The organism is Pseudophaeobacter sp. 1A16562, from assembly GCF_041008785.1.
GTDB lineage: Bacteria > Pseudomonadota > Alphaproteobacteria > Rhodobacterales > Rhodobacteraceae > Phycobacter > Phycobacter gallaeciensis_A.
Genome location: NZ_JAXGFT010000004.1, coordinates 1 through 227,472, shown reverse-complemented (window position 1 = coordinate 227,472; position 227,472 = coordinate 1). Strand labels below are relative to the sequence as shown.

The 227,472-nt window shown below is 61.6% G+C and carries 215 protein-coding genes, 6 tRNA genes and 2 riboswitches (1 of these 223 only partly in view); of the genes, 92 read left to right on the top strand and 129 right to left on the bottom strand.

The features are described 5' to 3' along the window. The 4 genes from SM764_RS07500 to SM764_RS07485 all read right to left on the bottom strand — a co-directional run. On the bottom strand, positions 1 to 386 hold the start of the coding sequence (locus tag SM764_RS07500; RefSeq protein WP_369001427.1) for an alpha/beta hydrolase. 541 nt of this gene lie to the left of the window's left edge; the window shows 386 of its 927 coding nt (coding positions 1-386); the start codon lies at positions 384 to 386; its stop codon lies off the left edge, out of view. Positions 387 to 514: 128 nt separating this feature from the next. Further along, positions 515 to 2,416 carry an acyl-CoA synthetase gene (locus tag SM764_RS07495; protein ID WP_369001426.1) on the bottom strand — a complete coding sequence of 634 codons (1,902 nt, stop codon included), beginning with the start codon at positions 2,414 to 2,416 and terminating at the stop codon, positions 515 to 517. Positions 2,417 to 2,602: 186 nt separating this feature from the next. Beyond that, complete coding sequence (locus SM764_RS07490; protein ID WP_369001425.1) at positions 2,603 to 4,402, bottom strand: ABC transporter transmembrane domain-containing protein; 1,800 nt, start codon at positions 4,400 to 4,402, stop codon at positions 2,603 to 2,605. A gap of 208 nt (positions 4,403 to 4,610) precedes the next feature. After that, a tRNA-Gly gene (locus tag SM764_RS07485) sits at positions 4,611 to 4,684 on the bottom strand. A gap of 315 nt (positions 4,685 to 4,999) precedes the next feature. Between SM764_RS07485 and SM764_RS07480 the strand changes: the two genes are divergently transcribed. Next, positions 5,000 to 5,692 carry a CbiX/SirB N-terminal domain-containing protein gene (locus SM764_RS07480; protein ID WP_369001424.1) on the top strand — a complete coding sequence of 231 codons (693 nt, stop codon included), beginning with the start codon at positions 5,000 to 5,002 and terminating at the stop codon, positions 5,690 to 5,692. An 89-nt stretch (positions 5,693 to 5,781) separates the two neighbouring features. On the opposite strand, the gene SM764_RS07475 is transcribed toward SM764_RS07480, so the two are convergent. Then, a tRNA-Ala gene (locus tag SM764_RS07475) sits at positions 5,782 to 5,885 on the bottom strand. Positions 5,886 to 6,266: 381 nt separating this feature from the next. Here SM764_RS07475 and SM764_RS07470 point away from each other — a divergent pair. Beyond that, on the top strand, positions 6,267 to 7,049 hold the full coding sequence (locus tag SM764_RS07470) for a toll/interleukin-1 receptor domain-containing protein (RefSeq protein WP_369001423.1): 783 nt from the start codon (positions 6,267 to 6,269) through the stop codon (positions 7,047 to 7,049). Positions 7,050 to 7,323: 274 nt separating this feature from the next. Here the strand turns inward: SM764_RS07470 and SM764_RS07465 are convergent, their stop codons facing one another. Next, complete coding sequence (locus SM764_RS07465) at positions 7,324 to 7,548, bottom strand: hypothetical protein (protein WP_369001422.1); 225 nt, start codon at positions 7,546 to 7,548, stop codon at positions 7,324 to 7,326. Between the two features lie 369 nt (positions 7,549 to 7,917). On the opposite strand from SM764_RS07465, the gene SM764_RS07460 reads away from it, so the two are divergent. The 3 genes from SM764_RS07460 to SM764_RS07450 all read left to right on the top strand — a co-directional run bounded on the left by SM764_RS07460 (position 7,918) and on the right by SM764_RS07450 (position 10,702). Next, positions 7,918 to 8,676, top strand: coding sequence for a hypothetical protein (locus SM764_RS07460; protein WP_369001421.1), 759 nt, complete (start codon positions 7,918 to 7,920; stop codon positions 8,674 to 8,676). Positions 8,677 to 9,534: 858 nt separating this feature from the next. Next, entirely contained in the window at positions 9,535 to 9,708 is a 174-nt protein-coding gene (locus SM764_RS07455; protein ID WP_369001420.1) for a hypothetical protein, read from the top strand. Next, positions 9,695 to 10,702, top strand: coding sequence for a tyrosine-type recombinase/integrase (locus SM764_RS07450; RefSeq protein WP_369001419.1), 1,008 nt, complete (start codon positions 9,695 to 9,697; stop codon positions 10,700 to 10,702). Before SM764_RS07455 ends, SM764_RS07450 begins: the two co-directional genes overlap by 14 nt. Before the next feature lie 389 nt (positions 10,703 to 11,091). Here the strand turns inward: SM764_RS07450 and SM764_RS07445 are convergent. The 14 genes from SM764_RS07445 to SM764_RS07380 all read right to left on the bottom strand — a co-directional run bounded on the left by SM764_RS07445 (position 11,092) and on the right by SM764_RS07380 (position 29,211). Continuing rightward, a tRNA-Cys gene (locus SM764_RS07445) sits at positions 11,092 to 11,165 on the bottom strand. Positions 11,166 to 11,303: 138 nt separating this feature from the next. Then, on the bottom strand, positions 11,304 to 12,917 hold the full coding sequence (locus tag SM764_RS07440) for an AMP-binding protein (RefSeq protein ID WP_369001418.1): 1,614 nt from the start codon (positions 12,915 to 12,917) through the stop codon (positions 11,304 to 11,306). Between the two features lies 1 nt (position 12,918). Next, entirely contained in the window at positions 12,919 to 14,079 is a 1,161-nt protein-coding gene (locus tag SM764_RS07435; protein WP_369001417.1) for an acyl-CoA dehydrogenase family protein, read from the bottom strand. An 86-nt stretch (positions 14,080 to 14,165) separates the two neighbouring features. Further along, positions 14,166 to 14,969 (bottom strand): enoyl-CoA hydratase family protein, encoded by an 804-nt coding sequence (locus SM764_RS07430; RefSeq protein WP_368947000.1) that lies wholly within the window; start codon positions 14,967 to 14,969, stop codon positions 14,166 to 14,168. Further along, on the bottom strand, positions 14,966 to 15,421 hold the full coding sequence (locus SM764_RS07425; RefSeq protein ID WP_065270826.1) for a MarR family winged helix-turn-helix transcriptional regulator: 456 nt from the start codon (positions 15,419 to 15,421) through the stop codon (positions 14,966 to 14,968). Before SM764_RS07425 ends, SM764_RS07430 begins: the two co-directional genes overlap by 4 nt. Before the next feature lie 2 nt (positions 15,422 to 15,423). Further along, positions 15,424 to 16,179, bottom strand: a complete 756-nt coding sequence (locus tag SM764_RS07420) for an SDR family NAD(P)-dependent oxidoreductase (RefSeq protein WP_369001416.1) — start codon at positions 16,177 to 16,179, stop codon at positions 15,424 to 15,426. Beyond that, entirely contained in the window at positions 16,176 to 18,470 is a 2,295-nt protein-coding gene (locus SM764_RS07415) for a bifunctional salicylyl-CoA 5-hydroxylase/oxidoreductase (RefSeq protein ID WP_369001415.1), read from the bottom strand. The genes SM764_RS07420 and SM764_RS07415 overlap by 4 nt, the downstream gene beginning before the upstream one ends. Positions 18,471 to 19,174: 704 nt before the next feature. Further along, positions 19,175 to 21,415 carry a phosphoenolpyruvate--protein phosphotransferase gene (gene ptsP / locus SM764_RS07410; RefSeq protein ID WP_065270829.1) on the bottom strand — a complete coding sequence of 747 codons (2,241 nt, stop codon included), beginning with the start codon at positions 21,413 to 21,415 and terminating at the stop codon, positions 19,175 to 19,177. Between the two features lie 44 nt (positions 21,416 to 21,459). Next, positions 21,460 to 22,698, bottom strand: a complete 1,239-nt coding sequence (locus SM764_RS07405; protein WP_065270830.1) for an aspartate kinase — start codon at positions 22,696 to 22,698, stop codon at positions 21,460 to 21,462. A 166-nt stretch (positions 22,699 to 22,864) separates the two neighbouring features. Beyond that, positions 22,865 to 24,313, bottom strand: a complete 1,449-nt coding sequence (locus tag SM764_RS07400; RefSeq protein WP_065270831.1) for a TrkH family potassium uptake protein — start codon at positions 24,311 to 24,313, stop codon at positions 22,865 to 22,867. A 50-nt stretch (positions 24,314 to 24,363) separates the two neighbouring features. Beyond that, positions 24,364 to 25,200, bottom strand: a complete 837-nt coding sequence (locus SM764_RS07395; protein ID WP_369001413.1) for a hypothetical protein — start codon at positions 25,198 to 25,200, stop codon at positions 24,364 to 24,366. A 203-nt stretch (positions 25,201 to 25,403) separates the two neighbouring features. After that, positions 25,404 to 26,507, bottom strand: coding sequence for a GTP cyclohydrolase FolE2 (gene folE2 / locus SM764_RS07390; RefSeq protein ID WP_065270833.1), 1,104 nt, complete (start codon positions 26,505 to 26,507; stop codon positions 25,404 to 25,406). A 183-nt stretch (positions 26,508 to 26,690) separates the two neighbouring features. Further along, complete coding sequence (metZ, locus tag SM764_RS07385; protein ID WP_274867269.1) at positions 26,691 to 27,893, bottom strand: O-succinylhomoserine sulfhydrylase; 1,203 nt, start codon at positions 27,891 to 27,893, stop codon at positions 26,691 to 26,693. 58 nt (positions 27,894 to 27,951) lie between these two features. Further along, a riboswitch (SAM riboswitch) is annotated at positions 27,952 to 28,028 on the bottom strand. A 232-nt stretch (positions 28,029 to 28,260) separates the two neighbouring features. Then, entirely contained in the window at positions 28,261 to 29,211 is a 951-nt protein-coding gene (locus SM764_RS07380; protein ID WP_065270835.1) for a LysR family transcriptional regulator, read from the bottom strand. Between the two features lie 91 nt (positions 29,212 to 29,302). On the opposite strand from SM764_RS07380, the gene SM764_RS07375 reads away from it, so the two are divergent. From SM764_RS07375 to SM764_RS07330, 10 genes are all read left to right on the top strand, one after another. Continuing rightward, entirely contained in the window at positions 29,303 to 30,367 is a 1,065-nt protein-coding gene (locus SM764_RS07375; protein ID WP_369001412.1) for a maleylacetate reductase, read from the top strand. Positions 30,368 to 30,411: 44 nt separating this feature from the next. Further along, positions 30,412 to 31,686, top strand: a complete 1,275-nt coding sequence (locus tag SM764_RS07370) for an ABC transporter substrate-binding protein (protein ID WP_368997615.1) — start codon at positions 30,412 to 30,414, stop codon at positions 31,684 to 31,686. A 95-nt stretch (positions 31,687 to 31,781) separates the two neighbouring features. Next, positions 31,782 to 32,501 carry an ABC transporter ATP-binding protein gene (locus SM764_RS07365; RefSeq protein ID WP_065270838.1) on the top strand — a complete coding sequence of 240 codons (720 nt, stop codon included), beginning with the start codon at positions 31,782 to 31,784 and terminating at the stop codon, positions 32,499 to 32,501. Beyond that, positions 32,501 to 33,208 (top strand): ABC transporter ATP-binding protein, encoded by a 708-nt coding sequence (locus SM764_RS07360; RefSeq protein ID WP_065270839.1) that lies wholly within the window; start codon positions 32,501 to 32,503, stop codon positions 33,206 to 33,208. Before SM764_RS07365 ends, SM764_RS07360 begins: the two co-directional genes overlap by 1 nt. Beyond that, on the top strand, positions 33,205 to 34,068 hold the full coding sequence (locus SM764_RS07355) for a branched-chain amino acid ABC transporter permease (RefSeq protein ID WP_368946993.1): 864 nt from the start codon (positions 33,205 to 33,207) through the stop codon (positions 34,066 to 34,068). The genes SM764_RS07360 and SM764_RS07355 overlap by 4 nt, the downstream gene beginning before the upstream one ends. A gap of 11 nt (positions 34,069 to 34,079) precedes the next feature. Beyond that, entirely contained in the window at positions 34,080 to 35,135 is a 1,056-nt protein-coding gene (locus SM764_RS07350; RefSeq protein WP_368946992.1) for a branched-chain amino acid ABC transporter permease, read from the top strand. 2 nt (positions 35,136 to 35,137) lie between these two features. After that, positions 35,138 to 36,892, top strand: coding sequence for an FAD-dependent oxidoreductase (locus SM764_RS07345; RefSeq protein WP_369001411.1), 1,755 nt, complete (start codon positions 35,138 to 35,140; stop codon positions 36,890 to 36,892). 9 nt (positions 36,893 to 36,901) lie between these two features. Beyond that, positions 36,902 to 37,783 (top strand): intradiol ring-cleavage dioxygenase, encoded by an 882-nt coding sequence (locus SM764_RS07340; RefSeq protein WP_369001410.1) that lies wholly within the window; start codon positions 36,902 to 36,904, stop codon positions 37,781 to 37,783. Further along, positions 37,780 to 38,619 carry a 3-oxoadipate:acetyl-CoA acetyltransferase gene (locus tag SM764_RS07335; RefSeq protein WP_369001409.1) on the top strand — a complete coding sequence of 280 codons (840 nt, stop codon included), beginning with the start codon at positions 37,780 to 37,782 and terminating at the stop codon, positions 38,617 to 38,619. Before SM764_RS07340 ends, SM764_RS07335 begins: the two co-directional genes overlap by 4 nt. Positions 38,620 to 38,851: 232 nt before the next feature. After that, positions 38,852 to 39,541: a glutathione S-transferase N-terminal domain-containing protein gene (locus SM764_RS07330; protein ID WP_369001408.1), complete on the top strand. Its 690-nt coding sequence runs from the start codon at positions 38,852 to 38,854 to the stop codon at positions 39,539 to 39,541. A 112-nt stretch (positions 39,542 to 39,653) separates the two neighbouring features. On the opposite strand, the gene SM764_RS07325 is transcribed toward SM764_RS07330, so the two are convergent. The 4 genes from SM764_RS07325 to SM764_RS07310 form a co-directional block, all read right to left on the bottom strand. Then, positions 39,654 to 40,274 carry an inner membrane-spanning protein YciB gene (locus SM764_RS07325; RefSeq protein WP_369001407.1) on the bottom strand — a complete coding sequence of 207 codons (621 nt, stop codon included), beginning with the start codon at positions 40,272 to 40,274 and terminating at the stop codon, positions 39,654 to 39,656. 36 nt (positions 40,275 to 40,310) lie between these two features. Beyond that, positions 40,311 to 41,213, bottom strand: coding sequence for an EamA family transporter (locus SM764_RS07320; protein WP_274828302.1), 903 nt, complete (start codon positions 41,211 to 41,213; stop codon positions 40,311 to 40,313). A gap of 67 nt (positions 41,214 to 41,280) precedes the next feature. Further along, complete coding sequence (gene ftsY / locus SM764_RS07315; RefSeq protein WP_369001406.1) at positions 41,281 to 42,456, bottom strand: signal recognition particle-docking protein FtsY; 1,176 nt, start codon at positions 42,454 to 42,456, stop codon at positions 41,281 to 41,283. A 76-nt stretch (positions 42,457 to 42,532) separates the two neighbouring features. Beyond that, positions 42,533 to 43,177 carry a lysoplasmalogenase gene (locus SM764_RS07310; RefSeq protein ID WP_369001405.1) on the bottom strand — a complete coding sequence of 215 codons (645 nt, stop codon included), beginning with the start codon at positions 43,175 to 43,177 and terminating at the stop codon, positions 42,533 to 42,535. 145 nt (positions 43,178 to 43,322) lie between these two features. Between SM764_RS07310 and SM764_RS07305 the strand changes: the two genes are divergently transcribed. Continuing rightward, positions 43,323 to 44,345 carry an alkane 1-monooxygenase gene (locus SM764_RS07305; protein WP_369001404.1) on the top strand — a complete coding sequence of 341 codons (1,023 nt, stop codon included), beginning with the start codon at positions 43,323 to 43,325 and terminating at the stop codon, positions 44,343 to 44,345. A gap of 43 nt (positions 44,346 to 44,388) precedes the next feature. Further along, positions 44,389 to 44,778: a hypothetical protein gene (locus tag SM764_RS07300; protein WP_237028416.1), complete on the top strand. Its 390-nt coding sequence runs from the start codon at positions 44,389 to 44,391 to the stop codon at positions 44,776 to 44,778. Between the two features lie 56 nt (positions 44,779 to 44,834). Here the strand turns inward: SM764_RS07300 and xseA are convergent, their stop codons facing one another. Beyond that, positions 44,835 to 46,379, bottom strand: coding sequence for an exodeoxyribonuclease VII large subunit (gene xseA / locus SM764_RS07295; RefSeq protein WP_369001403.1), 1,545 nt, complete (start codon positions 46,377 to 46,379; stop codon positions 44,835 to 44,837). A gap of 210 nt (positions 46,380 to 46,589) precedes the next feature. Here xseA and purD point away from each other — a divergent pair, with 210 nt between their 5' ends. From purD to SM764_RS07275, 4 genes are all read left to right on the top strand, one after another. Then, positions 46,590 to 47,855 (top strand): phosphoribosylamine--glycine ligase, encoded by a 1,266-nt coding sequence (purD, locus tag SM764_RS07290; protein WP_065270852.1) that lies wholly within the window; start codon positions 46,590 to 46,592, stop codon positions 47,853 to 47,855. A gap of 83 nt (positions 47,856 to 47,938) precedes the next feature. Next, positions 47,939 to 48,820 (top strand): bestrophin family protein, encoded by an 882-nt coding sequence (locus tag SM764_RS07285; protein WP_274828296.1) that lies wholly within the window; start codon positions 47,939 to 47,941, stop codon positions 48,818 to 48,820. A gap of 112 nt (positions 48,821 to 48,932) precedes the next feature. After that, positions 48,933 to 49,550: a LuxR C-terminal-related transcriptional regulator gene (locus SM764_RS07280; RefSeq protein WP_065270854.1), complete on the top strand. Its 618-nt coding sequence runs from the start codon at positions 48,933 to 48,935 to the stop codon at positions 49,548 to 49,550. Then, positions 49,547 to 50,029, top strand: a complete 483-nt coding sequence (locus SM764_RS07275; protein WP_368946982.1) for a GNAT family N-acetyltransferase — start codon at positions 49,547 to 49,549, stop codon at positions 50,027 to 50,029. The genes SM764_RS07280 and SM764_RS07275 overlap by 4 nt, the downstream gene beginning before the upstream one ends. Before the next feature lie 129 nt (positions 50,030 to 50,158). On the opposite strand, the gene SM764_RS07270 is transcribed toward SM764_RS07275, so the two are convergent. Beyond that, the gene (locus SM764_RS07270; protein ID WP_369001402.1) at positions 50,159 to 50,992 is read right to left on the bottom strand and encodes an FG-GAP repeat domain-containing protein; all 834 of its coding nucleotides are present in this window, start codon (positions 50,990 to 50,992) and stop codon (positions 50,159 to 50,161) included. Further along, a complete protein-coding gene (locus tag SM764_RS07265; protein WP_065270855.1) occupies positions 50,992 to 51,315 on the bottom strand; it encodes a 2Fe-2S iron-sulfur cluster-binding protein in 324 nt (107 codons plus the stop codon). The genes SM764_RS07270 and SM764_RS07265 overlap by 1 nt, the downstream gene beginning before the upstream one ends. Positions 51,316 to 51,467: 152 nt before the next feature. Here SM764_RS07265 and SM764_RS07260 point away from each other — a divergent pair, with 152 nt between their 5' ends. The 3 genes from SM764_RS07260 to SM764_RS07250 all read left to right on the top strand — a co-directional run bounded on the left by SM764_RS07260 (position 51,468) and on the right by SM764_RS07250 (position 53,318). Next, complete coding sequence (locus SM764_RS07260; RefSeq protein ID WP_368946980.1) at positions 51,468 to 51,881, top strand: OB-fold nucleic acid binding domain-containing protein; 414 nt, start codon at positions 51,468 to 51,470, stop codon at positions 51,879 to 51,881. Positions 51,882 to 51,932: 51 nt separating this feature from the next. Continuing rightward, positions 51,933 to 52,541, top strand: a complete 609-nt coding sequence (locus SM764_RS07255) for a peptidoglycan-binding domain-containing protein (protein ID WP_369001401.1) — start codon at positions 51,933 to 51,935, stop codon at positions 52,539 to 52,541. 108 nt (positions 52,542 to 52,649) lie between these two features. Continuing rightward, the gene (locus SM764_RS07250; RefSeq protein WP_065270858.1) at positions 52,650 to 53,318 is read left to right on the top strand and encodes a Crp/Fnr family transcriptional regulator; all 669 of its coding nucleotides are present in this window, start codon (positions 52,650 to 52,652) and stop codon (positions 53,316 to 53,318) included. Between the two features lie 291 nt (positions 53,319 to 53,609). Here SM764_RS07250 and SM764_RS07245 read toward each other — a convergent pair whose 3' ends face one another. The 5 genes from SM764_RS07245 to rpiA form a co-directional block, all read right to left on the bottom strand. Continuing rightward, positions 53,610 to 55,040 carry a Do family serine endopeptidase gene (locus tag SM764_RS07245; RefSeq protein WP_237028448.1) on the bottom strand — a complete coding sequence of 477 codons (1,431 nt, stop codon included), beginning with the start codon at positions 55,038 to 55,040 and terminating at the stop codon, positions 53,610 to 53,612. Positions 55,041 to 55,586: 546 nt separating this feature from the next. After that, positions 55,587 to 56,468 carry a protease modulator HflC gene (gene hflC / locus SM764_RS07240; protein ID WP_065270860.1) on the bottom strand — a complete coding sequence of 294 codons (882 nt, stop codon included), beginning with the start codon at positions 56,466 to 56,468 and terminating at the stop codon, positions 55,587 to 55,589. Continuing rightward, entirely contained in the window at positions 56,468 to 57,619 is a 1,152-nt protein-coding gene (hflK, locus tag SM764_RS07235; protein WP_065270861.1) for an FtsH protease activity modulator HflK, read from the bottom strand. Before hflK ends, hflC begins: the two co-directional genes overlap by 1 nt. Before the next feature lie 79 nt (positions 57,620 to 57,698). Beyond that, complete coding sequence (gene gor / locus SM764_RS07230; protein ID WP_369001400.1) at positions 57,699 to 59,054, bottom strand: glutathione-disulfide reductase; 1,356 nt, start codon at positions 59,052 to 59,054, stop codon at positions 57,699 to 57,701. Positions 59,055 to 59,069: 15 nt separating this feature from the next. Beyond that, the gene (gene rpiA, locus SM764_RS07225; protein WP_274828289.1) at positions 59,070 to 59,858 is read right to left on the bottom strand and encodes a ribose-5-phosphate isomerase RpiA; all 789 of its coding nucleotides are present in this window, start codon (positions 59,856 to 59,858) and stop codon (positions 59,070 to 59,072) included. Between the two features lie 180 nt (positions 59,859 to 60,038). Between rpiA and SM764_RS07220 the strand changes: the two genes are divergently transcribed. The 3 genes from SM764_RS07220 to SM764_RS07210 are packed head-to-tail and all read left to right on the top strand — an operon-like array spanning position 60,039 to position 63,111. Further along, positions 60,039 to 60,746, top strand: coding sequence for a glutathione S-transferase family protein (locus tag SM764_RS07220; protein ID WP_368946977.1), 708 nt, complete (start codon positions 60,039 to 60,041; stop codon positions 60,744 to 60,746). Next, the gene (locus SM764_RS07215) at positions 60,747 to 62,120 is read left to right on the top strand and encodes an L-serine ammonia-lyase (protein WP_369001399.1); all 1,374 of its coding nucleotides are present in this window, start codon (positions 60,747 to 60,749) and stop codon (positions 62,118 to 62,120) included. It begins immediately after the preceding gene. 55 nt (positions 62,121 to 62,175) lie between these two features. Further along, positions 62,176 to 63,111 carry a DMT family transporter gene (locus SM764_RS07210; protein ID WP_369001398.1) on the top strand — a complete coding sequence of 312 codons (936 nt, stop codon included), beginning with the start codon at positions 62,176 to 62,178 and terminating at the stop codon, positions 63,109 to 63,111. On the opposite strand, the gene SM764_RS07205 is transcribed toward SM764_RS07210, so the two are convergent. Then, positions 63,077 to 63,748, bottom strand: a complete 672-nt coding sequence (locus SM764_RS07205; RefSeq protein ID WP_369001397.1) for a thiamine diphosphokinase — start codon at positions 63,746 to 63,748, stop codon at positions 63,077 to 63,079. The genes SM764_RS07210 and SM764_RS07205 overlap by 35 nt on opposite strands. A gap of 139 nt (positions 63,749 to 63,887) precedes the next feature. On the opposite strand from SM764_RS07205, the gene SM764_RS07200 reads away from it, so the two are divergent. Beyond that, positions 63,888 to 66,044 carry a chemotaxis protein CheA gene (locus SM764_RS07200; protein WP_369001396.1) on the top strand — a complete coding sequence of 719 codons (2,157 nt, stop codon included), beginning with the start codon at positions 63,888 to 63,890 and terminating at the stop codon, positions 66,042 to 66,044. Between the two features lie 99 nt (positions 66,045 to 66,143). Here SM764_RS07200 and SM764_RS07195 read toward each other — a convergent pair whose 3' ends face one another. The 5 genes from SM764_RS07195 to nthA all read right to left on the bottom strand — a co-directional run bounded on the left by SM764_RS07195 (position 66,144) and on the right by nthA (position 69,455). Beyond that, positions 66,144 to 66,383 carry a DUF2842 domain-containing protein gene (locus SM764_RS07195; protein WP_065270869.1) on the bottom strand — a complete coding sequence of 80 codons (240 nt, stop codon included), beginning with the start codon at positions 66,381 to 66,383 and terminating at the stop codon, positions 66,144 to 66,146. Beyond that, positions 66,383 to 67,696, bottom strand: a complete 1,314-nt coding sequence (locus tag SM764_RS07190; protein ID WP_065270870.1) for an adenylosuccinate synthase — start codon at positions 67,694 to 67,696, stop codon at positions 66,383 to 66,385. Before SM764_RS07190 ends, SM764_RS07195 begins: the two co-directional genes overlap by 1 nt. Positions 67,697 to 67,819: 123 nt before the next feature. After that, the gene (locus tag SM764_RS07185) at positions 67,820 to 68,155 is read right to left on the bottom strand and encodes a nitrile hydratase accessory protein (protein ID WP_490363072.1); all 336 of its coding nucleotides are present in this window, start codon (positions 68,153 to 68,155) and stop codon (positions 67,820 to 67,822) included. Positions 68,156 to 68,157: 2 nt separating this feature from the next. Next, positions 68,158 to 68,835: a nitrile hydratase subunit beta gene (nthB, locus tag SM764_RS07180; protein ID WP_369001394.1), complete on the bottom strand. Its 678-nt coding sequence runs from the start codon at positions 68,833 to 68,835 to the stop codon at positions 68,158 to 68,160. Next, the gene (gene nthA, locus SM764_RS07175) at positions 68,835 to 69,455 is read right to left on the bottom strand and encodes a nitrile hydratase subunit alpha (RefSeq protein ID WP_369001393.1); all 621 of its coding nucleotides are present in this window, start codon (positions 69,453 to 69,455) and stop codon (positions 68,835 to 68,837) included. The genes nthB and nthA overlap by 1 nt, the downstream gene beginning before the upstream one ends. Before the next feature lie 215 nt (positions 69,456 to 69,670). Between nthA and secG the strand changes: the two genes are divergently transcribed. The 5 genes from secG to SM764_RS07150 all read left to right on the top strand — a co-directional run bounded on the left by secG (position 69,671) and on the right by SM764_RS07150 (position 73,787). After that, entirely contained in the window at positions 69,671 to 70,039 is a 369-nt protein-coding gene (secG, locus tag SM764_RS07170) for a preprotein translocase subunit SecG (protein WP_065270873.1), read from the top strand. A 161-nt stretch (positions 70,040 to 70,200) separates the two neighbouring features. Next, positions 70,201 to 71,844, top strand: coding sequence for a CTP synthase (pyrG, locus tag SM764_RS07165; protein ID WP_065270874.1), 1,644 nt, complete (start codon positions 70,201 to 70,203; stop codon positions 71,842 to 71,844). Positions 71,845 to 71,975: 131 nt separating this feature from the next. Continuing rightward, on the top strand, positions 71,976 to 72,308 hold the full coding sequence (locus SM764_RS07160; RefSeq protein WP_274828281.1) for a DnaJ family domain-containing protein: 333 nt from the start codon (positions 71,976 to 71,978) through the stop codon (positions 72,306 to 72,308). 113 nt (positions 72,309 to 72,421) lie between these two features. Continuing rightward, positions 72,422 to 73,324 (top strand): fructose bisphosphate aldolase, encoded by a 903-nt coding sequence (locus tag SM764_RS07155; protein ID WP_369001392.1) that lies wholly within the window; start codon positions 72,422 to 72,424, stop codon positions 73,322 to 73,324. A 154-nt stretch (positions 73,325 to 73,478) separates the two neighbouring features. After that, positions 73,479 to 73,787, top strand: a complete 309-nt coding sequence (locus SM764_RS07150) for a DUF4389 domain-containing protein (protein ID WP_065270877.1) — start codon at positions 73,479 to 73,481, stop codon at positions 73,785 to 73,787. A gap of 115 nt (positions 73,788 to 73,902) precedes the next feature. On the opposite strand, the gene SM764_RS07145 is transcribed toward SM764_RS07150, so the two are convergent. After that, a complete protein-coding gene (locus SM764_RS07145) occupies positions 73,903 to 75,201 on the bottom strand; it encodes a ferredoxin reductase family protein (protein WP_369001391.1) in 1,299 nt (432 codons plus the stop codon). 86 nt (positions 75,202 to 75,287) lie between these two features. Further along, positions 75,288 to 75,629: an ArsR/SmtB family transcription factor gene (locus SM764_RS07140; RefSeq protein ID WP_368946967.1), complete on the bottom strand. Its 342-nt coding sequence runs from the start codon at positions 75,627 to 75,629 to the stop codon at positions 75,288 to 75,290. Positions 75,630 to 75,660: 31 nt separating this feature from the next. On the opposite strand from SM764_RS07140, the gene SM764_RS07135 reads away from it, so the two are divergent. Then, positions 75,661 to 76,536, top strand: a complete 876-nt coding sequence (locus SM764_RS07135) for a PhzF family phenazine biosynthesis protein (protein ID WP_368946966.1) — start codon at positions 75,661 to 75,663, stop codon at positions 76,534 to 76,536. Further along, entirely contained in the window at positions 76,533 to 77,513 is a 981-nt protein-coding gene (locus SM764_RS07130) for an ornithine cyclodeaminase family protein (RefSeq protein WP_368946965.1), read from the top strand. Before SM764_RS07135 ends, SM764_RS07130 begins: the two co-directional genes overlap by 4 nt. Here SM764_RS07130 and SM764_RS07125 read toward each other — a convergent pair. After that, a complete protein-coding gene (locus SM764_RS07125) occupies positions 77,503 to 78,288 on the bottom strand; it encodes a crotonase/enoyl-CoA hydratase family protein (protein WP_368946964.1) in 786 nt (261 codons plus the stop codon). The two genes, SM764_RS07130 and SM764_RS07125, sit on opposite strands and share 11 nt — an antisense overlap. Before the next feature lie 97 nt (positions 78,289 to 78,385). Then, entirely contained in the window at positions 78,386 to 79,468 is a 1,083-nt protein-coding gene (locus SM764_RS07120; RefSeq protein ID WP_368946963.1) for an SMP-30/gluconolactonase/LRE family protein, read from the bottom strand. A gap of 137 nt (positions 79,469 to 79,605) precedes the next feature. On the opposite strand from SM764_RS07120, the gene SM764_RS07115 reads away from it, so the two are divergent. Together SM764_RS07115 and SM764_RS07110 are read left to right on the top strand one after the other, a co-directional pair. Next, positions 79,606 to 80,715 (top strand): pyridoxal phosphate-dependent aminotransferase, encoded by a 1,110-nt coding sequence (locus SM764_RS07115; protein ID WP_369001389.1) that lies wholly within the window; start codon positions 79,606 to 79,608, stop codon positions 80,713 to 80,715. A gap of 120 nt (positions 80,716 to 80,835) precedes the next feature. After that, positions 80,836 to 81,039 (top strand): histidinol phosphate aminotransferase, encoded by a 204-nt coding sequence (locus SM764_RS07110; RefSeq protein WP_274828273.1) that lies wholly within the window; start codon positions 80,836 to 80,838, stop codon positions 81,037 to 81,039. 65 nt (positions 81,040 to 81,104) lie between these two features. Here the strand turns inward: SM764_RS07110 and SM764_RS07105 are convergent, their stop codons facing one another. After that, positions 81,105 to 82,328 (bottom strand): pyridoxal-phosphate-dependent aminotransferase family protein, encoded by a 1,224-nt coding sequence (locus SM764_RS07105; RefSeq protein ID WP_274832428.1) that lies wholly within the window; start codon positions 82,326 to 82,328, stop codon positions 81,105 to 81,107. 245 nt (positions 82,329 to 82,573) lie between these two features. On the opposite strand from SM764_RS07105, the gene SM764_RS07100 reads away from it, so the two are divergent. Continuing rightward, positions 82,574 to 84,430, top strand: a complete 1,857-nt coding sequence (locus SM764_RS07100) for an ABC transporter ATP-binding protein (RefSeq protein ID WP_369001388.1) — start codon at positions 82,574 to 82,576, stop codon at positions 84,428 to 84,430. A 12-nt stretch (positions 84,431 to 84,442) separates the two neighbouring features. Here the strand turns inward: SM764_RS07100 and SM764_RS07095 are convergent, their stop codons facing one another. Next, entirely contained in the window at positions 84,443 to 85,123 is a 681-nt protein-coding gene (locus SM764_RS07095) for a TIGR04283 family arsenosugar biosynthesis glycosyltransferase (RefSeq protein WP_368946959.1), read from the bottom strand. A 99-nt stretch (positions 85,124 to 85,222) separates the two neighbouring features. Here SM764_RS07095 and ygfZ point away from each other — a divergent pair, with 99 nt between their 5' ends. Further along, positions 85,223 to 85,963: a CAF17-like 4Fe-4S cluster assembly/insertion protein YgfZ gene (ygfZ, locus tag SM764_RS07090; RefSeq protein WP_368946958.1), complete on the top strand. Its 741-nt coding sequence runs from the start codon at positions 85,223 to 85,225 to the stop codon at positions 85,961 to 85,963. Positions 85,964 to 86,062: 99 nt separating this feature from the next. Beyond that, positions 86,063 to 86,596, top strand: a complete 534-nt coding sequence (locus SM764_RS07085) for an invasion associated locus B family protein (RefSeq protein ID WP_274832425.1) — start codon at positions 86,063 to 86,065, stop codon at positions 86,594 to 86,596. An 85-nt stretch (positions 86,597 to 86,681) separates the two neighbouring features. On the opposite strand, the gene efp is transcribed toward SM764_RS07085, so the two are convergent. Beyond that, positions 86,682 to 87,245, bottom strand: coding sequence for an elongation factor P (gene efp, locus SM764_RS07080; protein WP_065270890.1), 564 nt, complete (start codon positions 87,243 to 87,245; stop codon positions 86,682 to 86,684). A 217-nt stretch (positions 87,246 to 87,462) separates the two neighbouring features. Here efp and SM764_RS07075 point away from each other — a divergent pair, with 217 nt between their 5' ends. Both SM764_RS07075 and SM764_RS07070 read left to right on the top strand, forming a co-directional pair. Then, positions 87,463 to 87,780, top strand: a complete 318-nt coding sequence (locus SM764_RS07075; protein WP_065270891.1) for a DUF6280 family protein — start codon at positions 87,463 to 87,465, stop codon at positions 87,778 to 87,780. Positions 87,781 to 88,015: 235 nt separating this feature from the next. Beyond that, positions 88,016 to 89,479 (top strand): cobyric acid synthase, encoded by a 1,464-nt coding sequence (locus SM764_RS07070; RefSeq protein ID WP_369001387.1) that lies wholly within the window; start codon positions 88,016 to 88,018, stop codon positions 89,477 to 89,479. Between the two features lie 194 nt (positions 89,480 to 89,673). Here the strand turns inward: SM764_RS07070 and SM764_RS07065 are convergent, their stop codons facing one another. From SM764_RS07065 to SM764_RS07045, 5 genes are all read right to left on the bottom strand, one after another. After that, positions 89,674 to 90,744 (bottom strand): hypothetical protein, encoded by a 1,071-nt coding sequence (locus SM764_RS07065; protein ID WP_369001386.1) that lies wholly within the window; start codon positions 90,742 to 90,744, stop codon positions 89,674 to 89,676. 114 nt (positions 90,745 to 90,858) lie between these two features. Next, positions 90,859 to 92,277: a TolC family outer membrane protein gene (locus SM764_RS07060; protein WP_065270894.1), complete on the bottom strand. Its 1,419-nt coding sequence runs from the start codon at positions 92,275 to 92,277 to the stop codon at positions 90,859 to 90,861. Positions 92,278 to 92,372: 95 nt separating this feature from the next. Then, a complete protein-coding gene (locus tag SM764_RS07055; RefSeq protein ID WP_368946955.1) occupies positions 92,373 to 93,026 on the bottom strand; it encodes a protein-L-isoaspartate O-methyltransferase family protein in 654 nt (217 codons plus the stop codon). Positions 93,027 to 93,130: 104 nt separating this feature from the next. Beyond that, a complete protein-coding gene (locus SM764_RS07050; protein ID WP_065270896.1) occupies positions 93,131 to 93,640 on the bottom strand; it encodes a PhnA domain-containing protein in 510 nt (169 codons plus the stop codon). A gap of 104 nt (positions 93,641 to 93,744) precedes the next feature. Beyond that, on the bottom strand, positions 93,745 to 94,059 hold the full coding sequence (locus SM764_RS07045) for a TraR/DksA family transcriptional regulator (RefSeq protein WP_065270897.1): 315 nt from the start codon (positions 94,057 to 94,059) through the stop codon (positions 93,745 to 93,747). Between the two features lie 191 nt (positions 94,060 to 94,250). Here SM764_RS07045 and SM764_RS07040 point away from each other — a divergent pair, with 191 nt between their 5' ends. Then, the gene (locus SM764_RS07040) at positions 94,251 to 94,388 is read left to right on the top strand and encodes an entericidin A/B family lipoprotein (protein WP_116560370.1); all 138 of its coding nucleotides are present in this window, start codon (positions 94,251 to 94,253) and stop codon (positions 94,386 to 94,388) included. Positions 94,389 to 94,401: 13 nt separating this feature from the next. On the opposite strand, the gene SM764_RS07035 is transcribed toward SM764_RS07040, so the two are convergent. The 5 genes from SM764_RS07035 to ribB form a co-directional block, all read right to left on the bottom strand. Beyond that, a complete protein-coding gene (locus tag SM764_RS07035) occupies positions 94,402 to 94,587 on the bottom strand; it encodes a CTP synthetase (RefSeq protein WP_065270898.1) in 186 nt (61 codons plus the stop codon). A 211-nt stretch (positions 94,588 to 94,798) separates the two neighbouring features. Next, on the bottom strand, positions 94,799 to 95,131 hold the full coding sequence (locus SM764_RS07030; RefSeq protein ID WP_274828262.1) for a hypothetical protein: 333 nt from the start codon (positions 95,129 to 95,131) through the stop codon (positions 94,799 to 94,801). A gap of 201 nt (positions 95,132 to 95,332) precedes the next feature. Then, positions 95,333 to 95,815 carry a transcription antitermination factor NusB gene (gene nusB / locus SM764_RS07025; protein WP_369001385.1) on the bottom strand — a complete coding sequence of 161 codons (483 nt, stop codon included), beginning with the start codon at positions 95,813 to 95,815 and terminating at the stop codon, positions 95,333 to 95,335. After that, positions 95,812 to 96,363 carry a 6,7-dimethyl-8-ribityllumazine synthase gene (locus SM764_RS07020; RefSeq protein ID WP_369001384.1) on the bottom strand — a complete coding sequence of 184 codons (552 nt, stop codon included), beginning with the start codon at positions 96,361 to 96,363 and terminating at the stop codon, positions 95,812 to 95,814. The genes nusB and SM764_RS07020 overlap by 4 nt, the downstream gene beginning before the upstream one ends. 1 nt (position 96,364) lies before the next feature. Then, positions 96,365 to 97,492, bottom strand: a complete 1,128-nt coding sequence (gene ribB, locus SM764_RS07015) for a 3,4-dihydroxy-2-butanone-4-phosphate synthase (RefSeq protein ID WP_065270902.1) — start codon at positions 97,490 to 97,492, stop codon at positions 96,365 to 96,367. A gap of 196 nt (positions 97,493 to 97,688) precedes the next feature. Between ribB and SM764_RS07010 the strand changes: the two genes are divergently transcribed. Continuing rightward, complete coding sequence (locus tag SM764_RS07010) at positions 97,689 to 98,741, top strand: proline racemase family protein (protein WP_369001383.1); 1,053 nt, start codon at positions 97,689 to 97,691, stop codon at positions 98,739 to 98,741. A gap of 103 nt (positions 98,742 to 98,844) precedes the next feature. On the opposite strand, the gene SM764_RS07005 is transcribed toward SM764_RS07010, so the two are convergent. Together SM764_RS07005 and SM764_RS07000 are read right to left on the bottom strand one after the other, a co-directional pair. After that, entirely contained in the window at positions 98,845 to 99,444 is a 600-nt protein-coding gene (locus SM764_RS07005) for a hypothetical protein (RefSeq protein ID WP_369001382.1), read from the bottom strand. Further along, positions 99,444 to 100,031 (bottom strand): riboflavin synthase, encoded by a 588-nt coding sequence (locus tag SM764_RS07000; protein ID WP_369001381.1) that lies wholly within the window; start codon positions 100,029 to 100,031, stop codon positions 99,444 to 99,446. The genes SM764_RS07005 and SM764_RS07000 overlap by 1 nt, the downstream gene beginning before the upstream one ends. A gap of 221 nt (positions 100,032 to 100,252) precedes the next feature. Between SM764_RS07000 and SM764_RS06995 the strand changes: the two genes are divergently transcribed. The 3 genes from SM764_RS06995 to SM764_RS06985 all read left to right on the top strand — a co-directional run bounded on the left by SM764_RS06995 (position 100,253) and on the right by SM764_RS06985 (position 104,801). Further along, entirely contained in the window at positions 100,253 to 101,548 is a 1,296-nt protein-coding gene (locus SM764_RS06995; RefSeq protein WP_369001380.1) for a capsule polysaccharide biogenesis protein, read from the top strand. A gap of 96 nt (positions 101,549 to 101,644) precedes the next feature. Then, on the top strand, positions 101,645 to 102,778 hold the full coding sequence (locus tag SM764_RS06990) for a polysaccharide biosynthesis/export family protein (protein ID WP_274828256.1): 1,134 nt from the start codon (positions 101,645 to 101,647) through the stop codon (positions 102,776 to 102,778). A 7-nt stretch (positions 102,779 to 102,785) separates the two neighbouring features. Further along, entirely contained in the window at positions 102,786 to 104,801 is a 2,016-nt protein-coding gene (locus tag SM764_RS06985; RefSeq protein WP_369001379.1) for a capsule polysaccharide biogenesis protein, read from the top strand. Between the two features lie 10 nt (positions 104,802 to 104,811). Here the strand turns inward: SM764_RS06985 and ribD are convergent, their stop codons facing one another. The 15 genes from ribD to SM764_RS06910 form a co-directional block, all read right to left on the bottom strand. Continuing rightward, a complete protein-coding gene (ribD, locus tag SM764_RS06980) occupies positions 104,812 to 105,888 on the bottom strand; it encodes a bifunctional diaminohydroxyphosphoribosylaminopyrimidine deaminase/5-amino-6-(5-phosphoribosylamino)uracil reductase RibD (RefSeq protein WP_368947113.1) in 1,077 nt (358 codons plus the stop codon). Positions 105,889 to 105,932: 44 nt separating this feature from the next. Further along, the gene (nrdR, locus tag SM764_RS06975; RefSeq protein WP_065270909.1) at positions 105,933 to 106,397 is read right to left on the bottom strand and encodes a transcriptional regulator NrdR; all 465 of its coding nucleotides are present in this window, start codon (positions 106,395 to 106,397) and stop codon (positions 105,933 to 105,935) included. A gap of 122 nt (positions 106,398 to 106,519) precedes the next feature. Next, a complete protein-coding gene (locus SM764_RS06970) occupies positions 106,520 to 106,936 on the bottom strand; it encodes a secondary thiamine-phosphate synthase enzyme YjbQ (protein ID WP_347508298.1) in 417 nt (138 codons plus the stop codon). Between the two features lie 53 nt (positions 106,937 to 106,989). Then, entirely contained in the window at positions 106,990 to 107,427 is a 438-nt protein-coding gene (locus tag SM764_RS06965) for a hypothetical protein (protein ID WP_369001378.1), read from the bottom strand. 88 nt (positions 107,428 to 107,515) lie between these two features. Beyond that, the gene (locus SM764_RS06960) at positions 107,516 to 107,935 is read right to left on the bottom strand and encodes a hypothetical protein (protein WP_274828252.1); all 420 of its coding nucleotides are present in this window, start codon (positions 107,933 to 107,935) and stop codon (positions 107,516 to 107,518) included. A gap of 140 nt (positions 107,936 to 108,075) precedes the next feature. Then, on the bottom strand, positions 108,076 to 108,483 hold the full coding sequence (locus SM764_RS06955; RefSeq protein WP_274828251.1) for a hypothetical protein: 408 nt from the start codon (positions 108,481 to 108,483) through the stop codon (positions 108,076 to 108,078). A 159-nt stretch (positions 108,484 to 108,642) separates the two neighbouring features. Continuing rightward, positions 108,643 to 108,936, bottom strand: coding sequence for a hypothetical protein (locus SM764_RS06950; protein ID WP_065273528.1), 294 nt, complete (start codon positions 108,934 to 108,936; stop codon positions 108,643 to 108,645). A gap of 192 nt (positions 108,937 to 109,128) precedes the next feature. After that, complete coding sequence (gene rpoD / locus SM764_RS06945) at positions 109,129 to 111,123, bottom strand: RNA polymerase sigma factor RpoD (protein ID WP_065270913.1); 1,995 nt, start codon at positions 111,121 to 111,123, stop codon at positions 109,129 to 109,131. A gap of 132 nt (positions 111,124 to 111,255) precedes the next feature. Beyond that, positions 111,256 to 113,253 carry a DNA primase gene (dnaG, locus tag SM764_RS06940; RefSeq protein ID WP_369001377.1) on the bottom strand — a complete coding sequence of 666 codons (1,998 nt, stop codon included), beginning with the start codon at positions 113,251 to 113,253 and terminating at the stop codon, positions 111,256 to 111,258. Position 113,254: 1 nt separating this feature from the next. Beyond that, positions 113,255 to 113,617 carry a hypothetical protein gene (locus SM764_RS06935; protein ID WP_274836026.1) on the bottom strand — a complete coding sequence of 121 codons (363 nt, stop codon included), beginning with the start codon at positions 113,615 to 113,617 and terminating at the stop codon, positions 113,255 to 113,257. A 37-nt stretch (positions 113,618 to 113,654) separates the two neighbouring features. After that, positions 113,655 to 114,200, bottom strand: coding sequence for a sarcosine oxidase subunit gamma (locus tag SM764_RS06930; RefSeq protein WP_369001376.1), 546 nt, complete (start codon positions 114,198 to 114,200; stop codon positions 113,655 to 113,657). Further along, entirely contained in the window at positions 114,193 to 117,138 is a 2,946-nt protein-coding gene (locus tag SM764_RS06925; protein ID WP_369001503.1) for a sarcosine oxidase subunit alpha family protein, read from the bottom strand. The genes SM764_RS06930 and SM764_RS06925 overlap by 8 nt, the downstream gene beginning before the upstream one ends. A gap of 2 nt (positions 117,139 to 117,140) precedes the next feature. Then, positions 117,141 to 117,410: a sarcosine oxidase subunit delta gene (locus SM764_RS06920; protein ID WP_369001375.1), complete on the bottom strand. Its 270-nt coding sequence runs from the start codon at positions 117,408 to 117,410 to the stop codon at positions 117,141 to 117,143. A 72-nt stretch (positions 117,411 to 117,482) separates the two neighbouring features. Then, positions 117,483 to 118,736, bottom strand: a complete 1,254-nt coding sequence (locus SM764_RS06915) for a sarcosine oxidase subunit beta family protein (RefSeq protein ID WP_369001373.1) — start codon at positions 118,734 to 118,736, stop codon at positions 117,483 to 117,485. 317 nt (positions 118,737 to 119,053) lie between these two features. Further along, positions 119,054 to 120,484 (bottom strand): Glu/Leu/Phe/Val family dehydrogenase, encoded by a 1,431-nt coding sequence (locus SM764_RS06910; RefSeq protein WP_065270919.1) that lies wholly within the window; start codon positions 120,482 to 120,484, stop codon positions 119,054 to 119,056. A 342-nt stretch (positions 120,485 to 120,826) separates the two neighbouring features. Between SM764_RS06910 and SM764_RS06905 the strand changes: the two genes are divergently transcribed. The 3 genes from SM764_RS06905 to SM764_RS06895 are packed head-to-tail and all read left to right on the top strand — an operon-like array spanning position 120,827 to position 123,609. Then, on the top strand, positions 120,827 to 122,476 hold the full coding sequence (locus SM764_RS06905; RefSeq protein WP_369001372.1) for a TadE/TadG family type IV pilus assembly protein: 1,650 nt from the start codon (positions 120,827 to 120,829) through the stop codon (positions 122,474 to 122,476). A gap of 8 nt (positions 122,477 to 122,484) precedes the next feature. Beyond that, positions 122,485 to 123,009 (top strand): TadE/TadG family type IV pilus assembly protein, encoded by a 525-nt coding sequence (locus SM764_RS06900; protein ID WP_274838323.1) that lies wholly within the window; start codon positions 122,485 to 122,487, stop codon positions 123,007 to 123,009. A gap of 3 nt (positions 123,010 to 123,012) precedes the next feature. Beyond that, a complete protein-coding gene (locus SM764_RS06895) occupies positions 123,013 to 123,609 on the top strand; it encodes a TadE/TadG family type IV pilus assembly protein (protein WP_274832402.1) in 597 nt (198 codons plus the stop codon). 69 nt (positions 123,610 to 123,678) lie between these two features. Here SM764_RS06895 and SM764_RS06890 read toward each other — a convergent pair whose 3' ends face one another. Continuing rightward, positions 123,679 to 124,170 (bottom strand): hypothetical protein, encoded by a 492-nt coding sequence (locus tag SM764_RS06890; protein ID WP_274828242.1) that lies wholly within the window; start codon positions 124,168 to 124,170, stop codon positions 123,679 to 123,681. 194 nt (positions 124,171 to 124,364) lie between these two features. Here SM764_RS06890 and SM764_RS06885 point away from each other — a divergent pair, with 194 nt between their 5' ends. Further along, a complete protein-coding gene (locus tag SM764_RS06885) occupies positions 124,365 to 125,276 on the top strand; it encodes a pirin family protein (protein ID WP_065270924.1) in 912 nt (303 codons plus the stop codon). Between the two features lie 53 nt (positions 125,277 to 125,329). Here SM764_RS06885 and SM764_RS06880 read toward each other — a convergent pair whose 3' ends face one another. Further along, positions 125,330 to 125,917 (bottom strand): TetR/AcrR family transcriptional regulator, encoded by a 588-nt coding sequence (locus SM764_RS06880; protein ID WP_274836029.1) that lies wholly within the window; start codon positions 125,915 to 125,917, stop codon positions 125,330 to 125,332. Positions 125,918 to 126,047: 130 nt separating this feature from the next. On the opposite strand from SM764_RS06880, the gene SM764_RS06875 reads away from it, so the two are divergent. From SM764_RS06875 to SM764_RS06855, 5 genes are all read left to right on the top strand, one after another. Next, positions 126,048 to 126,314 carry a hypothetical protein gene (locus SM764_RS06875; protein WP_369001371.1) on the top strand — a complete coding sequence of 89 codons (267 nt, stop codon included), beginning with the start codon at positions 126,048 to 126,050 and terminating at the stop codon, positions 126,312 to 126,314. 135 nt (positions 126,315 to 126,449) lie between these two features. Beyond that, on the top strand, positions 126,450 to 127,736 hold the full coding sequence (locus SM764_RS06870) for a homoserine dehydrogenase (protein ID WP_369001370.1): 1,287 nt from the start codon (positions 126,450 to 126,452) through the stop codon (positions 127,734 to 127,736). A gap of 155 nt (positions 127,737 to 127,891) precedes the next feature. After that, the gene (gene glpX / locus SM764_RS06865) at positions 127,892 to 128,875 is read left to right on the top strand and encodes a class II fructose-bisphosphatase (protein WP_274836032.1); all 984 of its coding nucleotides are present in this window, start codon (positions 127,892 to 127,894) and stop codon (positions 128,873 to 128,875) included. Between the two features lie 106 nt (positions 128,876 to 128,981). Further along, the gene (recJ, locus tag SM764_RS06860; protein WP_369001369.1) at positions 128,982 to 130,727 is read left to right on the top strand and encodes a single-stranded-DNA-specific exonuclease RecJ; all 1,746 of its coding nucleotides are present in this window, start codon (positions 128,982 to 128,984) and stop codon (positions 130,725 to 130,727) included. A 98-nt stretch (positions 130,728 to 130,825) separates the two neighbouring features. Then, positions 130,826 to 130,900, top strand: a tRNA-Glu gene (locus tag SM764_RS06855). Between the two features lie 252 nt (positions 130,901 to 131,152). Here the strand turns inward: SM764_RS06855 and SM764_RS06850 are convergent. Then, positions 131,153 to 134,089: a calcium-binding protein gene (locus SM764_RS06850; protein WP_369001368.1), complete on the bottom strand. Its 2,937-nt coding sequence runs from the start codon at positions 134,087 to 134,089 to the stop codon at positions 131,153 to 131,155. A gap of 838 nt (positions 134,090 to 134,927) precedes the next feature. Between SM764_RS06850 and SM764_RS06845 the strand changes: the two genes are divergently transcribed. Continuing rightward, positions 134,928 to 135,002, top strand: a tRNA-Glu gene (locus SM764_RS06845). Between the two features lie 247 nt (positions 135,003 to 135,249). Here the strand turns inward: SM764_RS06845 and SM764_RS06840 are convergent. The 18 genes from SM764_RS06840 to SM764_RS06755 all read right to left on the bottom strand — a co-directional run bounded on the left by SM764_RS06840 (position 135,250) and on the right by SM764_RS06755 (position 155,563). Then, the gene (locus SM764_RS06840) at positions 135,250 to 136,749 is read right to left on the bottom strand and encodes a tripartite tricarboxylate transporter permease (RefSeq protein ID WP_368946935.1); all 1,500 of its coding nucleotides are present in this window, start codon (positions 136,747 to 136,749) and stop codon (positions 135,250 to 135,252) included. Positions 136,750 to 136,761: 12 nt separating this feature from the next. Beyond that, positions 136,762 to 137,187, bottom strand: a complete 426-nt coding sequence (locus SM764_RS06835; RefSeq protein ID WP_274828234.1) for a tripartite tricarboxylate transporter TctB family protein — start codon at positions 137,185 to 137,187, stop codon at positions 136,762 to 136,764. Between the two features lie 61 nt (positions 137,188 to 137,248). Then, positions 137,249 to 138,196 carry a Bug family tripartite tricarboxylate transporter substrate binding protein gene (locus SM764_RS06830; protein WP_274828233.1) on the bottom strand — a complete coding sequence of 316 codons (948 nt, stop codon included), beginning with the start codon at positions 138,194 to 138,196 and terminating at the stop codon, positions 137,249 to 137,251. A 163-nt stretch (positions 138,197 to 138,359) separates the two neighbouring features. Next, on the bottom strand, positions 138,360 to 139,961 hold the full coding sequence (locus tag SM764_RS06825) for an acyl-CoA dehydrogenase family protein (RefSeq protein WP_369001367.1): 1,602 nt from the start codon (positions 139,959 to 139,961) through the stop codon (positions 138,360 to 138,362). A gap of 3 nt (positions 139,962 to 139,964) precedes the next feature. Continuing rightward, positions 139,965 to 140,429, bottom strand: coding sequence for a DUF3237 domain-containing protein (locus SM764_RS06820; protein ID WP_369001366.1), 465 nt, complete (start codon positions 140,427 to 140,429; stop codon positions 139,965 to 139,967). Position 140,430: 1 nt separating this feature from the next. Next, a complete protein-coding gene (locus SM764_RS06815; RefSeq protein WP_065270936.1) occupies positions 140,431 to 141,303 on the bottom strand; it encodes an amidohydrolase family protein in 873 nt (290 codons plus the stop codon). A 13-nt stretch (positions 141,304 to 141,316) separates the two neighbouring features. Further along, entirely contained in the window at positions 141,317 to 143,131 is a 1,815-nt protein-coding gene (locus SM764_RS06810) for a feruloyl-CoA synthase (protein ID WP_368946931.1), read from the bottom strand. 3 nt (positions 143,132 to 143,134) lie between these two features. Continuing rightward, entirely contained in the window at positions 143,135 to 143,617 is a 483-nt protein-coding gene (locus tag SM764_RS06805) for a MarR family winged helix-turn-helix transcriptional regulator (RefSeq protein ID WP_065270938.1), read from the bottom strand. A gap of 4 nt (positions 143,618 to 143,621) precedes the next feature. Then, positions 143,622 to 144,389, bottom strand: a complete 768-nt coding sequence (locus SM764_RS06800) for a crotonase/enoyl-CoA hydratase family protein (RefSeq protein WP_274832390.1) — start codon at positions 144,387 to 144,389, stop codon at positions 143,622 to 143,624. Between the two features lie 12 nt (positions 144,390 to 144,401). Continuing rightward, positions 144,402 to 145,166, bottom strand: a complete 765-nt coding sequence (locus tag SM764_RS06795) for an SDR family NAD(P)-dependent oxidoreductase (RefSeq protein WP_368946930.1) — start codon at positions 145,164 to 145,166, stop codon at positions 144,402 to 144,404. 191 nt (positions 145,167 to 145,357) lie between these two features. After that, positions 145,358 to 146,782: a MocR-like pyridoxine biosynthesis transcription factor PdxR gene (pdxR, locus tag SM764_RS06790; RefSeq protein ID WP_369001365.1), complete on the bottom strand. Its 1,425-nt coding sequence runs from the start codon at positions 146,780 to 146,782 to the stop codon at positions 145,358 to 145,360. Positions 146,783 to 146,823: 41 nt separating this feature from the next. Further along, positions 146,824 to 148,890 (bottom strand): molybdopterin-dependent oxidoreductase, encoded by a 2,067-nt coding sequence (locus SM764_RS06785; RefSeq protein ID WP_369001364.1) that lies wholly within the window; start codon positions 148,888 to 148,890, stop codon positions 146,824 to 146,826. Positions 148,891 to 149,129: 239 nt separating this feature from the next. Further along, positions 149,130 to 150,140: a GGDEF domain-containing protein gene (locus SM764_RS06780; RefSeq protein WP_065270942.1), complete on the bottom strand. Its 1,011-nt coding sequence runs from the start codon at positions 150,138 to 150,140 to the stop codon at positions 149,130 to 149,132. Further along, positions 150,137 to 150,724, bottom strand: a complete 588-nt coding sequence (locus SM764_RS06775) for a heme NO-binding domain-containing protein (protein ID WP_065270943.1) — start codon at positions 150,722 to 150,724, stop codon at positions 150,137 to 150,139. Before SM764_RS06775 ends, SM764_RS06780 begins: the two co-directional genes overlap by 4 nt. 377 nt (positions 150,725 to 151,101) lie before the next feature. After that, positions 151,102 to 152,121: an Ldh family oxidoreductase gene (locus SM764_RS06770; protein WP_369001363.1), complete on the bottom strand. Its 1,020-nt coding sequence runs from the start codon at positions 152,119 to 152,121 to the stop codon at positions 151,102 to 151,104. Positions 152,122 to 152,173: 52 nt separating this feature from the next. Then, positions 152,174 to 152,824: a DUF3726 domain-containing protein gene (locus SM764_RS06765; RefSeq protein WP_368946926.1), complete on the bottom strand. Its 651-nt coding sequence runs from the start codon at positions 152,822 to 152,824 to the stop codon at positions 152,174 to 152,176. Next, complete coding sequence (locus SM764_RS06760; RefSeq protein ID WP_369001502.1) at positions 152,821 to 154,470, bottom strand: hypothetical protein; 1,650 nt, start codon at positions 154,468 to 154,470, stop codon at positions 152,821 to 152,823. Before SM764_RS06760 ends, SM764_RS06765 begins: the two co-directional genes overlap by 4 nt. A 121-nt stretch (positions 154,471 to 154,591) precedes the next feature. Next, the gene (locus tag SM764_RS06755) at positions 154,592 to 155,563 is read right to left on the bottom strand and encodes a membrane dipeptidase (protein WP_369001362.1); all 972 of its coding nucleotides are present in this window, start codon (positions 155,561 to 155,563) and stop codon (positions 154,592 to 154,594) included. Between the two features lie 149 nt (positions 155,564 to 155,712). Here SM764_RS06755 and SM764_RS06750 point away from each other — a divergent pair, with 149 nt between their 5' ends. The 10 genes from SM764_RS06750 (at position 155,713) to SM764_RS06705 (ending at position 166,856) form a co-directional block, all read left to right on the top strand. Further along, positions 155,713 to 156,633, top strand: a complete 921-nt coding sequence (locus tag SM764_RS06750; protein ID WP_369001361.1) for a LysR family transcriptional regulator — start codon at positions 155,713 to 155,715, stop codon at positions 156,631 to 156,633. A gap of 128 nt (positions 156,634 to 156,761) precedes the next feature. Further along, complete coding sequence (locus SM764_RS06745; protein ID WP_369001360.1) at positions 156,762 to 158,135, top strand: sigma-54-dependent transcriptional regulator; 1,374 nt, start codon at positions 156,762 to 156,764, stop codon at positions 158,133 to 158,135. Positions 158,136 to 158,481: 346 nt separating this feature from the next. Next, positions 158,482 to 160,212: an OFA family MFS transporter gene (locus SM764_RS06740; RefSeq protein WP_369001359.1), complete on the top strand. Its 1,731-nt coding sequence runs from the start codon at positions 158,482 to 158,484 to the stop codon at positions 160,210 to 160,212. A 164-nt stretch (positions 160,213 to 160,376) separates the two neighbouring features. Continuing rightward, positions 160,377 to 160,976 (top strand): DUF6134 family protein, encoded by a 600-nt coding sequence (locus SM764_RS06735; protein WP_368946924.1) that lies wholly within the window; start codon positions 160,377 to 160,379, stop codon positions 160,974 to 160,976. A gap of 11 nt (positions 160,977 to 160,987) precedes the next feature. After that, positions 160,988 to 161,665, top strand: coding sequence for a response regulator transcription factor (locus SM764_RS06730; RefSeq protein WP_274832381.1), 678 nt, complete (start codon positions 160,988 to 160,990; stop codon positions 161,663 to 161,665). Next, on the top strand, positions 161,662 to 163,026 hold the full coding sequence (locus SM764_RS06725; RefSeq protein WP_369001358.1) for a sensor histidine kinase: 1,365 nt from the start codon (positions 161,662 to 161,664) through the stop codon (positions 163,024 to 163,026). Before SM764_RS06730 ends, SM764_RS06725 begins: the two co-directional genes overlap by 4 nt. 111 nt (positions 163,027 to 163,137) lie before the next feature. After that, entirely contained in the window at positions 163,138 to 163,737 is a 600-nt protein-coding gene (locus tag SM764_RS06720; protein ID WP_065270953.1) for a thermostable hemolysin, read from the top strand. Continuing rightward, entirely contained in the window at positions 163,737 to 165,179 is a 1,443-nt protein-coding gene (locus SM764_RS06715) for an AMP-binding protein (RefSeq protein WP_369001356.1), read from the top strand. Before SM764_RS06720 ends, SM764_RS06715 begins: the two co-directional genes overlap by 1 nt. Next, entirely contained in the window at positions 165,176 to 165,967 is a 792-nt protein-coding gene (locus SM764_RS06710; protein ID WP_368946920.1) for an SDR family NAD(P)-dependent oxidoreductase, read from the top strand. Before SM764_RS06715 ends, SM764_RS06710 begins: the two co-directional genes overlap by 4 nt. A gap of 31 nt (positions 165,968 to 165,998) precedes the next feature. Next, positions 165,999 to 166,856 (top strand): TauD/TfdA family dioxygenase, encoded by an 858-nt coding sequence (locus SM764_RS06705; protein WP_368946919.1) that lies wholly within the window; start codon positions 165,999 to 166,001, stop codon positions 166,854 to 166,856. Between the two features lie 19 nt (positions 166,857 to 166,875). Here the strand turns inward: SM764_RS06705 and arsB are convergent, their stop codons facing one another. The 8 genes from arsB to SM764_RS06665 form a co-directional block, all read right to left on the bottom strand. Continuing rightward, positions 166,876 to 167,892: an ACR3 family arsenite efflux transporter gene (gene arsB / locus SM764_RS06700; protein WP_368946918.1), complete on the bottom strand. Its 1,017-nt coding sequence runs from the start codon at positions 167,890 to 167,892 to the stop codon at positions 166,876 to 166,878. Then, on the bottom strand, positions 167,889 to 169,154 hold the full coding sequence (arsJ, locus tag SM764_RS06695; protein ID WP_368946917.1) for an organoarsenical effux MFS transporter ArsJ: 1,266 nt from the start codon (positions 169,152 to 169,154) through the stop codon (positions 167,889 to 167,891). The genes arsB and arsJ overlap by 4 nt, the downstream gene beginning before the upstream one ends. Next, positions 169,151 to 170,149, bottom strand: coding sequence for an ArsJ-associated glyceraldehyde-3-phosphate dehydrogenase (locus SM764_RS06690; protein WP_368946916.1), 999 nt, complete (start codon positions 170,147 to 170,149; stop codon positions 169,151 to 169,153). Before SM764_RS06690 ends, arsJ begins: the two co-directional genes overlap by 4 nt. After that, entirely contained in the window at positions 170,149 to 170,991 is an 843-nt protein-coding gene (locus SM764_RS06685) for an arsenate reductase/protein-tyrosine-phosphatase family protein (protein ID WP_368946915.1), read from the bottom strand. Before SM764_RS06685 ends, SM764_RS06690 begins: the two co-directional genes overlap by 1 nt. Before the next feature lie 127 nt (positions 170,992 to 171,118). After that, entirely contained in the window at positions 171,119 to 172,030 is a 912-nt protein-coding gene (locus SM764_RS06680; protein ID WP_368946914.1) for an MBL fold metallo-hydrolase, read from the bottom strand. A gap of 147 nt (positions 172,031 to 172,177) precedes the next feature. Then, positions 172,178 to 173,695, bottom strand: coding sequence for a tripartite tricarboxylate transporter permease (locus tag SM764_RS06675; RefSeq protein WP_369001354.1), 1,518 nt, complete (start codon positions 173,693 to 173,695; stop codon positions 172,178 to 172,180). 1 nt (position 173,696) lies between these two features. Next, positions 173,697 to 174,191: a tripartite tricarboxylate transporter TctB family protein gene (locus tag SM764_RS06670; RefSeq protein ID WP_065270962.1), complete on the bottom strand. Its 495-nt coding sequence runs from the start codon at positions 174,189 to 174,191 to the stop codon at positions 173,697 to 173,699. 96 nt (positions 174,192 to 174,287) lie between these two features. Next, complete coding sequence (locus tag SM764_RS06665; RefSeq protein WP_369001353.1) at positions 174,288 to 175,268, bottom strand: Bug family tripartite tricarboxylate transporter substrate binding protein; 981 nt, start codon at positions 175,266 to 175,268, stop codon at positions 174,288 to 174,290. A gap of 122 nt (positions 175,269 to 175,390) precedes the next feature. On the opposite strand from SM764_RS06665, the gene SM764_RS06660 reads away from it, so the two are divergent. From SM764_RS06660 to SM764_RS06650, 3 genes are read left to right on the top strand one after another with little or no spacing between them, the layout of a single operon-like run. Further along, complete coding sequence (locus SM764_RS06660; RefSeq protein WP_274832371.1) at positions 175,391 to 176,056, top strand: response regulator transcription factor; 666 nt, start codon at positions 175,391 to 175,393, stop codon at positions 176,054 to 176,056. Further along, positions 176,053 to 177,468, top strand: coding sequence for a sensor histidine kinase (locus SM764_RS06655; RefSeq protein ID WP_274832370.1), 1,416 nt, complete (start codon positions 176,053 to 176,055; stop codon positions 177,466 to 177,468). The genes SM764_RS06660 and SM764_RS06655 overlap by 4 nt, the downstream gene beginning before the upstream one ends. Next, positions 177,438 to 178,484, top strand: coding sequence for an ABC transporter substrate-binding protein (locus SM764_RS06650; protein ID WP_369001352.1), 1,047 nt, complete (start codon positions 177,438 to 177,440; stop codon positions 178,482 to 178,484). The genes SM764_RS06655 and SM764_RS06650 overlap by 31 nt, the downstream gene beginning before the upstream one ends. A 15-nt stretch (positions 178,485 to 178,499) precedes the next feature. On the opposite strand, the gene SM764_RS06645 is transcribed toward SM764_RS06650, so the two are convergent. Further along, positions 178,500 to 179,237 carry an aspartate/glutamate racemase family protein gene (locus tag SM764_RS06645; protein WP_274867357.1) on the bottom strand — a complete coding sequence of 246 codons (738 nt, stop codon included), beginning with the start codon at positions 179,235 to 179,237 and terminating at the stop codon, positions 178,500 to 178,502. 148 nt (positions 179,238 to 179,385) lie between these two features. Continuing rightward, positions 179,386 to 180,291 (bottom strand): LysR family transcriptional regulator, encoded by a 906-nt coding sequence (locus tag SM764_RS06640; RefSeq protein WP_369001350.1) that lies wholly within the window; start codon positions 180,289 to 180,291, stop codon positions 179,386 to 179,388. 144 nt (positions 180,292 to 180,435) lie between these two features. Here SM764_RS06640 and SM764_RS06635 point away from each other — a divergent pair, with 144 nt between their 5' ends. The 5 genes from SM764_RS06635 to SM764_RS06615 all read left to right on the top strand — a co-directional run bounded on the left by SM764_RS06635 (position 180,436) and on the right by SM764_RS06615 (position 185,778). Further along, positions 180,436 to 181,677 (top strand): NAD(P)/FAD-dependent oxidoreductase, encoded by a 1,242-nt coding sequence (locus tag SM764_RS06635; protein WP_369001349.1) that lies wholly within the window; start codon positions 180,436 to 180,438, stop codon positions 181,675 to 181,677. A 54-nt stretch (positions 181,678 to 181,731) separates the two neighbouring features. Next, positions 181,732 to 182,712 (top strand): TRAP transporter substrate-binding protein, encoded by a 981-nt coding sequence (locus SM764_RS06630; RefSeq protein WP_368946906.1) that lies wholly within the window; start codon positions 181,732 to 181,734, stop codon positions 182,710 to 182,712. 81 nt (positions 182,713 to 182,793) lie between these two features. Beyond that, on the top strand, positions 182,794 to 183,507 hold the full coding sequence (locus tag SM764_RS06625) for a TRAP transporter small permease (protein ID WP_368946905.1): 714 nt from the start codon (positions 182,794 to 182,796) through the stop codon (positions 183,505 to 183,507). Next, positions 183,504 to 184,817 carry a TRAP transporter large permease gene (locus SM764_RS06620; protein WP_065270971.1) on the top strand — a complete coding sequence of 438 codons (1,314 nt, stop codon included), beginning with the start codon at positions 183,504 to 183,506 and terminating at the stop codon, positions 184,815 to 184,817. Before SM764_RS06625 ends, SM764_RS06620 begins: the two co-directional genes overlap by 4 nt. Positions 184,818 to 184,833: 16 nt before the next feature. Beyond that, on the top strand, positions 184,834 to 185,778 hold the full coding sequence (locus SM764_RS06615) for a hypothetical protein (protein WP_369001348.1): 945 nt from the start codon (positions 184,834 to 184,836) through the stop codon (positions 185,776 to 185,778). Between the two features lie 14 nt (positions 185,779 to 185,792). On the opposite strand, the gene SM764_RS06610 is transcribed toward SM764_RS06615, so the two are convergent. The 3 genes from SM764_RS06610 to SM764_RS06600 form a co-directional block, all read right to left on the bottom strand. After that, complete coding sequence (locus SM764_RS06610; protein WP_369001347.1) at positions 185,793 to 186,587, bottom strand: lysozyme family protein; 795 nt, start codon at positions 186,585 to 186,587, stop codon at positions 185,793 to 185,795. Positions 186,588 to 186,716: 129 nt separating this feature from the next. Continuing rightward, entirely contained in the window at positions 186,717 to 187,214 is a 498-nt protein-coding gene (locus SM764_RS06605; protein WP_369001346.1) for a GNAT family N-acetyltransferase, read from the bottom strand. 143 nt (positions 187,215 to 187,357) lie between these two features. Beyond that, positions 187,358 to 187,447 (bottom strand) — tRNA-Ser (locus SM764_RS06600). 248 nt (positions 187,448 to 187,695) lie between these two features. On the opposite strand from SM764_RS06600, the gene SM764_RS06595 reads away from it, so the two are divergent. From SM764_RS06595 to SM764_RS06565, 7 genes are all read left to right on the top strand, one after another. After that, a complete protein-coding gene (locus SM764_RS06595) occupies positions 187,696 to 188,613 on the top strand; it encodes an SPOR domain-containing protein (protein WP_369001345.1) in 918 nt (305 codons plus the stop codon). Between the two features lie 111 nt (positions 188,614 to 188,724). Next, positions 188,725 to 189,855, top strand: a complete 1,131-nt coding sequence (locus tag SM764_RS06590) for a D-alanyl-D-alanine carboxypeptidase family protein (protein WP_065273536.1) — start codon at positions 188,725 to 188,727, stop codon at positions 189,853 to 189,855. Then, on the top strand, positions 189,852 to 190,505 hold the full coding sequence (gene tmk, locus SM764_RS06585) for a dTMP kinase (protein WP_274828198.1): 654 nt from the start codon (positions 189,852 to 189,854) through the stop codon (positions 190,503 to 190,505). The genes SM764_RS06590 and tmk overlap by 4 nt, the downstream gene beginning before the upstream one ends. After that, positions 190,502 to 191,620: a DNA polymerase III subunit delta' gene (locus tag SM764_RS06580; protein ID WP_368946862.1), complete on the top strand. Its 1,119-nt coding sequence runs from the start codon at positions 190,502 to 190,504 to the stop codon at positions 191,618 to 191,620. Before tmk ends, SM764_RS06580 begins: the two co-directional genes overlap by 4 nt. 67 nt (positions 191,621 to 191,687) lie before the next feature. After that, positions 191,688 to 192,500 (top strand): TatD family hydrolase, encoded by an 813-nt coding sequence (locus SM764_RS06575; RefSeq protein ID WP_368946861.1) that lies wholly within the window; start codon positions 191,688 to 191,690, stop codon positions 192,498 to 192,500. Then, on the top strand, positions 192,500 to 193,297 hold the full coding sequence (locus SM764_RS06570) for an MBL fold metallo-hydrolase (protein ID WP_368997772.1): 798 nt from the start codon (positions 192,500 to 192,502) through the stop codon (positions 193,295 to 193,297). Before SM764_RS06575 ends, SM764_RS06570 begins: the two co-directional genes overlap by 1 nt. Before the next feature lie 41 nt (positions 193,298 to 193,338). Next, on the top strand, positions 193,339 to 194,271 hold the full coding sequence (locus SM764_RS06565; RefSeq protein ID WP_369001344.1) for an AEC family transporter: 933 nt from the start codon (positions 193,339 to 193,341) through the stop codon (positions 194,269 to 194,271). A gap of 35 nt (positions 194,272 to 194,306) precedes the next feature. Here the strand turns inward: SM764_RS06565 and SM764_RS06560 are convergent, their stop codons facing one another. Further along, positions 194,307 to 194,657 (bottom strand): META domain-containing protein, encoded by a 351-nt coding sequence (locus tag SM764_RS06560; protein WP_369001343.1) that lies wholly within the window; start codon positions 194,655 to 194,657, stop codon positions 194,307 to 194,309. A gap of 311 nt (positions 194,658 to 194,968) precedes the next feature. On the opposite strand from SM764_RS06560, the gene SM764_RS06555 reads away from it, so the two are divergent. The 4 genes from SM764_RS06555 (at position 194,969) to SM764_RS06540 (ending at position 203,073) form a co-directional block, all read left to right on the top strand. Beyond that, positions 194,969 to 200,503: a hypothetical protein gene (locus tag SM764_RS06555; protein WP_369001342.1), complete on the top strand. Its 5,535-nt coding sequence runs from the start codon at positions 194,969 to 194,971 to the stop codon at positions 200,501 to 200,503. 22 nt (positions 200,504 to 200,525) lie between these two features. Further along, positions 200,526 to 201,248, top strand: coding sequence for a CpXC domain-containing protein (locus SM764_RS06550; RefSeq protein ID WP_369001341.1), 723 nt, complete (start codon positions 200,526 to 200,528; stop codon positions 201,246 to 201,248). A gap of 295 nt (positions 201,249 to 201,543) precedes the next feature. After that, a complete protein-coding gene (locus SM764_RS06545) occupies positions 201,544 to 202,590 on the top strand; it encodes a methyltransferase (RefSeq protein WP_274828192.1) in 1,047 nt (348 codons plus the stop codon). A gap of 15 nt (positions 202,591 to 202,605) precedes the next feature. Further along, positions 202,606 to 203,073 carry a thioesterase family protein gene (locus SM764_RS06540; RefSeq protein WP_065271023.1) on the top strand — a complete coding sequence of 156 codons (468 nt, stop codon included), beginning with the start codon at positions 202,606 to 202,608 and terminating at the stop codon, positions 203,071 to 203,073. A gap of 116 nt (positions 203,074 to 203,189) precedes the next feature. On the opposite strand, the gene SM764_RS06535 is transcribed toward SM764_RS06540, so the two are convergent. Together SM764_RS06535 and SM764_RS06530 are read right to left on the bottom strand one after the other, a co-directional pair. Next, entirely contained in the window at positions 203,190 to 203,804 is a 615-nt protein-coding gene (locus tag SM764_RS06535) for a DUF2202 domain-containing protein (RefSeq protein ID WP_369001340.1), read from the bottom strand. Positions 203,805 to 204,157: 353 nt separating this feature from the next. Next, positions 204,158 to 205,057 (bottom strand): LysR substrate-binding domain-containing protein, encoded by a 900-nt coding sequence (locus tag SM764_RS06530; protein ID WP_369001339.1) that lies wholly within the window; start codon positions 205,055 to 205,057, stop codon positions 204,158 to 204,160. Between the two features lie 6 nt (positions 205,058 to 205,063). Here SM764_RS06530 and SM764_RS06525 point away from each other — a divergent pair, with 6 nt between their 5' ends. Continuing rightward, positions 205,064 to 205,300: a hypothetical protein gene (locus tag SM764_RS06525; protein WP_369001338.1), complete on the top strand. Its 237-nt coding sequence runs from the start codon at positions 205,064 to 205,066 to the stop codon at positions 205,298 to 205,300. Between the two features lie 12 nt (positions 205,301 to 205,312). Then, a complete protein-coding gene (asnB, locus tag SM764_RS06520) occupies positions 205,313 to 206,860 on the top strand; it encodes an asparagine synthase (glutamine-hydrolyzing) (protein WP_368946851.1) in 1,548 nt (515 codons plus the stop codon). Positions 206,861 to 206,954: 94 nt separating this feature from the next. Here asnB and SM764_RS06515 read toward each other — a convergent pair whose 3' ends face one another. From SM764_RS06515 to SM764_RS06480, 8 genes are all read right to left on the bottom strand, one after another. Then, positions 206,955 to 207,548, bottom strand: coding sequence for a rhodanese-like domain-containing protein (locus tag SM764_RS06515; protein WP_368946850.1), 594 nt, complete (start codon positions 207,546 to 207,548; stop codon positions 206,955 to 206,957). A gap of 247 nt (positions 207,549 to 207,795) precedes the next feature. Further along, positions 207,796 to 207,951: a hypothetical protein gene (locus SM764_RS06510; RefSeq protein WP_368946849.1), complete on the bottom strand. Its 156-nt coding sequence runs from the start codon at positions 207,949 to 207,951 to the stop codon at positions 207,796 to 207,798. Between the two features lie 118 nt (positions 207,952 to 208,069). After that, positions 208,070 to 208,933, bottom strand: a complete 864-nt coding sequence (locus SM764_RS06505) for an aldo/keto reductase (RefSeq protein WP_368946848.1) — start codon at positions 208,931 to 208,933, stop codon at positions 208,070 to 208,072. Between the two features lie 277 nt (positions 208,934 to 209,210). Next, on the bottom strand, positions 209,211 to 209,606 hold the full coding sequence (locus SM764_RS06500) for a (R)-mandelonitrile lyase (protein ID WP_065271027.1): 396 nt from the start codon (positions 209,604 to 209,606) through the stop codon (positions 209,211 to 209,213). Between the two features lie 23 nt (positions 209,607 to 209,629). Beyond that, complete coding sequence (locus SM764_RS06495) at positions 209,630 to 210,268, bottom strand: NADPH-dependent F420 reductase (RefSeq protein ID WP_368997792.1); 639 nt, start codon at positions 210,266 to 210,268, stop codon at positions 209,630 to 209,632. 48 nt (positions 210,269 to 210,316) lie between these two features. Next, a complete protein-coding gene (locus tag SM764_RS06490) occupies positions 210,317 to 211,078 on the bottom strand; it encodes a carboxymuconolactone decarboxylase family protein (protein ID WP_274832348.1) in 762 nt (253 codons plus the stop codon). Positions 211,079 to 211,207: 129 nt separating this feature from the next. Beyond that, positions 211,208 to 212,137: a LysR family transcriptional regulator gene (locus tag SM764_RS06485; protein WP_237028424.1), complete on the bottom strand. Its 930-nt coding sequence runs from the start codon at positions 212,135 to 212,137 to the stop codon at positions 211,208 to 211,210. A gap of 57 nt (positions 212,138 to 212,194) precedes the next feature. Further along, complete coding sequence (locus SM764_RS06480; RefSeq protein ID WP_369001337.1) at positions 212,195 to 212,650, bottom strand: (R)-mandelonitrile lyase; 456 nt, start codon at positions 212,648 to 212,650, stop codon at positions 212,195 to 212,197. Positions 212,651 to 212,846: 196 nt separating this feature from the next. Between SM764_RS06480 and SM764_RS06475 the strand changes: the two genes are divergently transcribed. Beyond that, entirely contained in the window at positions 212,847 to 214,049 is a 1,203-nt protein-coding gene (locus tag SM764_RS06475; protein ID WP_369001336.1) for an NAD(P)-dependent alcohol dehydrogenase, read from the top strand. Between the two features lie 72 nt (positions 214,050 to 214,121). Continuing rightward, positions 214,122 to 214,580 carry a cyclophilin-like fold protein gene (locus tag SM764_RS06470; RefSeq protein WP_274835779.1) on the top strand — a complete coding sequence of 153 codons (459 nt, stop codon included), beginning with the start codon at positions 214,122 to 214,124 and terminating at the stop codon, positions 214,578 to 214,580. 126 nt (positions 214,581 to 214,706) lie between these two features. Here the strand turns inward: SM764_RS06470 and SM764_RS06465 are convergent, their stop codons facing one another. From SM764_RS06465 to SM764_RS06415, 11 genes are all read right to left on the bottom strand, one after another. Then, positions 214,707 to 215,558 carry an energy transducer TonB family protein gene (locus SM764_RS06465; protein WP_369001335.1) on the bottom strand — a complete coding sequence of 284 codons (852 nt, stop codon included), beginning with the start codon at positions 215,556 to 215,558 and terminating at the stop codon, positions 214,707 to 214,709. Then, on the bottom strand, positions 215,555 to 215,938 hold the full coding sequence (locus tag SM764_RS06460) for a biopolymer transporter ExbD (RefSeq protein WP_369001334.1): 384 nt from the start codon (positions 215,936 to 215,938) through the stop codon (positions 215,555 to 215,557). Before SM764_RS06460 ends, SM764_RS06465 begins: the two co-directional genes overlap by 4 nt. A 5-nt stretch (positions 215,939 to 215,943) precedes the next feature. After that, entirely contained in the window at positions 215,944 to 216,324 is a 381-nt protein-coding gene (locus SM764_RS06455) for an ExbD/TolR family protein (RefSeq protein ID WP_369001333.1), read from the bottom strand. Continuing rightward, the gene (locus tag SM764_RS06450; protein WP_369001332.1) at positions 216,321 to 216,962 is read right to left on the bottom strand and encodes a MotA/TolQ/ExbB proton channel family protein; all 642 of its coding nucleotides are present in this window, start codon (positions 216,960 to 216,962) and stop codon (positions 216,321 to 216,323) included. The genes SM764_RS06455 and SM764_RS06450 overlap by 4 nt, the downstream gene beginning before the upstream one ends. An 11-nt stretch (positions 216,963 to 216,973) precedes the next feature. After that, entirely contained in the window at positions 216,974 to 217,126 is a 153-nt protein-coding gene (locus SM764_RS06445) for a hypothetical protein (protein WP_369001331.1), read from the bottom strand. Next, positions 217,119 to 217,784: an adenosylcobinamide amidohydrolase gene (locus SM764_RS06440; protein WP_369001330.1), complete on the bottom strand. Its 666-nt coding sequence runs from the start codon at positions 217,782 to 217,784 to the stop codon at positions 217,119 to 217,121. The genes SM764_RS06445 and SM764_RS06440 overlap by 8 nt, the downstream gene beginning before the upstream one ends. Next, positions 217,784 to 218,539 (bottom strand): ABC transporter ATP-binding protein, encoded by a 756-nt coding sequence (locus SM764_RS06435; protein WP_369001329.1) that lies wholly within the window; start codon positions 218,537 to 218,539, stop codon positions 217,784 to 217,786. The genes SM764_RS06440 and SM764_RS06435 overlap by 1 nt, the downstream gene beginning before the upstream one ends. After that, on the bottom strand, positions 218,536 to 219,519 hold the full coding sequence (locus tag SM764_RS06430) for a FecCD family ABC transporter permease (protein ID WP_368946836.1): 984 nt from the start codon (positions 219,517 to 219,519) through the stop codon (positions 218,536 to 218,538). Before SM764_RS06430 ends, SM764_RS06435 begins: the two co-directional genes overlap by 4 nt. Further along, positions 219,516 to 220,355 (bottom strand): ABC transporter substrate-binding protein, encoded by an 840-nt coding sequence (locus tag SM764_RS06425; protein WP_368946835.1) that lies wholly within the window; start codon positions 220,353 to 220,355, stop codon positions 219,516 to 219,518. The genes SM764_RS06430 and SM764_RS06425 overlap by 4 nt, the downstream gene beginning before the upstream one ends. 3 nt (positions 220,356 to 220,358) lie before the next feature. Continuing rightward, entirely contained in the window at positions 220,359 to 222,245 is a 1,887-nt protein-coding gene (locus SM764_RS06420) for a TonB-dependent receptor plug domain-containing protein (protein WP_368946834.1), read from the bottom strand. Between the two features lie 159 nt (positions 222,246 to 222,404). Next, a riboswitch (cobalamin riboswitch) is annotated at positions 222,405 to 222,617 on the bottom strand. Between the two features lie 473 nt (positions 222,618 to 223,090). Continuing rightward, entirely contained in the window at positions 223,091 to 223,711 is a 621-nt protein-coding gene (locus tag SM764_RS06415; protein WP_369001327.1) for an Lrp/AsnC family transcriptional regulator, read from the bottom strand. On the opposite strand from SM764_RS06415, the gene SM764_RS06410 reads away from it, so the two are divergent. Both SM764_RS06410 and SM764_RS06405 read left to right on the top strand, forming a co-directional pair. Continuing rightward, complete coding sequence (locus tag SM764_RS06410) at positions 223,710 to 224,747, top strand: zinc-dependent alcohol dehydrogenase family protein (protein ID WP_369001326.1); 1,038 nt, start codon at positions 223,710 to 223,712, stop codon at positions 224,745 to 224,747. The two genes, SM764_RS06415 and SM764_RS06410, sit on opposite strands and share 2 nt — an antisense overlap. Before the next feature lie 224 nt (positions 224,748 to 224,971). After that, positions 224,972 to 226,153, top strand: coding sequence for an aromatic amino acid transaminase (locus tag SM764_RS06405; RefSeq protein ID WP_368997814.1), 1,182 nt, complete (start codon positions 224,972 to 224,974; stop codon positions 226,151 to 226,153). Between the two features lie 172 nt (positions 226,154 to 226,325). Here SM764_RS06405 and SM764_RS06400 read toward each other — a convergent pair. Next, on the bottom strand, positions 226,326 to 227,472 hold a 1,147-nt coding region (locus SM764_RS06400), incomplete at its 5' end, for a calcium-binding protein (protein WP_369001324.1).

Sequence of the window (227,472 nt, the reverse complement as noted above, 5' to 3'; positions counted from 1 at the left end):
CAGGCGTCATCGAACATCGCCGGGTGCATATGCTCGGGCGCCAGACGATAGTCGACTGCAACCACGCGATATCCAGTCTGGGCGCAGATCTCGGCGCAGACGTCATCATGGCTTTCCAGCCCGCCAACGACAAAGCCGCCACCATGACAATACATCACCGTGCGTGTCGGGTCCCCGGCGGTATAGATCCGCACCGGCACCCCATTGACCTTCTGGTCCTCGGTCTCGACCACATCAGGGCGGGGCGCCAGAAAACTGCGGGCCATGGCGTTGTAGATCTCGCGTTGCTCCGCAACCGAACGCTCTGCCGTATCCGCCGGATAACAGTCGTTGGTGCGGCGAATGAACGCCCAGGTTTCCGCGTCGATCAGTTGTTCGTAGTCCATGATCTGGAAGCCTCCCTTTTGCCTGCTGAGGCAAACCCTAGGCCACGCCATAGCAGGAAGGGAATGCCCAAAACGACACAAAGCGCCCTTTCAGGCGCTTTGTGCAGAATTCTGATATCAGACCAGAGTCAGCCCTGATCCTGCGGCAGATGCTCCCACGGGCGGGTAAAGCCCCCCAGAACCTGACCGATTTCGCCATCGCTGGCGCCGTTGGCCTCGACCTGCGCGACAAGGCCGCGCTTCTTGTCGTCGATCACTGCTTCAACGCGGGTCGGCAGCCCCGCCTTCAGCAGCGCTTCGTTGTAGATCCGGGTGATGGCATTCTTACGCAGGTCCGGTTTGAAAACCTTGCCAACGGCCGTCTTCGGCAGCTCGTCCAGCACCGTCAGATGTTTCGGGATCGCCGCGCGTTCGTGGATGTGCACCTTGCAGTAATCCATCAGCTCTTCAGCCGTGGCGCTGGCACCATCGACCAGTTCCACAAAGGCGCAAGGCACCTCACCAGCGTGAATATCGGGCTGTCCGATCGCCCCGGCAAAGGCGACGGCCTCATGCCCGAGAAGCGCCTCTTCGATCTCGGCGGGATCGATATTGTGACCGCCTCGGATGATCAGGTCCTTGGCCCGCCCGGTGATCCAGACATAACCATCGGCATCGACACGCCCCAGATCGCCGGTGCGCAGGTATTTATCGTGGAAATAGAGATCAGCGTTCTTTTCCGCCTCGGTATAGGTATTGCCCGCATAGACACCGGGGTTGGACACGCAGATCTCCCCGACCTCGTCAGTGCCGCATTCCACCAGCCCGCCGGCAGTGGATTTGATGATCTTCACATCGGTATAGGGGAACGGAATCCCGATCGAGCCGATCTTCTTTTCTCCATCCACCGGGTTACAGGACACCAGGCAGGTGGCCTCGGTCAAACCATAGCCTTCGACGATATTGACGCCGGTGGCCTTCTCAAACCGGCGGAACAGTTCGACCGGCAGCGGCGCCGAGCCGGAAAAGGCCGTTTTCACCGTCGACACATCCGCATCAACCGGGCGCTGCATTTTGGCCGAGATCGCGGTCGGCACGGTGATGATAAAGGAAATCTTCCAGCGTTCGATCAGCTTCCAGAAATTGTCGAACACCCCATCGCCGCGATAGCCCTGCGGCGTCGGGAAAACCACATGCGCGCCCGAGGCCACTGCTGCCATCACGATCACATGGCAGGCAAAGACGTGGAACAGGGGCAGCGGACACATGATGTTGTCCTCTTCGGTAAAGAGCAGGCTATGCCCGATCCAGCCGTTGTAGATCATCCCCGAATAGGTGTGCTGCGCCACCTTGGGCATGCCGGTTGTACCACCAGTGTGGAAATAGCAGGCGACGCGATCCTCGGTGCTGTCGGCAAACTGCAGCGTGGTGGGCTGACGGCGCACTTCTTTGGTAAAGCTCTTGTAATCGGCGTGGGCCAGCTGCGCCTTATTCTCCAGCTTTGGCCGCACCAGGGGCACGATCCAGGATTTCGGCGGCGTCAGATAGCGGTTCAGGTCCACCTCAAGGATGGTGTTCACATGCGGCGCATGGCGCACCGCCTCGGCCACCTTCTGGGCCACGTCGGTCTTCGGGAAGGGTTTCAGCGTCACCACGACCTTGGCGTTGGTTTCCCGCAGGATCGAAGCAATCTGCTCCGGCTCCAAGAGCGGGTTGATCGGGTTCACGATCCCCGCAACGGCCCCCGCCAACATGGTCACCAGCGTTTCGGTGCAGTTCGGCAGGATATAGGCGACAACGTCCTTCTCCCCGACGCCCAGCTCGCGGAACAGATTGGCCGCCTGGGTGACCTGATCCTTGAGCTGGCCCCAGTTCAGGGTTTCCGCCTTGTCGTTCGGGCCGGAAAACAATTGATAGCTGATTGCATTATTGGTCGGGAACTTGCCTGCCGTGCGGTCCAGCAACCCGTACAGAGTGGTCGGCAGGTCCCGCGCCTCCCACGGCATCTCGTTCTCAACTGCCTTGCAATCTTCCACTGTGGCAAACGCCATTGCTTTCCTCCCCTGCCCCCTGTCCCGGGGGATTATCTCCTACGATCAAGATGGTTGTAAAACCCGCGCTGTGCAAGCGCAGCGCAAGGGTCACGTCAAGGCAGGGGCGCATTTAACGCTGCGACAAATCATTAGCTTACGAAGGGGAAACCGGCCCGTGGGGCGGAATGTGTCCGTGCAGGAAGGTTACTCTGCGGCAAGCCCGTCAGTGAACTGGAGGCGCGCCAGACGCGCGTAAAGCCCGCCTTCGGCAACCAGCGCATCATGGGTGCCGGTGGCCACGATGCGGCCCTCCTCCATCACCACGATCCGGTCGGCCTTTTTCACCGTCGCAAGCCGGTGCGCTACGATCAGCGTGGTGCGGCCTTGGCTCAGCTCATCCACGGCAGCCTGCACCAGACGCTCGCTTTCGGCATCCAGCGCCGAGGTTGCCTCGTCCAGCAGCAGAACAGGCGCATCACGCAGGATGGCCCGGGCGATGGCGATCCGCTGTTTCTGACCACCAGACAGCATCACACCGCGCTCGCCCACATAGCTGTCATAGCCTTCGGGGAGGGCCGAAATGAAATCATGCGCAGCAGCGGCGCGGGCGGCGGCTTCGACCTCTGCATCAGTGGCGTCAGGGCGACCAAAGCGGATGTTTTCCCGCGCGGACGCGGCAAAAATAATCGGATCCTGTGGCACCATGGCGATATGTTTGCGGAAGGCATCCCGGCGCAGATCACTGAGCGCAACACCATCCAGGCGCACCGCACCGGCGTTCGGGTCATAAAACCGCTGGATCAGCTGAATGATCGTCGTCTTGCCTGCGCCCGACGGGCCGACAAAGGCCACCGTTTCACCGGGTTCGATGGAGAGAGAAACATCGTCCAGCGCCAGCACATCGGGGCGCGCGGGATAGCGGAACATCACGTTTTCAAAACTGATTTCGCCGCGCACCGGCTCAACCAGCGCCTTGGGCGCGCTGGGATCGTTGACGGCATCCTCGGCATTCAGCAACTCGACCAGCCGTTCGGTGGCACCGGCCGCCCGTTGCAATTCGCTCCAGATTTCCGACAGGGCGGCGACGGAGCCCGCCACCAGAACCGAGTAGATGACGAATTGGATCAGGGTGCCTTCGGTCATGACACCGGCGCGCACGTCGATGGCGCCCATCCACAGCACCCCGACGATGCCGGAAAACACCAGGAAGATCACGATGACCGTCAGAAACGCCCGCGTGCGGATCCGCTTGCGCGAAACGTCATAGGAGGTTTCGGTCATCTGCGCGAATTGCAGGCGGCTTGCGTCCTCATGAGTAAAGGCCTGCACGGTCTGCACCGCACCCAGCGCCTCTCCGGCATTGCCAGAGGAGGCCGCGATCCAGTCTTGGTTTTCGCGGCTGATAGCCCGCAAGCGCCGTCCCAGCACCAGAATCGGCACAATAACGGCGGGGACGATCAGCAGCACCAGACCAGTCAGCTTGGCCGAGGTTAGCAACATCAGGAACAGCCCGCCGCCAAACAACAGCATATTGCGCAGGGCAATGGAGACAGAAGAGCCGAGAACCGACTGGATCAGCGTGGTGTCGGTGGTGATCCGGCTCAGCACCTCGCCGGTCATAATCCGCTCGTAGAACACGGGGCTCATCCCGATGACCCGGTCGAACACCGCCTTGCGGATATCAGCCACTACCCGTTCACCCAGCCGCGTCACCAGCGCATAGCGCAGGCCGGTGCCCACAGCCAAAAGGGCCGCCATCGCCAAGGCGGCCATGAAATACTGGTTCAGCAGCGCATTGTCGGAAATACGGAAGTTGTCCACCACCCGGCGCACCGCCAGCGGCAGGCTCAGCGACACGCCAGCGGTCAGGACCAGTGCGCAGGTGGCAACGAACATCAGCACCTTGTAGGGGCGCATAAAGGGCCACAGCGCCGCCAGCACTCCGATTTTGCGCGAACTTTGCCGCTCTTCTTTCGCGTTCGGGGCTGCCGTCTTGCGCGCCATTGCTGATCCTTATGACAATTTCCTGGCAAAGCCATGAGCCTTGCGGTCCAGTGTGGTTCATGGCCCTCAAGGCCCCGCAGGTCAAGCGTTCCGCCCAAGGGCATCTGGACGCACACCGAAACAAAGGCCGCAAACAGGCCCTGAAGCTGCAACCAAACAACGGAAGACCGTCCCGGTTAAACATCAAATCAGCGCATTGGTGAATTTCTGGAGCGGGTAGCGGGAATCGAACCCGCACCTTAAGCTTGGAAGGCTCTTATGATACCATTTCACCATACCCGCTCAGAGTAATCCGTGATTTATTTGAAGCCGCAGGTGAGGTCAACCACCTTCTTGGCCACAAAACCCAGGATAAGGGATGCGCGCCCCTCCTGGCGCGAAAACTTCTATAACAAAGGGGCTTGCGTGGAATTCCTGCCCGAACCTGAGGGCAGCACACGCCCGCTCCAGCGGTCATGTCCCATCAATGTGCAACCGGCTGCGGCTCTGATCTTTCGGCCTTTGTCACAATCAGGATAGACAGGCGCCTGAGCGGCCCTAACTGTCACCCATCCCCATCGTCTTGCCGCCACAATCGCTGCCTTGGAAACTGCCTCCATGACCACAAAGACCGCCATTCTGACATCCCACGGGCAACCTTCGGCGCCAGAGCCGCCGGAACGCGCCCTTGCGGCGTTGGCGGCAGAGGTGGCGGTGCATCTGCCAAGTTGGGATATTCGCTCCGCCACCCTGGCCAATCCCGGCAGGCTGGATGCGGTGATGACAGACGACGCCATCATCTACCCCTTTTTCATGGCCCGGGGCTGGTTCACCGCAAAGGTCCTGCCCGAGCGGCTGTCGGGACGTGATTACACCATGGCCTGCCCCTTTGGGCTGGATCCCTCCCTGCCCGATCTGACCGCAGCTGCCCTGCAAGACGCGCAAAGAGAGGCCGGATGGGTCGAGGACAACCTCTCCGTGCTGCTCGCCGCGCATGGCTCCGCCCGCGGCCCAAAGGCAGCCGAAGCCGCAGAGGCATTCGCCACCCACCTGCGCGCGCTTCTACCCGGCGCCCAGATCAGCCCCGCCTTTGTGGAGCAAGCCCCCGGCATCGACACGGTTGCACGCACCCTGCCCCGCCGGACCCTGTGCCTGCCGTTTTTCGCTCAGGCCGGTGATCACGTACGCGAGGACATTCCAGAGGCTCTCAACAGCGCCGCGTTCGCGGGACAGGTCCTGCCGGTTGTCGGCGCCCTGCCCGGCACCCCTGCCCTGATCGCAAAGGCCATTGCCGCCGCCGACAGCGGGTAAGACCAGCCAATCAATCGGCAAGCCATGACAGACGCATGCCAGCTAGCCGACATCTGCTTGTTTTCCGGAGCTATGTCGCTGTTGGTATTTGGAGGCGAGTACCGGAATCGAACCGGTGTACACGGATTTGCAAGAGTAGGTATGCCTCTGAAAACATAAGAAAACATGTTTAGGCAGGCATCCCAATTGCACAGAACATAGCATGAAAGTTTAGACGCTTTCTGCACCTTTTTTGGAGTGACCCCACACAGCCCAACCACGACATTCATGCAAGGCGCAGCGAAGGGGCTGCTGCGAGCGCGAAAGGCTCCCCGAAAGCGGACTTTTAAGTCTGCTCAGTAGACCCAGGCGATGTTGCACCCTGGACTGATGTCAGCGAAGCGCAGAAAACAGACCTCGCAAATGAGGGGCGGGCACACGATCTGAGGAAAAATTCTGGCCCTTAGCCGACCTTCGTGCCATTTTTTGAGCGCATGTAGACGGGTCCAGTGTGGGCAAGTCAGCTTGAGAAACTGGAAATAGGCGCTTCGCAAGAATAGTTGCGGGCTGGAATTTAGACGGGGATGATTGGATCATGATATTTATTAGCCACACCTATGGGGACAAGCCGGTAGTCGAGCCCGTAGCAATGCGCCTCCGCGAAATTTTTGGTGAGGATAAGGTTTTTTATGATGCATGGTCCATTCGGCCAGGGGATGGAATTATTGAAAAGATGAATAAGGGCCTGACTGATCCTCGCTTTGTTTTCTTCTTTGTTTCCGAAGCCAGTTTGAAAAGCAAAATGGTTGAACTGGAATGGCAGAACGCGCTAATGAAAGCGACCAAGGGAGAATGTAAGATAATACCCGTCCGGGTAGACGACACGCCGATGCCAGCTCTGCTCACCCAAACGCTGTACATTGATATGTTTTCGAATGGGATCGATATCGCGACCCAGCAGATCATTGGAGTAGTACAAGGAACCAAGGGGTTTGAGCCCGCGCATGAGAAGTTCTCCAATTTAACATGGTCGACAGAGGGCACTACGACTAAAGAGCTAGTGATTTCGATAGGCGCGTCTCACCTCATGGAGCCAAACCCCTATTTTTTGGTTCTCCTGGATAACGACAACAAACAAGTGAATGTAAAACTCACCAATGGCAGTCCTTCTGTCGGTGGTTATAATCCGGGAGTTGTCGTTTCAGGTGTTAAGGTAAATGCTTGGGCAATTGCTCCTATGGGGGGAGCAATCACCCCGAAACACCCACTCCAGCTAACGGTAACATCGAAAGATGGGAGTGCGATTGTGCTTCGTGGCATCATGCATAAGTCTAGTGGCGAAGAATATACCACTATTCCCCCAAGCAAGGTCTTCTGAGGAACCTTAGGCAACCTCATTCGCGCAAAGCGCGAAAATCCGTCGATACGTTACAGAGCGTAGTTTGGACGTGTTCCGCAGAACGACCGTTATATGTCAATGGCTGAGACGGGTTCGCGTCTCGGGGAAACGTCCGCTACGGGCTGCCCTCCGCCGATACTGCGGCGGAGGGCAGCCCGGTAAGGGGAGCAGATCAGCCACAGACAGCACAATAAATAGTCGCTTTATGTGGGCAGGGTGGCCCGTTGCGTATGGATCCAGGCACCAGCCTCTATTAAAGCCGGGCCTCATAAAGTTTCTTTACGTTCCTGTTGATAAAGGAGTTCAGCCCTTCACCAGCTTGGGCGAGTTCTATCATAGTCTGAAGGTTTGAGGCTCCAACTGACGCTAGGCTATAGCGGTAAGCAGCACCTCCGTTGAACACTACATCAATGTAGTCTTTGCCGATCTCATAAGAAAACACGTTGGAGTAGCCGCCCCTGTTTGCGTATCTAGTCATGCCAATCCTCCCCCAAAATGCCTATTTCGACTTTAGGTTGACTGGATTCAGAGCAGAAGACAACAATTGAATTTAAAAAGCGGCCGACCGGTTCTATGTACGTCATGCGAGCGTGCGTTTGGGGTCGGTACCCGAGCAAGTTGCACCATACATGAACGGCAGCTTTGGGATGACTGGCGTCATCTGGCGACGGAGACTAAGTGCGGCAACCCAGCAACCCAGCAACCCGGTGCCTCAGCGCCGCAAGTCGGCTTCGCGCCCAAAGTACTGGGTGCTGGGTCGCGCACCAATGTCTGCTTTCCGAATTTCTATCCAAATTACGATCCCAAGTAGGTTCTGCTGACCTTTTGAACGTGCTATAGAATTCCCATGAACGATGCGTTGTCACGATTGCAGAAGAAAATTTCCGGCGACGGCCCAGCCGAGCGCCAAATTCTCTTGATGAAGCTTCTCCATGAATTTGAGAATGCCCCAGATTTTGGCAACAAGTATATCTCCGACGCCTCATCACCACAACAGCAATGGATCGCGCGCGTGGGTGCGCTGCTGGCGAGGGTGGGATTTGAACATAAGCTTGCATTCCAGAGTTCAAAGCGCACCAGCGTCCAGTTTTGGCAAGTTGTACGAGAGCCAATGCGACAACAACTGTTGGCAGCCGCCGAAGAAATCAAACTTGAGCTAGAATTGGATGGACACGAAGATATCGGTCAGGTTTATGAGGCTCAACAACAATATGATTTCTTACGCGACCTCACAGAGATCATTTTGGGGGCGGAATACGAAATTCTTATCGTCGACCCATACTTCGATGGCGGTGCATTTGATACGTACCTTAGTGGGATTGGAAATAGCTGCGGTATTCGTGTTCTATGCGGGAAGTACTCAGCTGATGTTGCTGGTCGCATCGCCGCCTTCAAATCTCAGTTTGCTGTGGAACCAGAACTAAGAAAAACCAAAGATATTCACGACAGACTTGTCATCTTAGACGGTTCAGACTGCTGGATTGTTGGCGGCTCGATCAAAGATGCCGGAAAAAAACCGACCTATCTTGTTCCTTTGCAGCCAGGTATCGCACCGACAAAGATAGGCATTTATGAAGCTCTTTGGCGGAGTTCCCAACCTGTTTGAATGCACACAACTGTCCATTGAGATTTCGTGATTCATTTCCAAGAAGAGACATTCTGCAGAGTGCTACAAACGTCAACTCCGTCCGCTCAGTGGACGATAGACGGTACTTGAAGGTTGCAGGCGCGGCGAATGGCGGCTTCTCCTGATGCGTGTGCAACGCGGAACCTCCGCCCTAATGGCAAGAACCAATACTTTGCCAATGTCGCTATCTGCGCATAGCCGCCACTTGTTCAGCACAAAAGCTGATTGACTATACCCAAACAGGGGCCACCTCATTCGTCAGAGAGGCGTTTAGACGGCCCCTCAGAGCGGCAAGTCAATCAATTCGCACCCCATACCCACAGAAAGCACGAAAGAGGCTCTCAGAACGTGCTTTAATTCACCGCCACAACTACACCTTCCCGCTTGACGCTCCCAGCAAAGGAAGGCCAGCATAGCCCTGCTCCCCCGCAGACTTCAAATATCGGAGGGGGCGCAGGGCGGGCGGCACAGCATACCCCCACTTGATCCTGTATGCATCTACAGACACCTTTTGCACAAATCCCGTGGCAAAACAGGCTCTCAGTCAGACCCAAGCTCTCACTTTCCACGCTGAAATCGTCGTCAATAAAAAACGGAAAAAGGGCCGCGCCACTCGCCAACCTAAGCGCGCCTTGTTGCAAAAGTGTCTCAATGCCCTGTATGCACTTACCGACACGTTAGAACGTTTCTAACAAGAAAATATTCTTGCTTTCTTGTCGCCGAATCCCGGCCTGTCTAGATTCTTCACACAACAGTTTGCATGGGCGCACCACGCACATTCACCGCCAAGGTGCGCGAACTTAGATCATTAACACGGCCTTTGGATTAGGTGACGACATGGCAGGGACAACAATTGAACAAAAGGCCATTGGCCTGCTCAACGCCTTCGAGCGGGCTGGAAAAGCGGTGGCACGTATCTCTGTCGAGGGGCGAAAAATTGAAATCATCCTCTCGAAACCGACCCCCAAAGACGAATACGAGAGGATAGATATGCGCCATGGCAAAACGTGAACTTCCCAAGCATGTCTATCGCCAACGTAACGGAATTTACTTCCAGCGGCGCGGATGGCCGTCCAGAAAATTCCAACACGAATTTGGCACACCAGAGTTCTGGAAAGAGTACGCGGATATCCTGGCAGGCAGGGCAGAGCCAAAGCGGATCAATGTGCGGAATTTCTCGGCACTGATCCGCGACTATCGAACCTCACCACGCTACAAACGGCTCAAACCTCGCACTGCTCTGGACTACGATAAGTATCTCGATTTCTTCCTGTCCATCATGGCCGATGCAGTTCCTGCCAATATGAAACGCAAGGATGTGATCCGCCTACGGGATGCAAATGCTGAAAAACCTTATTTCGCAAACTACTCACTACGCGTTCTTCGGGTCCTCATGGAACACTGCGTTGACCTCGGCTGGCGGGAGAGCAATCCGGCAAAAGGTGTTTCCGAACTCAAGACCGACAAAAAAGAGCGCGAACCATGGCCGCAGGAACTGCTACAATCCTACCGTGAGGCATGCCCCTTGGGGACAAGAGAGCGGCTCGTCATGGAGTTATGCGTTGGAACAGGGCAGCGCATCGGGGACGTTCTCGAAATGCGCTGGTCAGACATTCAGGACGGCGGCTTTGTCATTCGGCAGAATAAGACCGGCAAGGAACTCTGGGTTCCGATCCTGCCCGAACTGCAATCGGCTCTGGACGCAGCCAGTCGGCATTCGGTTTTCATCCTTACCAATGAACGCGGTACCAATCGCTGGTCTTATCGTGGAGCCTCACAGGCCGTCAGAAACGTCAGAGAGCGCATCGGGGCCATTCGCTATGATATTCATAGCTGGCGCTACAACGCCGCCTGTGAGCTGGTAGAGGCCGGATGCAGCGATGATCTGGTTGCTTCGGTGACCGGTCAAAGTCCCGCGATGGTGCTGCACTACACCAAGAAGGTTCGCCAGAGGATCAGAGCGCTACAGGCGCAGCAGAAGCGAACCGGAGTTAGCAAAGCTTAGGCGGTTGTACAGTTCTCGAAATCGGCCTCGCGGTACACTTGATGAAAGGCTTCTGAAATGAGCGAACACGGCGCAATCGCAGTTGGAATGATAGCAGGCATCGCGGCGCTTGTCCTAATCGTGTGGTTTTGCATCCTTCTTCCAGCAGATATGGCCCGCGAACGGAATCGGGATCCCCTCATTTGGGTACTTATTTCTCTCGTGGGCAGCCCACTTCTAACTATTCTGCTTCTAATCGCACTGGGTGAGGTCGCGCCCTCTAGCGAAGAAGCCAAAGAATAATCATTCACTCCCCGTCGCAGAACAGAACAAAAACAGAATGTTTAGACATTTGTTTAGACGCTGACGCCTTAGCCCACATCGCATCGGTATAAGTCATTGAAAATAAATGGAGGCGAGTACCGGAATCGAACCGGTGTACACGGATTTGCAATCCGCTGCGTCACCACTCCGCCAACTCGCCTTCTGCCCTGTCGCCAAGGTCTTTGTGGTGTGGCGCTGGAAGTAGCGTGATTCATTTCCAAGCACAAGGCCAAACCTGCATTCCGCGCCATTCATGGACAGCACTTGTCCCATCTTCGGGACAAACGCCAGTGAAGGTTCAACCTTTCAGGCGGAACCTCTGGATTTTTCCGGTTTCCGTCTTGGGCAGCGCTTTGGTGAAGACCACGGAACGCGGGTACTTGTAGGGCGCAATGCTCGCCTTCACATGGTCTTGCAACAGCTTGGCCAGCGCATCCGAGGGCATATGTCCGGCGGTCAGCACCACATGCGCCTCGACGATCTGACCGCGCGCCTCGTCCGGGGCGCCGACGACAGCGCATTCAGAAACGGCTTCATGCGCCAGAAGCGCGGCTTCCACCTCGGGGCCGGCAATATTGTAGCCGGAGGAGATGATCATATCGTCATTTCGGGCGGCGAAATGCAGGTAACCCTCTTCATCCATGACAAAGCTGTCGCCAGTGACGTTCCAGCCGTCCTGGACATAGGTTTTCTGGCGCTCGTCCGCCATGTAACGGCAGCCGGTTGGCCCCTTGACCGCAAGGCGGCCAATCTCTCCGCGCGGCGCCTCATTCCCATCGGCGTCCAGCACCCGAACCTGATAGCCTGAGACGGGTTTGCCGGTGCAGGCGGGCTTGTGGTCGGTGAACCGGTTGGTGATGAAGATATGCAGCATTTCGGTGGCACCGATGCCGTCCAGCATCGGTTTTCCGGTCTTCGCCATCCAGTCATCATAGACCGGCGCCGGCAGGGTTTCCCCGGCCGAAACAGCCGCCCGCAGGGACGACAGATCGGCGCCGTCCTCCATCGCCTGCAGCATCACCCGATAAGCAGTGGGCGCGGTAAAGCAGACGGTCGCCTTGTATTTCTCAATGATTTCAATTAGGTTTGGCGGTGATGCATTTTCCAGCAGCGTCGCGGCAGCGCCAAAGCGCAGCGGGAAAATTGCCAATCCGCCAAGGCCAAAGGTAAAGGCCAGCGGCGGCGAGCCGACAAAGATATCCTCCGGCTGCACATCAAGCACTTCGCGCGCATAACCGTCCGCGATGATCAGAAGATCGCGGTGGAAATGCATCGTCGCCTTGGGCGATCCCGTGGTGCCCGAGGTAAAGCCCAGCAGCGCCACATCATCGCGCCCGGTTTCCACCGCATCAAAGGTCACCGGTTTTTCCAGCGCCAGGCGGTCAAGTTCCGCATCGTGGTTGGAGGTGCCGTCAAAGCCAACCACCGAGGTCAGGAAGTCCGAGGTCTTGGCGCAGGAGACCAGTTCATCCATCAGCCGCGTATCGCAAAGCGCGTGGCTGATCTCTGCCTTGTCGACGATGGCGGCCAGTTCCCCGGCGCGCAGCATCGGCATGGTGTTCACCACCACCGCGCCCGCCTTGGTCGCGGCCAGCCAGCAGGCCACCATGGCCGGGTTGTTGGCCGAGCGGATAAGCACCCGATTGCCGGGTTTGACGCCGAGATCCTCGGTCAGCACATTGGCCAGCCGGTTGGTCCAGTCCGACAGCTCCTTGTAGGTGCGGCGGCGTCCGTTGCCGATCAGGGCGGTGTGATCGCCAAAGCCCTTTTCCACCATGGCATCGGTCAGCTCGACCGCGGCGTTCAGCCGTTCCGGGTAGTCGAAGCCCTCCAGCAGGAATTCGGGCCACTGGTCCGCAGGTGGCAGGTTATCGCGGGTGAAGGTGTCGCTATGTGCGGTCGGTCCCAGCATCTCATTTGCCTCCTTCAAAGGCGCCAAGTGTCTGGCGCGCGATCACCACCCGCTGAACGTCCGATGCGCCCTCATAGATGCGCAAGGCGCGGATATCGCGGTAAAGTTCCTCGACCTTCTGACCATGGCGCACACCGTCCCCGCCGTGCAACTGCACCGCCTTGTCGATGACCTGCTGCGCCTGATCGGTGGAAAAGAGCTTCGCCATCGCCGCTTCGCGGGTCACGCGGGCTGCACCGGAATCCTTGGTCCAGGCGGCGCGGTAGACCAGCAGAGCCGCCGCATCCACATCCAGCGCCATATCGGCGATATGCCCCTGTACCATCTGTAGATCAAACAGCGGCGCGCCTTGGACCTGACGGCTGGTGACACGGCTCAGCGCCTCGTCCAGTGCCCGGCGGGCAAAGCCAAGGGCCGCGGCCGCAACGGTGGAGCGGAAAACGTCCAGAACCGACATGGCGATCCGGAACCCCTGCCCCGGCCCACCGATCATCGCGCTTGCCGGGATCCGGCAATCGGTGAAGCGCAGGGTGGCGAGCGGGTGCGGCGCGATCACCTGCTGGCGTTCGACCACCTCGAACCCCGGCAGCCCGGCAGGGACGATGAAGGCGGACAAACCTTTGGCGCCCGGTCCCTCTCCGGTGCGGGCAAACAGGGTGTAAACGTCCGCAATCCCGCCGTTTGAGATCCAGGTCTTTTCTCCATTCAGAACATACTCATCGCCATCCAGCGTCGCTGCCATTGTGGAATTTGCCACATCCGAACCAGATTGCGGTTCCGTGAGCGCAAATGCCGAAATCGCCTGCCCGGAGCGGGTCAGCGGCAGCCATTCTGCCTGTTGCGCTTCGTTGCCGAACAGGGAAATCGCGCCGGTTCCAAGCCCTTGCATGGCAAAGGCAAAGTCGGCGAGCCCATCGTGACGGGCCAGAGTTTCCCGGATCAGGCACAGGCTGCGCACATCCAGGGTTTCACCGGCTGGCGCGCCGGAATGCTGCGCCCAGCCGCCCTTTCCAAGCGCCGCCACCAGCGCTCGGCAAGCGGCATCGGTGTCCGAATGGTCGATCCCGCTGACGGTCTCGGCCGCCCAGGCATCCAGATCCGCTGCCAGCGTTCTGTGCCGGTCCTCGAAGAATGGCCAGTTCAGAAATGTCCGGTCCGCCATGATGAAACTCCCCTTTGGCTGTCTTGTGCAGCTCTTCTCCGTCAATGCGAATCCCGCCGCGGCATAGACCGGGCGGGCGATAGAACTCAGTCTCCTTCGAAGACCGGTTTTTCCTTGTTTACAAAGGCATGGTAGGCGCGCTCAAAGTCCGCTGTCTGCATGCAGATAGCCTGCGCCTGGGCCTCGGCCTCTATCGCCTGTTCGATGGACATCGACCATTCCTGCGCCAGCATTGTCTTGGTCATCATGTGACCAAAATTCGGCCCCGCCGCGATCCGCGTCGCCCACTGGCGCGCCTCTGCGGTCAGTTCTTCGGCCGGGACCAGCTTGTTATGGAAACCCCAGGCGGCGCCTTCCTCGGCGCTCATCGAACGGCCAGTATATAGCAGTTCAGCCGCGCGGCCCTGACCGATAATCCGGGGCAGGATGGCGCAGGCCCCCATATCACAGCCCGCCAGCCCGACGCGGGTGAACAGAAACGCCGTCTTGGCCTCCGGCGTGGCAATACGCAGATCCGACGCCATCGCGATGATCGCCCCGGCGCCCACGCAGATACCATCAATCGCCGCAATCACCGGCTTGCCGCAATTCACCATCGCCTTGACCAGATCGCCAGTCATCCGCGTAAAGGCCAGCAGTTCCTTCATGCTCATCTTGGTGAGGGGGCCAATGATATCATGTACATCGCCGCCCGAGCTGAAGTTGCCGCCATTGGAGGCAAAGATCACCGCCTTGATGTCATCGTCATAGTGCAACTCGCGGAACCAGTCGCGCATCTCTGCGTAGCTTTCAAAGGTCAGCGGGTTCTTACGTTCGGGCCGGTCCAGCGACACGGTCGCAATGCCATCTTCGACGTGGCAGAGAAAATGTTTGGTATCCGTATTGATCATCGGCTTTCATCCTTGTTTTCCAAACGGCGGGCGACAGCATCCAGCGCCTCGGCCATGGTCTGCGCCGCCTCGGGGGGCACATCCGCGAACATCTTGTCGATCCAGGCCTCGTGCGCTTCGGCCTGACGTGCGAATTCGGCGCGGCCCTGCTCGGTCATCCGCACCAGGCTGGCGCGGCGATCACCGGGCACCGGTTCGCGCTGTACATGGCCATCCTCGACCAGACGTTCGATGATGCCGGTCACGTTGCCGTTCGACACTTTCAGCACGCCAGAGAGCTGGCTCATCTTGAGCCCGTCTTCGTGCTGGACCAACGCTGCCATCACATCGAAACGCGGCAGGGTGGTCGAAAAATCGCGGCGCAGGTTTTCGCGGATCTCGCTTTCCACCGCGCGGGTCGCCTTCAAAACCCGCAGCCACAGCCGCAATCTGTCTTTTGAGGTTTCCGCCACGTTCAGATCTCGCCTCCTGATATGGGCAGGGCAGAGCCGTTCACCGATCCCGCCCCCTCGCTTGCCAGCCACAGCGCCGCTTCGGCAACCTCGGCGGGCTGGATGAAACGACCCTGCGGGTTGCTGGCGCGCAGTGATTTTTCCGCCTTCTCCGGGGTCATCCCGGTCTTGGCAACGATATTATCCACCGATCTTTGCAGGAGCGGCGTTTCAATGAAACCCGGACAAATCGAATTTACCGTGATGCCGGTGCGTGCCAGTTCCAGCGAAAGCGCCCGCGTCAGCCCGATCACGCCGTGCTTTGCCGCGCAATAGCCTGAAACATAGGGATATCCCTTTAGCCCAGCGGTCGAGGCGATGGCGATCATACGGCCCCAGCCTGACTCTTTCATGTCCGGCAGCGCTGCCTGCCACAGGTTGAAAACCCCCGCCAGATTGACCGACAGGGCGGCGCCGAAATCCTCGGCGCTCATCCTGTCAAAGGGTTTGGAGGGCGCCGCCCCGGCATTGGCCAGAGCGATGGCGACAGGTCCGTTCTTGGCCGCTGCCTCGGTGAGCGCCGCCTCAACAGCAGCGCGGTCGGTGACGTCACAGGTCAGCGGCAGGGCCTTGGTCGCCGCGCTGACCTCTTCCAGAGGCTCCATACGGCGCCCCAGGATGGTCACCCGGGCGCCCTGGCCCGCGAATTGCGCGGCCAGTTCGGCGCCAACGCCAGAGCCACCGCCAGAGATGACGACGTGTTTGCCCGCAACGCTCATGCCCGGATGACCTCTGCGTCGCGGTCCGCCAGACGCCAGGCCTGATCGCGGCCCGCCTCATAGGGCAGCGGCCAGACGGCCTGCCGATCCCCGATCCGGGTTGCCTCGTGAAGCGTCCAGTAGGGATCCGCCAGATGCGGACGCCCCACACAGATCAGATCGGCGCGGCCGGCCATCAGGATCGAATTCGCATGATCGGCCTCGTAGATATTGCCGACAGCCATGGTCGCGATGCCTGCCTCATTCCGGATACGGTCCGAAAACGGCGTCTGGAACATCCGCCCATAGACCGGTTTGGCGTCGATCGAGGTCTGACCGGCAGAAACGTCGATAATGTCGGCGCCAGCCTCCGAAAATGCCTTGGCGATCTCGACCGCCTCTTCCGGGGTTACGCCTTCGTCGCCGATCCAGTCGTTGGCCGAGATCCGGACGGACATCGGTTTATGGGCAGGCCAGACGTCACGCATCGCCTTGAAGACCTCCAGCGGGTAGCGCAGGCGGTTTTCCAGCGAGCCGCCGAACTCATCCTCACGAATATTGGATTTTGGCGAGATGAAGGAGGAGATCAGATAACCATGCGCCGCATGAAGTTCGATCATGTCAAATCCAGCGCGCTCTGCCATCTCGGCGGAGGCCACGAACTCGGCCTTCACGGCTTCCATTTCCGCGCGGGTGATTTCGCGCGGGGTGGCGTTATTGGGCGACCAGGGCAACGCCGAGGCTGAGACCAGATCCCAGTTGCCCTCTTTCAAGGGTGCGTCCATCACTTCCCAGCCAACCTGGGTCGAACCCTTGCGGCCCGAATGGCCGATCTGGCAGCAAATCTTGGCCCGGGTCTCGCTATGCACGAAATCAGTCAGACGGGTCCAGGCGGCCTCATGTTCGGGCGCGTAAAGACCGGGACAGCCGGGGGTGATCCGTCCTTCGGCGCTGACGCAAGTCATTTCGGTGTAGACCATCCCCGCGCCGCCCTTGGCGCGCTCACCGTAATGGATCAGGTGCCAGTCCGTCGGGCAGCCATCCACCGCCTTGTACTGTGCCATCGGGGAGACCACGATGCGGTTCTCCAGCGTCATGTCACGCAGTTTATAGGGGGCAAACATCGGCGCACGCACCGGCGCATCGGCCGGAACCCCTGCCCGTTCCTGGAACCACTTTTCCGCCGATTTCAGCCAGTCCGGGTCGCGCAGGCGCAGATTTTCGTGGGAGATCCGCTGCGAACGTGTCAGCAGGGAATAGTTGAACTGAACCGGATCCATATCCAGATAACGTTCAACTTCCTCAAACCATTCCAATGAGTTACGCGCAGCCGACTGCAGGCGCAGCACATCAAGGCGCCGCTCGTCCTGATAGCGCTCAAAGGCGCGCTCCATCGACGGCTCGACCGTCAGCAGCTCGGCCAGGGCAATGGCACTATCAAAGGCCAGCCGCGATCCGGACCCGATCGAGAAATGCGCCGTGGCCGAGGCATCACCCAACAGCACGACGTTTTCATGGTGCCATTTTTCGCACAGCACCCGCGGGAAGTTGATCCAGACAGCCGATCCGCGCAGGTGGTCGGCGTTGGACATCAGGTTGTGACCACCCAGATGGTCGGCAAAGATCTCTTCGCAGGTGCGAATGATCTCTTCCTTGCTCATGTCCTCAAAGCCCCAGTTGTCCCAGGTCTCTGCCGAACACTCCACGATCACGGTCGCCGTATCCGCATCGAATTGGTAGGCGTGGATCCAGACCCAGCCGTGTTTGGTGTTTTCGAACACGAATGTGAAGGCGTCATCGAACTTCTGATGGGTGCCCAGCCAGATAAACTTGCACGGGCGCACGTCGATATTGGGTTTAAAATGTTCCGCGAACTCATTGCGGACGCTGGAATTAAGTCCATCACAGGCGACCACGATGTCATAGTCATCCTGATAGTCCGCTGCCGGTCCGACCTCGGTTTCAAACTGCAGGTTCACCCCGAGCTCCCGCGCGCGCTCCTGCAGGATCAGCAGCATCTTCTTACGCCCGATCCCGGCAAACCCGTGACCGCCGGACACTGTACGCACGCCGTTGTGCACCACCGCGATGTCATCCCAATAGGCAAAGTTCCGACGGATTTCGGCGGCGCTTTCAGGGTCATTTTCCGCAAGATTTTCAAGCGCATCATCGGAAAGGACAACACCCCAGCCAAAGGTGTCGTCCGCCTTGTTGCGTTCGAACACTGTCACTTCGGCGTCCGGCTGACGCAGCTTCATTGAAATCGCGAAGTAGAGCCCCGCGGGACCACCTCCCAAACAGGCAACTTTCATGATCCTACCCTCCGCATGAGATTGTTATGTTGAGATCAGGATAAGCGAGACGACAAACACTTCAAGCTTAAAGTTTCATACTTGAAATTTAAACGCCCCATTCCGGGGCCCGTCGTTTACCACTTGGCAACCAAGAGAAGGTAAAATTGAATGCAACTACTTTGAAATTTGCAGGGCATGCAGAGATCCCATTCCCGCAATTGGTTTGCCTTTTGTGTTTTTACATCAATACACAGGCATCATCCATTAATGTGGATAAACCTGGGATAACTGTGGGATAAGACATCCCGCTTGGCGAGATCGTGAGCCACATCACTATGCGATCCGGCGCCCCACTGCCAATCTGACGCAGACCTCACCGGATATCCTTCGAACCTTCGCCAGAACAGAAGCCCCTCCTGTGGATGAACATGTGGGCAACATTTGAATGAATCTGGCAAACCAGTCAAAATTATTGAATTTTGTAAATTTGGAGGAGTCAAGGACGATTAAATGTCAAATTTGCTAATATTTTAGACAAACCTTATCCCCCCGCAGTTTCATCTGATTCCCCACTGTCCTCCCCTAAAATCCAGCATCACAAACGGTTCGGCTGACTGTAGCGGCTAATGGGACAAGCGCCTGGCCAATCTGCGGCAACCCAGCAGAAAAAGGCCCCGTTTCCGGGGCCGCGCCATTATTTACTGTCAGAAAGGTCGCCGCGCTCAGAGCTCCCGCAGGTATCGCATCACAGCAGGTCTGACGGATTGATCGCCCCGGTGGCGGGAGTCCGAAATAATCTTGCGAACATCTGAAAGGTTAACACGCATTAACAAAGACTTGACCGGCCCAATTGAAGCAGGCCGCATCGACAGCGTCCGGATACCCATCGCAGCAAGACAGACAGCCTCGATCGGCCGCCCAGCATCTTCGCCGCAGAAACTCAGCGGTGTTTCGAACCGGTCGCAGCGCTCCACGATCTGCTCGATAAAGGTCAAAAAGCTGACGTTCAGCGTGTCATAGCGTTTTCGGACGCGCTCATTCTCTCGGTCGGCAGCAAAGAAGAACTGCTTCAGATCGTTGCCGCCGATCGAAAGAAAATCGACTTCTTCAAAGAACTTATGCGGCGCAAATGCCAGCGAGGGGGTTTCCAGCATCGCCCCCACTTCCAGCCGTTCCGGCAGCGCGTGGCCAAGGATTCGCTCGCGCTCCAGCGTTTTGTCGATCTCCTGGCGCGCAGCACGGTATTCTTCGAATTGCGCAACAAAGGGGAACATAATCGACAGCGGCCGCCCATTGGCCGCCCGCATCAACGCCTGCAGCTGCATGCGCATGACGCCCGGTTTATCGAGACCCACCCGGATCGCCCGCCAGCCGAGGGCCGGGTTCGGCTCATCCGTCGGTTTCATATAGGGCAGAACCTTGTCCGACCCGATGTCGAGCGTCCGGAACACCACCCGCTTGCCGTGCGATGCATCCAGAACGCGCTGATAGAGCGTCACCAGCTCAGACCGCTTAGGCATCTGATCACGCACAAGAAACTGCAGCTCGGTGCGGAACAGCCCTACCCCTTCGGCGCCAGAGCCTTCGAGCGATGGCAGGTCGGCCATCAACCCTGCGTTCATCAGCAAGGTGACGTGTTGCTCGTCTTGCGTAATGGCAGGTTTTTCCCGGATCGAGGCATAGCGCTCCTGGGCATCGGCCTGCATCGCGATCTTGTCCCGAAAGGCGCTAACCACGGTTTCATCCGGGCGCAGGTGCACGACCCCCTGATCGCCATCCACCATGATATGATCGCCGTTCAGCGCCTCGGTGGTGATGCGTTTGGCGTTCACCACCAGAGGAATCGCCAAGGCCCGCGCTACGATCGCCGCGTGCGAGCCGACGGAGCCTTCCTCCAGTACGATGCCGCGCAGCGAGCGACCGTATTCCAACAGCTCGGCCGGGCCGATATTGCGGGCAATCAGGATCGGGTCCACTGGCAGATCGGCGCCGGTTTCGGCGCCCTGCCCGGTCAGAATCCTAAGCAGGCGATTCGATAGATCATCAAGATCACTCAGCCGTTCGCGCAGGTAGGCATCCTGCACCTGAGACATACGCGCCCGGGCCTGGGACTGTTCCTTTTCAACCGCGGCCTCGGCGCTCAACCCGCGCGAGATGTCTTCTTCCATGCGCCGCATCCAGCCTTTGGAATTGGCGAACATACGATAGGTTTCAAGAACTTGCAGCTGATCCTTGTCTCCGTTTTCAGAGATCTTCAGCATCTTGTCGACACCAACGCGCAGCTCTTCCACTGCTTCGTTCAGGCGCTCCAGCTCTCGGTGCGGATCATCGGCAATCGGGTTGGTTACCACGACGCGCGGTTCATGCAGCCAGACATGGCCTTCGGCAGCGCCTTCTTGCGCGGCAGTTGCACTCAGCAGAACCGGCTGCTGGTGCATCGGAGACAGGGCTGCGCCCTCGCCCACAAAGGCACCGAGTTCCGCCATTTCGGCGATCACCATCGCCACCACTTCGAGCGCGTAAACCGCATCAGAGGAGAATTCGCGCGCTTCCTTGGACTGAACGACGAGCACGCCCATCATCTCGCCCAGACGCTGGATCGGAATGCCGAGGAAGGAGGAATACCGCTCTTCGCCGGTTTCCGGCATATAGCGGAACCCCTTGGCGTTCGGGGCATCGGGGGTATTGACCACCTTGCCGTATCTGGCCACCCGGCCCACCAGACCTTCGCCAATCCGCATGCGGGTCTGGTGCACGGATTCGACGTTCAGACCCTCTGTCGCGCAAAGCTCAAGCGTCTCGTCATCGCGGAACAGGTAGACCGAGCAGACCTCGGTCCCCATGCTGTCAGCAATCAGGTGAGTGATCTTGTCCAGACGGGCCTGGCCAGGGTCATCCCCGGCCATGGCCTCGCGCAGGCGGCCTAGCAACCTGCGGCTCTCGGATTCAGTACTTTCGACCATGGGCCCTGTTCACGTGGTTATTGTGCCAGGCAGCCCACGCACGATCAGGCTGCCTTATCCAGTTCAAAGGCATCATGCAGTGCCTGAACAGCAAGTTCCATGTATTTCCGGTCGATGAGCACGGAAATTTTGATCTCTGAGGTTGTAATGACCTTGATATTGATCCCCTCATCCGAGAGCACCTTGAACATCTTGGCCGCCACGCCCGATTGCGAGCGCATGCCAATCCCTACGACCGAAACCTTTGCAACGTCCTTGTCGGCGACCAGTTCGGCGTAGTTGAGATCGCCTTTTTCCTTGCTCTCCTGCAAGGCCTGTTCGGCGCGCGCCACCTGATCGGTGGGGCAGGAAAAGGTCATATCCGTGCGGCCCTCGTCCGAGATGTCCTGCACGATCATGTCCACATTCACGCCTGCATCAGACAGGCAGGTAAAGATGGTTGCCGCAATGCCGGGACGGTCGGCGACCGATTGCACGGTCAGCTTGGCTTCGTCGCGGGAATAGGCCACACCGGCCACAACGTTGGATTCCATGATGTCCTCCTCGGCACAGACCAGCGTGCCAGCATTGTCATTTTGTTCTTCGAAACTGGACAGGACGCGCAGCCGTACCTGATAGCGCATCGCCAGCTCGACCGAGCGGGTCTGCAGGACCTTCGCCCCCAGAGAGGCCAGTTCCAGCATCTCTTCGAATGCGATCTTGTCAAGCTTGCGGGCCTTATCACAGATGCGCGGATCCGTGGTATAGACGCCATCCACATCCGTGTAGATATCGCAGCGCTCGGCATCAAAGGCAGCCGCAAAGGCCACCGCCGTGGTGTCCGAACCGCCCCGGCCCAGCGTGGTGATGCGCCCTTCGGGGCTGATGCCCTGGAAACCGGCAACAACGGCCACGCGCATGCCTTCGGCGAATTTGGCGCTGATATTCTCGGTCGGGATTTCTTCGATCCGCGCCTGGCTGTGGGCGCTGGTCGTCTTCAGCGGCACCTGCCAGCCCTGCCAGCTGCGCGCGGGAACATCCATTTCCTGCAGCGTCAGCGCCATCAGACCGGCGGTGACGTTTTCGCCGGAAGAAACCACTGCGTCATATTCGCGGGCGTCAAACAGCGGCGAGGTTTCATTGACCCAGCCAACAAGCTCGTTGGTCTTTCCCGACATGGCCGATACGATGACAATGACATCATAGCCTTTGGCCACTTCGACACCGACCCGCTTTGCCGCGCGCCGGATCCGGTCAAGGTTGGCGACAGAGGTGCCGCCGAATTTCATTACTAGAACGGGCATGGGGCATTCGTCTCCGTGCGCTCGCAGATTCCGATCACCGCCTCATAGGGGAGGTCCGTGATCAGGGCAAGACTGCGGATTGTAGCAATACAAGGGCCAAACCGCCGCAGGGGGCCCTGTCTGAGGCCCCAATCCCCTTTCACGCCCCCAGAGCTCCGGCACGGTGTCAGTTGCGCCAGAACCGCAACGTCAGGATCGCGTAGACCGCCATCAGTTCCAGACGCCCGATCAGCATGGCCGCGCTCAGGATCCATTTGGCCGCATCATTCAGGGTGGAAAAATTGCCCGCAGGCCCGATGATATCGCCCAGCCCCGGCCCGACATTGGCCACCGCGGTTGCCGCGCCCGAGACGGCTGTGATGAAGTCCAGCCCTGTCAGAGCCAGCCCCCAGGACACAACCCCCAGCGTCACCACGAAGAACATGAAAAAGGAAATCACCGAGCTGAGGACATCCGGCCCGACCGGGCGTCCGTCAAAGCGCGGAATGAAGATACCGTTGGGGGAGCGGATACGCTGGATCTGAACCCGGATCGAGGCAAACAGGATCTGATAGCGGAACACCTTGACCGAACAGGCTGTGGAACCCGCGCAGCCCCCGATCAGACCGATGAAAAAGAACACCATGATCAGGAAGCTGCCCCACTCCATATAGTCGACGCTGGCATAGCCGGTGCCGGAAATGATCGAGGTGATATTGAACAGCGCCTCGCGCAGAGCCTGCTCGGGGTGGTGCGGGAAGATATAGAGCAGCACGCTGGCGGTCACGATGATCAGCACCAGAATAGTGCCGAGAAAGGCGCGGATCTGGCTATCGCGCAGCAGCGGCTGCCCCTGCCCGTTGATCAACTGTACGTAGCGCACGAAGGGCAGCGCCGCCATGATCATGAAGAACGATGCCGCGTATTCGGCCGGACCGGAGAAGGTGCCGAAAGAGGCATCGTAGTTCGAAAAGCCACCGGTCGACATGGTGGTCAGGGCATGCACCAGCGCATCGAACAGCCCCATGCCCAGCACCACATAGACCACCATGCACAGCAGCGTCAGCGCCACGTAGATCAACGAGATCTGACGTGCGATCGTCTGCGCACGGGGCAAAATCTTCCCCATGGTATCAAAAGCTTCGGAGCGGAAGATCTGCATCCCCCCGACCCGTAGCTCGGGCAGAAACACCATGGCGACGACAATGATACCAATCCCGCCGAGCCACTGCAGGATACCCCGCCACAAGAGGATCCCCCGTGGCAGGTCATCGAGGCCGGAGATTACCGTGGACCCGGTGGTCGTCAGCCCCGACATCGCTTCGAAAAACGCATCTGTAAAGCTGAGCTCGGTCGCCCCCATCATCAGCGGGATCGCACCGAACACCGGCAGCGCCGCCCAGACCGAAGTGGTCAGCAGAAAGGTCTGACGAATGCTAAGCCCCTGCCGCACTGAATTGCCACAGCTGAGCGCCAGCAGCCCGCCCGCCAGAATGGTGATCAGGCCGCTTTCAAGAAACACCGGCCATTCGCCCTGCCCATCGTAAAGATCGATCAGGAACGGAAAGACCATCATGGCGCCAAGAATGACGACCAACAGGCCAATGACATATGCGACCGGGCGAAGATCCAACATGACGGGCAGCGTTGGCGCCCCCTGCGCAAAGTGTCAAGTCAAAGGCGGCGTCATGCCTTCTCGGCGTCACTCTTTGCCGCGGAGCGCTCTGGGAGCGCCGGAGGCTTGGACGGCGCGCGTTTTGCCTTGGATGCGGTGGATTGTGCCGGTGCCGCTGTGGTGGCTTCAGCCATATTCGCCTGTGGCGGAGTGGATGCCGCAGCGGACGGCTTGGCTGTCGCCTTGGCCGCAGCTGTGACCGCTGCGGGCTTTGTTGCTGCCGGTTTGGCCGAGGAAGTTTTCGTAGGGGAAGCTTTTGCCTGTGCGGGTTTTGCTGCTGCGGTCTTGGTGGGTGTTAGTGTCGCTGGTGCAGGCTTAGCAGGCGATGTTTTGGGCGCGGTCGTCTTCGCCGCTGTCGACTTAGGCGTTGTCGCAGCAGGCTTGGTTGTCGTCGCCTTGCGGGCCGCTGCCTTGTTCTCAGTCTTACTCGCAGTCGCTGTGGTGGCAGCCGCCTTGGGCGTTGCGGGTCTGGCCGCGACCGGTTTCTCTACGGCGGGTTTGGCAGCAGGCGATTTGCGCGCCGTAGTCTTGGCCGCCGGGGCGGCTTTGCTTTTGCGTACCGGACGCCGCGCAGGGATCTTGGTTTTGGCAACCGAACGTTCGCCGGTTGCCCGTTTCGCAGGTGTTTTCGCTTTTTGCGGCGCCGGGGCCGGAGCAGCAACAGCAGCCGGTCTGAACACCGCCGTTCCGGCGGTCATCAGTACATGCGTCAGGCGTATCTGTTCATAAGGCGCCTGAACCGCCAGCGCCGTCATCGCACGCCAGCATCGCAACTGTGTCCCGGCAGAATAGCCGACCCATTGCGGCAGCGTTGCAGGCTGATCTTGGAGGATGGGCGAAAAGAACATCGGGAACTCCTTACATCAAAGAGATCCGGCATGGATATCTGGCCAGCAGAAGGATTCCGTAGCCATCAGGGTCCGGACCTGATGGAAGGCTAACACGAGAATGCGGCAACGCAGCAAAAAAATGCGGCATTGCAGCGAAAATTCGTGCTTGAGTGATACCGGAACAGGCAGGAGGCGGCGCAACGTGCGCCGCTGCCAACCTGTTACCCCCGATGGATCAGGGTCGAGAACAAACCCGGATCAAGGCTGGTTTCGGCAAACAGTGGCCCTTGGGTCAGCACGCTGACTGCATCGTGGCTGTGCAGGCTTTCCTGATGGCTGGCCACCACGCGAAAATCGCCAATGCGCGGATCGCTTTGCAGGGCTTCGCAGAACAGGCGCGCTGCATCCTCGACAAAGATCGGGTTGGCAGCGTTCAGTTCGGCAAAGGCCTGTTCGTCCTCGCGCTTGACCATGACCTGCGTCTCGGTAGGCACCGCGCGGCGGCAATGATCGATCAGATCCTCGAACCACAGGCAGGGGGCCTCGGGGTCGATCTGCACCGACAGCCGCGCCACTGACCGCTGCGAATGCGGGGTTGCCAGTTGCCCGCGCGACTGGCGCGCGTGTTCCGACAGTTCCAGCGAACAGGGGCAGGTCGAGGAATAGACATAGTCCAGATGCACGATCTTGTTGCGCACCCCGTCCCGATCCACCAGTTCCAGCGCGATATCGTAATATTGATAGCCCGACAGTCCCGAACGCAGGCTGTCGATCTTCACCGGAAAGGAGAACCGCATCTGGATGCGCGCGTCCATGCTGCCGAGATCGCTGAGGTAATCCTCAAGCGCAGCCTCGATTACCTCAAAGCTGAAGGTCTTTTCCGCGTGTTTGTAAAAGGACCGCATAATCCGGGACATGTTGATGCCCTTCTTGTCGGCCTCGAGGCTGACGGTGCCGGTCACGCTGGTTTCCAGCGTCAGATCGCCATTGTCCCGTGTGTGAAAGCGAATCGGCAGGCGGAAGTTGGAAATCCCCACATGCTGGATCTGCTCATTGGCGCCCCGGATCAGGCTGGAGGGGCCGTTCTGCAGGTCGGGCAATGTGGCGCGATAGCCCTCATCCGCCACAAAATCCTCGGGGTAGTTGCGCGACAGATCGGGGTAGTTCTGCACCGCCCGCTCTGGCAGAAGCCGGGCAACGGCTGGGTCAAGCTGCGCAATTTCCGTCTGGGTGGCTGTCGCGGCCCATTGGCGAAGCGTCTCAAGAGCCGCCTCTGCCTCGGTCCGGTCCGGTGTCTCGTCCACGCCGCGCATATGGATATTCATACGACCACTTCCTCCGCTGCTGCTACGCCCCGGGGCGCAGCGATGTTCAGTATTACTCTGTTACGCGGGAAAACACAAAATGGATCAGACAAATACGGCAGGTTCCGGCCCGGAACTGACCCCGCACCACAAGTGAACCCGCCCCGGCCCGCGAACAACGCGGGCCGCAGCGTCCCCAACACTTCAGCCGCCGCAGGCATCCAATGCCTGCGTCAGATCCGCAATCAGATCCTCCGGATCCTCAAGCCCAACCGAGAAGCGCACCAGACCCGGCGTGATGCCCAGCGCCACCTTCTGATCATCGGGCAGCCGCTGGTGGGTGGTGGTGGCCGGATGGGTTGCGATGGATTTCGCATCCCCCAGATTGTTGGAAATCACCGGAATCGTCAGGGCGTTCAGGAAGGCAAAGGCCGCCTCCTTGCCACCCTTCAGATCCAGCGACAGGACCGTTCCGCCCTTGCCCCCCAGTTGCCGCTGCACCAGCGCGTTCTGGGCATGATCGGCTAGGCCGGGATAGATCGTCCGCGCCAGCTTCGGATGCCCCTGAAGGGCAGTCGCAATCTGCAGCGCCGTTTCGGCCTGCGCATTCACCCGCAGGGAAATCGTCTCCAGCCCCTTTAGCAGCGTCCAGGCGTTGAACGGGCTAAGGGAACCGCCGGTGTGCTTCATATAGGGCTCAACCGTGCCGCGGATGAAATCGCGTGTGCCAAGGATGACACCGCCCAGAACCCGGCCCTGACCGTCGATATGTTTGGTGGCCGAGTAGACCACCACATCCGCGCCTTGTGCGATGGCGTCAGAGAAGACCGGCGTCGAGAACACGTTGTCCACCACTACCGTCGCGCCGACGGCATGGGCGATTTCCGCGACCGCAGCCACGTCGATCACTTCCAGCGTCGGGTTCGACATGGATTCAAAGAATACCGCCTTGGTGTCCGGTCGTACCGCAGCGCGCCATTGCTCCAGATCGGTGCCATCGACGAATGTCACTTCGACTCCGAAGCGGGTCAGGATGTTTTCAAGGATATAAAGGCAAGAGCCAAACAGCGCCCGCGCCGAAACAACGTGATCGCCCGCCTTAAGAAGCGAGGTCAGCGCGCCATTGACCGCTGCCATGCCAGAAGCGGTGGCAAAGGCATCCTCGGCGCCCTCAAGCGCGGCGATCCGCTCTTCGAACATCGCCACGGTCGGGTTGCCATAGCGGGCATAGATGAACTCATCCGGGCCGGTTTCGATGAACCGGGCTTCGGCCTGTTCGGCGCTGTCATAGACAAAGCCCTGGGTCAGGAAGATCGCTTCGCTCACCTCGCCCCATTGGCTGCGGCGGGTGCCGCCGTGCACCAGTTTGGTGCGGCTGTTCCAGTTGCTGTCTTTCGTGTCGTTCATGGCACACACTCCTGCGCGTCGGCGCAATAAAAAACCCCATTCGGCCAAGCGAAAGGGGTTCCTTTGCGTCCTGACCTCTTTAGCGGTGTGTTTAACGTGGCCCGCAATCCGGTAACAAATCCCACACGTCCAAGATGGCAAACCTCAGAAATTCGGCGGGACAGAAACCTGAGAATTAACCAATTTCTTTCATGGGGTCTTTGCCGCGACCCTGCCCCTCTCACCAGCAGTTCGATTGGGGCGACCCCAGACGACCGGTAAGGCTTGCGCCTTAACGCAGGCCGCCGCAACTGCGCAAGTCCAAATGCACCGCCCCTCGTCAGATTGAGCAGGCCTCGCACTCGCGGGCCGCCCACACAGGCAGGTATCACCGTCTCCAGACGGCTTCGCGGCCGCGAACGTCGATCCTGTCGGCCAGACCGGAAAACTCACCCTTGAGGAACTTCTGAAACCGGGACACCGCGGGGCGCACCGGGCGGTCGTTGCGCCAGAGCAAACCCAGTTGCCGGTCCGGGTGTTCAAGCTTCACCGGCAGCGCTGTGACCATATTGGACGGTCGCTGCATGAACACCACTGAATAAGGCAACACCGTCAGCGCATCCGATCCGGACATGATGCGCAGGATCGCCGCCAGCGAGCCGCCAGTAAAACTGACGCGGAAATCGGTGATGCCTACGATCTCCAGCGCGTTTTTCAGGTCCGCATAAAGGGGGCTGCCCGCCGGGGGGGCGATCCAAGGGTATTGGGCGATATCTTCCAATCGAAACGTGGATTTACGCGCCAATGGGTGCGACGGCGCGCAGGCAATCACATTGCGGCCACGCAGGATCGGTTCAAACGACAGCTCTTCCGGGATGTCATCGCCGCGCATCGGGCAGATCGCCAGATCGATGTTCCCCGTCTTCAGCTGTTCAGACAGCTCCGCGAAATAGCCATAGCTTTGCTGGATCGCCACATCCGGGAAAGCAGATTGGAACGACGCGATCATGTAGGAGATCACTCCATCCATGAAGATGGGCGTCCCGGCGATCCGCGCGGTGCCCGCCTTGCCCCCTGAATAAAGCTCGGCTGCGATGCGCGCCGCCTCACTTGCCTGACCGATCACCCGGCCCTGTTCGGCCAGCGACAGACACAGCTCGGTCGGCCGCAGCGGCCGGATACCTTTTTCAAATAATCGTGAACCAAGCCGCGACTCCAGCATCGCAACCGTGCGCGACAGGCTGGGCTGGGACTTGTTTAGCGCGGCCGCGCCTTCACTTAGCCCGCCCGAGTCGACGATCGCTGCCAGGATGCGCAGGTGATTGGGATCGATGTACATAACATCGTGATATATTAAATGCCGTAATCTCGATCAACAGACCATTCACTGAGGTTTAACGTCCGGCACAACCGGAGGAGAAAGGTCTGAAATGACACAAGAGGCAGAAACCGCAACAGATGATGTGCGCGTTGTATTCCAGGCTGGGGTGAAGGACATCCTTGTCGCAGAGACTCAGCGGCTGGGCGCGAAGAACGCCCTCGTTCTGTCCACCCCTCAGCAATCCGACGCAGCGCTGGAAATGGCCGAAACACTGGGCGAACTGGCCGCTGGCGTTTTCTGTCAGGCGGCGATGCACACCCCCGTCACCGTCACCGAAGCGGCCATGGCCCACGCCAAAGAGGTCGCAGCGGACTGCATCATCTCAATCGGCGGCGGCTCGACCATCGGGCTGGGCAAGGCAATCGCCTATCGCACAGGCCTGCCGCAGATCGTGATCCCGACAACCTATGCCGGCAGTGAGGCAACGCCGATCCTCGGCCAGACCGAGAACGGCATCAAGACGACGCTGAGCCACCCCGAGGTGCTGCCCGAAGTCATCCTCTATGATCCCGAGCGCGTCGCAACGCTGCCGGTTGCCATGACCGTGACCTCGGCGCTTAACGCCATGGCGCATGCAGCCGAGGCGCTTTATGCGCGCGACCGCACCGAAAAGACGGTGCATCTGGCCATCGACGGGCTGAAGGCCTTCGTCGACGGCCTGCCCCGCGTTCTGGCCGCGCCTACGGATCTCGCAGCCCGCGCCGAGACGCAGCGCGGCGCATGGGCCTGTGGCACGGTGCTGGGCCAGGTCGGCATGGCCCTGCATCACAAGCTTTGCCACACGCTGGGCGGCTCATTCGATCTGCCCCACGCCGAAACCCACGCGATCGTTCTGCCCCATGCCATTGCCTATAACGCCCGCGCGGCAGCGACCGAACTGCTGCCGATCTGCGATCTTCTGGGCGGCGAGAATGCCGGGCGCGCCTTGTATGACTTTGCACAAAAACTCGGGGCGCCGCTGGCGCTGCGCGATCTGGGTCTGAAGGAGGAAGACCTGGACCGCGCCGCCGAACTGGCCACCACCAAACCCTACCCCAATCCGCAGCCTGTCACGCGCGACGATATCCGCGCGCTGTTGCAGGCGGCCTGGGCGGGAACGCCACCTGCCCACTGAACCGGGGCTTCGCGAACACTTTTGATGACGTCAGGGAGGACATCATGATTACACGCCGCAAACTGCTCAAATCCACCGCCGCCACCGGCCTCACGCTTGCTGCCGGGGGGCTGGCGGCACCAGCTCTAGCCCGGGATGCCAAGATCCGGCTGGGCTATGTCAGCCCGCAATCCGGCCCGCTGGCCGCGTTTTCGGACGCCGACCGGTTCATCATCGACGGTTTTCTGGCCTCGGATGCAGGCAGCAACTTCGAAGTGATCGTCAAGGACAGCCAGTCCAACCCCAACCGCGCCGCAGAGGTCGCCAAGGAACTGATCATCGACGACGAGATCGACATGATGCTCGTCGCCTCTACCCCCGAGACGACCAACCCGGTCGCCACCACCTGCGAGGCCGAGGAAATCCCGGTGATCTCCACCGTGGCCCCGTGGCAGCCCTATTTCATCGGTCAGCAAGGCAACCCGGGCGATCCCGGCAGCTGGCGGCCGTTTGATTTCAGCTTCCATTTCTTCTGGGGACTGGAAGACGTGATTTCCACCTTCACGGCGATGTGGAACCAACTCGACACCAATAAATCGGTTGGTGCGATCTTCCCCAACGATGGCGATGGCAACGCCTGGGGCGATCCCAACGTGGGCTTCCCGCCGGTGCTGGACGCCCAAGGGTATAAGCTGACCGACACCGGCCGCTATCAGAACCTCACCGATGACTTCAGCGCCCAGATCAATGCCTTCAAGGCGGCAAATGCTGAAATCGTCACCGGCGTGCCGATCCCGCCGGATTTCACCACCTTCTGGACACAGGCCAAACAGCAGGGCTTCACCCCCAAGGCCGCAAGCATCGGCAAGGCCATCCTATTCCCGCAGGCGGTCGAGGCTCTGGGCGATCAGGGGCACAACCTGTCCTCCGAGGTCTGGTGGTCACCGAACCATCCCTTCTCTTCCTCCCTGACCGGGCAATCCGCTGCCGATCTGGCCGCAGGCTACAGCCAGGCGACGGGCAAGCAGTGGACCCAGCCCATTGGTTTCGTGCACGCGCTGTTCGAAATGGCGGCCAGTGTCATGGGCCGCGTCGAAGACAGCCGCGACCCGGATGAAGTTGCAGCCGCCATCGCCGCAACGCAGCTGGATTCGATGGTCGGGCGCATCGCATTCGACGGCAAGGGTCTGCCGCCGTTCGCCGCCGCGAATGTCGCCAAAACCCCGCTTGTGGGCGGTCAGTGGCGGCTTCAGGACGATGGCAGCTATGATCTCGTGGTGGTGGACAACTCCGATCACCCGGAGATCCCGACCGGCGGCAAGATGGAAGAGATTTCCTGATCCCATCCTGCCCTCACGGGTCCTGCTGCACGTAGGACCCGCGCCCTCCCCCGGCCTTTTCACACCCCGTCCTGCGGACTGGCAAAGGACCTTTCATGTCGATCCTCTCTCTCCAATCGGTTTCAAAAAGCTTTGGCGCCCTGACCGTGACCGACGATGTCACCTTCGAGGTGCCACAGGGCCAAGCGCTGGGTATCATCGGCCCCAATGGCGCCGGGAAATCGACGCTGTTCAACCTGATCACCGGCAACCTGACCGCCAATTCTGGCACCATCAATTTCGAAGGGCGCGACGTCACCCGCACCTCGGCAATGGACCGCTGCATGGCGGGAATCGGGCGTTCCTTCCAGATCCCGCAGCCGTTCGAAAAACTGACCGTCTACGAAAACCTTCTGGTCGCCGCCACCCATGGCCGCCGCCTGGGTGAGGCCGCCGTGCGGGACGATTGCGCTGATATCCTGGAACGCACGGAGATGATCCGGCGTGCCAACACCCCGGCCGGACAGTTGTCGCTGCTGGAGCGCAAGCGTCTGGAACTGGCCCGCGCCATGGCGACCCAGCCCAAACTGTTGCTGCTGGACGAAATCGCAGGCGGCCTGACCGAGGCCGAGTGCCAGTCGCTGATCGGCACCATCCGGGACATCCACGCGCAGGGCGTGACGATCATCTGGATCGAGCATGTCCTTCACGCGCTCACCTCGGTGGTGGAGCGCCTGCTGGTGCTCGATTTTGGCAAGGTCATCGGTCTGGGTGACCCCGACGCCATCATGGCCAGCCGCGAAGTGCAGCAAATCTATCTGGGGATCGAAGTCTGATGTCATTGCTGGAAACCCATAACCTGACCGCCCACTACGGTGATTTCCAGGCCCTGTTCGGGGTGGATATCACCCTTGAAGAGGCGGAAACCGTGGCCATCATCGGCGCCAATGGCGCGGGCAAGACCACGCTGATGCGCTCGATTGCCGGGGTGCTGCGCAATGCAGCCGAGGCAGTCACCTACGATGGCCGCCCCGTTGGCGCGCAGCCCGCTGATGAAATCATGGCACAGGGCGTCGCCATGGTGCCCGAGGGGCGCAAGCTGTTCCCCTCTCTCTCGGTCGAGGAGAACCTCCTGATCGGCACCTACGGGCGCAAGAAAAGCGGCCACTGGACGCTGAACACCGTCTACGACCTGTTCCCCATCCTGCGGGAGCGCCGCAACAGCCCCGGCACCGCGCTATCGGGCGGGCAACAGCAGATGGTCGCCATCGGCCGCGCCCTGATGAGCAACCCGCGGGTTCTCTTGTGTGATGAGATCAGCCTTGGCCTTGCCCCGGTGGTGATCAAGGACATCTACGCCGCCGTCCCGGCGATCAAGGCGGCGGGCGCCTCGCTGGTGGTGGTGGAACAGGACATCGCCCAGGCCATGGCCGTCGCCGACCGCGTCTACTGCATGATGGAAGGCCGCATCACCCTGTCCGGCACCCCCGAGAGCCTCAGCCGCGAGGCCATCCACGACGCCTATTTCGGAGCAGCCGCATGATCTGGATCGACACGATAATCCAAGGCATCCTTCTGGGGGGCCTTTATGCCCTTTTTGCCGCCGGGCTGAGCCTGGTGTTCGGCATCATGCGGCTGGTAAACCTCGCGCATGGCGATCTGATCGTGATGGGTGCCTACCTGATCCTGTTGCTGGTGACGCTGCTCGGGGTCTCTCCCTTTCTCGCGCTGCTCATTGCCATGCCGGTGATGTTCGTCCTTGGCTGGGCCTTGCAGAAGTTCCTGCTGAACCGGACGCTGGGCGATGACATCCTGCCGCCGCTGCTGATCACCTTTGGCCTGTCGATTGCGCTGCAAAACGCGCTCTTGGAGGTCTTCTCCGCCGACAGCCAGCGCCTGCCGCCCAACGCGCTGACCACGGCGTCGGTGCAGATGGGGCCGATCTCGCTTGGCGTGATGCCGCTGCTGACCTTTGCCTCGGCCGTTCTGGTCATCGTCGGGCTGAACCAGTTGTTCTACCGGACCGAACTTGGGCGCGCCTTCCGCGCCACCTCGGATGATCCGACCACGGCCAGCCTGATGGGGATCAAGCCCGCAAACATCTTTGCGACCGCGACCGGGATCGCATTGATCATCGTGACCATCGCCGCCCTGTACCTGGGCCTGCGCGCCAACTTCGATCCCAACATCGGACCGGCCCGGCTGATCTATGCCTTCGAGGCGGTGATCATCGGCGGGCTTGGCTCTCTCTGGGGCACGCTGGCGGGCGGCATCATTATCGGTGTGGCGCAGACCCTCGGGGCCGCGATCACCCCGGAATGGCAAATCCTGGCCGGGCATGTCGCCTTCCTTCTGGTGCTGCTGATCAAACCGCGGGGGCTGTTCCCCCGGGCACACGACTAAAGGGGGCAGACATGACATATACTGTATCCACCCGAACCCCAGTCTCGCGCATCGCGGCAATTCTTGGCCTTGGCGGCACGCTGATCTTGGCGGCCCTGCCCTTCTTTGCCGGGCGCGGAACCATTCAGGACATGTTCTTTATCCTGACAATGCTGGTGCTGGCGCAGTTCTGGAACCTTCTGGCGGGCTATGGCGGTCTCGTCAGCATCGGTCAGCAGGCATTCGTCGGCATGGGCGCATATGCGCTGTTTGGCGGCGTGATCCTTTGGGGACTTGATCCGATTTCCGCCATCCTTCTGGGCGGCATCGCGGCGCTGGTGATTGCCGTGCCCACCGCATTTTTCGCCTTCCGCCTGAACGGTGCCTATTTTGCCATCGGCACCTGGGTCATCGCCGAGGTTGTCCGCCTCAGCGTCGCCCAGTGGAAGACGCTTGGCGGCGGCACCGGCACCTCACTGCCGCGCAGCGCCACCCGCGACATGTGGCTGGTCGAGATGATCGAAGAGGTGCTGGACGTGCGCTCCGCTGCGGCGCGCGATATCCTCGCCTATTGGCTGGCGCTGGTGCTAGCGCTGGCGACGATCGGCGGCATCTACTGGCTGCTGCGCAGCAAGAACGGACTGGCCCTCGCTGCGGTGCGTGACAACACCGAAGCGGCCAAATCCGTTGGCGTCGACGCCGGACGCATGAAGCTGATGGTATTCCTGACCTCGGCCTTTGGCACCGGCCTCACCGGGGCGCTGATCTACCTGCAAAAAGCCCGGATTTCGCCCGACGCCGCCTTCAGCGTCACCGACTGGACCGCCTATGTCCTGTTCATCGTGGTGATCGGCGGCATCGGCACCATCGAAGGTCCGATCCTAGGCGTTCTCATTTTCTTTGCGCTGCAATCCCTGCTGGCCGATTTCGGCAGCTGGTACCTGCTGACGCTGGGCCTTCTGGCCATTGCCATCATGCTGATCGCCCCGCGTGGGCTCTGGGGACTGATCTCCGAGCGCACAGGGCTGCACCTTTTCCCAATTCGCCGAACCCTTCGGGGCGGCAAACTATCACCATCGGAGGAATAAACATGGCTGACATCACCACAGAGGTTCTGATCATCGGCACCGGGCCTGCAGGGTCGGTCGCGGCGGCACTGTTGTCGAGCTATGGCATCGAGAATGTCGCGATCAATCGCTATCACTGGCTAGCCAATACCCCGCGCGCCCATATCACCAACCAGCGCACGATGGAGGTCCTGCGCGATCTGGGCAAAGAGGTCGAAGACGAGGTCTACCTCAACGCGATGGACCAGAGCATCATGGGCGAGAACGTCTTCTGCGAAAGCCTCGCCGGTGAGGAAATCGGCCGGATGAAATCCTGGGGCACCCATCCCCTGTCCAAGGCCGAGCACATGCTCTCTTCGCCGACCTTCATGAACGATCTGCCGCAGACCTTTATGGAGCCGATCCTCTTCAAGACCGCCTGCAAACGCGGCACCCGGGCGCGGATGAGCACCGAGTACAAAAGCCACGTGCAGGACGCTGAAGGTGTCACCACCACCTGCTATGACCGGATGACCGGGCAAGAGTTGACGATCCGCTCGAAATACCTGATCGGCGCCGATGGCGGCAATTCTCTGGTGGCCGAGAATGAAAACCTGCCCTTCGAAGGCCAGATGGGCGTCGGCGGCTCGATGAACATCGTGTTCCGGGCGGATCTGTCGAAATACGTCGCCCATCGTCCTTCGGTCCTTTACTGGGTGATGCAGCCCGGCGCGGATGTCGGCGGCATCGGCATGGGGCTGGTGCGCTGCGTGCGCCCTTGGAACGAGTGGCTGATCGTCTGGGGCTATGACATCAACGAGCCCGCCCCCAACGTGGATGAGGCCATGGCGACGGATGTGGCCCGGCAGCTGGTGGGCGATCCCGAGCTTGAGATCGAGTTGCTCAGCGCCAACACCTGGACGGTGAACGACACCTACGCCACCCAGATGTCGCGCGGACGTGTCTTCATCATGGGCGACGCCGCCCACCGCCACCCGCCGTCGAACGGTCTGGGCTCCAATACCTCGATTCAGGATGCCTTCAACCTGGCGTGGAAACTTGCCGCCGTGGTCAAAGGTCAGGCCGGGGAACGGCTGCTGGAAACCTATTCCGAAGAGCGCGCGCCGGTGGCGAAACAGATCGTCACCCGCGCCAACCAGTCCATCGGCGAATTCGGTCCCATCTTCGAGGCGCTCGGCATGACCGGCGGCACCGACATTGCCAAGATCAAGGCCAATATGGACGCCCGCTGCGGCTCCACCCCCGAGGCCGAAGCCCAGCGCGAGGCGCTGAACAAGGCCATCGCCTTCAAGAAGTACGAGTTCGATGCCCATGGCGTCGAGATGAACCAACGTTACCGGTCGGACGCGACCGTGACCGATGGTCAGATCGAGCCGGATTTCAAACTGGATGCCGACCTGCATTACCAGCCGACCACATGGCCCGGGGCACGCATTCCGCATGCCTGGCTGTTCGACGCGGCGGGTCAGAAACATTCCACCCTTGATCTGGCGGGCGGCGGTGCCTTCACCATCTTCACCGGTCTTGGCGGCGAAGCCTGGGTCGAAGCGGCCAGCAAGATCGCCAAAGAGTTCGGCATCACACTCAACGCCCATGTCATCGGCCCGCGTCAGGAATACATGGATTACACCGGCGACTGGGCCCGCGCCCGCGAGGTCGGCGACAGCGGCTGCATCATCACCCGCCCCGACCAGCACGTCTGCTGGCGTCACGATGGCGCGCCCGACAATGCCGAGGCCGAGCTGACCCGCGTCTTCAAAACCATTCTGGCCCGATAGGAGGCGACAATGAGCGATCAGGAACAAGGGTATTTCACCGAAGAAAACTCGGCCGAGGTTGTCATCAGCCGCAATGCCAACGCCAAGAATGAACGCCTCGCCGAGGTCATGGCGGTGGTGACGAAACACCTGCATGCCGCTGTGAAGGAAATCGAACCGACGCAGGAGGAATGGTTCGAGGCGATCCAGTTTTTGACCAAGGTGGGCCACGCCTGCAACGACTGGCGGCAGGAGTTCATCCTGCTGTCCGACAGTCTGGGCGTCTCCATGCTGGTCGATGCGATCAACAACCGCAAACCCTCCGGCGCCTCGGAATCCACCGTCCTCGGCCCGTTCCACGTCGAGGACGCGCCGGAGCTGCCCATGGGCGCGGATATCTGCCTGGATCAGAAGGGGGAGCCGATGCTGGTCAGGGGCCGCATCACCGGCACCGATGGTCAGCCAATCGCCAATGCCAAGATCGACGTCTGGCAGGCCAATGACGAAGGTTTCTACGACGTGCAGCAAAAGGGTCTTCAGCCCGATTTCAACCTGCGCGGCGTCTTCCGCACCGGGACCGATGGCACCTATCATTTCAAAGGGGTGAAACCGAAATACTACCCGATCCCCGATGATGGCCCGGTGGGGCAGATGCTGACGCAACTGGGGCGTCACCCCTACCGCCCCGCGCATCTGCACTACATCCTCGAGGCAGACGGATTTGATACGCTGATCACCCATATCTTTGACCCGGATGATCCCTATATCCACTCCGATGCGGTCTTTGGCGTGAAGGAAAGCCTGCTGGCCAAGTTCGATCTGATCGAAGATCCCGCCCGGATCAGCGCAGCCGGGTTCGACCGCCCCTATTACGAGGTCGTGCACGACTTCGTCCTGGCGCCGAAATCATGACGGCGCCCTGCATCATCTGCGTGGCAATCACCGGCAGCTTGCCACGCAAGGAAAACAATCCCGCCGTGCCGATCACCGTCAGCGAACAGATCGAAAGCACCCATGAGGCCTTTGAGGCGGGCGCTGCCATCGTGCACGCCCATGTGCGCAACGACGATGAAACCCCCTCCAGCGATCCGGACAAGTTCGCGGCGCTGAAGGAAGGTATCGAAAAGCACTGCCCGGGGATGATCATCCAGTTCTCCACCGGCGGGCGGTCCGGCGCGGGCAAGACGCGCGGCGGCATGCTGCCGCTTGCACCGGACATGGCGTCCTTGTCGGTGGGATCGAACAACTTTCCCAACCGGGTCTATGAGAACCCGCCGGATCTGGTCGACTGGCTCGCCGCTGAAATGCGCAGCTATCAGATCAAGCCCGAGATCGAGGCCTTTGATCTGTCGCATATCCTGAAGGCCGCCCAGATGCATGCGGCCGGACCGATCGCGGACACGCCTTATGTGCAGTTCGTCATGGGGGTGAAAAACGCCATGCCCGCGGACAAGGCAGTGTTCGACTTCTACGTCGAAACGGTAAAGCGCCTGTTCGGTGCGGACGCGCCCTGGTGCGCGGCCGGGATTGGGGCAAACCAATCCGTTCTCAACGAATGGTCCGTGGCCGCAGGCGGGCATGCCCGCACCGGGCTCGAGGATAATATCCGGCTCGACAAGGATCACCTCGCCCCCTCGAACGCGGCGTTGGTGCAGCGGGTTGTGGCGCTCTGTGAACAGAATGGCCGCAGCGTTGCCGATGCCGCCACCGCGCGCCGGATCCTGGGCCTGCGCCAAGGCGCGCAGTAGCGCAGCATCGCGCGCAGCTTCCCCGGCCGTCCCAAGCCGACCGGGGAAGCCCTGATTGCGGCGTCCTTTTTGGTGCCGCCTCCTTCTTCCTCCCCGTCTGCCCCCTCAAACAACGGCCGCCCGCGATCACAGAGTTGTGCGCGCGCCGCTGGTCGTCTTGCTGCCCCGGGGCGATCTATGATCACATGGCGCATCCAATCGCAGGCGACACCGGAACAAGGGGAACAGGGCATTGCAGGAACCGATCGATCTTTACTACTGGCCAACGCCGAACGGCTGGAAGGTCTCCATCGCGCTTGAGGAAATGGACCTTCCCTATCGGGTGCATCTGATCAATATCGGCAAGGGCGATCAGTTCGCGCCGGAGTTCCTCAAGATCGCGCCCAACAACCGCATGCCCGCGATTGTCGATCCAGCAGGCCCGGGCGATGCGCCCCTGTCCCTGTTCGAAAGCGGCGCCATCCTGCAGTATCTCGCCCGCAAGACCGGGCGCTTCTACGGCAGCGATGAACGGACGCGCCTGATGGTGGATCAATGGCTGATGTGGCAGATGGGCGGGGTTGGCCCGATGGCGGGTCAGGCGCATCACTTCCTGAAATACGCGCCCGACGACCTGCCCTATGCCAAGGACCGTTACCGGTCCGAGGTCGCCCGGCTCTATGGCGTGCTGGACCGGCAACTGGCCGAAAACGAATATGTGGCGGGGGATGAATTCACCATCGCCGATATGGCGATCTGGCCCTGGGCGTCGCTCTGGGAAGGGCAGGAACAGACGCTGGAGGACAAACCGCATCTGGCCCGCTGGCTGGACCTTCTGTGGCAACGCCCCGGCCTGGTGGCAGGGCGTGCCCTCCACGCCGATCTGCGCGCCGACCGCTCGGACAGCAAGGCGCAGGAAATCCTCTTTGGCGGCAAGGACTAGCGGCGCCTTCATGATGCCAACCGCAGCACGCCCTGCGCGCTGCCAGGCCCAAGGCTGTTTGTGGCGCATTCTTGATGCGCCACACAGGCGCGGGAGCCCTGCCTCCGGAAACTTACGCCTTGGGGTCTTCGACCTCTTCGTCGTCCTCAAGGCCGTATTTCTGCAGCAGCGGCCCCTGGGTCATGAAGAACAGGAACATCGCCACCGGCAGACCGAAGGTCTTGAAATAGACCCATGTGTCAGTGGTGAAGAACCGCCAGATCACCTCGTTGGCCACGGCCAGCCCCAGGAAAAAGCCGCAGATCCGTCGGGTGAGGACCATCCAGCCCGCTTCTTCCATCGGCATGACTTCTTCCATCACAACCTTCAGCCAGCTTTCGCCGCGCATCAGCCCGACGGCGAGCAGCCCGCCGAACAACAGGTAGATCATCGTCGGCTTCATCTTGAAGAACCGCTCGTCGTTGAACCAGACCGACAGCCCGCCGAACAGTACGACCAGAACCAGCGTCGCCAGCTGCATCTTCGACAGGTGCCCGGTCAGTTTCCACAGGGCAGCAGTCGACATCATCATCAGCGGCACAAAGGCAGCCGTCACCAGGATGAAACCCTTGTATTCCTCGCCCCCGATCAGAAAGATCTCATCCTTCAGCTTCAGATAGCCGATGAAAAACAGAACAATGGGGCCGAACTCCAGCACCATCTTCAGGATCGGATTGATTTTCTTGCCAGCCATTGGCGCTCCTGTTCGGTTGTCTTCCGGCGGCCCGCGTCAGCCGCCCACTTCCACAATCACCGCGCCCAGCGCGATCAGGGACATCAGCGCGATACGCCGCGGCCCCACGGTTTCTTTCAGCACCAGCCAGCCGATCAGCGCGGCAAAGACGGTCGAGGTTTCCCGCAGCACCGCCGCTTCGCCCACCTTGTCGAGCCGGGTCGCCAGCATCACCGCCCCGAAGGAGGCAAAGGCCACCAGTCCGCCAAAGACGCCCCGGACCAAAAGCGGCCCCGGATCCGGGCGCTCTGCCATCTTGCGCCAGCGCAGGTAGGCGACCGGAGGCATGGCGATTGCGTCGATCATGAAGAACCAGGCCAGAAAGGTGAACGGGTTCGCGGTGGCGCGGATACCATATGCGTCATAGGTGGTATAAAGTGCCACAAACAGCCCCGTCAAAACCGCAAGGCCCAGCGCCACCATCAGCGTGTCGCGGTTGGTTTCCAGATAGCGGTAGTTATAGGCCGCCAAACCAAAAATCCCCATGAGCAGCACCGCAACGCCCATCCATTGCATCACCGTGAAGGTCTCGGAAAACAGGTAATAGGCGCCGATGACGGTGAATAGCGGGCCAGTGCCTCGGACCACCGGATAAACCACCGTGTAGCTGCCCTTGGTATAGGCCAGCGCTTGCAGCACCTTGTAGGCGACGTGAATGACCCAGACCACGGCGAAGATCGGCCACATATGCGGCTCGGGCCAGGGCACGACGAAAAGCGCGAACGGCGCTGCCATCAGCCCGTAGGAGGCGTCAATCGCCCCGCGTGACAGCCAGGGATCGTGTCGCCCTTTTTGAAGTGCACCAAAGACCGCGTGCAGGAAAGCCGCCATCAAGGCCAGCATTAGTGCAGCCTGGTGGCCCGCCTCGGTGCCCTCCAGCGAGATCAGCCAGTCGCTCATCCGCGGTGGCCCTCAGGGCGCGATGGCACCGCGACAGTGGACCTCATCCGGCCGACGAACCGGCGGCTCAAGATCGGTCCAGCCCGGTCAGGGCCGCGGCAAATTCCTCTGGATCAAAGGGCGCAAGGTCATCGATCTGCTCACCCACACCGATGGCATGGATCGGCAGGCCGAACTTGTCCGCCAGCGCCACCAGCACGCCGCCCTTGGCGGTGCCGTCCAGCTTGGTCATCACCAGCCCCGAAACATCGGCCAGTTTCTGGAAGGTGTCGACCTGGTTCAGCGCGTTCTGGCCAGTGGTCGCATCCAGCACCAAAAGCGTATTGTGCGGCGCGGTCTCGTCCTTTTTGCGGATCACCCGCACGATCTTGGCCAGCTCCTCCATCAGGTCGGCGCGGTTCTGCAGCCGCCCGGCGGTGTCGATCAGCAACAGATCCGCCCCGTCCGCTTCGGCGCGGGTCATAGCATCAAAGGCGAGACTCGCCGGATCCGATCCTTCGGGCGCGGTCAGCACAGGCACCCCGGCGCGGTCGCCCCAGACCTGCAGCTGTTCCACCGCCGCGGCGCGGAAGGTATCGCCGGCCGCAATCACCACGTTCTTGCCCGCTGCCTTGAACTGGCTGGCCAGCTTGCCGATGGTGGTGGTCTTGCCGGATCCGTTGACGCCGACAACCAGCACCACCTGCGGCCGCTTGGCGTAGATCGGCAGCGGCTTGGCCACCGGCTCCATCACGCGGGCGATCTCGGCCGAGAGCAGTTCCTTGATCTCCTGCGTGGACAGGCGTTTTCCGAACCGGCCTTCGGCCATATTCGCGGTCACCCGCAGGGCCGTATCCACCCCCATGTCCGAAGCGATCAGCAGCTCTTCCAACTGCTCCAGCATATCGTCGTCGAGCACCCGGCGCGGCGCAGTGCCCCCGGCGCGCCCCATGAGCCGCCCCAACAGCCCCGGCGATTTCTGCGGCTTTTCAGGCTCTGGTTCGGGGATTGGTTCAGCAACAGGTTTGGGGGCGGCGGGCTTCGGTTCAGTCGCGACAGGCTGCGGCGTAGGCACCTCCTCCGCAACAGGCTCCGAAACTTGCGGCGCGGCCTCAGACGCAGCTTCAGGGGCAGCGACATTCTCGACAGCAGCCTTATCCTCGGCCTTCTCGTCGGCCCCTTCCGCAACAATTGCATCCAGCCCATCCTCCAGTTTCGAAGAGGATTTGAACAACCGGTCCTTGAGCTTTGTGAAAAACGCCATCGGGGTCTCCGCAGTAAGTCTGTAACTCACCTAATGCGGTTTGCTCGCGGTTGCAAAGCGGATGACAGCCCTGAGGTCAGGAAAATGCATACCAAAAGCCAAGCTGGGCGCCCCAATAGAGCGGCCAGACCGCATAGGGGGCAATCCGGCGAAACCGGTGCCCCTCGGGCAGTACGAAGGTTTCAAAGGCAAGAACCACGTCCGATGCGACAAAGGCAAAGGCAGCAGGCAGCGCCCAGACCAACGCGCCCTGCCCGGGCAGGGTGGCGGCAGTCGCCCCCATCGACAGGATGATCGGGATATAGGCCAGCACCGCGCCCTTCAGCGCCCCGGCGCGCGGCGCCAGCACCCGCACCATGATACCGCCCAACAGTACCAGAGCGATCACAATGGCCAGACCCGGCATCTGCACCAGCCGCACCATATCGCTGCCGGGCGTGCTAAGGAACAGCACAACATATGCCAGATGCCCGGCGGCAAAGGCCCCGACCCCGGCCATGAACGCCCCCTCCCCATCGCGGGACAGGCAATAGTCACCCAGCGCGCAGAGCAGCAGCCCCAGCGCCAGCAGGACCGGTGCCCCGGCAATCAGCGCCAGCAAAGCCAGCAAGGCAACAGAGGAGGTTTTGAGAATACTGCGCAGCAGCCCTGCGGGGCGTGCCGTGAAAAACAGATAGGCCAGCGCGCAGCCCGCTGCGGCACTCAACAATAGGGTTTCCATCCTGACCTCTCCCCTGCCTCATCTCGCTGCGGCAGATGCCACGCGTCAATGCCCCGCATGCTTGCCCGAGGCGATGGCTTCGGTCAAAGGTAACCAAGGGAAAAGCACGCCTTCATCCCTTTGCACCTGCACAAGGACCGCCCCGATGTTCTGGTTTTCCATTGCCAGCCTGACGCCGCCCGTTCTGATCGGGTTTGCCAGCCTCTGGGGCGGGATCTGGAGCTGGGCAGCCCTTGGATCCATGTCCGTACTGGTGCTGGTACTGGACCGGATCGGGCAACGGGCGCAGAACCAAACCGGCGCGCGCGGCGCAGAGGCGCTTCAGGTCGCGTTGGCTCTTGCCCATTTTGCCTTGCTGCTGCCGGTGGCCACATCCCTGCCCCGGATTGGCTGGAACAGTGCGATTCCGCTGGTTCTGGCGCAGGGGTTGTTAATGGGACAGATCTCGCACCCCAACGCGCATGAGCTGATCCACCGCCCAACCCGGGATTTGCGCCGCCTCGGTGTTCTGGTCTATGCCACCATGCTGATCGGGCACCATGCCTCGGCGCATCTGAAGGTGCATCATGTGCATGTAGCGACCCCACAGGACCCCAATACGGCACGGCGCGGCGAAGGCTTTTACCGGTTCCTGCCGCGGGCCTGGATTGGCTCTTTTCGCGCAGGGCTGGCTGCTGAAAACGCCGCGCGGCAGCGCAAGCAGGTCCCCCCGTCGCCCCTCAGCCATCCCTATATCGCCTATATCGCTATCGCCGTACTGTGCTGTGCGGCCGCCTATCTGGCGGGCGGGATCATCGCCCTCTTTCTTTTCCTGTTTGCCACAGCCCATGCGCAGATGCAGATCTTTCTGGCCGATTACGTGCAGCACTACGGGCTGCTGCGCCAAACCCGTGACACGGGCCGCCCGGTGCCCGTCGGGCCGCAGCATTCCTGGAACGCACCGCATTGGTATTCTTCGGCGATGATGCTGAACGCGCCGCGCCATTCCGACCACCACGTCGTGCCCGCCCGCCGGTTCCCCGAACTGCAGTTGACGCCCAATATGCCGACACTGCCGCATTCCCTGCCCGTGATGGGCGCGATTGCGCTGATCCCCTCCCTCTGGCGGCGCAAGATGGGGCGGGAACTGGCCAAACTGAGCGGCAAGCGGTCCGAAGGCTTGGACTGAGCCCCACCTGTCTGGCACACTTCACTCCATGCGGACCTTGTTGATGATTCCCCTCTGCGCTTTGCTGGCTGTCCCCGGGATGGGCAAAGCCGCTGAGCCGATGGGCGCTGAGGAGTTCGACAGCTACACACGGGGCAAGACGCTGTTCTATGGCTTTGATGGCACCGCCTACGGGGTAGAACGCTATCTGCCGAACCGCCGTGTCATCTGGTCCTTCCTCGATGGCCGCTGTCAGGAAGGGCACTGGTACCAGCAAGCCGATCAGATCTGTTTCCTCTATGAGGACCGCAATGATCCCCAGTGCTGGCGGTTCTCCCTTACCCCCAACGGTCTCAGCGCGCGGTTCCAGAATGACCCCGAAGCCACCGAGCTTTATGAGGCCGAGGATATCGGCGAAGAGATGATCTGCCTCGGCCCGGACGTCGGGGTCTGACGCGCGCTCACTCCGCGCCGAATAGGGAAGTACGGGTCGGCAGGATCAAATTGCTATCAGAACAGCGATCCCTGCTCCCCATCATCCGGGGTGCTCTTGGGTTTGGCTTTGGGCTTGCTGGCCTTTGGCTTGGCTGTCGACGCCTCACCGCCGCCTGTCTTTGCAGCTGGCGCAGGTGCACCGCCCAGATCAAGCCGTCCGTCTTTGAACTCGATTTCCAATGGCCCCGCTTTTTCGGCCGCGGCGCGGGTGGTGATGACAGCCTGACCGGACCGCACCACAGCATAGCCACGCTCCAGCGTTGCCTTGTAGCTGAGAATCTCAAGCTGCCGCCCCGCCGCCGAAAGTTGTTGCCGCTGCCGGTCAAGCCGTTGCCGCTGCACAGTGTCCAGCCGCTGTCCCAACTGGGTGATCCGATCCTGACGCCGCTGGATTTCCTGCTGGATGGGCCGCAAGGACAGCCGAGATGACAGGTTGCGCAAACGGTCCGTCCGCCCCGCCACAAGCTGCCGCAGGGTGGAGGGGCGCAGGCTTACTGCCGCCTCGCTCAGCTGCACGCGGCGGCGCTGCACCACCGAGGTCAGCGCACGCGGCAAGCCATCGCTGGCCTGATCTAGCCGCTGCCGGGGCGTTTCCAGCAAGGTTTCCGGGCGGGGCAAGGCGCGCGACAGGTCATTCAGGCGTTGGCGACGCAGCTGCACCGCCTGCCCCGCGGCACGCGCCAGCCGGGCACCCTGATTCTCGCTCCAGCCCAGAAGATCCAGCCTTACTGGCACCGCCAGCTCGGCCGCCGCCGTCGGCGTCGGCGCCCTACGGTCCGATACAAAATCAATCAGCGTGGTGTCGGTTTCGTGCCCCACGGCAGAGATCAGCGGAATATCCGAGGCCGCCGCTGCCCGGGCCACGATTTCCTCGTTGAAGCCCCAGAGATCCTCGATCGAGCCACCGCCGCGCGCCACGATGATCAGATCGGGGCGCGGCAGAGCGCCGCCCGGGGTCATGCGGTTGAAACCTTCGATGGCGCGGGTCACCTCCGGGGCGCAATTGCTGCCCTGAACGGCAACTGGCCAGACCAGAACCTTGCGCGGGAACCGGTCCCGCAGCCGGTGCAGGATATCGCGGATCACCGCCCCCGAAGGCGAGGTCACGACCCCGATGATTCCCGGCAGATAGGGCAGCGGCTTCTTGCGCTCGGGCGCGAACAACCCCTCGGCCTCCAGCTGTTTCTTGCGCTTTTCCAGCAGCGCCATCAGCGCGCCCTGCCCGGCGACCGCGACTTCTTCGACGTTCATGTTGTATTTGGACTGCGCCCCGAAGGCAGTAAGGCGCCCGGTGACGATCACCTCCAGCCCCTCTTCGGGCACCACCGACAGGCCCGCGATCTGGCCCTTCCAGGTGGTACAGGCCAGCACGTTCCGGTCGTCCTTGATGTCGTAGTACAGATGCCCCGAACGCGCCTTGAACACCCGCCCGACCTCGCCGCGCACCCGGATCCGGCCAAAGGTGCTTTCGAGGGTGCGTTTCACCTCACCCGAGATCTCGGAAACGGTGAATTCCGGCGCGTTCTGACCGGGGGTGGGATCGTCGAGCAGGTCGGACATCGGCGGATCTTTCGGACTGTTATCTGGGCAGTTGAGGTGGCGGCAGGCCTGCGACCATACGCAGTTCTTGTTTTACAGGCCCGCGCAGCATAGAACCCGCGACAAGCATGGCAAGCCCCCGGCGCAGGTGTCATTTCCTGCCCCAGACAGGCCGCTGCCGCATGGCGATATACGCTCCGGTTCCGGGGCGGACAGACCGGAGAAGACGCGATGAATATCCTTATCCTTGGCAGCGGCGGGCGCGAACATGCTCTGGCCTGGGCGGTGATGCAGAACCCCAAATGCGACAAGCTGATCGTGGCGCCCGGCAACGCGGGCATTGCCCAGATCGCCGATTGTGCCAGTCTTGATATCGAGCAAGGCGGCGCGGTGGTGACCTTTGCCGAGGAAAACGCCATCGATTTCGTCATCGTCGGCCCCGAGGCGCCGCTGGCCGCAGGCGTTGCCGACCGGCTGCGCGAGGCGGGCATTCTGGTCTTTGGCCCCTCGCAGGCGGCAGCGGAACTGGAAGCCTCCAAAAGCTTTACCAAGGAGATCTGCGACGCGGCCAAGGCGCCGACCGCAGCCTATGGCCATTTCACCGATGCCGAGGCCGCCAAGGCTTATGTGAAGCAACAAGGCGCTCCCATCGTGGTCAAGGCCGACGGTCTGGCGGCAGGCAAGGGCGTCATCGTCGCGATGGATGAACAGACCGCGCTGGATGCCATTGAGGACATGTTCGGTGGCAGCTTCGGCGGCGCCGGCGCCGAGGTGGTGATCGAGGAGTTCATGGAGGGCGAGGAAGCCTCGCTGTTTGTTCTGGTGGATGGCGAGGACGTGCTGTCCATCGGCACCGCGCAGGATCACAAACGCGTCGGCGAAGGCGACACCGGCCTCAACACTGGCGGTATGGGCGCCTATTCCCCGGCCCCCGTGCTATCGGCCGAGATCGAAGCCCGCGCCATGGAAGAGATCGTCAAACCCACCATGGCCGAGATGGCCCGGCGCGGCGCGCCTTATCAGGGCGTCCTTTATGCCGGCCTGATGATCAAGGACGGTCAGCCCCGCCTGGTGGAATACAACGTGCGCTTTGGCGATCCGGAATGTCAGGTTCTGATGATGCGGCTTGGCGCCCAGGCGCTCGACCTGATGCACGCCGCCGCCGAAGGCCGCCTGAGCGACGCGCAGGTGAACTGGGGCGATGACCACGCCATCACCGTTGTCATGGCGGCAAATGGCTATCCCGGCTCTTACGAAAAAGGCACCGAGATCGGCGGTCTGGATGCCCTGCCCGAGGACAGCAGCAACATGGTCTTCCATGCTGGCACCAAGGCAGACGGCGGCAAGGTTCTGGCCAATGGCGGCCGGGTGCTGAACGTCACCGCCCGCGGCGACAGCCTGGCTGAAGCCCGCGACCGGGCCTATGCGATGGTCGACCAGATCGACTGGAAAGACGGGTTCTTCCGCCGTGACATCGGCTGGCGCGCCCTGTCGTAGCAGGTACAGTTTCCGGGGGCTGCCGACCTGGTCCGGGGCAGCCCTCAGTTGACCACTCCCACTTTTGTTGAAGGACCCTGCCGATGATCCTGCGCGAAAAGCCCGGCATTGTGGCGTTGTTGTTTGCGGTGCGTGGCTCTGTCCTGCCCCGCATACTGCCGCGCATTCTTGCGGTCTCGGCACTGGCCGCTGTGGTGGTCTGGCTGGACGGAAATATTCTTGCGCTGCCCCACACCAACGCCGCGCCCTTTGCGGTCTTCGGCGTGGCCCTGTCGCTGTTTCTCGGTTTTCGCAACAACGCCGCCTATGAACGCTGGTGGGAGGGGCGCTGCCTCTGGGGGCAGCTGCTGGCCGATCTGCGGGCGCTTGGCCGCGATGCGGAGCTGTTCCTGCCGCAGCGCGAAGATCGGCAGCAGCTGTTGCGACTGGCGCTGGGGTTCATCCACCTGCACCGGATCAATCTGCGCAAATCATCGGATTTCACGCAGGCAAACGCATGGGCCGGTGAGGATTTCTCGCAAGCGCCGCATCCGCCCTGCGCCGTGATGAACCGGATGACGACATTGGCCGCAAAATCCGCGCCTGACGGGTTTGCCCGCAAGGCGCTGTCAGAGCGCCTGTCCTCGATCACCCTGGCCCAGGCCGGATGCGAACGGATCGCCGCGACGCCTCTGCCTTACGTCTACTCGCTGCTGGTGTTCCGGACCACCTATCTCTACTGCCTGCTGATCCCCTTTGCGCTGCTGGAAAGCACCGGCTGGATGACCCCCGTCTTTGTCGCCATCGTGGCCTATGTGTTCTTCGGCCTTGCCGAGGTGACCGAGGAATTGTCGCACCCGTTCGGCGAGACCGTGAACGGCCTGCCGCTGGATGCGGTGTGCCGGACGGCCGAAATTTCTCTTTGCGACCATCTGGAGCAAACCCCGCCCGCGCCGATGACACCGCAGAACTATATCCTGACCTGAGAGCGCGCCCATTGCCCGGCCCACCCTGCGGCTTTTGCGCTGTCTATAAGTGTTTTCAGCGGCTTTGCGGTAGGTTACTAACTTGGGTCAAGCCTGGGAGGCACAATGCACAATGGACAAACACCCGGATCCCGCCACGCTGGACAGGCTCTATGCCGACCGCGATCTGGCACAACTTGCCTTTGAATATTCCCCCGTCGGTATCGTGGTGACGGAAAATCGCGTGCTGCGGGAATGCAATCAACGGTTCTGCGACATGTTTGGTTATGCCCGCGAAGAGCTGCTGGACCAGCTGTTTTCCTTCCTCTACCCGTCGGATGAAGAGTTCCAGAACCTGCGAAACCGCGGTGACAAGAGCCTTGGACAGGGCAATCCCTACTGGGACGAGCGGGTGATGAAGCGCAAGACCGGGGATCTGTTCTGGGTGCGGGTGCGGGGCCATACCTTTACCCCGGATGAGCCGCTGGGCCGCGCGGTCTGGAGCTTTGCCGATCTGTCGGGCGTGCGCCCCTATCAACCGCTCACCCGGCGCGAACGCGAGGTCTATTCGCTGCTGCGTGAAGGCAAGACCAGCAAGGAGATCGCCCGGATCCTGACGCTCAGCTATCGCACGGTCGAGGTGCACCGGGCGCGGCTTCTGAAAAAGGTTGGAGCCAACAATACCGCCAGCCTGTTCTCCTCGCTCGGGGATATCGGCGGCGATCACGTGGTGGGCGGCAACAGCCCGTGACTGGCGTTTCCTCACGGCTGACACCAGAGCGCCTGGCCGCATCGGATGCACGTCTTGAGGCGGTTCTCGACCTGATCCGGCGCAGCTTTGCCTTCATGGAGGGGCGCATTGACCCGGCCTCCTCGATGCGGCGTCTGACGGTAGAGGCGCTGCAGGAACAATGCCGACGCGGCGAGATCTGGATCCTTGGCACGCCGCCCTTGGCCTGCGTGTTCCTGACCCCGAAACCGGACTGTCTGTATCTTGGAAAACTGGCGGTGGAGGAAAGCAGCCGCGGAGCTGGACTGGCGCGCATTCTGGTGGATCACGCCGTCCAGCGAGCGAAGGATCTGGATCTGCCCGCCGTGGAGCTACAAACCCGCGTGGAGTTGGTTGAGAACCACCAGACTTTTTCACGGCTGGGATTTGTGCAGGTCGGCGCCACGGCGCATCCCGGCTATGACCGGCCAACCTCGCTGACCTTTCGTCGCCCTGTCTGAGGTTGCCCTGTCTGAAGGTGTATCGTCGCCCTCCCGCCCGCTGAGGCACATTCACAGACTGCTTTCAGCCCTTGCCCCGGCGCCGCCCGGTGGTGCAGCGCTCTGCCGCTCCACGGCGGGCATGCCGCCTTATTCGCAGGTTAGAGCATCCTCCACCGACTGCGTCCCGGAAAAGGGGCCGATGTCGCGGGTCTTGATCCCCACGACGGTCAGGCGAGAGGCCATGATGCGAGACCAGCTGGCATTGGCGGTCACAATCTCGGGGTCGTTTTCACAGCTGCGAATGCCGGAGGTGATGAAATCCTGCCCGATCCGGTGATTGGTCAGCCCTTGCAGGCTTGCAACCTGGGTCAGCGTCCTGCCCTCATAGCGCCAGATGCGCAGTGTCTTGGCCAGATGCGGTCGGTCGATATAGGCAAGCTCCACATGGCCATCGCCATCCAGATCTGCAGCGCCGATAGGGGCCAGCCAGCGGTTGCTTTGCCCGATGTGTGGCGTCTCCGCGATCTTCCCATCAGCGCCATAAAGCGCCAGCGCCGCCCCCTGCGCCATATCCGTTTCCACGACCATCACGGCGTCGGCACGGCCATCCAGTGACAGATCCACGAGGCGCGGTTGCAGATCTTCGAACACGTGATCCTTGGGTAATTCGATCTCGACACGCATGGCGGTGCCATTCGGCCCTGCAAATGTCAGGGAAAGACCGGACCATTCTACCGCGTCCCCCAGCACGCCATGGGCATAGCGTGTCGTCGGGCCGGTATACTCGGCGGACAGGATTTCTGCAGTCCCGTTCGGAGCGCCCTGTCCGTTATCAAATCCGGCCACTTGCGCAGAGGCAGAACCGATCGACAAGGAGGTCCCCCACAGGAGCCACAGGCACAACACCTGCCCGGCGCGGCGGATGGTGCGGGGCCAGGATCGTAACGGCAGACGCCGCGCTCCCATCCCCGGCAAAGTCATCAGATCTGCTTTTCGGGCATCTTTACAACGAGACCGTCCAGAGCATCCGTCACCTTCAGCTGACAGGTCAGACGGGAGCGCTCGGGATCGGGCTCAAAGGCGAAATCCAGCATGTCCTCTTCCATGTCGTCCTTGGCGGGTAGCTTCTCGACCCAGGCGGGATCGACATAGACGTGGCAGGTGGAGCAGGCACAGGCGCCGCCGCAGTCGGCTTCGATCCCCGGAATATTGTTATCCCGCGCGCCTTCCATCACGGTCAGTCCGTTGGCCACTTCCACAACATGCTCGGTGCCGTTGTGCTCGACATAGGTAATCTTTGCCATGGTCGTTTCTTCCCCTTCTCGGTCCTTCCCGCCTGTTTATCCAAGGCCCCGCCGCTGCACCAGTGCAATCTGCCCTGACCCGGGCCAGGGGTGGACTTTGACGGCGCATGTTCTATTTTTGTTCCTAACTTTCAAACCACCAAAGCGTCACGATGACACCCGCCCCACCACAGAAAAGCCGCACCGCCCCCGGATGGCCTCGCCCGCCCGCCTGCCTCAGGGCTGCCGAGCTGGAGCGGGTACCGCAACAGGCCCGCGTCACGGTGGCCGGGCTGGTGATCCTGCGCCAGCGCCCCGGCACCGCCAAAGGGGTGATCTTCATCACGCTGGAGGATGAAACCGGGGTGGTGAATGTCATCGTCTGGCGCAAGGTATACGAGGCCTACCGCCGCGCCGTCATTTCCGGGCGGCTTCTGCGGATCACCGGCCGCCTGCAACGCGGCGACGGTGTCACCCATGTGATTGCCGAGGGGATCGAGGATATCTCGGGCATGCTGGACATCCTGCTGAGCCGTCAGGGACGCAGCGAGGATCCGGCCTTTGCGCCAGTGCAGAAAATGGACTAACCTGCGGCAAAACCCGCCGGTCTGCCTGCAGACCCTCAGAGGTCCGAGCATATGATCAGCGCCCCCTTGCCGAGGCTCCAGATACGACAGCTGAAACGCCCGTCGATGCCGCCCCAGATAAGACATCTGGCAGGGTTGCTGCGGCGGCCCCTGCTCCAGTCCTCGGTCATCCTTCTGACATACGCAGCGCTCAGCGCCTGTACACCAGCCAGTGCCCCCGGCATCGGCGCCGATGCGCGCTCCCGACCTGCAGCCCCGCCCGGCGCGGCGCCGGACAGTTGCTGGGACCGCCACGTCAGCCCCGCCATCATTGAAACGGTAACTGTCCAGGTTTTGGCCGAGCCGGAACAGCGCGACGCCGATGGCCGGATTGTTCAGCCCGCTGTCTTCCGCACCGAAACCCGGCAGGACATCGTGCGCCCGCGCACCGAAAGCTGGCTGCAGATCACCTGCCCCGTCGACATGACGCCGGACTTCATTGCCTCGCTGCAGCGCGCCTTGGCCGTGCGGGGGCACTACAAGGGCAGCGTTACCGGCAAGCTGGACCGGCCCACGCGGCAGGCGATCCTGCGCTATCAGCAGCGACACGGCCTTGAGAGCCACATCCTGTCGCTGGACAGCGCCCGCCGTCTGGGCCTGATCGCGATCCCGAAATCGTAAGCGCAACAGCAGTTCCCCGCCCGCCCCGCCTCTGATAGTGTCTGGCGCAAAAGACCGTACCGGCGCCGGAAAACGGCACCCCGGACAAACCTCTGCGGAGATGACACGATGCGACATGACCGCCTGCCGGACACAGGGTTCCTTTCCGGGGCCTCGGCGCCGCTGCGGCAGATGCTGGAAAGCCAGGCCAGTGACATCCGGCTGTCCCAAGGCGAAGTTCTGTTCGAACAAGGCGATACCGGCGATGCGCTTTATGCCATCATCGAGGGCGCCCTGGAGTTCTCGATCTTATCCATCGCGGGGCGCAAGCTGACGCTCGATCTGATGCGCCCCGGAGCGGTGTTTGGAGAGATTGCCCTATTTGATCCGGGCGCTCGCACCGCAACAGTCACCGCCAGCGAGCCCAGCCGTATCCGGCGGCTGCGCAACCGGGATGTGCTGGCTCAGATCCAGCAACATCCCGAACTGGCCGGGGACCTGTTGCGACTGGCGGGGCAGCGCATGCGCTGGATGAATGCACAGCTGAACGAGCAGGTGTTTCTGCCGATGCCGGTCCGGCTGGCCCGCAAATTGCTGTACCTTACCCCGGACAGCGGCGACGGGCGACTGGGACTGTCGCAAAGTGAGCTTGCCGAATTCGTCGGCGCCACCCGCGAGGCGGTGTCGAAAACACTGTCGAACTGGAAACGCAGCGGCATCATCGAAATCAACCGCGGCGCCCTACAGATCCTCGATCGCACGGCCCTGGGCCTGCTGGCGGAACCGGAACTGATCTGAGCCAAACGACCCAAAAACACATTTTCTGACATTGGTGTGAACTGGGTCACAGAGTCGGGACCGCTGATCTGCGAAGGTCATTTCAAGGGCAGGCATTTACCGTTCCATCCCAATGCCTGCCTGTACCTACAAGAGCCATGTGCCCGCCAGCACATGGCTCTTTTCTATTCGCGCCCAGAGCCCAAAGCCCAGCGTGGCGCCACACGCTTCCGGCACCAAATAGAAAAGGCCGGGACAATGCCCGGCCTTTTGCACGAAGTCCTGCGCCGCGCCCGGCGACAGGTCCGTGGATTATTCCGCCAGATTGAGCGCCACGAAACGCGGCTCACCGTTGCGGCGGACCAGCAGCAGGAGCGACTTGCGGCCCGCTTCCTTGGCCTCGTCGATACGGGCCTCCAGATCGCTGATGCCAGAGAGTTTCTGCTGCCCGGCTTCGGTGATCACATCACCTGCGCGCAGCCCCTTCTCCCAGGCTTCCGAGGTTTCGTCGACCGACAGGATCACCAGACCATTGGTGCCTTCGGGGACATTCAGCTCACCACGTAGCTGGTCGTTCAGAACGCCAACCGACAGACCCAGAAGCTGCTTCTCGGTCTGCTCCTGCGGGGTATCGTCCCCACCGGCAGGACCGGCCTTGCGCTCGGCATCTTCACGACGACCCAGCGTGACCTTGAGCGTCTCAGTCTTGCCTTCACGGTAGACGATCACGCGCACGGTCTTGCCGACTTCGGTGTTACCCACGGTGCGCACCAGGCTGCGGGTGTCTTCGACATCGTTGCCGTCAAAGCTGAGGATCACATCGCCCGCCAGCATGCCAGCCTCTTGTGCCGGACCTTCGGGAACGTCTGTAACCAGAGCGCCTTTGGCTTTGTCCATGCCCATCGCCTCGGCCACGTCACTGGTCACGTCCTGGATCCGCACACCCAGCCAACCACGGCGGGTTTCGCCGAATTCCTTCAGCTGTTTAACCACCTTGCTGACCACGTTCGACGCCATCGAAAAGCCAATCCCGATGGAGCCGCCATTAGGCGACAGGATCGCCGTGTTCACGCCGACAACCGAGCCATCCATATTAAACAGCGGCCCGCCCGAGTTACCCCGGTTGATGGCTGCGTCCGTCTGAATGTAGTCGTCATAGGAACCCGAAAGTTCCCGGTTACGGGCGGAGACAATGCCCGCCGACAGAGAGAACCCCTGCCCCAGCGGGTTACCCATGGCAATCACCCAGTCACCCACACGGGCAGTGTCACTGTCGCCAAAGGTCACGAATTTCAGAGGCATCGGCGCATCGACCTTCAACAGGGCGATATCGGTATTGGGGTCGGTGCCCACCACCTTCGCCGGGAGCGGCTGTGCAGGCTGACCGTCGCCGGGGAAGAATTCGATCTCGATCTCGTCAGCGGATTCGATCACGTGGTTGTTGGTGACGATATAGCCGTCTTCGGAGATCACGAAGCCGGAGCCAAGTGCCGAAGAGCGGCGCGGACGGTCATTGCCGCCATTGCTTCCATTGCGGTCCTGGAACTCGCGAAAGAAATCTTCGAAGGGAGAGCCTTCGGGGACGATCCCCTGTGGACCAGACCGGCCTTCGATCACGGTCGTGGTGGTGATGTTGACTACAGCAGGGCTGACTTTTTCCGCCAGCGGTGCCAGGCTTTCGGGGCGGGCCTGGGCCATCAGGACCTGGGCCAGTACCATGATGCTGCTGATCAGGGCGAGCATCAGAAGCCGCCATGGCGCCCCTGTCCTGTCCTGCGCATCCGAATAAGAAATTGCCTGTGCTTGCACGGCACTACTCCTTGTCATCGCCATTCCGGTTTTTCCTCCTGACCTCTGCCTGCGGTTCCACGCATGATCGGCAGAAGTACAGGATGGGATTAATGTAGGGACTCTCTCCCTCGCTGCAATGAATGTTGCACGTCTTCGAGGCAAAGTGAAAGCGGTAGAGAACCGGAGCGCGCCATTTTCCCCCATTTAATCCGTCACTTAAAGGGCACCAAGAATCCACCAGGATGCCCGGCGCGGCGCTCATCACAAGGTTTTGAACAAAATTGCAAGTTTGGTGCAGCTCAGGGTGTTCCTTGCAGCCCCTGCCTTTTCCCGCCTTTTTCCCGCCAGACCAAGGCTGGGGAGACACCGGCAGCGGACGTCAGCCCGGCTGCCCCTCCAACGCGACGCAGGCCACGCAGAGCAAATGAAAAGGGGGCCGACGCAATGTCGGCCCCTTTTTATTTTTGAAACTCTTCGAAACCCTGTGAAACCAGCGCGTTATCGCGTCGAAACTCCACCGGTCGAGGATTTCAGGTAGTTGAAGAACTCGCTGTCCGGCGACAGAACCATCGAGGAATTGCCGTCCTGCATCGACCGCGCATAGGCGGTGAGGCTACGGTAGAACTCGAAGAACTCCGGATCGCGGCCATAGGCTTCGGCGAAGATCGCGTTGCGCTCCGCATCCGCTTCACCGCGAATGACTTCGGCTTCGCGTTCAGCTTCGGACACCAATTCGACCTCGGTCCGGTCCGCTTGCGCACGCACCCGCTGGGCGGCTTCCTCACCGCGGGCGATCTCGTCGGCGGCCTCTCGCTCACGCTCAGCGCGCATCCGCGCAAAGGTAGCATCGAGGTTGGCCTGCGGCAGGTCGGTACGCTTCAGACGCACGTCGATCACCTCGATCCCGAAACCGCTGGCCTCGCTGATCGCACCGTTGCGGATGCGCAGCATCAGGGCAGCCCGGTCCGAAGACAGGATGTCATTCGAGCTGACGGAGCCCAGCACCTCACGCGTCTGAGCGCGCATGATCTTGTCCAGACGGTTTTCTGCGCCCGGAATGCCGGAGGCACCCACCGCCTCACGGAATTGACGCAGATCGGTGATCCGGTAGCGGGCAAAGGCATCGACCACCAGACGGCGGTCATCCTCGGGGGTGACTTCCAGCGGACCAACCTCAAGGCTGAGGATCCGGTCATCATAGGTGACAACTTCGTCGATCAGCGGCACCTTGAAGGCCAGACCGGGCTGTTCCTGTACCGCGACCACACGGCCAAAGCGCAGCACCAGCGCCTTTTCGCGTTCGTCCACGATGAAGACAGCGGACAGGGCCGCGACAACGGCGATCACCAGAATGGGCAGGATAAACGTAGTCTTTTTCATCACTTGCCCTCCGTCCGGCGCAACTCGTTAAGCGGCAGATAAGGCACCACGCCCTGGCCGCCTTCGCCGACGGACGAGTCGATGATGACCTTGTCCACGTTGCCCAGCACCTCTTCCATGGTCTCCAGATACAGACGCTTGCGGGTCACCTCAGGCGCCTTTTCATATTCGGCAAGAACCGCCGAGAAACGGCTGGCTTCACCGCTGGCCTGGTTGACCACCTGAGCACGATAGGCTTCGGCCTCTTCCAGCGTCTGTGCGGATTGACCCCGTGCGGAGGCCAGTTTCCGGTTGGCATAGGCATCCGCTTGTTTTTCCAGACGGTCACGTTCCTGACCGGCGGACTGCACTTCGCGGAAGGCATCCTTCACAGGCTCTGGCGGATCGGCACCATCAAAGTTGACCCGGACGATGTTCACGCCACTGTCGTAGCTGTCCAGCGTCGACTGGATCAGCTCCTCAAGCCGCGAGGTGATCACACCCCGGTCCCGGTTGAGGATCGGTGCCAGTTCGGACTGGGCAATGATTTCCCGCATAGCGGATTCGGCGACAGCCTGAATCGTGGCCCGCGGATCGCGCAGGTTGAACAGGTACTTGTCCGGCTCGTTGATGTTCCAGACGACCTGGAAATCGACGTCGATGATATTCTCATCGCCCGTCAGCATCAGCCCGGCATCAACCCCGCGCGAACCTGCGCCGATGTTCTCGGTCTGCTCGACCAGAACCGGGATCACCTCGTAGGTGACCAGCGGCCAGGGGGCAAAGTTCAGACCGGGCTGGCCGGTATCCCAGTATTCACCAAGGAACAGTTCGACAGAGCGTTCTTCGGTCTTGACCGAATAGAAGCTGGCCATGCCCCACAGAACCGCAGCGGCAATCGCGCCAATGGCTACGGTGCCTTTGGTGAACAGCGGCGCACCGCCGCCAGAACCACCGCGACCACCACCACCGGAGCCGTCACCACCCCGGCCGCCCATCAGGACCCGGAATTGCTCCTGGCCCTTCTTGAGCAGCTCGTCGATTTCGGGAATCTGAGGATCCTCGGGGCGACGGCCACCGCCGCCGCCACCGCCGTTGTTATCGCCCCGGTTGCCTCCACCGCCACCGGAAGAGCCTCCGCCCCCCCAGGGACCACCGCTATTTCCCGCCATGTGTCTCCTATCCCTTTGCTGCCGCATGGTTGCGGCACATGTTTTCCTGCGACCTAACCTGTGGTCCGAAACCGATAATTCAAGCGGTCCGGACCGGAGTCTTCATCGTCACAAGCTCTTCGGACATGGTCGGGTGTACCGCCACGGTCCGGTCAAAGTCTTCTTTTGTCGCGCCCATCTTGACCGCAATGCCTGCCAGCTGGATCATCTCGCCCGCGCCGGGTGCGACGATATGGCATCCCAGGACCTTGCGAGTGGCCTGGCTGACGATGAGTTTCATCAGCACCCGCTGGGCGCGCCCGGCAAAGGCCTGCTGCATCGGCTTGAACGATGTCGCATAGACCTCGATCGGCTCCTGCTTGGCTGCGTCTTCCTCGCTCAGACCCACGGTGCCCATTTCAGGCTGGGTGAAGATCGCCGTCGGGATCAGCTCATGATCCGGGCTGGTCGGGTTGCCATTGAACACGGTTTCGACAAAGGCCATGCCTTCGCGGATCGCCACCGGCGTCAGGTTCACCCGATCGGTCACATCGCCGATTGCATAGACAGACGGCACCCCGGTCTGGCTGTATTCATCGACCAGAATCTCGCCCTTGCGGCCGCGTTCGATGCCAAGACCTTCGAGCCCCAGATCATCGGCATTGGGCGCACGACCGGTGGCATACATCACCTGATCGAACAGCGCCTCGTCGCCATTGGTGGCCTTGACGCGGATCTTGTCGCCCTCGCGGGCCATCTCGATCACATTGGTGCCCAGATGCAGGTTGATCCCAGCCTGGCACATTTCATCGGAGACCAGACCGCGCGCCTCATCGTCGAAGCCGCGCAGGATCTGCGCACCGCGGTAGTATTGCGTGGTTTTCACGCCCAGCCCGTTCATGATGCCGGCAAATTCGCAGGCGATATAGCCGCCGCCGACAATCAGGATGCTTTCGGGTAACTTATCGAGGTGGAAGATATCGTTTGAGGTGATCGCCAGATCACTGCCCGGGAATTCCGGCACGATGGGGCGGCCACCAGTGGCGATCAGGATGTGCTTGGCGCTTTTGCGGGTCCCGTCGGACAGCTCCACCGTATGGGCGTCGACCAGTTTTGCGCGCGCATCAAAGCTTTCGACACCGCTGTTTTTCAGAAGATTGCGGTAGATCCCTTCGAGCCGGTCCAGCTCCGCTTCCAGCTTGCCCTTGAAGGCATCCCAGTTGAAGGCGCCGGGCTGAATGTCCCAGCCATAGGCCTGTGCATCCTCGACCATACCAGAGTATTCGCTGGCAAAAACCATCAGTTTCTTGGGCACACAGCCACGGATCACGCAGGTCCCGCCATAGCGGTCTTCCTCGGCCAGGGCGACCTTGGCACCACCGCCAGCCGCCACCCGCGCCGCGCGTACGCCGCCGGAGCCACCGCCAATGACAAAGAGATCATAATCAAAACTCATGGAATTTCAGCCTTTTCAGTCCGCCAGATCCGTGAACAGGTTGTCGGTCTCGACAAAGTCGAGCCTGTCCTTCTCCACGGTTCCTTCATTGATATCGCGTGTTTCAACCTCACCATCGCCATAGCCGATGATGACGGTGTCACAAATATCGATAAAGAGTCCGTTTTCAACCACACCGGGGATCTGGTTCAGCACCATGGCAAGCTGTCGGCAATTGCCGATCCGCTTCAGATGCAGGTCCAGAATATAGTTGCCTTCATCCGTCACAAACGGCGCATCACCATTCATCCGCAGCGTCGCTGTACGCCCCAGAACATCCATAGAAACAAGGGTTTCCTCGATCAACGCCTGAGTGGTCTGCCAACCGAAGGGAATCACCTCTGCCGGAAGCGGGAAAGCCCCCAGTGTTTCCACCTCTTTTCCGGCATCGGCGATAACAACCATTTGATCGGATGCGGTCGCGACGATCTTCTCCTGCAACAGCGCACCGCCGCCGCCCTTGATCAGGTTGAGGTCGGCGTCAAATTCATCAGCGCCGTCGATGGTCAGGTCGAGCCACTTGGCCTCATCCAGCGAAATCACCCGGATGCCCATTTCACGCGCCAGCTCCGCCGTGCGGGTCGATGTCGGCACCGCCGTGAAATTCAGCCCCTGTTCGCGCACCATCTCACCAAGGCAGCGCACTAGCCAGGCGGCGGTCGATCCGGTTCCCAGCCCCACGCGCATGCCATCTTCAACCAGATCGGCAGCCCGTTTCGCGGCAACGAATTTTGCCTTGTCGATGGGTGACAGTTCTCCGGCCATAGTAACGGCTCCGTGATAAGGGTTTGATGGCCTTATAAAGAATGTCCCCCGGAAGGGCGAGAAACAATTCCAAGGCTTTTGCCATGTATCCTTGGCGGCTGCGGAGCCTTTGGCGTGTTTCCTATTGGAAACGCCGGAAACGGACGTTACCCCTGTGACGAGTATTTCTAAGGTTGCCCCATGACGCCCAGCTACCGCCTTCACTATGCCCCCGACAACGCCTCGCTGGTGATCCGGCTGGCGCTGGAAGAGATGCAGCAACCCTATGAGACGGTTTTGATCGACCGCCGGGGCGGCGCGCTGGACAGCCCGGCCTATCGCAGCCTCAACCCGCAAGGGCTGATCCCGGTGCTGGAAACGCCTGCTGGCACCCTATTTGAGACCGGCGCGATCCTTTTGTGGCTGGCCGACCGCCACGCTGCGCTGCTGCCGATGGCGGATAGTCCGGACCGGGGATGGACGCTGAAGTGGTTGTTCTTTCTGTCCAACACCCTGCATGCTGACCTGCGCATGTTATTCTACCCGCAGAAATACATCGGCGATGATCTGGCGCAGCAGGATACGTTGCACCGTCATCTGACCGCCCGCCTCACCACGCATCTGACCACGCTGGAACGCGCAGCCAGCGACGGCGGCATCTGGTTGGCGGCAGAGGATCCGTCGATACTGGACCTCTATCTCGCCTGCCTGATGCGCTGGATGGCGCTGTATCCCATGAGCCGGGATCGCAGCTGGTTCGATCTGGCCGACTATCCGCGCCTCTCTGCCATGCTGCACCGCCTTGAGCAGCGCCCCGCTACGGCTGCCGCCCAGACCGCCGAAGGTCTGGGTCCTGCGCCCTTCACCGCCCCTGTTTACGCAAATCCCCCAGAAGGATCGGCTACCTGAATGTTCCTCTCCGTTTTTGATATGTTCAAAGTGGGCATCGGCCCCTCGTCCTCGCACACCATGGGCCCGATGGTGGCAGCGGCGCGGTTCCTTGACCAGATGCGCGCCTCGCCCTTTGATTTTCACGGGCTGCGCGCTTCGCTGCATGGATCGCTGGCTTTTACCGGCGTCGGCCACGCCAGTGACCGCGCCACCACCCTGGGCCTCGCCGGGTTCCGCCCCGACACCTACGACGACGAAAAGGCCGAAACCGCGCTGGCCCAAATCCGCGAGACCGGTCAGGTCAGCCCCGAGGGGCTGGGCACGCTGGCCTACGATCCGAAGACCGACCTGATCTTCGACTACGATCACACGCTTGAAGGCCACGCCAACGGAATGATCCTGATGGGCACCGATGCGCAGGGCGACGTGATCCTGCAGCAGGTGTTCTACTCTGTCGGCGGTGGCTTTGTCCTGACCGAGGAAGAACTGGCGGCAGGCAAGGCGACGGACGAAGGCGCACCGGTGCCCTACCCGTTCAAATCCGCCGCAGAGATGCTGGAAATGGCCAAGCAGAGCGGCAAAAGCATCGCCGCAATGAAACGCGCAAACGAGGTCTCCCGCTGCAGTGAAATCAGCCTGAAAGAGGGCACCGCGCGGCTGTGGCAGGTGATGAACGATTGCATCAATCGCGGACTGGAGCGCGACGGCATCCTGCCCGGTGGTCTCAGCATCCGCCGCCGCGCCAAGGGGATCCACGAGGCGCTGATGGCCGAGCGTGGCATGAACCTGACTGCACCGCATACGATCAACGACTGGATCAGCGTCTATGCGATTGCCGTCAACGAAGAGAACGCCGCCGGCGGACAGGTGGTGACCGCCCCCACCAATGGCGCAGCCGGGGTACTGCCGGCCGTCATGCGCTATTACCTCGATCACGTCCCTGGCGCATCCGAGCGCAATATCGAGGATTTCCTTCTGACCGCCGCCGCAATCGGCGGGCTGGTGAAATTCAACGCCTCCATCTCGGGCGCCGAAGCGGGCTGCCAAGCCGAGGTAGGCTCCGCTGCCGCGATGGCGGCTGCCGGTCTTTGCGCCGTGATGGGTGGCAACCCCGAACAGGTCGAAAACGCCGCCGAGATCGCGCTGGAACACCATCTGGGCATGACCTGCGATCCGGTCAAAGGCCTGGTGCAGGTGCCTTGTATCGAACGCAATGGGCTTGGCGCGATCAAGGCGGTCTCTGCTGCATCGCTGGCCCTGCGCGGCGACGGACATCATTTCGTGCCGCTTGATGCGGTGATCGAAACCATGCGGCAGACTGGCGCCGACATGAATGAAAAATACAAGGAAACATCGCTTGGGGGGCTGGCCGTAAACGTGCCAAATTGTTGATCAGGCGGGATTACCTGTCTTGCCCTTCCCGGGACGCCCGCCTAGCGTGCGTTCCATGACCCAAGATCGTCCCCTTCTCGGCATCCTTCTGATGCTTGGCTTTTGTATCCTCGCGCCGCTGGGCGATGCGGTGGCCAAACTGCTTGGCCAGCATATCCCGCTGGGAGAGCTGATTTTTGTCCGCTTTGCCGCGCAGGTGATTCTGTTGGTGCCGCTGGTCTGGGGCGGCGCCCGCATGTGGCGCATGCGCGGGCGGGTGCTGCGGCTGACATTCCTGCGTACCCTGCTGCATATCGGCGGGATCGGAGCGATGTTCACCGGGCTCAAATATCTGCCGCTGGCGGATGCGGTGGCGATTGCCTTTGTCATGCCCTTCATCATGTTGCTGATCGGCAAGTTCATCCTGCTCGAAGAGGTCGGCATCCGCCGCATCCTGGCCTGCGTCGTTGGGTTTGCAGGTACCTTGCTGGTAATCCAGCCCAGCTTTGCCGAGGTGGGCCTGCACGCGCTGTGGCCGCTGGCAGTGGCGGTGATCTTTGCCCTGTTCATGATGGTCACCCGACAGATCGCCAAGGAGACCGATCCGATCAGCCTTCAAGCCGTATCAGGCGCGATGGCCTGCGTTATGCTGGCGCCGTTGCTCCTGCTCGGTGATCCGCTGGGGGTCGAGGGTTTGCAGATCGTGGTTCCGGATCTGTGGACCAGCTTTCTGATGCTTGGCATCGGGGTTCTGGGCACCGGCGCGCATCTGCTGATGACCTGGAGCCTGCGCTATGCCCCGGCCGCGACCCTGGCGCCAATGCAGTATCTGGAAATCCCGGTGGCCACCCTGTTCGGCTGGCTGATCTTCATCGAACTGCCGGATGGCCTCGCCGCCCTTGGGATCACCATCACCGTTGCGGCGGGTCTTTACGTCATCCTGCGCGAACAGGCCGTGGCACGGCAAGCGGCGCAATCTAGCAAGGCACCGGTGACGCAATCGCCTGCATAAGTGCTGCCAGATAGTGGCGCGGCACGATGCCCAGCAACCCCGGCCCATCCGCTTCGATCCAGACCGGCCCCACGGCCCGGTTGGATGTTCCGATCCGGCTGGTCGGGCACATCTGAAGCCCCTCGATCGGCCAGACCAGCCCGCCGGAGCGTCCGGTTACCGGCTGCATCGGGAACAGCGACACCACATCGCCCGCCGCCATCGGCAGGGCAATACGCCGGGTGACGTGAAATACCAGTTCAGTCGCACCGATCAGAATGCAGGGGCTGCGCCCGGGCTGGATCAGCGTGTGAAAGGCCGCCAACTGGTGATCGACCCGCGCCCCAAGGAACCCCGCCCCCAGCACTACCGGCGCTCGGATCGACCGCAGCGCCTTATCAAAATCGGTGGTGTCCTGCTCTGGAAGATGGAACAGGTTTTCCGCAGGCAAACGGTTTTGTACCGCCTCAGGCAGCGAATCGAAGTCCCCGATCACCGCCTCAGGTACGTGTCCCTGCTCCAGCGCGGCCCCCGCGCCGCCGTCCGCAGCCACGAGCACCGGCGCATGGCGCAACGCCTCATTCAGGTCTTCCAGACCCAGATGACCGCCACCAACCAGGGTTACTGGCGTCATCTCATCAACAATCAGCTTATTCATGCCGGGATTTCTCGCAGATCTGGAAACAGGCCACAATCTAAACACAAAATGATACGATCAATTGCACGGATTCGCGCAGAATTTGACGACCTGATCCATACTGTAAACGTCAACGACTTTGGTGAGGACGCGCAGCCCTATGGTACAAAATAACAAAGTTTTGACCGTTTCTTACGGGACATTCTCCTGCACGCTGGAAGGGTTCGAGGACTCCTTTGGCACCATGAAGGCGATTGCAGAGTATTTTCGTGACCTGGCCTCTGACGACCGGTATTTCGGTGCCGAACCGCCGCAGCCCGACGCAGACATGCTCGCCCGTATTGCGCAGCGGGAGATCGCACGTCAGGTCGAGGCCCGCACCAGCACCGAAGGCATCCATCTGCGCGCCGCCACAGCGCCACAGCCCGCTGCAGACGCAGCGGTTTCAGACGCACCGACTGAAGAAGCGCAGGTTAGAGGTACCCAGAAAACAGATGTTGAAGACACTGTCGCTCCGACCAGCGAACAGCCAGAGCCGACAGAACACAGCGCAGCCGAGCCGAGCATCGAAGATTCCCCGGCGCCCGAAGCCTCCGCCGACGAGGCCGCAGAAGAACCCGCGAAAGCAACGGATACTGATGAGGCGGACGGCGATGCCGACCCCCTAGCCGACGAAGAGCAGGCACGGCCCCCAGCTCCTGACGCGGACAAGATCGCCGCCATCTCGGCCGCTGCCGCAGCCCATGACAGTGAAGTCGCCGAAGCTGCAGAAGACGAAGACTCGAGGCCCGCGAAAGCAGCTGAAGACGAAAGCGCCGAAGCGGAAATCGCAGAGCCGAAAGCGCCGAAGCGTGACGCCGCCGCCGCCGAAAGCATCGCCGCCAAACTGCGCCGGATCCGTGCCGTGGTGTCCCAGACCCCACAAGAGGATTTCTCCGAAGACGAACACGCCGAAAGCATCCTGTCAGAGGCCGCCAGCGACATCTCCGAAGCCCTGGCCGAGGACGCGGCCGCAGAGGAAGCCAAAGCCGACGAAGACGCTTCGAATGATGACGAGATCTCCCGTGTTCTGGCCCAACTGGGCAAAGACAACGCCGAAGCCGAGGACCGCGTAGCGGATCAGCCTGTTGTAGAGGCAGCGGTTGAATCTGAACCGGAACCTGCGCCCGAGACTGCCCCGGAACAGGAACCCGCGCAGCCAGAGGCACAGGCTGAACCGGAACAGGCTGAACCCGAACAGGCCGAGCCGGAAACGGCTGAGGAGCCGCGCCGTCCGATGCGCGCCCGTGTTATCAAAGTCAAACGGGCCGATCTTGAACAGGTTGTCGCCACAGGGGCCCTGACAAAGCTTTCCGCGAGCGCCGAGGACGAGCCCGCCACTGCCTCCGCAACCCCTGGCGTCGACAGCAGCCTGTCGGACGAGGATGAAGCCGATCTGATGCGCGAACTGGCAGAGGTCGAGGCCGAACTCCTCGCCGCCTCGCAAGAGACCGAAGAAGACCGGCAGGAAGAGCAAAAAGCCCAAACCGCGACGGCAGAAGAAAGCACCGAAGAGGCCGAAGCGGCAGCGGCCGCCGAGGATGCTGCCAGGAAACGCCCGGCAGCCCCTTCCGCAGATTTCCCCGACAGTGATGTATCGCGGCTGATGGATGCAGCAGATGCCAAACTCGACGCGCCGGAAACCGCCTCTTCGCGCGAAACCTACGGCCATCTGCGCGCCGCAGTGGCAGCAGCCGAGGCAGATCGCTCTGCCGGTGGCAGCGCAGGTAGCGAAAACAGTGAAGACGCCTACCGCCAGGATCTGGCCAGCGTGGTTAAACCGCGTCGGCCGGTACCGACCGGTGCCCGCAGCGCGCGCGAACGGAGCAATGCGTCCCGTCCCGCGCCTTTGAAACTGGTGGCGGAGCAGCGCATCGATCCCTCCCCCGCAGCCGAGGACAACGCCAGCAGCACGCCGCAAGCCACGCGCCCCGTGCGCCCGCGTCGGATTTCGGTGCTGAAGGATGAAGGCTCTGCCTCGGATGCCACTGCCGCAGATTTCGCGGCCTATGCCGCAGAGCGCGGCGCGGTCGAGCTGCAGGATCTGCTGGAGGCTGCAGCAGCTTATATGAGCTTTGTCGAAGGCCGCGATCACTTCTCCCGCCCGCAGTTGATGAACAAGGTGCGCGATGCAGGCGCTGCCGAATTCAATCGCGAAGACGGGTTGCGCTCCTTTGGGCAGTTGCTGCGGGAAGGCAAGATCGAGCGATCCGAAAACGGCCGCTTTGCCGCAACCGAGGAAACCGGCTTCCGCCCGGCCAAACGGGCCGTTGGCTAATCCGACGCGGTAGGGTTTTGCACCCAAACCATCCAAACGAAAAGGCGGGCCGAACAGCCCGCCTTTTTTGCATTTGGATATGCTCTTACCGGACCAGGTCTATTCTTCCGGTGGCTGATCCGGGTCGGCCTGGCCGATACCCCGGAACACGAACTTGAACGGTAGCGCCCAAGCGATGCCCAGCACCGCGTAGACCAGCAGTTCAACCACCACCGGCGGTCGGTTCAGCAGGTTGAGGATGGTCACCGCGATGACGATATAAAGCGGCATGCCAATCAGCAGCAGCACCAGCGCCCAGCGACGGCGGGCCTTGTAGCTGAGACGGGGTTTATCCGCCATCAGTCAGCAAACGGGTCTGTCACCAGAATGGTGTCGTCCCGCTCCGGGCTGGTGGAGAGAAGCGCAACCGGGCATTCGATCAGCTCTTCCACGCGTTTCACGTACTTGATGGCATTGGCAGGCAGGTCGTTCCAGCTGCGCGCGCCTTCGGTGGATTCGGACCAGCCGGGCATTTCCTCGTAGATCGGCGTGCAGCGGGCCTGCTGGTCTGCCGCGGTCGGCAGGTAATCCAGACGTTCTCCGTCCAGATCGTAGCCGGTGCAGATCTTCAGCGTCTCGAACCCATCCAGAACGTCAAGCTTGGTCAGCGAAATACCGTTGATGCCAGAGGTGGCACAGGTCTGGCGCACCAGACAGGCATCGAACCAGCCACAGCGGCGTTGACGGCCGGTAGTGGTGCCGAATTCATGCCCGCGGGTGCCAAGGCGTTCACCATCCGCATCGGGTTTGCCATCGGCGCCCAGCAGTTCGGTCGGGAACGGGCCTTCCCCCACGCGGGTGGTATAGGCTTTGACGATGCCCAGAACATAGTCGATGGACCCAGGCCCGATACCGACACCCGTTGCCGCTTGACCCGCAATCACATTGGAGGAGGTCACAAAGGGATAAGTGCCGAAATCGATATCCAGCAGCGCGCCTTGGGCTCCTTCAAAGAGGATCCGCTTTCCGGCCTTGCGCTTTTCGTTGAGAACCTTCCAGACCGGCGCCGCATAGGGCAGGATCTTGGGAGCAATCTCTTTCAGCTGCGCGATCAACGCATCGCGGTCGATCGGGTCGACGCCAAGCCCCTTACGCAGCGGATCGTGATGCTGCAGCGCGCGGTCCACACGGGCCTCCAGCGTGGCTTCGTCTGCCAGGTCGGCAACGCGGATGGCACGGCGGCCAACCTTGTCTTCGTATGCCGGGCCAATGCCACGACCGGTGGTACCGATCTTGGTGCCCTTGCTGGCGGCTTCTTCGCGGGCGCGATCCAACTCACCATGCAGCGGCAGGATCAGCGGCGTGTTTTCGGCGATCATCAGCGTCTCGGGCGTGATATCGACGCCCTGTTCCCGTACGGTTTCGATCTCCTTGATCAGGTGCCAGGGATCAAGAACCACGCCGTTGCCGATGACCGACAGCTTGCCACCACGCACAACACCAGAGGGCAGCGCGTGCAGCTTGTAGACCTTGCTGTCGATGACCAGCGTATGGCCGGCGTTATGGCCGCCCTGAAAGCGCGCGATCACATCGGCGCGCTCGCTCAGCCAGTCCACGATCTTGCCTTTTCCCTCGTCGCCCCACTGGGCGCCGACTACGACGACATTGGCCATATCCGGTCCTTTATAGCTGTCTGGTTCAAACCCGGGCCGGTATAGCGGTGCCGCAGGCCCAGTAAAACCGCAAATTCGCCGCAGCAGCGGGTCGGCGCCGTGATTCTTGCCGGTTACCCCGTGTTATCCGTCCTGCAGGACCACCGGATGCCCATGCGGAGTTTCCAGATAGGCCTGTTTCCACCCTTCGCGGGTGGTTTCGACCTCCTCGGCGGGGGCGACGCCGTCCTCTGCTAGAATCGCCTCCAGGGTTTCAAGCCAGGCGGTGAAGTAGTCATCGCCGCCGTTGAGGTCTCGCGACACGCCATGCCGGACCAGGGTGGCCGAGAACCGCGAAACCCAGTCGGCCCAGGTGAAACGACCGCTTTCATTGAGATGCACCGTCAGCGCAAAGGCCTGCGCATGCCAGGGCTGCTCAAACGCCGGTTCCGGGGTATCATCAGGACGACATATGTTCATGGTCATACCGCCTCCAGATAGCTTTGCCACAGGTCCAGAACCACCTCATCCGCCGGGTCTTCCGGATGGCTCCACAATTCCCCCGCCGGGAAAACGACCGCATAAAGTGGCTCCGGCGCCTCACCCAGACCGTGCGCAGCGCTGTCTGGCAGCACGTGGGTTCCTTGCAGGCGTAGAATGCGGCCCGTCGCGCCGGTGGCATAGGCAGGCAGCCGTGTGTGGCCGCCGTCGACCAACCTGCTGCCACCGGGATGGCGCGTGCGCACGCTCTGGCCTTCGCTGAAAACCGGCTCCGGCCCGCCGGTGCGGGTAGCGGGACCGCCCTTGGCCAGCATCGCGGCCACAGCGTCGGCAGCAAGTTTCCGATCCGCCAGGGAGTGCGGACCATCCCCTCCCTGCCCAGCCAGATCATCCTCGCTAAGGACGCCCTTCTGGACCAGAAGATCCGCGAGCGCGGCAAGCCAGATTTCATAGTAGGAAAACCGGGTGTAATCGAGCGGCGCCAGTTTTTCGCGGGCATGGCGGGAGGTATCGATATTCCATTGTCCCAGGGCGCCACAGGCCAGCGTCACCGCCAGCGCGCGGGCATGCCATTCTGCGGCGAAGACCGGCGCATTCGGCCCCTCCGGCCGTACCGGCCCGTCACCAAAGCGTCCGCCCATATCATGCAGTCGGGTCATCAGGGTGCCCCAGGCGTTTTCGGCAGGCCGGTGCCCACCATGCTGTCGCGGGTCACAAGCGCAGCAAGCGCATCTTCGTCCAGTCCTTCACTGCCCTCGGGACGCATTGGAAGGACCAGATAACGGACCTCGGCGGTGGAATCCCAGACCCGCACCCGGGTGCCTTCAGGCAGAGTCACGCCAAATTCAGAGAGCACCGCACGCGGCGCACGCACGGCGCGGGCGCGGTAGGCATCCGATTTGTACCAGCCCGGCGGGATTCCCAAAAGCGGCCACGGATAGCAACTGCACAGGGTGCAGACGACCATATTATGTTGCTCGGGTGTGTTTTCGACCACCACCATGTGTTCTCCCTGACGGCCATAATAGCCGAGTTCGGACAACACCGGGTCCGCATCCGCCAGAAGCGCTGCCTTGAAGGCGGCATCACTCCAGGCGCGGGCGACCACGCGGGCGCCATTCTGCGGGCCCACCTTGGTCTGATAGGTGTCGATGATCTCATCGAGTGCAGCCGGGTCGATCAGCCCCTTGCGGGTCAGAATCGTTTCAAGCGCCTTGACCCGCAGGGCGGGATCGGGCGGCAGCAAAGCATGCGGGTGGTCAGAATGATCATGTGGCATAGTCAAACAGTGCCCCCCGGGCGCCAATTCTGTCCAGTCACAAATACCGGAAATTCCGCAGAAGGGCGCGAAAACAGGGCGCTTCCCGCGTCCGGTTCGGTTTCATTTGACACATTCGGGCGCGACAGAATGCGGCCCGGCCAACTCGGCCCTTGCCCCTGTCTGCATTCTTCCCTATTTACCGCCCGATACTGAGCCAACCGCCGCAGGGACCCATGGAAAACGTTGTACTGATCATCCATCTTCTTCTGGCTCTGGGCCTGATTGCTGTCGTTCTGCTGCAACGGTCCGAAGGCGGCGGCCTTGGCATGGGCGGCGGTGGCGGTGGCGGCGCAATGACCGGCCGCGCTGCAGCGACGGCGCTGAGCAAAGTGACCTGGATCCTCGCAGCGGCCTTCATCGTTACCTCGATCACCCTGACCGTTCTGGCGGCCCAGAAATCCGCAGGTTCTTCGGTTGCTGACCGCATCGTTGCACCCGCTGGCGATGACGGCGCAGAGACGGCACCGGCGGCGCCCCTTGGCAGTGACCTGCTGCCGCCGGCAGAAGGCGACAACGCACCGCTGGTACCCAGCGCCGACTAACCTACTACAGCTAGAAAATAAAATGGGGACCGTAACAGCATCTTGCGGTTCCCTTGCGCTTATTGCGCGAATCCTTTATACGTAAAGTCCCGTGATGCTGCGGTTTTTACAGGCCGTCGGGCAGCTGAAATCTGACTTCTCACGGGGGCAGCCGAACACTCATGGCGCGATTTATCTTTATCACCGGTGGCGTTGTTTCATCGCTTGGCAAAGGGCTGGCATCTGCAGCCCTTGGCGCATTGTTGCAGGCACGCGGCTACTCCGTTCGCCTGCGCAAGCTGGATCCGTATCTGAACGTCGATCCCGGCACGATGAGCCCCTTTGAACACGGCGAGGTCTTCGTCACCGACGATGGCGCAGAAACCGACCTCGACCTTGGTCACTACGAGCGGTTCACTGGCGTACCGGCGCGCAAGACCGACTCGATTTCATCGGGCCGCATCTACACCAACGTGCTGGAGAAGGAGCGCCGCGGCGACTACCTCGGCAAGACCATTCAGGTGATCCCGCACGTCACCAACGAGATCAAGGACTTCATCTCGATCGGCGAGGACGAGGTCGATTTCATGCTTTGTGAGATCGGCGGCACCGTGGGCGACATCGAAGGCCTGCCCTTCTTTGAAGCAATCCGTCAGTTCAGCCAGGACAAACCGCGCGGCCAGTGTATCTTCATGCACCTGACCCTGCTGCCCTATATCAAGGCCTCTGGCGAGCTGAAAACCAAGCCAACCCAGCACTCGGTGAAGGAACTGCGCTCGATCGGTCTGGCGCCTGACATTCTGGTCTGCCGCTCCGAAGGCCCGATTCCGAAGAAAGAGCGCGAGAAGCTCGCCTTGTTCTGCAACGTGCGCCCCGACAGCGTCATCGCCGCGCAGGATCTGAAATCCATCTACGAGGCGCCGCTGGCCTACCACCGCGAAGGCATGGATCAGGCTGTTCTGGATGCCTTTGGCATTGCCCCGGCTCCAAAACCCAATCTGATGCGCTGGGACGATGTGGCCGACCGCATCTACAACCCCGAAGGCGAAGTGAAGGTCGCCATCGTGGGCAAATACACCCAGCTGGAAGACGCTTATAAGTCCATCGCCGAGGCCCTGACCCACGGCGGCATGGCCAACCGCGTCAAGGTCAAGATCGAGTGGGTCGACGCCGAACTGTTCGACCGTGAGGACGCCACGCCGCACCTGCAGGGGTTCCACGCGATTCTGGTACCCGGCGGGTTTGGCGAACGCGGAACCGAAGGCAAGATCAAGGCGGCCCAATATGCACGCGAGCATAATGTTCCCTATCTGGGGATCTGCCTCGGCATGCAGATGGCGGTAATCGAGGCCGCCCGCAATGTGGCCGGGATCACCGAGGCCGGTTCTGAGGAATTCGACCACGAGGCAGGCAAGAAACGGTTTGAACCCGTCGTCTACCACCTCAAGGAATGGGTACAGGGCAACCACAAGGTCAGCCGCAAGGCCGATGACGACAAGGGCGGCACCATGCGTCTGGGCGCCTATGATGCGACGCTGGCCGAAGGCTCCAAAGTGGCCGAAGTTTATGGCAGCACCCACATCGAGGAACGTCACCGCCACCGCTATGAGGTGGACATCAAATACAAGGACCAGCTGGAAGCCTGCGGGCTGAAATTCTCCGGCATGTCGCCGGATGGCCGCCTGCCGGAAATCGTGGAATGGTCCGACCATCCATGGTTCATCGGCGTGCAGTTCCACCCGGAACTGAAATCCAAACCCTTTGCGCCGCATCCCCTGTTCAAGGACTTCGTGCGCGCGGCCAAGGAAACCTCGCGTCTGGTTTAAAACCGGAGTGACAAACCAAATTCAGCAAACGGCAGACCTAAACGTCTGCCGTTTTGCATTTCACCCTGCACAGTCCCCGCGACACTATACCGTTCTTGCAACTGGCTGCGGTCCACCCCATTCTGCCACTCATGATACGGGCCTTTCGCAAACTCATCGAAGATCAGATCCGCTCGGCCAATGCCCGGGGGCAGCTCTCTGGGCTTGAGGGCGAAGGCAAACCCCTACCCGACCGCACCGGACAGGAACTGGTTGATCCCGGTTTAGCGGCGGGATTGCGGGTGATGGCCGAGGCAGGCGCGGTTCCCGAAGAATTCACGCTCAAGAAAGAACTCGACGCAGCCCGGGCGGAATACGCCACACTGACCGATGCAGAGGAGCGCCGCGCAGCCATGGCCCGTATCGCGGATCTGGAACTGCGCTGGGGCATGGCGCGGGATGCGCGTAAATCCTTCTTCCGTTAGCGCAATCGCTCACACTGTTAGCGCAACCGTATGACAGGCCAGTTGTTTCTGTTCACGGGCACGGTATAGACGGTTGGAAATAGTCCAACAGATATTCGCGGAGATCCCGACCCATGGCGCAAGAGACGTCCACCAAGCAGGAACAGTTTGACCGTATTGCAAAGGGCAAGGGCTTCATCGCCGCATTGGATCAGTCGGGCGGCTCCACCCCCAAGGCGCTGGCGCTTTATGGTGTGATGGAAGACGCCTATTCGAACGATGATGAGATGTTTGGCGAGATCCAGAAAATGCGCGCCCGGATCATCACCGCGCCGGATTTCAACAGCGACAAGATCCTTGGCGCGATCCTGTTCGAAAAGACGATGGACAATGCAATTGATGGCATTCAGGTCCCCACCTACCTGTGGGAAAAATGCGGCGTAGTGCCCTTTCTGAAGGTGGACAAGGGTCTGGCCGACGAACAGGACGGCGCCCAGATGATGAAACCGATGCCCGATCTGGACGCGCTTCTGGCGCGGGCCGTGGCAGCGGGGATCTTCGGCACCAAGATGCGCTCGGTCATCAAGGAAGCCAACGAAACCGGCATCAAGAATGTGGTCGCCCAGCAGTTCGAAGTGGGCAAGCAGATCGCCGCCGCCGGACTGGTTCCGATCATCGAGCCCGAGGTCGACATCCACTCCGCGACCAAGGCCGAAGCCGAAGCCATCCTGAAGACCGAGCTGAAAGCCGCGCTCGACGCCCTTCCGAGCGGCACCAAGGTTGCGCTGAAGCTGACCATCCCGACCGAAGCCGGTCTTTATGATGATCTGGCCGACCACCCCGAGGTGGTGCGCGTTGTTGCCCTCTCCGGCGGCTACAGCACCGACGATGCCTGCGCGAAACTGTCCCAGAACCCCAAGATGATCGCCTCCTTCAGCCGCGCGCTGACCGAAGGTCTGAATGTGTCGATGAGCGATGCGGAGTATAATGCCGCCCTTGCCGCGAATATTTCCAAGATCTATGACGCGTCGCTGTAAGGCGCGCTAACAGCAAAAGATCCGGGCCGCGTCTGATATCAGGCGCGGCCTTTTCCTTTTGTCCCGGATGTGAAATCCTGTTTCTAGTATTGCAGCTCCGGTAACAGCCACGGGCGTGATGATTTGCAGCAGGAACCATCCAGCGGGATTTACGATGGCACAGAGTGACGACGACAAGATTGATGGCCGTCTGCACGGCGAACAATTTGAACCCGAGGGCGAGGATGGCCTGCTGACACGGCTGATCTACATGCTGATCATCGCCGTCCTGATCTCACTGGCGCAGACGGTGCTGGGCGTGGTGACTGTCATTCAGTTCGTGGTGATGTTGCTCAACAACAAGCAGCCAAACGAACGGCTGGCGGAGTTCGGCACGGACCTTGGCATCTGGGTCGCAAAGGCGGCGCGCTATCAGACCGCCGCCAGCAAGGTCAAACCCTGGCCCTGGACGGATCTGGACTGACAAGGGCATTCCACCCTATCTGAGGACAAAGACCAGCAGCGCCAGCAGGGTCACAATGACCACCGCCCGGATCGCCAGAGACACCCGGCGCCGCATTGGTCGGGTTCGCAGGAACTCAGCCATAGTCGAACCTTTCTGAAAGGATCCGGCCGGATGAGACGCCACGTGCGATCAGGTGATCCTCGACCGTATCCATCATGATCGGCGGCCCGCAGAGGACGAACAGCCACTTTGCAAACTCATCATCCGTGAAACTCCCATCCAACAGGTCTGGGCCGATCATCCCGGTCTCCCCCAGCCAGCCCACAGGTGGCTCTGACAGTACCAGAATCGTATCCTCGCGCTGCAAGTCCTCCCGGAACACGATCTGCTCTTCAAGGCGGTTGCCGTAGATCAACCGGACCCGGCGCGAATCTCCGGTCAGGCGCAGCTGGTTCAGAATGCTCAGCATCGGCGCAATACCAACGCCGCCGGCGATCAATGCGATCCCCGGCTCTGACCGCCCCTCTACCGACATGCTGCCATAGGGACCATCCAGATAGGCGCGCATGCCCGGCTTCACCTGATCCAGAGAGCCGGTGAAATCGCCAAGCTCCTTGATCACGAATGACACCGCGTCCCCCGCAGCCGGGGCGGAGCTGATCGAGAACGGGTTTTCATCAAGCGAGAAGGCCGAGTGATCAATGTTCAGCCAGGCAAATTGCCCGGCCTTGTAGCGCAGCCCATCGTGCCCGTTTGGTGTCAGGGTCAATCCCCACTGCCGGGGCGTCAGGCGCTTGATCTCAGCCACCTGCCAGGGCCGCGCCCGCAGCGGCTCAACCACATAGACCCAGACCAGCGATCCCACCGCCACGGCGGTCATACCACCCCAAAGCCAGACCATAGCAGGGTCAGCGCTGTAGCGCCCCGCTGCCAAGGCATGATGAAGTAAGGCACCGGCGATCAGCACCGCGCCAACCCCGTGCATCAGGCGCCAGGTCTCGTACTTGTAATCCAGCTGCGTGCGAAAGGCAGCCAACGCCACCAGTGCGGGCAGCAGCAGGAAGGCGACAATCCCGGTCGACAGGGCGGAAAAATCGGTCGTCACGGTCAAAACCCGCGTCTGATCCCAGGGCCGTTGCCCGCCGACAAGGCTGCCGCCGTAGAAAAACGGATGCAGCAGCGCAAACACCAGCGCCACCCGCGCCATGACCTGATGAAACCGCATGGTCACATCCATACCGATCTCGGACGACACCCGCCTGAACCGGCCAGACAAGACGAATTCGGTCAAAATCATGGCATAGGCGAACATCCCCAGCCCGGTGCCCAGTTCAGCCCCGAAAGAGCGCGGCGGTCCCCCGAAAATCGCAGAGACCACAAGCGGCGATATGACCACAGCAACGTAAAGCAGTATGAGAAATAGCGATTTCATAGGCCTTGTCTGATCGGTTTCCCTCCCGGCGTCCTTGATCCGTCTCAATATCCCGCAGTGCGATCACTGCCCTTGTGGCTTGTGGCCTATTCCGGTTCTTCCCACAGGCGGGCGGTATCGGCCAGAATCGCATCGGCGCGGCTGCGGACCAGTTTGTAGAACACCCAGTTCTTGATCTTCTTGCTGGTCACCAGCCCTGCCTCTTGCAGGACGCGCATATGGTTCGTCACGGTCGGCTGCCTCAGCCCGATCTTTTCGGTGATGAACCCCACACAGACCCCGTCCCTGACCAGATCGCCATCCTCCTGCGGCGGGAAATGCTGCTCCGGATCGCTGAGCCAGTGCAGAATCTGCAGCCGGTTCTCATTGGCCAACGCCTTCAACGCAGTGGCCGTTGACAGCAAATCGACAGACGTATAGTCAATCATCTATATAGATTCTCCGCTATGCAGGTCAGTCATGTCACAGCGCAACCGCTCTTACAACTTTGTCCATTGTGATGTCTTCGCATCCCGCCCCTACTCCGGCAACAGTCTTGCGGTTTTTCCCGATAGTGCGGGCCTCAGCGCCGCACAGATGCTGACCATGACGCAAGAGCTGCGCCATTTCGAATCCATCTTCCTGACGGAAACCGAAGGCCAGATCGAAGCGCGGGTCTTTGACCTGAGCGAGGAACTGCCTTTTGCTGGCCATCCGATCATCGGAGCGGCCTGTAGCCTTCATATGCAATGCGGGGCGCCCGGGAAAAAATCCTGGACCTTCACCCTGCAGGGCGGCCGATCAGTGCGCGTGACCACCATGGCCCGCGCCGGACGCTACTTCGGAACGCTGGATCAGGGACAGCCCGATTTCCTGGGCACCGCGCCGGACAACAGCCGCACCGCCTTCGCCGAAGCCTTCAACCTGTCCACTGGTGACCTGTCGCCCCTGCCGCTTGAGATTATATCGACGGGGTTGAAGTACCTGGTGGTCCCCGTGACCGGCGGACTACGTGAGGCCCGGATCATGGTTCCCGACCTTGAGGACAGGCTGCGGACCGTTGGCGCTGAATTCGCCTACCTTTTCGACACCAAGAGCTTCGAAGGCCGCCACTGGAACAACGACGGTCTGCTTGAGGACGTCGCCACCGGCAGTGCCGCTGGTGTCATCGGCGCCTATGCAATGAAACACGGACTGGCGCAGGCGGACCACACCTTTACCCTGACGCAAGGCCACTACATCGGACGGCCCAGCGCCCTGCTCGTGACCCCCTATGGCACCCCCGATGCCATCAGCCATGTCACCGTTGCGGGCGAGGTTGCCTTTGTCGGAACCGGAGAGATCAGCGCGCCATGATCCCGATCTACACCGCAGAGGATATTCGTCCCCATATGTCTGTCGCGGATCTGATCCCCTCCGCGAAACAGGCCTTTCGCGCGCTGTCCGACGGGACGGCAACAGCGCCTGTGCAGGTGCTCTACCCATCACCGGGCGCAGACATTCATGTGAAATCCGCGACGCTTGCAGGCTGCCCCATTTTCACCGTGAAGATGGCAGGATGGTCGCAGGATCTCGCCAACATCGGCGCACCGCCGTCGAGCGGAATGATTGTGGTGTTCGACAGCCAGACCTGCAGGCCAGTTGCTATCCTGCAAGATGATCATCTGATCTCGGATTACCGGACCGCCGCCGCTAGCGCGGTCGTGGCCGATCTTCTGGTCATCGACCGGGCGCAACACGCCGTCGTCATTGGCACCGGCACGCAGGCGCGGCTGCAGGTTGAGGCGCTGCTTTTGGTACGCCCCGTGACCTCGGTTCAGGTCTGGGGGCGAGACCATGCCAAGGCGCAGGCGCTGGTGGATAAGTTGCAGGCACAATTTGCCAGGGTGCGGTTTGAGGTCGCCGATGATCTGGAACAGGCCGTCCGGTCCTCCGATGTGATCCTGACCGCCACCGGAGCAAAACAACCGCTGATCCATGCCGATTGGCTCAGCCCCGGCCAACATATCACTTCGGTCGGATCAGACGACGAAACGAAATGCGAAATTGATCCCGTGGCCCTGTCGCAGGCGCAGGTCTTTGTCGATGCGCGCGCGTCAGGTCTGGCTTTTGGCGCGCCGCACCGTGCGATCCGATCCGGACTGATGGCCGCGACGGATCTGACCGAGATCGGCGCGGCGCTGAAGGCAGGCACTTGCAAGAACCCTGAGCGGACAAGCATCGCCTGCCTGTCCGGGCTCGGGGTTCAGGATCTCACCGCGGTCAATGCCATCTGGCCCAAGCTGTTGCACAAGGCGCCGTTGCCGCCTCAGGGCGCGCCTATCAGTCCTTAAACTGCGGCGGGCGTTTCTGCATCTGCGCTGCGATGGCCTCCATCTGGTTGGGCGTGCCAATCAGGGCCACCTGCTCGCGGCTTTCCTCCATCAGCACTGTGGCCTGATCCGCGGTTTCGGCCACACCGATCAGCCGTTTGGCCGCGCGGATGCCTTCGGGGTTCTTGCCTGCAATCTCTGCCGCCAGCGCCTGCGCAGCGGCAAGGGGATCGTCGGACACTTCGGTCACTAGCCCCCAGTCCAGCGCCTGCGGAGCCTCGAACACTTCGGCGGTATAGGTCAGGCGTCGCAGCACGTCCGAGCGCAGCAGCCGGGGCAACAGCGCCATGCCGCCCATGTCGGGGACGATGCCCCATTTCATCTCCATCACCGAAAACCGCGCATCCGACGCAGCAATGCGGATATCCGCGCCGAGCGCCAGTTGCAAACCGCCGCCAAAGCAGACGCCCTGTACGGCCGCGATCACCGGCACCGGTACCCGGCGCCAGGCCATCGCGACCTCCTGCACCTCGTTTGCATCGTCAAAGCTGCGGGCCATCAGCCATTCTTCGGGATCCATCTGCCCCATCTTGGCAAAGCTCATCAGGTCAAGCCCGGCGCAAAACGCCTTACCCTCCCCCGCCAGCACCACGGCACGCGCCTTGGAGGCGGCGACCTCGTGCCCAGCGGCGATGATCCCCTTGATCATCTCGTCGTCCAGCGCGTTCATCTTGTCCCCGCGCGTCAGCGTCACATGGGCGATGTGGTCTTTGTACTCGACGGATACCCGTGCCATCTGCGGCTCCTCCTGCTTTCGGTTTGCGCCAGACTGCACCGCAACGCCGCCGCGATCCAGTCTAACGCCGGGGCAGATTGGACCGAGCCGAACCCGCCTAGGGCCGGATCGGCGGCAGATCCGCCACCGGCAGCCGCGCGAAACTGTCACTATCCAGCGTCATCACGTAAAGCTGGTCGCCGACAATGCGCCCGCCAGTGGTGATCCCCAGCCCGCCCGCAGGATCCTGAAGGGTGCGTAGAATGTTACCATCCGCATCGAACTGCATGATCATGCCGCGATGGATCGGCGCCGGGCGCACCTTCGGCCCCAGCCGCCACAGCACCTTGCGCAGGAAGGGATAGGGCATCAGCACTTCGGACGGCACGCGCGGGCTTGCAAAGGCCAGCCAGAAGGTGCCATCACCCTGCGCCTCAAGGTTATCCGGATAGCCCGGCAGATTGCCGAGAAACAGTTCCTGCTGCCCGGCGTTGGGACCGGTCAACCACAACCGGTGCACCCGGGCGCGGCCCGTTTCGTTGATCAGCAGGAAATCCTCATCCGGCGACAGGGCAACACCGTTGGTATAGACAAACCCGGTGGCGATCTTCTCAACCGTTCCATCGGGGGTGCGGCGGGCCACGTAGCCCGTGTCGGACTGTTCCCAGACGGTCAGCACCGAGGTGGGTTTGGTGCCGCCCATGGTCTCCGGGTCGAACCGGTCCGAGGAATTGGAGAAATAGATCGTGCCATCGCGCGCCACATCCAATTGGTTGGCATAGATCACCGGGGCACCGTCAATCTCGCTCACCAGGGTTTCCAGCGTGCCGGGGCCGCTCCAGCGCATGATGCCACGGAAACTGTCGGCGATATAAAGCGCGCCATCCGGCCCGGCCTTCAGCCCCAGCGGCCGCCCGCCCAGCGCCTCCACCAGTTTGGGTTGGTCGCCATCAATGCGATAAAGGTTCCCGTCCAGATCGGTGGTGTAGACCGTCCCATCCGGCATCACCGCCAGATCTTCGGGACCGATGGCGCCATTGGGCAGGACCACCTTCTGCGCGCCCTCAAGGGCGGTGTTTTCCTCAAACTCTCCGGTAAATCCCGGCCCCTTGGGCGGGTCATAGGACACAGGTTCGACCGGCACCGGCCAGAACAGAAGATAGGCCAGCCCCAGCGCCAGCACGCCCAGAAAAATGCGCATCGTTAAATTCTCCCAAAACTGGCGCCAGTCTGCGCTGCCCGGGCGCCCTCTGCAAGGCTTGCCACCCGCAGAACCTGCGACATTCGCTGCCGCCATGCCCACTTGATGCGGCGGGCCGGTTCACGTTATCTGCCCGCATGACCACACCTCGTTATACCCCGCTTACCCAGTCCCTGCCTGCAACCGTGCCCTTTGTTGGCCCCGAAACGCAGGAGCGTGAGCGCGGCGCGCCCTTTGCCGCCCGCCTTGGCGCCAATGAGAACATCTTTGGCCCCTCGCCCAAGGCGATTGCCGCGATGCAGGCCGAAGCGGGCGAGATTTGGAAATACGGCGACGCGCAAAGCTATGATCTGCGCATGGAACTCGCGAGGTTCCACGGCGTCGCGCCTGAGAATATTCTGGTCGGCGAAGGCATCGACGGGCTGCTTGGCTATCTGGTACGCCTGCTGGTGACCAGCGGCGATCACGTGGTGACATCGCTGGGCGCCTATCCGACATTTAATTACCACGTCGCGGGCTTTGGCGGCACGCTGCACACGGTCCCCTATCGCGACGACCACGAAGATCCCGAGGCCCTGTTTGCCAAGGCGGCGGAGGTCGATGCCAAGCTGGTCTACCTTGCCAACCCCGACAACCCGATGGGCAGCTGGCACAGCGGCGCCGATATCGTTGCCGCACTGGATCACCTGCCAGATGGCTGCCTGCTGTTGCTGGACGAAGCCTATGTGGAATTCGCGCCCGAAGGCACCGCAGCGCCGATCGACATCAACGATACCCGCGTCATCCGCATGCACACCTTTTCCAAGGCCTATGGCATGGCGGGCGCCCGCGTTGGCTATGCCATGGCGCAGGCGGATCTGATTTCGGCCTTCAACAAGGTGCGCAACCATTTCGGCATGAACCGCATGGCGCAGGCGGGCGCATTGGCGGCGCTGCTGGATCAGGACTGGCTTGCGCATGTGACGAATGAGATCGCAGTGGCCCGGACCCGCATTGGAGAGATCGCCAGTGAGAACGGGCTGACTGCCCTGCCCTCAGCCACCAATTTCGTTGCTATTGATTGCGGACAGGACGGAGCCTTTGCCAAGGCGGTACTGGACGGGCTGGTGGATCAGGGCGTTTTTGTGCGCATGCCCTTCGCCGCGCCGCAAAACCGCTGCATCCGCGTAAGCTGTGGTCGCCCCCAGGATCTGGACGCCTTTGCCAAGGCGCTGCCCATCGCGCTGGAGCGCGCCCGACAAGCCTGAGTGAAGGGTATCGACCAAAACCCTGCGACCGACTGGCCGCAGGGCGCTTTACGCCGCATTCACCGAATTATGTCAGTCTTGAGCCCGAACCACGTCACATCGCGTTTGGGGAACTGCATCATGCAACAGGACAAGACCGCACGGAAACAGCCGCGTCAGGCGGCGGCGCAGGCACCGGATCTGCTGGAAACCACCCTGCGTTTTGCCGTCATCAACATGCCGTGGATCTTTTTCACGCTCTGGCTGCTCTACGGCATGGTGCCCGTGTTGCTACTGGCCGCGCTGATCAACCACATGATCACTCGCCTAGAGATGAGAACCTGAAACGCGAGCCTGACCTCAGACGGGGACAAGACCCCGCCTGATCAACTGTTTTGGCTCACGCCCTCTCAGGACGCCTTTTGCCCGGCTTCGGACAGAACTGCAGCCGCCGCATCCAGCGCCCCGGCGCCGTGGGGAATATCAAGGGCGCGCAGGCCCGCCTCGATACCGCCCAGAAGCCCCATGACCATGTGACCGTTCAGGTGGCCCATATGGCCCAGCCGGAAGAACCCGTGCCATTCCGGGCTGCGCGGTGGCGCCATGCCAAGGCCGATCCCCAATGTCAGCCCCAGGGTCTGCTCCAGCCACTCGCGCAGCTGCGTCGCGCGCGATCCGCCCAGACGCAGTGCCGTCACCGCATGAGAGCGCAGCGCGGGATCGGTCACGTTCATTGCCATGGGTCCGTCCTGCCCCCAGGCCTCACACGCCGCCCAGATCGCACGGGCCAGCTGCGCATGCCGTGCCCAGACGTTTTCGATCCCTTCGGCGTGGATCATGTCGAGCGAGGCCCGCAACCCATAAAGATGATGGGTCGGAGCGGTGCCGCCGAAATACTGGTAGAACTCTTCCGGGTTGGCGCGCGGGGTCCAGTCCCAGTAGCGGCTGACCCGCGGCATCGCGGCGCGCACCGCAGCAGCCTTGTCGTTGAAGAACACGAAGGCCAGCCCCGCCGGGACCATCAGCCCTTTCTGGCTGCCGGTGACCATGACATCGACGCCCCAGTCGTCCATCTCGAACCGGTCACAGCCCAGCGAGGCGATGCAATCGGCCATCAACAGCGCCGGGTGCTGCTCCGCATCCAGAACTGCGCGCAGGCCGGGTACGTCGTTACGGATCGAACTGGAGGTATCGACATGCACCCCCAGCACCGCCTTGATCTGATGGCTGGTATCCGCCTTCAGCCGCTCGGCCACACGGGCCAGATCCCAGGGCGCATGGTTGCCAAAATCGATGACCTCCACGTCAATGCCCAGCCCCTCAGCCATTTCCGACCAACCGATAGCAAACCGCCCCGAGGACGGGACCAGCACCTTGTCCCCCGGCTGCAGCACATTCGAAAGGGCAGCCTCCCAGGCGCCATGACCGTTGCAAATGTAGATCGCCGCGTGATGCTTCGTGCGCGCCACCCGGCGTAAATCCGGGATCAGTGTCGCGGTCATATCCACCAGCTCACCCGCGTAGATATTGGGTGACGGACGGTGCATCGCCTGCAGCACCTGATCCGGAATCACCGAAGGTCCCGGGATCGCCAGATAGGATCGCCCTGCCGATAGGTTTAAAGTCCCGCTCATCTTTGATCTTCCCTGCAATGGAACCCTGGGCCTGGGGCCGGTTCGCGCTCAAATTTCCGGTACAGTACAATGCGGCAGAGGAAGGTCAATTCCACAATGGGTGCAGTGCAGCGGGACTGCCCATCAACCGGGCATGGCGCAAAGCTTGCGCCTAAAGCCTCAGCTGCTTAAATGGCCCGGGTCAAAAACAGAAAGCGCCGCATGACCCGCACATCCTGCAAATACACCAGCCGGAACCGTCCTGCATGACCCGCAAACACACCTCCTCGAAAGAGCTGATCATCTGGCTGTGGCGCGGTTATCTGCGCCATTACATGGGCCTGCTGGGCCTTGCGGTGGTCTTTATGCTGATCGAAGGCGGCACTGTTGGTGCGCTCAGCTACATGATGCAGCCGATGTTCGATCTGGTCTTTGTCGCCGGAAATTCCGACGCCCTGTTCTGGGTCAGCCTGGCCTTTCTGATCATCTTTTCCCTGCGCGGTGTCGCCAGCGTCTGCCAGAAGGTCATCCTGTCGAAGATCTCGCAGACCTCGGCTGCGCATATGCGCAAGGACATGCTGGACCGGCTGATCCGTCAGGATCCAGCCTTTCACCAGGTGCACCCGCCGGGCTTCCTGATCCAGCGCGTTCAAAGCGACGTCATGGCGATCAATCAGGTCTGGCAGGCGCTGATCACCGGTGCGGGGCGCGACATGGCACAGATGGTGGCCGTCCTTGGCGTTGCCATCAGCGTCGACTGGCGCTGGACGGCGATCATGCTGATCGGCCTGCCCCTGTTGTTGCTGCCGATCTCGGCGCTGCAACGCTATGTCCGCAAGAAAGCCGCCACCGCGCGCGATCTTGGTGCTTCGCTGGCGACGCGGCTGGACGAGATTTTCCACGGCATCGTGCCGATCAAGCTGAACAGCCTGGAACAGTATCAGGCGCGCCGGTTCAGCACCCATATGGACCAATTCGTACGCTCCGAAGTGCGTGCCTCTTTTGGCACCGCCTCGATCACCGGCATGATCGATATCATGGCCGGTCTCGGTGTCATGGGCGTAGTTCTTTATGGCGGCCAGGAAATCATCACCGGCGAAAAGACTGTCGGCCAGTTCATGAGCTTCTTCACCGCCATCGGTCTGGCCTTTGACCCGATGCGCCGCCTCGCCTCGATCAGCGGCACCTGGCAAAGCGCCGCCGCCGCGATGGAGCGCATCAAGGAGTTACTGGACGCGCCGATCAAGCTGCTGCCGCCGGTGAAACCCGTGGCCGCGCCAAAGGGCCTGCCCGAGGTGCGTTTGGATCACGTCACCCTGAACTATGGTGACACCACGATCCTGAAGGACCTATCTCTGATCGCCGAGCCGGGCAAGACCACGGCGCTTGTCGGGGCCTCGGGCGCCGGTAAATCCACCATTTTCAACCTGCTGACACGACTGGTCGATCCGCAATCCGGACTGGTCACGATTGGCGGCACCCCGGTGGGCAATCTCGCCTTCGAGGACCTGCGCGGCCTGTTCTCGGTGGTCTCGCAAGAGGCGCTGCTGTTTGATGAAACCCTGCGGGAAAACATCCTTCTGGGACGCACGGATGTCAGCGAGGAGCGCCTGAAAGAGGTTCTGGACGCCGCCCATGTCTCTGACTTCCTGCCCAAGCTGGCCAATGGTCTTGATACCCTCGTGGGGCCGCGCGGCTCTGCCTTGTCGGGCGGGCAGCGGCAGCGGGTGGTGATCGCGCGCGCCCTGCTACGCGACACGCCAGTGCTGCTGCTGGACGAGGCGACCTCGGCGCTGGACGCGCAATCGGAAAAGGTCGTGCAGCAGGCGCTGGACCGGCTGTCGGGCGGGCGCACCACGCTGGTCATCGCCCACCGCCTGTCCACCATCCGCAATGCTGACAAGATCGTGGTGATGGAGCGCGGCGAGGTGATGGATCAGGGCACCCATGCCGAGCTGCTGGAGCGCGGTGGGATCTACGCCGATCTCTATCGACTGCAATTCCAGGACGGCAAGACGCTGGTAGAACGCGAAGACCTCAATATGGCGCAGCCTCTGGCGGCGCAGCAGTCTGCCGATCAATCCGGCCTGTTCCGGCGTGTCTGGCGCCGGGTCTTCCGGTAAAGAAGCAGAGGGTTATTTGCGATAGGCCCGCGCCAACCGCTCTGGGCTGACGCCAAGGGCATAGCGCGCGAGTGTCCAGAGATTGCGGGCGCCGCGCCGCAGCCAGCCGTCGCGCTCGTATCGCGCGGCCGAGGTCCGCGCCTGAACCGGGATCTCGACAAGACCCTTCAGGCGCAGCGACAGGGCAACATCCTCCATCAATGGCTGATCGAGGTAGCCGCCCATTGCCTCATAATCGCTGCGGCGCACAAGCAGCCCCTGATCGCCGTAGGGCAGACCAAACAGACGCGCCCGCAGGTTCGCCCAGCCTGCCACCAGCGCGGGGCGCAGCCCCCGGGCCCGGAACGCCAGGCGGAAATACCCCGGCCTGCCTTCGCCCTGCTCCAGATGGCGGGACACCGCATCGCTCCAGCCCGCGGACAGTCGGGTATCGGCGTGCAGGATCAGCAGCCAGTCGCCTTGTGCCGCTTCGCAGCCCCGGCGCAGCTGTCCGCCCCGCGACGGCGCGCCGCACAGCAGTTCGGCACCGACCTCTTCGGCGATGGTGGCCGTGTGATCCTGCGATCCGCCATCCGAGATCACCAACTCCCGGATCAGTCCTGAGGCCAACCCCTCCATCAGCGCCTCAAGGCAGCCGGGCAGTTCCGCCTCGGAATTGAGTGTCGGGATCACGATACTGATCGGAGCGGGCATGGGCAGTTTCCTGTTCAACTCGGCTGTGATTTCTATATCACTTGCTGAAACAAGAACATGGTGATCTGCTGATCCGCCCCCATCAACTGGAGAACAGACATGAGTGCCCGCACAATTCTTCGCCTGTCCGGCCCCGACACCCGTGACTTCCTACAGGGGCTGGTCACCAACGATGTCGCAAAACTGGACCAGAACGTGCTGGTCTATGCCGCGATGCTGACGCCGCAGGGCAAATACTTGGCCGATTTCTTTCTGGCCCCTGACGGTGCAGATGTGTTGCTGGATGTAGACGCGGATCTGGCCGAAGGGCTGATGAAACGCCTGTCGATGTACCGCCTGCGCGCCGATGTTCAGATCGAGGTCACGGATCTGCAGGTGCGTCGAGGCACCGGCCCCGCCCCCGAAGGCGCCTTTGCCGATCCGCGCCACCCGGATATGGGCTGGCGCCTTTATGGCGCGGAGGGCGGCGATGACGGCAGCGACTGGGATGCGCTGCGCATCGCCCATTGCATACCCGAAAGCGGCGTCGAACTGACGCCGGACAGCTATATCCTTGAGGCCGGGTTCGAGGCGCTGAACGGGGTCGATTTCCGCAAGGGCTGCTATGTCGGACAAGAGGTGACCGCCCGGATGAAACACAAGACCGAGTTGCGCAAGGGGCTGCAGATCGTGGAGATCGAAGGCACAGCCCCCGTGGGCACCGATATCACCGCCGGAGACAAGGCCGCAGGCACCCTGTTCACGCAAAGCGGTGGCAAGGCGATTGCCTATCTGCGCTATGACCGTGTTAGGGACAAAGACTTGCAGGCAGGCGAGGCAAGACTCTCCTGGTCCGAATAGGCGGCCCTACAGCACGCAAGCCTCATTTAACCTGTTGGGTTTAGATACGCAGATGCCGGCATGTTATGGCGGCGACGGTATCACTGAGGGATTACTCAAATGCGTGCGATTTTTCTGCTGGCCCTGACCAGCCTGCCCCTGCAGGCAGGTGCAGCCGATTACTGGGAATACAAGGACTGGCGCGTCTGGAGCGAGCAGATCGACACTGGCGAAGACCTGCGCCGCACCTGTGCGGCCTCGACCGGCGGCGATGGCGACCCGGTGCTGCGCCTTGAGGTGTCGGACGGCGATGTCGGCCCGCCGGATTTCTACCCCTACCCGGTGATCAGCGAAACCGCGCCGCGCCATTACACCACGCAGATGCAGGACGGTCAGGTCATCCAGTTCCGCGTCGACACCGGCACCATCTTTTCCGGCGCCGCCTTCGTCACGCTCACGAATGAAGGTCTTGCGCACGCCGAGGCCGCGATCAACCTGCCCAACAACCGGCCGGTCCTGAAGGCCATGAAAAAGGGCAGCAGCATGGTGATCGAGGCGGGCGGCCGCACCATCTTCCACGCCTCTCTCGCCGGGTTCACGGCGGCCTATGGCAAGATGATGGATGTCTGCGGCTTCAGCCTATCGCTCGACTGACCGCAAAGAACGCAAAGACGTTATGCAAAAGAAAACCCCGCGCAGGACTGCGCGGGGCATTATAGCGTCAATGCAGCAGGCCGGATCAGGCGCGCTCGGAGTATTCCATGGTTTCGGTGTTCACCACGATCATCTCGTCCTGACCGACGAAGGGCGGCACCATGACTTTGACACCGTTATCAAGGATCGCGGGCTTGAAGGAATTCGCAGCCGTCTGGCCTTTTACAACCGGCTCGGTTTCGACGATCTTGCAGGTGACCTTCTGCGGCACGGTGGCGTTCAGAGCTTCGGACTCGTAGAACTCGACAACGATGGTCATGCCATCCTGCAGGAACGGGCGACGATCCCCCAGCAGATCGGCGGGCAGTTCGATCTGCTCATAAGTCTCGGTGTCCATGAACACGAGCATGCCGTCGTTTTCATACAGGAATTGCTGGTCTTTCTGCTCAAGGCGCACACGTTCGACCTTGTCGGCGCTGCGGAACCGCTCGTTCAGCTTGGAGCCGTTACGCAGGTTGCGCAGTTCGACCTGAGCAAAGGCGCCGCCCTTGCCGGGTTTGACGTGATCGACCTTCACAGCGGCCCACAGACCGTCGTTGTGCTCCAGAACATTGCCAGGGCGGATTTCGTTACCGTTGATCTTGGGCATCGGAAAAATCCCTCTCGGGTGGTTGATGAACTCTTAACTGCCCCTATATCTGGCGTGGACTCGGCTGGCAAGACAACGATATCTCGTGGGCACCCCCGGCAAGCTATGCACAAATCGCATGAAAGCTATGCATCTACGGGCTATCCGAATCGTCATAGTTCCGTCATAAGGAGCGCCACGCCGAAATTGCAATAGCAAGAACAACAAAGGAAACGGGATGCGAGATTTCGTTGACGGCACCGCTTACAATAACGAGCAAGGCAACCGCGCACGCAAACTTTTTGCCGCCGTGGTGCTGGCCGCATTGGACGACGCCATCGCTGACGACAAGAAATACGGGAACGGCCCCGAGCAGATCGCGCGGTGGGCGCGCTCTCGCGATGGCCGTGAAGTCCTTTCCTGCGCCGGGATCGACCCGAACGAGCGCGTGGTCGAAGGGCTGATGGAATTCGTCGGTCGTGGCGTGCGGACTTCGGTCGCACTGTCGCGTGAAGAAAGCGAGCGCCGCAATGCTGCACAGGCCGAAGCTGCCTGATCTAAGCTGCCATTGAGACACAGAAAAGCGCGTCCTGGGGGGCGCGTTTTTCTTTTGTGGCTCCGCTTTTTTCGCCTGCGCTTTCCGTACACCTCCTGACCCCCAATAACGCCGCACAGCTTCTGCAGGCCCCTGCCCGGCCATCCGATCAGGCAATGCTTTCGATTGCCGTTGACCTGCGCCCGCCCGCATTGCAACTGTCTGCGCGAACAAGGGTGAGCAGTAAGGCAGGCGCATGACGGCACGGGCACTGATGATCCAAGGCACCGGCAGCAATGTCGGAAAATCGCTTCTGGTTGCGGGGCTGGCGCGCGCCTATACGCGGCGCGGCCTGCGTGTGGCGCCGTTCAAACCGCAGAACATGTCGAACAACGCGGCTGTCACCCCCGAAGGTGGCGAAATTGGCCGCGCGCAGGCGCTGCAGGCCCGCGCTGCCAAGCGCGTGCCGCATACGGATATGAACCCGGTGCTGCTGAAGCCCGAAACCGATACCGGTGCGCAGATCATCGTTCAGGGAAAACGGCGCGGAACCCAAGGCGCCAGATCCTTCATGCGCGATAAATCGGGGCTGCTCGAGGCTGTACTCGACAGCTATTACCGGCTGGCCGCTGACGCTGATCTGGTGCTGATCGAAGGGGCCGGTTCTCCGGCGGAAACCAACCTGCGTCCGCGCGACATCGCCAATATGGGTTTTGCCTGCGCGGCAGAGGTGCCGGTGGTACTGGTTGGTGACATTCACCGCGGCGGCGTCATCGCGCAGATCGTCGGCACCAAGGCAGTGCTGGAGCCTGCGGATCTGGAACGCATCGTCGGCTTTGCCGTGAACCGGTTCCGCGGCGATCTCAGCCTGTTTGACGGCGGGCGCGATGACATCGTGGCCCGCACCGGCTGGCCATCACTGGGCGTTGTTCCCTGGTTCTGGGACGCCTGGAAACTGCCAGCCGAGGATATGATGGACATCGCCTCCCGCGCGGGCGGCGCCTGCAAGGTGGTGGTGCCACAGCTGGAGCGGATGGCGAATTTCGATGATCTGGATCCGCTGGCCGCCGAACCGGATGTGACGGTCGAGATCGTGCCCCCCGGGCGTGCCCTGCCCGGCGATGCGGATCTGGTGCTGATCCCCGGCAGCAAATCCACGATTGGCGATCTCACCTTCCTGCGCGCCCAAGGCTGGGACATCGACATCCTTGCACACCACCGGCGCGGTGGTCATGTGCTGGGCCTTTGTGGCGGCTATCAGATGCTTGGCCAAACCATCGATGATCCGGAGGGTGTCGACGGCCGCCCCGGCAAGGTGGTCGGGCTTGGCCTGCTGGAAGTGCATACGACCATGGTGGGCGACAAGCGCGTGACCCTGAGCGAGGCCACCACGCGGGACGGTAACCTGCCGGTCTCTGGCTACGAGATCCACATGGGGCGCACCAGTGGCCCCGATACAGACCGCGCCTGGCTCAGCGTCGAAAACCGGGCCGAGGGCGCGGTGTCACCGGATGGACGCGTGCGCGGTTCATATTTGCATGGGCTGTTCAGCTCCGATGCCTTCCGCGCTGCCTTTCTGGCCGATCTGGGGCACGAAAGCCGGACTTCCTACGAGGATGACGTCGATGCAGCTCTCGACGATCTTGCAGCGCATCTGGAGCACTACATGGACCTCAATCAACTGCTCGAGCTGTCGCAGCCCATCAGCCCGCGCACATAGGCGCAGCGCCCCGTGCCAGAGCGCGACCGCGCCGAGCGCAGCCCGGCGCCCGACCCAACGGGAGAGGGGAATTGAAAAATGCCCGATCCGGGCGGGAGCGCTCTGCCCTGATGTTCGGCAGGGGCGCCGCTTACACGGGACATGACCGTAACTCAGGAGGCAACCAATGCCACATAATGCCGTAGCGCAGGAGGTCAGAGCAGGTCTTGTGCTGCCAGCGCCCGGTGGATTTCCCGGCGCACCAGTTTGCGGACGTTGCGGGTGATGCGCTCACCAAGCGCGCCCTGCAATTCTTCGCGTACGATCTCGGCCACCAACTCGCGCAGGCTCTCCTCGTCTAGATACGTGTCCTCTTCGGTCAGCGCGCCCAGCGTTTCGACGGTGATGGCCTCTTCGGCAATGCCGCGCGCCGGGTCTGCATGCTCAGTCTCGGTTGCCGGACCGAACTCTGGGCCTGCATCCTCAGCCGTATCTGCGGTGGCCTCGCTTTCGGGCCAGGAGACCACCTCTTCCGCTGTCTCTTCAGATGCCGGATCCTCGTCGTGATGATCCTGCCACTGCAGCGTTTCGACATTGGTACCTGCATAGGGATCGCTGGACCTGCCGTCTGGCTCCCATTGCTCTTCGGAGCGCGCAACCTTGGCTTCCAGCTCCGTAATTTTCTGCACAACGGCGAACACCCGGTCAGCTGGGTCAGTCTCTTCCAGCATTGCATCGGACAGGGAGGCTTCAGACTTCGCCTCTACCTCATCAGAAGCATCCTGAAAGCCCTCAACTCCGGTTACGCCCGCCGCTTGATAGAGGGTCGCCCAGGGATCTTTCCAGGGCGCATCTTCCGCCGCATCAGTGGCATCCTCATCGGAAGGGCTCTGGGCTTCCTCTGCCGGTGTTTCTTCTGCCGGTTCAACGGCCGACCCTGCCGCCCCTGCGTCTGTCTCATCAGTCGCCACCGAGGTGAGGTCTGTATCGACTTCCACCGCGGGGATCGAACTGGCGCTGATGTCGGTGACCTCAGGGGGTACCTCCCGCGCATATGCGGTATCGATAGGGTCGGCCGCCTCGGGCTTGGCCTCTGACACCCGTAGCGCAGGCGTCAGCACAAGTCGCGTCGCCGCCTTCTCGGACCGTGGTTCGGCTGGCTCCGGTGACGCAGGCTCCGCAGACCCGGTGACCCGGGCAGCCCCTTTTCTGTCGTCTTCGCTCACGAGACGACGGATAGAGGACAGGACATCTTCGATTTCTGCCTGCGTTACAGGTTCGGACATAATAATCAGCACCACTTTAGCCAGTGACACAACTGTAGCCGCCGAACGGCGGCCACACAACAATTAGGGTAAATTTTCAGTTGTTCCCGGCAGCACCCGCCGCCAGAACGCGCGTCAGTCGCGGCCCAGAGCCTTCAGGACCCGGTCCAGATCCTTGCTACGCTTGCTGATATGGGCCGGAGCGTCCTTGACCAGATTATAATACAGGGTCGGGTCATAGATCTCGACGGCAAGCCCCAGATGCTCGGCTGTGAGCAGGCCCTGCGCCTGCAACAACTGATATGCCGCCAGCGCCTGATTGGCTCGCGCCTGCACCCGCGCGGTCTGCGCGCCCAGAAGTTCCTGCTCAGCCTGCAGCACATCCAGTGTCGTGCGCGCGCCCAGCGTGGCCTCTTCGCGGATCCCTTCGAATGCGACCTGCGCCGCCCGCACCCGCTCGACCGAAGACACAAGGCTGGCCCGCGCTGCTTCGAGCGACACATAGGCCGCCGCCACCGATTGGGTCACAGATCTTTGGGTGGAGATCAGCGCGCCCCTTTCGGCATCCAGCCGGGCAATATCTGCCCGCCGCGCTGCGGCAAGCCCGCCGCCCGCGTAAAGCCGCTGGGACAGAGTCAGGCTAACACCTGAGGTATCCGAATCGCCGTTGCCGTTCAGATCATAGGTATGGCCTGCATCGGCGCGCAGGCGCACGCTGGGGCCAAGGTTCTTTTCAGTGCTGGCCGCAGTATGCTGCGCTGCCTTCACCGAATGCTGACGCGCCAGAAGGCTGGGATGATTGCGCATCGCAACGCTTTCAGCGGCCTGCAAGGAGGCCACCCGCTGCGGCAGCGGCGGTTGGCCTGCAACCACGTTGATCGGGTTGCCGACAACCTCGATATAGGTCGCCTTGGCCTCCAACAGATCGCCCTGGCTTTCGGTGAGGCTGGCCTGCGCGGCTGCCACACGGCTTTCGGCGAGGGCGACATCGGTGCGGGTTACTTCGCCGACCTCGAACCGGTCCTGAGCGGCCCGCAGTTCTTCACGCAGAAGACGCAGGTTGTTGCCCCGCAAGCGCACGGTGTCCTGCTGCAACAGCACGTTCACATAGGCCTGAACGGCGGAAAACAGAACTTGCTGTTCGATATCCAGCAGGCTTTGACGGGTGGCCAGAACCGTTTCCTGCGCCGCCAGCTGACCCAGCCGCGAGGCGCCGCCATCATAAAGCAGCCATTCCATCGAGACACCGACATCAAGCCCATTGGTATCGTGGTCGCGGAACCCGAAGGTGGAGATGCCCCGGCTGTAGCGGTGGCTTGCGGTCATCGCAAAATCAACGATCGGGCGCAAACGCGCCACCGCAACAGCGACGCTTTCATCCGTGGCGCGCAGCAGCGCCCTGTTTTGCTCCAGCAATCCGCTGGTTTTGTAGGCGCCTATCATGGCGTCCGACAGGTTGTCCGCCACCGCGGATTTTGGCGCGGCCAGCGCCGCTGCAACTGCGCCGACATATACAAACGTTTTCAAAAAACGGACCGAGAATTTCTTTCGCATCGGTTGCCTTATCGTTTGCCGCGCCGCCAGCCGCGGTTGGTTTGCCTCACCCCGCGCCCCCTGCCCGGGACGCGGGAATATTCTGCCCCGGCGGGTTATAGTGCGAATTCGCGAACCTTTTCAAAGCCCGGCAGTACCGGGGCGCCCGCGTTGAATGCAAAACGCCAGGAAACCTGGCCGCCTGTCTTATGGCCGATCTTCACCTCTCCCAGCGCGCCGGTCATGAAGACCGCGGCGATCCGGCCACCATCGCGCAGCTGTTCGAGCAGCGCCGAAGGAACATCTTCGACACCACCCTGGATCATGATCACATCATAGGGACCATGTTCCGCCGCGCCTTCGGCCAACGCACCAACGTGCACGATGGCATTGTCAGCTCCGGCCTCGGCCAATTGATCCTGAGTGTCGCGGCCCATGTCCTCGTCCTGCTCGACGCCGATCACCATCTGGGCAACGCGGGCAGCCACAGCCGTGGAATAGCCCAGCCCGCAAGCCACATCGAGCACCATCTCATCATTCTGGATATCCAGTGCATCCAGAATCTTGGCCAGGGTGCGCGGCTCCAGCAGGACGCGGCTGTCGCCAAGATCGATGTTCTGATCCGCATAGGCGGCTTCACGTTGTGCATCAGGCACAAAGCTTTCGCGAGGTACCGCGAGCATCGCTTCGATAATCGGGTATTTCGTCACATCCGAGGGGCGGACCTGGGTGTCGACCATCATGCGGCGACGTTCGGCGAAGTCAGTCATGTGCTAAACTCGTCTGTTCAGTCTGTTGATATTGCTTGTGCCACATCGCGGAAGGCGCGGCAACGGTGGCTTTGGGAAATTGCTGGGCTGATGCCATGCGGCATCTACTTCTTCTTCACGAATTTCGTGAGGATGACGATCCGCTGACCCTCGACCCGCCCTTCGATGTGTTCGGGGTTGTCCTGAACCAGGGAAATACCGCGCACCGCCGTACCGCGTTTGGCGGTGAACCCGCCCCCTTTAACCGGAAGGTCCTTGATCAAGACAACGTTATCACCTTGCGCCAGAGGCGCCCCGTTGCTGTCCACATGGGCGCTGGCCGCCGGAACATTGTCGGCCCAGGCGCGGGTTTCATCGTCCAGCCACAGCTGCTCGGCCAGATCGCGGGCCCAGTCCTGATCGGAAAGACGTGCCAGAAGACGCGCCGCCAGCACCTGCACGGCAGGCTCTTCCGACCACATCGATGATGACAGGCAGCGCCAGTGGTTGGGATCAAGATCTCCGGCGATCTGCTCCGCACAGGTGGCACAGATCTCAACCCCGGCGCCGTCCGGCCCTCCCGGAACCTCAACAAAGGACAGGGGCGCGTCGGCGGAACAGAGGGCGCAGGGCATAAGGGTATCTCCGTGTCAGAATAGCTATGATCGCTTTAGACCCGGCGCGCGCCAAAGGAAAGCACCGCCCGACGCCACGCGCGCCTATGCCCCGGTCACCAGTCTTATTTGGCGCATTTCTTGCAAAAAGGTGTCGCAGGAAGCAGGTCCAGCCGTTCAGCCGAAATGGCATCACCGCAGATCTGGCAGAAACCGTAGTCACCGCTTTCGATACGCGCCAGTGCCGCATCGATCTGGCGCAGCTCATCCAGTTCAGCCTTGCCAAGGCTTTCCAGCACCTCGTCGCCCTGCCGCTCGGACGATCGGTCCTCCCAATCCTTGGGCATGGGCGCGTCCAGCGTGTGCTCCACCTCGACCAGATGCCCTGTCAGGGCCTTACGCCGCGCCTCAAGCGCCTCTTTACGGATCTCAAATGCCATTCGTCTAATCCTCCCGATAGGTCGTGTTCGGCACATGTTGCCACGTGCTTATCCCCGAACACCTATTAGAGAACATTGACCTCCATCAACAAAGCTGTCGAACCGCGCAGCTCGATGAGCAGCGACTTTCCGCCTCTGGCTGCTCATCTCAGGCGATGCTAGACAACACGCAAAGAACGATGGAGTACACCATGATCAAACATGTCCTGATTGCCCTGAGCCTGCTGAGCCTTGCTGCCTGCGAAACCGCAAAAGGTGCGGGCCGCGACATCAACAAAGCCGGAACCGCCCTTGAGCAGGCGGCCGACGACATTCAGAAGAAACTGTAAGGCTGGGCGCAGGTCAGCGCAGGTTGTAAAGCTTGCGCGCGACCAGCCACGTCACCGGAAAGGCCGCGATAAAGCCAAGCGCTGCCGCGATCAGGATGGGCTGAAGGCTGTCCTGCCCCGTGGCCAAGGCCGCTACCACGGCGCTACCTGCAAGGGTGGAGCCGATAAACAGATGCAGGATGAAAGCAAGACGATACATGTGATGGCCTTTCCGAATAGATGAATCGGGGTCCTGTCGGTGAACCGGACCCATGCCATCATGTTTCAGAATTTGCTGGCAATCGCCTTGATCTGGGTCAGCTTCGGCACTGCGCGCACCTGAATGGCAGGCCCCTCACAGCTTCAAGGCGGACAACCTCACGATTGCCCACCTCAGTCTATATTCAAAATGGTGTGAATTGGGCCAGAGGTCAGTCGCGCGGCTGTTTCCGGCGATCCTGCGGGCGCGGCGCCACGGCTTTTACCCGGATCGGTTCAAAATGGTTCACCACCGGAGTTCCCCGGCGCGGCCCTGCGTCATCATCGCGGGCCAGTGACATCACCGCCCAAGCGAATTGCACCCCGGCAAAAACAATCCCGTTCATGAACCAAAGAATGCCAATCGCCAAAAGCCCGACATCAGACGTGCTGACCAGCCCCCAAAGGTTCATTACGTTGAACCAGAGCAGCAGCCCGACGAAGACCGCAGCGATTCCGAACCCCAGCGCAACGTTGCGGATATAGAGTTGAATGAGCTTTGGCATGAGATTCCCTCCATAGGCTGCTTCTTAATGTTAGCACCCGGCGGCAGGCGGTCCAGAGAATAAAGCGGAAAATACATGCGATCGGCGGAATTTGTCCTGCATCTCCTCCACGATCGGAACGAATAACGATCCCCCCCCTGTAAAAACAAAAACAGGCGCACCGGGGTGCGCCTGATTGCAAAGGTCACCTGAAAAGAAGGTTCAGAACGCCTCGGGGCGCGCTTCGCGGGCCATGTGATCCAGAACCGCGTTGACGAATTTCGGCTCCTTGCCTTCGGGGAAAAACGCGCGCGCCACGTCGACGAATTCGTTGATCACCACCTTGGGCGGGGTCTTCGTCTCGACCAGTTCCGAGCCTGCAGCGCGGAACAGCGCCCGCAGGGTCGGGTCGATCCGGGCAATCGGCCATTTCGCAACCAGCGCGCGGTCGGTCATCTGGTCGATCTTGGCCTGATGATTGACGGCGCCTTCGACCAGCTGGCGAAATAACTTGGGGTCACCCTCGGCGTATTCATCACCTTCATAGACAGCGCCGAAACGGTGATCCTCGAATTCGACGATCACCTTGTCGTAGGTCTGGCTGCTGTGCTCCATCTGGAACAGCGCCTGCACGGCAAAAAGCCGGGCCGCCGATTTCATCTGAGTCTTGCCGTTGCCCTTCGGGACGCTGTCTGGGTTGGTCATGCCTTGGTGGATCCGTTGTCTGTGCCAGCCAGCTGGATGGCCTCGGAAGGGGCCTTAAAGCCGACTCCCTTGCTCTGGGCGCTCCACTTACGCGTCAGTGCGATCAGATGCAAGGCCGCAGCCGCAGCGCCCCCGCCCTTATTCTGATCGGCGGGATCGGCGCGCACCTCGGCCTGGGCGCGGTTCTCTACGGTCAGGATGCCGTTGCCGATGCACAGGCCCTGCAGGCCCATCAGCTGGATCGCGCGGCTGCTGTCGTTGCAGACCGTATCATAATGGGTGGTCTCGCCGCGGATCACGCAGCCCAGTGCCACGTAGCCGTCAAAGTTCGAGGTGCGATCGGCAATAGAGATCGCCGTAGGAACCTCCAGCGCGCCGGGCACTTCGACCAGATCCCAGGTGCCGCCAGCGGCCTCGATCTCGACCTTGGCGCCTGCGACCATATTGTCGGCGATGTCCTTGTAGTAAGGCGCAACCACGATCAGCAGCTTGACCGGTTTGTCAAAGCTGGGACGCGGCAGGATGTAGTGGCTTTCGTGTCCGGCCATATCAGTCTTCCTTCAGAATGGGACGGCTGCCGACGATGGACAGCCCATAGGCATCAAGACCCACATATTTGGTCGAGGGGGAATCGGTCAGCAGGATCAGGTCCTTCAGGCCAAGGTTCGACAGGATCTGCGCGCCGATGCCGGTCTGTTTGATGGTCACCGTGCGCGATCCGTCATCCTCATAGGCATAAAGCGCGTTGCGCGGCTGGCGGAACAGGGTCACAACCCCGCGCCCCTCGGCAGCGATGATCTCCATCGCGCGGGGCAATTGACGGGCGGATTTGGGACCGAGGCCCAGAATGTCGGTCGCCTCGTGCAGCGCATGGGTGCGGGCCAGAACAGGCTCGGGCGTGGTGATGTCACCCTTGATCATCACCACGTGTTCAACGCCGTGGGTCTGATCGGTGAACAGGCGCATGTCCCATTCGCCGCCGAATTCCGAATTCACGATCTCCCGGGAGGTTTCGGTGACCAGATTGTCGTTGCGGGCGCGATAGGCGATCAGATCGCTGATGGTGCCGATCTTCTGGCCGTGCTCAGCCGCGAAATCCACCAGATCAGGCAACCGCGCCATGGTGCCGTCTTCCTTCATGATCTCGCAGATCACGCCCGAAGGATGCAGCCCGGCAAGGCGGGAAATATCCACGGCCGCCTCGGTATGGCCCGCACGGACCAGAACGCCGCCGCGTTTGGCGCGCAGCGGGAAGACATGGCCCGGCGTTGCGATTTCCGCCATCGAATTCTGCTCGTTGATCGCGGTCGCGACGGTCAGTGCCCGGTCGGCAGCGGAAATGCCGGTCGAGACACCTTCGCGCGCCTCGATGGAGACGGTAAAGGCGGTCTCGTGGCGCGAGGAGTTGTTGACCGCCATCATCGGCAGCCCGAGGCTGTCGATCCGGTCCGCGGTCATCGGCAGGCAGATCAGCCCGCGCCCGTGTGTCGCCATGAAGTTGATGGCATCGGCATCCGCGAATTGCGCCGGGATCACCAGATCGCCCTCATTCTCGCGGTCCTCGTGATCCACAAGGATGAACATGCGACCCTGTCGGGCCTCTTCGATGATCTCTTCAATCGGGCTGATTGCGTCGCGCAGGCGGGCCTCGACCGGCCCCGGTGTTTCAAAGCTCATGTCATGGCCTTTCATGATCCGTGTCGCAGGCCCTCGAGTGGCGCTGCCGCGTTGCCAGCGAAATAGCGCAGCCGCGCCCCAAAGGCCAGCCCGCTTGGCTCTCTTGGAATCACGGACGCGACGTTTGCAGATGCGCAGAAGGCTGCTAGCGTTCCAGCATAAAACCAAAATCAGACCAAACGCGAAAGCCAAGCCCATGCGCACTTCCCGTATCCTGCAAGCCTATGAAGCCCACGCCGAGGGCGAACCGGGCCGTGTCATCACCGGTGGCATGCCGCTGCTGAAGGGCGCCAGCGTGTTTGAAAAAATGCAGGACATGGCGGCCAACCACGATGAAATCCGCCTGATGATGCTGCGCGAGCCGCGCGGCAATCCAGGGCTTTGCGGCAATGTCCTCGTGCCGCCCTGCCATCCGGAGGCGGACGCCGGTTTCATCATCTTCGAGCAGACCGAATACCCGCCGATGTCCGGCTCCAACACCATCTGCGTGGTGACGGTGCTGCTGGAGACCGGCATCCTGCCGATAATTGAGCCGGTGACCGAGCTGACACTGGAAGCCCCCGCCGGGCTGATCCGGGTGCGCGCGGAGTGCCGTGACGGCAAGGTTACACAGGTCAGCTTTCGCAATGTGCCCGCCTTTGCCGTGCATCTGGACGCCAAGGTCGAGGTGACGGGGCTGGGCACCGTCAGTGTCGATGTGGCCTGGGGCGGGATGTTCTTCGTTCTGGCCAATGCTGACCGGCTGGGCGTCGATCTTTCGGCAGACAATGGCAAGGACATCACCCGCGTCAGCGAGGCCATCCGCCACGCCACGGCCGAGCAACTGCCCGTCACCCATCCGGAAAACCCCGCGATCACTGGCCCGACGATCACCAACCTCTGGGGCACACCGATTGCCGAAGGCACCCATGGGCGCGGCGCCATCACCCTCTCCACGGGCACCTTTGATCCGGACCGCCTACAGGATGCCAGCGGCATTCTGGACCGCTCCCCCTGCGGCACTGGCACCTGCGCCAAGATGGCGGTTCTACATGCACGGGGCCTGCTTGCGCCGGGACAGGACTACGTCAACGCCGGGCCGCTTGGCACCACCTTCACCGGACGTATTATCGAAGAAACCAAAGTCGGCCCCTACCCCGCCATCGTACCAACCCTGTCCGGGCAAGGCTGGATCTATGGATTGTCCAGCTACACGCTGGATCCCAGCGATCCATTTCCTGCGGGCTATACCGTCGGCGACATGTGGTGATGCGCGCCGCGGCAGCGGCGCGCCTGGCCCAACACCTCGAGCCTGCATCTTCGATGCTGGCTCAGGGGGCGGGAGCCACCCTGCGGCTCGCAGGATGGGCGGCTCAGGCGGACTGATGCGCGAAATATTCGCTCGCGGACAGATAGGCAGCTGCGCGCCCGGCGGTGCTCCATTCGCTTTCCAGCGGCGCATCCCCGATCACCACCACCGAAGCGCCGGGCAATCCCTGGCGACGCATCAGGTCCTGAACCCGCACGCGCATCTCGGACCAGCTTTCGCTGAACCGCGGCGCCGCACCTGCATCGTTCAGAACCGGGTGGACGGCCAGAACCGCCTCGGGCGTATTGGGCCGGTGCACCAGCGCCAGTTTGCTGGCGTTCTGCACAGCCTCCAGCGCATGCCGCTCACGCTCAGGCATGTGGGCGCCATAGGCAATGATGCGCAGCGCGTTGGAGGAGAACAGCAGCCCGGTGATGTCCTGCCCCGAAGTCTGCCGCACGCGGGCGTAGGTCTTGTAATCCATGCCCAGCTCCGCGGCGCGTTTGATGCGCATCTGCAGAACCAGTTTCGGGATCGTGTTGGGCATCAGCTTTTTCTGGGCGCTGCGCCAGGCGTGTACGCGCCACGCCCGGCCCTGCTCCATGCTGGGGCCGTTATTGTGGCCGATCCCGGCGGGCGCCGCGCCGGATGCCAGACCAGACATCACCCTGCCTCCGCCAGCCGCGCCACGTAGCGGGCCAGCGTGTCGATTTCCAGATTGACCTTGTCGCCCAGCTTCACATCCCCCCAGGTGGTCACCTCTTTGGTGTGGGGGATGAAATTGATACCGAAATCACAGCCTTCCACATCGTTGACCGTCAGCGACGTCCCGTTGAGCGCCACCGAGCCCTTGGGGGCGATGAAACGCGCCAAGTCCTTGGGCGCACGCAGGGTCACCCGGGTGCTGTCGCCGTCATCCGTGATATCGACCACCTCGGCCACGCCATCGACATGGCCCGATACGATATGTCCCCCCAGTTCGTCCCCGACCTTCAGGGCGCGCTCAAGGTTGACGCGTTTGCCCACGGTCCAGGCGCCGATGTTGGTCTTGGAAACGGTTTCTGCAGAGATCTGAACATCGTACCAATCCGGTCCCAGCTCGATTACCGTCAGGCATACCCCATCCGAGGCGATGGAGGCGCCCAGGTCGATCCCTGCCGTGTCATAGCCGGTGCTGATGCGCGCGCGCAGATCGCCCTCTTGCTCCAGCGCCTTGATGGTGCCGACGTCGGTGATGATACCTGTGAACATGGAGCCGCTCCTTGCCAGTCGTCCGAACGGGTCAGCGCCCGTCCTCCATTCCGTGTTGGCCAAGAGGTAGCGCCTGCACCCTGGCTTCACAAGTCCCCGCAGGCCCTGCACGCAGTGACTTGGCACCGAACCCGTTTGCACGCCCGCCGCCTCAGCCTTAGTTTCGCCCCAGTCATTCGTTAACCGGGAGATGTTACATTCCCGGAAACCCGAGAAATCGCATGTCCGAGCCTGACACAGATCCGCATCGTCGCTTCCTGTTTCTGCAGGGGCCGCATGGGCCGTTCTTCAACCGCCTTGGCGCGATGCTGCGCGCGGCAGGTTGTTCGGTATGGCGGGTCGGCTTTAACGCCGGGGACAGTGCCTTCTGGCGCCACAGGACGAGCTACATTCCCTATCAGGGCACGCCGCAGGACTGGCCCGCGACCTTTGCGGGGATCTGCGACCAGCACCAGATCACCGATATCGTGCTGTACGGTGACACCCGCCCGATCCACGCCGAGGCGATCAAGGCCGCAAAACAGCGGGGCCTCTGCGTGCATGTCTTTGAAGAAGGTTACATGCGCCCCTATTGGGTGACCTATGAACGGGGTGGCTCCAATGGCAATTCGCGGCTGATGGACATGTCAGTTCCGGATATGCAGCAGGCACTGGCCCTATCGGATATGGAAGCGCCGCTGCCCCCATCCCACTGGGGGGATATGCGGCAGCATATCTTTTACGGGGCGCTCTATCACTGGTTCGTCATGTTCCGGAACCGGCGTTACCGGAACTTCCGCCCACACCGATCACTGCCGGTGGCGCGTGAATTCCAGCTTTACCTGCAACGGCTCTTGCTAATGCCTGCCCAAGCGCTGGACCGGCGGCTGGCCACGTGGCGCATCCGCAGCGGTGGCTTTCCCTACCATCTGGCGCTCTTGCAGCTGGAGCATGACAGCTCGTTCCAGATGCATTCCCCGTTTGAAAGCATGGCCGATTTCCTGGCCGAGGTGATCACCGGTTTCGCCGAAAGCGCGCCGCGCCACCACCACCTGGTGATCAAGGCGCACCCGCTGGAGGATGGCCGTGTGCCGCTGCGCAGCGTGGTGCGCAGGCTGGCGCGGGAGCACGGCATCAAGGACCGCATTCACTACGTTCGCGGTGGCAAGCTGGCGCAGCTGCTGAACGAGGCGCGCACTGCCATTACCGTCAATTCGACCGCCGGACAGCAGGTCCTGTGGCGTGGCATACCGCTCAAGGTCTTTGGCCGCGCGGTCTATGACAAGGCCGAGTTCGTCTCGACCCAGAGCCTGGGGGAGTTCTTTGCCACCCCGGCCCGCCCCGACAACCGCGCCTATAAGGATTACCGTCGCTTCCTCCTCGAAACATCGCAATTGCCGGGGGGCTACTACTCTCGCAAAGGACGGCGGCAATTGCTGCGTCAGGTGGTGGACATGATGCTGGCGCCGGACGATCCCTACGATGCGCTGAGGCGTGGCACAGCGGCTCCTCGGCAACAGTTGCGTATCGTGAACTGAGCCGCACAGACCGCAAGACTGGATTTCCGTTACCTGCTCCGCTATCCTGTCTGAAAAAATTGAGGCAAAACAATAACAGGTCGAGGAGACCGAGCAGTGACAAACGTCCCATTTCGCTGGGCGCGCCCTATCGCGATTCTCGCCGCAGTATCGCTTGCGGCGTCCTGTGGCTTGCCCAAGGTTGGCCCGAACAAACGCCAGATCTTTGCCGGTTCGGTGCAGAAAGAGGGCGATGCCTTTATCGTTTCCGTGAATGACCGGGTGGCGCGGGCAACCGCTGTGGTGCCCGCGCTTGGCTTTTCATCCGATTTTACCTCGGCCGGCCGACTGACCTCTGACATCATCCGGCCCGGCGACGTCCTGGGACTGACCATCTGGGAAAACGTCGATGATGGCCTTCTGGCCGCCGAAACCTCGAACGCGACCGCGCTTGAAGAAGTGCAGGTCGATGGCGCCGGCTATATCTTCGTGCCCTATGCCGGTCGTCTCAGGGCTTCGGGCAACACCCCGGAGCAACTGCGTGAAGAGATTACCAAGAAGCTTGAAGACCAGACCCCGGATCCGCAGGTGCAGGTCCGCCGTCTGGCCGGCGATGGTGCCACGGTCAGCCTGACCGGCGCCGTGGGCGGACAGGGGATTTATCCCATCGAGCGTCCCACCCGCACATTGGCCACCATGCTGGCCCAGGCTGGCGGTGTGACGATCCAGCCCGAAATCGCCCAGGTCACCGTGATCCGCGGGAAGCAGCAAGGTAAGATCTGGTTCCAGGACCTCTATGATCATCCCGAACTCGACATCGCCCTGCGCGGCGGTGACAAGATCCTTGTCGAAGAGGACACCCGTTCCTTTACCGCGCTTGGCGCCACCAGCGCCCAGGCCCGCGTTCCCTTTGAAAGCCAGGACCTGTCGGGGCTTGAAGCCATCGCCCAGGTTGGCGGTCTGATTTCCACCGCCTCGGACCCGACCGGGGTGTTCATCCTGCGCAACGAACCGGCCGAGATCGCCAATCAGGTGCTGGGCCGCGACGACCTGATCGGTGCCCAGCGGATGGTCTATGTGCTGAACCTGACGCAGCCGAACGGGCTGTTCATTGCCCGTGATTTCGTGATCCGCGATGATGACACGCTCTATGTCACCGAGGCGCCCTATACTCAGTGGACCAAGACGATTTCCCTGCTGGTCACGCCCCTTGGATCGCTGTCGAGCGCCGCGTCCATCGCTGGCGGGTAACGCCGCAATGCTAAGGTCGCCGACAGGCATAACGAAAGCCGGGAACGACAGATCCCGGCTTTTTGTTTACAACGGCGGTTTCCTGACCCAATCCCGATTGCGTCGGATCCTGTCCCTTGCGGGTTATGATATCCGGCTGGGGCTGCCACGCGATGGGGATTTGGTGGGGATCTGGGGTAATTCCCCCACGGCCCATCGTGGAAAGGCTATTGCTCACAAATATGGTTCTGCCCTGCTGCGGGTCGAAGACGCCTTTCTACGCTCGGTCTATCCAGGCCGCGCGGGTGAGCTACCTCTGGGGTTGCTGCTGGACCGCTCGGGCGTGCATTTCGACCCCAACACGCCATCTGACCTGGAGCAGCTGCTGGCCACGCACCCCTTGGATGACAGCAGCATGATGCGCCGCGCCCGTGATGCCATCGGGCGGCTGATGGATGCGCATCTCAGCAAGTACAACGCCTACGCTGCCGAAGCGCCGGTTCCCGATCCCGGTTACGTACTGGTCGTGGATCAGGCGCGCGGCGATGCCTCAGTCACGGCCTCAGGAGCAGATGCAGCGCGGTTCCGCGAAATGCTGGTTTTCGCGCAAGAGGAAAACCCCGGCGCCCGTATTCTGATCAAAACCCATCCGGAAACCCGCGCCGGATACCGGCCTGGCTATTTCGGCCCGGAAGATGCCAATGATCGGATAGAACTGCTGACGCGTCCCGTGTCGCCCTGGCCCCTGCTGGAGGGTGCGGTCGCGGTCTATACCGTCTCCTCGCAACTGGGGTTCGAGGCCATTCTGGCTGGCCACAAACCGCGCGTCTTTGGCCAGCCCTTCTATGCCGGTTGGGGCCTGACGCAGGACGAGATGCCACCGCCGCGCCGCAACCGCCGCCTGACCCGCGCACAACTGTTTTCCGCGGCAATGATCCTGTACCCCACCTGGTACGACCCCTTCCGCGACCAGCTGTGCGAGCTGGAAACCGTGATCGACGCGCTGGAGGCCCGCGTGCGCGCCTGGCGTCAGGATCGCGTCGGCTGGGCCGCCTCCGGCATGCGAATGTGGAAACGGCGGCCACTGCAGGGCTTTTTCGGCAGTGAAAAGAAAATGCTGTTCACCGAGGATCCCGAAAAGGCACGCAAGAGCGGGCGCAACTGGATGGTCTGGGCCTCCAAAGCAGACAAATCCCACGCCGGGGCTTTTCATCTAGAGGACGGCTTCCTGCGCTCCCGCGGCCTTGGCGCCGAACTGGTGCCGCCGATGTCGCTGGTTCTGGACCGTCAGGGGATCTATTACGATCCACGCCAGGCCTCGGATCTGGATGATCTGATCGCCCAGCGCGAGGACCTAAACGATGCCGAGGCCCGCCGCGCCGAGCGACTGATCATGAGCCTGACGCAGAACAGCCTGTCGAAGTACAATCTGGGCGGCGACATCCCCGATTTGCCCGCGGGGCACCGAATCCTCGTGCCCGGTCAGGTCGAAGACGATGCCTCGATCCTGGCGGGGGCGGGCAAGATACGCAGCAATCTGGATCTCTTGCGCGCTGTGCGCGCCGCCAATCCCAAGGCGGTGATCATCTACAAGCCCCACCCAGATGTCGAAGCAGGTCTGCGCAAGGGGCAGATCGTGCCCGAGGATCTGGCCGATGTCGTGGCGCAGAATGCCGATCCGATGGCGCTTCTGGATCACGTGCAGGAGGTCTGGACCATGACCTCGCTCTTGGGGTTCGAGGCACTGCTGAGGGGCGTCAAGGTGACCGTGGTCGGATCCCCCTTCTATGCCGGCTGGGGGCTGACCCGAGATATCATCTCCGCCCCGGCCTGGCGCAAGGCCCGGCCAGGTCTTATCGGCTTGGCCCATGCGGTACTGATCGACTATCCGCGCTATCACGACCCGGTCACAGGGCTGCCCTGCCCTGTCGAGGTCGTGGTTGAGCGCCTGATCAAGGGCGAGCAACCATCGCCTGGCCTTGGCAACCGCAGCCTGTCAAAACTACAGGGCCTGTTTGCAACCTACGCCCACCTGTGGCGGTGAGCTGTCGTCCTTAGCTCAGCGCCCGGCGCCAGCGGTGCAGGATATCGCCGCCCAACGGGCGCACCTCAGCCAGTTCGAAACGGGGCGCCTCGTCCAGCCGTCCAAGGCCAAGCGCGCCAATCGAGGGCAGCCCCTCGGCGCCGATGCCGATCCCGGCGGTAAAGCCGATCAGCTCATCCACCAGATCAAAGGCCAGCAATGAGGCCGCCAGCGCGCTGCCGCCTTCGCAGAACACGCGTGTCAGACCCGCCTGACCAAGCTGCTGCAGGATATCCACCGCCGAGAGCTGCACACCGTGGCTGGCACAGGGCAGCAACCGGGCGCCCAGCCCTTCCCAGGCGCGCAGCCGCTCAATATCGGCGCCCTGCCCGTGGCACAGCCAGACCGGAACCTCTTGCGCAGTGCGGGCCAGCTGGCTCATCAGCGGCAGATCCAGATGGCGGGAGGCAATCACCCGCACCGGCTGTTTGTCGATGCCCAGATCGCGCACGGTCAGCGAGGGATCATCCGCCCGCACGGTCCCAGCGCCGACCATGACCGCATCATGACAGGCACGCATCGCATGCACTGCGCGGCGTGCTTCGGGGCCGGTGATCCATTTGCTCTGCCCCGATCCGGTGGCAATCCGCCCGTCAAAACTGCTGGCCAGCTTCAGTGTAACGAAGGGACGCCCCTGTTCGGTCTTCAGGAAGAAACCAGCGTGATCGCGGGCGGCCTGTTCTGCGAGAACCCCGGTGGTGACCTCCACCCCGGCATAACGCAGCATTTCAAACCCCTGCCCAGAAACCCGCGGATCACTATCGCCGATGGCCGCGACCACACGCGCCACCCCGGCGTCGATCAGCGCCTGCGCACAGGGCGGTGTCGCACCATGATGCGAACAGGGTTCAAGGGTCACATAGACGGTGGCGCCACGCGCCGCTGCGCCTGCCTGTGCAAGCGCCTGCGGCTCCGCGTGCGGGCGGCCGCCCGGTTGGGTCCAGCCCCGCCCGACGATGCGACCATCCTTGACGATGACGCAGCCCACCGCGGGGTTGGGCCAGCAATTGCCATGCCCACGCCGCCCCAGGGACAGGGCCAGCGCCATGAACCGTTCATCCACGGCAATGTCATAACGGCTCATCGGGGTGATCACTCTTCCGGGGGGTGCGGGCGCAGCTCGTGGACGAAGTCCTCGAAATCATCGGCGGCCTGGAAATTCTTGTAGACGCTGGCAAAGCGCACATAGGCGACGGTGTCGATCCGCGCCAAAGCCTCCATGACGATCTCGCCGATCTTCTTGGACTGAATATCCGTCTCGCCCATGCTTTCAAGGCGGCGGACAATGCCCGAGATCATCTGATCGATACGCTCGGGGTCGATCGGGCGCTTCTGCATCGAAATGCGGATCGAGCGCTCCAGCTTGTCCCGGTCGAAGTCTTCGCGTTTGCCGTTGGTCTTGACCACCACCAGATCGCGCAACTGCACCCGTTCGTAGGTGGTGAAACGCCCGCCACAGGCCGGGCAGAACCGGCGGCGACGGATCGACACGTGATCCTCTGCCGGGCGCGAATCCTTGACCTGAGTATCGATATTTCCGCAAAACGGGCAGCGCATCAGCCAGTCCCCTTCATGATCAATGCCTGTAGATTGCGCCTGACCCGGCGCAGTTATCCACAACTATAGGACAGCCTCAACAGTTTGGGTAGAGGCGAAATCACACCGCTAGATCAAGCAGTTCAGGCAAGATGCGCCGCAACCTTGCGCCGGTGCGGCGCGTCGCGGTGTTCAAACAGGTAGACCCCCTGCCAAGTGCCCAGAACAGCCGCGCCATCCGTGACCGGGATCGACAGGCTGACCGGCATCATTGCTGCCTTGATATGGGCGGGCATATCATCGGGGCCTTCGTAGGTATGGCGCAGATAAGACATCGACGGGTCCGTGCTGGGCGGCACCAGTCGGGCAAAATAGGCCCGAAGATCCGTCTGCACCTCGGGGTCGGCGTTTTCCTGTATCAGCAGGGAGCAGGAAGTGTGCCGCACAAACAGCGTCAGCAGCCCCTGCCGCACACCGCAGGACCCAACCCAGGACTGAAGCTCTCGGGTGAATTCGTAAAGGCCCTGCCCGGCCGTTTCGATCTGGAATTCGGTTTGCATGAGGACAGCATTGCCGCAGGACGCGCTGCTTCACAAGTGCCCCTATGAAGTGATCAGGGGCGCCGGAAGAAAGGATCGTCGAACCGGTCATAGCAATAGTTGCGGGCGGTGGCGGCGTTCAGGTTGTAGCCCGGCTTTTTCACTGACAGGGAATACCCTTTTTCCGTACTCGCTCCCGGCGGCGGGGTCAGCGCGAATTTCACCGACTTTCTGCCAGGGCGGTTGACCGAAGGGCCGACGCCCTCCCAGACATAGATCCGCTGGGTGGCGCTGGTACGCAGCTGTGATATGGCAAAATCCCCGATCCCACACCAGTAATCCTGCGCCGAGGTGCCGACCCGACTCACCACTTCCCAGACCCCCTCTTCGACAGGCAGCACTTCGTGGCGGTTCCAAGACCACCAGGCCTGCACCGAGACGGATTGTGCGGTAACAGGCTGCACCGCAAGGACCGCCGCAAATGCCAAGGCAGGCCAGAACATCGGTTTCATCGGTCTACTCCCCTGTTGCGTCACCAGAAGTATAGCACAGGCCCGCTGTTCGGCGACCTCAGCCGGTTCGCCAGCGCCCGTCAGCGGGTCAGAAACCCGTCGGCAATTGGTGACAGAATGACAGGGCTGCGCGCACCTGCATCGCATCGCCGACGTTCAGGCGGTTGATCGGCGGATTAGTGATAGGCTCCGCTCCCGCCAGCATATTCGCATCGAGCGTGAACTGCACCGCAGAGCGGCGGTTGGTCGTATCGCTGGGTCCCATGCCGCGGGACACATAAACCATTGCCGACATCGGCGCGCCAAGCGCACGCACGGCATAATCCCCAGCGCCACACCAATAGTCCAATCCGGTCCCGCCTGCGATCGGAACGACCTCGAACACCTGCTCCGATACCGGGTTGACCCGCGCCGACTTGCGGCTGGTAAAGGCGTCAGCCGCCCCGGCAAGGCCAAGAGCCGCCGAGGCCGAAAAGACGACCACTGCAAATGAAAATCTTCGCGCCATTGCGACACCCTCCAATACCGTCAAGTTCTATTCCTGACACGGTATGATCCTAGGGCCAGCCCCGCTTCGCGCCAGCCCCGGGGCTATCACGCTCTCGTGTATCTGTCGCTTCGAACGTGGCGCGCCCACCGGCCTGCGTATCAGGGACGGATCGGACGCTGGCTGCAATAGGTTCTGGCCTGCTGGACCGACATGGAGTCGCCGGGACGGATGCCAAAGGTGAACCAACCGCGATCCGTACCCAGCCCGGCGACCTGATCAGCCGAGAGGGTGAATTGCACGGCAGACCGCTTACCTGTGGTGACGCTTTCACCGCGCCCACGCAGGACATAAATCGGGTCGCGCCAATCCGCGCCAAGCACGCGGCGGGCATATTCGGAGGCCCCGCACCAGAATTCCTCAACAGTGCCAGAACTGCGCGGAACGACTTCGAACACCGTGTCACTCACGGCATTCACCTGCACCCCATTGGCAAGCGTGAAGGCCTGCCCGACGGAGGGAGACAGGAGAAAAAGGGCGCACCCGAGGCTGGATAGAAAATTCTTCATGGCAGGAAATCCGTTGTTTTCTCAAACATAGGGATCCCCGTAGGCAGAACCAAGGGGCGGCGCCCTCACTTAGAGAAGATCAGCAAAGACCTGCTTTAGTTCGCATTCCGCAGCAGGTACGCGGCCGTCGGCACATCCAGCTCCCCAGACGGGCCGGGATCAGTTGCGTTTGGGAAAGGGAATGATCTGCGCGCTTTGCTGTGTGCCGAGTGTCTGTTCCAGAATGGCCAGAACTTCGGGTTTCGGTGTCTTTCCCTTGGTCGGGCTGAACCGGCTTCGTGCCTGCTCCCGCAGCATGCTGCGCGCGGTATCGCCGTCAATTTCCTGCAAGCGTTCGCCCTGATCCTTCAGAACCTCCAGCATGAACTGGTTGGCCTCGGTCAGGTTCTTGAGATGCAGCAGCTTTTCCTCAAGTTCACTCAGAGCGGCGGTGGTTCCCCGGTTTGCAGACATCATTTCCCCCGAAATGCAAAGTTCCTTAACCAAAAGTTTACGCAGCTCCCCCGCCAAGGGCAAGGATCAGGGTAAAGAGATGGTTAACGACGTGCGCAGGCCCGTCGCCCTTCCCGCGAGATGCCTGCACGGGAAGGGCATTCAACGCCTTTCGGAAGAAAGAAAAAGGCGCCGTGAGAGGCGCCTTTTTGATCACTGGTCGAGGAAGCTGCGCAGCTTGCGGCTCCGGCTCGGATGCTTGAGCTTGCGCAGCGCTTTTGCCTCGATCTGGCGGATCCGCTCGCGGGTCACGCTGAACTGCTGACCGACCTCTTCGAGCGTGTGGTCGGTGTTCATGCCGATGCCGAACCGCATCCGCAGAACCCGCTCCTCGCGCGGGGTGAGCGAGGCCAGCACCCGGGTGGTGGTCTCCTTGAGGTTTTCCTGAATCGCGCTGTCGAGCGGCAGAACCGCGTTCTTGTCCTCGATGAAATCGCCGAGCTGGCTGTCTTCCTCGTCGCCGATCGGCGTCTCGAGAGAGATCGGCTCCTTGGCGATTTTCATCACCTTGCGGACCTTCTCCAGCGGCATCTGCAGCTTTTCGGCCAGCTCTTCCGGCGTCGGCTCGCGGCCGATCTCGTGCAGCATCTGGCGCCCAGTGCGGACCAGCTTGTTGATCGTCTCGATCATGTGGACCGGGATACGGATGGTGCGCGCCTGATCCGCGATGCTGCGCGTGATCGCCTGCCGGATCCACCAGGTCGCATAGGTCGAGAACTTGTAGCCGCGACGGTATTCGAACTTGTCCACCGCCTTCATCAGGCCGATGTTGCCTTCCTGAATGAGGTCGAGGAACTGCAGGCCGCGGTTGGTGTATTTCTTCGCGATAGAGATCACGAGACGCAGGTTCGCCTCGACCATTTCCTTCTTGGCCTGACGCGCCTCTTTTTCGCCCTTCTGCACCTGTTGCACGATGCGGCGGAATTCGCTGATGTCGAGGCCGACATACTGGCCGACCTGCGCCATATCGGCGCGCAGCTCTTCCACCTTGTCGGTGGAGCGTTCGATGAACATCTGCCAGCCCCGCCCCGGTTTCGCGGACATATCCGCCAGCCAGTTCGGATCCAGCTCGCGGCCACGGTATTCCTCAACGAATTCGCGACGGTTGATACGGGCCTGGTCAGCCAGCTTCACCATGGCGCTATCGATCTGCATCACGCGGCGGTTGATGCCGTAAAGCTGGTCGATCAGGGCTTCGATACGGTTGTTGTGCAGGTGCAGACCATTCACCAGTTCCACGATCTCGGACCGCAGCTGTTGGTAGGTCTTTTCGTCCTGCGCGCTGAACGATCCGTCCTCATTCAGAGTGGCCGAAATCCGGCTGTCCTGCATTTCGCTCAGCTGAGCGTAATCCGAGGAGATCTGCTCCAGCGTGGTCAGCACGCGATCCTTGAGTGCGGCCTCCATCGCAGCCAGGGACATATTGGCCTGTTCGTCCTCGTCATCGTCGTCATCGCTGGCAATCGGATTGCCGTCGGCGTCGAGTTCGGGCCCCTTGTCTTCCTTGGCGGGTTTGGCGGCATCGGACACCGCACCGGTGTTCACCACCGGTTCGGCAACTTCGCCCTCTTCGTCCATCTGGTTGCCAAAGGTGGCCTCAAGATCGATGACGTCGCGCAGCAGAATGTCTTCGGACAGGAGTTCGTCGTGCCAGATCGTGATCGCCTGGAAGGTCAGCGGGCTTTCGCAGAGGCCCAGGATCATCGTATTCCGGCCGGCTTCGATCCGCTTGGCGATGGCGATCTCGCCTTCGCGGCTCAGCAGTTCGACAGAGCCCATTTCACGCAGATACATGCGGACCGGATCATCGGTGCGGTCCAGTTTTTCCGCAGCCGCCCCGGCCACCGCGACTTCGCGATTGGATTCGGTCGTCACCAGTTCGGTCGAGCCTTTATTCTGCTCTTCCTCTTCGGCCTCTTCGTCCTCGATGATATTGATGCCCATTTCGGAGAGCATCGACATCACGTCCTCGATCTGTTCCGAGCTGACCTGATCCGGCGGCAGGACCTGATTGAGCTGATCGTAGGTGATGTAACCCTTCTCGCGGGCCTCCGCGATCATCTTCTTGACCTGGGCCTGGCTCATGTCCAGAGAGATTTCGGCTTCCTGATCGTCAGGTTTGCGGTCGTCGGTGTCTTTGGCGGCCATTCAATGCTCCTCTAAGAGGCTGGGGCGATTCGGGTATCGCGAATCATTAGCGCGAACTTCTGATTCGTCACCCCGTTTACCCAATTTTCTTTCGCTCTTCCTTAGGAAAACACCCTTTTGTCCAAAGGTGTGTCATTTCTCGGAAAAGCCGATTCGGTCCAGAAGGGCGCCAAATGCATCGCGTTCCTCGCGATCCAGACGGGCGCCGTTCTCGCCAACGTCATATTGTGCCCTGTCTTCATTTTCACTTCGCACGGCCCTGTTCCGCGCCTCGGCGGCCTGCTTCAACCGCCAAGTCAAAGCCTCGTCCGCAAGACCGCTCAGGTCCTCCTCCGCCTCGGCCAGTTCCGCGTCCAGCCCGCGCAGGGCTTCGAGTTTCGGGAACTCTTCGGCCAGTGTCAGCCGGGCAGCCTCAGCATCGCCGGGTTTGCGCAGGCAGGGGATAATTGCCACATGGCGAAGGGCAAAGAGATTTTCAAGAGCGTGCGGGCCTAGGCTGTATTCGATTTCTTCTTTCAGCCGCTCCGGTGCGTCGATGCCATAGCGCAGGACCATGTCGCGCAGGGCCGCCAGATCCGGATCGGTGCACAGCATCCGCTCCAGATTGGTTTCGAACTCATGGACCACCGCAGGGGTGGTGATCACGGTGGCCAGAATGACGGCCTCACGTGCGCGGGCCAGGCCCGCCTCATCCGATCCGGCCAGCAGCGAGCTGCGGGTGCTGGCCAGTGGTGTCAGAACCGCTCCCGGTCCGCGCCAGGGCGGTCGCGCTCCGTCGCGAAAGCCTCGCCCGCCCTTGGGGCTGCTGCCCGTCGGGGAAAACCCTTCGCTGCGCTGCGGACGGTTGCCGCGGAACAGTTGCCAGCGCAGCTCCTTGATATCCTCGCCATAGTGCTGGCGGATGGAGGGATCTCGGATCAGGCGGATCTTTTCGCGCAACGCCTTGTCCAGCGCCGCCTTGCGTTCGGGGCTGTCGAACACACGCCCTTCGGTTTCGCGCTGCCACAGGAGTTTCACCATCGGCATCGCCTGATCCAGCACCGCCTGCACCGCGGCAGGGCCTTCGCTGCGGATCATGTCGTCGGGATCCTTGCCCTCCGGCATGATCGCAAAACGCAGGGATTTCCCGGCCTCGAGACGCGGCAGCGCCAGATCAATCAGCCGCATGGCGGCGCGGATACCCGCCTTGTCGCCATCAAGGGCGATCACCGGCTCATCCGACATCCGCCACAGCATCTGCAGCTGATTGTCGGTAATCGCCGTGCCCAGCGGCGCCACGCAGGAGGCAAAGCCGCCTTCTGACAAAGCGATCACATCCATATAGCCTTCGGCCACGATCAGTGGCGTGTCCCGCCCAGCGGCGGCGCGGGCCGGACCGTGATTGTACAGGCTGCGGCCCTTGTCAAAGAGCTCGGTCTCGGGAGAGTTCAGGTATTTGGCGTTGTCGTTCGGGTCCATCGCCCGCCCGCCAAATGCAATCGCCCGTCCCCGCGCATCGCGGATCGGGAACATGATCCGGTTGCGGAAGGTGTCATAGGGTTTGCCGCCCTTGCTTGAGGGCTTGGCAAGCCCAGCCGCCATGATCAGGTCCTCGGGCACGCTTTTGCCGCGCAGGTGATCCCAAAGCCCCTGCCAGCCATCCGGAGCAAAGCCGATCTGCCAGCGCTCCAACGCCTCCCCAGTCAATCCGCGTCCGGCCAGATAGGCGCGCGCGGCGGTGCCACCCTGAGTGTTCAGCTGCAGACGGAAGAACTGCACCGCCTGTTCCATCACTTCGGCCAGTTGGCTGCGGCGATCCTGTTTCTGCTGCGCCTGCGGATCGCGCCGGGGCATCTCCATGCCCGCCTCCCCCGCGAGGATCTCAACCGCCTCCATGAAACCGACGTTTTCGGTTTCCTGCACGAATTTCAGCGCATCACCTTTGGCCTGACAGCCAAAGCAATAGTAAAAGCCCTTGCGGTCATCGACATGGAAACTGGCGGATTTTTCGTGATGAAACGGACAGGGCGCCCACATGTCGCCCTTGCCCATGTTGGATTTGCGCTGATCCCACATGACCTTGCGCCCGACGACAGCGGTCAGGCTGGTCCGGGTACGCAATTCATCCAGAAAACCAGGCGGCAGGGACATGTCAGTTCGATTGCAGCTGTTTTTTCATCGCCTGGATCTGATCCCAGTTTTCCAGGCACTGCTCTTCAAAGGTGGCTCCAAGGTCCACCTTGCGCAGATCGCGGCGTTTCATTGAGTAGACATGCGCGGTCAGTTGCGGGATCGCCTTGGAATACTGTTCCGGCCACTCCGGATTGTCCGCCAGAATCGTCTGCTCCACCTTTTCCTGCCGCACCCGGTCCATCCGCGCCTGCTGCACGGCGGCCATTACCTGCCCTTGATACCTGCAGCTTTCCTCTTTGCTTTCAGCGGCATAGGACGGTGCGGCGAGCAAGGCAGCCAGAATGGCTGCGACAGGGGTCGCGACGGGAAGAATGCGGATCATAGATACGCTCCGGGAATCAGTTGGTGATCCCGGAAGACTACCCCCGCGCGGCGACGGCTTCCATGGCTGTTTTCAGATCGTGCACCAGTGTCGCCGCAAGCGAGCGGAACACCATGATCTGGAAACTGTCCGCGCCAATGCGCGTGACCGAGGCCATCATGTGACGCAATTCGGTGCGCGCCGTGTGGCCGCGCTTGAAGCTCTGCACGCGCAGATCGATGGGGCACAGCCGGGCCAGGACGTCTTCAGCCCCTGCCCCTTCCAGCCGCACCACGGCCCAGGCATCGCTCTGATCCGTCAGCGCCGCATGGCTCGCCAGCGATGCATCCGGCGCGGGTCCGGCCAGCAGGACCATGTTCCGGCCAAACCAGATCGCGCGGCTGCCCGCCTTGCCGGTGCTGCGCCCCGGCGCTGGCAGTTTCATGCCATGGGCGGCCTCAAGCGCCGCCTCCAATGCCTGATCCTTACCGTTGAACACCGCGATGGTGGTCAGATGGCCCAGATCCTCTTCGCTCAGCTTCAGTTTACCAACGGTGACCGGCAGCAGACCGTCACAGGGGCTTTTTGCAGTCAGTTCAGCCACGGGCACGCTCTCCTTCCGGGTCATAGAATTGCGGTTCAACCACTTCGCACAGGGTGTCGATGCCACGCATGTGATCGACCAGACGCACGGTATCGCCGATCCGTTTCGCTCCCTTCGTCAGGAAGGCCAGTGCAATGGAATGCCCCAGCGTGGGCGAGAACCCGGCCGAGGTGACATAGCCCTGATCGTGCACCTGTTCGACCGGGTCTTCGGGGTTGAACAGATGCGCCCCGGCGGTCAGCTGCTTCACCGCGCCGACGGGTTTGAGGCCAACCATCTGCATACGATCCTCTGCCATCAGCCCTTCGCGCTGGGACATGGGCTTGCCAAAGAAGTCCTTCTTCTTGGACATCATGCCCTGCAAACCAAGGTCAAAGGCGGTCACGGTGCCGTTGATCTCGGCATGGGTGATAAAGCCCTTTTCGATCCTGAGGACATTCAGCGCCTCCATGCCGTAGGCGCCACCGCCTGCGGCCTCCGCGCGCGAGACCAACTCGCGGAACAGGGCATCGCCATAGCGGGCCGGAACCGCCAGTTCATAGGCTTCCTCGCCGCTGAAGGAGATGCGGAACAGCCGCCCCGCGACACCCATCACCGAGACCTCGCCACAGGCCATGAAGGGCCAGCTTTCGCTGTCGATCTCACTGTCGAGAAGACCATTCAGCAGCGCCCGTGCCTTGGGACCGGCGACGGCAAACTGCGCCCATTGCTCAGTGACCGAGGCAATGCGCACATCCCAGTCGGGGCGCAGGATCTGCATCACATATTCCAGATGCGCCATCACCTGACCGGCACCAGAGGTGGTGGTGGTCATCACAAAATGCTCGTCGCCCAGCCGCGCGGTGGTGCCATCGTCCATAACAAAACCATCTTCGCGCAGCATCAGACCATAGCGCGTGCGCCCGACCTTCAGGGTCGAGAACATGTTGGTATAGACGTAATCCAACAGCTTGCCCGCGTCGGGGCCCTGAATGTCGATCTTGCCCAGGGTCGACACATCGCAGATGCCCACATGATTGCGCACATATGTGACTTCGCGGTCGCAGGACTGACGCCAGTTCGTCTCCCCGTGTTTCGGGAAATAAGCGGCCCGGTACCACAGGCCGACTTCCAGCTGCTGCGCGCCGCGTTCCTCGCTTGCCTGATGCGAGGTCAGGTGGCGCTGCGGCTTGAAGCCCTGCCCCTCGGCCCCCGCGCCCATGGCACCAATACTGACCGGCACGAAAGGCGGACGGAAGGTGGTTGTGCCGGTTTCAGGGATGCTGCGCCCAGTAGCATCAGCCAGTACCGCCAGCGCCGCCACGTTCGAATTCTTGCCCTGATCGGCCGCCATACCTTGGGTGGTGTAGCGTTTCATATGCTCGACCGAGCGGAAGTTCTCCCCGGCGGCCTGTTTCACATCCTTGACGGTAACGTCGTTCTGGAAATCGAGCCAGGCGCGCCCCTTGCCCGGCACCGCCCACAAGGGGGTGATGCGATAGGGATCATCCTCGGCCTGCGGCAAATCCGCAGAGACCACCTTGAGGCCCAGCGCCTCAAGCGCAGCACTTGCCGCTGCAGCGCCTTCGCGCAGGGCACCGGCAGTGGAGAACTCGCCATTGCAGGCCCCCGCTGTCACCAGACCCGGCACGCTGCCCTCGCGCGGCACAAAGGCGGCGATATCGCGGCGCCAGACCGGGCGGGCATTCAGATGGCAGGTCAGATGCACCGACGGGTTCCAGCCGCCCGACATGGCGAGGCAATCTGTCTGGATCTTTTCCTCACCAGCGACAGAACGCACGGTGATGTTTTCCAGCCGCTTGCGCCCGCCTGCATCGCAGACCTGCGCGCCCTTCATTACCGGGAAGAGATCACTTCCCGGCGCATCGTGGCGGCTGTCGATCAGCGCCGCGACATGCACGCCTGCCTGCGCCAGATCACGGGCGGTGCGGTGCGCATCGTCGTTATTGGCAAATATGGTAACCCGCTCCCCCGGGGCAACGCCCCAGCGGTTGAGATAGGCCCGCACCGCGCTGGCGGTCATGATGCCTGGGCGGTCGTTGTTGCGGAAGGCAACCGGACGCTCGATCGCGCCGGCCGCCAGTACCGCGTGTTTGGCAGCAATACGCCAGAAACATTCCCGCGGCAGATGGCATTCCTTCAGCGAATGACGGCGCGGCATGTGGTGGGCGACACGCTCCAGCGCGCCATAGGTGCCCTGATCATAGGCGCCGGTCACGGCGGTGCGCGGCATCAGGCGCACATTGTCCATCTCCGAAAGCTCTTTCAAAGCGTCCTTTGCCCAAAGGTGGGCAGGCTTGCCGTCGATGTCTTCCTGTTCCGTCAAAAGACGTCCGCCCATGCGGCTGTCCTCTTCGGCCAGGATCACATCAGCCCCCGCACGCCCCGCGGTCAGCGCCGCCATCAGACCCGCCGGTCCCGATCCGATCACCAGAAGATCGCAGAAGGCATAGGCTTTCTCGTAGCAATCCGGATCGGCCGCGCCGCTGAGTGCACCAAGCCCCGCCGCGCGGCGGATCATCGGCTCATACAGCTTTTCCCAGAAGGCTGCCGGCCACATGAAAGTCTTGTAGTAGAACCCCGCGCCCAGGAACGGCGCCGCCAGATCATTGACCGCCATCAGGTCCGTCTCGACCGAAGGCCAGCAATTCTGGCTGCTAGCGCTCAGCCCTTCGAACAGCTCCTGCGTGGTGGCCCGCACATTGGGATCGGCGAATTCGCCGCTGCCCACGGTGACCAGCGCGTTCGGCTCCTCGCTGCCAGCGGTGAGGATGCCACGCGGGCGGTGGTATTTGAACGACCGGCCCACCAGATGCACCCCATTGGCCAGCAAGGCCGAGGCCAGCGTGTCGCCTTCGAGCCCCATCATGTGGCGACCATTGAAGGAGAAGGTGACCGGCTTTGCGCCCTCAACCAGCCCTTTGCCGGGCAATCTCATGCTCATGCCGCACCTCCCAGACCCGCATCCGAGGCCAGTGTCACCTCAAGGATCTCATGGCTTGTGGTATTGCGCAGCACCTTCAGCCAGGCGCCACAGCCCATTTCGTGATACCAAAGCTCTTCCAGCGGGCCTGCCGGGTTTTCCCGCAGGTTCACGTGCTGGTGCCAGACGTCCAGATCCGCATCCGCTGCGGGCTGCTCCAGCGCCGCACCGCGATAGTAGAATTCGCGGCGGTCCCGCTCTCCGCAATTCGGGCAGGTGATCCTCATGACTGCCGCTCTCCCGTGGTTCTGATCCGTATTCCGTTCATCTGTGTTGCCGCTGTTCGGCGCGTCGCGGGGTCAATGCAGGTTATGCTGTGCACCGGTCCCCTCCTCATCCATGAGTCCGACGCCGGTGCGGAAACGATCCAGTTTGAACCGGGTTGCCGCGCCATGCGGGCGGTCGGTGGCAATAAGATGCGCGTAGACATTGCCGGAGCCCGGCGTTGCCTTGAAGCCGCCGTAGCACCAGCCGCAATTGAGATAGAGCCCGTCTATGGGCGAATGGTCGATGATGGGCGATCCGTCCGGCGTCATATCCATGATGCCGCCCCAGCTGCGCAAAAGCCGTGCCTTGCCCACCGCAGGCACCATGGCCATGCAGGTTTCCATAGTGTGTTCCACCATCGGCAGGTTCCCCCGCGCCGCATAAGAGCTGTAGAAATCAAGATAGCTGCCAAAGACCAGCCCGCCCTTGTCGGACTGGCTGATATACAGATGCCCCTCGGCAAAGGTGATGACGTTGTCGATGATCGGCTTCACCCCTTCGGAGACGAAGGCCTGTAAGACGTGGCTTTCGATTGGCAGGGTCAGCCCCGCCATTGCCGCCACCTGCCCCGAGCGCCCGGCGGCCGCCATCGCGACCTTCTTGGCCCGTATCGGCCCGCGCGCGGTCTGCACCCCGGTGACGCGTCCGTTTTCGACGTCGATACCGGTGACTTCGCAGTTCTGGATCAGATCGACCCCGCGCATGTCGGCGCCACGGGCAAAGCCCCAGGCCACCGCATCGTGGCGCGCAGTGCCGGCCCGGCGCTGCAGCAGACCGCCCATGATCGGAAAGCGGTTGTTGTCGAAGTTGAGGAAAGGCGCCATGCGGCGCACGCCTTCGCGGTCCAGAAGTTCCGCATCGTCCCCCTGATTGACGATGGAGTTGCCCCGCCGAACGATGGCATCGCGCTGGCCGTCGTTGTGAAACAGGTTGATGATCCCGCGCTGCGACATCATCGCGTTATAGTTCAGCTCCTGCTCCAGGCTTTCCCACAGGCGCAGGGAGTGAGAGTAGAATTCGGAGTTGCCCGGAAGGTAGTAATTGGCGCGCACGATGGTGGTGTTGCGCCCGACGTTACCACCGCCGATATAGCCACGCTCCAGCACCGCGACATTGGTAATACCGTGCTCGGCGGCCAGATAGTAAGCCGTCGCCAGACCGTGGCCACCGCCGCCGATGATGATCACATCATATTCGCGCTTGGGCTCGGGATCGCGCCAATGCGGACGCCAGCCCTTGTTGCCGGTCAGCCCTTCCCTCAGCACCCGCCAACCCGAAAACCGCATCTGTGACCTCCACCTTTCAGTCCCGCCCTCGCTGCGCATGTATGGCGCCGCAGGCTCTATCGTAGTGCTAGCGATTTTACCGGGCGGCTCCTACCCCTTTTTCGACAGAAAGCCCCGGAACCGCGCATCGCACAGGCCGCAATGCACCCTTTCTGGGCAGGTCTGTCTAGTCCTCAATACGACAGATCGTGACGCAACTGGACCAAGGTGCAAATTCCCACACTGCCGTGGCCGCATCAGTAAGCCCTCCACACACAGAAACGGCGGGCACAGGGCCCGCCGCAAGATTGCGATCAGCTGTTTGCGAGAAATGCCCCTTACAGCCCCTTGGCGCGGTAGCTGGCAGCGACTTTTTCGATCGAGACCAGATAGGCGGCGGTGCGCAGATCCATCACGTCGTCGCGGTCATGCCAGACCTCGCGCATCGACTGGTAGGCGATACGCATGGTATCATCGAGGCCGGAACGCACCAGCTCAAGCTCATCGGCACCGCGCAGATACCTCTGTTTGAAATCCGGGCTCGGCGACCAAGTCTTGCCCAGCGCCTCGCTCAGGCTCTCCATCTGGTCCACCACCAGTTGGTGACGCGCCTCTTCCTGACGGCGCTGCATACGGCCAAAGCGGATGTGGCTGAGGTTCTTGACCCATTCAAAGTAAGAGACCGTCACGCCGCCCGCGTTGGCGTACATGTCAGGAATGATCACCGTCCCCTTGTCGCGCAGCACCTCATCCGCGCCGGCGGTGACCGGGCCATTGGCGGCCTCAATGATCAGCGGCGCCTTGATGCGGGCGGCGTTGGACATGTTGATAACGCCTTCCAGCGCCGCCGGGATCAGGATGTCGCAGTCCTGCTCCAAAAGCGCGGCACCATCGGCGGTATGGGTGGCGTCGGGATACCCGGAGATGCCGCCATGTTTGACGATCCAGTTGCGCACGGCCTCCACGTCCAGCCCCTCTTCGCGGTGCAGGGCACCGTCGCGTTCGATGATCCCGGTAATGAGGGCACCATCTTCCTCGCTCAGGAACTTGGCGGCGTGATAGCCCACGTTGCCAAGACCCTGCACAATGACGCGCTTGCCATCGAGGGTGCCCGACAGGCCCGCCTTGGCAATATCCTCGGGGTGGCGGAAGAACTCCCGCAGGGCGTATTGCACGCCGCGCCCCGTTGCCTCGACCCGGCCAGCGATCCCGCCAGCATTGAGGGGCTTGCCGGTGACGCAGGCACGAGAGTTGATATCGGTGGTGTTCATGCGCGCATACTGGTCGGCAATCCAGGCCATTTCGCGTTCGCCGGTGCCCATGTCGGGCGCCGGAACGTTCTGGCTGGGGTGGATCAGATCGCGTTTCGCCAACTCATAGGCAAAACGGCGGGTGATCAGCTCCAGCTCGTGCTCTTCGTATTCGCGCGGATCGATGCACAGACCGCCCTTAGAGCCACCAAAGGGCGCTTCGACCAGGGCGCATTTATAGGTCATCAGCGCCGCCAGCGCCTCGACCTCGTCCTGATTGACGCCCATGGCATAGCGGATACCGCCCTTGACCGGCTCCATATGTTCGGAATGCACCGAGCGATAGCCGGTGAAGGTATGGATTTTGCCGCGCAGGCGCACACCAAACCGCACCGTGTAGGTCGCGTTGCAAACCCGGATCTTTTCCTCAAGCCCCGGCGGCAGGTCCATGATGGAGACCGCCCGGTTGAACATCAAATCGACGCTCTCGCGGAAACTGGGTTCGTTCTGGCTGCTCATGCTCGCTTCTCCGTGCTTTATTGCGCGACTCGTGATGAAACTTAAGGCAACTCTATGCACGGATGTTTAAGGCATGCGACCTTTTTGACCATTCCCATCCAAAAGAATCATCTTCGCAACTTTTGGTCAGCGATTCGCTCTTTGGTCTAACCGGCACTTTTTCCCAAACCGAAACAATCTACCACCCCTCACCTAGCATTGATTAAGCGGATGGTAACAATTGTTAAGGTTTTACCCCTGTCGTGCCCCATTTCCGCCATCTTCCCCAAGCAATCATAAACACCAGCCACCAAAATCCGAAGACCGTCGTCCGAAACAGAACGGGCATAGGGGATGTGTAATATGAGTGTGCGTCGCAGAGCCGCAAAAGATATCAGTAAGGACGTCCTGACCCGGCAGATGGCCCGGATGCGCGCCTTTGCACGGGATGACAGCGGTGCCATGGCCGCGCCAACCATTTTCTTCTTTCTGGCCATGCTGGCCGTTGGCGGCATCGGCATCGACCTGATGCGGATGGAGCGCGACCGGACGGTTCTGCAGTACACTCTGGACCGCGCGGTGCTGGCGGCTGCCGATCTGGACCAGCCACTGGCCCCCGAAGTGGTGGTGCAGGATTACCTGAGCAAAGCCGGAATGGAAGAATACTATCAACCGCCTGAGGTGTCGCAGGGGCTCGGCTACAAGAGTGTCGAAAGCACAATCAACACGACCTTCAATGCCCACCTGCTGAAGTTCTCTGGTGGCGGTGACATGCCGATGTACGCCAATTCGCGCGCCGAAGAGACCATCGGCAGCGTAGAGATTTCCATGGTGCTGGATATCTCCGGCTCGATGAACTCGAACCGGCGGCTGATCAACCTCAAGTCCGCCGCGCATAGTTTCATCGATCAGATCACCCAGAACACCAACACCGACAACCTGTCGATCTCGATCATTCCCTATGCCACCCAAGTCAACGCGGGCGAAGCGCTTCTGAGCAAGTACAACGCAGGCTTCGATGACCTTCCGGCGAGCGAATGGAACTACTCGCACTGCGTGAACTTCGTCTACGATCAATACGCCAAGACAACGCTGGACCCGGCCGAGCGGTTGGAGCGCACAGCGCATTTCGACCCGTTCACCTATTCTGAGAATATGATCGCCCGCCCGGTCTGCCCGACACGTGACGGATCGGCCATCCTGCCCTTCACCAACGATCCGACCACCCTGCACAACTACATCGACGGGCTGACAGCCTGGGGCAATACCTCGATCGATATCGGCATGAAATGGGGCTCCGCCCTGCTGGACCCGACCGCGCGGCCGGTTGTCAACGCACTGATTGACGATGGCGAGATCGAAGCGCAGTTTCTGAACCGCCCGACCGAGTACAACAACGGCGACACGCTGAAGATCATCATTCTGATGTCCGACGGCGAGAACACAAACCAATACATGATCAACCCTTCGCGCCGCAGCACCATGTCGGATGTCTGGTACAACGCTGAAACTGGGCGCTACTCCGTTTACCACTCCAATGGCACGAAAAGTTACTACTGGCCGCACAAGAACGACTGGTACGATCACCCCTACGGTAACGGCACCCAAACCGTATGTGATTACAGCTATCCGTACGAATGCGTGGCAGTGGACGAGCCCGGCACCGCCGTACAACTGAAATACCACGAGCTTTTTGCACGGGCCTCGCTCGCATGGAACGCGCGCTACAACTACGAGTTCAGTTCCAGCGCCTGGGCAGACTGGTACAATGCCGGAACGTATTTCCACAATCGCGTAGCCAAAGACCAGCACACCAAGAATATCTGCGACCGCACCCGGGACAAGGGCGTGATGATCTACACCGTCGGCTTCGAAGCGCCCCGCAACGGGACTCGCGTGTTGGAAGACTGCGCCAGCTCGCCCGCACATTTCTTTGATGTGGACGGACTGGAAATCTCCGAGGCCTTTGCCTCGATCGCCACCTCCATCCGCCAGCTGAGGCTGACCCAATGATCCGCCACATGCATACCGCCCTTACGCGTTTCCGCCGTCAGGACGACGGCAGCGCCACGCTGGAATTCGCCATCATCATCCCGGCGTTCCTGATGATCCTGATGTCCACCGTTGAGCTGGGTCTGGTCAATATCCGCCAGTCGCAGCTGGAGCGGGCACTGGATCAGACGGTACGCGAGCTGCGCCTTTCAACGGGCGAACCGGCGCAACATGACGCAATCCGCGACCGTGTATGCGCCCTGTCGGGCTTCATCGAGAATTGTGCCACCTCCCTGCGTCTGGAGATGGTCAGCCAGGATCCCTTTAACTGGACCGGCATCAACCCCGAACCCGACTGCGTCAGCCGCATCGAAGACGTGCAGCCAGTGCGCACATTCACAAACGGGCAGTCCAACGAGCTGATGCTGATCCGCGCCTGCATGAAATTCCGTCCGATTTTTTCCGATTGGGGGTTGGGCGGAGATCTGGGCAAGGATGCGGACGGCCGTGTCAGCCTTTTTGCCGCGTCAGCCTTCGTTCAGGAACCGAGGTAAGCCATGTTCAAAGCCCTGCGTCACCGCCTGAAATCCTTCTGTCGCGACAGCGAAGGCTCGGTCTCGGTTGAATTCGCGCTTTATGCGCCGCTTCTTCTGGGAACCTTTGCGGCCTTTTACACCTTCTTTGATGCCTTCAGGCAGGAAAGCATGAACCTGAAGGCAGCCTACACGATCTCAGACCTGATCTCGCGCGAGACCAATTACATCAACGACACCTATCTGGACAGTATGTACGCCATGGCCGGGCTGCTGATCCGCGGTGACAGCTCGCTTGGAATGCGTGTATCTGTCGTGCGCTGGGATGAAGCAGACCAAAGCTATTACGTGGACTGGTCCAAGGTGCGCGGTGGTGGCTACGAGGAATGGACCGATGCCACCATCCATCTGGTGAAGGATGATCTGCCGTCCATGCCTGATCAGGAACGCGTGATCCTGGTGGAAACCAACAACACAGTGGAACCGGCCTTCCGCATCGGCATTCCGACGATGGATATCAACAACTTCGTCTTCACCCGCCCGCGTTTCGCGCCGCAGGTCGTCTTTGTCGAAGACAAGGCCAACGGCAACAGCCACAACGACAATTCGATGGGCCTCTGAACCCGCCTCTGGCTGGAACGGTTTAATCAGATAACAACAGAAGAGAACGCGCGCTCTGTGTCAGCGCGCTCAACCTTCGAGGTCAGCACCCATATCGCGCCGGGCGATCATGGCCGCCAGGATTTCCGACATAGCCTTGCTTTGCGAGCCCGGCGTCACCCCACCAACCCCGATCCGGCGCCCCATGCGCCACCAGAGGCCTGGCATCCAGGCGCGGGAACCCGGGGTTTTCCGGCGCATCAGAAACCCGTTCGAAGGCTTGAAGGCAAAGAAACCGCGATCGATGGTTTCGATATCCGCAACCCGTGCAATCTCGGTCCCGTCCGTGCAGCGCAACACCTCTTCAGTGAGCTCGATCCGATAGGCCGTCGCCTGCCACATGCGCACCGACAGCCACAGGGCGGCGCAGCCAACCACCAGAAGAAACACCAGCCAGGCTGCCGAGGGCGGCGTGGAAAAGGCCACGTAGATCAGGATGACGCCTACCGAAGCCAGCATCCCTACTCCCATGACACGCCGGGGACCGGATGCCTCGATCTTTGCCACCACCTCGTCATTCATGCGCCTGTCTCCTGCACTGTGCTGTAGCGCGGCATAGCCTGAAATGGCGCAGGCGAACAGCCCTGCGATGCAATGCGACCCTCAGTGGGCCGGTATTGCGCATTTGCGCACAGTGCCTCTCCCACCATCGTGATTTGCGGGCAGCCCAAACCCCTCTATCTGTACATCAAAGCGAAAAGGCCAGGAGACTCCAAATGTCCATCAGACCGATTGTCGAGACCCGCAACGCCATGCCGACCATGGAAGGCGCCGGTGTAAAGCTGCACAGGGCCTTTGGATTTCATGACCCCAGCGAACTGGATCCGTTCCTGCTGTTCGATGACTTCCGCAACGAACACCCGCAGGACTATATGCGCGGCTTTCCCTGGCACCCCCACCGCGGCATCGAGACCATCACCTATGTGCTCTCCGGCACCGTGGAGCACGGCGACTCGCTGGGCAACACCGGCACGCTGGGCGCCGGTGACGTGCAATGGATGACCGCGGGATCCGGTATCCTGCACCAGGAGATGCCCAAGGGAAACATCAACGGCCAGATGCACGGCTTCCAATTGTGGGGCAACCTGCCCTCCAGCCAAAAGATGACCGATCCGCGCTATCAGGATGTCGAAGGCAAGGAGATCCCCGAGATCATCGACGATGACGGCACCCGCGTCAAAGTCATCGTCGGCGAATTCTGGGGCAAGACCGGCCCGGTGGATGGCATCGCCGCAGACCCGCAGTATCTCGATATCTTTGTCCCCGCCGGGGTCAAGAAGACCTTCAAGATCGACACCTACCGCCGCGCCTTTGCCTATATCTTCGAAGGTCAAGGCGCCTTTGTGGATGCATCCCGCCCACAGGGTGTTCTGCTGGAAAAAGAAGTCGCAGGCGAAGAACTGCACATCCGCGACATGTCCGGCGACCGCACGCTGGTGCGTTTTGGCACTGGCGAAGAGATCACCGTTCAGGCCGGTCCCGAAGGTCTGCGCTTCCTGCTGATTTCCGGCGCGCCGATCGAAGAGCCGGTGGCCTGGCATGGCCCGATCGTGATGAATACCCAGGCCGAGCTGCGTCAGGCCTTCCGCGATCTGAACAACGGCACCTTCATCAAACCGGCGCACTAAGCCCGGCCCCTACCCTGCCTCCGATCCATCCGGGGGCAGGCCAAACCGGCGGATCAGGCCGCGACGGCCTTGCGCACCATGTCCCAGTAGATCGTCTCGACCTCCTGCAACGACAGGCGGCCGCCGGTGCGATACCAGGTCATGACACCATTCAGCATCGCGATTACCGCCAGCGTTGCGATCTTGGTGTCAGGGATCCGGAACACCCCCTCCTCCACGCCTTGCTTCAGCACCGCCTCTAGCGCGTCCTCATAGTTGCGACGCATGGTTTCGATGACGGCGAAGTTCTCATCTGACAGGTTGCGTAGCTCCATGTAGGCGATGAAGACCGCATCTGGCCGCTCCATATGGAAGCGAATGTGAAACCGCACGAAACGTTCCAACTCCCCCAGCGCGTCCTCCACCGCTGGATCCGCCTGCCAAGCCTCCATCAACTCACTCATGTGGCGCTGCATCAGGCTGAACAGCAGGCTTTGCTTGTCCGGCGTATAGTTATATAGCGCCCCGGCCTGCACCCCGACCTCTGCCGCGATCTGGCGCATCGACACGGCGGCGTAGCCATGCTGCGCAAACAGCCGCAGCGCCGCCGACTGAATGCGCGGGCCGGTGATATCGGAGTGTGAGCCTTGAGTACGTGCCATGCGTTTAAAGCTAACTGAACATTTGTTCAGATAAAAGCCCCGCTTGTGCCCTTGTCTGCAATTGTGCATCAAGGAGCCACGCGTAAGCGAGAAGGACCCGCCTGATGCTTCAACTCTCCGTGAACCGATGATGCCTCTGCGCCTTACCCATATCTCCCTTCTTGGCCTGCTGTCTGCAGTCATCGCGGTTGCGGCCTGTACCCGGGTGCCGGAAATCGAGGACAGACTGTCGCCGGATATGCGCTCGGCCAGTTATCCGCCGCTCCTGCCCGTAGACCAGTTGGTTACCCCTCTGCCGGTCCCCGAAGAGCAAAGCAGCGATCTGGAGCAGGAGATGGCGGCCCGCACCGCGCGCCTGCAGGCCCGGGCAGAAAAGCTCAGGAAAGCCCAGAACTGAGCCATTTGCGCCTCTGACGCCACCCTTTCCATTTTCTGAGACCGCTTTACGGCGCCACTCGGTCCGGCGCCGTTGCACCGCTGCGCCGAACCCGCTAAGGCGGGGCAAAGATTATGTGACAAAGGATCTCCAGCTATGACAGAGCCGCTTCGCCTTGGGATTGCAGGTTTGGGCACGGTCGGCGTCGGCGTGGTAAGAATCATCCGCCGCCAGGCCGAACTGCTGGAGGCGCGCACAGGCCGCCCTGTTGTGATCACCGCTGTATCAGCCCGTGACGCGACCAAGGATCGCGGCGTTTCGCTGTCCTCCTATGCCTGGGAAACCGATCCCGTGGCGCTGGCAAAACGCGACGATATCGACGTTTTTGTCGAACTGATGGGCGGACACGAAGGCGCTGCCAAAGAGGCGACCGAGGCGGCGCTGGCCGCTGGCAAGGACGTTGTCACCGCAAACAAGGCGCTGCTGGCGATCCACGGTCAGGCTCTGGCCGAACAGGCCGAGGCCGAAGGCCGCGTGATCCGTTTCGAAGCCGCCGTCGCAGGCGGTATCCCGGTTATCAAGTCCCTTACCGAGGGCCTTGCCGGCAACGAAATCACCCGCGTCATGGGCGTGATGAACGGCACCTGCAACTACATCCTGACTCGGATGGAGCATTCCGGCTTGCCCTATGAAACGGTCTTCAAAGAGGCCGACGATCTGGGCTATCTCGAAGCTGACCCGACGCTGGACGTGGGCGGCATCGACGCCGGGCATAAACTGGCGCTGCTTGCCGCGATTGCCTTTGGCACCAAACCGGCCTTTGACGATGTGCAACTGGAAGGCATCCAGCGGATCGCCATCGAAGACATCCGCCACGCCGCCGACATGGGCTTTAGGATCAAGCTTCTGGGCGTCGCGCAGACCTCAGCCCGCGGGCTGGAACAGCGCATGGCCCCCTGCCTGGTGCCCGCGAATTCGCCGCTGGGGCAGCTGGAAGGTGGCACCAACATGGTGGTGATCGAAGGCGATGCCGTCGATCAGATCGTACTGCGCGGCCCCGGTGCCGGCGAGGGTCCGACCGCCAGCGCCGTGCTCGGCGATATCTGCGATATCGCGCGGGGTCTGCGCATTGCTACCTTTGGTCAGCCCGCCGCCACCCTGCAGGAGGCGCCCTCGGCCATGTCCGGCCTGCCCGCGCCCTATTATCTGCGCATGGCGCTTCAGGACAAACCCGGTGCCCTGGCCAAGGTTGCCGCGGCGCTTGGCGATGCGGGCGTATCTATCGACCGGATGCGCCAGTACGGCCATTCCGAAACCATCGCGCCGGTTCTGATCGTGACCCACAAATGCACCAGCGCCATGCTGGACGATGCCCTTGCCGGTCTGGCAGCCACCGGCGTCGTCGATGGCGCGCCTGTGGCCCTGCGTATCGAAGAACTCTGAGGCGACGCCCTGCCCTCATCCAGAAGGCAGAACCATAAAATACCGCGCGGAATGGCCACGGAACTGGTCCAATCCGCGCGATCATCCCTTGCCCGCAGCGCCCTGCGCGGGGTATCGACAAGCAACCCATACGGATTGACACAGGATTATTGAGTATGACCTCGACCAGCTCTGACGCCCCCTTTCACGACCGCATGCTGTCTCTGGGCCTGGCCCGGGTCGCCGAACAGGCCGCACTGGCCTCTGCCTCGCTGATCGGGCGCGGCGACGAAAAAGCTGCCGACCAGGCCGCCGTGAACGCCATGCGTGAACAGCTGAACCTCCTGGACATCGCAGGCGTCGTCGTCATCGGCGAAGGGGAACGGGACGAGGCTCCGATGCTGTTCATCGGCGAAGAGGTCGGCACCGGCAATGGTCCTGGCGTGGACATCGCGTTGGACCCGCTTGAAGGCACCACCCTGACCGCCAAGGACATGCCCAACGCACTGACCGTGATCGCCATGGGTCCGCGCGGCTCGATGCTGCACGCGCCCGACACCTATATGGACAAGCTGGCCATCGGCCCGGGCTACCCCGAAGGCGTCGTTTCGCTGGATATGTCCCCGCGTGAACGGGTCGAGGCGCTGGCTAAGGCCAAGGGATGCGCGCCGTCGGACATCACCGTTTGCATTCTGGAACGCCCCCGCCACGAAGCGATGATCGCCGAAGTGCGTGAAACCGGCGCCTCGATCCGCCTGATTACCGATGGTGACGTGGCCGGCGTCATGCATTGCGCCGAATCCGAAGTGACCGGCATCGACATGTACATGGGCCAAGGCGGCGCCCCCGAGGGTGTTCTGGCCGCTGCGGCGCTGAAATGCATGGGTGGTCAGATCTTTGGCCGTCTGCTGTTCCGCAACGATGACGAAAAGGGCCGCGCCGCCAAAGCTGGCATCACCGACCTGGACCGCATCTATACTCGTGACGAGATGGTCACCCAGGACGTGATCTTTGCCGCCACAGGCGTTACCGGCGGCTCGCTGCTGCCGCGCATCAAGCGCGAGCCGGGCTGGCTGGAAACCACCACCCTGCTGATGCGGTCGAAAACCGGTTCGGTCCGCCGCATGTCCTACCGCACCCCGGTTGAGGCACAGGGCTGATCCAGCCAACTGTCAGGCCCGAGCGCAGCGGCGCGACGGCTCGGTCGGATTAAACTTTCAAAGGGCCGGGTCCGCAGGGCCCGGCCTTCCTGCATGGGAGAGATGCGTGAGCTTTCTAGGGGTTGAACAGTCACTCACCGGACGGCGCTGGCTGGGGCCGGGCATAGATCTGGAACGCGCAGCCGAGGCCATGGCTCAGCAAACAGGCCTGCCCGCCGCCGTCTGTCAGGTCCTCGCCCGGCGCGGCGTTCCCGCCCATGAGGCAACCGGTTTTCTGACCCCCGCGTTGAAGGATCTACTGCCCGATCCCCGGCGCATGAAGGACATGGAAACAGCCGCCGCCCGGTTCCTGGAGGCGGTCGAGCAACGCCAGCGCATCGCCATCTTTGCCGATTACGATGTCGACGGTGGCAGCTCTGCGGCGCTTCTCTTGGTCTGGCTGCGGGCCATGGGGCAGGATGCAACACTCTATATCCCTGACCGTATCGACGAGGGTTACGGCCCCAACGACGCCGCCATGTCCGCCTTGGCGCGCGATCACGATCTGATCGTCTGCGTCGATTGTGGCACGCTGTCCCATGGACCGATCGCAGCGGCCAAGGGCGCCGATGTGATCGTGCTGGACCACCACCTAGGAGGCGAAACCCTGCCCGACTGCGTGGCGGTGGTGAACCCGAACCGGCAGGATGAAGACGGGGATCTGGGCTATTTCTGCGCTGCAGGCGTGGTGTTTCTGATGCTGGTCGAGGTGCGACGGCAGGCCCGGGAAAAGGGTCTTGGCACCGGACCGGACCTGATGGCCCTTCTGGATCTTGTCGCCCTTGCCACGGTGGCGGATGTGGCGCCGCTGATCGGCGCCAACCGGGCGCTGGTGCGTCAGGGGCTCAAGGTCATGGCCGCGCGCAAACGCGTGGGCCTGGTGGCGCTGGCTGATGTCAGCCGCATGGATTCGGCGCCCTCCACCTATCACCTCGGCTTTTTGCTGGGACCGCGGGTCAATGCCGGCGGGCGCATCGGCAAGGCGGATCTGGGCGCGCGTCTTCTGGCCAGCGACAACCCGCATGAGGCCGCCGCGCTGGCCGAACGCCTTGACCAGCTCAATACCGAACGCCGCGACATCGAAAACGCCGTGCGCGCTGCCGCACTTGAGCAGGCGGAGGCGCGCGGGCTGGACGCACCGCTGGTCTGGGCCGCGGGCGAAGGCTGGCACCCGGGCGTTGTCGGCATCGTCGCCTCGCGCCTGAAAGAAGCCGCAGGCCGTCCGGCGGTGGTCATCGGTCTGGACGGAGACGAGGGCAAGGGATCAGGTCGCTCGGTCAGCGGCATCGATCTGGGCGCAGCGATCCAGCGGCTGGCCAGCGAAGGCCAATTGATCAAGGGCGGCGGGCACAAGATGGCCGCCGGTCTGACCGTCGCGCGGGATAAACTCGAAGAGGCGATGGCGCGGCTGGGCGATCTGTTGGCTAAACAAGGCGCCGGGGACCTTGGCCCTGCGGATGTGAAGCTCGACGGGATGCTGATGCCCGGCGCCGCCTCGATCAACCTGATCGAGCAGATCGAACAGGCCGGCCCCTTCGGCGCCGGGGCCCCTGCCCCGCGCTATGCCTTTCCCGATCTTGAGGTCCGCTTTGCCAAACGGGTCGGAGAATCGCATCTGAAACTGTCGCTGAGCGACGGGCTGAGCAGCGGCATTGACGCCATCTGTTTCGGCGCCTTCGACACCGACCTTGGCCCCCGGCTGCTGGATCATGGCGGCGCCCGGTTCCACTTTGCCGGACGGCTGGAGATCAACACCTGGGGCGGTCGTCAAAGCCCGCAATTGCGCCTGGAGGACGCCGCGCCAGCGTCCTGAAGGGCGCTTTTTCCGACAGGGAAATATTTTCGCTGAAACCCCGTTTTTTCGCTTGCGGCAACTGACGGGAATATCTAAACACCGCTCACACACAGAGTGGCCCGTTCGTCTATCGGTTAGGACGCCAGGTTTTCAACCTGGAAAGAGGGGTTCGATTCCCCTACGGGCTGCCACTTTTCCCTTCCTGAATAGCGAAAATTTACCGCCTGGTTTGTCGTGGTATTCACTGATTTGCGCCCAACTGCGTTCAGATCCGCATGTGCGTAGTAATGCCTTTCACAAAGCCAAGGCAGGGCCCCATCAGCCCCTGACGATCTCTGCGCCGTGAGGATGTCGGCCCCGGTGGCCAATTCAGGCACTCCGAAAAGAGAAACGGCCGCAAACCCAAAGGTCCACGGCCGCTTCCAGTCACTATCTGTTCAGGCTCACGCCAGGATCAGCACATCGTCAAAGACCAGGGTCTCGATGCTGGTCAGCGTATCGACATGGCCAGTGGCGTTATCGGTAACTTCCCAAGAGCCAGAGCCGTTGTCCACAACGGTAAAGTCAGCTTCGACCCCATCGAACTCAGCCCGGTCATCGCCCAAACCACCGTCAAGCACATCGCTACCCCGGTTGAACAGGAAGGTGTCATCACCGGCCTCACCGTAGATGGTATCGGCACCCAGACCACCGTGCAGAACATCGTCTCCGCCGCCGCCTTTCAGCAAATCGTCCCCCGCGCCACCGCCAAGACGATCGTTCGCCCGGCCACCGTCGAGGGTGTCGCTTCCAGCACCGCCCCGCAGAGTATCCTCACCCAGACGACCTAACAGATCATCAGCACCATCGTTGCCGATCAGCACATCCGAACCCAGTCGACCAATCAGATTGTTATCCTCCGCGTCCCCGATCAGCCGGTCATCGAACAGCGAGCCGGTCAAGGCTTCGACGTTCATCAGAACATCACCTTCCGCTTCACCACCGATACCGGTTCCCGCCTCGAGATCCACAGTTACAGCTTCGGCAGAGTCCACATAGTAAGCGCGGTCAGTGCCGTTACCGCCGTCCAGCGTATCTGCGCCGTCACCGCCGATCAGCAGGTCCCAGCCGCCGCCGCCTTCAAGCAGGTCGTCTCCGCTGCGGCCGTTCAGAGTATTGCCCTCGTCATCTGAACCGATCAGCGTATCTGCAGCATTGGACCCGATAACGTTTTCGATTCCGGTCAGGGTGTCACCATCCGCCTTACCGCCCACACCAGTTCCGTTCTCAAGATTGACGGTCACACCTCTGATTGAAGTCGCATAGGTTGCCGTATCCGTGCCAGTGCCGCCGATCAGAACATCCGCACCAGTGCCACTGTCAAACAGATCGTCACCTGCACCGCCGTCAAGCGAATCCGCGCCACGGTTGCCGATGAGTTCATCATCACCACCAAGACCCAAGATTGTGTCGTCACCAGCCAAACCGACCAGAACGTTATCGAAATCATCGCCAACAATGTAATCATCATCGTTCGTTCCGGTCACGGCTGTATCGCTGCTGCGGTTGATCAGCAGGAAATCTTCCAATTCCAGCTCGGAGGTGACGCCGCTCAGCGTTGCGATCTCGTAATCGCCGAGGCTGACGTGCAAACCGTCACCTTCGACGCTTTGCGATACCACATCCTTGAAGTTGACGTCGGTAACGCTGAAATCGATCAGTCCCAGAACATCCTCTCCCTGCTGGAAGTCGGTGACAGTGCTGCTGACGATCTTCGAATAGTCGTTGGTGACACCATAGGAAAGAACGAACAGGTCGTCGCCGTCATCGCCGGTCATGGTGTTGCCGCCCTGGCCGACCAGAGTGTCGTCCCCGGCGGAACCGGAAACACCTACACCCTTGCCGTTGATGGTGACTTCTTCATAGCTCATGACCAGCTGGGTGTCATAAAGCGTCGCAGGCTTGATATCGCCTTTGACGTAGAAGGCCACGTCGAAATTGTTGGTCATGTTGAGACCGTTGATCGACACCGAACCTGCGTTGTTCTGCCAGCCCGCACTGATCGCCAGCGGCGATACGGGGAATTCCCAGTCCAGGAGGTTGATCACGGTCTGGGTGTCTTCGCCGACTTCGTATTTCACCTGATCGTTGGTGGTCGGCGGCTCCAGGCTCGGGTCGGTCGGAATGACGACGCTGGGCAGATCCTGACCGTATTTATCCGGCTGCAGGCGCCAGCGCGGCCCGACGATGTACTCGGTGCCATCTTCATTCAGCACCGCCTCAAAAGGCTCGCGATCCATGGTGGTGTACCAGGCGTTGGTATAGCCCTCTTCCAGATCTTCCGACATGGCGCCGATCTGATCCAGGGTCGAGCCTTGCGCCGCCGCAGCCAGCGCCGGATCTTTCAGAACGGTGCCTGCCGGATACAGGGTGCCATCACCGCCATAGTAGTCATCGGTGGTAACCCATTTGCCATCCTCAAGGATTTCATAGGTGGGCAGCTGACCAATGGCGGATTCGTTCTCGAAATCCTCGGGGCGGATCTGGTCGTTCGGGTTGTTGGTGATCGTGTGACGGGTGACCAGCTCGGCCTGGGTGATCTGGAACAGCGGGATCAGATCATCATTGTCGGCATCCGGGGTCGACCATTCGTCCGGCAAAGGCAACTCGGCCTCGATGCGCACATCGTTCGGCTTCTTGATGGTATTGCCCCAACGATAAAGCAGCTTGCCGTCATCCTTCAGCGTCACCGAATAGTCGTTACCGACCGCGATGTTTTCCTGAATGGTGGCTTCATTGGGCTCCAGCACATCCTTCAGATCCAGAACACCGTCGCCGTTTACATCGCCGACCTGAGGCAGCACGTCCGCCACATATTGACCGTCGTATTCGCCGCCAACAATCCACAGATTATCGTCCAGCTGGTATTCTGCATCCGGATCACCGGGGAAACGCTGATCCGACAGCACCTGCTGCATCACCACATAGTGTTCGGTCGAGGCTTTGACCGTGTTGCCACCAAGGCCAGCCAGCCAGGTGCCGTGAACTGCCGGGGTCTGAAAAACATCGGTGGGGGCGTTCGAAACCACCAGCCCCAGATGCTCTCCGCCCTCACCGGACAGATCGCCAACGAAGCCTTCTTCGTATTCCGGATCGTCGAAAAAGTCTTTTTCAATCGCTTGGTCAAAATCAATGACGTTATAGCCAAATTCGCTGTTTACCGGATACAGCGCGACGCCCTCTTTGGTGATCACCGGTTCGGCGGAAAAATCCACAACGGCAGGATCACCGTCTTGGACGTCGCCCTGTGTCAGCCCACCGAAGGTACCAGTCACATCATTTGTGCTGAAGGTGTGTGTCACTGTATACGTGGGTGTCTGGTTGAGCACTTGATCTGCCATGATGGGTCCCCCGGCAATACGCTTCAAAGTTTCAAAATCTTCCGCCCGCAAAAGACCGGCTCGGCATCATGTGTTCGCGCGCCTTCACATGCGGATGTCTTGATGTTTACAAACCGCGGATCAAAAGTCTTTTGATCTTGATCAAAAGACGCAAAAAAGACTGAGGACGAGGCTCCCCGCCCCATATTAAGCCCGCTGCACGCCGCCTGACGCGTACCGCAAAAGATGAATGCAAATAATTGAATTTATTTTACAAAAACGTACATAAAGTATGAAATCTCATAGTGAGCCGCCGTTCGGTTTCAAGACCGGTGGCGACAGGCGATTTTTTGCCGACAGCCCATGTTTTTTGCGAGAAAAAGGACCACACCCGGACGTAACCCCGCCCGGAAATTGCGTTTTTCGCAGAAGGTTCAGCGCAGCAGAATGTTGATTTTCCGAAAACTTGATTCTCCTGACTGCGGCCTGCCCTACCCTTCCCGCCTCTCTTCACAAGCCCAGAGGCCGCGCGCGATGCGCCGAAAACGCTCAGCGCCTAGCCCGCACCGCTTTCAATCGATATTTAGGCCAGTTTTCACAGCCGGAACCAAGACAACCATAAAGCGTTGCGGAAAATCAGGGAGTGATACGCAAAGAAGAGGCTGGCCCACGACATATCAATGTGGAGAAAACCTTTGACCGAATTACAGCGCAGGCCTTCTGACGCCGCTTTTGGGGGGACGCGAACTGCCCATGAAACCACCCGGAACACCCGCCTCAAATATTTCTTCCCAAATGAGCAAAAATCACTCTTGCGCCCACTCACCTGACTGAGTACATAGCGCCTCACGCACAGAGTGGCCCGTTCGTCTATCGGTTAGGACGCCAGGTTTTCAACCTGGAAAGAGGGGTTCGATTCCCCTACGGGCTGCCACTTTCTCCCATACTGCTATCATAGCCTGGCATGCGGTTTGCGGTCCTGTTGCGCGGTTCGAGCCAGTAAAATCCAGCCGCAGCGCCGCCCGGGTCCAGCCCTTTAATCCCTACCCTATCGGCTGTTCTGATCAAGCTTCATCCGTTCAAACCGCCGTAGGCCTCCCTCTCGAAGAGCAAAAGGGAACCGCCCTCTTGGGCAATTCCCTCTGTTCATGCTGCTCTGACCTTCGGCCGAGCTCAGATAGTCACAGCTCGGCCTCCCGGCTGCGGGCCAGGAACCACACGAAAGACACCACCGACAAAAGCAGCAAAGCGACGGCAACCGGGCTTTTCAGAACCTGGGTCAGATCCCCGTTCGTAAGCGCAAGCGATTGTGCGATGGATTTCTCGAATCTTGGTCCCAGAAAGAACGCGATGATGAAGATCACCAGCGGATAGCCGAAACTGGACATCAGGTACCCGATCACCGCGAAGATCAGCATGATCGCAACGCCGAACAATCCGTTGGTCGCCATCGACACCCCGACAAAACACAACAGAACCGCCGAGGAAAAGATGATGGACTCCGGCGCCGACACCACTTTGACCCAAAGCCGCAGTCCGACCTGCCCGATCCACAGGTTGATGAAATTCGCCATGATCATGGCCCCGAACAGCCCGTAGACAAGCCGCCCCTGATTTTCGAACAGCAAGGGGCCGGGCTGCATGCCGTGGATCATGAAGGCACTGATGATCAGTGCCGCGCTGACACTGCCCGGAATGCCCAGCGTCAACAGCGGGATCAGGTTAGAGCCGACAACCGCAGAATTGGCGGATTCGGCTGCGGCGATGCCATGCAGGTTGCCCTTGCCAAAGCTTTGCGGATCTTTTGAGCGGGCCTTGGTGAAGGCATAGGACATGAAGGCGGCAGCGGTCGAACCGATCCCCGGCAAGGCGCCGAAAATGGTTCCGATGGTGGCACCGCGCAGCATGGTATAGCGACAGGACCAGTATTCCGCCCAGGTCACCCGACGGTCGTCCGGGTTGCCGGTATCCTCCATGATGATGGCGGAACGGACGCTGCCATGGGCATCGGACATGCGGCGCAGGATTTCCGAAATGGCGAGCATGCCAATCGCAACTGATGGCAGGGGCAACCCGTCGAACAGGTCCCAATAGCCAAAGATGAGCCTAGGTGTGTAATGCTCCGGATCGGTCCCGACCGAAGCCACCAGCAATCCCAGCGCCGCTGCGATGATACCCTTGGTGAGGGAATTGCCGATCAGCCCGGCCAGAACGGAAAAGGCAAAGATCATCAGCGCGGCGATCTCAATCGGGCCCATGCGCAGGGCCAGAACCGCCAGCGGCGCCGACACGGTAATCAGTACGAGGTCGCTGAAGGTATCGCCCGTCACCGAGGAAAACAGCGCCATCTTGGTGGCCTTGAGGGGCTTACCCTTCTTGGCAAGCGGGTAGCCGTCCATCGCGGTTGCGGCGGCATCGGGGGTGCCGGGGGTATTCATCAGAACCGCAGGCACTGCCCCGCCAACCAGTCCGCCCTTGTTGACCCCGACCAGAAAGGAAATCGCCACCAGCGGATCCAGCGCAAAGGTAAAGGGAATAGCAATCGCCATGGCCATGATCGGGCCGATGCCGGGCACCGCGCCGACGAATTGCCCCAGGATCACGCCACAGATGACGAACAGCAAGTTGATCAGGGAAAAGGCATCGCCAAAGCCTGCCAGGATCGTCGAAAAATCCACCATGATTTTACTCCCTCAGGGCAAGGCGCGGCCAAGCGCGTAGGTCACCAGGAACCAGATCAGCGCAGGCATGACGATGACGCCCGCCGCCAGCCAGGCCGGGCGGCGTTCCCCGATCATCCACATGATCGCAAACGCCAGCGGCGGGGCGACATATTCAAAACCGAACACGGACATCGCATAGATCCCGCCTGCCAGAACCGCCACATAGGCGCCTGTAATCGCAAAGACATGCGGTCTTTGGGTGCGGTGACCGGTCGGTTTCAGCATCAGGAACGCGCCACTAACGGCGATCACAATGGAAATCAGATTGGGCATCGTATCCGGTGACAGATTTCCCCCTTCGACCCGCTCCACATAGGAGGGGATGACCAGGAAATAGAGCACAAGACCAAGCAGAAGAAAGAACGCGCCCGAAGCACGGTCGGCAGACAAACCCATGGAACCCTCCCAAGTTCTGAAACCGCCCTGCGCGCGAACACGCGCAGGGCGGTTTGCGGTTTTATTTCGCGAACAACACGGCTGCGTTTGCCAGACCGTCAGTCATCATCTTATGGGTACCCTCGGGTCCCATGTTGATCGGCGCGCCCTTGACCGCGTTCTGCACGATTTCAGCCATTTCGGGAGAGGCAACCGCTTCGTCGATCGCGGCCGCGATGGCCTCGACCGCGGCAGGATCGGTGCCTTTTGTGGTCGCCAGATAGAACACCGGATCGACATAGGCGTTGATGCCGGATTCCACGAAGGTCTTGACCTCCGGCGCATAGCTCAAGCGCGACTGGTTGGCGCCCGCGATCACCTTCATGTCGCCGGATTCAAGATAGGGAAACTGCTCGCCCGATCCAAAACCCGCCAGAACCTGACCGCCCAGGATCAGCTTCATCACCTCGGCACCACCATCGGCGGTCACCAGGTTGAAATCCGCCCCGGTGGTCTTGGTCGTTGCCTTCATCATCAGAACCTGCGGCGGCGCCATGGTAGCAACCGCCAGCTGTCCCTGCTCCTTGGAATAGGCGATCAGACCCTCCAGATCGTCAAAGGGCGCATCGGCGCTGGCCACCAGCGCAAGCTCTGCCTTGGCGACGGTGCCAAGGTAATCAAAGCTGTCGACATCAAACGGAAGCTGATCGCCGCGCTGAACCAGCTGGACCAGAACGGGGATGCTGACCCCCATGCCAACGACCTTGCCCTGCGGGGGGCGCTGCGACAGGCCGGTGAACATGGCAACGCCGCCGCCGCCAGGCTTGTTCTCGACCACGATGTCCCAGCCGGTGTTTTTCTCCATCACGCTGGCCAGCACGCGACCCATGGTGTCTGTCGATCCGCCGGCACCAAAACCGACCTGAATGGTCAGCGCTCCATCGGGTTTCCAGCCCTCTGCGGCCAGCGGCGCGGCAAGCGTCATCATCGCGGCGGCGCCCAGCGCCATAATCCGGGATTTAAGTGTCATGTGATTTCCTCCTCTTTGTTGTCTTTCCTCCGTCACCCACAAACAGGCGCGACGGGTCTCCTCCTGGAAAGTTACTTAACCAGAAAACTATTTACCTCTCCCCTTGATCAACAGTGAATTTCCTCGGCCAGACGGCGCAGATCTCCTCACCTGCGCCGGATGGTTATGCCCCGGCGGTTTGCGCAACTCCCAGCAACGCGAGCCGCGCCGGACGCATTGCGGCAATCACTTCCAGCTGGCGCGTGGCGATCCGCGTCAGCCGCTCCGGATCCGAATGGGCCGATGCGGCCCGCAGAACCCGGCTCCACACCGCCGTCAAAAGCGTATCGCGGGTCAGCAGATAGAATTCATGCGCAAAGGCGGTTCGGTCAGGGCTGCCCAGCAGCTGTTTTCGCGCAAGGTTCCAGCCTTCCAGCGCGGCAGCAACGGCCTCTGCCTCCTTGCCCTCTGCCGCCATGAAGGCCGCGAAGGCCTCCGCCGGGGGTGTACCCAGCAAACGTGTCGCCAGCATGCGCTCGTGAATGCCGTTAGCCCCTTCATAGATCGCGGTGATGCGGGCATCGCGATAGGTCTGCTCCAACCGGTATTCGCGCAGATACCCATAGCCGCCCAGCACCTGCACCCCCAGTTCGGCGCCGCGGATACCGGCTTCGGTGCCGCTGACCTTGGCCAAGGGGGTCAGGAATTCCACCAGATCGGGATTGTCGCCCTTCTCCATGGTGACAAAGGCCAGATGGGCAATCGCGCGAGCGCCCAGCGCCCCGGCGTCGATCTCATCCAGCATCCGGCGCACATCCGCGTGTCCATCCAGCGTCACCGGCTGTCCATCCGTGCCGCGCCCCTGCTGGCGCTCTGCCGCATAGGATGCCGCCACATCAAAAGCACGCGCCGCATGGGCCACGCCTTGCAGCGCAACATCAGAGCGGGCGTGGTTCATCATCGTGAACATCGCCATCAGCCCCTGCCCCTCGGCGCCGATCAGTTCGGCCTCGGCGCCATCAAAGGCCAACTGGCAGGTGGGGGAGGCATGCAGGCCCATCTTTTCCTCGATCCGGGTGACGGTGACAGCGTTGCGACTGCCATCGGCGCGGGTGCAGGGACACAGGAACAGCGAGAGCCCTTTGATGCCGTTGTCCGAGGTGCGCGCGAGAACCAGATGCAGGACCTTGTCGCTCATGTCCTGGTCGCCGCCGGAGATGAAGATTTTCTCACCTGTGATCTGCCAGCCATCCCCATCGGAGGTCGCACGGCAGCGCACGCGCGAGAGGTCCGATCCCGCTCCGGGTTCGGTCAGGCACATGGTCGCTAGCGTCTCACCCGAAGCCAGCGACGGCAGGTAGCGGACTTGCTGATCCGCCGTGCCGAACCGCGTCAGAGTGCGCGCAGCCCCCGGAACCAGCCCGGTGACCATCTGCATGGAATGATTGGCGCCTGAGAAAATCTCGGATGTGATCGCCAGCATCATCGCGCCCATGCCCTGGCCACCGAATTCCTCGGGGATGGTGAGGCCCGGCCAGCCCTGTCCGGCATAGGAGTTGTAGAGGTCCTTGAAGCCAGCCGGCATCGCAACGCGACCATCCGTCAACGTGCAGCCCTCAAGATCACCGGGTTCATCCAGCGGCGCGATCTCACCTTCGGCAAAGGACGCGAAATGTCCGGCAATCTCGGATGCAAATTCCGCATCCCAATCCGGCAGATCCGCTGTGCCCACCACATGGTTCAGCGTGAACAGAATGTCCTCAACAGGGGCGGCAAAAGGCTTCATTGGTTATTCCACTGCATAATAGTCGATTTCAACGGCAGAGGCCCGGCGGATACCGGAGCAGACAAAGAGCATGTGATTGACCCAAGCATAGCGGTCATCGCCGGTCTCCAGCCGCGCGGCGGTGCGCATGTAATAGCTGGTGGGGTCCACATCCTCGCCCTTGGCCAGCCGCGCAATCACATCAGGCGGGCCGTGACGGCTGCCGACGTTGACGATCTCGATCACCGCGCCGTCCTCGGTTTTCACCGCATAGCGCGTATCAAGATGGGCGGCACCATCGCTGTAGATGGTCTGCCAGTCGGCCCCGAGGTTCAGCACCTCGCCGGTCAGATCGGGGCCAAGCGCCTTGCCCCCGATGATCGGTATAATCCGTCGCACACCCGCGCGTCCCTGCCCCATTTCAATCGGGGCACCCAGTTCCACCCGCAGGCGGAAGGCATGGCGCAGCTTTGGTGCGGAGATCTCCATCTCAGTCGACCCCAAGCAGACGCATGGCGTTGCCCTTGATGATGTCTTCGCGCAGGTGGTCCTTAATCGCAATTTTCTCGAAATCAGACAGCCAGCGCTCCGGCGTGATCATCGGCCAGTCGGATCCGAACAGCACCTTCTTCTTCAGAATCGAATTGCAGTATTTCACCAAGATCTCGGGGAAATACTTGGGCGACCAGCCAGAGAGGTCGATATAAACGTTGGGCTTGTGCTGAGCGACCGACAGCGCCTCTTCCTGCCAGGGGAAGGAGGGGTGCGCGAGGATGATCTTCATGTCCGGGAAGTCCACCGCCACGTCATCCATATACATCGGGTTGGAATACTTCAGCCGCATGCCGTTGCCGCCGCGCATACCGCTGCCGACGCCGGTCTGACCGGTGTGGAACAGGGCGATACCGCCTTCTTCGGCAATCGCTTCATACAGGTCATAGGCCATACGGTCATTGGCATAAAAGCCCTGCATGGTCGGGTGAAACTTGAAGCCCTTGATTCCAAAATCCTTGATCAGGCGACGCGCCTCGCGGGCGCCCATCTTGCCCTTGTGCGGGTCGATGCTGGCGAAGGGGATCAGAACGTCGTCGTTCTCGGCCGCCAGCTCGGCAACCTCTTCGTTCTTGTAGCGGCGATAACCGGTTTCGCGTTCGGCATCGACCGGGAAGATCACCGCGGCGATGTTCTGCTCGCGGTAATGGGCGGCAGTCTGCGGCACGGTGGGCGGATGCTGCCAGGGCGCGCCGAAATAGCTGGCCATGGTGGCCTGCAATTCGTCATAGCCGTCATCGGCATGGCAGCCGCAGGGTTCCTCGGCGTGGGTGTGGAAATCGATCGCACGGACCTTGGAAAAATCTACCATCGTTGTGTTCCTATCAGAGTTTCGCAATGCCGCTGGCAGCGTCATCATAAAGCCGCTCCAGCAGATCTGCGCGGCGCGTCAGCACCTTGCGGAAGTTGAGGTTGCCCTTGGCGGTGATCTCAGCATCGGTGAGCGAGGGCGGCTCGGCCAGCACAATGGCGCGCACCACCCGGGTGGAGGAGCCGGAAATGCGACCTGCGCGCTCGTTCAGCCGGTGATGAATGTCGGACAGAAGCTGCGGACAGACCAGCGCGCCGCCGTCTTCCTCCAGCGTGAAGCCTGCTGCCTCGATCGCCTCGCGGTTGGGGAAGATCATCACGCCGATCTCGTTCTTGTCCTGCCCGGTCACCACCAGATCGGCAGCCAGCGGTGCAAGTGTCGAGAGCATTTCGATCCTGAGGCCCGCCGCCCGCACCCAGGTGCCAGTAAGCAGCTTGAAGTCCTCGGAAATCCGCCCGTCAAAGCGCATGCCCTTGTTGATGTCGTCCTTGTCCACGAACACCATGGCATCGCCGGTGATGAAATAGCCTTCCTCGTCAAAGGCCTCTGCGGTCTTTTGCGGGTCTTCGAAATAACCGGGCATCACGTTCGGTCCCTTGACCCGCACCTCGCAGCGCATGTCGTCATCCGGGATCAGTTTCAGGGTCACACCGGTCATCGGCACACCCACCACGCCCGAGCTTTCCGTCGGCTCCTGCTGGATCATCGTCGCGGGCGCAGTCTCTGTCAGCCCCCAGGAAGAGGTCATCAACGGCACCTCGCCCTTGATCTCCATCGCCATGGTCTCGAAACCCGACCAGACCTCCTGCGGCAGTGAGGCGCCGGCGTAAAAGATCATGTCCAGCTCTTCAAAGAAACGCTGACGAAGCCCCGCGTCCTTTTCCAGTGCCTCCAGCAGCATGGCAAAGCCCATGGGCACATTGAACACAAGGCTGCCGGTTACCATCGACAGGTTCTCGACTGTGCGATCAAACAAGCCCTTCACCGGCTTGCCATCGTCGATGTAAAAACTGCCGCCATTGGCCAGCATCATGTTGAAGTTATGCGAGCCGCCAAAGACGTGGTTCCACGGCAGCCAATCCACGATGCGCGGCGGGCGCGCGCGCAGGAACGGCAGGCTGTCGGCGAGTTGGGTCTGATTGACGCACATCATCCGCTGCGTGGTCAGCACCCCTTTGGGGTTCGAGGTCGACCCGCTGGTCATCAGGATCTTGGCGACGGTATCGGGCGTCACCTTGGCAAATCCCGCGTCCACATCGACGCCCGCATCGCCTTTCAGAAGGTCCGCAAAGGCCGTGACATCGGTGCCGCCGGTGCGGGTCGCAACGATCTCAACACCCTCAAGGGCATCCAGTTTCAGTGCCTCGCCGTACTGATCGGCATCGACAACATAGGCCATCTTTGGCCGCACCAGTTCGATGGCGTGGCGCAGGCGGCCATGGGCGCCGTGGATCAGCGAATACTGCTCGGCCACCGGTACGGTCGGCACACCGGCGTATTGCGCGGCCAGCGACAACAGCCCGTGATCGACGCCATTTCCGGACATGATCAGGATCGGCGTGTCCGCCCCCATGCCCCGCGCCAATAGCGCCGCCGCAATGGCGCGCACCTGCTGCAGGGTCGCCGCATAGCTTTCCTCGCGCCAGCCCGCGCCACTGCGCTCGGCCAGGAACACCCGCTCGGGCGCCTCTTCGGCCCAGCGGTGCAGCCAGTCACCAGTCCGCTCTGTCACCGGCCCCAGATCGTATTCAGACCGCAAAAGCAGGCTGCCATCGGGGCGATCCTCGCGCGTGACGGCGTGTGGCAGGAAATTGGACGTCCGTTTCATGGTCTATCCTTTCGACAGGCTTTTCTGGATCAACTGCATCGCCGCGATCACCGTGTCGCGGGTCGTTGCATCCATGTTCTCCAGCAAGCGTTGTTCATGGGCGGTCACTGCGGCCACCGCTTTTTCACAGAGCTGGCGCCCAGCCAGCGTCGCCTTCAGCGCATAGGCCCGCCGGTCCGTCGGTACCCGGTCGCGCACGATCAACTCGCGCCGTTCCAGCTCGTCTATGATCACGACAAGATTGGGCCGTTCCACATCCATCGCATCCGCCAGCTGCGACTGGCGCAACCCCGGATTATCGACGATCAGCACCAGCGCCGTGTAGGTCAGCATCCGCAGATCAAAAGGCTTCAGCGTCCGGGCCAGATCGGTCTGCACGACGTTGAATGCCCGCTTCATGTGATAGCCGACAAACGCGCGCAGTGTTTCATCGCTGACGTGAGACACGCCCATTTCAGGCTCAGGCTCTTTGATGACGGTTTTCATCGGATCACCGGAACTTAGGGGCACGTTTTTCAAGGAAAGCACGCAAGCCTTCCTCGGCATCCGGCGTGGTCTGCGACAGCGCCGCCGCCAGCGATTCCGTGAACAGACCATCGGCCTGCGACATGTCGTTGATGCGGGCAATCGACTGGATCATCAGATAATTCGACAAGGGCGCGTTGCGGGCGATCTTGCCCGCCAGCGTCTGCGCCAGCTCCAGCGCCTCACCTTCGCCCACCGCATAATGGGCAAGGCCAAGCGCCACGCCGGTTTCGGCATCGTATTTGCGCCCCGTCAGCATCATCTCGGTCATCCGGTCCGCGCCCAAAAGACGCCCGACCCGCGCGGTGGCGCCGCCACCCACAAAGATGCCGCGCCGCCCTTCGGGCAGCTGGAAGATGGTCGAAGGTTCAGCGATGCGAACATGGGTCGAGCTTGCCAGCTCCAGCCCGCCACCGATCACCGCCCCGAACATGGCGGACACAACCGCCAGACCGCCGAACTGGATCTTCTCCATCACCTGGTGCCACTGGCGCGAGTGATAGAGGTTTTCCTCGGCCGAGCGGTGCACATGTTCCGACAGGTCCAGCCCCGAGCAGAAATGCCCTGCGGTGCCGGTCAGGATGACAACACGCACCTCCTTGGGCGGCGCCGAGAAGAAAGCATCAAGCGCCTCCAGCAGCTCTTCGCACATGGCGTTACGCTTGTCCGGACGGTTCATCGTCAGGGTGGCGATGCTGTCATTGATGTCGATTTTGAGTATCTGATCGCTCATGCGCGGGATCCTTCAGCGCGGCGGCAGGCGCACAGCGCCATCCAGCCGGATGGTTGTTCCATTGAGAAATGGATTGGTGACGATCTGCTCGGCCAGAAGCGCGTATTCCTCGGGCGCGCCCAGCCGGGCAGGAAAGGGAATATTGGCGGTGATCTGCGCCGAAATCTCGGGCGGCAACCCTTCCATCATCGGGGTCTGGAACAGGCCCGGCGCGATGGCCATCACGCGGATGCCCGATTGCGCCAGCTCGCGCGCCGCAGGCAGGCACATGGAGGCAATCGCCCCCTTGGAGGCCGCATAGGCCGCCTGCCCCAGCTGGCCATCCTCGAAGGCAACCGAAGCGGTGTTGATGATCACCCCGCGCTCGCCATCCGCCAGCGGGTCCAGCTCAGCCATCAGGCGAGCAGCATGGCTCATCACATTGTAGGTGCCAAAAAGGTTCACCCGCAGCGTCTTTTCAAACACATCGAACGACAGCTTGCCGCCACGACCGACGATGCGCGCCGCCATGCCGACCCCGGCGCAGCTCACCGCGATGCGGGGGGCACTGCCCAGCTGCTCTGCAATGCTGTCGAGGGCTGCACCGACGGCGGCCTCATCACTGACATCCACATGCAGGGCGATGCCGCCGATCTCATCCGCGACCGCCTTTGCCCGTTCGATATCGAAATCCAGAATGGCGACTTTCGCGCCTTTTACGGCAAGATGCCGGGCTGTCGCCGCACCAAGGCCACTGCCGCCACCTGTGACCAGCGCCACATGTCCATCTATCTGCATAGTTCCTCCCCGAACTGGATAACTGATATTATAGTTATCCCGCATACCTTCTTTTTAATCGTTATACGAAATACCTATCTCGCGCCAACAAAAATTTCGATAACACTTAAAGCACTAATTTTGAATGCGTTTTCAGGACCACCTCGGGTCGATCAGCAAGAATTCATACGACTGCGCAGTTCGCGCCGCTGTCAGGTTTGATCCTGTTTCGGCTCGGATTCGCCGTCCAAAACCTGCGCCAGACGGGTCAGCGCCGCGTCGATTTCGCGGATCTCCATGTGGCAACAGCCCAGAACGAGACCATTCAGCCCGGTCACCTCGGCGGCAAATCCCGAAAGCGGGCGCAACCCCAGACCGGCGTCCCGCGCCCGCTTGCAGATTTCGTGATCCTGCCTACCGTCGTTCAGATGAAACACCAGCTGCATGCCCGCACCGTGGTCCGGCGCGCTGCCATAGGCGGAAAACTCCTGCTGCAGCCGCGCCAGCAAATGCTTGCGCCGCTCACCATAGATACGCCGCACCCGGCGCAGATGGCGGTAGAACTCGCCGCTGTCGATGAACTCTGCCAACGCCTGCTGCGGCATGCCACTGGCCCGGGTGCCAAAGCGCAGCAAACTGTCGTGCAGCGGCGCAATCAGCGCCTCGGGCGCCACCACATAGCCGATCCGCAGCGCGTTCGAGAAGGTCTTGGAAAAACTGCCAAGGTAGATCGTCCGGTTCAGCCCATCGAACCCCGCCATTGCCGGAATGGGGCGCCCCGCATATCGGAATTCGCTGTCATAATCATCCTCGATGATCCAGGCGCCGGTCCGCTTGGCCCAGTTGAGGAATTCCAGACGCCGCCCCGGCGTCATCGCCCCGCCCAGCGGATGCTGATGCGATGGCGTCAGAACCACCGCCTTCAGGTCGGCATCCTCTGCGGGAACGCAGGCGCCAAGAGCATCGACACGCAGGTAGTGCGAGCGCAGCCCCTGCGATTGCACGATACGGTTCAGGGGCGGATATCCCGGATCCTCGATCCCGATGGCGCTGCCGCGTGGTGCCAACGTGCGCAAGCAGAGTTCCAGCGCATCCGTCGCCCCCGCAGTGATAATGATTTGCTCGGCGCCTGCCTCGATCCCCCGCCACTCTGCCACATAGGCCGCAATGGACCGGCGCAGCGCTGCATTGCCCCGGACCGCGCCGCCATCCAGCATGGTTTCCGGCGCCACCCGGCAGATCCGCGATACGCAGCGCGCCCATTGCCGGTGCGGGAACAACCGCATGTCCGGCTCTCCACTGTTGAAGGGCAACAGGGCACGCGGCGTCTCCTTTGCATGCTCCGGGGGTGCAGGATGCACCGGCTGCAGTTCGACCTGCCCCATGGCGCAGACGGTAAACCCCGAACCGCGTTTTCCCGCGATGTAGCCTTCGGCTTCCAGCTGCTCATAGGCCGCCACCACGGTCGAACGCGACACCCCAAGCTCTACCGCGAAACTGCGGGTGGCGGGCAGCTGGCTCGCCTCCGGGATCTCTCCTGCCGCGATCCGCGTCCGCAGCGCCGTGCAGATCTGCTCGAACACGGGCACTGGCAGAGTGCGGTCAATGGAAAAGGTCGGCCCGGGTACCTGCTGCACGGTATTGGTCTCCACATTCCGCCGAATACTGCCCCATTGCGTCAGTCCGGTCTACTATCCCACCCACGCCGCAGATCCACGAAGGTTTCGTTATAGCAGGCGCCCCCGGCAATATCCGTGCGCAGGGCCGAGGGAATCAGCGCATTCGCCGTGCGGCCGCTGCGCGAGCTGGAAAGCCAGGTCCCCTTGGGGCTGTAGACCACACCGGGCCGGGTGGCAGTTGTCACCTCCAGCGTAAAGGTCACCTCGCCCCGGGCATTCCAGACGGTAACAGGATCGCCATGGCTGAGTCCGCGTGCCTCGGCATCTTGCGGATGCACCTGTACCACCTCTGCCCCCGCCGACAGCGCATGATGGCCAAAGGTCGCGTTGGTCCGCTTGTCCGAACTGGGGGTGACCAGCACCAGCGGCAGATCCTGCGGGGCGGGGTCATAGCGCGGGACACCGCATCCGAACCGATCCTCAAGCTCCTGACTGAACAGCTCAATCCGCCCCGACGGCGTCTGCGGCATCACCGATTGGCACAGCACCAGCGGGCTGCCATCCCCGGCGGTCATCGCGATGGCCTGGTCGCAGGGGATTTCGCTGGGTGGCTTACCCCCGAACACCGGATGCGACGCGTCCATGGCCTGATCCATCAGGTCCTTGTCACTGTCGCTGAACTCGGGCTCCTGATAGCCGAACCGGGCGGCCAATCGGCGAAAGATCTCGGTATTGGGCAGGCTTTCCCCCACCGGCGCGATCACCGGTTCCGCCCGCTGGATGTAGTTCTGCCCATAGGCGCCATAGATGTCATCATATTCGAAATGGCTGGCGGCAGGCAGGATCACGTCGCAATAGGCCATGGAATCCGTCATCACCACATCCGCGCCTGCTATGAACAGGTCCTCTTGCGTCAGGGCCTCGATCATCCGGTCTTGATCGGGGTGCGTTGCAACAGGGTTGTGGTTGTAGATCATCACGGCCCCGACCGGCACATCAAGGTTCCGGTCCAGCATCTTTTCCGCCACATCGACGATATTGAAACAGCGCGTGCCGGGGTGAATCAGATGATCCCCCTGCAGGCGGGACGAGGTCTTTGGCGCGGCGGCCCCGGATTTCGCGACCACCCCCGCACCGGGGCGCCCGTGATGCCCTGTCAGCGCATTCAGAGCCATCGCCGCCCGCAGCCCGGCACCGCCCGAGCGGGTCCGTTCGATCCCGTTGCCAAAGGAGCTTGCCATCCGGCGGGACGCGACGATCCAGTCCACCAATTGGTGCAGCTCTTCCGCAGGGAGGCCGCAGATGTCGGCGACACGATCCGGGGTATAGGCGCGGGCCTCCTCCATATAGGCGTCAAACCCATGGGTCCATTTGCCGATGAAGGTCATATCCAGCGCATCGCGCCGCTCCAACTCGGCCGCCAATCCCAGCGCAAGAACCACATCAGTTCCCGGCCGCAGCTGCAGGTGCATATCGCATTGCTCGGCCAGCTTGATCCGCTTGGGATCAATCACCACCACCCGCGCGCCGGATTTACGGGCCTCTTTGATCACGCGCATGAAATGCAGGTTGGAGACGGTGACGTTGTTGCCCCAGACCAGGATCAGATCCGATTGCACTGCCTGCTCCGGCGGCATGCCCGGCGCGCTGCCAAAGAGGCTGGCGTAGGCCTCTCCGCGCACACCACCACAGAGCGGCCCGCGATCCAGCAACGTCGCCCCCATCCGGTAGAAGAACCGCCGGTCCATTGAGCCCCCGGCCAGTTCACCATGCGGCCCGGCATAGTTAAGCGGCAGAACCGATTGCGCCCCATGCGCCTCGATTGCCTGGTTGAAACCTGCATGGATCAGGTCCAGCGCCTCCTCCCAGGTGATCCGCTCATAAGACCCCGATCCCCTCGGGCCGGTCCGTTTCAAGGGGTGCCGCAAGCGCGCCGCGCCATGCACGAAATCCGGATAGCAGCGGGCCACCTTGTTGCAAATCACCCCGGCGGTGAAGGGGTTCGCTGTCGATCCCCGGACTTCGGAAATCCTACCGTCCTCGACCTTGACGGTGAGGCTACAGGTATCCGGGCAATCCAGCGGGCAAACGCTTGGGCGAAAGGCGGTCGGGTCTTGATTGGTCATCTCGGCCTCTGAAAACAACACTCAAAGGGCGGATACACCGGCAACTGGGAGGGCGTTAAGCTCCAATTCTGGCAAAAATGACCAGACCAATCTGGCAAACGCATGGGGCTGGTGGGCCAAACTGGCCCCCTATCTGGCCACCACACGCGCTTTTGGCGCCTGCAAGAGGCGCCAAAAATCAGGTGACAAGGAAAAGAGCCTACGGCAACAGGCAGATAGAAACGACGGAATTGGGCCGATCAGTGATCGAGGGCCAGAACCTTGTTTTCCATGCCTTTTTCATAGAAGCAATGCTGCGCTCGGCCAGATCCCTTGGCCGCATAAAGCGCGACATCCGATTCATTCAGAATTTCCGCAGCGGTAAAGGTGCCGCTGTGCCAAGCCGAAAGCGTAGTGCCCGCGCTCGCCGAAATCTTGCACATCTTGCCGCCATAGGGAATCGGCACCTCCAATTCGGAGATCAGCCGTCTCGCCAGCCCTTCGATCTGGCGCAGATCGCGCAGGTCATTGAAGATCAGGACAAATTCATCGCCGCCAACACGTGCAACCGTATCGGACTGGCGGGTGCATTCTACCATGACACGGGCCACATGCTGCAACACCGCATCCCCGGCGGCGTGTCCCAGCGTGTCGTTGACCTGTTTGAAGTAATCGAGATCCAGATGCATCAGGGCAAAATCCCGGCCGCCGCTGATCAACCGATCCAGAATGTGATCCATGGCGCGGCGGTTCTTGAGGCCCGTCAGCGTATCTGTGAAGGCCTGTTCCTCGGCCGCGATCTTGGCCCCTTGCAGACGCAGGTTCAGCTGGCGCGAGGCCTCCATCGCGGCGGACTTGGCCTCAACCAGATAAAGCATCTCGATGGTGAGATCGGTTGGAGAAAAATCCGCGCTGGTCAGATCATAATCCCGCACAGCTTCCAGAACCGAGATCCCGAAGGACAGGTTGATGATCGCGCCCTGCCCCTGTGGCAAAGGCACGAGAACGCCTTTCAGGCTGGTTTGCGGCGTGTCCCGAAAATGCAAATGCAATTTGGACCCGGCCGTATTGACCAGGTCCGCCATGGACCGAACCCGGCGCGGGCGCGACAGATCAAAGACACGGAAAAACCGGCGTCCCTCCCATTTCAGATCGGGTCGGAGCTTTCTGAGCGTGGGGCCGACGCGCTGGATATACCCCTTGGCATCCACGATCGCATACATCGGGCAGATCTGATCCGCGATGACGGCAAGCTGTTCATTGGTCATCATAGGGAATGCGCTCCCAGATCAAAGGCCCGCCCTTCGGCAAATTCTCTTTCCACCAGGGTGATGGAAATCACCTCTGCCCCGTCCTGCGCACCGCTTGAATCCAGAATAACGAGATCTCCGTAATCGTCGGCCATGGCCCGCAAAACACCCATCATGACATTTGAATAGCCGGGCAACCCCGGCTGGCAAACCAGTTCGAAATGACCCGGTGACTGTTCCAACAATTCCAAGCCCGGTAGATAAAGATCGGATACGGCAAGACGGGCACGCCCCGGAAGGTCATCCAGAGAATGCAAAAACTCAACATAATTGACCCCGCCGAACCGCAGCAGGCGGCGCAGGGCTTCGACCTGAGGGTTGGACACCAGAAAGGTCCCCATATCCTCAAGCATCTCAGGCAGCGGACGCTCCAGCACCGTTTCCATGGCACTCAGCATCTTGTTCGACTGGTCATCCGTATAGGTCAGCATGGCCTCGAATTGTCGAAACCCAAGCCCAGCCACATCCATGATTTCATACCAGCGGTCCGCGCCATAGGTGCTGGTCACAAAAGCCTGGATCGCCCTGTTGATCAGACCATGCATATCTTGGCCCCTTTTCCTACCGTGTCCCATTATGGGCCCTGTGTGTTAAAAAACGCCCAACATCGGCAAAATTCATCCAAACAGCACCACGTTCCGGGCACATCCACGTGCCTCCCCCGAAACAGACCGCAGCCTCTAGGTACCCCTTACCGACAGGACAAGCCCCCGGAGGTGGTCGTGTGCACACAGCCCGGTAAACTCCCGGTGAAACGGCATAATCCGCACCAGGCTCACAGGACACGGGCACCTGATATCTTAGCGCCAATAGCAGGCACCGACGCGACATCATTTGCTTGAAAGAGTTCCGGCGCGGACCCTAGCGATGCCAACCCGCACCCGTCAAGCCAGATGGCATCTTGCTTGCATCCTTTCCTGCATCAGTCGCGGGGCGGCAGCAGTGCCCGCACCCGCGCAAGGGTTGCCGTGCTGACCGCGACCCCGGCCTGTTCTGCCCGCGCCCGTGCTGCGGCACGCCCATCGCCCGGCAGGCGCGCGCCTTCCTGCGCCCGGACCGAGGCCACAAGCGCACCCATCCGGTCTGCATAACCTCCCCCCGAGGTCGCGCCCGGATCGATGGCGATGAAGAACTGTCCGGTGCGGGGTGGCCCGCCTACCGGCCCCGAAAACGGGCTGGCCTCACTGCCCAAAAGGGCTCCGGTCATCGCTGCCGCCATCATCTCGACCATCAGCGCCACGCCAACGCCCTTGTACCCCCCGGCAGGCACCATGGTGCCCTTCAGTCCCGCCTCCGGGTCCGTGGTCGGATTGCCCGTCGCATCTAGCACCCAGCCTTCGGGAACCGGTCTGCCTTCGCGGGCGTGTTTCATCACCTCGCTTTTGGCGATGGCGCTGGCGGATTGGTCGATCAGAACCATGACCTGCCCATCGGGGCCTGGTGCTGCGATAGAAAAGGGATTGGTGCCCAGAACCGGCTGAGCGCCACCTGATGGCGCGATCGAAGCCGGCGCATTGGTAAAGCCGATGCCCATCAGACCCGCCTGCGCCAAGCGCTGCGTGTGACAGCCCAGAACGCCGCAATTGTAGGAATTGCGGATCGCAAGTACCGCAACCCCCTGCTCCCGCGCCATCAGGATCAGATGTTCAAACCCGAGATCGATCGCGGCATGGGCAAACCCGGTAGCCGCATCCACAGTCACCACGCCGGGCCGGGATCTGGAGACCTGCGGCTGGGCCTGACCGTCCACCTTGCCGCATGTCACATGCTCGGCGTAGATCGGCACATAGGCCAGACCATGGGAGGCAACCCCATCCGCTTCGGTCATGGCCGTAGCCCGGGCCAAAGGCGCGGCATTTTCACGGCTGGTCCCCGCCGCCATCAGCGCCCGGAGCGCCAGATCTTCGATCTCTGCCAGAGAGAGGGTTTCTGTCGCGCTCATCTGTCTCCGCTTTCTGTCCGTTTCACGTCTTCATCCCGTATCAATCTCCGTATCAGTCATTGTCCGCCAACCCGGCCCCTGCCCCGCGCAAGCGCGAGGCCTCGGTGGCGGGGGCATAGGTGCGATGGGCGAAGGTGGACAGCTGCGCCCAGGCGTCATCTGTGACCTGCCCGCGCCTGACTGGCGCAAGGGGAGACCCCAACGTTGCCTCCGCGTGGCAGCGCAGCCAAGGCACATGATCGCGCAGCATCTCTTGCCGCGTGCCGGTCGCGCAGATCTGGCGACCATCGGTCACCAGCCGTATATTCGGCCAATCAAGGGCCACCGGCCGGTCCAGCCGCTGCGCTGCCGCCGCCGCAAAGGGCAAGAGCAGCAAGGGAAGATCCACCTCCTCCATCTCAAAAACCGCACCGGTCTCAAGCTGGGCGGCCCGGTCGCTCAGCGCACTGCCCGACACCAGAGGGCAAAGCCGTCCCGTGGCCGCGCGCCAGCGTCCGCCCTCTATCGCAGTCGGAGCAAGCGCGGCCACGGGACGCAGATCGTTGCGCGCCAGCAGCGCGGCCAGCTGCTCCGCGCCGGGCAAAGCCACCCCGGCCAGAAGACGCGCCGCCGCGCCAGCTTCCTCCGCCAGCCCCCAGGGCAGCCCAGCGCCCCGCGCCGCGCGTTTGCACATGGCTTCGATCTCGTTCAGCGACAGGTTCATGCGTCCGGATCCGGGTAGATCCAGAAATCTCCATCGCGCGCCGACAGCTCTTCGGGATAAGGCGCATTGCCGAACATGCAGATCCGCACCCAGCGGTCCGACCGCGGATCAAAATGCAGCGCGCCAAAGAAGGACAGTTTGCAGCGCAGCATGTCGATCGGCAGAAGATCGCAGGCAATCGTATTGTCCCGGATTTCGGCATAGGGCGCCTCGGCGACGATCTGTACCCGCCGCACCGCGTGCCTGTGCTCCGGGTGGCGCAGCAGAAATTCCGCCACGTTCGCTTCCTCGGGCCAGCCTTCCATCGCGTGATAAAGCGCCGCCACATCGCGCCCCGGGGCCAAAGGCTGCTCATAGGGGGCGATGGGTTCCTCGGCCCGTTCACCCAGGCGCGGTTCCAGTTTTTCCTCCGAAACATACCAGACGCGGGCAGTGGTTTCGGGAAGATCCCAGTCGATGGCCAGCGCCCAGTCATGGGAGCGCTGCACGAGTTGCCGCAGACGTCCCAGCGTCATGCCGCCAGCAATCCGCCGGGTTTCCCCCTCCCCACAGGCCATGGCGGTGGCCAGATCATCGACCAGCGCGCCATAGGGTTCCAGCATCAGCGACACCAACCATTCCTGCCCTTCGCAGGACAGAGATCGCTCGGCCCAGCGGTACAAACCATCCCAGGGGTGCGGGGCCGATAGAACATCGCCCTCCAGATGCCCGGCCAGATGGTCGATATCCGAGATCAGCACGGATCGCTTCCACGCCTGCCCCGGATGCCCGGTCTGCCAGTGCGCCACGGAACGGCGGGCGCGGGCAAAGAGGTCACGAAACCGGGCCACCTCTTGCGGGCTGGCCTGCGGCAGGCTCCGCACCCGCTCCAGCGCGGTTTCCCGCGCGGTGATCCAGTTGTTGAACAGGACCGGGTGGTTCAGCAAAAAGGGCGCCATGCCAAGGCCGGTGGAATTGCCGATGCCCAGACGCCGGGCCAGCGCCGGATCCAGACGCGCCGCACCCCCACCCGAGCGAGCACGGGCGCGGGCATCCGCCATGTGCTGCACCAGATCCCGAACAAAGGTCCGGGTCAGATACACCGACAGCATTTCGGCCTGAAACGGTGCCGCGCATTCCGGCCTGTCCGCGATCATCTCGCGGTCGGCAGCGCCCAGTTTGCCCGAGCCATAGACTGCCGTGGTCCGCATGAGGTAGCCAACCGCCTCGATCTGCGCCGGGTCGGGCTGGCAGCCTGCCGCCAGCGCCGAGACTACGTGTTCCCACAGGCGCACCGAGCGGTTCGCCCGCGACACCGACAGCTCGCGCTCGCTCACCCGGCCAGCTTCTTGCAGCGGCACGTTCTGCGCCAGGCGGGCAATGTCGTCGGCGCCCGGAACACCATCGAACAAAGCAAAGGTCGCATCCCAGGCCTCGGCTATCACCCGGTCAGAGCGTTTTTCCGGCGGCAGGTCATGGGCAAAGGCCACAAGGGAATAGCTGCGTTCAGGGCCATGGGCGCTGTAGACCGCGTGTCCCGTCCCGTCGTCGCCAATCTCGAACACCGGCCTGTCAAAGCACCAGCCCTCGGCCTGCATCCGGCGGGTCAGAATGCGCATGAAGGACAGCCGCGACTGATGGAAAGATCCCAGCCGTGCAAGGCGCATCACGGTTTCAGGCGGACGCAGCCCAGCGGGTCGGTGATCCGATGCTTCCCTTTCCAAGCTGCCCTCCTTCTTTGCTTACCCTTGTTTTTCCAATGTTTTCCTCTGACCCGGTGCAAATGACCTATGCCGGGCCGAACCCCTGGCTGAAAAAACGGTACCAGTTGCCGCCCATGATCGCGGCGACCTCACCCGCGTTCATGCCAACAGCGCGCAAGCCGGTTTCGATATTGCCAAAATCGCGGTTGTCGCGGAACCAATCCGGCATCGGCGGAAATCCAGCAGCGTCAGCGGAGCCTTCGCCATAGTCGATCTCCTTGCTCCAGCGCCCGACGCGCATCCATTCCACCACGCTGTCCGGCTGATCCTGGCACAGGTCCGTGCCGATCCCCAAATGCTCCACTCCAAACCTATCGGCGGTGCGGGCGATCATGCTGCAGAAACTGTCCCGCGTGCAGTCGGATTTGTCCTTCAGATGATGCGGGTAGAGCGAAAAGCCAATCATGCCGCCGTTCTGCGTCACCGCCCGGATCACATCGTCCCGCTTGTTGCGCAAGGCGGGCATCCAGCCGTGCGGGTTGGCGTGGGTTATGGCAATGGGTCGCTGCGACAGATCTGCTGCCTCGATGGTGGAACGGTCGGCAGAATGGCTCATGTCGATCACCATGCCGACACGGTTCATCTCGCGGATCACCTGCTGCCCCATGCGGGTGATGCCGCTGTCCTCGGCCTCGTAACAGCCCGTCGCCAGCAGCGACTGGTTGTTATAGGTCAGCTGCATGAACCGGGCGCCAAGCGTGTGCAGGATTTCGACCAGGCCGATGTCATCCTCAATCGGGGACGGGTTCTGAAATCCAAAGAAGATGGCCGTGCGCCCGCTGTCCCGCGCCCGATCGATATCGCTTGCCTGCGTGCCTTTGAGGATCAGATCCGGGTATTGCTCGAACCAGCGGTTCCATTGCTCAAAGTTCAGAACCGTTTCACGAAATCCTTCGTGATAGGCGATGGTGACGTGCACCGCATCAACGCCCCCTTCGCGCAGCTGGCGAAAGATCTTTTCGGACCAGTTGGCATATTGCAGCGCGTCGATCCGCATTAGGGCCGACCCCATGCAACACGGCGCAGTGCAGTTTGGTCCATATGGCGTTTCTCCGGGTCCGATATTTGCCTTGGATGAAACTATGGACTCGGCATCCGCTTTCACACAAACTCAAACAACTCAAACTCATTTCAGAAATTTTGAAAATGGCGCTGAAAATTGAGATGCTTCGATGCTTTGCCACGGTGGCCCATTCCGGCACGCTGACCGGGGCGGCACAGCAGTTGGGACGCACGCCATCAGCGGTTTCGATGACGCTGAAACAGCTGGAGGACCATCTGGGCGAGCCGTTGTTCGAGACCGGACGCAAGAACAAGCTGACCGCGCTTGGCGCCTTTGTGCTGGAACAGGCGGACCGCGAATTGCAGCAATTCGACACCACAGTGCGCGCCATCGAAGGCTTTGCCAGCGCCAGAACCGGCAGGGTGCGCGTGGCAGCGGTGCCCTCGGTGGCGGGCAGCATCCTGCCGCAGGCGATTTCCAGTTTCATCGCGCGGTTTCCCGGTGTCCAGATCGAGGTCTGGGATATGGAATCACGCGCCATCATCCGCGAGGTGAGCCGGGACCGGATCGATATCGGCATTGCAACGGCCGGGTTGCCGGATTCAGATGCGATGCCCGCGCTGGATCCGCCAACGCATACTGGCCTGCATTGCAGCAACCTGATGTCAGATGCCTTTGGTTTGATCTGTCCCGACGGGCATCCGCTGGCAGCGCCCGGCGGGCCGGTGTCGTGGCGCGACATCGCCGAACAGTCCTTGATCGCCAATCCCCTGTCCGCCGGGATCCGGACCAAGGTCGCGCAGAGCCTGCACCGGGAGGCACTGCTGCAGGGGCACAATGTGACCTCTCTTCTGGCCATGGTACGCGCCGGTCTGGGCGTTACCATCCTGCCGGAGATGACGATGCTGCTGCTCGGCTCCTCTGGTCTGGTCTTTCGCCCGCTGGCCGATCCCGAAGCCCGGCGCCACATCCACCTGCTGCGCAAGGCCGACGCCCCGCTGCTGCCGGTGGCCCGCGAGCTGGAGCGGCAGATTCAGCTGACAGCCGCCCCGTTCCAGACGTAAGCCCCAGCCCCTCCGCTGCCCTTGCTCGCGAAGAGTTCATGACCTGGCAGGCTGGCTTTTCTTGACCGGGCTGAGTTTGGCGGGCATGCCCTATTGCACTCAGACAACAGAACACGGGTAGACCTGCGGTGGCACAGGCAACAGAAGCGCAGAGCGGAAACGAGCTGACGGACCGGCTGGCGCAGGCCAGCATCCTGGTGGTGGATGACGAACCGGGCATGCGCAACTTCCTGGTCAAAACGCTCGCGCCCCACTGCCGAGAGGTCGCTGAGGCCGCGACGACCGAAGAAGCCGGAGAGCTGCTGGCCCAGCGGCATTTCGATGTGATGATCCTGGACAACATCATGCCCGGTCAAAAGGGCATCGACTGGCTGGCCCATCAGCGCAGCGCCGGCGGGTTTACCGATACCATCATGATCACCGCCTATGCGGATCTGGAAACCGCGATCGAGGCGATGCGCGCCGGGGCTGCGGATTTTGTTCTGAAGCCCTTCCGCTCGAACCAAATGCTGAATGCGGTACAACGCTGCATCCAGATGGCTCAGCTGCGGCGCGAGAACGCCCTTTTGCTGCACGAGCTGAACAGCGCCGACACCGGGCGCAGGTTGCGCAACCAACTGATCGGCAGCTCGGATGCGATAGCCGATGTGCGGCGGGTGCTGGATCAGGTCCGCGATGTCAGCACGCCGGTTCTGATCACCGGCGCCTCTGGCACCGGAAAGGAAGTCGCGGCGCGGCACCTGCACGCAGCTTCGGACCGGGCGGCACATCCCTTTGTGCCGATCAACTGCGCTTCCATTCCGGCAGAGATGATAGAATTCGAACTCTTCGGCCATGCGCCCGGCGCCTTCCCCGGCGCGCAGGGCGGTCGCGAGGGGCTGCTGCCCTCGGCGCAGGGCGGAACCGTGTTCCTGGACGAGATCGCAGGTCTCAGCGCGTCGGCGCAGGCGGCATTGTTGCGGGTGCTGGAGGATGGCTTGGTCCGCCCTGTTGGCACCGAACGCAGCACCCAACTAGATGTGCGCTTTGTCGTCTCCACCAGCAAATCGCTGAAGGACGAAGTCGCCGCCGGGCGTTTCCGCGAGGATCTGTTCTTTCGCCTCAATGTGATCGAAGCGGCGATGCCCCCGCTTAGCCAGCGCGGCACCGATGTGGTAGAACTGGCCGAGTTGTTCGTGCAGGAGATCGCCGAGCAGTTGACCCGCGCGCCCTTGCAGATCGATCCCCGCACCCGCAGTGCCCTGCTGCGCCACAAGTGGCCGGGCAATATCCGGGAGCTGCGCAACTTCATCGAGCGCTCTTTGATCTTTGGCAGCTTTCCCCTGGAAACGCTGGCCCACCCGGCGGACGGCAGCGGCCAGATCGAACCGCTGGATCAGATCGAGCGGCGCGAGATCCTGCGCGCGCTGGAGGCTGTCGATGGCAACCGCTCGGAAGCCGCCCGCAGGCTGGGCGTCTCGCGAAAGACCATCGACCGCAAATGCGCCTCCTGGGGATTGTAAGCCGGGAATCGTCCATCCCCTCGCGCTCTGGCGCCCTCTGCCGACACCGCTGCTGGCACCTGATCACGCATATTTTTACCGAATTGAACAACCGGACAAACTGGCGCAAATTTTACCCCCTGACTGGGAAACAATTTCCAAAATGTCCAAATTGTCCCGGGTCGCGACTATGGCGCTCTGACAAAAAGTCAGCGTAAGTTATTGTTTTTTATATTTAAAACATTGACGCACCCCTTCACAACAGCCGAAGACTACCACGTCGCATGCGCTCGCATGCCCAGCTTCGGCAGCCGACCTCGGGGAGGAGAGAGACGCCAGCCGGTCAATAATTTGGAGGATAATCCATATGAGTTCCGCACCCAATCGGGGGCCGCTTTCCTTTCTGCTGAAGGAAAACATCGTCGCAGGCCCCGGCTTCAACCGCTGGCTGGTACCCCCGGCCTCGATCGCCATCCACCTGTGCATCGGCTCGGTCTACGCCTGGTCCGTATTCAACCCTGCTCTGACGCGCCAGCTGGGCGTTGTCAGCCCCGCTGCTGACGACTGGAGCCTGACCTCGGTGGTCTGGATCTTCTCGGTCGCCATCGTGTTCCTCGGCCTGGCTGCTGCCTTTGCCGGCAAATGGCTGGAAAAAGTTGGCCCGCGCATGGTCGGCACCGTTGCTGCCTTCTGCTGGGGCGGCGGTTTCCTCATCGGCTCGGCAGGGATCGCCAGCCATCAACTGTGGCTCGTTTACCTTGGCTATGGCGCCCTCGGCGGCTGCGGTCTGGGTCTTGGCTATGTCTCGCCGGTTTCGACCCTTCTGCGCTGGTTCCCGGACCGTCGCGGCATGGCAACCGGCATGGCCATCATGGGCTTTGGCGGCGGCGCCATGATCGCGGCCCCGGTAAAAGGCTGGCTGCTGTCCATCTATGCCAAGGCACCTGAATACCTTGGCACGCGCGAAGCCATCGACACCGTGATCGAAGGCGGCCGAGTGTTTGCCCAGACCGCAAACGGCATGGTTGAGGTCGTCATCGCATCGGCGTCCCAGGCGGCAGCCCTGCCCGGCGGCGGCGAGGCTGGCGTCTATGTGGTTGGCACCGGCGACACCGGCGCATCCTCCACCTTCCTGACCCTTGGCATCGTCTATTTCATTGTGATGATCATCGCCTCCTTCAGCTATCGCGTTCCGGCAGAGGGCTGGAAACCTGAAGGTTGGGAGCCGAAACCGGTCGCTTCGGGTCTGATCACCAAGAACCACGTCCATATCGACCAGGCGCTGAAAACACCGCAGTTCTGGCAGCTGTGGGTGATGCTGTGCTTCAACGTGACGGCTGGCATCGGTGTGATCGGCGTCGCCAAGACGATGATGTCGGAAATCTACGGCACCACCATGCCGCTGATCGTGACCGCGGCTTTTGCCTCGACCTATGTTCTGATGATCTCGGTCTTCAACATGGTCGGCCGCTTCTTCTGGGCCTCGACCTCTGACTTCATCGGGCGCAAGAACACCTATCACGCCTTCTTCATCCTTGGCACGATCCTGTACCTGTCGATCCCCTATTTCGCGACCGCAGGCGCAGCAAACCCGTCGATGTTCTACCTGATCGGCTTCTACGTCGCGACGATGATCATCTTCTCGATGTATGGCGGCGGCTTTGCCACCATCCCGGCCTATCTGGCGGATATGTTCGGCACCATGCACGTAGGCGGCATTCACGGCCGGTTGCTGACCGCATGGTCCACCGCTGGTGTGCTGGGTCCGCTTGCGATCACGTCCTTGCGTCAGATGTCGGTGAACAATGCGATTACGGATCTTGCCGCCAAGGTAGATGCGCAGGCCTTTGAAACCGCCTTTGGCGCGCCGGTGTCGCAGCTGGACGCTCTGGTGTCCGCGAAGACGGTGACAATCGCCAAGCTGATGGAGATCGCGCCGCAGGGCATCGTCGATCCGACGCCGAGCCTTTACAATACGACCATGTATTGCATGGCGGGTCTGCTGGTAGTGGCCTTCTTTGCCAACCTCCTGATCCGGCCGGTGGGCTCGCACCACCACCACCCGGAAACCGGCGCAGCACCTTCGCCCGCCGAGTAACTCCGACACAATCCCAGAACCTGAAGGGGGCCTGCAAGCGCAGGCTCCCTTTTTGCATTTATCGCCACGCACGGCCCATGCCCCGGTCACGCCCGTAAGGTTCGCGTAAGCGGCACCACCCATATCGGGCGCCAACCCTGTACAAATATCGCAAGGAGCGTGTCATGCAGATCCTCAGGAAACTCGCCGTTCTGGTCACAGCCATCGGGCTGGCAACGCCGGTATTGGCCTCTTCCCCACCCAGCCAGGGCGCATTGCGCTTTGACGTCATTCGCAAGGGCAAGGATATCGGAGAGCTCAGCTACAGCTTTTCAGGCTCTGCCGCCAAATACTCCGTCCAGGTCGTCACCGATATCGCCGTCAAGATCCCGCTGATCCGCGTCAATGCCTATGCCTTCAAGCAGAACAGCGTCGAGACATGGGCAAATGGCAAGATGACCTCGATCCGCTCGGCCACCGATGATGACGGCGACGCGCATCAGATCAGCGAAAAGGGGCGCGGCCTGCTACCCGCAAGCCTGTGGAACGATGATATTCTGAAACGCCGCCAGTTACTCAACACCATCGACGGTACCGTCATGTCGGTGCGGGTGATCGATCTGGGTGTTCAGAATGTCCCCACCCGCAGCGGCCAGCTGCGCGCCCATCACTATCGTATCTCAGGCGATCTCGAACGCGATGTTTGGTATGACCAGAACGGAGACCTTGCACATGTTTCCTTCAAGGCCGATGATGGGTCAACCGTGACCTACCTGCGCAAATAGGATCGCAGCCCATGCGGCTTCTCTATGTGGAAGACAACGAAAGGTTGGCGCAAAACACCTGTGCCAGCCTTGAAAGCAATGATTTCGTCGTCGACTGGGTGGCGACTGGCGCGGATGCGGTGCATTCCGCGCGGAGTTATTCCTATGACGCGATCATCCTCGACCTGGGCCTGCCGGACATGGACGGGCTGTCGGTGCTTGATGGGATCAAACAGGCCAATGCCGACACGCCGGTGATCATCTGCACCGCCCGTGATGCACTGGACGAACGGGTGAAGGGCCTCAACGCCGGATCTGACGATTATCTGGTCAAACCCTTTGACAGCAGCGAGTTGATCGCCCGCATCCGCGCCGTTCTGCGCCGCCCGGGCGGTGCGCTGGGGCTGAAGCTGAGCCTTGGCAACATCCGCTTTGACACCAACGATCGTTCCGTTGAGATTGCTGGCCAGCCCGCCCGGTTTTCCCGTCGCGAGCTGGATTTGCTGGAGGTCTTCATGCGCCGCAAGGGGCGCATCCTGTCCAAGGACAGCATTGAGAACGCGCTTTACGGATTTGATGCGCCGCCGACGCCGAACGCCATCGAAGTCGCGATTCACCGGCTGCGCAAGAAACTGCAGGATCTGGGCGCCGCAAGCACCGTCCACACGCTGCGGGGCATCGGCTACCTGATGGAAGACGACGGTCAATGAAGGCCCTTGCCCAGTCTGCCCATGCCCCCCTTGGCGGACCGGGCTCACTGCAGCGCAAGCTGACGGTCAATATCGTTCTGGCGCTGCTGCTTGCCATCGCAATGTCCGTCACGATCCTGATCTCCGAGTTTTTCGAACATCTGGAAGAAAACCTCGAAGAGACGCTGCTGCGCGAAGCAAACGAGGTTCTGGTTCAGGCCGACCCGGAGGCGGAGAAATATGGCCTGCCGGTGCAATCGCTCCGGTTTCGCGGCGCCGAGGGCGCCTATCGCTATACGGTGTTTGGTCCGGAGATGGAGCTGCTCGCGGGCGGTGAGACCTCTCCGCAAATCAAGGCGCAGATTGCACCGCTGTCGCTTGGCACCGCTGCCGAGATTGACCTGCCGGGAGAGCGGCGCGGCATGGCGCTGTGCGGCATCAATGCAGGGCTGAAGATCTGCGTCCTTGCCTCGGCCTATGCCCCCATCGCCGATACCAGCATCCTTGATGCCATGTGGCACGAGGTAGAAGAGCAGATCATCTGGATCGTTCTTGGCGCGGTGCTGGTACTGTCATCGGCGCTGCTGGCGGCGCGGCTCTCCCTGCGGCCGCTGGATCGCGTCATGCAGCAGGCCGGCAGTATCGGCCCCGACGCCCCGGACCAGCGCCTTTCGCCCGAAGGATTGCCGTCCGAGATCGTGCCCCTCGTCGCTGCCGTTAACAGCGCCTTTGCCCGGCTGGAAAAAGGCTACCGGTCGCAGCGCGAGTTTTCCTCGAATGTGGCGCATGAGGTCCGCACCCCTCTCGCGGTGCTGCACTCCAGCGTCGATACCATCGGTGACGCCGAGGTCCGCCAACGCCTCAAACAGGATCTGAAACAGCTAGAGCAGATCTTTGAACAGCTGATCGATCTGGCCCGCGCCGATGCGCTGGAACCCTCGACCTTTCAGGAGATTGCTCTGGACGATCTGGCGGTGCAGATCTCCTGCGCTCAGGCCCCGAACGCAATCCGCGCGGGCAAAAGCCTGGCCGTCACCGGCGCCAAGGGCGTCCGGATCCGCGGCAATGAGGGCCTTCTGGCCATCGCGCTGGACAATCTCGTGCGCAATGCGCTGATCTATTCGCCCGCCGGAACCGAGGTTGAAATCTGCGTCATGGCAAATCCACCCGGCATCGCGGTTCTGGATCGCGGTCCCGGGGTGCCGGAAACGGAACGTGAGGCGCTGTTCGAACGCTTCAACCGCGGCTCCGAGCCGGGCCGGGGCAAGGGCTCGGGAATTGGCCTGGCCATTGTGAAAGCCGTGGCCGAAGCCCATGGCGCCCGGGTCGACATTGCCGACCGGGATGGCGGTGGCAGCCGGTTCAGCATCGAATTTTCATAAAACATCACAGATACTTGACCTGCTCCGCCCATGGTTCTGCGAACCTGTAAGCGGGCTGTAAGCCTGGCGGGCGATTTCCCTAGACAACAGGAAATCCAAGCGAGGCGCTCCATGCGAATTGAGTTTTTGACGCCGACCTCTCCCGGCCGTAAAGCCGCTGAGGCCCATATCCGTGACGTTTACGACACCACCTATGCGGCGCAGGTCAAAGGCTTTGCCCCGGTTCTGGCAGCAGCCTCCAACGCAGAGGGTAAGATCCTCTGCGCGGCCGGGATCCGCACGGCGCAGGACGGGTTTTTCTCGGACTGCTACCTGAATGGCGATTTCTGCGAGGTCCTGAAGGAACGCACCGGACGCGATATCCACGCCAGCCAGATCATGGAGGTAACATCCCTGGCCTCGGTGTCGCCCTTTCCGGTGTTGCCCCTGCTCGACCGCATGATCGACTGGGGACGGCAGCAGGGCGTGGTCTGCGGCGTATTCACTGCCACCCTGCCCCTGCGCCGCCTGCTGACGCGCACCGGGCTGGGCTATATCCCCCTTTGCGCCGCTGAGGCGGACCGCGTGGCGGACCCAGACAACTGGGGAAGCTATTACGACACCGATCCCTGGGTCTGCGCCTTTATCGAGACCGAGACGGATCTGGCGTTGTTGACGCCCGGCACCGCTGCGCCTGCATCGCTGCCGGGCCTTCAGGGAGGTGCCGCATAATGGACATGGTATTCGAGGCCCTGTGGCGTCACGCGGCAGAGCGCCCGCAAACGGTCGCCTTTTCCGGCGATGGCGACAGCCTGACCTGGGCCGATCTTGCCGCCGAAGTCACCGCGCTTGCGGCGCGGCTGGACGGTGCGCCCCGCACCGTTGGCATCGCCCTTCCGGGCGGCTGCGCCTATGTCGTGGCCGATCTGGCGCTAACCCTCACCGGCCGTCGGCAGGTGCCGCTGCCGTTTTTCTTTGCGCCCGAGCAGATTGCCCATGTGATCAAGGACGCCGGGATCGGCGCGCTGATCACCGCACCCGAAACCGCCGGGCAAAGCGCTTTGCCGGAAATCCCCCTGTCTCTCAGCCACACCGATGCCGCAGCACTACCAGCCCCGACCTCGGCAGCCTCCAAGGCAGAGCGGATCATCTACACCTCCGGCTCGTCCGGGCGCCCCAAGGGCGTTGTCATCGGAAGCAGCCAGTTGCAGGCCTCGCTGAATGCACTGCTGCCCGTGGTGGCCCCGACGCACAGCGATCGCCACCTGTCGATCCTGCCCTTGGCGCAGCTTCTGGAACAGATCTGCGGGATCTTCCTGCCCATTCTGGCGGGCGCGGAAACCCGGTTTGACTTCAACGCCACGCGCACTCTGTTCGGCGCCGAAATCGGACCATTGACCGCCGCCTTTGCCCGCGAAAGGCCCACCACCAGCCTGCTGGCGCCCGCGCTTCTGGGGCGCTGGGTTCAAGACCTCAGCAGCAAGGACGGCCGGGCTCCCAACTCGCTGCGCTTCGTGGCCGTCGGCGGCGCTGCCAGTTCGCCCGCGCTGCTGCACGCCGCCGAGGCTGTCGGCATCCCGGCGCACGAAGGCTACGGCCTGTCGGAATGCTGCGCCGTGGTGGCGATGAACCGCCCCGGACACAATGCCATCGGCACCGTCGGAGAGATTCTGGAAGGGCTCGACGTTCAGATCATCGACGACGAGATCACCGTCGCAGGCCCCACCGTGATGACCGGGTATCTCAATGGCGATCCGCCCCCTGCCCGCTGGCACACCGGCGATCTGGGCCGCATCGAAAACGGGCGTCTGATCGTGGACGGGCGCAAGGACGCGCTGATCGTCACCGGCGCCGGACGCAACATCTCACCCGAGTGGGTCGAGCAAAGGATCAACGCCGATCCCCGCGTCGTCAGTTCGGCCCTTGGCCTGCACGAGGACGGATCGCTGGTTTTGGTGGTCGCTGCCGCGGCCCCGGTCAGCGGCGCAGAGATCGCCGCCGCACTCGAAGGGATCCCGCCCTATGCGCAGCCTGCGGCGGTAATCATGACCTCTCCGGCAGAGCCGGGCCTGCTCTTTGCGGCAGGCACCCCGAACCGCGCCGTCGCCGCCCGGATTATCAACGACCGCCCGGCGCAGCCTCTTTCCCAGACAGCCGAAAGCCTTGCCTCATGACCCAGAAAAAGACCGTTCTTATCACCGGCGCGGGATCCGGCATCGGCCGGGCGCTGACGATGGAAGCCGCACGCCTTGGCCATGTGCCGCTGATCACCGGACGCAGTCGGCACAAGCTGGAAGAGACCGCGACGCTCGCAGGATTGCCTGAGAGCGCCATCCTGCCCGCAGACGTGACCCTTGCCGAGGATCGCGCAAGGCTGGTCGCGCAGGTCGGTGGGCGGCTTGATATCCTGATCAACAATGCCGGCTGCCTGACCGTCGGACGGCTGACGGATCTCGGCGATGCTCAGCTGCAGGCGATGACGGACACAAACCTGATGGCCCCGATCGCGTTGACCCGGGATCTGTTGCCCGCCTTGCGCGCAGGCAAGGGGCGCGTGGCAAACATCGGCTCTGTCTTCGGCGATATCGCCTACCCCTATTTCGCGGCCTATTCGGCGACGAAGTTCGGCCTGCGGGGCTTTTCTGACGCGCTGCGGCGCGAATTGTCTGGCAGCGGCGTTGGCGTCACCTACATCGCCCCGCGCGCCGCCCGCACCGCCGCCGAAAGCGAATTCGGCGCCCTGATCGAACCGCTGGAGATGACGCTCGACAGCGCGGAACGGGTGGCTGCAGAAGCCTGGGAAGCGATCCGCAAAGGCAAACGCGAAAGCTTTCCCCGCGGCAAAGAGCGGTTCTTTGTCAAAGTCCAGCGGCTGTTCCCGCAGCTGGTCGACCGCTCTGTCGGGGCCCAGGCCCGCGCCGAGAAAACCATCGCCGCCCTGGACAGCCTGCGCCGCGCCTAGACCCTCCTGATTTCAAGAAGAAAGACCAAACATGACCTATACCGTGATCCGCGCCGCGCGCACCGGCAGCCAGATCGATGCCCCCGCCATTGCCACCGTCCGCGACCACCTGAACCGCGATGGCTGGGCGCTTCTGCGGGGCTTTGACGTTGATATGGCCGCCTTCAGCGCCCTGACGGCAGAGCTGTGCAGCACCATCACCTTTGACCCCGCGCGAGAATTTTCCGAACGCAACACCCAGATGGTTGACGCCGGGCTTGGCCCAATCGGCCTGCATATCGAAAACGGCAACACCCCGGTCTGCCCCGATATCGTCGCCTTCTATTCCGCCAAGGCCGCCTTTGAAGGCTCGCAGACCACGATCTGCGACGGGCGCGATGTGCTGGCCAGCATGTCGGACGCACAGCGCGCGCGCTGGAGCCAGCCGATGACCGTCTCGCGCAAGCTGCCGGAACTTTTGTGGAAACGCTACCTGGCCAATGAACACCCCGCAATCTCGGAGCCTGAAGAGGTGACCGAAGAGCATATCCTGCAATTCAAGGCAGCGATCCCGAACCAGGATTTCGACATGCACGAGGATGGCTCGCTCACCTATCATATCACGCTGAACCCGGTGCGGCCCTCGGCCCTGTCCGGCGCTGCAGGCTTTGCCAATGCGGTTCTGGGTCCGTCGCACAATTACGAGCCGCCCGTCTACCGGCTGGCAGATGGCAGCCTGGTCAGCGCCGAAGAGATCGAGGAGCTGCGCGAACTGGCCGAAGACAGCACCACCGAGATCAACTGGCAGGACGGCGATATCGCTGTGCTCGACAATACCCGCATCATGCACGGGCGCCGGGCAATCAAGGATCAGGATCGCCAGCTGTTCATCGGCATGGGCCGGGTCTGATCATAGTCCCTCTGTGCCCTCACCCGTTGCCGGGAAACCGGCTGCGGGTCCGGTTGGCAAAGGCCACCAGCGACAGCATCACCGGCACCTCGACCAGCACACCGACCACGGTGGCCAGCGCGGCGCCGGAATTCAGCCCGAACAGCGAGATCGCAACCGCGACGGCCAGCTCAAAGAAATTCGAGGTGCCGATCAGCGCGCAAGGCGCGGCGATCCGATGCGGCACCTTCAGCGCGAAGGCCGCGCCATAGGCTAGCGCGAAGATCCCGTAGGACTGGATCAGAATGGGCACCGCGATCAAGGCGATAACCTCGGGCCGGTCCAGGATCACCTGCCCCTGCAGGCCGAACAGGATCGTCACCGTCGCGATCAACCCGATCACCGACCAGGGTTTAACGTGGGCTTGAAAGCCCTCAATCCGCGCCACACTGCCCAGCCGCTTGCGCGTCCAGATCCCGGCCAATAGCGGCAGCAGCACAAAGAGGATCACCGACAGGACCAACGTTTCCCAGGGCACCTCGATATCGGTGACACCCAGCAGGAAGGCCACGATGGGGGCAAAGGCAAAGACCATCACCACATCATTCAGCGACACCTGCAGCAGGGTGTAATTCTCATCCCCGCGCGTCAGCTGCGACCAGACAAAGACCATAGCCGTGCAGGGCGCCGCGCCCAGAAGGATCAGACCGGCAATGTACTGTTGCGCATCCTCGGGCGATACCAGATCGGCAAAGACGCCTTCGAAGAACAACAGCCCCAACAGCGCCATGGTGAAGGGTTTGATCAACCAGTTGACCACCAGCGTGATGCCCAAGCCCCGCGGCTGTTTGAAGGCATCCTTCACCGCGGCCGGATCGACGCCGACCATCATCGGATAGACCATCGCCCAGATCAGCACGGCAACCACCAGATTGACCCGCGCCAGTTCCGCCGCCGCGATCATCTGCACCAACGCCGGTGCGATATTGCCGATGACGATGCCTGCCACCATGGCCAGCGCGACCCAGACGCTCAGATATCTTTCAAAGATGCTCATGGCGTGACCTCCGCGCCTTCAACGTGCAGCTTGCCCGCGGCAAGCGCCGACAGCGCCACCATAAGGGCCGCCGTCCCCAGAACAAGCGCGAGCCCGCCAACCTGATAGGTCAGCCCGGACAGAAGCGTACCAGTCAGGCGACCGCCCGCATTTGCCATGTAATAAAAACCCACATCCATCGTGACCCGCTCGGCCTTGGTGAAGGCCAGGATCAGGTAGGAATGCAGCGAAGAGTTCACCGCGAACAGCGCGCCAAAGGCCAGAAGGCCAAGGACAAGAACCGCCGTCAGCCAGGGCTGCGGCGCCGGCGACATCCAGACCGCAAGGGTCAGCGCCGCTGGCACGGTAAAAAGCGCCAGCGCCCAGCCGCGCGCGGCGCGGATCAAGGCGCCCTCGGGCCGTTTGGCTGCGCCCAGCAGCCACGGTGCAGCGGCCTGCACCGCACCATAGAGGATGATCCAGACTGCCGTGAATGTGCCGATCATGAAAAAGGCCGCGCGGTTGCCCGCTTCGGATCCATCCGACAGCACCGCGTAGAAATAAATCGGGATGCCCACCACGAACCAGACATCGCGCGCGCCGAACAGGAACACCCGCGCCGCCGACAGCCAGTTCACATTGGCGGATTTCGAGAACACCTCGGAAAACTTCGCGCCCTTGCGCCCGGTCGGCAGCCCCGGCGGCATCAGCATCACGATGGCGGCAAAGACCAGCGCCAGAACCATGGCCATAGCAATGATCGACCAGCTAAACCCAAGCGTCGCCAGCAGGGCCGCGCCCAGCAAAAAGCCCAGGCCCTTTACCGCGTTCTTGGATCCGGTCAGCACCGCCACCCAGCGAAACAGTCCGCCGTTTGCGGATGGCGCCAGCAGTTTCACCGCCGATTTCGACGACATCTTGGCCAGATCCTTGGCCACGCCGGAAATGCCTTGCACGCACATCACGAAGACGACCGAGGCACCAATGGCCCAGTCCGGATCAAGCTGCGTCAGCGCGCCCAGCGCCACGATCTGCAATCCCAGCCCGGCATAAAGCGTCGCCGCCAACCCGAACCGCGCCGCGATCCAGCCCGCCGAAAGGTTGGTCACCATCCCGGCGATTTCATAAAGGACAAAGAGATAGGCCAGCTGTACCGGAGAGAACCCCAGCGTGTGAAAATGCAAGAGGACCAGCATCCGCAGCGCCCCATCGGTGAGCATGAAGGCCCAATAGGCCGCCGTCACCGCTACATAGGCCGACAGACCCTCGGGGCGATGGTTCACAGTGAGGCTCCGACCATCAGGGCCACATCGACAAGCCGCCAAGCGTAGCCCATTTCATTGTCATACCAGGCATAAACTTTCACCTGGGTGCCATTGACCACCATGGTCGAGGGCGCATCCACGATCGAAGAGCGCTGATCATTGGTGTAATCGGTCGAGACCAGCGGGCGGGTCTCATAGCCAAGGATGCCCTCCAGCTCCCCTTCGGCGGCGGCCTTGAACAGAGCGTTGACCTCTTCGGCGGTGGTTTCACGCTCCACCTCGAAAACACAGTCGGTGAGCGAGGCATTCAGCAGCGGTACCCGCACCGCATGGCCATTCAGGCGCCCGGTAAGCTCCGGATAGATCAGCGTGATTGCCGTGGCGCTGCCGGTGGTTGTCGGGATCAGCGAATTCAGCGCCGAGCGCGCCCGGCGTAGATCCTTGGCGGGGCGGTCGACGATAGTCTGGGTATTGGTGACATCGTGGATGGTGGTGATGGAGCCGTGCCGGATACCCAGATTTTCGTGGATCACCTTGACCACAGGCGCCAGGCAATTGGTGGTGCAACTGGCAGCCGTCACGATGCTGTGGCGCGCCGGATCATAGGTGCCCTCATTGACGCCATAGACGATATTGGCCGTATCGCCATCCTTGACCGGGGCGGAGACCACGACCTTTTTCACGCCCGCGTCGAAATAGGGGGCAAGCTTGGCCTCTGTCTTGAACACACCGGTGCAGTCGATGACCACATCCACGCCGTCGAGCGGCAGTTTGGACAGATCGGAGGTGCCGACGAAGGGAAGACGCATGTCATTGATCGTCACGCTGTCTGCATCATGGGAAAACTCCGCATCCCAGCGCCCATGCACCGTGTCGAACTCCAGAAGATGTGCGTGCATTTCCGGATCACCCACCGCGTCGTTAATCCAGGCGATTTGCGCGCCCTGCTCCAGCAGCGGTTTCAGAGCAAGTTTTCCGATCCGGCCAAGGCCGTTCACAGCATATGTGGTCATTAGGTGTCTTCCTGTGCTTGGCTGGCGATATCATCCACCGCGTGTTGCAGGGCGATGCGGTCCAGTGTTTCGATGGGCAGCGCCGTAAAGGCCTCGATCCGGCGTTTCAGCGCGCCATAGGCCTGATGAAAGGCGAGGCTTTTTTCGGCATCGGTGCCCTCGGCCTTGACCGGGTCCGGCATGCCCCAGTGGCCACTGATCGGCTGACCGTCCCAGGCAGGGCATTCCTCGTTGGCGGCCTGATTGCAGACGGTAAAGACGAAATCCATCTGCGGCGCACCGGGACCTGTAAACTCAGCCGTGTTCTTGGCCCGCAGATGCGCGGTGTCGTGCCCCTTGGATTGCAGCACCTCCACCGCGAAGGGATTCAGATCTGACTGGGGGCGGGTTCCGGCGGAGTAGACGTTGAAGCGATCCGACGCGCGATCGCGCAGGATGCTTTCGGCAAAAATCGAGCGGGCGGAATTTCCGGTGCAAATGAATAGCACGTTGTATTTGCGCGCGGTCATGGCGGGGTGTCCTGTTTGGGGGGAAGTGGCGGTGGGCAGGCAAAGGTCCGGACGCCCACGGCAACAATCGAGCATCAGATAGTCAAAGGTCTGTTGCACCGCTGACATATCGACAGTGTAGAGCAGCGAGGTCCCGACCCGTTCCTGCGTCACCAACCCCGCCTGCATCAGCGCAGACAGATAGGCGGAGAGGGTGCTGGCCTTCAGATCCAGCGCCCCGGCGATTTCACCTGCGGGCATCCGGTCCGGATAGCGCCGCATCAGCAGCCGGAAAATGGCCAGTCGCTGTGGATGACCAAGCGTGGTCAGGCGGGAGGGAATCTCTTTTTCCATACTTCATGAATATAGGAAATAAAGAGCTCATGACAGTGAAGATTTTGTAACAGCCTTATGACAGGGGCCGAAACAAAAACCGCCCCCGGGATGGAGGCGGCTACAGGTTACAGAACGGCCAGCGGGGTTATTCCCACTCCATCTCCTCATAGACCGTCTGCGCATTGCGCCCGGCCAGGCTGTCGAATTGCTCAAGCCCGGCAAAAGCAGACTGATCAACCCCGGGCGCGTCCATGATGTCACCGCCCTCTTCGATCAGGGCACCGATCTGGGAGCGCAGGTTCACAAGGTATTCGTAGGTGTCAGCGCGGGCCTGTTCCAGCGTGGTGGCATGGCCATGGCCGGGAACCACATGGGTCGGCTCATAGGCCGCCATCGCCTCAAAGGTCTCGATCCAGCTTTTGGCGTTGGACTGCGGCCCGACGCCTAGGATCCGCTCCACATAAACAATATCCCCGGTGAACATCACGTCACGATCTTCCAGCCAGACAAAACTGTCGCCCAGCGTATGGGCCTGCCCGTGATGGGTGATCTGGAAGGTCAGACCGCCGACAGCGAGATCATGACCGGCGTCAAAGGTCACATCGGCATAGCGCGGCTCGGTACCTGCCAGCTCATCGCCCAAAAGCTGCGAAAGCATGGTCATCTGCATGGATTGGCGGTCCTTGTGATCCGCCACGGCAGCCTCGGATGCGATCACCGTCGCGCCCTGCGCCTGCCAGTAGCCGTTGCCCAGCCAGCGGTGATCCTGCCCGCCCGTGTCGATCACATAGGTCACCGGCTGGTCGGTGATCTGATCGATGGTGGCGTCAATCATCTCGGCGCCTTTCCAGGAGCCGCCGGGATCCATCAGCACCACCCCTTCGGAGGTCACCACCACGCCGAAGGTGGCATTGTTGCCAAGGTTCTCAGTGTTGCGTTGGCTTTTCGGACCAACCAGCGCCCAGACATCATCGGCAACCTTCTGCACCTCCAGCACATCCGCGAAGGCGGCCAGCGGCAGGGCTGACAGAACAAGGGTCAAGGTAAGTGATTTCATGTGCAGCCCTCCCGGCATCTGCGCGCGTTCCCGAAAGACCCTGCCAGAGTGGGCGAGCGTCAGACAGAGGACCATCCGACGCAGACAAAAAGACTGGCCCGGGATATCCGCCCGGGCCAGTGTTTAGTGCCAATTCAGCTCCAGTCTTCAGTCGCCATCGGACACACCGGCCTGCCGCAGCCGAGCGCGGCGCGCGCGAAAGCTGGGCAACAGCACCAAAAGCCCCGCCAGCACCAGCAGCGCCAGCGTCATCGGCCGGTCCAGCAGGAACCCCATTCCATCATAGAGCTGCATCGCGCGGGCAAAGTTGTCTTCCAGCATCGAGCCAAGGATGAAGCCGATCAGCAACGGCGCCAGCGGATAGTCGGCGAACCTCAGCACAGTGGCGCAGATGCCAAGCCCGACAAGGATCAGCAATTCGGTTGCGTTGTTCTGCCCGATGTAGGCCCCCATCAGGGTGAAGAACAGGATGAAGGGGATCAGGTAGTTGCGCGGCACCGCCAGCACCTTGGCGATGTAAGGGATCAGCGGCAGGTTCAGCACCAGCAGCACAAGATTGCCCACATACATAGAGATGATCACCGCCCAGAAGATCTGCGGCTCGTCGATCATCAGACGCGGCCCGGGCGAGACGTTGAGCGCGATGAGCGCACCCAAGAGGATCGCCGTGGTGCCCGATCCGGGAATGCCCAGCGTCAGCAGCGGCACGAAGGATCCGGTGCAGGCCGCGTTATTGGCGCTTTCCGGCGCCGCCAGCCCTTTGACCGAGCCTTTGCCGAATTGTTCCTGCTCCTCCTTGGGCGCAATGTTGCGCTCCACCGCATAGCCCAGGAACGAGGCGATGGTGGCCCCTGCCCCCGGCAACACCCCGATCAGGAAGCCCTGGATCGACTGGCGGCCAATCACCGGCGCAATCGCGCGCGCTTCGTCCCGCGTGATGCGCAGGTCCTTGATCTCGCTGCTGCCGCCCTCCGTCTTGGACCGGCTGGGATCCAGCACCAGATACAGCGCCTCGGGCAAGGCGAACATCGCCATGGCAAGGGTGATAAAACCAAAGCCGGACTGCAGATCCATGATCCCCATGGTGAAACGCGGCATGTTGAACAGCGCGCCCTCGCCCACGGTGGCCATGATCAGCCCCAGCAACGTCATCAGCAGCGCCTTCACCACTTGACCGGTTCCCGCAAAGGCCGCGATGGCCGACAGCCCCACCACCATCAGCGCAAAATATTCCGCCGAATGGAACAAGAGCGCCACGGTCGCCAGCGCGGGCGCAAAGATCATCAACAGAACCGCGCCGATGCTGCCGCCACAGAAGGACGAAATGGCTGCAACCGTCAGCGCCTTGCCCGCCTTCCCCTGCCGCGCCAGCGGATAGCCATCAAACGAGGTCGCCACGGTCGAAGCAACCCCCGGCGCATTGATCAGGATCGACGAGGTCGAGCCACCAAAAATCGCTCCATAATACACCCCGGCCAGCAGGATCAGCGCCGCGGAAGGGTCGCCGATGGTGATCGCCACCGGGATCATGATCGAGATGATGCTCATCGGGCCAAGGCCCGGAAGCATGCCGATGAATGTGCCAATCAGACAGCCGCCGATCACCATCATCAGGTTCGTCAGGGAAAAGGCGCTGGAAAGGCCAATCATGATACCTTCGAACATATCAGCCTCCCACGCCAAAGAAGATCGGCCAGGGGCTGAGGAAGATCCCCAGAACCTCTTGCACCAGATACCAGACGCCGCCCGCCGCAAGCGCCGCGATGGGCAGCAGGACGTGCAGCTTGCGCTCACCCAGGATCACCGCGCCAAGGGTCAGGAAGCCCACCGTGGAGATCAGGAACCCTGCCGGGCGCAGCAAGAGCGCATAGGCCACCATCAGGGCCAGAAGCGCCAGCGCCTGCCCCAGTTTATAATCGCCAAGCCGTCGGTGATCGATGTCGCCAACCTTGGGGCCGCTGTCGCCCTTTTGCGGGCTCAACACAATGATCAGGGCGCAGATTGCCGCCAGCACCGACAGGACCTTGGGAAAGGTGCTGGGCCAGATGGCATTGAATTTCATGAAGGGCGGAAGGCCTGCGTCCATGGTGAAATAGGCCGCATAGCCATAGGTGAGGCTGATCAGCAGGATGACCAGCGCGATCCATCGATCAAGCGCCATGCTCTCCTCCGGGTACGTCTTGGAAAATGGGATGGCGTCGCCTGCCGGGCAGATCTATCGATGCCCGACAGGCGACGCCGGTTTGGAAACACGGGATCAGAGGAACCCGAGTTCCTGCATCAGCGATTTGATGACCTCTTCCTGTCCTTCCAGGAACTTTTCGAAGTCTTCGCCGCTGTTGTGGATGTTGACCCAGCCGTTGCGGGCCCGCACCTCTTCCCATTCGGGCGTGTCGTACATCTTGGCGATGGCTGCCTGATAGGCCGCCTTGCGCTCTTCCGGCAGGCCGGGGGCACCGAAGAAGCCGCGCCAGTTGACAAAGCTCGCGTCTATGCCCTGCTCCTTCATGGTCATGGCATCGGCATAGGCCGGAACGCGGTCATCTGCGGTGACGCCGATGATTTTCACCTCGCCTGCGTTGGCCAGATCGATGGCCTCGGAGAACCCGGTGGAAAGCGCCTTGATCTCGCCCGACAGCAGCGCCGCCATGGCCATACCGCCCGCGTCATAGGGGATGTATTTGACCTCAGTCGGGTTCTCGCCCGCAGCCTTCATCACCATGGCCGCGACCAGGTGGTCCATGCCGCCCGGAACCGAGCCACCGCCGATGGCAGTGCCGCGCGGGTCAGCCTTGTAGGCCGCGATCAGGTCGGACATGGAATTAATCGGGCTGTCCTTGCCGACCACGATGGCCGCATAATCACCGATGGTGCCCGCGACCATGGTCAGATCCCGGAAGTTGTGCGGAAAGACCCCGGTCAGGGACCGGATCACGATGGGGGTGGAATTCACCATAAGGGTGCCGTGGTTGCTGTCGGCGTTCTCGATCAGATAGCCGATGGCCTTGCCGCCGCCACCGCCCGACATGTTCTCGAACGATGCCGTGCCCACAAGACCTGCCTTGGTCAGCGCCTCGCCGGTGCCGCGCGCGGTGCCGTCCCAGCCACCGCCGGCGCCGCCGGGAATCAGGAAATGGATGCTGTCGACGGCCATGTCTTCGGCCATCGCGGGTGCGCCAAGGGCGAGGGTCGCGGTCGCCGCAGCCATCAGGGCCCGTCGGGTCAGGGTAAATGTCATGTGTTGTCCTCCCATTTGACAATTGGCGGCCAAGCCGCTCATGACTGAATGAAGAACACGCAAAGCTGACACGGACCTGTCACAGACCTGTCAGCATGCGCCGGATCAAGGACAGGGATGGGATGCGATTTCTGCTGGTTGAGGACAACATGAGCCTGGCAGCTGCGGTCTGTGACCGGTTGCGGATGGATGGCCATGTTGTCGACCATGCGCCAGGCGCCCGGGACGCCGAGGCATTTTCCGCAACCACGGATTACGATCTGATTTTGTTGGATATTATGTTGCCGGACGGGGATGGCCGCAGTTTCCTGAAAGCCCATCGCGCCCGCGAGGGAAAGACCCCGGTGATCGTGCTGACTGCGCGATCAGAAGTGTCGGACCGGGTCGGCGTGCTGGACCTTGGCGCTGACGATTACATCACCAAACCCTTTGATTTTTCCGAGTTGGAAGCCCGCTGCCGTGCGGTTCTGCGGCGTCAGGGCGGCAACAGTTCCAACCAGCAGCGATTCGCGAATCTGGTCTTTGATCCGCTGGCCGGCACGCTTGTGGTGGCCGGAACCCCGGTGCCGCTGCGCAACAAGGAACTGCGGCTGCTAGAAATCTTCCTGAGCGCCCCAGACCGCATTTATTCCAAGGCAAAACTGGTGGATCGGTTGTTTTCCTACGACGAGGAAGTGTCGGAGAACGCCATCGAGGTCTACGTGGGTCGGCTGCGCAAGCGCCTTGCCGGATCCGGCGCAGCCATCGTAACCGTGCGCGGGCTGGGCTACCGGATGTCGCTGGCATGACCCCGCCGCAGCCCCCCGCACCCCAGCCCCCTCCCCTGCGCACCAGCGGATCGCTGCGGCGCAGGTTGATCCTGCAGGTGGTGATGAGCGCGGCGTGTCTGGCCACGATCCTGTTTTTCACCGTTCTTGTCTTTACGCGCGACGTGTCTCAGCGCACCCATGACAGCATCCTGCTCGCCTCGGCGACATCGATCATGGATTCGGTACGGGTACAATCCGGCGCCGTCACCCTTGACATTCCCTATGCGGCGCTTTCGATGCTGGGCAATGTCAGCGATGACAGGGTGTTCTACAGTGTGCGTCAGGATGGCCAGCTGCTGACCGGATACGAAGACCTGCCGCAGACCGCCCAGCGCCCTGCCCCGGGAGATCCCGCCTTTGATACCGAAAGCTACCGCGGCAGCAGCCTGCGCATGGTGGCGCTGGTCCGGCGCCTGTCCCTGAATAACGGACCGGTTGATGTGGTCATCACCGTGGCTCAGACCCGCGAAGGACAGGCGGCCGAGCTGGGGCGGCTGACCCGCTGGGCCATGTTGATGGGCGGCGGTTTTTTCCTGATTTCCGCCCTGCTTGGTGTCTGGGCCGCACAATCCAGCATCCAGCCGCTGCACGCGCTCAGTGCCGTTGTCTCGCGCCGCGGCCCAAAGGATCTGCGCCCGGTCCGCCATGCGGTGCCCAGCGAAATGCTGCCACTGGTGCAATCACTGAACCGGTTCATTGAACGCCTGCGGGTCTCCCTCGCGCGATCCGAAGACTTCATCGCCGAGGCCGCGCACCGGGTCCGCACGCCGCTGGCCACGGTCCGGGCACAGGCCGAAATCACCCTGCGCCGAGTGGACAAGGCAGAAAACCGGGCCTCCTTGCGTGAGATGATCCGCGCCATCGACGAAAGCTCCCGCGCGGCGGGGCAGCTTTTGGATCATGCCATGGTGACCTTCCGCACCGACAGTCTGGAACGCAAGGAGGTGGCCCTTGATACGCTGACCCATGATCTCGTCGATCGGCTGCGGCCCGTGGCGGATCTGAAGGATATCGACCTGCAGTTTGCCTGCGACGGGGTTGCGCCGCTCTGGGGCGATGCCATTCTGATCCAGAACGCAGTGCGCAATATTCTGGATAACGCCATCAAATACGCCCCTTCGGAAACCAATGTTGAGGTCACGGTGCGGCAGGGACCGCTGGACGCCATCGTCTCGGTCCAAGATCAGGCAGGTGGATTTCCCGAAGACACAGACACAGCCGCCCTGACCGAACGGTTTGTGCGCGGCAGCAATGCCGCCGGGACAATCGGCTCCGGCCTCGGGCTGACCATTGCCCGCGAAGTTGCCGAAGCCCATGGTGGTAAGCTGATCATCGCCCCTTCAGATACAGGAGCCGGAGCATGCGTTTCCTTGTCTTTTCCCTTGCGCTGATGGTGTCGGCCCTGGGGCTGGCCTTGCCCGCATCCAGTTTTGAAGTAGAGGAATTCCGCCGTTTTGGCCCCGAGGGCGCCCCGGCGCTGCGGGTATTGTCCACCACGGACATGGATGTTCTGGCGCCGCTGGTCGAGAGTTTTCTTGCGGACAGGCCGGGCACCGCCATCGAATACACCACCGTCAGCAGCGCTGTTTTGATGGAGGTGGTGACCACGGGTTCGGGCCCGCAGGCGCGGTTTGATATCGCCGTCTCTTCTGCCATGGACCTGCAGACCAAACTGGCCAACGATGGCTATACCCGGCGCCACAGGTCTGCCGCGACCGACGTCATGCCGGACTGGGCGAACTGGCGCGATCATGTCTTTGCCTTTTCGCAGGAGCCTGCATCCCTGCTGTTGTCGCGCGCCGCCTTTACCGGGCTGGAACTGCCCCGGACCCGACAGGATCTGATCCGCCTTCTACGACAGAACCCCGATCGCTTCCGAGGCCGTCTCGGCACCTATGACATCGCCACCAGCGGCCTTGGTTATCTGTTTGCCACCCAGGATGCGCGGACCTCGGATTCTTACTGGCGCCTGATGGAGATCTTTGGCGGGCTAGAGGTGCGGCTGTACTGCTGTTCGGGGCAGATGATCCGCGATGTCGCGCGCGGAGATCTCGCCATCGCCTATAATGTGCTGGGCAGTTACGCGCTGGCGCGCACGGACCTGACAGACAGTATCGTGATCATCGATCCGCAGGATTACACCAACATGATGCTGCGCACTGCCGTAATCCTGGAAAATGCCCAGCAACCGGATCTGGCCGGAGCCTTTGTCGATCATTTGTTGCAGGCAGCCTGGGGTTCTGATCCCGATCCCGGCTACCCGTTTCACCGCTACCCTGTCGAAACCAGCGATCACAGCGCGCCCCTGCGGCCGATCCAGCTGGGGCCGGGGCTGCTGGTGTTCCTGGATCGACTGAAGCGGGCGCGGTTCCTGAACGAATGGCACAGCGCCGTCAGTCAGAAATAGCCTGTGTGCGCCGCGTCACATCCAGCGCGGATCATCCACCTCTAGCGGGAAATGCCGCGGCAGCAACCCGGCCTGGAACCAGTTGATGAAACTGTAAATGGAATAAACCGGCACCCCGGTGACCTTGCGCAGGTCCCGCGCATAGGGAACCATATTGGTGCATTCCAGCACGATGGCACCAACGTCCGGATAGCTTTGCATCATGCCAAGACCCGCATCGATCATGTCGAGACGACAGGCCGCGAAGTCGATTGTCGGCTTGTCCCCCAGAAAATCGCGGGTCATGCAGCGCCCGCCATCGGTTCCCACCACCGGCGTGTCCGGCGGCGCCCCCGCAGCGGCCAGATGCTCCGGGCCCAGCGCCTCTTCGGAGATCGTCAGAACGCCACAGCGTTTCCCGGCGGGCAGCAGGCTTTGCACCATCGGCACCTGCATCAATGAGGATGTAGCCACCGGCACGCCAAGCGCCGATTTCACCTCCTCCTGTATCAGCGACAGGAAACCGCAAGTGGTGGTGATACCATCGCAGCCCGTGCGGATCAGGTCATGCCCCGCCTCGATAAAGCGCTCGGCCAGGTCGGATGGGTCATTGCGCACCACCCGGTCGGGACTGGCGCCTTCGACAACACGATACTGCACCGGAAAATCCCAGGTCAGCGCATTTCCGACATCGCCATGCACCCGTGGAAACTGCGTTTCCAGCATCAGGATCCCAACGGTCGCTCCGTAAACCGTCTTGCCACCGCGCTCCATATCCGTGCCCTCCCGCTTTGCGTTCTCAAACAGCCATAAATCGTAAAATTACCATAAATTCACGCGATAGCAGGCCCTCAAGTCAACAGATAAGCGTCGTTGAGATAACCCGTTGTGGCCTCTTCGATGCAGGTATGACCGCGCGGGGTCAATCTGACACGGCCAGGGTATAGGGCACCAGCGCGGTTTTCAGCCGGTCCAGAAATTCCTGACCGATCGCCGAAAGCGGTCGTGCGCTTGAGGTGATGACGGCCATTTCCATCAGGATTGCGGGCTTAAACCGGCGCGAGACAAAGCCGCCGTCCCGGTCGAATTCCAGCACGAAGGGATCAATGATGGCAACGCCCATGCCTTCTTTGACGAAACTCAGCAGGTTCTTGAACAGATGCGCATGGACCCGCGCCCGCAGCGGCACCCCCGCCTGCAGAAACGCTTCACGGGTGCGGCGGTGGGTCATGTGATCCGGCCCCATCACGATAAACGGTTCGCCCTCCAGCAATTCTGGCGTGATTACCTCGTGCCGGGCCAGTGGGCTGGCCTCCGGCATGGCGATGCGACATTCCACGGTGACCGGATGCACATCCAGCGCATCATACAGAAGCGGCATTTCGCAGATGCCGATCTCGAACAGGCCCGACAGCACCCATTCCTGTATCTTGGACGAATATTGCGACTGGAAGGAAATCGACAGATCCGGCCGGTCACGGGCGAATTCGGCGATTAGCCGCGGCATGAAACCAAAGGACATCGAATGCTGCGAGGCAACCTGCAGTTGGCCGACCTGCTTGTTCTGCAAATCGATCACCGCCTGGGTCACATGATCAAAGCCCCGCACCACGGTATCGATTTCCCGGAACAGCAGCGTTGCCTCGGGCGTGGCGGTCAGCCGCCCCTTGACCCGTTCGAACAGTTTGATCCCGGTCTGCCGCTCCAGTTGGCTCAGCAGATTGGAGATGCCCGGCTGCGAAATCCCAAGGGTCGCCGCCGCGCCGGTGACGGTTCCGGTTTCCATCACTGCATGAAAAGCCTGCATCTGTCGGAATCTGAGGTTCATATCACAAGCATATCATTTTTCCTGATACCCCTGCCAGATAATAGTATTTGAAATGATATAATTCCCTATGCATGGTTGGCCAAAACCAGCAGAGACGATGACAGAAATCATGACCACCTACAGTTTCGCAGAACGGTCCCCCGCATGAGCGCGCCTCAGACCATCGTGATCGGCGCGGGCATTGTCGGCGCCGCCACCGCCATCTGGCTGCGCCGCGCGGGCCATGAGGTAACGCTAATCGACAAGGGCGAGCCGGGCATGGGCGCGTCCTATGGCAACGGCTGCATTCTGGCCAGCTGCGCCATTGTGCCGGTCACCACGCCCGGGCTGCTGCCTAAGGGGCCGAAATACCTGATGGACCCCAATTTCCCGCTGTTCATGCGCTGGTCCTACGCACCGAAACTGGTGCCCTGGCTGGTGAAATACCTGTCGCATGCCAACGATGGCGACACCCGCCGCATCGCCAAGGGGCTGACCCATGTCATCGGCGACAGCGTCGAACAGCATCAGGCCCTGACCCGTGGCACCCCCGCGGCCAAATGGGTGCAGGAAAGCGACTATTGCTTTGCCTATGAAAACCGCGCGGCCTTTGACGCGGATAAATACGTCTGGGATCTGCGCCGCGAGGCCGGGTTCGTGCCCGAGCTGATCGAAGGCGCCGAAGTACAGGAACGGGAACCGATCCTTGCGCCCGAGATGAAGTTGCTCGCGGTGATGAAAAATCACGGCTTTATCCTCAACCCCGGCAAATATGTTCAGGATCTGGTGAAGTTGCTGCAAGAGATGGGCGGACGCTTCGTACAGGCCGAGGTTAAGGATTTTGACCTGTCCGGTGGGCGCATCAGCGCCGTGGACACCGACAAGGGCCGCTTTGAATGCCGCGAGGCGGTGCTGGCCACCGGCGTCTGGTCCAAGCCACTGATGCAGAAACTGGGACTCAACGTGCCGCTGGAGGCAGAGCGCGGCTATCACATCGTCTTCAAGGGGCCCAGCCAGACCCCCAACAATCCGATGATGCTTGCCTCGGGGAAATTCGTTGCGACCGCGATGGATCAGGGGCTACGCTGCGCGGGTGTGGTGGAGTTCGGCGGCCTCAGCGAAGAAAAATCCAAGGCACCGCTGGCGCTCTTGCGCCGCAAGGTGAAGGAATGTTTCCCGCAGATGGTCGCGGAGAGCGAGGAAGAATGGCTAGGCTATCGCCCGGCGCCCTCGGACAGCCTGCCGCTGATCGGCGAGGTCGGCAGCACCGGCGTCTATGCCGCCTTTGGCCATCACCACGTGGGCCTGACCGGCGGCGCCAAGACCGGCCGCATGGTCGCCGATATGATCGCAGGCCAGCCCAGCAATATCGACCTGCGCCCCTATGAACCGGACCGGTTCGCCTGAGGCGCCAAAATCATAAGAACCATAAAAAAGACCAACCAAAACAGGGAGATCACAATGATCGCTAATTTCACAAAGACCGTCGCATATTCCGTCTCTGCCCTAGCCCTGTCGGCTGCGGCAGCCGCAGCGGAAAAATGGGATATGCCCATGGCCTATGCCGCCACCAACTTCCATTCGGAAATGGGCGTCGTATTTGCCGACAAGGTCCGCGACTATACCGGCGGTGAGATCGACATCACCGTGCATCCGGGCGGCTCGCTGTTCAAAGGCGGCGAGATCAAGCGCGCCGTGCAGACCGGGCAGGCCCCCATCGGCGAACGCTTCATGTCCGCCCATGCCAACGAGGCGCCGCTTCTGGGCTGGGACAACCTGCCCTTTGTCGCCACCACATACGCCGACAACGAAAAGCTGTGGGCCGCCGCCAAGGACAAGGTGAACGCCCAGCTGTCCGATCTCAACCTGGTGGCGCTTTACACCTGCCCTTGGCCTGGTCAGGGCTTCTACTTTAACAAGGAAGTCGGCTCTTCGGCCGATACTCAGGGCGTGAAGTTCCGCTCCTATAACACCGCCACCGCCACCTTTGCCGAAGAACTGGGCATGATCCCGGTGCAGATCGAAGCGGCAGAGCTGTCGCAGGCGCTGGCCACCGGCGTTGCCGAGGCCTTCATCTCCTCCGGCTCCACCGGCTATGACCGCAAGGTCTGGGAGCATCTGAGCCATTACTACAAGGTCAACGCCTGGCTGCCGCGCAACTATGTCATCGTCAACAAGCAAGCCTGGGAAGGCCTTAGCGATGATATGCAAGCCGCCGTTCAGAAGGCCGCCGATGAAACCGGTGCCGCCTGCGCCGCCAAGTCCGAGGAACTGGCAAACTGGTATTTCGACCAGCTGAGCGCCAATGGCATGACAGTCACCGACGCTAGCCCCGAGTTCCTGGGCGAGCTAAAGGCAATCGGCGCCAAGATGACCGAAGAATGGCTGGCCTCGGTCGGCGATGACGGCAAGGCCATTCTCGACGCCTATAACGGCAACTGATCCGCCCACCCGGGCGCAACGGCTCCGCCCTGCCTGGTGCGGGCGGAGCCTAATCTTTTCTGACTTTCTGGGGGTGTCAATTTGCGCGACTGGCAACCGTTTTTGGGCCTGCCGCTCTGGCTGTGGCTGTTTGTAATTCCAACCCTTGTGGCACTGGCCTGCCTGCTGGTTCCCGGCCCCGCCGGGCGCATACTGCGCCCCCTCCAGCGGCTGGCGGACCGGATTTATCTGGGCTCTGGTGTTCTGGCGGCGGGATTCATGCTGCTGATCCTTCTGCTGATCGTGGCGCAGATGGTCGCCCGTTGGAGCAACCTAACCTTTCCCGGCTCCACCGAATACGCCGGCTATGCCATGGCCGCGACCTCCTTTCTGGCGCTGGCCCACGCATTGACGCGCGGCGCCCATATCCGGGTGTCGATCTTACTTAATATCAGCCCCCGGATCGGTCTGGTTCTCGATGCGGTGGCGATGTGGATCGCCGCCATCACCGCGACATACTTCGCCCGCTACGCGATCAAGACCAACATCTTTTCCAAGATGCTGAATGACCGCACGCAGGGGCAGGATTTCGTGCCGGAGTGGCTGTTGTCCTTTTTCGCCATGTTCGCCACCGCCCCCAGCAAATGGGGAGAGCTTTGGGCCAAGACCGGGTCCGAATGGGTCTACACCCCGGTTTGGCTGCCGCAGCTGCCGATGTCGATTGGCACCGTCCTTCTGGCGCTCGCCTTGTGGGACTACCTGTGCCGCCTGCTGATCACCCGCCGGTCCAGCATCAATTCGGAGGCCGTGGAATGAGCGAGATCTACACCACCATCATTTTTCTCTTCGTGCTGTTTGCCCTGCTTGGCAGCTCGGTCTGGATTGGCCTTGCGCTGATGGGCGTGGCATGGGTCGGGATGGAGTTGTTCACCACCCGCCCCGCAGGCGACGCGATGATCACCACGATCTGGACCGGCGCCTCCAGCTGGACGCTGACAGCGCTGCCGCTGTTCATCTGGATGGGCGAGATCCTTTACCGCACCCGCCTGTCCGAGGATATGTTCCGCGGCCTGGCGCCCTGGATGCGCTGGCTGCCGGGTGGTTTGCTGCACACCAATATCGCCGGCTGCACCATCTTTGCGGCTGTCTCCGGCTCCTCCGCCGCGACGCTGACCACCGTGGGCAAGATGTCGATCCCCGAGCTGCGCAAACGTGGATACCCTGAGTTCATGATCATCGGCACCCTCGCAGGTGCGGCAACGCTGGGCCTGATGATCCCGCCTTCACTGACGCTGATCGTCTATGGCGTGTCGATCAATGAATCGATCACCAAGCTGTTCATGGCAGGGATCTTTCCGGGTCTGGTACTGGCCGGTTTGTTTATGGCTTACATCGTCGGCTGGCATTTTTTCTACAAAGGCGAACGCCCACAGGAAGAGCCGAAAATGACCCTTGGGCAGATGCTGGCCGAAAGCCGGTTCCTGATCCCGGTGCTGCTGCTGGTCGCAGTTGTCATCGGGTCGATGTATCTGGGCTATGCCACCGCGACCGAAGCCGCCGCGGTCGGTGTCCTTGGTTCGATGACGCTGGCATTGGCGCAGGGCTCGCTGACCTGGAACACCTTCTCGGCCTCGCTGATGGGTGCGACACGCACCTCGGCGATGATCGCACTGATCCTGATGGGCGCCTCCTTCCTGTCGCTGGCCATGGGGTTCACTGGACTGCCGCGGGCACTGGCTGGCTGGATCGATCAGATGAACCTGTCGCCCCTGGTGCTGATCATTGCATTGACACTGTTCTACGTGGTGCTGGGGATGTTCCTCGATGGTATTTCCTCGGTCGTGCTGACCATGGCCATTGTCGAGCCGATGATCCGCCAGGCCGGGATCGACGTGATCTGGTTCGGCATCTTCATCGTCGTGGTGGTGGAAATGGCGCAGGTGACACCGCCCATCGGCTTCAACCTTTTCGTGTTGCAAGGCATGACCCGGCACGAGATCTCCTACATCTCGAAGACTGCCATTCCCATGGTCGGCCTGATGCTGGTGATGGTGGTGATCCTTGTCGCCTGGCCCGAGCTGGCCACCTGGCTGCCGGAGAACATCCGCAGCACGCCGTCCGGCTAAGGGGCGGGCTGAGGGCATGCTGAATGCGCTTGCCTTTGTGGCCCGGCACGGCCGGGCCGCTTTGGTTCTGGGCCTTGTGGCAGGGCTTTTCCTGCCGGATCTGGCTCGGCTCCTGCGCCCTTGGCTGCCGCAGATGGTGGCGGGACTGTTGTTCCTGACCGCCTTCCGCATCGGTCCCCGCGCCGCCCTTGGTGGCCTCTCCGAAGGGATGTCATCGCTGCGGGCGGTACTGGTTCTGCAACTGATGCTACCTCTGGCGGCGCTGCTGCTCCTTTGGCTCGCCGGTCTCGCCGGAACGCCCGCGGCAATTGCGCTGGTTCTGATGCTGAGCGCCCCGTCAGTCACCGGCGCCCCCAATATCACCCTTCTGCTGGGGCACGCGCCAGAGCCTGCCTTTCGCGTTCTGGTGCTGGGCACGGCGCTGATGCCGCTGACGGTGATCCCGGTCTTCCTGCTGGTGCCCGATCTTGGCGGGCTGGAAGCTGTCCTCTGGGCCACACTGCGGCTCATCGGCACTATCGCTCTCACGGTCATTACCGCTTTTGCCCTACGCCACCTGATCCGCCCCGATCTGCGTCAGGAGCAGGTGCAGGCGCTCGACGGGGTGACGACCCTGGCGCTGGCGGTGATTGTGGTGGGGTTGATGGCGGCGCTGGGACCTGCGCTGCGACAGGATCCCCTGCTGGTCGCCAAATGGATGGCCTTCGCACTGGCCGCCAATTTCGGCATGCAGCTGCTGACCTATGCCGTGCTGCGCCGCCGGGGCCACGAAGCGGTTGCCGCACCCTATGCCGTGGTCGCGGGCAACCGCAATTTTGCACTGTTCCTGATCGCTCTACCTGCAGGAACCACCGATCCGTTGTTGATCTTTCTCGGCTGTTATCAGGTGCCGATGTATCTGACTGCTGTCGTGATGCACCGCGTCTACGCTGGGTCGCACCCGCCTAGACCGGCCGGGTAACCTACGTCCCGCTGTCAGCCCGGGAAAAGCTGCGCCATTTCCTTGTCGAACTTGGCCCAGCTCAGCACCGCCTTGTTGCCCGCCAGACCATGATAGTAGGATTTCCCGCTGGAGGTCGGCAGACCGGCCCAGATCTTGGCCAGATTGTTCATGAAGTCATGGCGGCTCATATCCCCCGCCATGGTCGCGCTCAGCCCCGCCTCTTCCAGCAGCTGGTGCGCCAGCCGGTCCTGAAGCTGTGGCGAGAACCGGTCCGAGCGGCTCGCCCCCACATGCTTCACCAGCCGTTTCAGGGTGGCCGGGATGAACTGATAGCGGCCGATGGCGTGCTGCTGGCCGGGGGTATCGTCGATCCATTTGTAAATTTCGCCGACGGTCATTTGCGTCGGCAGTTTGGGCGGGCGAATCGTCGCCGCGTATTGCACCGCATCATATTGCGCCTTCCCCGCCTCGGCGCTGGCAATCAGCTGCATCAGCTTGCTTGCTGCACCGCCGCCAATGCCGATGCTGCTGCGGCGGGGCAGATCCCGGAACATGCTGTTGCCGCTGCGCCCCCGGAACAGACTGGCCAGATTGGCCTGCACCGCTTCCATTTCCGCCTCCAGATCGGGCTGCGCCCGTGTATCTGGCGCATTGCGCTGAATGATCTCGGCCTTGGCGGGGATGGCCAGAACCGGGCGCCTGTCTCCCGCGCCCTTCTGAAAGAACTGTTCACTGACGATTGAGAACTGTTCGCTCGCCCCCAGACCGGAGGCCAGAAAAGAAAACGACAGGGCTGTAAACGCCAGTGCAGAATTGCGATGGGCCATGGAAACCTTCTGTTTCGAGCGACAAGCAGCCCTCATCCTGACCGGACAGAATTGATATTTCCTTTAATTGCATTCGAGAAAATAGGCGAACCGCCCCTAAAACGGACGTGCAAAGGCCACCGCCCCGGGTTAGCCCGCCTCTGACAGGACCTTCTGCATCAGCACCAGATCCAGCCATTGCCCCCATTTGCGCCCGACCTGCGGCATGCGGCCGACCTCGGCAAAGCCAAGCGAAGCATGAAAAGCGATGCCGCCGGGATTGGCGCCACTGACACCGGCCACCAGCACATGGATGCCGTCGGCGCGGGCGACATCCTCAAGCCGCGCCATCAGCCGCCGCCCCAGCCCACGCCCCTGCGCAGCCGGAGCAAGCTGTATCGAATGTTCCGCCGTGTGCCGATACCCCGGCCCGCCGCGAAACGCGCCATAGGTCGCAAATCCAACCACCTGCCCGTCGATTTCGGCCACCAGATAACGCGGACCGCGTTCCCCGATGACGTCCCGAAGTGCAGCGGGGGTCTTTTCCTCGCTGGTAAAGGTGATCAGCGTATCCCGGATCATGTCATTGGCGATCCTTGCAATCGCCTCGACATCCTCAAGGTCGGCCTGACGGATAAGCTCGGCCATCTTGTCTCCTCTGAGCTGTTCCAACCTGTTGTCGCCGCGGGTCCAGCGCCCGCAGCATCGCACCCGTGGAGCAACCATAGCAACGGACAAGATCAGCGCATATTGCGAAAGAAGATCGGGGGGTGATCGCATCATGCAATCGGTGGCGGGGAGACAGGGATTCGAACCCTGGGAACGCTCTCACGTTCAACGGTTTTCAAGACCGCCGCATTCGACCACTCTGCCACCTCCCCGGTCAGCTGGCGGTTTAGGCCGCGCCAGCACATCGTGCAAGGGAAAATCGTGCCATCTTTTTCGAACAAGGAGCTGCGCCCGATGTAAACTCACGCGAAATAATGCCAATTGCCATGCTTTTGTGCCGCCCGCTTGGGGACAGGGTTTTCATGCAAGAAGACGCAGGCTATCATTTGCAAAATCAAACGATGACCGGGAACCCGGCAAGCAGCGCATCGCCGCTTTGAGCACAGGCAAGGGAAGAACCATGACACAGGCCAGAACTCGGGCCACGCCAATCGGAAAAACCGGCGCGCGGATCTGCGCGTCTGCTTTATGTCTGCTGATGCTGACCGCCTGTGAAGACGGCGCCGGGCTGCCGTTCCTGCAGCCCAAAGCCTCTGCGACCGACACAGCGCCGACATCCGCCAGCAGCACCAAACTGGTGGAGCGCGACGTGGAATCGCCGGATGTGTTTCAGGTGACCGAGGCCGGGCTTTGGGACGGGCGTCCCTCCCTTGGCGGTGTCTGGGTGGCCCACCCCGATGCGCAGGATCCGGAACGGGTCATCATCCGCAACAGCGCCAATGGAAAATTCGTGATCGGTGCCCTGTTCCGCCGCGAGCGTGAAATTCCCGGACCGCGCATTCAGGCCTCCTCGGATGCGGCAGCGGCTCTGGGCATGCTGGCAGGCGCCCCGGTCGAACTGAACGTCACCGCCCTGCGCCGCGAGACAGCACCGGAAGAGGTCGCTGCAGAACCGGCGGAGGATGCCGCAGATACCACGGCACAGAGCGAGGCACTGACGCCCGATGCGGTAGCAGAGGCACCGCTGGACCCGATCGCCGGGGCTGCTGCTGCCATTGATGCGTCGGCTCCAGACGCGAGCACGGCGGCTGCACCTGCAAAACCACAGCCCACGCCCGCGACGCCAAAAACACGCGTTTCGCCGCTTGAAAAACCTTACATCCAGATCGGCATCTTCAGCGTCGAGGCAAACGCCAATCGCACAGCAGGTCAGATGCGCAATGCAGGCATGATCCCGATCGTTTATGAGCAATCTTCCAACGGCAAACCCTTCTGGCGCGTTGTCGTCGGACCGGCACAGACCAAGAGCGAGCGCAGCCAGCTGCTGAAAAGCGTCAAACAGGCTGGCTTCTCGGATGCCTACGCGGTGACCAATTGACCTGCATGACGCCCCCAGCCACGCGTCGCCTGCACACAGACCAACAAGGATGACACACCGGTGATCGATCTTGTCAAATCCGCACTGAAACTGACCGCCTGCGCCGGGTTTATGCTGAGCATTGCCTCTGTTCCGGCCTCGGCCTTTGATACAAAGGCCCGCGCCGCCTTCGTGCTAGATCAAAGCACCGATACGGTTCTGCTTTCGAAGAATGCCGAGGTACCTTTGCCCCCGGCCTCCATGTCCAAGCTGATGACGCTTTATGTGGCCTTTGAAGCCCTGCGCGATGGGCGGCTGACGCTGGATGAACAGCTGCCGGTCAGCGAACACGCGATGAGCTATGGCGGCTCCACCATGTTCCTGGACACAACCGACCGTGTCCGGGTCGAGGATCTTCTGCGCGGCATCATCGTGCTGTCAGGCAACGACGCCTGCGCAGTGATCGCCGAGGCCCTGAGCCCGGACGGAACCGAGGCCGGTTTCGCCCGTTACATGACCAAGCGCGCGCGCGAACTGGGCATGGCCAATGCCACCTTTGCCAATTCCAACGGTTGGCCCGCCGCCGGGCATCGCATGTCGATGCAGGATCTGGGCATTCTTGCCCAGCATCTGATCGAAGATTTTCCGCAGTATTACCCGCTGTTTTCGGAAAAAACCTTTGAATTCGATGGACGCGCGCCGTCGAACACCCGCAACCGCAATCCGCTGCTGACGTTGGGCATTGGCGCCGACGGTCTGAAAACCGGCCACACGAGTGAGGCGGGCTATGGCCTTGTTGGATCGGCCAAACAGGGCGACCGGCGGGTGATCTTCGTGATCACGGGGCTGGCCAGCACCAAGGCGCGTGCAGAGGAGGCAGAGGCCCTCGTTAACTGGTCGTTTCGCCAATTTACCAAGAAAACCATCGCCAAAGCTGACACCCCTGTCGCCGAAGCCGAAGTATGGCGCGGCGCGGCACGATCGGTAGGCCTGGTGCCGGCCGAAGATCTGGAAATCCTGGTACCCGCCCTGACCGGCAGTGAGATCAACGCCGAGGTGGTCTACACCGGCCCCATCGACGCGCCGGTCCGCAAGGGCGACAAACTGGCCGAGCTGGTCTTCCAGCCCGATGAGTTGCCCGAGGTGCGCTTGCCGCTGGTGGCAGCGAATGACGTGCCCGCAGGTGGCTTTCCGGTGCGGGTCAAGACCGCCGCGCAGGTTCTGATCAAACGCTTTCTGAACGGCCCCGAGGACGCGCTGTGACACCCGGTCCCGAACGCGGATTGTTCATCACCTTCGAAGGCATCGACGGGTCCGGAAAATCCACCCAGTGTCGGCTGCTGGCCGAGACGCTTCAGGCGGCAGGGCGCGAGGTGGTGCTAACTCGCGAGCCCGGCGGCTCCCCCGGGGCCGAAGAGATCCGGCGGCTGGTGCTGGAGGGCGATCCCGACAAATGGTCGGCGGAGACCGAAATCCTGTTGTTCACAGCCGCGCGCCGGGATCATCTGGAGCGCACCATCGAACCGGCGCTCGCCGCTGGCAAGGTGGTGATCTGCGATCGGTTTGCCGACAGCACCCGCATGTATCAGGGCCTGTCGCGCGGCGATCTGCGCGCTACGGTGGACCAGCTGCATGACCTGATGATCGGCCGTGAACCGGATCTGACCATCCTGATCGACATGGACCCGGCCACCGGCCTCTCGCGCGCCAAGGGGCGTCAGGGCACCGAAGAACGGTTCGAGGATTTCGGCCTGTCCTTGCAGGAAAAGATGCGCGCCGGGTTTCTGGCACTGGCGCAGGAATTCCCCGACCGGTTCCGCGTTCTGGACGGCGACCGTGCTCTGGATACGGTCGCGCAGGACGTTCTGTCGCAGGCGCTGGCGGCCCTTTCCCCCGAAGGACACCCGGTATGAGCGCGCAGGACGAGCTGCCGCGGGCAGATCAGGCCGCAGGCGCGCCACACCCGCGGGAAACCCCACAGATATTCGGCCAGAACAAGGCAGAGCAGGATTTTCTTACCGCCTTCAACTCGGACCGGTTGCATCACGGCTGGCTGTTGACCGGGCCGCAGGGCATTGGCAAGGCGACGTTGGCCTGGCGCATCGCGCGGTTTCTTCTGGCGACGCCCCCGGCCGAGGACGGGCTGTTCGGCGCGCCGCCGCCAGCGACCACGCTCGACATCGACCCGGATCACCCGGTATCGCACCGGATCCACGCTCTGGCTGAACCGGGGTTGGCCGCGATCACCCGCAGCTATAACGACAAGGGAAAACTGCGCGATCAGATCGTTGTCGATGATATCCGCGCACTGAACCGGTTCTTCGGCCTGTCTGCCACCGATGGCGGGCGCCGCGTAGTGATCGTGGATGCCGCCGATGACATGAACCCCAGCGCCGCCAACGCCCTCTTGAAGATGCTGGAAGAGCCGCCCGCGCGGACCACCATGTTCCTCATTTCACATCAGCCCTCGCGCCTGTTGCCGACGATCCGCTCGCGCTGCCGCACGCTGCGCCTTGGCCCCCTGTCGGCAGAGGATATGCAGGCCGCCCTCAGTCAATCCGGGGCCGAGCTGCCAGAGAACGCCGATCATCTTGCGGCGCTGGCCGCCGGATCGGTCGGCGCGGCGCTGCGTCTTCTGAACCTTGGTGGTCTGAAGACATACGCCGAACTTGTACAGATCCTCGATTCTCTGCCCCGTCTGGACCGTCAGCGCGCCATGGCGCTGGCCGAAACCGCGGCCCAGCGTGGCGGCGCGGAAAAATTTGAGCTACTGCTGACCCTGACCGAGGTCGCCATGGCCCGGCTGGCCCGTACCGGCGCCACCGGACAGCCGCCCCAGCCAGAGGCCGCACACGGTGAAACCGCCATGTTGCAGCGCCTCGCCCCTGATCCGCACAAAGGCCGGGCATGGGCCGACCTTTCTGCCGAAGCAACAGCACGCGCCCGCCACGGTCAGGCCGTGAACCTTGACCCCGCCGCGCTAGTCCTAGATACGGTTTTCAAGATGCAGGAAACCGCGTCGCGCTGATCCCGACTCGTCCGGGCTGGTCTGGGCAGGTCCGGAGCTGCGGCGCACAAGACGACGAAAGACAGGCATGAGCAGCACATCCCTTCCCCAGATCACCGACAGCCACTGCCATCTGGATTTTCCGGATTTCGCTGGCGAGCTGGATCAGGTGATCGCCCGTGCCACCGAGGCCGGGGTCACCCGGATGGTCACCATCTGCACCAAGATGAAGAATGAACCCTCGGTGCGCGCCATCGCCGAAACCCACGCGCCGGTGTTTTACGCCGCAGGCACCCACCCGATGAGCGCGGCTGATGAGCCGCTGGTCAGCGTGGATGAACTGGTGGCGCTGGCTAAACACCCCAAATTCGTCGGCATCGGCGAGACCGGTCTGGATTACCACTACACCGCGGACAGCGCCGAGATTCAGCAGGTCTCGCTGCGCAATCACATTGCCGCCGCCCGAGAAACCGGCCTGCCGCTGATCATCCACGCCCGCGCCGCGGATGACGACATGGCCCGAATCCTGTCCGAAGAAATGAAGAACGGCAGCTATTCCTGCGTGATGCATTGCTTCTCCTCCTCGGCGGAACTTGGCCGGGCGGCGTTGGATCTTGGGTTTTACCTGTCGATGTCCGGTATTGCCGCCTTCCCCAAAAGCCAGGAGCTGCGCGACATCTTTGCCGCCGCGCCCATCGACCGCATTCTGGTGGAAACCGACGCGCCCTATCTGGCACCGCCGCCGCACCGGGGCAAACGCAATGAACCGGCCTATTCTGCCCTGACCGCCAAAGTCGGCGCCGAGGCTTTTGGCATGGACTACGCCGATTTCGCGGCCCAGACGCAGGAGAATTTCGACCGGTTGTTCTGGAAAGCAGCGCAATATCAGGCGGCCGCCTGATGGCTGAACTGCGCTTTACCATCCTCGGCAGCGGCTCTTCGGGCGGGGTGCCGCGCCTTGGCGGTCACTGGGGCGATTGCGACCCTGAGAACCCGCGCAACAGACGGCGGCGCTGCTCCATGCTGGTTGAGCGCGACGGCCCGGATGGCACCACCACGGTGCTGATCGATACTTCGCCGGACATGCGTAGCCAGCTGCTGGATGCAGAGGTCGGACGGCTGGACGCGGTGGTCTATACTCACTCCCATGCGGACCACGTACATGGCATCGACGATCTGCGCATGCTCGTCTTCAACATGCGCAAGCGGATCCCGGTCTACGCCGATGGCGATACCCAGAACGCCCTGCTGTCGCGCTTTGGCTATGCCTTTGTGCAGCCCGAAGGATCGCCCTATCCGCCGATCCTGGATCTGCAAAGCATCAATGGCCCCTTTGTTATCGATGGCCCTGGCGGCGAAATCCCCTTCCGCCCCTTCGAGGTCGGGCATGGGTCGATCGACGCGCTGGGGTTCCGGATGGGCGGGCTGGTCTATCTTCCCGACGTGGTCGACATCCCCGACAGTGCTCTGCCCGAGCTGCAGGATATGGATTGCTGGGTTCTGGACGCCCTGCGCCGCACCCCACATCCCACGCATTTCAACATGACGCAGGCGCTGGAGTGGATCGAGCGGATGCAGCCCCGGCGCGCGGTGCTGACCAACATGCATATCGATATGGATTATGCCACGGTCGAGGCAGAAACCCCCGATCATATCTCTGCCGCCTATGATGGCATGGTGATCCGCAGTCCGATCTAGGGCCGCCCAACCGGGCGAGCGCCCATTAGGACTACGACTATATGCTGCAAAGCCTGATCGACGTCATTCTGCCCGTTTTCCTGGTGGTCGCTGCGGGCTATGCCGCAACGATGAAGGGATATTTCACGCACAGCCATATCGAAGGGCTGATGAAATTCACCCAGAGCTTTGCCATCCCCTGCTTGTTGTTCCGGGCGATTGCCAATCTGGATCTCTCCAGCAGTTTTGACCCGACATTGCTCGTCAGCTTTTACACCGGGGCGGGGATCTGTTTTCTGATCGGCCTCTTCGGTGCGCGGCTGATCTTCAAACGCGACTGGGAAGACTGCGTGGCCATCGGCTTCTGCTGCCTGTTCTCCAATTCGGTCTTGCTGGGCCTGCCGATCACCGAACGCGCCTTTGGCCCCGACAATCTGACCGGCAACTATGCGATCATCGCGTTCCATTCGCCCTTTTGCTATGGCATCGGCATCACCGTGATGGAGATCGTCAAGAACCGCGGCGGCGGCAGCATGAAGATGGCACGCTCGGTGCTGACTGCGATGTTCCGCAACGTGCTGATCCTCGGGATTGCACTGGGATTTGCCACCAACCTGATCGGCCTCACCATTCCTGGCGCAATTGACGATGCCCTGCAGCTTCTGATCCGCGCCGCGCTCCCGGCGGCGCTGTTCGCCCTTGGCGGCGTACTGGTGCAATACCGCCCCGAGGGCGATCTGCGCACTATCGCATTTGTCTGCGTAACCGCCCTGATGGTGCACCCGGCCATCGTCTGGTCCCTTGGCAGCACTCTTGGCCTGAAACAGGATCTGTTCCGCTCCGGTGTTCTCAATGCCGCGATGGCGCCGGGCTTTAACGCCTATATTTTTGCCAATATGTACGGCCGCGCCCGGCGCGTCGCCGCTTCCTCGGTATTGATTGCAACCGGGGCCTCGGTACTGACGGTGTGGTTCTGGCTCGTGGTCCTCACCTGAGGCACCACCCCTGCCCGCCTAGGCCTCGCGCAGGTTCAGCCGGGCAGTCGCACCGCCCAGAGCAGCGGCTCATCAAAGTTATACATGACCAGCTGTCCGTCCTCGGCCAGTTCCATCCGGTTGACCAGACCCAGCTGCTGTAGAAACTCGCGCTCTGCGATCATCGTTTGTTCGTCACAAAGCCCGCCGCCGATATCAAACGGCGTGAACATGAGGTTCTGCAGGTCCGGCCCATAGGCGGTGGTGAAGCTGCGGCAGGGGCTGGAGCCGTAGAGCGTGCCCTCGGCAAAATCGAACCGCATTTCGTCAAAGCCCGCAATGTCGATGCCCTTTACCCGCTGCACGATCCAGGCGCCATCGAAACTCTCTGCCGTGGGTGAAACCATGGGGACCCCTCCACTGGGTGCATTGGCGTGCTCCGAGGCATAAGAAAATCCCGCCAAGCCCCAACCGCAAAACCCTGCACTGACTGCCAGGATCACGGTCAGAAAGGGACCTGAAATCCTCATGTGGCAGAGCCGGTTATCTGGAAAATCGGCATAATCTCACCTTGGTGCATATGCCCCCAGAGTCTGCGCAGTCTGTACGCTTTCACAAGAAAAAAATTCTTGCCGAAACGTTAACCGCGTGCGACCCTGAAAGAGGCAAGTGTGTAGTGTGCTATTTTTAAACAGTTTTTCAGTCCAGGAGCTGCCCAATGCCTCTTGATGGATCTGCCGCGAAAGAAATCAAACAACAGATGGCAATCGCCCGCAAACGCGAGCTGGCCTTTGGTTTGTGTTTTGGCAAGAAGATCGAAGACTCGGTCTTTCTCACCCACAAGACCAAAGCCGCCAAGGTGCTTGGCAAGCAGGCGAAATCCGATGGGGAGACGCCACAGTTCACCTTTGGACGGCTGAAACTGGACGGCAAGGAACTGACCCTCATTGTCGAAGGAAAGATCCCGCCGGGCATGGCCCGCAAGACCAAGAAAATGTTCATGGTCGTCGGGCTGAAATACAGCATCATCATTCAGGACCCCGACGGACAGGTCGTCGAGGCGGAGAAAGATGAGGACGAAGAGACCCCCGCCGCAAAGGAGGCCGCAAGCGGCGAGACGGCGACGGAAACGGCAGAACCGGATGGCCCTTCGGCGCCCTCAGGCGCCACCGATCCGGCAGAGGAGAAATGGGCTGCAGCCGCGAAAAAGGTCGAAGCCAACCTCGTAAAGCTGCGTCAGATCGCCGGGATTGATCTTTCCCGGGTCGAGACGCTTTGGAAGGCGTTGCAGGCCAAGGCGGACACCGGCGCCTTGGCCACAGCGCTTGAGCATGTGGCCAAGCTGTCAGCGGAGATGAAGACCGCGGCCCAGGACGCCGCTGCGCGGGCCAAGCGGCAAACCCTGCTTGAGGCAAAGTGGCAGCAGGCAGAAGCCAAGCTGCAGCCGCTGATCGAAGAGGTTCTCTCCTTCAAGACAACCCAATCCGAGAAAATTCAGGCGGTCTGGGCTCAGATCACCGCGAGGGTGGAAGCCACGCCGCCTGATTTCGAAGGCGCGCTGAAGGCGGTCGGTCCGCTGGCACAGGCCATATCCAAGGCCCGTCAGGCCGCGGCCGAGGCACCTCAGGAAGAACCGGCCGCGCCAAGCGGCGAGGCCGAGGCTGCCGAAGGCGGCGACACGACAACGATCCCCCGCCCGGACGCACCGGAAAAAGCGCCCGAACAATCCGCTCCGCCCTCAGGCGAAGCCGGTGGCGATACGGATGATACCGACCTTTCCGACCAGATTGCCCGTATCGAAGCCGCGTTGAAAGAGCTGCGCGACGGGCCGGTGAAGACCTATAACACCATCTTGCCCGAGGCGGTCAGCCAGACCCCGGACAAATGGAAAACCGCCCTGGAGAAAGTCGAAGCGCTGGCGAACGAAGCCAAGGCCAAACCCGAAAGCAGCAGCACGGCCAAGCTGGACGCTGGTGAAAAGGCCCTTGCCGGGCTGAAAAAGGCAGTTGCCACCGACACCGAAGCCAAGACCGGTTTTGGCAAGGCGCTGGCGATCTTTGACCTGCGGATGGTCCCCCTGACCAGCCATCCAAAGGCCGGGGCTCCGGAAATCACGCCCGAAATCGCCAAGATCAACGACATCCGCACGGACGCCATCGCAAAGGCAAAGGCTCACGATCTGAAAACCGCGACTGAGGCGCTCACGGCTGCTGAGGCCGAGATCACCAAGGCCGAGGTGCTGGCCGATGACTTTGCCCATTTCATGGCGCTGGACCCCGACCGCAAGGAGCTGGCCGACGCTGCGCGTGGGGTGACGGTCGGCGATCCAGCGATCGACGATGCCGCCCGCGAGATGGAACGCCTTTACGATGCGGCGCAGCAGGCCAAGGCCGCCAAGAAATTCAAGGATGGCATCAAGAAGCTGGATGAGATCGCCGCAGTTTACGCCAAAACTGCCCGGGTGCGGACGCTGCGGGAAAGCTATGAAGACGCCCGGCCCAAGGCCAAGACCTGGGTCGATTACTGGGCCACGCTTCCCGGCGCTGTCAAAAACCTGCTCACGGTCAAGCTGACCGAGGCGAACGGCTATTACAACGATTCCGATGTCGCCACGAGCAAGGACTACGCTGACTCTCTCAAGACCCTTGGCAAATTCTGGCACCTGCGCGCGTTTCTGGAAACCGAAATTCCGGTGGTGCAGCAATACGCGCCCAAGCTGACCGCCTTTGAGGCCAAGCTGAAGGAATTCAAGGACCACGATGGCGCCTCGGGCATTCAGGTGATCATCCTGAAAATGGAAAGCGATCTCGCCTCGGCCAAGGCGGAAGCGGCGCTTCACAAGTACTCAACGGCCATATCCCTGCTGGATGCCACGGCCGGGGATTGGGCAGCGACCACTGCGCAGGCGGACGCCTGTAAGGCCTACAAGGAAAAGCGCCAAGTCGTTCAGGGCAAGATCGCACGGCTGAAGAACGTACCGCAGGCCGCGGGCATGCTGACCGATGCCGAGGCGCTGCTGGCCGAAGCCGTGGCCCATGCGCTCAAGCTCGACTTCCCCACGGCCAACACCTGCCTGGCGGATGCGGAAAAACGCATCGACAGCGCCAAGGCTGCGGCTGAGGCCTCGGTTGAACTCGACGGGCTGACCGATACCGCCGCGCTGGATAACCTGAAAAAGAAATGGGACCCGGCCTTCAAGGTCTTTACCGATATCCGGGACAAGGTAGTCGCGGCGGATACCGGCAATGATTTCACCGTGCTGATCGCCAAGGCGCAGGTGCCTGCCGCGGAGGCTGAAAAAGCCAAGAAGGCCAAGAAATACGACGATGCGCGCGCCCATCTGGACAGTGCCATCGCCAACCTGAAACTCGCCATGGTGCTGGTCCATCAGCATCACGCCTATGAGGAACTGAAGGCCTCGCTGGCAACACGCGTGGCCGGACTAACGCCGCTGAATGATGCCAATTGCCTGCAGCCGCATCTGGATGACATCACCCGTCTGACCGGCGAAGCGGACGATCTGATCAAGCCCGAGGCCTATGATTACGATGGCGCCGAGGCCAAGCTGGCCGCCGCGCGCGCCATGGTCGACCAGGCCCGCGCGGAAGGTGAGCTTTACAAGACGATCAAGGCCGACCGGGCCAAGGCCACCGCGGTGATCGCCAAGATCACAGCCGAGGGGGGTGACGTAGAAACCCAGCTGGAGCATCGAAAGACCGAGATACAGGCGCTGATCGACGAAAGCATCCGGCTGCAAACCGCGCGGGATTTCAAGGGCGCGGCGGAGAAGGCCAAGGATGCAGCCGGTTGGGAGAAAGCCACCGACGCCGATCTGGCGACGCTGAAAACCGTGCTGGGCTGGGAAGGCCCCTATTTCAAGGTCCCCCGCGCCACGCTGATCGGCCCGGGCAAGGAAGCCGGGGTACATCAGATTGCCCGGGCGGACGCGGATTTTGCCAAATATGAGGCGATGAAGGCCGCGCATACCTACACGGCCGCGCGCGGAATGTTCGAAAAGGCCTATCAAAAGATTGAGGCCTGCAAGGTTCTTCTTGCAGCGGCGGCCCCCTACCCTCAGGCAGTCACCGATGCGCAGGCAGCTGTCGGTGCATTGGCTGCCGAAAGCAACGATGCCACCAAGGACCGGATCAAGGAGATGACAGACCGGCTGGCGGCAGCCAAGCTCGATACCACCCAGACCGACCTGTCGGAAAACGATTATTCACAAGCTGTGAAGGAGTTGAAGGCTCTCACCGAGACCGCCAAGGCGTTGCTGACCGCGATCACCGGATCCTCGGCGTATGAAACCGCCCGGGCAGAGGCAAAGGCCAAGCTGGACGAGGCACAGGCGCACAAACATGCCGAGGCCATTGCGGCCCAGCTGACCCGGCTGAAAGCCAAATACGACGCGCTGGTCAAACTGGCACCGAGTGACTACGCGACGGCAAAAACCATGGCAGAGGAAGTGGCGCGTTCGGCCGAAGAGGCCCTGTCGACTGCCAAGACGCATGGCATCCTTGAAGTGGTGAATTCTGCCATTGGCGGGGATGAGGACAGCGCCCCCTGGTGGCCGCAGGTGCAGGCGGCGAAACTGTCGATCAAAGTCGTCGGCAGCCGTGAAAACGCCGATGTCGCAGCGGTACACCTGAAGACCGCGACGGCGGAAATCGAAAACTGCCAGAAAGACGGATTGGCGCCCAAGGTCGCCAAGGGGCATCTGCTCGCCGCGCTGGAGGCCTGCAACACGGCGGACGAGGTGATTTCGCAATATGCCTTCATCACACAGGAAATCGCCCGCGCCCGCACGGCCCTGCCCCCGGTCGAGGGCCACGAAGAGGCCGCCTATGTCGCCGTCGAGGTCGCCGAAGTTGAAAAGCTGCTGACTGGGGCGCAAACCGCTGCCAGAGGTGGCCAGAACTATGCTGCGGTCAGCGCCGATATCGAAAAGGCCATCGCCCTGACCAAGACGGCGCTGGAGCTGGCCAAGCAGCATAAGACGTACAAAGAGCTGCGCGACGAGCCGGAAGTGAAGCCCCGTCTGGCCGTGCTCGAAGGGCACGAACACCGCTACGCCATCAAACCCAGCATCGACACCATGCGCAAGAAACTGGCGGATGCCGCGGCGCAGGACGCAGGCAAACAGCCTGCAGATGCCATCAAGCTGCTGGAAGAAGCGCGCGCCATTGGCACCAGCGCCTATGTCATGGCGCAGATGCGGGCCAATACGCCGCCAGACCCGGCAGACATCGAGAAAATCCTGGCACGCCCGGGTGGCACCGCCGAGCTGGATGCGATGATCGACAATCTGGAGCCGGAAGCCCAGCGCGCGGTGGTCAAGGTCGCCTTCAAGGCGCGCTTTGGCTGCGATATCAAGAACTTCAGCAACAAGAACTTGGCGCCAGCCACCGAAATCGCCGATGGCGATCTGAAAGGCCCCAATATCGTGGCCTTCTACAAGGCAATGCAAGACCTGCCGATGGACCACACGCTCAACAATGACTCGCTGAAGAAATTCGCCATCAACGAAGCCGACAAAGGCGGATCCATGTACCAGGGCAACGAAAAGCGGATCGTGATGCACGAAGGTGATGCGGGCCTGTCGCCCAACTATGCCTTCGGCAGTGATGACGCGGTCGGCAGCCTAGATGATGCGGCCACCCCGGAAGAGCGTGCCGAGCTGGAAAAATGCAAACCCGCGAACGAAGAGCCGGTGACCTACTTCAACTGGAACACCCTGCACGAGGTTGGCCATGCGGTGGATGACAAACACGGCTTCATGAACAGCAACGGCAGCAAAAAGGATTTCGGTGGCTGGACCGAATACGGCATGGCGATTTCGGACATCGCCGAGAAATTTGCCAAGAAGTTCAAATATGACAAAGACTATATCACCGAATACATGGCCCATAACACAAGCGCCCATGCCCCGGACAAACCCGCGGACGAGACCTGCACGGACGAAGAATGGGACACCCGGCGCGTTCAGGTTCAGGCACATATCGATAGCGCCTCTGAGCCCGCAAAACCATGGTCCAGCATGACCTCTGCCAAGAAGCTCGCGATTGACGGTGTTGTGTATCAGGAGAGTTATACCAACAGCTGGACCTCCTATCTGCTTGGCGCACGCGCCAAGGGCATGACCGGCTACCAGTTCCGGGCGCCGGGCGAATGGTTTTCCGAACTTTATGCCGCCTATCACTCGGGCAAGCTAAAACCGAACCATCCGGCGATTGACTGGTTGTCCAAACTCTGACTGATCGAAAGGCCACCGACCGATGTCCCTGTTTCATCCCGTCAATCTGCTCTGCCCGCAATGCGAGGCGCCCGTGTCCATGTCCGCCGTCGGCAGTGTCAACGCCGACCGTCGTCCCGACCTACGGGACGACATCCTGGAGGACCGGTTTCAGGACGCGGCCTGCCCCGCCTGCGGCGAGAGTTTTCGCCTGCAACCGCAGTTCAATTACCTCGACGCCGGGCGCGGGCAATGGATCGCTGCGATGCCTGCCAACCGGTTGCGCGATCATCTGGAGCTGGAGGATGAGGCCAATGATCTGTTTTCCACCAGTTATGGGTCGCAGGCCCCCGCTGCCGCGCAGGAGGTCGGCAAAGGGCTAACCGTGCGACTGACCTTTGGCTGGCCTGCGGTGCGGGAAAAATTGCTGCTGCGGCAACTGGAGCTGGACGATGTGATCGTCGAGATGATGAAACTGCATATCCTGCGCAGCGTCGAAACCGCCCCCTTGGCTGAAGGCATTGAACTGCGGCTTGTCGATGTGGACGAAGAGACCGGCAGCTATGTCTTTGCCTGGCTGGAAACCGCATCGGAAAAATACATCGAATACCTGAACGTGCCATCAGAGCTGTATCAGATAATCCATGACAACCCGGAGGGATGGGCCGCGATCCGCGGTCGGCTGGAGACAGGACCTTTCGTCGATATGCAGAAACTCTACATGGGTGAAGGCCGCCATACGGGCGCTGAACGCCAGGCAGGCTAACACCGCGCAGCCGACACTCAGCGCAAACCGCGGCGGCGGAGGCGCAAAAACATTCCTCTTGTCGGGCAGACATCAGGCGATCTGCCCTGCCACTAGGTGCGGTTAAACCCATCCGTGCCCTGCCCTTTGCGAGTGGAAACGCAGGCCATAGAAAGTGGTTTCCACCGTAGAATGCATCAAAATTTGGCTCAAAACCGACAACTTGTAACATGTTCCCGGCACTACTGTTGCGTGGCAGCTACGGCTGTGTATGCTCCCAGACACATCCGAAATGACAGAAAGGTAAGTGGGCTTCATGCAGGATCTGACCCCGGCGACACTCGACAACAATGCAATCGAAAGCGCGGAGGATCTGTCGTCCATCGCTTTCAGTTTCATGGCATCAAAGGCGCTGTTCACCGGTCTGCATGTCGGTATCTTTTCACTGCTCGCGGACGGCCCCAAGACGGCCAAAGAACTGTCAGAGGCCGCAGATGTGCCGCTCAACCGCATCGTCACGCTGACAACCGCGCTGGCCAGCGTCGGGCTGCTGAGCAACACGGACGATGACAAGATCAAGAATTCCCCCGCCGCGCAGAATTTCCTTTCGAAAACATCGAAATACGATTTCGGGGATTATCTTCGCTATCAGATCGACCAGCAGATGTACCCCTTCCTGCTGCAGTTGAATGCGGTGATGAAAGGCGAACTCTCCGAGGATGCAATCGCTTCTTACCGGCACTGGATGGCGGATGAAGAACAGGCTTCGGTCTATTCCGAAAGCCAGCACGCCGGCTCTCTTGGCCCGGGGCGCACACTGGCCCGCACTGTGGACCTGTCCCATGCCAAGACCCTCTTGGACGTGGGCGGCGGTACCGGCGCGATGACCATCAGCCTGTGCAACGAATATGAGAACCTTGAGGCCACCATCATCGACTTCCCCAACGTGGCAGAAATCGGCTGGGGCTTTGTCTCCGAGGCCGGTCTGATCGACCGGGTGCGCTATATTCCCGGCAACGCCATCGAAATCCAGTGGCCAGGCAACCAGGACGCCATCCTGATGTCCTATCTGATGAGCGGCGTTCCCGGCGACGACGTCGAAGGCCTGCTGACGAAAGGCTTTGAGGCGCTGGCTCCCGGTGGCAAGCTGATGGTACATGACTTCATGGTGGAAGAGAACCGCCGCGGACCTGCGCTGGCCGCACTCTGGCAGTTGCAGCACATGGCCTTTACCCCCGACGCCCGTTCGCTATCGGTGGGCTGGCTGACGGAAATGGGCAAAAAGATCGGTTTCGAGGTAGAGACCGTCGACAACCTAATCCCGGCGATGACCAAACTGGTCGTCTTTTCCAAACCTGCCTGAGCCGGGGGAGCGGAGATGTCGACATTTCGCGTACACGAAGAGCCGCTTCAGCAGGAGTGGCTGGATGCCTATGGCCACCTGAACGAAGCCTACTATCTGGTCCCGTTCAGCAATGCGACATGGAAACTGCAAGACCGTTTCGGGATCGGTACCGCATATTTCGAGGAAACGGGCTGCGCGCTATATACGCTTGAGACGCACCTGCGGTACGTGGGGGAAGTGCGCGCTCCGGCAACCCTGTCAATCGAGGCCGCGATCCTGGGCGTGGACAGCAAACGTTTGCAGATCGGGCACACAATGTGGTCGGCCGATCAGGAATGCGCGACGTTTGAATGCATGCTGCTGCACTACGATACGCGCCAGCAACGTGCCACGGCCTTCCCCGAGGCGATCTATAACAGCCTTTTGGATGCGGTTCTGTCCCCTGCCCCGGAATGGGCCGGACGCGCAGTGCGTCAGTTGTGCGGAGCTGTCGCCGGTTGATGCTGGCCCGGCCAACTAGCCTCCCAACACCTGCAATAACCGCGGCCGTGGTTGCGCTTGGCCTCGCGGATGCGAGGCCAAGCCAATCTGTGTCCGAAAACCGGAGGCGATTTCGCTCACAACAATGCCTCAAAGGCATTAAGGTGCGCATAGGAGCCCTGCAACAGGTTTTCATAGATGTCCGCCAGAGCAGTGTCCGGCACGGCCTCGGCCGCAGCCGCGATATCGACGATGTCTTTCTCCTCGATCGCCACACCGACCTCCAGCGCGTCTTCTAGCGAGGTCAGCCCCTGCTCCAGAAGCGTGTCGTACATCTCCTGCAACTCGGGATTGGAGAATTCGCCAGCGGTGTCGAAAACGAAGGAATCGACATCGACGCCGATCTTCTCTGCATAATCGACAAGCGCGTCAAAGTGCTGGTCTTCGGACTCCTCGATATTGGCGAAGATCTCCTCTCCATAAACATCGTAAAAGGCCTCGTAGAGATCACCCGCAAGCTTTTCCTCTTCGATCATGAACTTCAGCTCTGCGATGGCCTCAGCGCTAAGCGTCACAGCAACAGAGGCATCATCGGTTGATACCGTTTCAACCTGCTGTGTCTCAGCTTCGTTACGGTGCCATTTGCCACCGCCAATACCTGTATCAAGGCCGGTTTCGGCGGACAGTTTAACACCGTCGGTGCCTTCGAAACTCACTGTGTACTCGCGGTAGGAAACACTGTTCATGCTCATGTCTTTCTCCTGTGCCGGTTGCTGATCTCAAGGTGAACGAGGCCCGGCGCGCCCATTACATTCAGAAAAATACATATGTAAATTGGCTCGTGAATTGAAACTGGCCTGCCAGCAGACCGGCGTTGCGCCGCTGATTTGGCAGCGAAATTTTGCCGTGCGCCCGCTGCAACGACTGCACTCGTGACGTCGTGCCGCAAGCCTTGGAAGCCGATTGGCAACCTCTGCATGCTGCCAGACATGCAAGAGCATGCGTTCTGACAACAGCCATTAGAATGCTCAGAGCACATTTCAAGATCGCATTGGAGAGATCGGAGCCAAGCCTCACTGCTGAGAGGCCCACTCACGTCGAGCACCTAGGCGATCGGGATCTTTGCGACCTCGGATTTGAACCATTCGCCAAAGGCAATGAGCCGCGGATCGGGGAAATCCGTATCCGGATAGACCAGCCACATCCCCCGTCCGGTGGTCAGGCGGGTCTCATTGAGGCGCACAAGATGCCCAGCAGCCACGTCGGCAGCGGTCAGGCTGACATCGGCCAGCGCAGCACCATGCCCGGCAAAGGCAAGGTCCACGACCCGCGCCCGGCTGTCGTAGGCGACCATGCCCTGTGGTGGCGACCCCGCATAACTCAAAAGGTTCAGCCAGGCCTGCCAATCGTCCTTGCGGCCCTCGATATAGGCCAGGGTCAGCTTGGCAATCTCATCGGCGGACAGTGGCAGACGCCGCCCCGAGACAACCGAGGGCGCCGCCACCGGCACCAGTTCATCACGGTGCAGTTCGACTGCGGTCAGCCCGGGCCACTCCCCGGTGCCATAGCGCATGCCACCATCAAGATCCGATTTGCGAAAATCGGTATCCGTGGCGCTCATCTCCGGTTCGACCGTGATCTCCGGATACATGGCATGAAACCGCGACAGGCGCGGCAATACGATGCGATTGCCGTAAAAGGGCGTAACCGCCACCCGCAATGTCCCGCTCATCGGGTTGCCCTGCAGTTCAATCGCAGCGGCCTCAATCATGTCGAAGGCCTTGCCGATCCGGTCTGCAAAACGTTTTGCCGCGTCGGTCGGTTGAACCGCACGCCCACGACGCCGGAACAGGCTCATCCCAAAGGCTTCTTCAAGCGATTTGACCTGATGGCTGATGGCCGCGTTGGTCACGTTCAGCTCAGTCGCCGCCTCCTTGAAGCTTTCATGCCGCGCGGCAGCTTCGAAGGATCTGAGGGCATTGAGAACAGGAAGACGTCGAGGCATGGCACTATGGTCAAATTTTTCTCATCCATAGTGCTAGAATGTTTCATTATTATCAACCAAGAGATTTTGATAGCCATGGTGCCGCAAAACTTTAAAGGCGCCCGCCCATCGGCCAAAGCCGATCAGCAGCCCCCTTGCCCCGCCGCCGCCAAGACAGCGCAGCGCGGCCTGTCATGGCAAGGACGGCCCGGCGCGCGCAAAATGCGGCCCCGCCCTTATGGCGACCGCTATGGAACCGATTGAGAACCAAGAACCATGTGTGGATTTGTTTGTTTCTGGAATATCAGCGATGCCGGGCTGGCCGAGGAGATGATCGCGAAAATCGCCCATCGCGGCCCCGACGAGGTGCATGTCCTCCGGCATGCAGATACCCCCACCATCGAGCCCCTTGCAACTGAGACCGCCTTCACCATGGCCCATTGCCGGTTGTCTATCATCGGCCCCGAGGACGGCGCCCAGCCCATCCACCAGACAGGTGACATGCTGGTTGCCAATGGCGAGATCTACAACCACGCCGATTTGCGGGCTATCTTAGGCGATGCGGCGTTTGAGACGGCTTCTGACAGTGAAACGATCCTGCACCTGTTCCGCTCCGGGCGCTCCCGCTGGGTCACCCAGCTGGATGGCATGTTCGCCTTTGTTCTGATTACCAAAGACCGCATCATTGCCGCGCGCGATCCACTGGGGATCAAACCGCTATACATGGCGCGGCTGGGCAATGGGCTGGTCTTCGCTTCCGAGCTGAAAGCCTTTGACGGCGTCCCGGTCGAGCAGGTCGAAGCGGTCCCGCCCGGACATCTGTTCGACAGCCGCACCGGCTGGCGGCAATGGTACCGCACGCCTCAGGGCGCTGCCGCAGCGGGCCCGGATCTCGATATCGACGCCACCGCGCAGGAACTGCGTCTGGTACTGGAGGGAGCCGTTGCCAAATGGATGGTCGCGGATGTGGAGGTCGGCAGCTTCCTCTCCGGCGGGTTGGACAGTTCGATCATCGCGGCGCTTGCCCAGAAGGCGCGCAAGGCACAGGGGCTGGGTCCGCTCAAAACCTTTGCTGTCGGCACCAAGGGCAGCCCCGATCTGGTTGCCGCGCGTGCTGTGGCCGAACATATCGGATCAGACCACTACGAGACCGTCTTTACCGCGCAGGACGTGGCAGAGGCCTTGCCGCATGTCCTTTATCATCTGGAATCCGCTGATGTGGATCTGGTGCGCTCAGCGCTGCCCACCCTGTTCGCTGCGCGGCTGGCACGCGCCAAAGTGAAGGCGGTGCTGACCGGTGAAGGCGCCGACGAATTGTTCGCCGGCTATACCTACCACCACGAGTATGTCGACGATCCCCGGGCGCTGGCGGATGAGCTGACCCGCTCCCTTGGCACCATGCACAACATCAATCTGCAACGTGTTGATCGTGTCACCATGTCCGAAAGCCTTGAGGCCCGCACGCCGTTCCTCGACCGGGAGCTGATCGATTTTGCCCAGGCCATCCCCGCCGACCTGAAGATGCGCCGCACCGACCCCGATGCCCCGGATGCAACCGGCGCTACAACGGAAAAATGGATCCTGCGCAAGGCCTGCGACGACCTGCTGCCCCCGGATCTGGTCTGGCGCAAGAAGGCGCAGTTCGACGAAGGCTCCGGCACGGTCGATGCGCTGGAAGAGGCCCTTGCAGCGCTGATCGGCGGTCCCGTCACGCGGCAGTCAGAAGGCGCCCTGTATGAACGGCTGCTGCGCGATGCCTATCGCAACCCCGAGCGGATCCTGGAGGCCGCCGGGTCCTGGGAGGCAGACCGGGTGGTCGCCTGAGGCACCGCCTGCCCGGTTTCCGGCCCCGATTATGCGCGCCTTGCAGCATCATCCGCCGCAAGGCGCCCGCCATAGCATATCGGTCTGGGCCGCCTCAGGAGCCGCCCGGCACCACGGTCAGGCCCAGCATGTTCCAACTCTGCATGCCACCTCGATAGTAGTAGATCTTCTCGGCCGGGAAGCCCGCCTCGATCATGCGGCGCGCGGCCGTCGGGGACTGACCGCACCATGGCCCGTTGCAGAACAGGACCACCGACGGCACCTCGCCCTCGCAGATCCAGCCATCGAAATCGACCTCGCAGCCGAATTCCCCCAGCCGGTCGGCCGCCTCGGTATAGGGCACCGATATGGCGCCCGGAATTGTGCCTTGCTCATATTGCGGGCGAACGCGCCCATCAACCAGCAGGGCCTCCCCGGATTTCAGGAACTCCAGCACCTCTAGCTCGCCAATGGTCGTCACCCCGGGTGCCGGTGTCATCGGCTGGATGCAGAAATTGGGACAGGGGCGCGAGGTCTTTGTCCAAGGTTCACCCAGACGCGCTTCGGGATCCTGATTGCGCTTGATCTCAACAGCGCCGCCAGGCGTTGTCACGGTCACGCTCATCATGTCCTTGGTGATGCCGACCTTATCCGCCAGTGCAGGCGCCGCGATGGCGGTCATACAAAGGCCCAATAGCATTCCACGCATGTCTGAATCCTCCCTCATCTCGTGTGCTCATCACATTCTAAAATTCGAATAACAAACAGTCGAGGCATTTTTGATGCGCTCAGATCTCTCTCACTGCCTATGCCCGACGATCCTTGCAACGGCTATGATCCTTGCAGCGGCTATATGGAAGCTCCCCCAAGCGGCCCGCAAGCTTATGAAATCAATAACTTTTGCGCGCGGCGTATTCTTATGAATCGATTTCGCCACGGGCAAATCGCATATCGAGTTAGGACTGCGCGCCGGACGCTTTGCGCTGCGATGACGTCCCGTCGCCCTCGCGCACCAGCCAGATCAGCCCGGCGACCACCAGACCCAGGTCGATCATCCAAAGCACGGGGCCAAAGATCATTCCGACCCCGTGACTATGGTCCCAGCCCACCATGTGCCCGTATTCTCGCGCCCTAACTGTCGTGGGCACGCCAAGCAGAACCGACAAATAGACCGGCGGGACCACGGGCCCCACCGGTTGTTTCAGTAGCGGCCGATCCCGAAGGCGCCGCTTACATCTTGCCGCCGTAGACCGGGAAGAAACTATGTTCGCCGTAGTCCTTGATCTTCTCGATGGACTTCAGTGCATCCATATCTGTGTCGGAAATTTCGAAATCCACCGCCGAGTTGTTGGCCATGTGATCCGGGTTTCCGGTCTTCGGCAAAGGCAGCAGGCCCAGCTGCAGACAATAGCGAATGCCAAGCTGCGGGATGCTGACGCCGTATTTCTCGGCCATTGCGCCGACCTCGGTATTCTTGAACAGCTCACCATGACCGACAGGCGAATAGGCCTCGACAAGGATCCCTTTGCTCTTGGTGTAGTCGATCAGGTCAAAGGGCGTGTTGCTGATATGGGCCAGGATCTGGTTCAGCATCGGTTTGACGGTGGCGTTCTCGATCAGGTTGTCGAGATCTTCCTTCTGGAAATTGGACACACCGATGGCGCGCAGTTTGCCTGCTTCAAGCGCCTCTTCCAGCGCTTTCCACGCGGCAAGATTGCCTTCGAAGTACCGGTCGTCGCCTGCAAAATTTTCCCACGGCTGCGGGCTGTGGATGATCATCAGATCGATATAGTCCAACCCCATCGTGGCAAGAGAGCCGTCGATGGCTGCCTTGGCCTCGTCATAGGTCTTGATGCCGGCGTCCAGCTTGGTGGTCACGAAAATCTCGTCGCGGTCCACGCCGCAGTCACGGACTCCTTCGCCAACACCGCGTTCGTTGGCATAGGCCTGCGCGGTGTCGATGTGGCGATAGCCAAGGTTCACAGCCGCCTTGACCGCATCCGCAACTACCGCGTCGTCGATCATCCAGGTGCCAAGACCAAGTTTCGGAATCTCGACGCCATTGGAAAGAGTGTAAGTTTCTTGAAGGATCATTGGGGTTTTCCTTTGTCATAGTGTATCGCCAATGGCTCCCCTGCCGTCGATCGAGCGGCAGAAGTTCCAGTGCGTATCTGATGGGGTGGAACTTATGGCAGGCAGGCTCCTGCGATAATCCATGCAGAATTGAACCCACTGATGAGTTCAGATCATTAATGGCGGAACGCCAAGGCGGCGCGCACTGTGCCATGCGTCCTTGATGCCCGCGGCAACTATCGCCGATGCAAGACCCTTGGGCAGCGAGCAGGTCTAACCCGCCTGCTCGCCCCAAAGATCAGCCGTTGTAGTCTTCGTCGCTGACCTTCTCCATCCAGTCAACGGCGACACCATCGATGCTTTCCTGGATGGCGTGGTGGCTCATGGCGGTGTCAGGCGATGCGCCGTGCCAGTGTTTTTCACCAGCCGGGAACCAGACTACATCGCCTGCGCTAACCTCTTCGACGGGGCCGCCTTCGCGCTGCACACGTCCGCGGCCAAATGTGATGATGATGGTTTGCCCTGCCGGATGAGTGTGCCACGCGGTGCGGGCGCCGGGTTCGAATGTCACATGGGCACCGCTGACCCGCCCGGGGTCTTCGGCCTGAAACACCGGGTCGATCCGGACCGAGCCGGTGAACCAGTCTTCGGGGCCCGGTCTGGACGGCGCGCTGCCGGAACGGATGATTTTCATGGTTGATCTCCTTTCATGCGCGGTCAGCCGCGCAGTTTTTCAAATCGATAGGTCAGCGCCGGACCGCCGGGCTGCACATAGGCCAGCTCGACCGTCGCCATGGCAAAGGGTTCGACAAAACGCCCATTGCGCAGCCCCCCGGTTTCAAGCGGTTCAAACCCGATGTCCCGGATCAGCGTTCCTGCGATCTCTTTTGCCTCCGCATCATCACCATAGGTAAAGACCTGCGGCGCGGGCGTTTGTCCCTTTCGGTCAAACACAGGCCGGAAACTCTCGGACGGGATGGTGTTGAAACACGACACCCAGCGGGCTTTGGGCCGGGCCTTGGCCAGCTCTTCGGCGCCCGAGGACGTTGTGCCCACCACCAGCTCTGTGTTGCTGTCATTCAGCGGCACGCAGCAATTGAGCACGACCTTTCCCGCCAGATCTCCGGCCTGCTGCAGGACATCGTCGATGCGTGACCAATGCACCGCAATAAGCAGCACATCCGCTCCTGCGACCGCGTCGGCAACCGTGCCCGATGTTCCGCCGCAATCGCCTGCGAGACGCGCGAGCTTGGCAGTGCTGCGAGAATAGGAGAAACACACGTCATGACCACAGGCTGCCCAGAGTGCGCCAAGCTTGGCGCCCATAAGGCCGGAGCCGAGAATTCCGATCTTCATCCATCTCTCCTTCTGACTTTGCTGCCTTTCCCAAACCTTCATGCGGTCTTATTGCCCGCGATTTTCAAACACCTCTTTGGCAATGGGCATGGCCGAGAATACCTTTGGCCAGCCCGCGTAGAAGGCAAGGTGCGACAGCATGGCCCCAGCTTCCTCCTGCGAGAGACCATTGTCCATGGCGCGGTTCAGGTGAAAGGTCATCTGCTCAGGCTGACCTGCGGCGATCAAGGCGGCGACGGTCACAAGGCTGCGGTCGCGGGGGGCAAGATCTGGGCGCAGCCAGAGGTCCAGAAACAGCACCTCGCGGGTGTTGTCGACAACACCGATACTGACGTCGCTATAAAGGCCACTGACAAGCTTTTCACGGGCGGCTTCGGCCTCTTTATTGAGCGGCAACAGATCCGGGGACACGGGCGGCAAGGCATCGATCGACACGCCGCGAGCGGCAAACACAGGCGCTGCGGCCTCGGACGCTGCGGTTGCATTGCCAAAACCAGTGTAGAAGGCCAGGTGGGTGATCGTCTCGGACAGCTCTGCCGGGGTCACGCCCGCGTCCAGTGCCAGCGCGACATAGCTGCCAAGATTTTCCGTTTCGTGACGTGTCACAAGCGCTGCGAATGTCAGCAGTGCACGGTCACGCATCGACAGCGCCTCATTGGTCCATTCCGAGCCGAAGATCGTATCCGTGGCATAGGCTTCCAGCGCCGGGGAGACTTGCCCCACTGCATCGGGCAACGTGGTTTTCACATCCTGGGCAAAGGCCGGGCTGGTCATCAGCGCAAAGGCAGAGGCGGCAATAGAGGTCTTCATCGGGATCTCCTGTTGGGTTGCTTCTGCCTGATGATGTGGCCCCTTTTTCCGAAAGCTTAATGCCCGTCCTGATCACCCCACTCATGATGCCATTTCATGAATGCCTAGCCTCATACCCTTCCTTTGGTCTCAGCCGCGTTCACGCAGAGCCTCCAGCACCACGCTGAACGCCGAGGACGGGCGTTGGCGGCTGGGGTAATAAAGGTGGAAGCCCGAAAAATAGGGAGAATAATCACCAAGGCACATCTGCAGCGCGCCACTGTCGAGACGCGACTGGGCAAGGCGTTCCGGGATGAGGGCAAGACCATGCCCATCCGTGGCCGCCTGCATCACTGGATTGACCGTGTTGAAACAGGCCTGACCTTTGACTTTGACGTTGATCTCGTTGCCGTCCTTGTCCTCAAACTCCCAGGCATAAAGCGCGCCGTGGGTGGAAAGACGCAGGTTGATACAGCGGTGATCGGACAGGTCCTGTGGCACCTGCGGTGTGCCCATTTCCTTGAAATACTCAGGGGCACCGACACAGACCATCCGCTCATCCGGGCCGATCCGCATGGCGATCATCCCCTCGCTGACCTGATCACCATAGCGCACCCCTGCATCACATTGTGACGCCGCCAGATCGGTATAGCCGTAGTCCATGACAAACTCGATATTCACCGAAGGATACTTCTTGAGCACCGGCGACAGCTTGGGCCACAGGATGCTTTCGATGGCGTATTCCACTGCCACGATCCGCACTGTCCCCGTTGGCTGATCCTGCGCGTCATTTAGCGCCTGCAACCGATTTTCGATCTTCTCGAAACAGGGGTTGAGCGTGGCAAGCAGGTCCTCTCCCTCGATGGTCGGGGCAACACTGCGTGTGGTGCGCGTCAGAAGGCGCAAGCCCAGCCGCTGCTCCAGCCCCTTGATTGTATGGCTCAGCGCGGATTGCGACACGTTCAGCCGTGCCGCAGCCCGCGTGAAACTGCGCTCTTCCGCAACAGCGGCAAAGGCAATCAGGTCGTTGATGTTCTCGCGTATCATGAAAGGGGCCGGGATTTGTGTGTTGTTGCTCATGGTCGTTCTTCCACAATCTATGTCCGCCCTTCATGAAATCGATGATTAAGTTGCGCTTCAGTCGAGGTATTCCTGCTCCGTGACCTGGTCACCCCAACTGACGGCCGAGCCATCGGCCACCGCCTGAATGGCGTAATGTGTCACCGATGTTCTGTCGCTCGCGCCGTGCCAGTGTTCAACACCGGGCGGGCACCAGACCACATCACCGGCCTTGATGACCTGCTTGTCCTGACCGCGCTCCTGGGTCCAGCCGGTGCCATGGGTAACGACCAGCATCTGCCCAGCCGGATGCGTATGCCAAACAGAGCGGGCGCCGGGAAGAAACGTCACCTCGCCAGCGCTGACATTATTCATCTGGGGGCCGAATACAGGGGAGATATAGGCCGTACCGGTAAAGACCGTGCCGCTTCCAATTTGGCCGGGCCGGTCTTCGTGTCGGCTGATCTCCACGGATTGGGCAAAGGCGGTTGAGGCGGCGAGCATGAGCGCGGGGGCCGTGAGCATGAGTTTCATGGCATTTGTCCTTTTTGGTTGATCGCGTTGGATAGGACAAAAGGTAGAGAGCTCCGCCAGCCGGATCATGGGCCTGTTCTGCACAGCATTCATGATAGCTTCTCATGAATGCTGTGCAGCAGGCCGGGATTATCCAATGCGGAGAATGGAGTATCTTGGTCCTGTACCTCGTAGCCAACCGTCCAAGGAGATCCCCATGTGTGAAGCCTGCAACCAAAAGGCCGAAATCCTGACCCGCGAGAGCGAAAGCCGCCGGTCCTTCCTTGGTGGCACCGCGGCCATGGCAACTGCCCCACTCACCGCTGCGGCCCTGTCCAGCGCGGCCAAGGCGCAGGAGGCCGCAAGCCCGCTTGGCGCCAGCAATGTAAAAAGCTGGGCCGCCTTCGACACCAGCGGATCCTTTGCACCGCACACCATCCCTCGCCGTGCAGCCGGTCCAAAGGATGTGGTGGTCGAAATCCTGTACAGCTCGATCTGCCACTCGGACATCCACACCTACAAGGGCGACTGGGGGATGCCGACCTTTCCTCTGGTCCCTGGCCATGAAATGGTGGGCCGCGTCACCGGCGTCGGCGCCGAGGTGACCAAGTTCCGCGAAGGCGACATCGCAGGTGTAGGCACCATGGTCGACAGCTGCGGCGAATGTGCGAACTGTCTCGCTGACCGGGAACAGAATTGCCTGAATGGCACCACCTTCACCTACAACTCCCCAGACAAGATCTCGGGCGGGGTCACATATGGTGGTTACTCGAAGAAGATCGTCGTGAAAGAGGACTTTGCGCTTCGCATTCCGCCGGGGGTGGATCTCGCGGGTTTTGCGCCTCTGCTGTGCGCAGGTATCACGACTTTCTCGCCGATCAACCACTGGGATTTGCAGCCCGGGCAGCGCTATGGCGTGATCGGCATGGGTGGTCTTGGCCACCTTGCGGTAAAGCTCGCCGCGGCAAAAGATGCCGAGGTTGTCGTCTTCACCACATCCAAGGATAAGCTGGAGGACGCGAAATCCTTTGGTGCGTCCGAGGCTTATCTCTGGTCCGATGAAGACGTCATGCGCCGCCAGATGGGCAGTTTTGATCTTATGCTCTCCACGGTGCCGGTGGCCTACCCGATGCAACCATTCCTCAATATGCTCAAGCTCGACAAGACCCTGGTCAATGTTGGCGCGCTGTTCCCCATCGAAGGGGCGCATGGCATGATGATGGGGTTCGGCCGTCAAAGCCTGGCAGGTTCGATGACCGGTGGCATCGCCGAAACGCAGCGGGTCATTGATTTTGCCGCCCATCACGGCATCGCAGCGACCTATGAAATGATCACTCCGGATCAGATCGGCGCGGCTTGTGAAAAGGTCGTCAGAAAGCAGGCCCGCTATCGCTATGTCATCGACATGACCAAGGCCTGATCATCATGGCCAAGGTGGGACACCCAATTACGCCTTGGTCGCATTTCAGGAGATCTGAGGAGGACAATGAACGTGAACTGGCTCAAAACTCCGGCTTTGGCACTGATGAGTGCGCTCGCGCTGTCCGCTCCCGTCGTGGCAGAAACATCTGGTACAGCGACACAGAAAGAAGGCACCATGACCAAAATCGAGTTCATATTTGGCGAAGACCGCCTCTCAGCAACGCTGGATGATACTGCTGCCGGACGGGATTTTGCGGCGATGCTGCCGCTTGAGCTGACCCTTACGGATTACCACGGAATTGAAAAAATTTCCGACCTGCCCCGCAAACTTGACACAACAGGCGCACCGGCAAGCTACAAGCCCGAAACCGGCGACATCACGTTATATGCGCCTTGGGGCAATCTGGCGATCTTCTACAAACCGTTCCAGAACTCCCGCGGCTTGGTGCGTCTCGGGGCGTTCGATGGCGATATCGCACCTTTGGTGCGTTCCGCCCCCTACACAGTCCGCATAGAAATCGCCGACTGACACGGTTGCCGGTCAGCAGGTGTCCAGCGGTCATCCAGTGGCACAGAAATGCCTCCCGACCAGCATGTCCTGCGCGGCATTCACTGTACTCCTTGTTCCTGTCCCGAGGACGCTGAACTGCAAGCGTCACCTAGTGAAACGGGGTGAGAAATCGAAGGTATAGGTACCCGGCGCCAGCGCCTTGGGCGCACGTGGGTACCGTGTTTTTTGCGCCGCCTGCAATGCGGCATGGTCCAGCGTCGAACTGCCGGAGCTGCGCACGACAGAGGCCCCGATCAGCCGTCCTTGGGTCGAAACTTTCAGGCGCACCCGGGCTTTGCCCTGATCGTCGCCACGCGGGCGCCGCATCTGGCGTTCAATCCTAGACAGGATGGCCGCGCCCCAGCGGCGTTTCAGCTTGGCTTCCCGGGCAGCGTTTCCGGTGCTGGTCTCGTCGCCCCCATTGTCACCACGGGCGCTGCGCTGGCCACTGCCTGCGGCCTGCTGGTTCACGGCCACCGAAGCCGCTGCCGGTTTTGCCTCCGCCGGAGCCTCAGCTGCTGGCGCCGGTTTGGGCGGCGGGGCTGGCGCAGGCGGTGCTGGAGCAACCGGCGGAGGCGCAGGCGGTGGGGGAGCAGGCGGCGGCGGTGGGGGGGCGGGTTTTTCGGGTGCGGCCTCCGCCTGGACCGCCGGGGCCAGCACGGCCGGAGCAGAGGTTGGAAGGTCCGGCACAGAGGACGGGCTGGCAGACGGGACGGGCTGCGGATTGGCGATCAGAGCGGGCTGCACTACGGTCGGCACCTGAGTGGTGATATCCTGCGGGCGCCGCCATTTGGACACCTGCTGGGCCAGCTCAGCCGAGGCCGCCACCAGCGTGATCTGACCGGTGCCGCCGCTGCCCTCTGCCTCTGTGCCGCCATCCGGAAGCGCCACAAAGGGCAGCGCGTGCAAAAGCGCCGCCGAGGCAACGCATGCCGGAAAGAGCGCGATACGGCTCATGATCCGGTTCCGGTCAATGTCACCGATGCGATGCCCGCCGCCCTGAGCCTGGCAATCAGCGCCGCAACTTCATGTGCCGGAACTTGGGCATCCGCCCGCAGGGTCAGCACCCCAATCTGCCCGGCCTGCGCCGTCACCGCAGCGATGGCGCCCTCATCCTGCGCGCCCGCGAAATGCAGGCGGCCATCGGCGGCCATGAACAGCACGGCCTCGGGCGCCGAGGGATCTCCGCTCTCCAGTTTCGGCGGCACCACCGCAAAGGGCGCGCGCGGCGCGATTTGCGAGGACAGGAGGAAGAAGATCAGCAGCAGGAAGACCACGTTGATCATCGGCAGGATCGGCTCACCCGTCTCGCGTTTTTTTGGTTTGGAGAAATCCATGCCGCTCACTCCATGATCACAAGGCCGGTAAAGCCTGCATCAGTCAGAAGCACCGCAGCATCCATCATCTGCTGGAGCGACGCTGTTTTGTCCGGTTGCAGGATGATGGCGTCCGACATCTCCTGCGTCAGCGAGATCAGCTGCGCCGCCAAGGCATCAGCTGCGACCGGAACTCCGTTCAGATGCAGCCCGTCCGCTGTGACCAGCACCAGCCGGGGCGGCCCCTGATAGGCGGCTCCTGCCCCACCCATAGTGAGCGGAACCACCCGGTCGCGGCCGAATTGCGAAGCCAGCATGAAGAACACCAACAGCAGGAACACCACGTCGATCATCGGCGCGAGGCTGATGCGCTTTTTCCGGCGCGGTGCTCCGAAGGCCAGTGTCATTGCGCGGCCTGACGTTGTGCCGGTCGGGCAGCGGCTGCGGTGAAGACGCGGGTGGCGGCATCCTCCATCCGGGCCTGTTCACGCTCGGCCAGCCCTTCGATCCAGGAGGCCAGCGCCGAAGCCGGGATCGCCACGGCCATGCCCGCAGCCGTGGTCAGCAGCGCCTCCCAGATGCCGCCGGCGAGCACGGAAGGATCCGCGCCGCTGCCGCTTTCCTGCAGCGCCTGGAAAGCGCCGATCATGCCCAGAACGGTCCCCAAGAGGCCGACCAGCGGCGCGATTGCGGCGATCAGCTCAAGGGGGCGCAGACCATGACGCAAAGCGGCCAGCTCGGCCTTGGCGATGCGGGTGGTTTCCTTTTCTGCGGTTTCGGGACTGAACTCGGGCGTCAGCAGCGCCGTCATCGCCGACCGTGTGACCCGGTCCAGCGGCGTGCGCCCCGGCGCGACAGGCACCGCCCCCCCGGCCCGCCATTGATCCAGCCATGTTTCGGATTGCGGCCTGCGCCAGACCCCGACCTGTGCCAGCCCGATCAGGCGCCACAGAAACAGGGCGAGTGTCAGAACCGACAGCGCGCCGATGACCCAAAGGGCGGGACCGCCGCGGGCCATGAAATCGAAAAGAGGGGCAAAGGACATAGCAGCCTCCGTCAGTGGCCCGGAAGTCCCGGGTTGGTTTGCTCAGCGCCGCGGTCAAAACGCGCCGAATGGAAGTCTGCCGGACGGTCGTGACGCGGCCAGATGGTGCAGGCGCGGCCCGCCTGCGTCAACGCCGCTGCCTGCATCTGCACGCGCTCAGGCATCGACCGCCCTCCGGGCGTTGGATACCTTCCACTCCAGCGCGCCAGTGTGGACGGCCTTGTAGACGGCTTTTCCGATGGCTTCGCCGGTGGCCGTGTGCAGCCCAGCATAGGGATTTGCCCCGGAAGGTGCAGCAACCGCGACGCAATCGGTGCCGGTGCCGGTTGCTGTTCCGCCGCCGCCCGGCAGCTCAAACCCCGCATCCATCACGGCTGCGGTGCGGGCCTGAACCACGATGCTCAGCGCCTCAATCAGCCCGGCCTGCGTCAGCCCTTCGGAAAGGCGCAGCGCGACATTGATGGTGCCCCAGTCGCGGCGGGAGTAATCCACCCGGTTGCCGATCCGTTCACCGTTTGACAAGCCGACGGTGGCCACCGCTTGGGCCGAGATCCCCTCGACCGTGGCCAAGGCTTCGCAATAGTGCCGCACATCCCGTGAGGTGAGGAAAGCAACCGCGTCGCTGCCGCCGCGCTGTGCCAATTCGTCCGCGAACCATTCGGTGACATCCAGATCGCGCGGCAGGTCGCTGTTCCTGACCTCGCGCCACAGGATGCGGCGAGCGGTGACAAATCCGGGCCGGTTCACCGCCCAGCTCAGCACCTGCATCTCGGCGCCGAGATCAAACTCGATCCATGGGCGTTGCAGGGTGACCGCGCCCATCACAGCACCTCCAGCGGCTGAAATATCGGGCCCTGCGCTGTGGTCTCGTGCCAGACCGAGATGCCAAAGGCGCGCGCCATCAGATCGGGCGTCAGCACTTCGGCGGGCGGGCCATCGGCCATGATACCGCCTTCGGCCAGAAGGATCAGCCGCGTGCAATGACGGGCGGCCAGTCCCAGATCGTGCAGGGACACCAGCGCCGAGCGACCTTCGGCAGCAAGGCTGGCAAAGACTTCCATGGTTGAGATCTGATGCGAGGGATCCAGCCCGGCAGAGGGCTCATCCGCCATCAAAAGCGGCGTATCTTGGGCCAGCGCCCGGGCGACCAATGCGCGGGCCTGCTCGCCGCCTGACAGGCGCGAGGCGGCGCGCTTGCGGAACGAGTCCAGCCCCATGCGAGTGATTGCCTGATCCACCAAGGCCTGATCGGCGGCTGGCAGTCGCCGCCCCTGCGGCAGATGCGGTAGACGGCCAAGAGCGACCAAACGCTCGACCGGAATCGGCCAGGCGATCTCGCGCGATTGCGGCATCCAGGCCACCGTGTGGGCCCGTTCAGAGGCGTTCATTGTGGCCAGCGAACTGCTGCCCGCTGCCGGGATCAGCCCCAGCGCGGCCCGCATCAGGCTGGTTTTCCCGGCGCCATTCGGACCCAGCAGGCCGACAAACTCACCCTTGCCAATCTCAAAGGACACATCGCGCAGCACCGGACGGTCGCGCAGGGTTACAGAAAGGTTCCGGACCGAAAGCACGCTCATGCCAGCCCCTTCCGCGTCTTGTAGATCAAGTGCAGGAACAGGGGCGCGCCAACCAGCGCGGTGACCACGCCCAGCTTGAGATCGCGGGTGGGCAGGATCAGCCGCACGGCAATATCCGCCAGTTGCAACATGATCGCGCCGCCAAGGGCGGAGGCCCAAAGCAGCCGCGAGGGCTGCCCGTCGACGAACGGACGCAGAATATGCGGCACCACAAGCCCGACAAAGCCGATGGCGCCCGCAACTGCCGTGGTGCCACCGGCAATGCTGGCAGTGCCGACGACCAGAAGCCAGCGCAGCTGCCTCAGGTTCACGCCCATGGTCTGGGCTGCATCCTCGCCCAGAGTCAGCGCATCCAGCCCGCGCCCCAGCGGCAGCAGGATCACCATCCCGGTCAGAACAAAGGGCAGCGCCAGCCAGACATGCTGCATCGAGCGGTCCGATAGCGACCCCATCATCCAGAAGACGATCTCATTAGCAGCAAAGGGATTGGGCGAGAGGTTCAGAACCAGCGAGGTCAGCGCCCCTGCCATTGCCGAAATGGCGATACCCGCGAGGATCAGCGTCAGTGATCCCCCATGCTGCCCGGCCAGCGCCATCACCAGAAACACACCGCCCAGAGCGCCAGCCAGCGCCGACAGCGGCAGGCCCAGCGTGGCGGTGGCAGCGAGGCCGGTGTTGATTGCCAATACCGCACCCAGCGCCGCTGAGGAGGACACACCGATCAGCCCCGGCTCGGCCAGCGGGTTGCGCAGGTAGCCTTGCATCGCCGCGCCCGCCAGCCCCAGCCCGGCGCCGATCACGGCGGCAAGGATTGCCCGCGGCAGCCGGATTTCACGCATCACCAGACTGAGAGGTCCATAGCCATCGTCAAACAGGGCCGCCAGGCTCTCGCCCACACCGACATCTGCAGGCCCCACCGTTAGGGAGATCAGGAACAGTGCCAGCACCGCCGCCGAGAGGCACAGCATGAGCCGGGTCATTGGCGGGCCTCACGTTCCATGAAGGCGCGGCGCTCTGCCGCCAGTGTCTCTACCGCGCGCAACACATGCGGTGTCGGGCAGATCCAGTCGGCATTGCGGATTTCCCCGGCGCCGCTGCGTCCGGCCAGCATGCGCACCAGCGGATGTTTCAGGATTTCCTCGCTGCGGGAATTGCGCGGATAGGCGGTTGTGCCGACCAGCAGATCCGGCTCTGACAGCACCAGCAGCTCCAGCGGCAGCTGGCCGGAATGGGCATAGCCCAGTTCATCGGCGATATTGCGAAAACCTGCCGCCTCCAGGATTTGCCCGGCCAGCGTCTGGCGGCCTGCAGTATATCCGTTGGCCGCATAAAGCGCGGCGCGCGGGCGATTGTCCGGGGCATCCGCCCGCAGAAACTCCAGCTGCTGGTCAAAATCCGCCAGCAACCGGCGCGCGGCCTCCTGACGGCCCAGCGCCTCACCTACCTCAACGATGCGGGTTCGGACATCCTTCAGCGAAAAGGCTGGCCCGAATTCCGCCACCGGCACGCCAAGGCGGCGCAGCATATCCATCGTTGCAGGTGCCGAAGATGCGCCAGCGAGCACCAGATCCGGCTTCAGCAGGTAGATTTCTTCCGCCAGCCCGTGATTGACCGGATAGGCCTGCGCCTCTTCGGCCATGGCCGAGGCCCGCGGATCCCGGGCGACGAAGGAAATCGAGATCAGTTGATCCGGCGCGGCCAGCATCATGGCCATCTGGTCCACGCAGAGATTCATCGTGACGACGCGCGACGGCCCGGCAAAGGCACCGGTGGCGGCCATGAAAAAGGCCAGCGCTATGCCGGGCAGCCAGCGCATCGATCAGAAGGAGGCCCGGACGCCGACATAGGCAGCGCGGCCGCGTTTCGCGTAGCCCCAGACGTCCGAGTATTCCTCGTCGAACAGATTGGTGACACGACCGGTCAGGACCACATTCGGGTTCAGCTCATACTGGGCAGAGAGATCGACAGTGGTGTAATCCGGCAGCTCGGCCGTGGCATAGGTGCCAAAGAACTGGCTGTCCCAGTTGCCTGCCACATGGCGGACATCCGCAGTGATGGAGCCGCGACCATTGAAAGTATCGAGCGTGGCGCTCAGCAGCAGTTCGTGTTCGGGGCGGCGCACCTCGACCGTACCATTGGGGTTGGTGGCATCCAGATAGGTGTAGGACAGACGGAGATCGAGGTTTTCCGTGGCCTCAAGGCTGGCCGCCAGTTCGACACCTTTGCGCTCGCTGTCTCCGGCCTGATTGCGGAAGGAGAAGGTGGTCGCATTCACCATATAGGCTTCGATCTCACCCGTCAGCGTCTCGTCGAAATAGGTCACATCAACCAGCCCGCGCCCCTGCAGGAACGGCACCTCGACACCCAGATCAAAGCTGCGGTTTTCTTCGGGCTGCAAGTTCTGATTGCCCAGATAGGTAGTGGCACCAAAGGTGCTGTTGGCAAAGAGCTCAAAATAGGTCGGGTTCACGATACCGGTGCCGGCCGAGCCATGCAGGCGCACACCGCTGCCCGCAAAGGTATAGGACGCACTGGCGTTCCAGCTGGTGGCATCTTCGAAGGCATTGTTGTTGTCGCGGCGCACGCCCAGTTGCAGATCCAGACCATTGGCAAAGCTGCCACGGTATTCCAGCGCGATCGAATTGGTTTTGCGCGCAAAGGCCGGGTTGGAACGGCTGGAATCCTCTTCCCATTCCAGAATGGCGTTCAGCAGGTGATCTGTCAGATCTACCGTCTGGCCATCAAGGCCAAAGCTCAGCAGGTATTTCGCCGCTTCCGTCTTTGTCTCGGTCAGGGCGCCGCCGTTGTAGGATTGGTCAAAATCCGTACGCTCGTAAGACAGGCGATGTTTCAGGCGTCCGCCCAGCGTGTCGAGCTCGGCAAAGATCTGAGCCAGCTGTTCATCGCGGTCGCTGAACTGCGTGGGATCATCCACCACATAGCTGGCCGCATCGGTCGCGGTGAAGGAGGTGCTGTCGCTGTCGAAACGCTCTTCCGAGGCACGCAGGTTGAAACCCAGCTTCAGCCGCTCGGTCACAAGGTAGTCGCCTTTCACCTGCGCGGTGTTGCGGCGGATACCATCCTCTTCGCCGCCGCTGCCGGAGAAATCGTAGCCATCGTCATTATCATGCGCGAGGTTGAGCGAGATGCCGCCGCGTTCGGTTCGGGACGACACCCGCGCCGAGGCCCGGTAGCCGTCCGAGCCGACTTCGGCACTGCCACCGTATTCGGTGCCGATGCCGCCACTCTTGGTGATGATGTTGATCACACCCGCCGAGGCGTTGGAGCCGTAGAACACCGATTGCGGACCGCGCAGCACCTCGATCCGCTCGATATTGGCGGTATCAAGGCCAGACAGGATATAGTCGCTGTCGCCGCCCGAGGCCTCGATGCCGTCGATCAGGATCAGCGTGTGGTTGGCTTCGGCGCCACGGATGCGGACCTGGGTAAAGCTGTCACCTGCACCGGTGACCATCAGGCCGGGGACCGACCGCAGTGCATCCTGAACCGTGGTGATGCCGCGCTGTTCGATCTCTTCGCTGGTCACGACCGAAACCGAGCGACCGTATTTCTGCGCCTCGACAGGGGTAAAACCACCGGAGACGATGAGTTCGCCCAGATCGATGATCTCCGCCTCCTGGGCGGTTGCAATTGCGGGGGTAGTGACCATCAGGGTGGCGGCCAGGGACAAGCTTACCTTGCGCATCGTTTCAGTTCTCCCAGCCTGCACATTCGGTGCAGGAAAAGTGGCTGCCCATCTCGGGCAACATGTACAGATCATCGGTCTTTGGAAGGCAATGCTTCCACAGACGGTTCAATTGCCACCACTACGGAAGTCCGTCGTCCTCGGCGCGCCCCGCACCCGGACTGGGTGATCCTTCTGGCAGGTCTCCTGACTCGCGGGTCGCAGCTTTGCCGCGCCTTCCCGCCCCCTCTTGGGGCAGTGGCATATCGCAGCATTGCTCTCCGCTCACAGTTGCGGGGGCAGTCATGGTTTTGACGTCTTGTTCCGACGCCTTACCATGTTCCCTTTTACCCGGATGGTATTCCCAGCCGGACCAGAATGGCCGGACTTAGGCAAACTGGATTTACTCTGTCAAGAAGGAGTAGACGCCGCCAAGGATGGAGTTTTCAAACAATGCACCGCGCACACCAGCAACAATCGCCTGAAATCAACTGCTAAGTGATGGTTTCAATGCCGCAAACGCAATGCTGTGCCGCATCGACCGCAACCTTTGCGCAGGCGATATTCCACGCTACGGCATGGTTCCCCGTTCCGATCTCCACCGAATCCAATGGCTGGAGTCGTGGCTGTCCCCCCTGCCCCGCATCACGGACAGATTTCCCCTGGCAATGCCCCTGCGGCGGCAACGCGCCTCTTCCGCATCCCGGCGAAGCTATGGCGTTTCCATCTTCGCCCAAGCGTTCCAGTACGAGACCGCGCATGAACGCCCAGATCTTCGACAAGGTCTGTCGCGGGCACAGGTTCAGTCCGGTGGCCGGTTACAGGCTCCGGTTCAAACACGACGGAAAACCAGCTTGCGCGGCAGTCTATTTCATTGATGCTGCATTGACGGGCAGCTTGCTCGACGCCTTCATTTCTTTCAATGAGAGGTTGGACCGAATGCTGGTGACACCGGGTAGCCGCCTCAGAGTGCTGTCGACGAAACCACTGTAATCATCGAGATCACGGGCAACCACGATCAGCAGGAAATCATCCGCGCCGGTCGTGTTGTGGCAAGCCAGGATGTTCGGTGTCGTCTCAACGATGCGCTGAAATTCTGCCGTCGCGGCTTGATCATGCTCGGAACAGCGCAGCTGGACGAAGGCCATAACGCCGAGGCCGAGCTTTCGACGGCTTAAATTGGCTTGATAACCTTCGATGATGCCGCTTTCTTCAAGACGTTTGAGCCGCCTCCAACAGGGGGTCTCGCTCATACCCAGATGCTCGGACAACTTGGCATTGGTCATGCGGCCATCCTCCTGCAACAGGGTCAAGATCTCGGCATTGACGGCGTCGATGTCAGGCATGGGTAGATATCTTTCAATAATGACGATTCCATAGGGAATTCCACTCCAAATTTGCGCAATATGGGGAGGATTGGCAAAGGTATTTCCCTCATCCAGACTATGATCTCGTCCAAAATACTCTTCAGCGAAAGATCCTGCCATGAAAGCCGTCCTTTTCGAAAAATTCCAAAGCGCGCCAAAGCTGGTCACCGTGGACGACCCGACGCCAGAGCCGCATGGCGTTGTCCTCAGGGTTGCGGCCACCGGCGTCTGCCGCAGCGACTGGCATGGCTGGATGGGACACGACAGCGACATCGACTTGCCGCATGTGCCTGGCCACGAGTTGGCTGGCGTCGTCGAGGCCGTTGGGAAAGATGTCAAAAAATGGAAGGTCGGCGACAAGGTCACCGTGCCATTCATCTGCGGGTGCGGCAGCTGTTCCGAATGCCATTCCGGCAACCAGCAGGTCTGCCTGCAGCAGGAACAACCGGGTTTTACCCACTGGGGATCCTTTGCGGAATACGTAGGCATTCATCAGGCCGATCTGAACCTTGTCGCCCTGCCCGAGACCATGAATTTTGCCACTGCCGCGAGCCTTGGTTGCCGCTTTGCAACCTCATTTCGGGCGGTGGTAGATCAAGGGAGGGTCAGCGCAGGACAATGGGTGGCTGTGCATGGTTGCGGCGGCGTAGGCCTGTCCGCCGTGATGATCGCCTCGGCTTGCGGGGCCAACGTGATCGGCGTGGACCTTGATCCAGCTAAGTTGACGCTGGCAAAGGAGCTTGGCGCCGTGACGGTGCTAAACGGTAGGGAGGCCGACGTGCCGGAGGCCATTCGGGAGATCACCCGCGGAGGTGCCCACGTCTCTCTCGATGCACTTGGTCACCCGTCAACTATGACCAATTCAATCCTCTGCCTGCGGCCGCGGGGCAAGCATGTGCAGGTGGGTCTGATGCTGGGTGAGCACGCGGCACCGACCGTTCCAATGCCAAAGATCGTCGGGCAGGAAATCGAATTGCTTGGTTCACACGGGATGCAGGCACATCGCTACGGCGCGATGCTTGACCTCGTCGCCAGCGGCAAGCTGGATCCGGCACGACTGGTCGGAGAGCAGATCAGCCTTGTCGATGCCCCTCAGGCCTTGATGGAGATGGATAAATTCCGCTCCGTGGGTGCAACTGTCATAACCCGTTTTTGAGCCATGGAGAAAATCGCATTCATCGGAAATGACACCTTGGCCTGCGTTATCGCTGACGGTCAAAGGCGATATGCCAACGGAAAAATCGCCCGGCGCGTGACGCAGCCCAACATGACGCCTCATGTGGCTGAAAAGGTAATGACTGACGACCGAGGCGGCACGATGATGCCCCGTGCGATCACAGCATGCCATAGTCGGACCGTCGAACTGGGAAAGGGTGAATAATGTTTGAGCAGGTGGAAGAATACCCTGTAGATCCAATCATGATCGGGGCAGAGTATTTCGCTCAGGACCCGCGGCAGGACAAGCTGAACTTGACGGTTGGCATCTATCAGGACGCGCAGGGACAGACCCCGGTCTTGAAGGCCGTCAAACAGGCAGAACAGCGGCTGGTCGAAAGCCAGACCAGCAAGTCCTACCTCGCGCTCACGGGCGATGTGGAGTATTGCGCGGTGCTCGGCCACGAGATCATGGGCGACGCCTACAGCAGCGACTGGATCGCAGCGCAAACCTCCGGCGGTGCGGTTGCCCTGCGGGTGATCGCAGATCTTCTGGCTCAAATGCCCAAAAAACCCACGGTCTGGCTGCAATCTCCGACCTACGGCAACTATGTCCCGATTCTCTCCGCGGCGCAGGCGAACTTCCGATCCCTGCACTATTACGATTCGATCCGCAGCGAGCTCACTTTTGACGAAATGCTCGACGGGCTCAGGGCCGCCAGCCCCGGCGATGTCTTCCTGATGCAAGGCGCCTGTCACAACCCGACCGGAGCGGATATGACATCAGAGCAAATCGCAGCTCTGCTCGACATCCTGGAAGAGCGCGGCATTGTGCCGTGGATCGACCTCGCCTACCTCGGGTTCGCCCGCAGTTTCGATGCAGACTGCGACCTCGCCCGACAAATTGCGAAACGGTTTCCCGAGTGCATTGTCTGCATCACCCTGTCCAAGTCCTTTGGCCTTTATCGTGATCGCGCCGGGGCACTTTTTGTCAAAACACGCACCCCAGATCGCAATCGCGTTAAACGGGCGGTCACCGCAATCGTCCGCTCGGGGGCATCACACGCGCCGGACCATGGCTGCTCTGTTGTTCGCACCATCCTGCAAGACCCCAAGCTCAAGGCGCTCTGGCAGGATGAACTCGACCCGATGCGGGATCGTGTGGCACAGATGCGTGAGACGATCGTCAAAGCGGAACAAGATACCTATGGCACAGGAACCCTCGCGTTTCTCGGTCGGCAGAAGGGGATGTTCTCTTTGTTGCCGCTGACCAAATCCCAGGAAGTCGCGCTAACCCGCGACCATGGCATCCACGTCGTACAAGGCGGGCGCATCAATGTGGCACGGCTACGTGATCAGGACGTCCTGTGGCTGGTCCGTGCGGTCCAAAATGTCATGGCTGACTGAAACTCACCAGGAATGGTGTCGATTGCACCACGCCATCTTGGTCTGACGGTCACGCGGTATCTTCCTAGTGTTTCGGCTCGGACGCTTGCCGCGTCAATGACAGGGACTATCGAAAGCGTGAACAGGACGGGCACCAAACGGCGCCCGTCCAAAAGCAAGTTATGTTGTTCGGTTATCCCCAGAGGGTGAAGGTATCCCCGCTCAGGTCCCACTCTCCGGGCGACACCAGCACATCTTCCAGCAGGACGCTGCTTTCGTGGCTGGTACCCGCTTCTGCGGTAAGCAGTGTATCTGCTCCGCTCTGCGTGACGCTGACAGACAGGTCGCCAAGGCCCCATCCCTTGATTTCAAGCGTATCACCGACCTCAAAATCGGTGACGACATCCGAGCCAAAATCGAAGGTATCAACTCCGTTGCTGTAGAGATCGAACTGGAAATGATCGGCGCCGGATCCGCCGGTGATCACGTCGTTGCCATCGTCGCCGAAGAGCTGATCCGAGCCGCCTCCGCCAATCAGGCTGTCATCGCCCGATCCGCCGAACAGGAGATCCCCAGATTCGCCCGCAACCAGCGTGTCATTGCCAGCATTGCCATAGAGCTGATCAACACCACCGTCGCTGCCGACAAGATAGTCATCGGTTGCAACACTATAGCTGTCCCCGACGATGGAGAAGCTCCCGTCGAACGTCCCGTCCTGCGGAAGAAACGAGCTGTGCAGGTGATAGTTCTGCAGCGTCACCGTGCTCTCATAGGAGGTGCCCGCTCCAAGGGTCAGGATCGTGTCGTTGCCCGCGTGCTCGAGCGAGATCGTCACGGCAGCACCCGGACCAAAGCTGTTCAACTCCAGCACATCGCCGTCATTGAACCCCTCAATCACATCATGGCCGGAGCTGAGGCCTTCGTCGTTCGCGTCCGCAGGCACCACGTCGATGTAGTAGGTATCGGACCCCTCGCCGCCACGCAGCGTGTCATTGCCATCATCGCCGGAGAGCTGATCCGAGCCGCTTCCGCCAATCAGGCTGTCATCGCCCGATCCGCCGAACAGGAAATCCCCACCAGATTCGCCCGCAACCAGCGTGTCATTGCCAGCATGGCCATAGAGCTGATCAACACCACCATCGCTGCCGACAATATAGTCATCGGTTGCAACACTATAGCTGTCCCCGACGATGGAGAAGCTCCCGTCGAACGTCCCGTCCTGCGGCAGAAACGAGCTGTGCAGGTGATAGTTCTGCAGCGTCACCGTGCTCTCATAGGAGGTGCCCGCCCCAAGGGTCAGGATCGTGTCGTTGCCCACATGCTCGAGCGAGATCGTCACG

Coding starts and splice junctions, on each gene's coding strand:
- SM764_RS07450 (WP_369001419.1), top strand. CDS start 9,695: ATGGCAAAACGTGAACTTCCCAAGCATGTCTATCGCCAACGTAACGGA.
- SM764_RS07140 (WP_368946967.1), bottom strand. CDS start 75,629: ATGATTGACTATACGTCTGTCGATTTGCTGTCAACGGCCACTGCGTTG.
- SM764_RS06595 (WP_369001345.1), top strand. CDS start 187,696: ATGACACAGGCCAGAACTCGGGCCACGCCAATCGGAAAAACCGGCGCG.
- SM764_RS07350 (WP_368946992.1), top strand. CDS start 34,080: ATGACATATACTGTATCCACCCGAACCCCAGTCTCGCGCATCGCGGCA.
- SM764_RS06535 (WP_369001340.1), bottom strand. CDS start 203,804: ATGAGCATGAACAGTGTTTCCTACCGCGAGTACACAGTGAGTTTCGAA.
- SM764_RS06770 (WP_369001363.1), bottom strand. CDS start 152,121: ATGAGCGCGACAGAAACCCTCTCTCTGGCAGAGATCGAAGATCTGGCG.
- SM764_RS06540 (WP_065271023.1), top strand. CDS start 202,606: ATGTCGACATTTCGCGTACACGAAGAGCCGCTTCAGCAGGAGTGGCTG.
- SM764_RS06960 (WP_274828252.1), bottom strand. CDS start 107,935: ATGGCGCGAAGATTTTCATTTGCAGTGGTCGTCTTTTCGGCCTCGGCG.
- SM764_RS07155 (WP_369001392.1), top strand. CDS start 72,422: ATGGCGCAAGAGACGTCCACCAAGCAGGAACAGTTTGACCGTATTGCA.
- SM764_RS07440 (WP_369001418.1), bottom strand. CDS start 12,917: ATGCTGGGACCGACCGCACATAGCGACACCTTCACCCGCGATAACCTG.
- SM764_RS06415 (WP_369001327.1), bottom strand. CDS start 223,711: ATGGCAGGATCTTTCGCTGAAGAGTATTTTGGACGAGATCATAGTCTG.
- SM764_RS06805 (WP_065270938.1), bottom strand. CDS start 143,617: ATGAAAACCGTCATCAAAGAGCCTGAGCCTGAAATGGGCGTGTCTCAC.
- SM764_RS07070 (WP_369001387.1), top strand. CDS start 88,016: ATGACGGCACGGGCACTGATGATCCAAGGCACCGGCAGCAATGTCGGA.
- SM764_RS06450 (WP_369001332.1), bottom strand. CDS start 216,962: ATGTCCTTTGCCCCTCTTTTCGATTTCATGGCCCGCGGCGGTCCCGCC.
- SM764_RS06675 (WP_369001354.1), bottom strand. CDS start 173,695: ATGTTCGAAGGTATCATGATTGGCCTTTCCAGCGCCTTTTCCCTGACG.
- SM764_RS07210 (WP_369001398.1), top strand. CDS start 62,176: ATGACCCAAGATCGTCCCCTTCTCGGCATCCTTCTGATGCTTGGCTTT.
- SM764_RS06795 (WP_368946930.1), bottom strand. CDS start 145,166: ATGCAGATAGATGGACATGTGGCGCTGGTCACAGGTGGCGGCAGTGGC.
- SM764_RS07100 (WP_369001388.1), top strand. CDS start 82,574: ATGACCCGCAAACACACCTCCTCGAAAGAGCTGATCATCTGGCTGTGG.
- SM764_RS07375 (WP_369001412.1), top strand. CDS start 29,303: ATGACACAAGAGGCAGAAACCGCAACAGATGATGTGCGCGTTGTATTC.
- SM764_RS06680 (WP_368946914.1), bottom strand. CDS start 172,030: ATGAAATCACTTACCTTGACCCTTGTTCTGTCAGCCCTGCCGCTGGCC.
- SM764_RS07220 (WP_368946977.1), top strand. CDS start 60,039: ATGACGCCCAGCTACCGCCTTCACTATGCCCCCGACAACGCCTCGCTG.
- SM764_RS07185 (WP_490363072.1), bottom strand. CDS start 68,155: ATGAACATATGTCGTCCTGATGATACCCCGGAACCGGCGTTTGAGCAG.
- SM764_RS06830 (WP_274828233.1), bottom strand. CDS start 138,196: ATGACACTTAAATCCCGGATTATGGCGCTGGGCGCCGCCGCGATGATG.
- SM764_RS06785 (WP_369001364.1), bottom strand. CDS start 148,890: ATGACCAATCAAGACCCGACCGCCTTTCGCCCAAGCGTTTGCCCGCTG.
- SM764_RS07055 (WP_368946955.1), bottom strand. CDS start 93,026: ATGACTGACTTCGCCGAACGTCGCCGCATGATGGTCGACACCCAGGTC.
- SM764_RS06880 (WP_274836029.1), bottom strand. CDS start 125,917: ATGGCACGTACTCAAGGCTCACACTCCGATATCACCGGCCCGCGCATT.
- SM764_RS06835 (WP_274828234.1), bottom strand. CDS start 137,187: ATGGGTTTGTCTGCCGACCGTGCTTCGGGCGCGTTCTTTCTTCTGCTT.
- SM764_RS07345 (WP_369001411.1), top strand. CDS start 35,138: ATGGCTGACATCACCACAGAGGTTCTGATCATCGGCACCGGGCCTGCA.
- SM764_RS06890 (WP_274828242.1), bottom strand. CDS start 124,170: ATGAATGACGAGGTGGTGGCAAAGATCGAGGCATCCGGTCCCCGGCGT.
- SM764_RS07460 (WP_369001421.1), top strand. CDS start 7,918: ATGAACGATGCGTTGTCACGATTGCAGAAGAAAATTTCCGGCGACGGC.
- SM764_RS07200 (WP_369001396.1), top strand. CDS start 63,888: ATGGTACAAAATAACAAAGTTTTGACCGTTTCTTACGGGACATTCTCC.
- SM764_RS06705 (WP_368946919.1), top strand. CDS start 165,999: ATGACCTATACCGTGATCCGCGCCGCGCGCACCGGCAGCCAGATCGAT.
- SM764_RS07095 (WP_368946959.1), bottom strand. CDS start 85,123: ATGCCCGCTCCGATCAGTATCGTGATCCCGACACTCAATTCCGAGGCG.
- SM764_RS06660 (WP_274832371.1), top strand. CDS start 175,391: ATGCGATTTCTGCTGGTTGAGGACAACATGAGCCTGGCAGCTGCGGTC.
- SM764_RS07455 (WP_369001420.1), top strand. CDS start 9,535: ATGGCAGGGACAACAATTGAACAAAAGGCCATTGGCCTGCTCAACGCC.
- SM764_RS07245 (WP_237028448.1), bottom strand. CDS start 55,040: ATGCTCGCCCTGATCAGCAGCATCATGGTACTGGCCCAGGTCCTGATG.
- SM764_RS07415 (WP_369001415.1), bottom strand. CDS start 18,470: ATGAAAGTTGCCTGTTTGGGAGGTGGTCCCGCGGGGCTCTACTTCGCG.
- xseA (WP_369001403.1), bottom strand. CDS start 46,379: ATGTCCGACCTGCTCGACGATCCCACCCCCGGTCAGAACGCGCCGGAA.
- SM764_RS06645 (WP_274867357.1), bottom strand. CDS start 179,237: ATGGAGCGCGGTGGCAAGACGGTTTACGGAGCGACCGTTGGGATCCTG.
- SM764_RS07150 (WP_065270877.1), top strand. CDS start 73,479: ATGGCACAGAGTGACGACGACAAGATTGATGGCCGTCTGCACGGCGAA.
- hflK (WP_065270861.1), bottom strand. CDS start 57,619: ATGGCGGGAAATAGCGGTGGTCCCTGGGGGGGCGGAGGCTCTTCCGGT.
- SM764_RS06910 (WP_065270919.1), bottom strand. CDS start 120,484: ATGAGCAGCCAGAACGAACCCAGTTTCCGCGAGAGCGTCGATTTGATG.
- SM764_RS06725 (WP_369001358.1), top strand. CDS start 161,662: ATGAAGGCCCTTGCCCAGTCTGCCCATGCCCCCCTTGGCGGACCGGGC.
- SM764_RS07190 (WP_065270870.1), bottom strand. CDS start 67,696: ATGGCCAATGTCGTCGTAGTCGGCGCCCAGTGGGGCGACGAGGGAAAA.
- SM764_RS07130 (WP_368946965.1), top strand. CDS start 76,533: ATGATCCCGATCTACACCGCAGAGGATATTCGTCCCCATATGTCTGTC.
- SM764_RS07360 (WP_065270839.1), top strand. CDS start 32,501: ATGTCATTGCTGGAAACCCATAACCTGACCGCCCACTACGGTGATTTC.
- SM764_RS06850 (WP_369001368.1), bottom strand. CDS start 134,089: ATGGCAGATCAAGTGCTCAACCAGACACCCACGTATACAGTGACACAC.
- SM764_RS07075 (WP_065270891.1), top strand. CDS start 87,463: ATGCGAGATTTCGTTGACGGCACCGCTTACAATAACGAGCAAGGCAAC.
- SM764_RS06715 (WP_369001356.1), top strand. CDS start 163,737: ATGGACATGGTATTCGAGGCCCTGTGGCGTCACGCGGCAGAGCGCCCG.
- SM764_RS07325 (WP_369001407.1), bottom strand. CDS start 40,274: ATGGCTGGCAAGAAAATCAATCCGATCCTGAAGATGGTGCTGGAGTTC.
- SM764_RS07400 (WP_065270831.1), bottom strand. CDS start 24,313: ATGTTGGATCTTCGCCCGGTCGCATATGTCATTGGCCTGTTGGTCGTC.
- SM764_RS06455 (WP_369001333.1), bottom strand. CDS start 216,324: ATGACACTGGCCTTCGGAGCACCGCGCCGGAAAAAGCGCATCAGCCTC.
- SM764_RS06970 (WP_347508298.1), bottom strand. CDS start 106,936: ATGCAAACCGAATTCCAGATCGAAACGGCCGGGCAGGGCCTTTACGAA.
- SM764_RS06895 (WP_274832402.1), top strand. CDS start 123,013: ATGTTCAAAGCCCTGCGTCACCGCCTGAAATCCTTCTGTCGCGACAGC.
- SM764_RS07405 (WP_065270830.1), bottom strand. CDS start 22,698: ATGCCCGTTCTAGTAATGAAATTCGGCGGCACCTCTGTCGCCAACCTT.
- SM764_RS06545 (WP_274828192.1), top strand. CDS start 201,544: ATGCAGGATCTGACCCCGGCGACACTCGACAACAATGCAATCGAAAGC.
- rpiA (WP_274828289.1), bottom strand. CDS start 59,858: ATGGCCGGAGAACTGTCACCCATCGACAAGGCAAAATTCGTTGCCGCG.
- efp (WP_065270890.1), bottom strand. CDS start 87,245: ATGCCCAAGATCAACGGTAACGAAATCCGCCCTGGCAATGTTCTGGAG.
- SM764_RS06420 (WP_368946834.1), bottom strand. CDS start 222,245: ATGCGCAAGGTAAGCTTGTCCCTGGCCGCCACCCTGATGGTCACTACC.
- SM764_RS06735 (WP_368946924.1), top strand. CDS start 160,377: ATGCAGATCCTCAGGAAACTCGCCGTTCTGGTCACAGCCATCGGGCTG.
- SM764_RS06560 (WP_369001343.1), bottom strand. CDS start 194,657: ATGGTTTCACCCACGGCAGAGAGTTTCGATGGCGCCTGGATCGTGCAG.
- SM764_RS07395 (WP_369001413.1), bottom strand. CDS start 25,200: ATGTTCTTTTCGCCCATCCTCCAAGATCAGCCTGCAACGCTGCCGCAA.
- SM764_RS06550 (WP_369001341.1), top strand. CDS start 200,526: ATGTCCCTGTTTCATCCCGTCAATCTGCTCTGCCCGCAATGCGAGGCG.
- purD (WP_065270852.1), top strand. CDS start 46,590: ATGAATATCCTTATCCTTGGCAGCGGCGGGCGCGAACATGCTCTGGCC.
- SM764_RS06935 (WP_274836026.1), bottom strand. CDS start 113,617: ATGATCCGCATTCTTCCCGTCGCGACCCCTGTCGCAGCCATTCTGGCT.
- SM764_RS06405 (WP_368997814.1), top strand. CDS start 224,972: ATGTTTGAGCAGGTGGAAGAATACCCTGTAGATCCAATCATGATCGGG.
- SM764_RS07110 (WP_274828273.1), top strand. CDS start 80,836: ATGCAACAGGACAAGACCGCACGGAAACAGCCGCGTCAGGCGGCGGCG.
- SM764_RS07465 (WP_369001422.1), bottom strand. CDS start 7,548: ATGACTAGATACGCAAACAGGGGCGGCTACTCCAACGTGTTTTCTTAT.
- SM764_RS06765 (WP_368946926.1), bottom strand. CDS start 152,824: ATGAACCTGTCGCTGAACGAGATCGAAGCCATGTGCAAACGCGCGGCG.
- ptsP (WP_065270829.1), bottom strand. CDS start 21,415: ATGGTCGAAAGTACTGAATCCGAGAGCCGCAGGTTGCTAGGCCGCCTG.
- SM764_RS06690 (WP_368946916.1), bottom strand. CDS start 170,149: ATGACCACATATGCTGTGAACGGCCTTGGCCGGATCGGAAAACTTGCT.
- SM764_RS07270 (WP_369001402.1), bottom strand. CDS start 50,992: ATGACTTTGCCGGGGATGGGAGCGCGGCGTCTGCCGTTACGATCCTGG.
- arsB (WP_368946918.1), bottom strand. CDS start 167,892: ATGAGCATCTTTGAAAGATATCTGAGCGTCTGGGTCGCGCTGGCCATG.
- SM764_RS06915 (WP_369001373.1), bottom strand. CDS start 118,736: ATGCGGTTTTCGGGTTGGCGGGTGCTGAGGGAAGGGCTGACCGGCAAC.
- SM764_RS07050 (WP_065270896.1), bottom strand. CDS start 93,640: ATGCCCTGCGCCCTCTGTTCCGCCGACGCGCCCCTGTCCTTTGTTGAG.
- SM764_RS06840 (WP_368946935.1), bottom strand. CDS start 136,749: ATGGTGGATTTTTCGACGATCCTGGCAGGCTTTGGCGATGCCTTTTCC.
- SM764_RS06670 (WP_065270962.1), bottom strand. CDS start 174,191: ATGGCGCTTGATCGATGGATCGCGCTGGTCATCCTGCTGATCAGCCTC.
- SM764_RS06760 (WP_369001502.1), bottom strand. CDS start 154,470: ATGCGCCTTGCACGGCTGGGATCTTTCCATCAGTCGCGGCTGTCCTTC.
- SM764_RS07115 (WP_369001389.1), top strand. CDS start 79,606: ATGACCACACCTCGTTATACCCCGCTTACCCAGTCCCTGCCTGCAACC.
- nusB (WP_369001385.1), bottom strand. CDS start 95,815: ATGACCAACCCAGACAGCGTCCCGAAGGGCAACGGCAAGACTCAGATG.
- SM764_RS06610 (WP_369001347.1), bottom strand. CDS start 186,587: ATGGCCCATCGCAATTCTGCACTGGCGTTTACAGCCCTGTCGTTTTCT.
- SM764_RS06985 (WP_369001379.1), top strand. CDS start 102,786: ATGCTAAGGTCGCCGACAGGCATAACGAAAGCCGGGAACGACAGATCC.
- SM764_RS06620 (WP_065270971.1), top strand. CDS start 183,504: ATGAGCGAGATCTACACCACCATCATTTTTCTCTTCGTGCTGTTTGCC.
- SM764_RS07000 (WP_369001381.1), bottom strand. CDS start 100,031: ATGTTCACAGGTATCATCACCGACGTCGGCACCATCAAGGCGCTGGAG.
- SM764_RS07020 (WP_369001384.1), bottom strand. CDS start 96,363: ATGGCCGGACACGAAAGCCACTACATCCTGCCGCGTCCCAGCTTTGAC.
- SM764_RS06635 (WP_369001349.1), top strand. CDS start 180,436: ATGAGCGCGCCTCAGACCATCGTGATCGGCGCGGGCATTGTCGGCGCC.
- gor (WP_369001400.1), bottom strand. CDS start 59,054: ATGAGTTTTGATTATGATCTCTTTGTCATTGGCGGTGGCTCCGGCGGC.
- SM764_RS07320 (WP_274828302.1), bottom strand. CDS start 41,213: ATGAGCGACTGGCTGATCTCGCTGGAGGGCACCGAGGCGGGCCACCAG.
- SM764_RS06555 (WP_369001342.1), top strand. CDS start 194,969: ATGCCTCTTGATGGATCTGCCGCGAAAGAAATCAAACAACAGATGGCA.
- SM764_RS07135 (WP_368946966.1), top strand. CDS start 75,661: ATGTCACAGCGCAACCGCTCTTACAACTTTGTCCATTGTGATGTCTTC.
- SM764_RS06820 (WP_369001366.1), bottom strand. CDS start 140,429: ATGGAGATCTCCGCACCAAAGCTGCGCCATGCCTTCCGCCTGCGGGTG.
- SM764_RS06885 (WP_065270924.1), top strand. CDS start 124,365: ATGTCCATCAGACCGATTGTCGAGACCCGCAACGCCATGCCGACCATG.
- SM764_RS07365 (WP_065270838.1), top strand. CDS start 31,782: ATGTCGATCCTCTCTCTCCAATCGGTTTCAAAAAGCTTTGGCGCCCTG.
- SM764_RS07005 (WP_369001382.1), bottom strand. CDS start 99,444: ATGTCTGGTCTGGCATCCGGCGCGGCGCCCGCCGGGATCGGCCACAAT.
- SM764_RS06590 (WP_065273536.1), top strand. CDS start 188,725: ATGCTGAGCATTGCCTCTGTTCCGGCCTCGGCCTTTGATACAAAGGCC.
- SM764_RS06800 (WP_274832390.1), bottom strand. CDS start 144,389: ATGAGCGATCAGATACTCAAAATCGACATCAATGACAGCATCGCCACC.
- SM764_RS06875 (WP_369001371.1), top strand. CDS start 126,048: ATGCCTCTGCGCCTTACCCATATCTCCCTTCTTGGCCTGCTGTCTGCA.
- SM764_RS07265 (WP_065270855.1), bottom strand. CDS start 51,315: ATGGCAAAGATTACCTATGTCGAGCACAACGGCACCGAGCATGTTGTG.
- SM764_RS06475 (WP_369001336.1), top strand. CDS start 212,847: ATGTGTGAAGCCTGCAACCAAAAGGCCGAAATCCTGACCCGCGAGAGC.
- SM764_RS07205 (WP_369001397.1), bottom strand. CDS start 63,748: ATGAATAAGCTGATTGTTGATGAGATGACGCCAGTAACCCTGGTTGGT.
- SM764_RS06650 (WP_369001352.1), top strand. CDS start 177,438: ATGCGTTTCCTTGTCTTTTCCCTTGCGCTGATGGTGTCGGCCCTGGGG.
- secG (WP_065270873.1), top strand. CDS start 69,671: ATGGAAAACGTTGTACTGATCATCCATCTTCTTCTGGCTCTGGGCCTG.
- SM764_RS06485 (WP_237028424.1), bottom strand. CDS start 212,137: ATGAGCAACAACACACAAATCCCGGCCCCTTTCATGATACGCGAGAAC.
- SM764_RS06955 (WP_274828251.1), bottom strand. CDS start 108,483: ATGAAGAATTTTCTATCCAGCCTCGGGTGCGCCCTTTTTCTCCTGTCT.
- SM764_RS06575 (WP_368946861.1), top strand. CDS start 191,688: ATGAGCAGCACATCCCTTCCCCAGATCACCGACAGCCACTGCCATCTG.
- SM764_RS06640 (WP_369001350.1), bottom strand. CDS start 180,291: ATGAACCTCAGATTCCGACAGATGCAGGCTTTTCATGCAGTGATGGAA.
- ygfZ (WP_368946958.1), top strand. CDS start 85,223: ATGAGTGCCCGCACAATTCTTCGCCTGTCCGGCCCCGACACCCGTGAC.
- SM764_RS07120 (WP_368946963.1), bottom strand. CDS start 79,468: ATGCGCATTTTTCTGGGCGTGCTGGCGCTGGGGCTGGCCTATCTTCTG.
- SM764_RS06870 (WP_369001370.1), top strand. CDS start 126,450: ATGACAGAGCCGCTTCGCCTTGGGATTGCAGGTTTGGGCACGGTCGGC.
- SM764_RS07030 (WP_274828262.1), bottom strand. CDS start 95,131: ATGCCAAAGCTCATTCAACTCTATATCCGCAACGTTGCGCTGGGGTTC.
- SM764_RS06730 (WP_274832381.1), top strand. CDS start 160,988: ATGCGGCTTCTCTATGTGGAAGACAACGAAAGGTTGGCGCAAAACACC.
- SM764_RS06775 (WP_065270943.1), bottom strand. CDS start 150,724: ATGCATGGTCTGATCAACAGGGCGATCCAGGCTTTTGTGACCAGCACC.
- SM764_RS06505 (WP_368946848.1), bottom strand. CDS start 208,933: ATGATCCTTCAAGAAACTTACACTCTTTCCAATGGCGTCGAGATTCCG.
- SM764_RS06655 (WP_274832370.1), top strand. CDS start 176,053: ATGACCCCGCCGCAGCCCCCCGCACCCCAGCCCCCTCCCCTGCGCACC.
- SM764_RS07195 (WP_065270869.1), bottom strand. CDS start 66,383: ATGGCGGATAAACCCCGTCTCAGCTACAAGGCCCGCCGTCGCTGGGCG.
- nthB (WP_369001394.1), bottom strand. CDS start 68,835: ATGACCCGACTGCATGATATGGGCGGACGCTTTGGTGACGGGCCGGTA.
- SM764_RS06425 (WP_368946835.1), bottom strand. CDS start 220,355: ATGCGCTGGCTGCCCGGCATAGCGCTGGCCTTTTTCATGGCCGCCACC.
- dnaG (WP_369001377.1), bottom strand. CDS start 113,253: ATGTCCCTGCCGCCTGGTTTTCTGGATGAATTGCGTACCCGGACCAGC.
- SM764_RS07300 (WP_237028416.1), top strand. CDS start 44,389: ATGATTCCCCTCTGCGCTTTGCTGGCTGTCCCCGGGATGGGCAAAGCC.
- SM764_RS06430 (WP_368946836.1), bottom strand. CDS start 219,519: ATGACCCGGCTCATGCTGTGCCTCTCGGCGGCGGTGCTGGCACTGTTC.
- SM764_RS07285 (WP_274828296.1), top strand. CDS start 47,939: ATGATCCTGCGCGAAAAGCCCGGCATTGTGGCGTTGTTGTTTGCGGTG.
- SM764_RS06435 (WP_369001329.1), bottom strand. CDS start 218,539: ATGAGCGTGCTTTCGGTCCGGAACCTTTCTGTAACCCTGCGCGACCGT.
- metZ (WP_274867269.1), bottom strand. CDS start 27,893: ATGAACGACACGAAAGACAGCAACTGGAACAGCCGCACCAAACTGGTG.
- nthA (WP_369001393.1), bottom strand. CDS start 69,455: ATGCCACATGATCATTCTGACCACCCGCATGCTTTGCTGCCGCCCGAT.
- SM764_RS07040 (WP_116560370.1), top strand. CDS start 94,251: ATGATCAAACATGTCCTGATTGCCCTGAGCCTGCTGAGCCTTGCTGCC.
- SM764_RS06900 (WP_274838323.1), top strand. CDS start 122,485: ATGCATACCGCCCTTACGCGTTTCCGCCGTCAGGACGACGGCAGCGCC.
- SM764_RS07435 (WP_369001417.1), bottom strand. CDS start 14,079: ATGGCGGACCGGACATTTCTGAACTGGCCATTCTTCGAGGACCGGCAC.
- SM764_RS07160 (WP_274828281.1), top strand. CDS start 71,976: ATGATACGGGCCTTTCGCAAACTCATCGAAGATCAGATCCGCTCGGCC.
- SM764_RS07305 (WP_369001404.1), top strand. CDS start 43,323: ATGTTCTGGTTTTCCATTGCCAGCCTGACGCCGCCCGTTCTGATCGGG.
- SM764_RS06490 (WP_274832348.1), bottom strand. CDS start 211,078: ATGAAGACCTCTATTGCCGCCTCTGCCTTTGCGCTGATGACCAGCCCG.
- SM764_RS06630 (WP_368946906.1), top strand. CDS start 181,732: ATGATCGCTAATTTCACAAAGACCGTCGCATATTCCGTCTCTGCCCTA.
- SM764_RS06825 (WP_369001367.1), bottom strand. CDS start 139,961: ATGAAGCCTTTTGCCGCCCCTGTTGAGGACATTCTGTTCACGCTGAAC.
- SM764_RS07380 (WP_065270835.1), bottom strand. CDS start 29,211: ATGTACATCGATCCCAATCACCTGCGCATCCTGGCAGCGATCGTCGAC.
- SM764_RS06615 (WP_369001348.1), top strand. CDS start 184,834: ATGCTGAATGCGCTTGCCTTTGTGGCCCGGCACGGCCGGGCCGCTTTG.
- folE2 (WP_065270833.1), bottom strand. CDS start 26,507: ATGAATATCCATATGCGCGGCGTGGACGAGACACCGGACCGGACCGAG.
- nrdR (WP_065270909.1), bottom strand. CDS start 106,397: ATGCGCTGCCCGTTTTGCGGAAATATCGATACTCAGGTCAAGGATTCG.
- SM764_RS06440 (WP_369001330.1), bottom strand. CDS start 217,784: ATGGGCGCGGTCACCCTGCAACGCCCATGGATCGAGTTTGATCTCGGC.
- ribB (WP_065270902.1), bottom strand. CDS start 97,492: ATGAGCTTTGAAACACCGGGGCCGGTCGAGGCCCGCCTGCGCGACGCA.
- SM764_RS06410 (WP_369001326.1), top strand. CDS start 223,710: ATGAAAGCCGTCCTTTTCGAAAAATTCCAAAGCGCGCCAAAGCTGGTC.
- SM764_RS06750 (WP_369001361.1), top strand. CDS start 155,713: ATGGCGCTGAAAATTGAGATGCTTCGATGCTTTGCCACGGTGGCCCAT.
- hflC (WP_065270860.1), bottom strand. CDS start 56,468: ATGAAAAAGACTACGTTTATCCTGCCCATTCTGGTGATCGCCGTTGTC.
- SM764_RS07045 (WP_065270897.1), bottom strand. CDS start 94,059: ATGGCATTTGAGATCCGTAAAGAGGCGCTTGAGGCGCGGCGTAAGGCC.
- SM764_RS06565 (WP_369001344.1), top strand. CDS start 193,339: ATGCTGCAAAGCCTGATCGACGTCATTCTGCCCGTTTTCCTGGTGGTC.
- SM764_RS06605 (WP_369001346.1), bottom strand. CDS start 187,214: ATGGCCGAGCTTATCCGTCAGGCCGACCTTGAGGATGTCGAGGCGATT.
- SM764_RS07035 (WP_065270898.1), bottom strand. CDS start 94,587: ATGTATCGTCTTGCTTTCATCCTGCATCTGTTTATCGGCTCCACCCTT.
- SM764_RS06580 (WP_368946862.1), top strand. CDS start 190,502: ATGAGCGCGCAGGACGAGCTGCCGCGGGCAGATCAGGCCGCAGGCGCG.
- SM764_RS06495 (WP_368997792.1), bottom strand. CDS start 210,268: ATGAAGATCGGAATTCTCGGCTCCGGCCTTATGGGCGCCAAGCTTGGC.
- SM764_RS06810 (WP_368946931.1), bottom strand. CDS start 143,131: ATGAAACGGACGTCCAATTTCCTGCCACACGCCGTCACGCGCGAGGAT.
- SM764_RS07280 (WP_065270854.1), top strand. CDS start 48,933: ATGGACAAACACCCGGATCCCGCCACGCTGGACAGGCTCTATGCCGAC.
- SM764_RS06445 (WP_369001331.1), bottom strand. CDS start 217,126: ATGCCTGAGCGCGTGCAGATGCAGGCAGCGGCGTTGACGCAGGCGGGC.
- SM764_RS07085 (WP_274832425.1), top strand. CDS start 86,063: ATGCGTGCGATTTTTCTGCTGGCCCTGACCAGCCTGCCCCTGCAGGCA.
- SM764_RS06510 (WP_368946849.1), bottom strand. CDS start 207,951: ATGGTGGGCTGGGACCATAGTCACGGGGTCGGAATGATCTTTGGCCCC.
- SM764_RS07105 (WP_274832428.1), bottom strand. CDS start 82,328: ATGAGCGGGACTTTAAACCTATCGGCAGGGCGATCCTATCTGGCGATC.
- asnB (WP_368946851.1), top strand. CDS start 205,313: ATGTGTGGATTTGTTTGTTTCTGGAATATCAGCGATGCCGGGCTGGCC.
- pyrG (WP_065270874.1), top strand. CDS start 70,201: ATGGCGCGATTTATCTTTATCACCGGTGGCGTTGTTTCATCGCTTGGC.
- SM764_RS06710 (WP_368946920.1), top strand. CDS start 165,176: ATGACCCAGAAAAAGACCGTTCTTATCACCGGCGCGGGATCCGGCATC.
- SM764_RS06515 (WP_368946850.1), bottom strand. CDS start 207,548: ATGCGTGGAATGCTATTGGGCCTTTGTATGACCGCCATCGCGGCGCCT.
- SM764_RS06950 (WP_065273528.1), bottom strand. CDS start 108,936: ATGTCTGCAAACCGGGGAACCACCGCCGCTCTGAGTGAACTTGAGGAA.
- SM764_RS06570 (WP_368997772.1), top strand. CDS start 192,500: ATGGCTGAACTGCGCTTTACCATCCTCGGCAGCGGCTCTTCGGGCGGG.
- SM764_RS07335 (WP_369001409.1), top strand. CDS start 37,780: ATGACGGCGCCCTGCATCATCTGCGTGGCAATCACCGGCAGCTTGCCA.
- SM764_RS07125 (WP_368946964.1), bottom strand. CDS start 78,288: ATGGCACGGGTATCCGTCGAGTACAAAGACCACATCGCCCATGTGACG.
- SM764_RS06815 (WP_065270936.1), bottom strand. CDS start 141,303: ATGGTAGATTTTTCCAAGGTCCGTGCGATCGATTTCCACACCCACGCC.
- glpX (WP_274836032.1), top strand. CDS start 127,892: ATGACCTCGACCAGCTCTGACGCCCCCTTTCACGACCGCATGCTGTCT.
- SM764_RS06465 (WP_369001335.1), bottom strand. CDS start 215,558: ATGAGCCGTATCGCGCTCTTTCCGGCATGCGTTGCCTCGGCGGCGCTT.
- SM764_RS06740 (WP_369001359.1), top strand. CDS start 158,482: ATGAGTTCCGCACCCAATCGGGGGCCGCTTTCCTTTCTGCTGAAGGAA.
- SM764_RS06500 (WP_065271027.1), bottom strand. CDS start 209,606: ATGAAAATCATCCGTTCCGGCAGCGCGCCGTCCAGACCGGGCCCCGAA.
- ribD (WP_368947113.1), bottom strand. CDS start 105,888: ATGGCGCTGGCCCTGTCCCTGGGGCGGCGTGGGCATGGCAATTGCTGG.
- SM764_RS06480 (WP_369001337.1), bottom strand. CDS start 212,650: ATGAAACTCATGCTCACGGCCCCCGCGCTCATGCTCGCCGCCTCAACC.
- SM764_RS07060 (WP_065270894.1), bottom strand. CDS start 92,277: ATGCGAAAGAAATTCTCGGTCCGTTTTTTGAAAACGTTTGTATATGTC.
- SM764_RS07490 (WP_369001425.1), bottom strand. CDS start 4,402: ATGGCGCGCAAGACGGCAGCCCCGAACGCGAAAGAAGAGCGGCAAAGT.
- SM764_RS07420 (WP_369001416.1), bottom strand. CDS start 16,179: ATGAGCGTTGCGGGCAAACACGTCGTCATCTCTGGCGGTGGCTCTGGC.
- SM764_RS07430 (WP_368947000.1), bottom strand. CDS start 14,969: ATGATCAATACGGATACCAAACATTTTCTCTGCCACGTCGAAGATGGC.
- SM764_RS07255 (WP_369001401.1), top strand. CDS start 51,933: ATGATCAGCGCCCCCTTGCCGAGGCTCCAGATACGACAGCTGAAACGC.
- SM764_RS06665 (WP_369001353.1), bottom strand. CDS start 175,268: ATGACATTTACCCTGACCCGACGGGCCCTGATGGCTGCGGCGACCGCG.
- SM764_RS07310 (WP_369001405.1), bottom strand. CDS start 43,177: ATGGAAACCCTATTGTTGAGTGCCGCAGCGGGCTGCGCGCTGGCCTAT.
- SM764_RS06995 (WP_369001380.1), top strand. CDS start 100,253: ATGTCCGAGCCTGACACAGATCCGCATCGTCGCTTCCTGTTTCTGCAG.
- SM764_RS06685 (WP_368946915.1), bottom strand. CDS start 170,991: ATGGAAAAAGAGATTCCCTCCCGCCTGACCACGCTTGGTCATCCACAG.
- SM764_RS06925 (WP_369001503.1), bottom strand. CDS start 117,138: ATGAGATTGCCCGGCAAAGGGCTGGTTGAGGGCGCAAAGCCGGTCACC.
- SM764_RS06965 (WP_369001378.1), bottom strand. CDS start 107,427: ATGAAACCGATGTTCTGGCCTGCCTTGGCATTTGCGGCGGTCCTTGCG.
- SM764_RS06460 (WP_369001334.1), bottom strand. CDS start 215,938: ATGGATTTCTCCAAACCAAAAAAACGCGAGACGGGTGAGCCGATCCTG.
- SM764_RS07495 (WP_369001426.1), bottom strand. CDS start 2,416: ATGGCGTTTGCCACAGTGGAAGATTGCAAGGCAGTTGAGAACGAGATG.
- SM764_RS06780 (WP_065270942.1), bottom strand. CDS start 150,140: ATGATGACCAATGAACAGCTTGCCGTCATCGCGGATCAGATCTGCCCG.
- SM764_RS07145 (WP_369001391.1), bottom strand. CDS start 75,201: ATGAAATCGCTATTTCTCATACTGCTTTACGTTGCTGTGGTCATATCG.
- SM764_RS07370 (WP_368997615.1), top strand. CDS start 30,412: ATGATTACACGCCGCAAACTGCTCAAATCCACCGCCGCCACCGGCCTC.
- SM764_RS07355 (WP_368946993.1), top strand. CDS start 33,205: ATGATCTGGATCGACACGATAATCCAAGGCATCCTTCTGGGGGGCCTT.
- SM764_RS06525 (WP_369001338.1), top strand. CDS start 205,064: ATGGTCAAATTTTTCTCATCCATAGTGCTAGAATGTTTCATTATTATC.
- SM764_RS06755 (WP_369001362.1), bottom strand. CDS start 155,563: ATGCGGATCGACGCGCTGCAATATGCCAACTGGTCCGAAAAGATCTTT.
- SM764_RS07065 (WP_369001386.1), bottom strand. CDS start 90,744: ATGTCCGAACCTGTAACGCAGGCAGAAATCGAAGATGTCCTGTCCTCT.
- SM764_RS07340 (WP_369001410.1), top strand. CDS start 36,902: ATGAGCGATCAGGAACAAGGGTATTTCACCGAAGAAAACTCGGCCGAG.
- SM764_RS07215 (WP_369001399.1), top strand. CDS start 60,747: ATGTTCCTCTCCGTTTTTGATATGTTCAAAGTGGGCATCGGCCCCTCG.
- SM764_RS06920 (WP_369001375.1), bottom strand. CDS start 117,410: ATGAGGATCACCTGCCCGAATTGCGGAGAGCGGGACCGCCGCGAATTC.
- SM764_RS06905 (WP_369001372.1), top strand. CDS start 120,827: ATGAGTGTGCGTCGCAGAGCCGCAAAAGATATCAGTAAGGACGTCCTG.
- ftsY (WP_369001406.1), bottom strand. CDS start 42,456: ATGGCGTTTTTCACAAAGCTCAAGGACCGGTTGTTCAAATCCTCTTCG.
- SM764_RS07480 (WP_369001424.1), top strand. CDS start 5,000: ATGACCACAAAGACCGCCATTCTGACATCCCACGGGCAACCTTCGGCG.
- SM764_RS06530 (WP_369001339.1), bottom strand. CDS start 205,057: ATGCCTCGACGTCTTCCTGTTCTCAATGCCCTCAGATCCTTCGAAGCT.
- SM764_RS07010 (WP_369001383.1), top strand. CDS start 97,689: ATGCGCACTTCCCGTATCCTGCAAGCCTATGAAGCCCACGCCGAGGGC.
- SM764_RS07260 (WP_368946980.1), top strand. CDS start 51,468: ATGACACCCGCCCCACCACAGAAAAGCCGCACCGCCCCCGGATGGCCT.
- SM764_RS06720 (WP_065270953.1), top strand. CDS start 163,138: ATGCGAATTGAGTTTTTGACGCCGACCTCTCCCGGCCGTAAAGCCGCT.
- SM764_RS07250 (WP_065270858.1), top strand. CDS start 52,650: ATGCGACATGACCGCCTGCCGGACACAGGGTTCCTTTCCGGGGCCTCG.
- SM764_RS07470 (WP_369001423.1), top strand. CDS start 6,267: ATGATATTTATTAGCCACACCTATGGGGACAAGCCGGTAGTCGAGCCC.
- rpoD (WP_065270913.1), bottom strand. CDS start 111,123: ATGGCCGCCAAAGACACCGACGACCGCAAACCTGACGATCAGGAAGCC.